The 172,489-nt window shown below is 72.7% G+C and carries 148 protein-coding genes, 4 tRNA genes and 1 pseudogene; 61 read left to right on the forward strand and 92 right to left on the reverse strand.

Features of this window, described 5'->3' with window-relative positions:
• From AC1DT4_RS05395 to AC1DT4_RS05405, 3 genes and pseudogenes are all read right to left on the reverse strand, one after another.
• Positions 1–628: pseudogene (locus AC1DT4_RS05395) on the reverse strand (chromosome partitioning protein); the annotation flags it as partial.
• Positions 629–861: 233 nt separating this feature from the next.
• Positions 862–1,251 (reverse strand): ATP-binding protein, encoded by a 390-nt coding sequence (locus AC1DT4_RS05400; protein ID WP_477088749.1) that lies wholly within the window; start codon positions 1,249–1,251, stop codon positions 862–864.
• Positions 1,252–1,428: 177 nt separating this feature from the next.
• A complete protein-coding gene (locus AC1DT4_RS05405; RefSeq protein ID WP_477088750.1) occupies positions 1,429–1,794 on the reverse strand; it encodes a VOC family protein in 366 nt (121 codons plus the stop codon).
• A 281-nt stretch (positions 1,795–2,075) separates the two neighbouring features.
• Between AC1DT4_RS05405 and AC1DT4_RS05410 the strand changes: the two genes are divergently transcribed.
• The 4 genes from AC1DT4_RS05410 (at position 2,076) to AC1DT4_RS05425 (ending at position 7,847) form a co-directional block, all read left to right on the forward strand.
• Positions 2,076–2,330, forward strand: coding sequence for a hypothetical protein (locus AC1DT4_RS05410; protein ID WP_477088751.1), 255 nt, complete (start codon positions 2,076–2,078; stop codon positions 2,328–2,330).
• Positions 2,327–5,269 (forward strand): helix-turn-helix transcriptional regulator, encoded by a 2,943-nt coding sequence (locus AC1DT4_RS05415; protein WP_477088752.1) that lies wholly within the window; start codon positions 2,327–2,329, stop codon positions 5,267–5,269. Before AC1DT4_RS05410 ends, AC1DT4_RS05415 begins: the two co-directional genes overlap by 4 nt.
• Before the next feature lie 90 nt (positions 5,270–5,359).
• Complete coding sequence (locus AC1DT4_RS05420; RefSeq protein WP_477088753.1) at positions 5,360–6,430, forward strand: DNA polymerase domain-containing protein; 1,071 nt, start codon at positions 5,360–5,362, stop codon at positions 6,428–6,430.
• A complete protein-coding gene (locus AC1DT4_RS05425) occupies positions 6,414–7,847 on the forward strand; it encodes an MFS transporter (protein ID WP_477088754.1) in 1,434 nt (477 codons plus the stop codon). Before AC1DT4_RS05420 ends, AC1DT4_RS05425 begins: the two co-directional genes overlap by 17 nt.
• A gap of 66 nt (positions 7,848–7,913) precedes the next feature.
• On the opposite strand, the gene AC1DT4_RS05430 is transcribed toward AC1DT4_RS05425, so the two are convergent.
• The 3 genes from AC1DT4_RS05430 to AC1DT4_RS05440 all read right to left on the reverse strand — a co-directional run bounded on the left by AC1DT4_RS05430 (position 7,914) and on the right by AC1DT4_RS05440 (position 13,066).
• Positions 7,914–9,095 carry a M15 family metallopeptidase gene (locus tag AC1DT4_RS05430; RefSeq protein ID WP_477088755.1) on the reverse strand — a complete coding sequence of 394 codons (1,182 nt, stop codon included), beginning with the start codon at positions 9,093–9,095 and terminating at the stop codon, positions 7,914–7,916.
• Between the two features lie 279 nt (positions 9,096–9,374).
• The gene (locus AC1DT4_RS05435) at positions 9,375–10,220 is read right to left on the reverse strand and encodes an alpha/beta hydrolase (RefSeq protein ID WP_477088756.1); all 846 of its coding nucleotides are present in this window, start codon (positions 10,218–10,220) and stop codon (positions 9,375–9,377) included.
• 38 nt (positions 10,221–10,258) lie between these two features.
• On the reverse strand, positions 10,259–13,066 hold the full coding sequence (locus AC1DT4_RS05440; protein ID WP_477088757.1) for an ATP-binding protein: 2,808 nt from the start codon (positions 13,064–13,066) through the stop codon (positions 10,259–10,261).
• A gap of 258 nt (positions 13,067–13,324) precedes the next feature.
• Between AC1DT4_RS05440 and AC1DT4_RS05445 the strand changes: the two genes are divergently transcribed.
• The 3 genes from AC1DT4_RS05445 (at position 13,325) to AC1DT4_RS05455 (ending at position 15,855) form a co-directional block, all read left to right on the forward strand.
• On the forward strand, positions 13,325–14,596 hold the full coding sequence (locus tag AC1DT4_RS05445; RefSeq protein ID WP_477088758.1) for a hypothetical protein: 1,272 nt from the start codon (positions 13,325–13,327) through the stop codon (positions 14,594–14,596).
• A gap of 65 nt (positions 14,597–14,661) precedes the next feature.
• Entirely contained in the window at positions 14,662–15,378 is a 717-nt protein-coding gene (locus tag AC1DT4_RS05450; protein ID WP_477088759.1) for a DUF5701 family protein, read from the forward strand.
• A gap of 66 nt (positions 15,379–15,444) precedes the next feature.
• Entirely contained in the window at positions 15,445–15,855 is a 411-nt protein-coding gene (locus AC1DT4_RS05455) for a YdeI/OmpD-associated family protein (protein WP_477088760.1), read from the forward strand.
• Positions 15,856–15,876: 21 nt separating this feature from the next.
• Here AC1DT4_RS05455 and AC1DT4_RS05460 read toward each other — a convergent pair whose 3' ends face one another.
• Positions 15,877–16,161, reverse strand: coding sequence for a hypothetical protein (locus AC1DT4_RS05460; protein WP_477088761.1), 285 nt, complete (start codon positions 16,159–16,161; stop codon positions 15,877–15,879).
• A gap of 205 nt (positions 16,162–16,366) precedes the next feature.
• Between AC1DT4_RS05460 and AC1DT4_RS05465 the strand changes: the two genes are divergently transcribed.
• From AC1DT4_RS05465 to AC1DT4_RS05480, 4 genes are all read left to right on the forward strand, one after another.
• On the forward strand, positions 16,367–17,284 hold the full coding sequence (locus AC1DT4_RS05465; protein WP_477088762.1) for a hypothetical protein: 918 nt from the start codon (positions 16,367–16,369) through the stop codon (positions 17,282–17,284).
• 35 nt (positions 17,285–17,319) lie between these two features.
• Positions 17,320–18,243 (forward strand): hypothetical protein, encoded by a 924-nt coding sequence (locus AC1DT4_RS05470; protein ID WP_477088763.1) that lies wholly within the window; start codon positions 17,320–17,322, stop codon positions 18,241–18,243.
• A gap of 111 nt (positions 18,244–18,354) precedes the next feature.
• Positions 18,355–18,510: a hypothetical protein gene (locus AC1DT4_RS05475; protein WP_477088764.1), complete on the forward strand. Its 156-nt coding sequence runs from the start codon at positions 18,355–18,357 to the stop codon at positions 18,508–18,510.
• Between the two features lie 47 nt (positions 18,511–18,557).
• Entirely contained in the window at positions 18,558–19,136 is a 579-nt protein-coding gene (locus AC1DT4_RS05480; RefSeq protein WP_477088765.1) for a hypothetical protein, read from the forward strand.
• Here the strand turns inward: AC1DT4_RS05480 and AC1DT4_RS05485 are convergent.
• From AC1DT4_RS05485 to AC1DT4_RS05525, 9 genes are all read right to left on the reverse strand, one after another.
• Positions 19,105–19,743, reverse strand: coding sequence for a DUF4203 domain-containing protein (locus tag AC1DT4_RS05485; RefSeq protein WP_477088766.1), 639 nt, complete (start codon positions 19,741–19,743; stop codon positions 19,105–19,107). The genes AC1DT4_RS05480 and AC1DT4_RS05485 overlap by 32 nt on opposite strands.
• 82 nt (positions 19,744–19,825) lie before the next feature.
• Entirely contained in the window at positions 19,826–21,184 is a 1,359-nt protein-coding gene (locus AC1DT4_RS05490; protein WP_477088767.1) for a permease prefix domain 1-containing protein, read from the reverse strand.
• Entirely contained in the window at positions 21,184–21,546 is a 363-nt protein-coding gene (locus AC1DT4_RS05495; protein ID WP_477088768.1) for a PadR family transcriptional regulator, read from the reverse strand. The genes AC1DT4_RS05490 and AC1DT4_RS05495 overlap by 1 nt, the downstream gene beginning before the upstream one ends.
• Positions 21,547–21,672: 126 nt before the next feature.
• Entirely contained in the window at positions 21,673–22,647 is a 975-nt protein-coding gene (locus AC1DT4_RS05500; protein WP_477088769.1) for a glycosyl hydrolase family 32, read from the reverse strand.
• Positions 22,648–22,649: 2 nt separating this feature from the next.
• A complete protein-coding gene (locus AC1DT4_RS05505; RefSeq protein ID WP_477088891.1) occupies positions 22,650–23,441 on the reverse strand; it encodes a carbohydrate ABC transporter permease in 792 nt (263 codons plus the stop codon).
• Between the two features lie 151 nt (positions 23,442–23,592).
• Positions 23,593–24,432 (reverse strand): carbohydrate ABC transporter permease, encoded by an 840-nt coding sequence (locus AC1DT4_RS05510; RefSeq protein WP_477088770.1) that lies wholly within the window; start codon positions 24,430–24,432, stop codon positions 23,593–23,595.
• Positions 24,433–24,644: 212 nt separating this feature from the next.
• Positions 24,645–25,949 carry an extracellular solute-binding protein gene (locus AC1DT4_RS05515; protein ID WP_477088771.1) on the reverse strand — a complete coding sequence of 435 codons (1,305 nt, stop codon included), beginning with the start codon at positions 25,947–25,949 and terminating at the stop codon, positions 24,645–24,647.
• 90 nt (positions 25,950–26,039) lie between these two features.
• Positions 26,040–27,077: a LacI family DNA-binding transcriptional regulator gene (locus AC1DT4_RS05520; RefSeq protein ID WP_477088772.1), complete on the reverse strand. Its 1,038-nt coding sequence runs from the start codon at positions 27,075–27,077 to the stop codon at positions 26,040–26,042.
• 122 nt (positions 27,078–27,199) lie between these two features.
• Positions 27,200–28,087, reverse strand: coding sequence for an alpha/beta fold hydrolase (locus tag AC1DT4_RS05525; RefSeq protein ID WP_477088773.1), 888 nt, complete (start codon positions 28,085–28,087; stop codon positions 27,200–27,202).
• A gap of 65 nt (positions 28,088–28,152) precedes the next feature.
• On the opposite strand from AC1DT4_RS05525, the gene AC1DT4_RS05530 reads away from it, so the two are divergent.
• Positions 28,153–30,120, forward strand: a complete 1,968-nt coding sequence (locus AC1DT4_RS05530) for a potassium transporter Kup (RefSeq protein WP_477088774.1) — start codon at positions 28,153–28,155, stop codon at positions 30,118–30,120.
• 27 nt (positions 30,121–30,147) lie between these two features.
• On the opposite strand, the gene AC1DT4_RS05535 is transcribed toward AC1DT4_RS05530, so the two are convergent.
• Genes AC1DT4_RS05535 through kdpA form a run of 5 tightly spaced genes read right to left on the reverse strand, consistent with a single transcriptional unit; the run spans position 30,148 to position 37,781 of the window.
• A complete protein-coding gene (locus AC1DT4_RS05535) occupies positions 30,148–30,834 on the reverse strand; it encodes a response regulator (protein ID WP_477088775.1) in 687 nt (228 codons plus the stop codon).
• A complete protein-coding gene (locus AC1DT4_RS05540) occupies positions 30,834–33,368 on the reverse strand; it encodes a DUF4118 domain-containing protein (RefSeq protein ID WP_477088776.1) in 2,535 nt (844 codons plus the stop codon). The genes AC1DT4_RS05535 and AC1DT4_RS05540 overlap by 1 nt, the downstream gene beginning before the upstream one ends.
• Positions 33,365–34,009, reverse strand: coding sequence for a potassium-transporting ATPase subunit KdpC (kdpC, locus tag AC1DT4_RS05545; protein WP_477088777.1), 645 nt, complete (start codon positions 34,007–34,009; stop codon positions 33,365–33,367). Before kdpC ends, AC1DT4_RS05540 begins: the two co-directional genes overlap by 4 nt.
• Positions 34,009–36,120 carry a potassium-transporting ATPase subunit KdpB gene (gene kdpB / locus AC1DT4_RS05550; protein WP_477088778.1) on the reverse strand — a complete coding sequence of 704 codons (2,112 nt, stop codon included), beginning with the start codon at positions 36,118–36,120 and terminating at the stop codon, positions 34,009–34,011. Before kdpB ends, kdpC begins: the two co-directional genes overlap by 1 nt.
• Positions 36,117–37,781, reverse strand: a complete 1,665-nt coding sequence (gene kdpA / locus AC1DT4_RS05555; protein WP_477088779.1) for a potassium-transporting ATPase subunit KdpA — start codon at positions 37,779–37,781, stop codon at positions 36,117–36,119. Before kdpA ends, kdpB begins: the two co-directional genes overlap by 4 nt.
• Positions 37,782–38,215: 434 nt before the next feature.
• On the opposite strand from kdpA, the gene AC1DT4_RS05560 reads away from it, so the two are divergent.
• Entirely contained in the window at positions 38,216–39,016 is an 801-nt protein-coding gene (locus AC1DT4_RS05560) for a DUF4118 domain-containing protein (RefSeq protein ID WP_477088780.1), read from the forward strand.
• Positions 39,017–39,268: 252 nt separating this feature from the next.
• Here the strand turns inward: AC1DT4_RS05560 and AC1DT4_RS05565 are convergent.
• The 6 genes from AC1DT4_RS05565 to AC1DT4_RS05590 all read right to left on the reverse strand — a co-directional run bounded on the left by AC1DT4_RS05565 (position 39,269) and on the right by AC1DT4_RS05590 (position 44,576).
• Positions 39,269–39,344, reverse strand: a tRNA-Thr gene (locus AC1DT4_RS05565).
• 97 nt (positions 39,345–39,441) lie between these two features.
• A complete protein-coding gene (locus tag AC1DT4_RS05570) occupies positions 39,442–39,972 on the reverse strand; it encodes a hypothetical protein (RefSeq protein WP_477088781.1) in 531 nt (176 codons plus the stop codon).
• 66 nt (positions 39,973–40,038) lie between these two features.
• On the reverse strand, positions 40,039–41,604 hold the full coding sequence (locus AC1DT4_RS05575) for an alpha/beta hydrolase (RefSeq protein WP_477088782.1): 1,566 nt from the start codon (positions 41,602–41,604) through the stop codon (positions 40,039–40,041).
• Positions 41,605–41,717: 113 nt separating this feature from the next.
• Complete coding sequence (locus AC1DT4_RS05580; protein WP_477088783.1) at positions 41,718–42,857, reverse strand: DNA polymerase III subunit delta'; 1,140 nt, start codon at positions 42,855–42,857, stop codon at positions 41,718–41,720.
• A complete protein-coding gene (gene tmk, locus AC1DT4_RS05585) occupies positions 42,854–43,504 on the reverse strand; it encodes a dTMP kinase (protein WP_477088784.1) in 651 nt (216 codons plus the stop codon). Before tmk ends, AC1DT4_RS05580 begins: the two co-directional genes overlap by 4 nt.
• Before the next feature lie 64 nt (positions 43,505–43,568).
• Complete coding sequence (locus AC1DT4_RS05590) at positions 43,569–44,576, reverse strand: Gfo/Idh/MocA family protein (protein ID WP_477088785.1); 1,008 nt, start codon at positions 44,574–44,576, stop codon at positions 43,569–43,571.
• A gap of 38 nt (positions 44,577–44,614) precedes the next feature.
• Here AC1DT4_RS05590 and AC1DT4_RS05595 point away from each other — a divergent pair, with 38 nt between their 5' ends.
• Positions 44,615–45,073: a hemerythrin domain-containing protein gene (locus tag AC1DT4_RS05595; protein ID WP_477088786.1), complete on the forward strand. Its 459-nt coding sequence runs from the start codon at positions 44,615–44,617 to the stop codon at positions 45,071–45,073.
• Positions 45,074–45,076: 3 nt separating this feature from the next.
• Here AC1DT4_RS05595 and topA read toward each other — a convergent pair whose 3' ends face one another.
• The 9 genes from topA to AC1DT4_RS05640 all read right to left on the reverse strand — a co-directional run bounded on the left by topA (position 45,077) and on the right by AC1DT4_RS05640 (position 58,118).
• Positions 45,077–47,803 carry a type I DNA topoisomerase gene (topA, locus tag AC1DT4_RS05600; protein ID WP_477088787.1) on the reverse strand — a complete coding sequence of 909 codons (2,727 nt, stop codon included), beginning with the start codon at positions 47,801–47,803 and terminating at the stop codon, positions 45,077–45,079.
• 78 nt (positions 47,804–47,881) lie between these two features.
• The gene (locus AC1DT4_RS05605; RefSeq protein WP_477088788.1) at positions 47,882–48,829 is read right to left on the reverse strand and encodes a phosphatase PAP2 family protein; all 948 of its coding nucleotides are present in this window, start codon (positions 48,827–48,829) and stop codon (positions 47,882–47,884) included.
• Between the two features lie 143 nt (positions 48,830–48,972).
• Positions 48,973–49,320 carry a hypothetical protein gene (locus tag AC1DT4_RS05610; RefSeq protein ID WP_477088789.1) on the reverse strand — a complete coding sequence of 116 codons (348 nt, stop codon included), beginning with the start codon at positions 49,318–49,320 and terminating at the stop codon, positions 48,973–48,975.
• Positions 49,321–49,507: 187 nt separating this feature from the next.
• On the reverse strand, positions 49,508–50,608 hold the full coding sequence (locus AC1DT4_RS05615) for an ABC transporter ATP-binding protein (RefSeq protein ID WP_477088790.1): 1,101 nt from the start codon (positions 50,606–50,608) through the stop codon (positions 49,508–49,510).
• On the reverse strand, positions 50,605–51,597 hold the full coding sequence (locus AC1DT4_RS05620) for an ABC transporter permease (protein ID WP_477088791.1): 993 nt from the start codon (positions 51,595–51,597) through the stop codon (positions 50,605–50,607). The genes AC1DT4_RS05615 and AC1DT4_RS05620 overlap by 4 nt, the downstream gene beginning before the upstream one ends.
• Before the next feature lies 1 nt (position 51,598).
• Positions 51,599–52,576, reverse strand: a complete 978-nt coding sequence (locus AC1DT4_RS05625) for an ABC transporter permease (protein WP_477088792.1) — start codon at positions 52,574–52,576, stop codon at positions 51,599–51,601.
• The gene (locus AC1DT4_RS05630) at positions 52,573–53,682 is read right to left on the reverse strand and encodes an ABC transporter ATP-binding protein (RefSeq protein ID WP_477088793.1); all 1,110 of its coding nucleotides are present in this window, start codon (positions 53,680–53,682) and stop codon (positions 52,573–52,575) included. Before AC1DT4_RS05630 ends, AC1DT4_RS05625 begins: the two co-directional genes overlap by 4 nt.
• Positions 53,683–53,776: 94 nt before the next feature.
• Positions 53,777–55,462 (reverse strand): ABC transporter substrate-binding protein, encoded by a 1,686-nt coding sequence (locus AC1DT4_RS05635; protein ID WP_477088794.1) that lies wholly within the window; start codon positions 55,460–55,462, stop codon positions 53,777–53,779.
• Positions 55,463–55,583: 121 nt separating this feature from the next.
• On the reverse strand, positions 55,584–58,118 hold the full coding sequence (locus AC1DT4_RS05640; RefSeq protein WP_477088795.1) for a beta-d-glucosidase: 2,535 nt from the start codon (positions 58,116–58,118) through the stop codon (positions 55,584–55,586).
• A 99-nt stretch (positions 58,119–58,217) separates the two neighbouring features.
• On the opposite strand from AC1DT4_RS05640, the gene AC1DT4_RS05645 reads away from it, so the two are divergent.
• From AC1DT4_RS05645 to AC1DT4_RS05660, 4 genes are all read left to right on the forward strand, one after another.
• On the forward strand, positions 58,218–58,871 hold the full coding sequence (locus tag AC1DT4_RS05645) for a TetR/AcrR family transcriptional regulator (protein ID WP_477088796.1): 654 nt from the start codon (positions 58,218–58,220) through the stop codon (positions 58,869–58,871).
• Between the two features lie 74 nt (positions 58,872–58,945).
• Positions 58,946–59,683, forward strand: a complete 738-nt coding sequence (locus tag AC1DT4_RS05650; RefSeq protein ID WP_477088797.1) for a response regulator transcription factor — start codon at positions 58,946–58,948, stop codon at positions 59,681–59,683.
• Between the two features lie 14 nt (positions 59,684–59,697).
• Entirely contained in the window at positions 59,698–61,257 is a 1,560-nt protein-coding gene (locus tag AC1DT4_RS05655; protein WP_477088798.1) for a sensor histidine kinase, read from the forward strand.
• A 104-nt stretch (positions 61,258–61,361) separates the two neighbouring features.
• The gene (locus AC1DT4_RS05660) at positions 61,362–61,739 is read left to right on the forward strand and encodes a VOC family protein (protein ID WP_477088799.1); all 378 of its coding nucleotides are present in this window, start codon (positions 61,362–61,364) and stop codon (positions 61,737–61,739) included.
• A gap of 81 nt (positions 61,740–61,820) precedes the next feature.
• Here AC1DT4_RS05660 and AC1DT4_RS05665 read toward each other — a convergent pair whose 3' ends face one another.
• The 4 genes from AC1DT4_RS05665 to AC1DT4_RS05680 form a co-directional block, all read right to left on the reverse strand.
• Positions 61,821–62,639, reverse strand: a complete 819-nt coding sequence (locus AC1DT4_RS05665; RefSeq protein ID WP_477088800.1) for a hypothetical protein — start codon at positions 62,637–62,639, stop codon at positions 61,821–61,823.
• 67 nt (positions 62,640–62,706) lie between these two features.
• On the reverse strand, positions 62,707–64,332 hold the full coding sequence (locus tag AC1DT4_RS05670; RefSeq protein ID WP_477088801.1) for an ABC transporter permease: 1,626 nt from the start codon (positions 64,330–64,332) through the stop codon (positions 62,707–62,709).
• Positions 64,329–65,330, reverse strand: a complete 1,002-nt coding sequence (locus AC1DT4_RS05675) for an ABC transporter ATP-binding protein (RefSeq protein ID WP_477088802.1) — start codon at positions 65,328–65,330, stop codon at positions 64,329–64,331. The genes AC1DT4_RS05670 and AC1DT4_RS05675 overlap by 4 nt, the downstream gene beginning before the upstream one ends.
• Positions 65,327–65,977, reverse strand: a complete 651-nt coding sequence (locus AC1DT4_RS05680; RefSeq protein ID WP_477088803.1) for a TetR/AcrR family transcriptional regulator — start codon at positions 65,975–65,977, stop codon at positions 65,327–65,329. Before AC1DT4_RS05680 ends, AC1DT4_RS05675 begins: the two co-directional genes overlap by 4 nt.
• A 188-nt stretch (positions 65,978–66,165) precedes the next feature.
• Between AC1DT4_RS05680 and radA the strand changes: the two genes are divergently transcribed.
• Positions 66,166–67,587 (forward strand): DNA repair protein RadA, encoded by a 1,422-nt coding sequence (gene radA / locus AC1DT4_RS05685; protein ID WP_477088804.1) that lies wholly within the window; start codon positions 66,166–66,168, stop codon positions 67,585–67,587.
• A gap of 413 nt (positions 67,588–68,000) precedes the next feature.
• Positions 68,001–69,062, forward strand: coding sequence for a LacI family DNA-binding transcriptional regulator (locus AC1DT4_RS05690; protein ID WP_477088805.1), 1,062 nt, complete (start codon positions 68,001–68,003; stop codon positions 69,060–69,062).
• Positions 69,063–69,215: 153 nt separating this feature from the next.
• On the opposite strand, the gene AC1DT4_RS05695 is transcribed toward AC1DT4_RS05690, so the two are convergent.
• From AC1DT4_RS05695 to AC1DT4_RS05720, 6 genes are all read right to left on the reverse strand, one after another.
• Positions 69,216–70,217, reverse strand: coding sequence for an N-acetylglucosamine kinase (locus AC1DT4_RS05695; RefSeq protein WP_477088806.1), 1,002 nt, complete (start codon positions 70,215–70,217; stop codon positions 69,216–69,218).
• 43 nt (positions 70,218–70,260) lie between these two features.
• Positions 70,261–71,526, reverse strand: coding sequence for a 6-phospho-beta-glucosidase (locus AC1DT4_RS05700; RefSeq protein ID WP_477088807.1), 1,266 nt, complete (start codon positions 71,524–71,526; stop codon positions 70,261–70,263).
• Entirely contained in the window at positions 71,523–72,353 is an 831-nt protein-coding gene (locus AC1DT4_RS05705) for a carbohydrate ABC transporter permease (protein WP_477088808.1), read from the reverse strand. Before AC1DT4_RS05705 ends, AC1DT4_RS05700 begins: the two co-directional genes overlap by 4 nt.
• Positions 72,350–73,285 (reverse strand): carbohydrate ABC transporter permease, encoded by a 936-nt coding sequence (locus AC1DT4_RS05710; protein WP_477088809.1) that lies wholly within the window; start codon positions 73,283–73,285, stop codon positions 72,350–72,352. Before AC1DT4_RS05710 ends, AC1DT4_RS05705 begins: the two co-directional genes overlap by 4 nt.
• 5 nt (positions 73,286–73,290) lie before the next feature.
• Positions 73,291–74,622, reverse strand: coding sequence for an ABC transporter substrate-binding protein (locus AC1DT4_RS05715; protein ID WP_477088810.1), 1,332 nt, complete (start codon positions 74,620–74,622; stop codon positions 73,291–73,293).
• 66 nt (positions 74,623–74,688) lie between these two features.
• Entirely contained in the window at positions 74,689–75,864 is a 1,176-nt protein-coding gene (locus AC1DT4_RS05720) for an ROK family transcriptional regulator (protein ID WP_477088811.1), read from the reverse strand.
• Positions 75,865–76,044: 180 nt separating this feature from the next.
• Between AC1DT4_RS05720 and disA the strand changes: the two genes are divergently transcribed.
• Positions 76,045–77,163: a DNA integrity scanning diadenylate cyclase DisA gene (gene disA / locus AC1DT4_RS05725; protein ID WP_477088812.1), complete on the forward strand. Its 1,119-nt coding sequence runs from the start codon at positions 76,045–76,047 to the stop codon at positions 77,161–77,163.
• Here the strand turns inward: disA and AC1DT4_RS05730 are convergent.
• Positions 77,160–77,768, reverse strand: a complete 609-nt coding sequence (locus AC1DT4_RS05730) for a hypothetical protein (protein ID WP_477088813.1) — start codon at positions 77,766–77,768, stop codon at positions 77,160–77,162. The two genes, disA and AC1DT4_RS05730, sit on opposite strands and share 4 nt — an antisense overlap.
• 105 nt (positions 77,769–77,873) lie before the next feature.
• Positions 77,874–78,452 carry an N-acetyltransferase family protein gene (locus tag AC1DT4_RS05735; protein ID WP_477088814.1) on the reverse strand — a complete coding sequence of 193 codons (579 nt, stop codon included), beginning with the start codon at positions 78,450–78,452 and terminating at the stop codon, positions 77,874–77,876.
• A 63-nt stretch (positions 78,453–78,515) separates the two neighbouring features.
• Between AC1DT4_RS05735 and AC1DT4_RS05740 the strand changes: the two genes are divergently transcribed.
• Both AC1DT4_RS05740 and AC1DT4_RS05745 read left to right on the forward strand, forming a co-directional pair.
• Entirely contained in the window at positions 78,516–79,418 is a 903-nt protein-coding gene (locus AC1DT4_RS05740; RefSeq protein WP_477088815.1) for an HhH-GPD family protein, read from the forward strand.
• A gap of 50 nt (positions 79,419–79,468) precedes the next feature.
• Positions 79,469–79,999 (forward strand): DivIVA domain-containing protein, encoded by a 531-nt coding sequence (locus AC1DT4_RS05745; RefSeq protein ID WP_477088816.1) that lies wholly within the window; start codon positions 79,469–79,471, stop codon positions 79,997–79,999.
• 4 nt (positions 80,000–80,003) lie between these two features.
• Here the strand turns inward: AC1DT4_RS05745 and AC1DT4_RS05750 are convergent, their stop codons facing one another.
• The 3 genes from AC1DT4_RS05750 to AC1DT4_RS05760 all read right to left on the reverse strand — a co-directional run bounded on the left by AC1DT4_RS05750 (position 80,004) and on the right by AC1DT4_RS05760 (position 82,181).
• A complete protein-coding gene (locus tag AC1DT4_RS05750) occupies positions 80,004–80,567 on the reverse strand; it encodes a GNAT family N-acetyltransferase (protein ID WP_477088817.1) in 564 nt (187 codons plus the stop codon).
• Positions 80,568–80,620: 53 nt separating this feature from the next.
• Positions 80,621–81,124, reverse strand: coding sequence for an amino-acid N-acetyltransferase (locus AC1DT4_RS05755; protein WP_477088818.1), 504 nt, complete (start codon positions 81,122–81,124; stop codon positions 80,621–80,623).
• A gap of 67 nt (positions 81,125–81,191) precedes the next feature.
• Positions 81,192–82,181, reverse strand: coding sequence for a sugar-binding transcriptional regulator (locus AC1DT4_RS05760; RefSeq protein ID WP_477088819.1), 990 nt, complete (start codon positions 82,179–82,181; stop codon positions 81,192–81,194).
• A gap of 157 nt (positions 82,182–82,338) precedes the next feature.
• On the opposite strand from AC1DT4_RS05760, the gene AC1DT4_RS05765 reads away from it, so the two are divergent.
• The 3 genes from AC1DT4_RS05765 to glpK all read left to right on the forward strand — a co-directional run bounded on the left by AC1DT4_RS05765 (position 82,339) and on the right by glpK (position 86,572).
• Positions 82,339–84,147, forward strand: a complete 1,809-nt coding sequence (locus AC1DT4_RS05765) for a glycerol-3-phosphate dehydrogenase/oxidase (protein ID WP_477088820.1) — start codon at positions 82,339–82,341, stop codon at positions 84,145–84,147.
• Positions 84,148–84,221: 74 nt separating this feature from the next.
• Complete coding sequence (locus AC1DT4_RS05770; protein ID WP_477088821.1) at positions 84,222–84,947, forward strand: MIP/aquaporin family protein; 726 nt, start codon at positions 84,222–84,224, stop codon at positions 84,945–84,947.
• 101 nt (positions 84,948–85,048) lie between these two features.
• Positions 85,049–86,572, forward strand: coding sequence for a glycerol kinase GlpK (gene glpK / locus AC1DT4_RS05775; protein ID WP_477088822.1), 1,524 nt, complete (start codon positions 85,049–85,051; stop codon positions 86,570–86,572).
• Positions 86,573–86,626: 54 nt separating this feature from the next.
• Here glpK and AC1DT4_RS05780 read toward each other — a convergent pair whose 3' ends face one another.
• Positions 86,627–88,927: an MMPL family transporter gene (locus tag AC1DT4_RS05780; RefSeq protein WP_477088823.1), complete on the reverse strand. Its 2,301-nt coding sequence runs from the start codon at positions 88,925–88,927 to the stop codon at positions 86,627–86,629.
• A gap of 71 nt (positions 88,928–88,998) precedes the next feature.
• Between AC1DT4_RS05780 and AC1DT4_RS05785 the strand changes: the two genes are divergently transcribed.
• On the forward strand, positions 88,999–89,589 hold the full coding sequence (locus AC1DT4_RS05785; protein ID WP_477088824.1) for a TetR/AcrR family transcriptional regulator: 591 nt from the start codon (positions 88,999–89,001) through the stop codon (positions 89,587–89,589).
• 94 nt (positions 89,590–89,683) lie between these two features.
• On the opposite strand, the gene AC1DT4_RS05790 is transcribed toward AC1DT4_RS05785, so the two are convergent.
• Complete coding sequence (locus AC1DT4_RS05790) at positions 89,684–90,439, reverse strand: SDR family oxidoreductase (RefSeq protein WP_477088825.1); 756 nt, start codon at positions 90,437–90,439, stop codon at positions 89,684–89,686.
• 126 nt (positions 90,440–90,565) lie between these two features.
• Here AC1DT4_RS05790 and AC1DT4_RS05795 point away from each other — a divergent pair, with 126 nt between their 5' ends.
• The 7 genes from AC1DT4_RS05795 to AC1DT4_RS05825 all read left to right on the forward strand — a co-directional run bounded on the left by AC1DT4_RS05795 (position 90,566) and on the right by AC1DT4_RS05825 (position 97,020).
• Positions 90,566–91,357, forward strand: coding sequence for an exodeoxyribonuclease III (locus AC1DT4_RS05795; protein WP_477088826.1), 792 nt, complete (start codon positions 90,566–90,568; stop codon positions 91,355–91,357).
• A 75-nt stretch (positions 91,358–91,432) separates the two neighbouring features.
• The gene (locus AC1DT4_RS05800; protein ID WP_477088827.1) at positions 91,433–92,587 is read left to right on the forward strand and encodes a DUF4190 domain-containing protein; all 1,155 of its coding nucleotides are present in this window, start codon (positions 91,433–91,435) and stop codon (positions 92,585–92,587) included.
• Positions 92,588–92,673: 86 nt separating this feature from the next.
• On the forward strand, positions 92,674–93,255 hold the full coding sequence (locus AC1DT4_RS05805) for a DUF4190 domain-containing protein (RefSeq protein WP_477088828.1): 582 nt from the start codon (positions 92,674–92,676) through the stop codon (positions 93,253–93,255).
• 93 nt (positions 93,256–93,348) lie between these two features.
• Positions 93,349–93,678, forward strand: coding sequence for a DUF4190 domain-containing protein (locus AC1DT4_RS05810; protein WP_477088829.1), 330 nt, complete (start codon positions 93,349–93,351; stop codon positions 93,676–93,678).
• Complete coding sequence (locus AC1DT4_RS05815) at positions 93,675–93,944, forward strand: DUF4190 domain-containing protein (RefSeq protein ID WP_477088830.1); 270 nt, start codon at positions 93,675–93,677, stop codon at positions 93,942–93,944. The genes AC1DT4_RS05810 and AC1DT4_RS05815 overlap by 4 nt, the downstream gene beginning before the upstream one ends.
• Before the next feature lie 120 nt (positions 93,945–94,064).
• Positions 94,065–96,305 (forward strand): aryl-beta-d-glycosidase, encoded by a 2,241-nt coding sequence (locus tag AC1DT4_RS05820; RefSeq protein ID WP_477088831.1) that lies wholly within the window; start codon positions 94,065–94,067, stop codon positions 96,303–96,305.
• A gap of 160 nt (positions 96,306–96,465) precedes the next feature.
• Positions 96,466–97,020 carry a hypothetical protein gene (locus tag AC1DT4_RS05825; protein WP_477088832.1) on the forward strand — a complete coding sequence of 185 codons (555 nt, stop codon included), beginning with the start codon at positions 96,466–96,468 and terminating at the stop codon, positions 97,018–97,020.
• Between the two features lie 3 nt (positions 97,021–97,023).
• Here the strand turns inward: AC1DT4_RS05825 and AC1DT4_RS05830 are convergent, their stop codons facing one another.
• A complete protein-coding gene (locus tag AC1DT4_RS05830; protein ID WP_477088833.1) occupies positions 97,024–97,650 on the reverse strand; it encodes a TetR/AcrR family transcriptional regulator in 627 nt (208 codons plus the stop codon).
• Between the two features lie 147 nt (positions 97,651–97,797).
• Between AC1DT4_RS05830 and AC1DT4_RS05835 the strand changes: the two genes are divergently transcribed.
• The 3 genes from AC1DT4_RS05835 (at position 97,798) to AC1DT4_RS05845 (ending at position 102,369) form a co-directional block, all read left to right on the forward strand.
• A complete protein-coding gene (locus tag AC1DT4_RS05835) occupies positions 97,798–99,102 on the forward strand; it encodes an MFS transporter (RefSeq protein WP_477088834.1) in 1,305 nt (434 codons plus the stop codon).
• 5 nt (positions 99,103–99,107) lie between these two features.
• Entirely contained in the window at positions 99,108–100,862 is a 1,755-nt protein-coding gene (locus tag AC1DT4_RS05840; RefSeq protein ID WP_477088835.1) for a glycoside hydrolase family 3 protein, read from the forward strand.
• 64 nt (positions 100,863–100,926) lie between these two features.
• Positions 100,927–102,369 (forward strand): outer membrane protein assembly factor BamB family protein, encoded by a 1,443-nt coding sequence (locus AC1DT4_RS05845; RefSeq protein ID WP_477088836.1) that lies wholly within the window; start codon positions 100,927–100,929, stop codon positions 102,367–102,369.
• Between the two features lie 6 nt (positions 102,370–102,375).
• On the opposite strand, the gene clpB is transcribed toward AC1DT4_RS05845, so the two are convergent.
• On the reverse strand, positions 102,376–104,970 hold the full coding sequence (gene clpB, locus AC1DT4_RS05850; RefSeq protein ID WP_477088837.1) for an ATP-dependent chaperone ClpB: 2,595 nt from the start codon (positions 104,968–104,970) through the stop codon (positions 102,376–102,378).
• A gap of 124 nt (positions 104,971–105,094) precedes the next feature.
• Between clpB and AC1DT4_RS05855 the strand changes: the two genes are divergently transcribed.
• Positions 105,095–106,039, forward strand: coding sequence for an alpha/beta hydrolase (locus tag AC1DT4_RS05855; protein ID WP_477088838.1), 945 nt, complete (start codon positions 105,095–105,097; stop codon positions 106,037–106,039).
• Positions 106,036–106,908 carry a hypothetical protein gene (locus AC1DT4_RS05860; protein WP_477088839.1) on the forward strand — a complete coding sequence of 291 codons (873 nt, stop codon included), beginning with the start codon at positions 106,036–106,038 and terminating at the stop codon, positions 106,906–106,908. The genes AC1DT4_RS05855 and AC1DT4_RS05860 overlap by 4 nt, the downstream gene beginning before the upstream one ends.
• Before the next feature lie 49 nt (positions 106,909–106,957).
• Here AC1DT4_RS05860 and AC1DT4_RS05865 read toward each other — a convergent pair whose 3' ends face one another.
• The 4 genes from AC1DT4_RS05865 to AC1DT4_RS05880 all read right to left on the reverse strand — a co-directional run bounded on the left by AC1DT4_RS05865 (position 106,958) and on the right by AC1DT4_RS05880 (position 110,821).
• Complete coding sequence (locus AC1DT4_RS05865; protein WP_477088840.1) at positions 106,958–108,091, reverse strand: hypothetical protein; 1,134 nt, start codon at positions 108,089–108,091, stop codon at positions 106,958–106,960.
• 242 nt (positions 108,092–108,333) lie between these two features.
• Positions 108,334–109,626: an ion channel protein gene (locus AC1DT4_RS05870; RefSeq protein ID WP_477088841.1), complete on the reverse strand. Its 1,293-nt coding sequence runs from the start codon at positions 109,624–109,626 to the stop codon at positions 108,334–108,336.
• Complete coding sequence (locus AC1DT4_RS05875; protein WP_477088842.1) at positions 109,623–109,838, reverse strand: hypothetical protein; 216 nt, start codon at positions 109,836–109,838, stop codon at positions 109,623–109,625. Before AC1DT4_RS05875 ends, AC1DT4_RS05870 begins: the two co-directional genes overlap by 4 nt.
• Positions 109,835–110,821 (reverse strand): cation diffusion facilitator family transporter, encoded by a 987-nt coding sequence (locus AC1DT4_RS05880; protein ID WP_477088843.1) that lies wholly within the window; start codon positions 110,819–110,821, stop codon positions 109,835–109,837. Before AC1DT4_RS05880 ends, AC1DT4_RS05875 begins: the two co-directional genes overlap by 4 nt.
• Positions 110,822–110,927: 106 nt before the next feature.
• Here AC1DT4_RS05880 and AC1DT4_RS05885 point away from each other — a divergent pair, with 106 nt between their 5' ends.
• From AC1DT4_RS05885 to AC1DT4_RS05900, 4 genes are all read left to right on the forward strand, one after another.
• A complete protein-coding gene (locus AC1DT4_RS05885) occupies positions 110,928–111,707 on the forward strand; it encodes a VOC family protein (RefSeq protein WP_477088844.1) in 780 nt (259 codons plus the stop codon).
• Between the two features lie 32 nt (positions 111,708–111,739).
• Complete coding sequence (gene trmB, locus AC1DT4_RS05890; protein WP_477088845.1) at positions 111,740–112,564, forward strand: tRNA (guanine(46)-N(7))-methyltransferase TrmB; 825 nt, start codon at positions 111,740–111,742, stop codon at positions 112,562–112,564.
• A gap of 19 nt (positions 112,565–112,583) precedes the next feature.
• Positions 112,584–113,444, forward strand: a complete 861-nt coding sequence (locus AC1DT4_RS05895; RefSeq protein WP_477088846.1) for a LysR family transcriptional regulator substrate-binding protein — start codon at positions 112,584–112,586, stop codon at positions 113,442–113,444.
• 66 nt (positions 113,445–113,510) lie between these two features.
• Positions 113,511–115,046 (forward strand): APC family permease, encoded by a 1,536-nt coding sequence (locus AC1DT4_RS05900; RefSeq protein ID WP_477088847.1) that lies wholly within the window; start codon positions 113,511–113,513, stop codon positions 115,044–115,046.
• On the opposite strand, the gene AC1DT4_RS05905 is transcribed toward AC1DT4_RS05900, so the two are convergent.
• The gene (locus AC1DT4_RS05905; protein WP_477088892.1) at positions 115,047–115,421 is read right to left on the reverse strand and encodes a DUF5997 family protein; all 375 of its coding nucleotides are present in this window, start codon (positions 115,419–115,421) and stop codon (positions 115,047–115,049) included.
• Between the two features lie 133 nt (positions 115,422–115,554).
• A complete protein-coding gene (locus AC1DT4_RS05910; RefSeq protein WP_477088848.1) occupies positions 115,555–118,056 on the reverse strand; it encodes a glycogen/starch/alpha-glucan phosphorylase in 2,502 nt (833 codons plus the stop codon).
• Between the two features lie 137 nt (positions 118,057–118,193).
• Between AC1DT4_RS05910 and AC1DT4_RS05915 the strand changes: the two genes are divergently transcribed.
• Both AC1DT4_RS05915 and AC1DT4_RS05920 read left to right on the forward strand, forming a co-directional pair.
• Positions 118,194–118,586 (forward strand): phage holin family protein, encoded by a 393-nt coding sequence (locus tag AC1DT4_RS05915; RefSeq protein ID WP_477088849.1) that lies wholly within the window; start codon positions 118,194–118,196, stop codon positions 118,584–118,586.
• A gap of 28 nt (positions 118,587–118,614) precedes the next feature.
• Complete coding sequence (locus tag AC1DT4_RS05920; protein ID WP_477088850.1) at positions 118,615–120,066, forward strand: outer membrane protein assembly factor BamB family protein; 1,452 nt, start codon at positions 118,615–118,617, stop codon at positions 120,064–120,066.
• Between the two features lie 3 nt (positions 120,067–120,069).
• On the opposite strand, the gene AC1DT4_RS05925 is transcribed toward AC1DT4_RS05920, so the two are convergent.
• Positions 120,070–120,465 (reverse strand): hypothetical protein, encoded by a 396-nt coding sequence (locus AC1DT4_RS05925; protein WP_477088851.1) that lies wholly within the window; start codon positions 120,463–120,465, stop codon positions 120,070–120,072.
• 329 nt (positions 120,466–120,794) lie between these two features.
• Between AC1DT4_RS05925 and AC1DT4_RS05930 the strand changes: the two genes are divergently transcribed.
• Positions 120,795–121,850, forward strand: coding sequence for a phospholipid scramblase-related protein (locus AC1DT4_RS05930; RefSeq protein ID WP_477088852.1), 1,056 nt, complete (start codon positions 120,795–120,797; stop codon positions 121,848–121,850).
• Between the two features lie 101 nt (positions 121,851–121,951).
• Here AC1DT4_RS05930 and AC1DT4_RS05935 read toward each other — a convergent pair.
• Positions 121,952–122,024: transfer RNA gene (locus tag AC1DT4_RS05935), tRNA-Arg, on the reverse strand.
• Positions 122,025–122,123: 99 nt separating this feature from the next.
• Between AC1DT4_RS05935 and AC1DT4_RS05940 the strand changes: the two genes are divergently transcribed.
• Positions 122,124–123,350 (forward strand): low temperature requirement protein A, encoded by a 1,227-nt coding sequence (locus AC1DT4_RS05940; protein ID WP_477088853.1) that lies wholly within the window; start codon positions 122,124–122,126, stop codon positions 123,348–123,350.
• A gap of 28 nt (positions 123,351–123,378) precedes the next feature.
• Here the strand turns inward: AC1DT4_RS05940 and AC1DT4_RS05945 are convergent.
• From AC1DT4_RS05945 to AC1DT4_RS05965, 5 genes are all read right to left on the reverse strand, one after another.
• Positions 123,379–123,467 (reverse strand) — tRNA-Ser (locus AC1DT4_RS05945).
• An 87-nt stretch (positions 123,468–123,554) separates the two neighbouring features.
• Positions 123,555–124,151 (reverse strand): YdeI/OmpD-associated family protein, encoded by a 597-nt coding sequence (locus AC1DT4_RS05950; protein ID WP_477088854.1) that lies wholly within the window; start codon positions 124,149–124,151, stop codon positions 123,555–123,557.
• A 58-nt stretch (positions 124,152–124,209) separates the two neighbouring features.
• Complete coding sequence (locus AC1DT4_RS05955) at positions 124,210–125,298, reverse strand: hypothetical protein (protein ID WP_477088855.1); 1,089 nt, start codon at positions 125,296–125,298, stop codon at positions 124,210–124,212.
• Positions 125,295–126,773, reverse strand: coding sequence for an RNB domain-containing ribonuclease (locus AC1DT4_RS05960; RefSeq protein ID WP_477088856.1), 1,479 nt, complete (start codon positions 126,771–126,773; stop codon positions 125,295–125,297). Before AC1DT4_RS05960 ends, AC1DT4_RS05955 begins: the two co-directional genes overlap by 4 nt.
• A gap of 62 nt (positions 126,774–126,835) precedes the next feature.
• On the reverse strand, positions 126,836–127,300 hold the full coding sequence (locus AC1DT4_RS05965; RefSeq protein ID WP_477088857.1) for a winged helix-turn-helix transcriptional regulator: 465 nt from the start codon (positions 127,298–127,300) through the stop codon (positions 126,836–126,838).
• Positions 127,301–127,382: 82 nt separating this feature from the next.
• Here AC1DT4_RS05965 and AC1DT4_RS05970 point away from each other — a divergent pair, with 82 nt between their 5' ends.
• Together AC1DT4_RS05970 and AC1DT4_RS05975 are read left to right on the forward strand one after the other, a co-directional pair.
• Positions 127,383–128,567 (forward strand): MFS transporter, encoded by a 1,185-nt coding sequence (locus AC1DT4_RS05970; protein WP_477088858.1) that lies wholly within the window; start codon positions 127,383–127,385, stop codon positions 128,565–128,567.
• 349 nt (positions 128,568–128,916) lie between these two features.
• Positions 128,917–130,359, forward strand: a complete 1,443-nt coding sequence (locus tag AC1DT4_RS05975) for a hypothetical protein (RefSeq protein WP_477088859.1) — start codon at positions 128,917–128,919, stop codon at positions 130,357–130,359.
• Between the two features lie 61 nt (positions 130,360–130,420).
• Here the strand turns inward: AC1DT4_RS05975 and AC1DT4_RS05980 are convergent, their stop codons facing one another.
• The 4 genes from AC1DT4_RS05980 to AC1DT4_RS05995 all read right to left on the reverse strand — a co-directional run bounded on the left by AC1DT4_RS05980 (position 130,421) and on the right by AC1DT4_RS05995 (position 134,818).
• Positions 130,421–132,244, reverse strand: coding sequence for a bifunctional metallophosphatase/5'-nucleotidase (locus AC1DT4_RS05980; RefSeq protein WP_477088860.1), 1,824 nt, complete (start codon positions 132,242–132,244; stop codon positions 130,421–130,423).
• Positions 132,245–132,742: 498 nt separating this feature from the next.
• Positions 132,743–133,744: a J domain-containing protein gene (locus tag AC1DT4_RS05985; protein WP_477088861.1), complete on the reverse strand. Its 1,002-nt coding sequence runs from the start codon at positions 133,742–133,744 to the stop codon at positions 132,743–132,745.
• An 11-nt stretch (positions 133,745–133,755) separates the two neighbouring features.
• On the reverse strand, positions 133,756–134,553 hold the full coding sequence (locus AC1DT4_RS05990) for a hypothetical protein (RefSeq protein ID WP_477088862.1): 798 nt from the start codon (positions 134,551–134,553) through the stop codon (positions 133,756–133,758).
• 170 nt (positions 134,554–134,723) lie between these two features.
• A tRNA-Ser gene (locus tag AC1DT4_RS05995) sits at positions 134,724–134,818 on the reverse strand.
• A 111-nt stretch (positions 134,819–134,929) separates the two neighbouring features.
• On the opposite strand from AC1DT4_RS05995, the gene AC1DT4_RS06000 reads away from it, so the two are divergent.
• A complete protein-coding gene (locus AC1DT4_RS06000) occupies positions 134,930–135,193 on the forward strand; it encodes an HPr family phosphocarrier protein (protein WP_477088863.1) in 264 nt (87 codons plus the stop codon).
• Between the two features lie 16 nt (positions 135,194–135,209).
• On the opposite strand, the gene ptsP is transcribed toward AC1DT4_RS06000, so the two are convergent.
• Together ptsP and AC1DT4_RS06010 are read right to left on the reverse strand one after the other, a co-directional pair.
• Positions 135,210–136,904 (reverse strand): phosphoenolpyruvate--protein phosphotransferase, encoded by a 1,695-nt coding sequence (gene ptsP, locus AC1DT4_RS06005; protein WP_477088864.1) that lies wholly within the window; start codon positions 136,902–136,904, stop codon positions 135,210–135,212.
• Positions 136,901–138,247 (reverse strand): PTS transporter subunit EIIC, encoded by a 1,347-nt coding sequence (locus AC1DT4_RS06010; protein WP_477088865.1) that lies wholly within the window; start codon positions 138,245–138,247, stop codon positions 136,901–136,903. The genes ptsP and AC1DT4_RS06010 overlap by 4 nt, the downstream gene beginning before the upstream one ends.
• Before the next feature lie 169 nt (positions 138,248–138,416).
• Here AC1DT4_RS06010 and AC1DT4_RS06015 point away from each other — a divergent pair, with 169 nt between their 5' ends.
• From AC1DT4_RS06015 to AC1DT4_RS06035, 5 genes are read left to right on the forward strand one after another with little or no spacing between them, the layout of a single operon-like run.
• Positions 138,417–139,256, forward strand: coding sequence for a GntR family transcriptional regulator (locus AC1DT4_RS06015; RefSeq protein ID WP_477088866.1), 840 nt, complete (start codon positions 138,417–138,419; stop codon positions 139,254–139,256).
• Positions 139,253–139,498 (forward strand): PTS sugar transporter subunit IIB, encoded by a 246-nt coding sequence (locus AC1DT4_RS06020; RefSeq protein WP_477088867.1) that lies wholly within the window; start codon positions 139,253–139,255, stop codon positions 139,496–139,498. The genes AC1DT4_RS06015 and AC1DT4_RS06020 overlap by 4 nt, the downstream gene beginning before the upstream one ends.
• Positions 139,499–139,509: 11 nt before the next feature.
• A complete protein-coding gene (locus AC1DT4_RS06025; protein ID WP_477088868.1) occupies positions 139,510–139,740 on the forward strand; it encodes a PTS sugar transporter subunit IIB in 231 nt (76 codons plus the stop codon).
• Positions 139,740–140,201: a PTS sugar transporter subunit IIA gene (locus tag AC1DT4_RS06030; protein ID WP_477088869.1), complete on the forward strand. Its 462-nt coding sequence runs from the start codon at positions 139,740–139,742 to the stop codon at positions 140,199–140,201. The genes AC1DT4_RS06025 and AC1DT4_RS06030 overlap by 1 nt, the downstream gene beginning before the upstream one ends.
• Positions 140,192–140,914, forward strand: a complete 723-nt coding sequence (locus AC1DT4_RS06035; RefSeq protein WP_477088870.1) for a copper homeostasis protein CutC — start codon at positions 140,192–140,194, stop codon at positions 140,912–140,914. The genes AC1DT4_RS06030 and AC1DT4_RS06035 overlap by 10 nt, the downstream gene beginning before the upstream one ends.
• 10 nt (positions 140,915–140,924) lie before the next feature.
• Here AC1DT4_RS06035 and AC1DT4_RS06040 read toward each other — a convergent pair whose 3' ends face one another.
• From AC1DT4_RS06040 to AC1DT4_RS06065, 6 genes are all read right to left on the reverse strand, one after another.
• Positions 140,925–142,418 (reverse strand): DUF2252 domain-containing protein, encoded by a 1,494-nt coding sequence (locus tag AC1DT4_RS06040; RefSeq protein WP_477088871.1) that lies wholly within the window; start codon positions 142,416–142,418, stop codon positions 140,925–140,927.
• Positions 142,419–142,470: 52 nt separating this feature from the next.
• The gene (locus AC1DT4_RS06045; protein ID WP_477088872.1) at positions 142,471–143,064 is read right to left on the reverse strand and encodes a type II toxin-antitoxin system VapC family toxin; all 594 of its coding nucleotides are present in this window, start codon (positions 143,062–143,064) and stop codon (positions 142,471–142,473) included.
• 86 nt (positions 143,065–143,150) lie between these two features.
• Complete coding sequence (locus AC1DT4_RS06050; RefSeq protein ID WP_055916480.1) at positions 143,151–143,762, reverse strand: GTP-binding protein; 612 nt, start codon at positions 143,760–143,762, stop codon at positions 143,151–143,153.
• Positions 143,743–144,120 carry a DUF742 domain-containing protein gene (locus tag AC1DT4_RS06055; protein ID WP_456824043.1) on the reverse strand — a complete coding sequence of 126 codons (378 nt, stop codon included), beginning with the start codon at positions 144,118–144,120 and terminating at the stop codon, positions 143,743–143,745. Before AC1DT4_RS06055 ends, AC1DT4_RS06050 begins: the two co-directional genes overlap by 20 nt.
• Before the next feature lie 22 nt (positions 144,121–144,142).
• Complete coding sequence (locus AC1DT4_RS06060) at positions 144,143–144,592, reverse strand: roadblock/LC7 domain-containing protein (protein ID WP_028051268.1); 450 nt, start codon at positions 144,590–144,592, stop codon at positions 144,143–144,145.
• Positions 144,593–144,677: 85 nt separating this feature from the next.
• Positions 144,678–149,489 (reverse strand): sensor histidine kinase, encoded by a 4,812-nt coding sequence (locus AC1DT4_RS06065; RefSeq protein ID WP_477088873.1) that lies wholly within the window; start codon positions 149,487–149,489, stop codon positions 144,678–144,680.
• Positions 149,490–149,728: 239 nt separating this feature from the next.
• Between AC1DT4_RS06065 and AC1DT4_RS06070 the strand changes: the two genes are divergently transcribed.
• Positions 149,729–150,709, forward strand: coding sequence for an NAD(P)H-quinone oxidoreductase (locus AC1DT4_RS06070; RefSeq protein WP_477088874.1), 981 nt, complete (start codon positions 149,729–149,731; stop codon positions 150,707–150,709).
• A 119-nt stretch (positions 150,710–150,828) separates the two neighbouring features.
• Here AC1DT4_RS06070 and AC1DT4_RS06075 read toward each other — a convergent pair whose 3' ends face one another.
• Positions 150,829–152,058, reverse strand: a complete 1,230-nt coding sequence (locus AC1DT4_RS06075; RefSeq protein WP_477088875.1) for an AGE family epimerase/isomerase — start codon at positions 152,056–152,058, stop codon at positions 150,829–150,831.
• 54 nt (positions 152,059–152,112) lie between these two features.
• On the opposite strand from AC1DT4_RS06075, the gene AC1DT4_RS06080 reads away from it, so the two are divergent.
• The gene (locus AC1DT4_RS06080; RefSeq protein ID WP_477088876.1) at positions 152,113–152,634 is read left to right on the forward strand and encodes a bacterial proteasome activator family protein; all 522 of its coding nucleotides are present in this window, start codon (positions 152,113–152,115) and stop codon (positions 152,632–152,634) included.
• A gap of 3 nt (positions 152,635–152,637) precedes the next feature.
• On the opposite strand, the gene AC1DT4_RS06085 is transcribed toward AC1DT4_RS06080, so the two are convergent.
• The 6 genes from AC1DT4_RS06085 to serS all read right to left on the reverse strand — a co-directional run bounded on the left by AC1DT4_RS06085 (position 152,638) and on the right by serS (position 159,192).
• Positions 152,638–153,507 (reverse strand): EamA family transporter, encoded by an 870-nt coding sequence (locus tag AC1DT4_RS06085; protein ID WP_477088877.1) that lies wholly within the window; start codon positions 153,505–153,507, stop codon positions 152,638–152,640.
• Positions 153,508–153,549: 42 nt separating this feature from the next.
• Positions 153,550–154,488 carry a carbohydrate ABC transporter permease gene (locus AC1DT4_RS06090; protein WP_477088878.1) on the reverse strand — a complete coding sequence of 313 codons (939 nt, stop codon included), beginning with the start codon at positions 154,486–154,488 and terminating at the stop codon, positions 153,550–153,552.
• The gene (locus AC1DT4_RS06095; RefSeq protein ID WP_477088879.1) at positions 154,485–155,462 is read right to left on the reverse strand and encodes a carbohydrate ABC transporter permease; all 978 of its coding nucleotides are present in this window, start codon (positions 155,460–155,462) and stop codon (positions 154,485–154,487) included. The genes AC1DT4_RS06090 and AC1DT4_RS06095 overlap by 4 nt, the downstream gene beginning before the upstream one ends.
• Before the next feature lie 96 nt (positions 155,463–155,558).
• The gene (locus AC1DT4_RS06100; RefSeq protein ID WP_477088880.1) at positions 155,559–156,899 is read right to left on the reverse strand and encodes an ABC transporter substrate-binding protein; all 1,341 of its coding nucleotides are present in this window, start codon (positions 156,897–156,899) and stop codon (positions 155,559–155,561) included.
• Between the two features lie 233 nt (positions 156,900–157,132).
• Positions 157,133–157,930 (reverse strand): HAD family hydrolase, encoded by a 798-nt coding sequence (locus AC1DT4_RS06105; protein ID WP_477088881.1) that lies wholly within the window; start codon positions 157,928–157,930, stop codon positions 157,133–157,135.
• The gene (gene serS / locus AC1DT4_RS06110; RefSeq protein WP_477088882.1) at positions 157,927–159,192 is read right to left on the reverse strand and encodes a serine--tRNA ligase; all 1,266 of its coding nucleotides are present in this window, start codon (positions 159,190–159,192) and stop codon (positions 157,927–157,929) included. Before serS ends, AC1DT4_RS06105 begins: the two co-directional genes overlap by 4 nt.
• A 172-nt stretch (positions 159,193–159,364) precedes the next feature.
• Between serS and AC1DT4_RS06115 the strand changes: the two genes are divergently transcribed.
• Both AC1DT4_RS06115 and AC1DT4_RS06120 read left to right on the forward strand, forming a co-directional pair.
• Positions 159,365–160,537, forward strand: coding sequence for a diacylglycerol/lipid kinase family protein (locus AC1DT4_RS06115; RefSeq protein ID WP_477088883.1), 1,173 nt, complete (start codon positions 159,365–159,367; stop codon positions 160,535–160,537).
• A 119-nt stretch (positions 160,538–160,656) separates the two neighbouring features.
• Positions 160,657–162,522, forward strand: coding sequence for a M48 family metallopeptidase (locus AC1DT4_RS06120; RefSeq protein ID WP_477088884.1), 1,866 nt, complete (start codon positions 160,657–160,659; stop codon positions 162,520–162,522).
• A gap of 2 nt (positions 162,523–162,524) precedes the next feature.
• Here the strand turns inward: AC1DT4_RS06120 and pheA are convergent, their stop codons facing one another.
• Entirely contained in the window at positions 162,525–163,472 is a 948-nt protein-coding gene (pheA, locus tag AC1DT4_RS06125) for a prephenate dehydratase (protein WP_477088885.1), read from the reverse strand.
• A 90-nt stretch (positions 163,473–163,562) separates the two neighbouring features.
• Between pheA and AC1DT4_RS06130 the strand changes: the two genes are divergently transcribed.
• Complete coding sequence (locus AC1DT4_RS06130) at positions 163,563–165,908, forward strand: hypothetical protein (protein ID WP_477088886.1); 2,346 nt, start codon at positions 163,563–163,565, stop codon at positions 165,906–165,908.
• Here the strand turns inward: AC1DT4_RS06130 and AC1DT4_RS06135 are convergent.
• Positions 165,871–166,611: a glycosyltransferase family 2 protein gene (locus AC1DT4_RS06135; protein ID WP_477088893.1), complete on the reverse strand. Its 741-nt coding sequence runs from the start codon at positions 166,609–166,611 to the stop codon at positions 165,871–165,873. The genes AC1DT4_RS06130 and AC1DT4_RS06135 overlap by 38 nt on opposite strands.
• Before the next feature lie 327 nt (positions 166,612–166,938).
• Positions 166,939–167,763 carry a DUF5926 family protein gene (locus AC1DT4_RS06140; protein WP_477088887.1) on the reverse strand — a complete coding sequence of 275 codons (825 nt, stop codon included), beginning with the start codon at positions 167,761–167,763 and terminating at the stop codon, positions 166,939–166,941.
• Positions 167,764–167,958: 195 nt separating this feature from the next.
• On the opposite strand from AC1DT4_RS06140, the gene pgm reads away from it, so the two are divergent.
• Positions 167,959–169,632, forward strand: coding sequence for a phosphoglucomutase (alpha-D-glucose-1,6-bisphosphate-dependent) (pgm, locus tag AC1DT4_RS06145; protein WP_477088888.1), 1,674 nt, complete (start codon positions 167,959–167,961; stop codon positions 169,630–169,632).
• Positions 169,633–169,822: 190 nt separating this feature from the next.
• On the opposite strand, the gene AC1DT4_RS06150 is transcribed toward pgm, so the two are convergent.
• Together AC1DT4_RS06150 and AC1DT4_RS06155 are read right to left on the reverse strand one after the other, a co-directional pair.
• Positions 169,823–171,214, reverse strand: a complete 1,392-nt coding sequence (locus AC1DT4_RS06150; RefSeq protein WP_477088889.1) for a UDP-glucose dehydrogenase family protein — start codon at positions 171,212–171,214, stop codon at positions 169,823–169,825.
• A partial coding sequence (locus AC1DT4_RS06155) for a glycoside hydrolase family 26 protein (RefSeq protein ID WP_477088890.1) occupies positions 171,214–172,489 on the reverse strand: 1,276 nt, incomplete at its 5' end. The genes AC1DT4_RS06150 and AC1DT4_RS06155, both read right to left, overlap by 1 nt.

Genomic DNA, 172,489 nt, shown 5'->3' on the forward strand with positions numbered 1-172,489 from the left:
CTGCCGACGTGGGTGCGGACGTCGGGGCCGCGGGCGCACTGGCGGTCGGCGCCGCAGCGGCGACGGGCCGCCCGGCGGTGGGCGCCGACGAGACCGAGTCTGATCCCCGTCCGGCCGACGAGGATGCCGCGGCGGCCGAGGCCGCAGAACGCGACCCGGAGTCCGAGCCCGGACCGTCACCGCCCTCGTCCTGCTTGTCGGTGGCGTTGCCGGACTCCCGCTCGGCGGCGGCGTCCGCCGGCGCGGCCGCGCTGGTGTCGGGACCACCGAGATCGCTCGGGCCGGCCGCGTCATCGCCGCGGGGTGCGGTCGCCTTGTCTCCGGCGCCGGGCTGGTCGGCCAGGGCGCCGGGCGCCTCGTCCACCAGGCCGTCGGGGTGGATCAGCAGCGACCAGACGCCGTCGGGGTCGCGCACCTGCACGGGCACGGGGCGACCGACGGTGCCCGCCAGCTCGGCGATGCGGGTCGTGATCGCCGCGCCCGCCTCGGCGAGGTTCGCCATGCGCACGCGCTCGATGACGCCGTCGACGGAGATCTCTCCGGTCCCGTCCTCGCGCACCTCCGCGCGGATGTCGGGCAGTCGGGTCGTCGTCGTCGACGCGTTCTGCCCGTCAGTGCCGTCACTCATGGTGTGGTTGCCCCTCGCTCCCGGTCTCCGAACCCGAAACTACGCTGCGCGGGCCCCGCGTGCATGGCCGAACTGCAGGCCAGCGCGCTGAGATGGGCGTATGGCGCTCCCGACCGCGGCCCTGAGCAGGGTCCGACGGACCGGATCGGCGTCCGACGTGACATCGGGCACGGACGGACAACCCGGGCGTGTCGGTCCGACCGCGGGTCCCGCCGACCGGCGACCCACGCGCCTCACTCGTCGGAGAGGACCTCGAACCAGACCGTCTTGCCGTCCGGGTGGGACTGGATCCCCCAGTCCGACGACAGCGCCTCGACGAGGGCGAGCCCGCGCCCGCTCGGCGCCGTGGGCTCGGGGTGACCGACGGTCGGCGTCCCGCCGCCGCTGTCGCGGACGCCGACCCGGACCGTCGCTCCGTCGATCCGGACGTGGATCCGGACCGCACCCGCCTCGGGACCGTGCACGACGGCGTTGGAGACGAGCTCGCCGGTCAGCAGCTCCACGACCTGGTTGGAGGCCCCGCCGACGCCCGCGTCGGCGATGGTGCGCATGACCCAGTGGCGCGCCGCACGGGGTGCCGAGCGCTCGGCTTCGACGACGAGCTCGCCGTCGACGACATGCACGTCACGACGACGCACGCTCGGAGCGCTCCGGAGGTCCCGCACATCACCCACCAGCCCAGAGTGCCCGACCCCGGCCCGTCGTGCCCGTGGGGACCGCGGACGCGTATGGGTGAACGGGGGTCTCGGGCAGCGGCTGGATCAGAAGGCCGAGACGATCCGAGCGGACGAACGGGCAGGTCAGGGGCGGTGGCTCACCAGCCCGACGAGGTTGCCCTCCGAGTCGCGGACGAACGCGTGCCACTCGTCGGTCCCCGCCGGCCCGAGGGTGTCGTCCTCGTGCCGGAAGATGACGTGCGGCTCGGACTCGACGACGACGCCCCGGCCCCGGAGCCGCTCGATCGTCGCGCTCACGTCGTCGACCCGCAGGTAGAGCAGCGCCGACGGCGCACCCCTGTCGAGCAGGAGCCGGACCCCGTCGAGGTCGAAGAAAAGGAGCCCGGGCGGGTCGAACCGCGCCGTGGGAGCCGCACCGAGGAGATCGGCGTAGAACGCGGCCGCGCGGTCGAGGTCCTCCGCGTGCTGAGCGACCTGCACAAGTCCCATGCCGCCATCCTGCACCTCGCACGGTCCGCGGGAGCCGCGCCCGTCCAGTGGATCCGACCCGCGCCGCGAGCGCGTTTCGGCAGGTCGGGCCCGGTTCTGAGGTACCTCAGACGCGATCGACCACGCCTCAGGCGAATCGGACCCCACCTCAGTCGCTCCTCACGCACATCTGCTGCTCGGAACCGGTCACCCGACCGATCCGAGGCCCACCCCCTCACGACGAGAGTCGTCCATGTCAACGAGAGCCGGGCAGATCGTCCGGCGTACATGAGGAGGACACCATGGCTGACTTCTGGGGACCTGCCCTCGACGCCGAGCTCGCCTACCGTCACGAGCGCCTGTTCACCGCGCTCCGCGGAATCCCGGTCGGCGACGAGATCCACGAGGCTCACGCGGTCCAGGAGGACCCCGACAGCCTCACGGCGATCACCCGCCCCGACGGTTCGCTGCGACCCGTGCGTCCCGCGCACCCGCTCGCCAGTGCCGCACGTGGGTGGCTGCTGCGAGGATCTGGGGCATGGCACGTGGCTCGATGAGCACACCCTTCGTCGCCCGCGCGCTGCAGGTCGACCAGCTCACGCTGGCGCTGCAGCGCGCGGGCGTCGGCGAGCCCTCGACCGTCCTGCTCGGGGCGGACGCGGGCGTCGGCAAGACCCGGCTGCTGCGGCACGTCGCGGAGCTGGCCGACGCCGCCGGCGCGACCGTCGTCGTGGCCCACTGCGTCGACCTCGGCGAGATCGGGCTGCCGTACCTGCCGTTCGCGGAGGCCCTCTCCCAGCTGCACGCGCTCGACCCGGAGGCGGTCGACGCCGTCGTCGCCAACCGCCCCACCCTCGCCCGCCTGCTCCCCGGCCCGTCCGGGTCCGGCGCCGCACCCGACGACCAGGCGAACCGCCTCCAGCTGTTCGACGGCCTGGTCGAGGCGTTCGGCGCGGTCGGACGCCCGGGCCACCCGCTCCTGCTCGTCCTGGAGGACCTGCACTGGGCGGACGCCTCCAGCCGCGACGTCCTGCGGTTCCTCGTCTCGCGCCTGCGCGACCAGCACCTGCTCGTCGTCGCCAGCTACCGCACGGACGACCTGCACCGCCGGCATCCCTGGCGGCCGGTGGTCGCCGAGCTGGCCCGCCACCCGCGGGTGGAGCGCCTCGACCTCGCCCCGTTCACCGACGACGAGCTGCGCGAGTTCACCACCGCGCTCAGCGGGTCGCCGCTGACCGAGAGCACCCTGCGCCGGGTCATCGACCGGTCGGAGGGCAACGCGTACTTCGCCGAGGAGCTGCTCGAGGCCGGCGCAGAGGCCGACGAGCTGCCCTGGTCGCTGGCCGACGTCCTGCGCGCCCGGCTCGAGCTGCTCGACCCGACGGTCCAACGGCTCGCCCGCATCGCGTCGGCCGCTGGCCGGCGGGTGTCCGAACCCCTCCTGCGCGCGGCGGTCACGGCCGACGGTGACGCGCAGCTGACCGCGCCGGGGGCGGTCGACGCCGCGCTGCGGGAGGCCGTCGCCCACCACGTGCTGGTCGGCGAGGACGAGCTCATCGCGTTCCGGCACGCCCTGCTGGCCGAGGCCGTGTACACCGACCTGCTGCCCGGCGAGCAGTCCTCGCTGCACCGGGCGTACCTGCGCGTGCTCCGCGACGACCCGTCGCTCGGGCCGTCGTCGCAGCTGGCGTCGCACGCCCTGCGCGCCCCCGACCTGCCGACGGCCCTGCTGGCGTCGCTCGACGCGGCCGAGCAGGCGCGCGAGGTGCTCGCTCCGGCCGAGGAGCTGCGCCACCTGGAGGTCGTGCTCCGCCTGTGGGAGGCCGTGCCCGAGGTGACTGCCGCGCTGGGTCGCGGCGAGCGTCCGGGACAGGACAGGGGTGCCGACGAGGCCGGCAAGGACCACATCGACATCCTGGTCGAGGCGGCGGCCGCGGCGAGCCGCGCGGGGCAGGTGGACCGCGCCGTCCAGCTGGCCCGGTCGGCGGTGGAGGAGACCGCGGGCGACCTGCACCGGCAGGCCACCCTGCGGACGAACCTCGCGCGGTACCTGCTCGGGATCGAGAGCATCCACGACGCCCTCGAGCAGTCGTCGCGCGCGCTGGCGGACCTGCCCGACTCGCCGTCGCCGGCCCGGGCGTGGGCGCTCGCCACGTACGCCCGCAGCGCCCTCAACGCGGACCTCGACGCGGAGGCGGAGGTCGCCGCGACCGAGGCGGTGGAGCTCGCGCGCGCCGTCGATGCGGCCGACGCCGAGTCCGACGCGCTGACCACGCTGGCGGTCCTGGTGGTCGACGACGAGGACCGCGCGGCCGAGCTGCTGCAGACGGCCCTGGCCCGCGCGCGCGAGGCGTGCGACTACGTCACCGAGCTGCGCACCACCTTCAACCTCGCGAGCAACCGGTACTACGCGGGCGACATCGAGGGCGCCACCCAGGTGACGGCCGACGGCGTCGAGCGCGCGCGCTCCCTCGGCATGACCTGGAGCGTCTACGGGGTCGAGCTGCACATGTTCACGCAGCTGATCCGGTACGTCTCCGGCGACCTGACGTCGGCACCCATCGGCGCGGTGCCGGACGAGCTCGCGCACACGCTGCTGGCCGTGAGCCTCTACTCGGCGGTCGCACGCGGGGACGAGGACGCCGCCGAGCGCGGGCACGCCCTCGAGCCCAGCTGGGCCCGCGACGGCCTGATCGCCCTGGTCGCGGGCGGCTGCACGATCGACGCCCACACCTGGCGCGGCGAGCTGGAGGACGCCATCGCGCTGTCGCTCCGGCTGCTCGAGCACCTGTGGCGGGCATGGTCGGACTACTTCCTGGGCGGGATCTGGCTGGTCGCGCTGGCGCTCGGGGCGCTGGCCGACGCGGCCGCGCAGGAACGGCTGCTGGGCAAGGACGTGTCGGAGCGGCTGGCGCTGGGCGACCGGCTGATCGAGCGCGCCGGGACCACGGCGGAGCGCGGGCGACCGCGCGGCGGCCGGCTCGGGCCCGAGGGGCGGGCTTGGCTCGCCCGGGCGCGCGCCGAGCACTCGAGGCTCACTGGGGTCAACGACGTCGACCTGTGGCGGGCGACGGTCACGGAGTTCGACTACGGCTACCGCTACGAGGTCGCGCGCAGCCGGTTCCGGCTGGCCGAGGCCCTGCTGGAGCGCGGGGACCGGGAGGCGGCCCTGCAGGAGGCCGCGATCGCGCTGAGCGAGGCGGACGCCATGGGCGCGGTGCCGCTCGGGACGGCCGTCCGGGGACTCGCGCGGCGCGGGCGGCTGGCGCTGCCCGGCATGCGGGTCGGTGGCGCCGACGTGCTGACCGCGCGCGAGGCCGAGGTCCTCGCGCTCGTCGCGCAGGGCCTCTCCAACCGCCAGATCGGCGAGAAGCTGTTCATCTCCGGCAAGACCGTCTCCGTGCACATCTCGAACCTGCTGGCCAAGCTGGGGGTCTCGGGCCGGGCCGAGGCCGTGTCGGTGGCGCACCAGCGGGGGCTCATCGGTGCCGGCTGACGATCACCGACGGCCGCAGCACCCGCCGCCCGGCCGCGCTCTCCCGCTCCCCATGGGCACCGCCCCTGACCTGCCCGTAGGTTGAGCAGCATGTCTCCGTCGAAGACTCCCGCGGTCGAGCTCGAGGTGCGCGGCCGGACGGTCCGGGTGAGCAGCCCGGACAAGATCTACTTCCCGGAGCGCGGGCTGACCAAGCTCGACGTCGTCCAGTACTTCGTCGCGGTCGGCGACGGGATCCTGGGCGCGCTGCTCGACCGTCCGACCACCCTGGAGCGCTGGCCCAAGGGCGTGTTCGAGGGCGCGAAGCTGGCCACCCGGGCGGACTCGACGGGCGACGCCTTCTATCAGAAGCGAGTCCCGCAGGGCGCGCCCGACTACGTGAAGACCGCCCGCATCACGTTCCCGAGCGGCCGGACCGCCGACGAGGTCGCGCCCAGCGCGCTCGCCGTGGTCGCGTGGGCAGCCAACCTCGGCACGTTGACGTTCCACCCGTGGCCCGTGGTCGGCGACGACGTCGATGCGCCCGACCAGATCCGCATCGACCTGGACCCGCAGCCCGGCACCGACTTCGCCGACGCCGCCCGCGTCGCCCCGCGGGTCCGGGAGCTGCTGGCGGAGCACGGGATGGAGGGCACCCCGAAGACGTCGGGCGGCCGCGGCATCCACGTCTTCGTGCCCATCGAGCCCCGCTGGTCGTTCGTCGACGCCCGCCGCGCGACGATCGCGTTCGGCCGCGAGCTGGAACGGCGGATGCCCGCCGAGGTCACCATGAAGTGGTGGAAGGAGGAGCGCGGCGCCAAGATCTTCGTCGACTACAACCAGATGGCCCGCGACCGCACGATCGCCTCCGCCTACTCGATCCGCTCCAACCCGCGCGCCACGACGTCGGCACCGCTGCGCTGGGAGGAGGTCGGCGACGTGCACCCGAACGACTTCGACGTCACGACGATGCCCGCGCGGTTCGCCGAGGTCGGGGACCTGTTCGCCCCGCTCGTCGCGCGCGCGGCGCCGCGGTACTCGATCGTGTCGCTGCTGGAGCTGGCCGACCGCCAGGAGTCCGACCACGGCGAGGGCGACCTGCCGTATCCCCCGGAGTACCCGAAGATGCCCGGCGAGCCCAAGCGGGTCCAGCCGAGCAAGGACCGTGACCGCCCCCGCTGAGCCGGGGGGCGCCCTGGTCTACTCGTCGGCGCGAGGTCGCTGGGTCCTGTTCGCCACCGTCCTGGGCTCCGCGATCGCGTTCATCGACGCCACGGTCGTGACGATCGCGCTGCCGACGATCGCCGAGGACCTGGGCGCGACGACCGCCGACCTGCAGTGGACCGTCAACGCGTACGCCCTGACGCTCGCGGCGTTCCTGCTGCTCGGCGGCTCGCTCGGCGACCGCTTCGGGCGGCGGAAGGTGTTCCTCGTCGGCGTCGTCTGGTTCGCCGTGGCGTCGCTGCTCTGCGCGGTCGCCCCGACGATCGGCCTGCTCAACGCGGCGCGCGCGCTGCAGGGCGTCGGCGGCGCGCTGCTCACCCCGGGGTCGCTGGCCATCCTCCAGTCGACGTTCCGCGGACCGGACCGCGGGCGGGCGATCGGGGCCTGGTCGGGGCTCGGCGGCATCGCGGGGGCCGTCGCGCCGTTCCTCGGCGGGTGGATCGTCGAGGTCACCACGTGGCGCTGGATCTTCGGCATCAACCTGCCGCTCGCCGCGATCGTGGTCGGCGTGACCATGCGGCACGTGCCGGAGAGCGCCGACGCCAACGCGATGAAGAAGCTCGACATCGCCGGCACGGTCCTCGGCGCGCTCGGCCTGGCGGGCCTGACGTTCGGGTTCACGCGGTGGACCGAGGTGGGCACGCCCGACGCGTTCGTCCTCGGCGCCCTCGCGTTCGGGGTCGTCGCGATGATCGCGTTCGTCGTCGCCGAGTCGCGCGCCGCGGCTCCCCTGCTGCCCCCCGCCCTGTTCCGGTGGCGGCCGTTCGCCGGCACCAACGCGGCGACCCTGCTCATCTACGCCGCGATCTCCGGTCTGTTCTTCTTCCTCGTCGTCACCCTGCAGGTGGTCGCCGGCTACTCGCCGCTGGCCGCCGGCCTGGCTCCGCTGCCCGTCACGGTCCTCATGCTGCTGCTCTCCCCGCGCGCCGGGGCGCTGAGCACGATCGTCGGCCCGAAGCTCCCGATGACCGTCGGCCCGCTGGTCTGCGCGGTCGGCGCCGTCCTGCTGGCGGGCATCGGCGCAGACGCGCCATACCTCACGCACGTGCTGCCGGGCGTCCTGGTGTTCGGCCTGGGGCTCTCGGCGACCGTCGCACCCCTGACGACGACCGCCCTCGCCGCGGCGCCCGACCACCTCGCGGGCGTGGCCAGCGGCGTGAACAACGCCGTGGCGCGCGTCGCCGGCTTGCTGGCCATCGCCGTCCTCCCCCTCGTGGCCGGCGTCGGCTCGTCGCTCACCGACCCCACCACGCTGCAGCCGGCCAACCGCATCGCGATGCTCGCATGCGCCGGGCTGCTGGCCGGCGGCGCCGTCATCTCGCTGCTCACCGTGCCGTCGGACGCCGACGCCGTGCGACCGGTCGGCGTGACCTGACGAGACCGAGGCGCCTCGCACGACCGAGGACCGCGCCGACTCTCGAGGTGACAGATGCGACGCCGGTCAGCCGACGAACTCGAAGTGCCAGTACTCGGGGTTCGAGCCGTTCCGACCCGCCCACGAGGGCGAGACCCACCCGTACGACGGGCCGCGCGTGACCAGCCAGGCGCGTTGCGGGGTGTCCCAGCCGTACTCGCAGGGGAGCTCGGGGACGTCCAGGGCCAGCCCGGTGCCGTGCGTCGACGTGCCGGGCTTGGCGGCGACGGACCCGAGGGCCGCCCGCATGGCCACCTGCGTGTCGTAGTCCCGGTAGGTGAGGTCGAGGTCGAGGTGGTGCCCGAACGCGGCGCGGAAGGCGCCGTCGAGCCGCTCGAGGGCCGCGGCCGCGGCGTTCTTGAGGTAGTACGGCGTCCCGTGCGGGTCGACGTCCCACGAGATCGCCGTGAGGGACTCGGGCGGCAGCTTGCCGTTGGAGCCGTCCCCGCCCACGGTCGCCGGGGACGTGTAGAACGGCGGCCCCGAGTACGTCGTCTCGCACGAGGGGGCCGACGAGCCCGCGGGCGCAGACGTCGTCGGCTTCTTCGTCGACGCAGCCGCCGCGGCCTGCCGCGCCGCCTCGGCCGCAGCCTGCTCCTGCACCCACGCATCGTGCGAGGCGACGACCGCAGCGTCCGCGAGCGCGAGCGAGGCCGCGAGCGCACGGAGGGACACCGCGCTGTGCGCGGTCGACGTACCCACGTCGGCCGGGACCGCGGCCGTGTCGGTCGCGGGATCGGCGGACGCCTCCGCGGTGGACGCAGGGTCGGAGGGCGCACCCGAACCCGTGGGGAGAGCGGACGCGACCGGATCGGGCGTCGGATCGGGCGTCGCACCCGAGCTCGGGGTCGCGGGCGGACCGGCCAACGCCGGGTCGGTCGCCGCCAGCGCCGCGTCCGCGGTCGCCAGCTCGGCCGCGAGCTGCTGGCGGACGGCGTCGTCGGCGACCGCGTCCTGGGTGGCGGCGAGCGTGGCGCGGGCGTGCTCGGCGACAGCGACCAGCTCGCCGCGGGCGTCGGCGCGGACGGCCGCGGCCTGGACGCGGGCGGCGTCGGCGGTCTGCGTGCGGAGTGCCTCGGCGTCCCGCACCTGGGCCTGGTGGGCGTCGACGGCGCGCTCGTCGGCGGCCTGCGCGGCGGCCACGCGGTCGTCGTGCTCGGTCCACGCCCATGCCCCGCCGGCCGCGCCGACCACGAGGACGGCGGTCACGGCGGCGACGATGCTGCGCGAGGGTCGGCGGATGGCGATGCTCCGGGGCGTGCGGCGGGGGTCCGGTCGGATCGCTCGCCAGGGTAGCCGCCAGGCGCGAGATCACCACTGGCGGGCGTCCGGTGCGGGAGCCCGACGCCACGCGGGGAGACGAGCACGACGACGACGTCCGGACCCGGGTGCCGGCAGACGGTCGTGCCCGGCTCGACGTCCCCCGTGCCGAGCACGGCCGGCCCGACCCCCTGCCGACGGGCCGGCCCCCGCAGTGCGGGTCCGGGCTCAGGACACGAAGCGCGTCACGAAGTCGAGCGCGGTCTGCGCGACGTCCTGCCAGCCGTGGTCGATGACGAGCGAGTGCCCGACGCCCTTGATCTCGACGATCTCGGTGACGCCGACGTTACGGCGCTGCCGCTTGTAGGACGCGTTCGCGATGGACCACGGGACGGTGTGGTCGAGCTCGCCCGAGATCACGAGCAGCGGTCCGCGGTCGGGGTTCTTCGACTTGACCTTGGCCTGCGACCACGGGTTGACGTTCGCGCTGGCCGCCTGGAACAGCGGGACCCCCGACCCGGGCACGGCGTAGGTCTCGTACAGCTCCTTGGCCTCGTCCTCGGGCACGGCGTTGGCGAACGCGTAGCGGAACTGCTCGTAGGTGAGCGGCACGGCCCGCTGGTAGTTGGCCGGGTTGCTGAGCACGGGGGCCGACGACTTCAGCGCGGAGATCGGCAGGGGCAGGACGCCCTGGAACGGTGCCGGGTCGATCGCGACGGTCGCGGCGGACAACCCCCGGCCGGCGATGATCTGCGCGAGCAGCCCCCCGAAGGAGTGGCCGATCACGGCCGGCTTGACGGTGAGCTGCTCGATGGCGGCCGCGACGTGGTCGGCGATGTCGTTGATGCCCTTGTGCGCGAGCACCGACGGGTCGGCGTTCGCCTCCGCCACGGTCTCGGGGTCGTCGGGCCAGCCCGGCGCGATCGTCGTGAAGCCCGCCGCCTCGACGAACGTCCGCCAGCGGTCCCAGCTGCCGGGCAGGAGCCAGAGCCCGTGCACGAACACGACCGGCGTGAGCCCCGTCGCGTTCGCCTTCTCGATGTCCGCCAGCTCGAGATCAGTCAGTGTCGTCATGCGCCCACTGTCCGCGCGCGACCTCGGCGAGGCATCCGTCAGGTGACGTAGGGGTCCTCCCGGCCGGCGGACAGCTCGAGACCGCCCACCCGCGCGAGCTCGTGCCGGGACGTGACGCCCAGCTTGGGGAAAAGCCGGTAGAGGTGGGTGCTGACCGTGCGGCTGGACAGGTAGAGCCGGTCGCCGATCTCGCGGTTGGACAGGCCCGCGGCGGCCAGCTGGGCGACCTGCAGCTCCTGCGGGGTCAGGATGTCGAGCGCGTCCGGCACCCGACGACGGACGGTCTCCCCCGACGCCCGCAGCTCCTCGCGCGCGCGGTCGGCCCACGCGACGGCCCCGATGGCGTCGAGCTGCTCGGCTGCGATGCGCAGCCGGCTGCGCGCCTGCACCACCTGGCGCCGGCGCCGAAGCCACGAGCCGTGCGCCAGGAGCAGCCGGGCCTGGTGGAACGGCCACGCGGACAGGTCCTGGGCGAACGCCGCGTCGAACAGCGGCTCGGCGTCGTCGCGGTCGGCGAGCAGGGGCGCCGCGCAGGTGAGGCCGATGCGCAACGCGGGGGAACCGGTCAGGTCCAGGAGCGCGGGCAGGTCCGCGATCAGCCGTGCCGCCTCGGCCCGGCGACCGGCGTGCACGGCGGCCTCCGCGAGGTCGAGCACCTCGAGGGTCCGCACCTGCGGGTGATAGCCGACGTCGGCCGGGTCGTAGATGCGACGCAGGTGGTCGAACGCCTCGCCCGGTCGTCGCGACCCGAGGACCGTCAGCCCGCGGGCCACCTGCGCGAGCGCGAGCATCGTGCTGGCGCCCAGCGGGACCAGCTCGGCCTCGGCGGCGGCGATCGCGAGCATCGCGTCGTTCTCGTGACCCAGCACGCCCTGCGCGGAGGCGCCGGCCAGCTGCGCGACCGCACCCCACCGCGACTGCCCGGTCTCGGTCGCGAGCCGGACCGCGTCGGCCGCGACGCCGGCCGCCCGACGACCACGCCCGGCGTGGACGAGGGCCCACGCGTACCCCGTGAGCAGCTCGGTGAGCAGGCCCAGGCGGCCGCTCGCCCGCACCAGGGGCTCGGCGGCCGCGAACAGCTCGACCGCGCGGTCGTACGCCCCGACGGCCGACGCGACACTGGCGAGCACCGCGACGTCGCGCGGGCCGACGACGGACCCCGGCGCGTACCGGCCGACCGCCGCGAGCACCTCGCGACCGGCCCCGTCCGGGTCGACGTACGCCAGGACGGCCAGCCGGCGCGTGTCGTCGGCGGGCACGTCGAGGCGTCGGACCGCCGCGATCACGCCCTCCCGCACGCCCGCCACGGGCAGCGACCAGTAGGTGCGCAGCGCGACCGACTCGAGCACGTCGAGCGCCTGCTCGTCCTGCCCGGCGGCGCCGAGCCGGTCCGCGAACACGATGAAGGCCGGCAGCCGCTCGCCGCCGCTCCACGCGGCGTGGTGCAGCGACTCCTCGAGCCACGACAGGCGCGCGGCGCTCAGCGGGTCGACGGCATCCCCGGCGGCCTCGTCGAGCTGCCGGGCGATCTCGTCGGGACGCCCCAGCAGGTACGCCGCCTCGGCCGCGTCGAGCCTGCTGTGCGCCCGACGCACCGGGTCCGCCGACAGCCGGGCGGACCGCTCGAACGCGGACAGCGCGACGTCGGCGAAGCCGCGGCGGATCGCCGTCAGGCCCGCCTCGCGGAGCTCGTCGGCCAGGGCGTCGTCGGGGCCCGATGCCGCGGCCGCCCGGTGCCAGAGCGCCCGGCGCGGGTCGGTCGACGCCAGGCTGAGCCCGACCGCGTGGTGGGCGGCGTCGCGGCCCTCGTCGGTGGCCGCCCGCACGACCGCGGCGCGGACCAGCGGGTGACGGAAGTGCACGCGCCGATCCTCGACGTGGACGAGCCCGGCCGTGACCGCGGGGCGCAGGTCGTCGGCGCCCAGGGGCTCCCGTCCTCCGGGTCGCGCATCGAGCAGCCGCGCCGCCTGCACGTGCGCGTGCACGTCGGGCAGGTCGTGCAGCGCCGCGACGAGCAGCAGGTCGCGGGTCCGGGGCGGCAGGTCGTCGAGGCGCCCGGCGAACGCCCGCTCCAGGCGCGCGGTCATCGGCACCGGAGCCAGGTCCGACGCCGCGTGTCCACCGCGTCCCCGCACGCCCACCACGGCGGCGGGGAGCTCGGCGAGGGCGAGCGGGTGCCCGTCGGCGACGTCGAGCACCCGGGCGCGCTCGGTGTCGTCGAGGTCGGCCGCGTGGCGGGCGAGCAGGACCCGGGCCGCGTCGGGCGGCAGGGGTCCGAGGACGAGCTCGGGCACGCCGACGGACGCGGGCAGCCCCGGATGGACCGGCCCACCCGTGCCCTCCGTGATGGCGGCGAGCACCACGACCGACTCGTCGGCGGCCCGCCGCGCCAGCGCGAGCACCACCTCCGCGGACGCCGCGTCCAGCCAGTGCAGGTCGTCGACCAGCAGCACCGTGCCGGTGTCCCCTGCGGTCGAGGTCAGCAAATCCAGCACGGCGAGGACGAGGCGGAACGGGTCGGGCGCGGGCTCGTCGGACGGCCCGAACGCCGCCTCGATCACGTGCCGCGTGGTCGCCGGCAGCGCGCGAGCGTCCGCGAGGACGGGCCGGAGCATGAGGTGCAGCGCCGCGTAGGGCAGCCGCGTCTCGGTGGGGACGCCGCTGCACCCGAGCGTCAGCAGCCCGCGGCGTCCGGCCTCGTGCGCGGCGAGCGCGAGGAGGGCCGACTTCCCGATGCCGGCGGGACCCCGCAGCACCAGGGCGCCGCCCACCACCGGGAGGCCGTCGAGCAGCGCGCCGAGAGTGGCTCTCTCGGCGTCCCTGCCCACCAGGTCGGGATCGCCCACGCGGCGTATTGTCGCCTGCCGATCTGCGGTCCACAAGGACGATGGCGCAGGTCAGCGCGATGAAGAACGTTCTCGACCGCGCGTCGCGGCCGACCCGCCGAGGCGGTGCGACGAGCGACGGCCGACGGCCGCCCAGCGGCGCTGTGTCGCGCGGGCCACGGGAGCGTGTGCCGAGTGGGCTCGAGACGGCGCCCGCCATCCGGTGGAACGTCGCCCCGCGCGCTCAAGGCGACCGCGTCCGGCGTCGATCCCGCCCCCATGAGTGATGTGCGCCCGACGCTGTCCCTTCCCGCGTCCGGCCCTCACGGCACCGTCCCCGGAGTAAGGCCCCTGACACCCGACGAGGTCGGGCACCTCGATCGCGCCCGCGCCCACCTGCGGTCCAGCGGCGCGGACGTCGACGACCCGCGAGCCGTCGGGGTGCTGCTGCACTCCGCGCGCACGAGGTGGGCCGACGGGCCCGCCGCCCCGGTGCCGCAGGCGATGGTCATGGCGCTCGGCGTGGGCGTCGGCGACCTGGTCGTCGCGCGTGTCCCCGGCGCCCGCTGGGCCCTGCGGATCGGCTCGTCGCCGACGCCCGCGGTCGTCTCCGCGTCCGGCGAGGACGCCGCACTGCCGCTGACGGACGTCGCCGCCCGCTGGCAGAACGGCTGCACGCCGGGATGGGTGGCCGAGTACGTCGCCGCGGCGGCGGACCACCTCGCGGCGGGCGCCGTCACCGAGGTGCCGAGCCCGCGCACCCCCGGGCGCGCCCACGAGCTCACGCCCGAGACCGACGGCCCCGACTACCTCCCGGCACCGCCGACAGCCGGCGGTCAGCCGCTCTCGAGCCGGCGCCCGACCCCGCCGCTGTCCGCCCGGCCCGAGTCCGACCAGTCGGTCGCCCTGCGCGCGCTCGCCGAGGCAGCGGGCGCGCCGCGCCCGGCCGACCCGACCGCGGTTCAGCAGCCCGCGGCACCCGCGTCGCTGGCCGGCGAGCCGTACCGCCCGCTCGTCGTCGGCACCGCTCCCCTCGCGGCCCGCCCGGCGGCCGACGCACCCACGCCGCTCCCGGCCGCCCCCGCCGCTCCGGCGGGTCCGCAGCCGGTCCGCACCCCCGCCGACCTGCCCCACCCGCCGTCGCACGCGGCGCAGGACATCGCGCTCGGCGCGCTCGACCAGGCGCTCGAGGCGGCGCTCGGCGGCGCGGGCGCCCTCGCGACGTTCGCTCTCGTCGACGGCGGACCGGCCGGGAGCCACGAGCTGCGGCGGTTCGACGCCGACGCCTCCCCGGACGCGCGCGAGTGGGTGCGCTCCTCGGGAGCCGCCCGCGCGGCGGTGGCCTGGATCGGTCGCCTCCCGGGCGACGCCGCCGACCCGAGCTCCGTCGGCGCTCGCGCCGTGCTCGTCGAGGCGTCGGACGCGGGGGCTCCGAGCCTCGTCGTCGCGCACCGTTTTGCGCCCGCCGTCGCGGAGGGCGAGGGTCGGGCACGGCCCGCGCGCGCCGTCGGCGAGCCGCTCGTGCTCGGCCAGGGCGCCCCGCTGCTCTGAGCAGCACGGGAACGCCGGGCCCGCGGGAGTCGTTGAACAGACCCCGCCGACCCGAGAAGGAGCCCATGGGCGTCCCCGTCATCCCCGTCGACCCGCAGCTGCCCACCGTCACCGCACCGGCGTCCTCCGCCGCGACCGGGTTCGACCCGGCCGCCGACGTCCGCGCGGAGCTCGACCGCCAGATCACCGCGTACGTCGAGCTGGGCCTGCCGGCGCTGCTCGGCGAGGATCCCGCCGCCTTCCGGGACCGCCTCGCACCGCTGGGCGAGGTCGCGCGGACGCCCACCGCACCGGCCGCCGTCGAGGGCGACGGCATCCCCTTCGTGCTCGTGCTGCCCGGCCTGGACCTCAACGACGTGGCCCCGGCGATGCGGCGCGGGAAGCAGCTGGGCGTCAGCGTGATCGACCGCGACGAGGCGCCGACGTACCGACCGATCGACGGCATCGACGTCCCCGCCGAGCCGTACCTGCTGTGGGGCGTCGACACCGGCTCGGAGTTCTGCAACGTACGACCCGAGGACGCGCTGACGACGATCACGGGGCGCGGCCGGACCCCGCTGACCATCGACGAGGGCGTCGCGCTCGTGGTCGTCCGGCCCGACATGCTGCGGCCGAACAAGTGCTTCTCGCTGCTGGCGTCGCGCACCGGGACCAACCAGCGGGTGCCCGCCGTGTGGATCAGCGAACGGCGCGCGAAGCTCGGGTGGTGCTGGGACCGCAACCCGCACACCTGGCTGGGCGCGGCCTCGGCGGCCGCGCGGGTCGCGCGCGCCGATGCGTGACTAGTCTGCGAGCGTGCGTGCCGACGCACACGGTGTCCGAGGAGGGACCATGCGTTTCGCACCACGGTGGAGCTCAGCGGGAAGTCGGCGACCGGGCTGCCCGTCCCGGACGACGTCGTCGCCGCGATGGACCGCGGAGCCCGGTTCCCCGTCGTCGTGACGATCAACGGCTACTCCTACCGCAGCACTGTGACGCCCTACCGGGGAACGACCATGCTCCCGCTGAGCTCGGAGAACAGGGCCGGTGCGGGGGTCCAGGCCGGTGAGGAGATCGACGTCGACATCGAGTTCGACGACGCCCCGCGCACGGTGGAGGTCCCCGGCGACCTCGCCGCGGCTCTCTCGGGACCCGCGCGCGCGGCGTTCGACGCGCTGTCGGTCAGCCGGCGGAAGGCCATCGTCCAGCCGATACAGGACGCGAAGACGCCCGAGACCCGCGAGCGCAGGATCGCGAAGGCGGTGGCCGACCTGGCCTGACCGTGCTGCGACGCACAGCGGTCAGTACTGCGCCCGCACCGGGTACCACCGGGAGCCGAACCGTCGGGTCACGCTCCGCCCGCTGATGTCCGCCAGCTCGTCGAGACGGGCGAGCACGGCCCACCCCACGCGGCGGGCGGTCTGGTCGTCGTCTGCCTGGAACCGCACGGTCACGCGGGCCTCGCCGCGCACGACCGCGACGTCGTGCGCCTCGACGGTGGTCATCGCCTCGGCGGTCGCCACGGCCTCCGGCAGCACGTCGGGCGCGGCGACCCCCGGTCGCAGCAGACCGATCGCGGCGGTCACCCGGTACGACGGCAACGCGCCGGCTCCCCGTCTCGGCTCCCACGATCCATGGCGCCACGCTAGCGGCGCGCCGGGGCCGTCCCGCGCAACGGTGGCCACCGCCCCGCGCGCGCCCTCGCACCCGTTCGGGTGACGGCACGGCGACTGCCCCCGGGGCGGTACCGGGCACCACTACTGTGCAGGCCACGCCACAGGAGGTTCACCGATGCGCCGACGCCTTGTCGCCCTGCTCGCTGCCGCGAGCGTCGGCCTGGGAACCGTCCTCGGGGCGGCACCGGCGTCGGCCGCGCTCTCCCCGGGTCCCTACCAGCCTCCCGAGACCGGGTTCTACTCCGTCCCGTACACGAGCACCCTCTGGTGGGCTCGTCCGTCGGGGGGCGGTGTCGCGCTCAGCGCGGCGACGCTGGAGGAGTGGGCCTCGCAGGGGTACCCCGCGCCGCGACCGGTGCCGTCGCTCTACCAGCGCTACCCCTGGTCGAGCACCATCTACGGCATCCCGCAGATCCCGGGCTGGCGGTTCCCGATGAACCTGACCGCCGTGACCCCGGCGGGCTGGGCGGCTGCGGGGTACCCGCAGCCGACCGTGACCTGGACGGTGGCGGGCACGTTCTACCGCAAGTGGGTGAACTCGCCCGTCATCTCCGCGGTCCTCCCGGCCGCGAACCAGGTGCACGACCTCACGCTCGCGGAGTGGCTCGCGTCCGGCTCGCCGCAGCCGTCGATGGCCGGGCTCGCGCCGGGCACGTCCGTCTACCAGTGGTCGACGTCCCCGGAGATCTTCACGTCGCTCGACGGCGTGGTCGAGAAGCTGACCTACCCGCAGTGGGCGTCCTACGGCTACCCCGGGGCCGTGCACCACTCCGGTGGCTTCTACAAGCTCGCCTGGAACCCGTACATCGCGTACATCGGCAGCGACGGCGAGTACATCCTCACCGCCCAGGACTGGGCCTCCGAGGGGTACCCGACGGCCCAGTCGGCGGCGACCCTCCCTGGGGACTGGTACTGCTACGACACGGCGCTCGACGTCGTCAGCTATGTCGGGCTGACCTTCGACGACGACATGGACCCCGCGCTCGCCGTCCAGCGGCTCGGCGTCCCGCTCGCCCAGATGGAGACCTGCTAGGCAGGCACCGTCAGCCACCCACCGAGAGAACCCTGATGCCCCGACGCCTTCTCGCCCTCGTCACGGCCGCCTTCCTGCTTGTCGGCACCGCGGTCGCCGCATCCCCGGCCTCCGCCGCCTACGTCCCGATCATCGACAACCGTTACCAGGACGCCTTCTACTCGGTCCCGTACGCGCCGACGCTCTACTGGTCGCAACCCCTGCCCGGCGGCGGCTTCCTGCTCGACGTCGCGACCCCGGCCCAGTGGGCGTCCCAGGGCTTCCCGGCGCCGCGGCCCGCGGCCGTGCGCTACGAGAAGGTCCCGTGGTCGTCGACGATCGTCGCGGCGCTGACGATCCAGGGATGGCCCAGCACCTCGGACACGCACCCGCTGACGTACGCCGAGTGGGCGTCGGTCGGGTTCCCGACGCCGAGGGTCACGCTGACGCCCGGAGGCATCTACTACCGCTCGTACAAGAACTCGCCGATCATCAACGCCTTCTACGGAGGCGAGGTCCACGCGTTGACGCCCTCGGAGTGGCAGGCGTCGGGCTACCCGCGCGACTGGCAGGAGAACCTGCTCCCGGGGACCGAGATCATCCAGTGGAGGTCGTCGTTCGAGCTGTTCATGCGGGTCAGCGGCACGACGCACAAGCTGACCCCCGCCGAGTGGGCGTACTACGGGTACCCGGCGCCGACCCCCTGGGAGACCGGCTTCTACAAGCTGACCTGGGACCCGACCATCGCGCGGCTCTCCAACGGCTCCGTGGAGATCCTCACCCCGGCGACCTGGGCACAGCAGGACTACCCGACGCCGCTGGCGCTGCCCGTCCTCCCCGGCGACAACTACTGCTATGACGCGGCCCGCGACGTCGTGCAGTACGACGGTTCCACCTTCGACGGCGAGTTCGCGGGCGCGCTGGCCCCGCAACGCTTCGGGGTCGACCCTGCGTCCATGTGGCCCTGCCTGGCGGGATAGGCGGCCCGGACGGATGATCGACGTCACGCAGCGGGCGCCTCGGCGCAGACGTCCGCCGCCGTCCCGGACTCGAGCAGCACGGGTCCGCGGCGCTATACGACGAGGTGTGCGATGAGCGAGACCGCCCCCGACCAGGACCACGACAACCGGCCGGACGGCACCCCCGGCGGACCCCCCCAGCCGGACGCGCGCCCTGAGGATGTCCCCGTCGCCCCGGACGACCCGAGTGACGACCCCGTCACCGACGGCCCGCTGAACTCCGCCTGACCCCGCCGAACCTTCCGCGCGGTGGGGGCAGCGGGCACGATGCGCGGATGGGGACGACGAGCACGTCGCAGGGTCGCTGGCTGCGCTACGGGGCGCTGGTCGCGTTCGGGATCGGGTTCGGGTACGTCGAGGCGGCGGTGGTCCACTACCTGCGCCTGGCGCTGGGCTCGCAGCTGGTCTACGACGCCCCGGTGCGACGGGTCTACCTCGACCTGGGGGTGATCCGGTTCGTCGACCCGGTGCGAACGATGCTCGTCGACCCGGACCTGGCCCGCGCCGAGACCGCACGGGAAGCCGCGACCCTCCTCATGCTCGCCGCGGTCGCGGTGCTGGCCGGCCGCGGGTTCTGGCACGGCGTGGCCGCGTTCTTCGTCGCGTTCACGGTGTGGGACCTGACCTACTACCTGTTCCTGCGCGTGCTGACCGGGTGGCCGGCGAGCCTCACGGACACCGACGTGTTCTTCCTCATCCCGGTGCCGTGGCTGGGGCCCGTGGCGACGGCTGTGGTCGCCTCGACCGTCGTGCTCGCGATCTCGTCGTGGTGGTACCTGCGACCGGTGGCATGGGCGGACCGGTCCACAGATCGTGCGGTCGTCAGCGGGCCTCGGCGTACCAGGCTTCGTTGATGCTGCGGCGCACCGCGACCCGTTGCCGGGTCTGGGCGATGACCCCGATCAGGGCCAGCACCAGCAGCAGCACGTACCAGACCCAGCTCGCGTCGACCGCGCTGCTGAAGCTGCCCTCCGTGAAGTCGGCGGAGTTCAGGGAGCCCACCAGCAGCATCAGGCCGGCGACGACACTGACGGCACCGGCGAGGGAGCTGACGACGGCGAGCACGATCATCGGCATGTTCCCGACGACCGAGATCAGGCCGAAGATCGCGCCGATCGCCACGCCGACGAGCACCGCGACCCAGTTCCAGTCGATCCCCAGAGCCACGACCAGGCCCGAGCCGATCACGAACCCGAACGCCGCCATGGCGAGGATCACGGCTACCGCGTACGAGAAGTACGCGAGCACCGCGAAGACGAGGGCGAAGACCAGCCCCGAGACCCAGCCGAGCACGGTGCCGAGGAAGCTCTCGTCCGCGAGCTGCGCGAACAGTCCAGCGCCGAAGGCGAAGCCGACGAAGAAGCCCCAGATCGGGAGCACGAGCCGCAGCACGAACTGCCCCGCGAACAGCATGGCGCCACCGGCGACGATCGCGAGGAGGCCCAACAGGATGTCTGCCATGCCCTGAATGTAGGGCTCGCCGCCCCGATCCGGGTCGACGACACGGCTCAGCCGCCTCCGCGAACGTCCTGGGGGCAGCGCGTCACGCGAAGTCGAACAGCGGGGGGAACGCGATCACGATGACCGCGGCCCAGGCGGCGTAGACCGGCAGGTACCTCGTCTGCCAGTGCTCGAGCGCCGAGAACGTGCCCCGACCGCGCAGGAACCGGGCGCTCCGCCACGCCGACACCCCGAGGTGCACGAGCAGCAGCAGGTTGAGACCGAGCGCGGCGATCTTGTTGGGGCTGGTGCCGAACTGCGCGATCCGCGTGAGCATCGCGGTCAGCATCACCGCGTCGACCGCGAGGGCCGCCACCAGCAGGACGAGCTGGAGCCAGTCGGCGAGCGCGGGCGGTGCGAGCGGGTCGCGGGCGGAGATCGAGTAGAGGAGCAGCGCCAGCACGAGCACGAGGATCGCGTCCATCAGGATGAGCAGGTCGCGGTTCACCTCGACGAGGCCGCCGGAGGCGATCAGCGCCACGAGCACGGCCACGAGCATGGCGATGGTGAGCGGCGTGAAGATCCGGGTCAGCACGGGCGCGATGTTCTCGACGACGTCCTGCTTGGCCTCGACGAGCCAGGCAGCGACGACGAGGGCTCCCGGGACGGCGAACGGCATGATCCAGCCCGTGATCACCGGCTCGGGGTCGACGCCCACGAGCTGCAGCACCCCGGCGGTGAGCCCCAGGAGGACCCCGCCACCCAGCGCGAGCAGCGTGAAGTAGATCGCGAGCTCGCCCGTGAACCGCACGAAGTCCATCCGTCGGCCGTCCGAGCGCCAGGACCCCGCGACGTACGCGAGCCCCACCAGCAGCCACAGGACGACGGGCGCGTGGATGATCGCCAGCACCTCGGTCGAGCCCCCGGGCGCGAACGGGTACACGTTGAGCGCGACGGCGAGCACGGCGAACGGCACGGCGATCGCCGCCACGGTCCGCGGGCCGGCCTGGCGCTTCCACGCGAGGTACGCGATGAGGAACGGCGCGACGAGCAGGCCGACGTTGCGGGCGAACGCGCCCTCGTCGTCGAACCAGGCGATCCCGGCACGCACCGCGACGCCCGCACCGACCGCGAGCGCGAGCACGACCGCGAGCTCGCGCCACCGCGGTGCCGGGGCATCGGAGGTGCCGAGGGCGCCGTCGGGGACGAGCGCGAGCTGCTTCCACAGCCGGTCCGAGTGCTCGCGGGCGTACTCGCGGGAGACGGCGTCCAGGTTGCCGAGGCGCTTGATCGCCACGAGGAACGCCTCGTCGTCGTCGAGCCCGGTCGCACGGAGATCGCTCACCTGGCCCCGCAGGTGGTCCTCGAGCTCGTCGACGTCGGCCGACGAGATGACCTGCCGTCGGTGCACGTAGCCGCGCCAGCGGTCGATCTGGGCCTCGAGCTCGTCGTCGTGCGCCATCACGCCCAGCCCTCCACGACGGGGGTGGGTCTCGGTGCCGACTCCCAGACCTGACGGAGCGCATCCGCGACGACGGTCCACTGCGCCCGCCGTTCGGCGAGCGCCGCCCGGCCGGTCGGGGTGATCGCGTAGTGCTTCCGGCGCCGGCCCGCCTCGGACGTGCCCCACGACGACGAGACGTGGCCGAGCCGTTCGAGCCGGTGCAGGAGCGGGTAGAGCATGCCGTCCGTCCACTGCATGCGCCCGCCGGAGAGCTCGCCGACGCGCTTGAGGATCGCGTACCCGTAGAGGTCGCCGTCAGCCAGGATCCCGAGCACGAGCGGTGTCGCCGAGGCGGCGACCAGGTCCTTGTCGATGCGCACGACGTCTCCTCTACCTTGATGTGCTAGGTATCAAACCCTAGCGGCTCTAGGTATGGCGCGAGGCCGGTTCCGCGAACGCCGAAGGCCCAGGACCGGATGATCCTGGGCCTTCGTGCCGAGGCCTCGCTAGACCGCTGACGGCTGGCGAGCCGCCGCGAGCTCGCAGGTGAGAACGTCACCGACCCATGCCACGGGGATCGGGTCGCACAGCCCGCCGACGAAGCGTCCCGACCCGTCCTCGTTGACGAACGCGAGCAGGTTCCACGTGCCCGACCGGTCCTGGACGAGACGACCCGCGTAGAGCGAGCTGTCGGTCAGGCGCGTGGCGCGACGGGTGTCGAACGGACCGGTGAGCTCGTCGACGGGAACGGTCCAGATCCCGCCGCCCGGGTCCGTCACCCGGCGGTCGTCCGCGAGCTCACCATCGAGGCAGCTGAACAGCAGGACGCCCCGTCCGTCGACCTCGACGACCTGGAGCACCTCCAGCTGACCGAACCCGGCCCCGGGCTGGCTCAGCGGTGGGACGACGCGCCAGCTCCGCAGGTCGCTCGACGTGGCGTGCCCGACGACGCCGCGCTGCCGCAGCTCGCCGTGGCGCGCTCGCGCGGTGACGAGCATGTGCCACCCGGCCCCGTTCGGGTCGGGGAACACCCAGGGGTCGCGCCACGTCTCGTTGTCCCACGCCGAGTCGCCGAACAGCTCGTAGTGCGCGCCGTCGGCGACCACCGGTTGCTGCCCAGGTTCGGTCCGCCAGGCCAGCAGGTCGTCCGAGGTGGCGACGCCGATGCGCTGCCTCATGCCCGGCTCGGCTCGGGTGCGCCCTGTGTAGAACATGCGCCACAGTCCGTCGGGACCTTGCAGGACGGAGCCGGTCCAGATGGCGAGGTCGTCGAAGGCGGGGCCGTCGCTCGGGACGATGGCGTCCGCGACCTCGGTCCACGTCCGCAGGTCGGGCGAGACGGCGTGCCCGACGCTGGCCCGTTCGTGCCGGCGGTGCGGGTCGATCAGGGCACGGGAGGCCTTGAGGTAGAAGGCGTGGAACTGGTGGCCGTCGTCGACGAACCATGCGTCCCAGGTCCAGACGTCAGGAAGGAGGAACATACCTAGCCCTTCACACCGCTCGAGGCGATGCTGTTGATGAACGAGCGCTGGAACGCGACGAACAGCGCGAGGACGGGGATGGTGATCATCGACGCGTACGCCATGACCTGCCCCCAGGCGACGTTGAGCTGGAAGAAGTACTGGATACCGACCATGACGGGACGCAGCTCCTCGCTCTGGACGACCATCAGGGGCCACAGGTAGGAGTTCCACGCGGGCAGGAACGTCAGGATGGCGACCGTGGCGATCGCCGGTCCGGACAGCGGCATGACGACGTTGCGGTAGATGCGGAACCAGCCGGCCCCGTCCATGCGGGCGGCCTCGTCCAGCTCGCGCGGGATGCTCGAGAAGTACTGGTAGAAGAGGTAGATCGAGAACGCGTTCGCGATGAACGGGATGATCTGGACCTGGTAGGTGTCGATCCACCCCGTCGTGAACGTGAGGTGGAACCCGTCGAGCTCGAAGGACGGCAGCTTGTTGACCCACCAGACCAGCGGGAGCGCGAGCGTCTCGAACGGGACGATGAGGGTCGCGATGATCGCCGTCAGGACGAGCTGCTGGCCGCGCCACTGCAACCGCGACAGCCCGAAGGCCGCCAGGCTGTTGACGAAGATCCCGAGCGCGACGGTGATCGTGGAGATGCCGATCGAGTTCAGCAGGAAGCGCAGGAACGGCACGCGGGCGAACACCCCGGCGTAGTTGTCGAACGAGATCTCTCCGACCGGTACGAAGGCTCGCCAGTTGGTCAGGTCGTCGAAGATCTGCAGGTCGGGCTTCAAGGACGACACGAACATGAACACCAGCGGCAGGACGAAGATCAGGACGAGGACCACGCGGGCCACCGTGATCAGGACGGATCGCCGACGAGAGACGGCAGCCTTGCTGTTCGTGTCGGGGACCGGCGATGGCTTCACGCCGGTGGGCTGGTCGGTCAGCGTGGCCATGTCAGACCTTCTCCCGGGTCAGGTACCGCTGAATCGCGGCGACTGTGAGAACGAGGATGAAGAAGATGAGCGAGATCGCGGAGGCGTACCCCGTTGCCAGCTGCTCGTAGCCGGTGCGGACCGCCATGAACACGAGGGTCGTGGTCGAGTCGAGCGGCCCGCCCTGGGTCATCACGTTGATCTGGGAGAACAGGCTCAGCGCCGAGATCGTGATGGTGATGAGGATGAACGTCCGGGTCGCCCGCAGGCCGGGCCAGGTGATGTAGCGGAACCGCTGCCAGCCGGAGGCACCGTCGAGATCGCCCGCCTCGTAGAGCTCGGCGGGGATCGTCTGCAGCCCCGACAGCCAGATGATCATGTGGAAGCCGACGGCCTGCCAGATCGACATCACCATGATCGCCGGCAGCGCGGTGGACGGGTTGTTCAGCCAGTCGATCGGCGTGAAGTGCCCCAAGGTCACGCGCATGAGGACCTGGTTGAGCAGGCCGTCGAGCTGGTAGAGGAACTTCCACAGCAGCGAGACGACGACGATCGACGTCACGACCGGGACGAAGTAGATCGTCCGGAAGAAGTTGGTCCCGCGGACCTTCGCGTTGACCAGGACCGCAAGGAGGAGGCCGAAGCCGGCCTGGACCGGCACGACGACGAGCGCGAAGAACAAGGTGTTGCGCAGCGACGCCCAGAACACCGAGTCGGAGAAGAGGTTGACGAAGTTGTCGAAGCCGACGAACTCTGCCGGCCTCGGTGAGATCAGCCGGGCATTGGTGAAGGCCAGGACGAAGGCGAGGATCACCGGGACGAGGAGGAAGAGCACCAGGAGGATCCCGGCCGGCCCGACCATCCACGCAGCGGTCCGGGACTCGTGAGAGCGCGCGGAGGTCGGTCGGCGCTGACCCCCCGCGAAGGGTCGGCCAGTCTTGCGTCGGGCGGTGGCGAGCGCAGCGGGTTCGTTCCCGGGCGCGAGCGGAGTCGTGGAGACCATGACGGCCCTTTCGGGTTGGGTCCGGGCGGCCGGTGACGGGTTCTCCCGCCACCGGCCGCACCGACGCGGCGTCAGAACGCGTAGTCGCCGTTCTGCTTGATGTTGGAGTCGATGTCCTTGACGGCCTTGTCGAGGATCGTCTTGGCGTCACCGCCGGACAGGATGTCCTGGGTCGCCTTCTGGAACACCGAGGAGATGAACGGGTACGCCGGGGTCACCGGACGCACGAGCGCGTAGTCCTTGGCGAAGGTGAGGTAGATCTCGTTCTCGCCGCCGGGCGCGTACGCAGGGACCTGAGCCGCGGCTTCGTCGGTCGCAGGGACCAGGCCGAGCGTCGTCGCGAAGTCGACGAAGTACCTGGTCTGGTGGGCGAACTCCAGGTAGGCCTTGGCCGCGTCGGTGTTGTCGCACTGGCCGGTCATGCCCCACTGCCACGAACCGCCACCGATCTTCGGGCCCGTGCCCAGGTCGGGCGGCGGCATGACCGCGACGTCGTCGCCGAACGCCTTCCGGACCGTGTCGTTCGCCCAGCTCCCCGAGTACAGGATCGCGCTCTTGCCGTTGGCGAAGTCCGCGGTCGCGTCCTCGCCCGACTTCGCCGCCATGTAGCCGTCGCTGACCAGGCCCTGGAACCAGGTCGCCCAGTCGAGCGCCTCCGGTCCGTTGAGCACGCCCTCGGCGCTCTTGTAGTCCTCACGGTCGATCAGGTCCCCGCCGAAGCTCTGCAGGAACGGCGAGTAGCCGTACGGGATCCACTCGCCGCTACCACCGGTGCCGAGGTCGAGGGGGTAGGGCCAGTTGCCGGTCGCCTTGAGCTTGACCAACGCGTCGTCGAACTCCGCCTTGGTCCAGGGCTTGTCGGGCGTGGCCACCCGCACCCCTGCCGCCTCGAGCACGGACGGGCGGGCGAACATCGCGAGCGCGACGTCGTAGAAGCCGTACGAGTACACCTTGTCGCCGATGGTGCCGACCGTCGTGGGCAGCTGCCCGTCCCACGTGCTGTCCGGAAGGTCGAGCGGGGCCAGGTAGCCGGCCCACGCCCAGTTCGGCACGTTGGGCGCGTCGATGTCGACGATGCACGGCAGCTTCTTCGCCGACGCCGCGGCGACGACCGCGTCGTTGTACGAGGCCTGCGGGAAGGACTGCACCTCGACGGAGTACTTGTCCTGGCTGGCGTTGAAGTCCTTGACGATCCGGTCGACCACACCCAGCTCGGCCTCGTTGCCGCCGTTGTGCGTCCACAGCTCGATGGTGCCGCCGCCCGACGACGTCGTCCCGCCTCCGCTCGCGCTCCCGCTCGAGCAGGAGGCCGTCAGCGCCAGGGCGCCGATCGCTAGACTTGCCGCCGAGAGGCGACGAATGGTTCGGTAAGCCACGGTTTTCCTCCGATGTCACTGATGGGTTCTGCAAGGGATCCGGTTCCGCGTGCTCCAACACGCGGGCGGTGGCGGGCGTCGTCCCTTCCGCTACGGCGGAGGGGGCGACGTCACCGATGCGCGATGGATCACCGCGCACCGGAGCTCAGCGGTTCGCGCCGGCACCGTGGTGCCGGCAGGGGCGTCGATCTGGGCGTACAGCTGCTCGACGGCCCAGACGCCCATCTCGTAGTGCGGCAGGGCGACCGTCGTGACGCCCGGGTACAGGCCCGCGGAGATGAGCTCCAGGTCGTCGAACCCGACCACGGACAGGTCTGCCGGGATCGACAGCGCCAGCTCGGCCGCGGCGCGGTAGGCGCCCATGACCATCCGGTCGTTGAAGCAGAAGAGTCCTGTGGGCCGCGCGGCGCTGCGCAGCAGGCGGACGGCGCCTTCGTACCCGCCGTGAGCATCGGCAACGGCGTGCACGACGGTCACGTCGGCGTCCGCCAGACCAGCTTCTGCGCACCGCGCACGGAAGCCCCGCTCGCGACCGTGGCGGGCCGGGATGTCGTCGACGTTGTTGATCATGGCGATCCGACGGTGGCCGGCGGTCAGCAGGACGTCGGCCGCGTCCCATCCCCCGCGCACCTCGTCGGGAACGACCCATGACGTACCCGGCTCGTCCGTGCGAGCGTTGACGACGACGACCGGGGACCCGTGCAAGGCGTCCGGCAGGACGACGACCCGGTGGTACATCGCGGCGTAGAGCATGCCGTCGACCCGCCGGTCCTGCAGCGCCTTGATCGCCTGTCGCTCGACGTCGTCGTGATACTCGGTGGTCGCCACGAGGAGCACGCTCGCCCGGGCCCGCAGGGCATCCTGGGCACCGTGGATCAGGTGGCCGGCAAAAGGTGTCGTCGCGATCTCGTCGGAGATGAAGCCCACGGACTGGGACCGCTGCGTCCTCATCGTCCGGGCAACCGCATCCGCCTCGTACCCCAGATCGGCAGCGACCGCGTGCACACGGTCACGAGTGCTCGGCGCGACCCGAGCGGCGTTGCTCGCGCTGAGCGCGTGGGAGACGGTCGTGATCGACACGCCGGCGGCTGCCGCGACGTCCTTGATGGTTGCCCGGCTCTGAGGCATCGTCGCCCTCCGTTCGCTTCGTCGCGCGTCTGCAAATCGTTTTGCATCCGTGGTGATAGTCGTTCGCTCGCTGAAGGTTGTCAAGTCCCCCGCGTCCGACCGTGATCAGCTTGCAACCCGACCTAGGTGGCGCGTGCCGATCGCGGCGGTGTCCCGATGAAGGCCTCCACGGCCGCCTCGACCTGCGCGCGCACCGGCCCGATCCAGAACAGGTGGCTGGGTGCCTCGAGCTCGACGAGCACGGCGGGTGCGATGGTCTCGGCGAGGTCCTGGGCATGCCGGAAGGCGACCCCGGCGTCGGCCCGGGAGGCGGTGACCAGGGTGGGACAGCGGACCTGGGTCTGAACGAGTCGACGGTAGGCGTTGCGGTCCGCCCGCCCCTGACGCAGGTCGGCGGCGAACCCCGCCCCGGAGGACATGGTCCGGAACAGCTCGCGAGCGCGAGCCCGGTCGTCCGCCGACCACGTGTCCCACCAGTCGTCGATCGGTCTGGTGGAGAGCGTCGCGACCATCCTGCGCAGTCCCGCGTCCGAGCGGACCAGCCCGGCGACCGCCGCCCAGACGAAGCGCTGTGCGCCTTGACCGAACGCGAGCGGCCCGAGCAGCGCCTCCCGCGTCGTGTCCGGGAACGGGTGCGTGGACGGGGCGCAGCTGTGCAGGACCAGCCGCGGCACCAGCTCCGGCAGCGCCACCGCGCACTGGATCGCCTGCATGCCACCGAAGGACACCCCGACCGCTCCCGCTGTCTCGCCGATCCCCAACCGCTCGCAGCAGGCGGCGACGGCCGGCACGAACTCCGCAGCGCTGAGCTGTCCCACGCGGGTGGCGCCGTAGCCGGGGCGGGAGAACGACACGACCCCGTGGCCGCCGGACGTGTACACGCTCGACCCGCAGTCCACAGCCGCTGGGCAGTGCCCACCCGGGAAGAAGAGCACCGGTGGCTTGTCGCCTGCCACGACCATGACTTCGACCGCGCCCAGGGGGGTCCGGACCACGGTGGTCGCGCGCACCTCACGAGCATAGGTGCGCCGCGCGAGGCCCCTGCATCGGTCTCGCACCGTGCCAGGATGCCCCGGTGACGAACAGTCAGGGGCCGAGCGACCCCCAGCGACGCCAGACGGCGCCGGCCGCGAGCCGCCTCGACGTGCACGAGGGACCGCCGGCCAGGCACGGCACCAGGACCGCACTGACGCTCGGTGCCCTGGGGATCGTCTTCGGGGACATCGGGACCAGCCCGCTGTATGCGCTGCAGACGGTCTTCAGCATCAACCACAACGACGTCCTGCCGACCCCTGTCGACGTCTACGGCGTGATCTCGATGGTGTTCTGGTCCATCGCGGTGATCGTGTCGGTGAAGTACGTCGCCCTGGTCATGCGGGCCGACAACGACGGCGAGGGCGGCATCCTCGCGCTGGTCGCGCTGCTGCGCCAGAAGCTCGGGGACCGGCGGCGGCTCGCAGCGGCCACGATGCTGGGCATCTTCGGTGCGGCGCTCTTCTACGGCGACAGCGTGATCACGCCGGCCATCTCGGTGATGTCGTCGATCGAGGGCGTCGTGGTGGCCGACCCGTCCTTCGAGCGGCTCGTGCTGCCGGCCTCGGTGGTGATCCTCACGGTGCTCTTCGTCGTCCAGCGTCGCGGCACCGAGGTGGTCGGGCGGGCGTTCGGACCGGTCATGGCGCTGTGGTTCGGCGTCCTCGCCGTGCTCGGCGTACCGCACATCGCCCAGAATCCGGCGATCCTGCGCGCACTGTCGCCCACCTACGCCCTGGCGTTCGTCGTCGAGCACCCGGTCACGGCGTTCGTCGCCATGGGAGCCGTCGTCCTGACGATCACCGGGGCGGAGGCGCTCTACGCCGACATGGGCCACTTCGGGCGGGCGCCGATCCGGATGGGGTGGTACGCCGTCGTGTTCCCGGCGCTCACGCTGAACTACCTCGGGCAGGGGGCGATGATCCTGGACGACCCCACCACGATCGACAACCCGTTCTTCCACCTGGCACCCACGTGGGCGACGCTTCCGCTGGTGGTGCTGGCCACGCTGGCGACGGTCATCGCGTCGCAGGCCGTCATCTCCGGAGCGTTCTCCGTGTCCCGCCAGGCCGTCCGTCTCGGCCTGTTGCCGAGGCTGTCGGTGCGGCAGACGTCACGCCACGAGGGCGGCCAGATCTACGTGCCGGCGATCAACTGGATCCTGTTCTTCGGGGTGCTCGTGCTCATCGCCGTGTTCCGCAGCTCCAGCCGCCTCGCCACCGCCTACGGCCTGGCCGTCACCGGGACGCTGCTGCTCACCAGCCTGCTGTTCCTCCTGCTCGCCAAGCGAGTGTGGCACTGGGCAATGTGGAAGATCGCCGCGTTCGGCGTCGTCATCCTGGGCCTGGAGGTCGTGTTCTTCGCGGCCAACGTCGCCAAGATCGTCAGCGGCGGCTGGCTCCCGCTGCTCATCGCCGCCGTCGTCGTGACGCTCATGACCACCTGGCGCGCGGGTTCCCAACGGCTCGTCGCCCGGCGCACGCAGCTCGAAGGGCCGCTCGACGACTTCGTCGCGATGATCCAGCACAGCCAGGTCCGCCGCGTGCCCGGACTGGCGGTGTTCCCGCATCCCAACAAGCTGACGACCCCGCTGGCGCTGCGCTCGCACGTCGCCTTCAACCGCGTGCTGCACGAGCACGTTGTCATCGTGCAGATCATCAACGAGAACGTCCCGCACATCCGGCACGTCGACCGCGTCGTCATCGACGACCTCGGCTACGCCGACGACGGCATCGTGCACGTCAGCGTGCACGTCGGGTTCAACGACAGCCAGGACATCCCGCGCGGCCTGGCGCTCGCCATCGGCCAGAGCCCCGAGCTCACGCTGGACGTGGACCAGGCCCACTACTACCTCTCGCTCCTCGCCGTGCACGCCGCCCCGGCCCCCCACCGGAAGAACTGGCGCGAGCGGCTGTTCGTCTGGATGGCCAACAACGCCGCCAGCCGCACCGAGGTCTTCCACCTGCCACCGGACCGGACCGTGATCATGGGCGCCAACGTCGACCTGTAGGTCGTCGACGACCGGCAGCACCGCCCGTCAGGTCTCGAAGAGGTATCCCACGCCGGGCGTGGTGATGATGTGCCGGGGATGCGCCGGGTCGTCCTCGAGCTTTCGCCGGAGCAGCGCGGAGTACACCCGCAGGTAGTGGGTCTCCTCGGAGTACCCCGGTCCCCAGACCTCCTGCAGCAGCTGCACGCGGCCCACGAGTCGCCCGCGGTTGCGGACCAGTACCTCGAGCATCGACCACTCCGTGGGACTCAGCCGGACCTCGGACCCGTCCCGGAGCACGCGCCGGCGAGCGAGGTCCACGGTCAAGGCTCCGGCAGTGACGATCGCGTCATCGTTCTCGGATGGAGCGGACGCCCGTCGGACCGCCGCCCGGAGGCGGGCGAGCAGCTCGTTCATGGCGAACGGCTTGGTCACGTAGTCGTCGGCCCCGGCGTCGAGGGCATCGACCTTGTCCTCCCCGTGCTGGCGAGCCGACAGGACCACGATGGGGACGCGGCTCCAGCCGCGGATCGCCGTGATGACGTCGAGCCCGCTCATGTCCGGCAGCCCGAGGTCGAGGAGCACGACGTCGGGGGCCTGCGCCGCAGCAGCCGCGAGCGCCGATGCTCCGTCGCCGGCGGTCGTGACCTCCCAGCCGGTGGCGCGCAGCGTGATCGACAGCGCGTGCGCCAGGCCGGGTTCGTCGTCGACCACGAGGATCGTGTTGCCGGCCATCAGGCTGCCGTCTCCGCGAGGGGGACGGTGACCAGCATCGTGAGCCCACCGCCGGGGGTGTCCTCGACGCTGAGCCCGGCTCCGACGGCGGTGGCGAGGCCCTCGGCGACCGCCAGCCCCAGACCCAGCCCGTTGCCGGTCGTGTCCCCCAGCCTCTGGAACGCGGCGAACATGTGCTCCTTGACGTCGTCGGGTACACCCGGGCCGTCGTCGACGACCCGCACGACGACGTCGTCGCCGACGACGGCCGACGCCACCACCACGGGGCTGCCGACCTGGGCGTGCCGGACCGCGTTGGATACGAGGTTGGCGACCACGCGCTCGAGGAGGCCGGGGTCGGTGTGCACGAGCGGAAGGTCGTCCGGCACGTCCAGGACCACCGCGCCCGGTGGGTAGCCCTCGATGGCGAAGGGCACGATCTCGTCGAGGCTCGCCGCCCGCATCACGGGTCGGACGCTCCCCGTCTGCAACCGGGAGAGGTCGAGCAGGTTGTCGATGAGCCGCTCGAGCCGCGCGGTGGACTCCTCGAGGGTTCCGACGAGGGCTGCGCGGTCGACGTCGTCGAGGTCGAGATCGGCGGACGTCAGCCCGTCGACCGAGGCTCGGATGGTGGCCAGCGGCGTCCGCAGGTCGTGCGACACCGCGGCCAGCAGCGCGGTGCGCGTGGCGTCGGCCTCGCCGAGCAGGCGCGCCTGTTCCGCCTGCGCCCGCAGCCGCTCCTGCTCGAGCACGATCCCGACCTGAGAGGCGAAGGCCTCGAGAACGCGCCGGTCGCTCGCCGGGAGCACCCGACCCGTCAGGGCGAGCACCCGGTCGTCGTCCACGACGAGGACCACCTGGGCCGCCTCCGGGTCGAGGGCGGGATCGGCGCCGTCCGTCGCCAGGACATCCCAGCCCGTCCCGTTCCTCGAGAGCAGCGAGACCGCCTCGAGCGTGAACGTCTCGCGCAGTCGCGCGACGAGGGCGGCCGCGGTGTCCTCGCCCGAGAGCACCGACCGGGAGATGGTCGCGAGGGCGGACGCCTCGGCCCGGGCGCGGAACGCCTCGGTCGTGCGTCGGGCCGCGAGGTCCACGACGGAGGCCACCCCGGCTGCCACGAGGAGGAACACGCCGAGCGCGAGCGCGTTCTCCGGTTCGGCGATGGTCAGCATCCCGGTGGGCGTGGTGAAGAACCAGTTGAGCAGCAGGAAGCCGACGAGCGCGCTGACGATGGCCGGCCAGAGTCCGCCGACGAGGGCGACCAGGACGGTCAGCGCGAGGAAGAGCATGAGCTCGGTGGGCAGGCTCACGAGCTCGCGCATCGTGCTGAGCAGGACCGTGAGCAGGACCGGGCCGAGCAGGGCCACCACCCAGCCGGCGGCCCGGCGCGGGCCGGACAGCGCGGACCCGCGGCCTGTTCGGCGGCTGCCGGCGCGGGCGCGTTCGTGGGTCACCAGGTGGACGTCGATCATGCCGGCGAGCCGGGCGATCTCGGTGCCGTTGCTCTCGCGGACGGCTTCGCGCCAGCGGCCGCGCCGGGACACTCCGACGACGATCATCGAGGCGTTCACGCCGCGTGCGAAGTCCACGACAGCGCTCGGGACGTCCTCTCCCACGACCGTGTGGAACGTGCCGCCGAGCGACTCGACGAGTCGGCGCTGCTCGGCGATCCGCGCGGGCGGTGCGCTCGGCAGGCCGTCGGTCGCCAGCACGTGCACGGCCAGGAGCTCCGAGCCGGCCGCCCGCTGGGCGATCCGTGCCCCGCGCCGCAGCAGGGTGTCCCCCTCCGGACCCCCGGTGACCGCGACGACCACCCGCTCGCGCGCGGGCCAGGGCGACTCGATCCGGTGCTCGCGCCGGTAGGTGGTCAGCGCGTCGTCGACCCGGTCCGCCAGCCAGAGCAGCGCCAGCTCACGCAGCGCGGTCAGGTTGCCGACCCGGAAGTACTGCGTGAGGGACGCGTCGATCTGCTCCGCGCGGTAGACGTTGCCATGAGCAAGCCGGCGGCGCAGGGCTTCCGGTGAGAGGTCGACCAGCTGGATCTGGTCCGCGTCGCGCACGACGTGGTCCGGCACCGTCTCGCGCTGCTTGACGCCGGTGATCGCCTCGACGTCGTCGTTGAGCGACTCCAGGTGCTGCACGTTCACCGTCGTGACCACGTCGATGCCCGCGTCGAGGACGTCGTGGACGTCCTGCCAGCGCTTCGGGTGGCGGCTGCCCGGCACGTTCGTGTGGGCGAGCTCGTCGATCATCACCACCTGCGGCGCACGGGTCAGGACGGCGTCCACGTCGAGCTCGGTGAACTCGCTGCCCCGGTAGGTCAGCACCCGACGCGGCAGGATCTCCAGGCCGTCGAGCTGCGCCGCGGTGCCCGCTCGACCGTGGTCCTCCACCAGCCCGACGACGACGTCCGTGCCGCGCGCGAGACGGCGATGGGCCTCGTCCAGCATGGCGTAGGTCTTGCCGACGCCCGGCGCCGCGCCGAGGTAGACGGCGAGCCGACCCCGACGTGGGCGTTCGACGCGGGGGCCGCCGCCCTCGTCGGGACGGATCATGCGCCCAGGTCCTCAAGGGCGAGGTTCAGACGCAGGACGTTGACCCGCGGCTCACCGAGGACGCCCAGATCGCGACCGACCGTGGCGTCCTCGACCAGGGCCCGCACCTCGTCCTGCGAGAGTCCGCGTTCCGTCGCGACACGCGCGACCTGCAGCGCCGCGTAGGCCGGGGAGATGTCGGGGTCCAGACCCGAGGCCGAGGCCGTCAGCGCGTCGACGGGCACGTCGGCCGGGTCGACGCCCTCCTGCGCGGCCACCGAGGAGCGCCGCTCCTGCACGGCGGCGAGCAGGTCCTCGTTGAGCGGGCCGAGGTTGGATCCCGCCGAGGCGAGGGTGTCGTACCCGTCGCCGGCGGCCGACGGCCGCGGGTGGAACCACTGCGGCCCGTCGAACCCCTGCCCGATCAGTGCAGATCCCACCGCGTCCGTGGGGTCGGTCACCCGCTCGCCGGACGAGCTGACGAGCGAGCCGTGCGACTGCCACGGGAAGGCGACCTGGGCGACGCCCGTGACGGCGAGGGGATAGGCGAACCCGAGCACCACGGTCAGCACGAGCAGCACCCGAAAGCCGGCCCAGGTCTGCCGGAGGAAGGCGACGGTGTCAGAGCCCGTCGAGTAGTGGGGGCGGGGGGCGGTGGTCATCAGGACATCCCTAGGGCAGTGACGATCAGGTCGATGAGCTTGATGCCGACGAACGGGGCGATGACGCCGCCGACGCCGTACACCAGCAGGTTGCGCCGCAGGAGGGCCGACGCCGACGAGGGCCGGTAGCGGACACCCCGCAGCGCGAGCGGCAGCAGGGCCACGATGATCAGCGCGTTGAAGATCACGGCCGAGAGGATCGCCGTCTCCGGGCTGGTCAGGTGCATGACGTTGAGCACCCCGAGCTGCGGGAACGCCACGACGAACATGGCCGGCAGGATCGCGAAGTACTTGGCCACGTCGTTGGCGACCGAGAACGTGGTCAGGGCCCCGCGCGTGATGAGCAGCTGCTTGCCGATCTCGACGACCTCCAGCAGCTTGGTCGGGTTCGAGTCGAGGTCGACCATGTTGCCGGCCTCCTTCGCCGCGGTCGTGCCGGTGTTCATCGCGACGCCGACGTCCGCCTGCGCGAGCGCGGGGGCGTCGTTCGTGCCGTCGCCGCACATCGCGACCAGCCGCCCGCCCTCCTGCTCGCGCCGGATCAGCGCGAGCTTGTCCTCCGGCGTCGCCTCGGCGAGCACGTCGTCCACACCTGCCTCGAGGCCGATGGCCTTCGCGGTCAGCGCGTTGTCGCCGGTGACCATGACCGTGCGGATTCCCATCGCCCGCAGCGCGTCGAACCGCTCCCGCATGCCCTCCTTGACCACGTCCTTGAGGTGGATCACCCCGAGCACCCGGGCCGGCTGGTCACCCAGCTGCTCTGCGACGACGAGCGGCGTCCCGCCCGATGCCGAGATCGCGTCGACCGTCGCGGCGACGTCGGCGCCTGAGTGCCCGCCCGTCGTGCGCACCCAGTGCGAGACCGCCGCGGCCGCGCCCTTGCGGACGAAGCGCGCGGGGCGATCGGCATGTGCCGGCAGGTCCACCCCACTCATCCGCGTGCGCGCGGCGAACGGCACGAGCTCGGCCCCCACGAGCTCGCCCTCGGGGCGTTCGCGGAGCCCGAACCGCTCCTTGACCAGCACGAGGACCGAGCGGCCCTCCGGTGTCTCGTCGGCCATCGACGACAGCTGCGCGGCATCGGCCAGGTCCTCCGGTGCGACGCCCGGAGCCGGCAGCAGGTCGGCGGCCTGGCGGTTGCCCAGCGTGATGGTGCCGGTCTTGTCCAGCAGCAGCACGTCGACGTCGCCGGCGGCCTCGACCGCGCGGCCGGACATCGCGAGCACGTTGCGCCGGACCAGCCGGTCCATGCCGGCGATGCCGATGGCCGAGAGGAGAGCGCCGATCGTCGTCGGGATCAGGCAGACCAGCAGCGCGACCAGCACGATCAGCTTCTGCTGGGCGCCCGAGTAGACGGCGAAGGGCTGCAGCGTGACGACAGCGAGCAGGAAGATGATGGTCAGCGTGGTGAGCAGGACGTTGAGGGCGACCTCGTTCGGCGTCTTCTGCCGCTCGGAGCCCTCCACCAGCGCGATCATCCGGTCGACGAACGTGTGGCCCGCCGGCGCGGTGATGCGCACGACGATCCGGTCCGACAGGACGACCGTGCCACCGGTGACGGCCGAGCGGTCACCGCCCGACTCGCGGATGACCGGCGCGGACTCGCCCGTGATCGCGGACTCGTCGACGCTCGCCACCCCCTCGATCACGTCGCCGTCACCGGGGATGGTCTCCCCGGCCACGACCACGACCACGTCGCCGACCGTGAGCGTCGACGACGCGACCTGCGTCGTGGACAGGTCCGCGACGTCGTGCGCACCGACCACCTTGCGGGCGGTCGTCTCGCGCTGGGTCGCGCGCAGGCTGGCCGCCTGCGCCTTGCCGCGCCCCTCGGCCACCGACTCGGCCAGGGTGGCGAAGACCACGGTCAGCCACAGCCAGACGGCGATCGACCAGGCGAACACGCTCGGCTCGATCGCGGCCAGCACGGTGGTGAACGCCGCGCCGACCTCGACCACGAACATCACCGGCGAGTCCCAGAGCCGGCGCGGATCGAGGCCACGCAAGGCACCGGGCACCGCGGAAAGGAGCTGCCGCGGTGACAGCGTGGACGGTGCCGCGTCGACCGTGTGGGGCTTGACCGGGGGCGTTTCGAGAAGGGTGGTGCTCATGACAGGGACTCCACGACGGGACCGAGAGACAGGACGGGGACGAACGTGAGGCCGACCACGACGAGCGTCACCGTGACCAGGAGGCCGACGAACAGCGGGGTGTGCGTCGGTAGCGTGCCCGCGCCTTCGGGGACCTTGCGCTGGCTGGCGAACCGGCCGGCCATGGCGAGGACGAGCGCGATCGGCACGAACCGGCCGACCAGCATCGCCAGGCCCAGCAGCGTGTTGTAGAACGTCGTGTTGACCGTCAGGCCCGCGAAGGCGGAACCGTTGTTGTTCCCGGCGGACGCGAAGGCGTAGACGATCTCGGACAGTCCGTGCGGGCCACCTTGAAGCTGACCGGCGAGACCGGGCGGTGTCGAGATAGCGACCGCGGAACCGATCAGCACGACCGCCGGCATCGTCAGGATGTAGAGCGCGACGAGCGTGATCTCCTGCCGACCGATCTTCTTGCCGAGGTACTCGGGTGTCCGCCCGACCATGAGGCCGGCGAGGAACACCGCGACGATGATCAGCACGACCATCCCGTACAGGCCACTGCCGACTCCGCCTGGCGACACCTCACCGAGAAGCATGTTGAGGAGCGCGACGCCACCACCCTGCGCGGTCAGGGAGTCGTGCGTCGAGTTGACGGCGCCGGTCGACGTCATGGTCGTCGACGCCGCGAAGAGCGCCGACGCGGCCTCGCCGAACCGGACCTCCTTGCCCTCCATCGCGCCACCGGCGGCCGCCGGGACCAGGCCTTGCCCGGCCATCTCGGCCCAGGTCAGGAACCCGACCGCGGCGATCCACAGGGTCGACATCGCCGCGAGGATCGCCCAGCCCTGCCGGCGGTCCCCGACCAGGCGCCCGAACGTCCGGGGCAGGCTGAACGGGATGAGCAGCAGCAGCACGACCTCGAGCGCGTTGGTCCACGGCGCCGGGTTCTCGTACGGGTGCGCCGAGTTCGCGTTGAAGAACCCGCCGCCGTTGGTGCCCAGCTCCTTGATGGCCTCCTGCGAGGCGACCGGCCCGCCGAGCACCGACTGGGTCCCGCCCGCCAGCGTCGTGATCTCCGTGTGTGCGTTCAGGTTCTGGATCACCCCGGCCGCGACCAGCGCCAGCGCCGCGACGAACGCGAGCGGCAGAAGCACGCGAACGGTCACGCGCACCAGGTCGGCCCAGAAGTTGCCCACCCGGCCATCGGTCCCGGACCGCGCGAACCCGCGGGCCAGCGCCGCGACGACAGCCACCCCGACGGCGGCGGACAGGAAGTTCTGCACCGCCAGGCCCGCCATCTGGTAGAGGTGACCCGCGGCCGCCTCACCGGAGTACCACTGCCAGTTGGTGTTCGTGACGAACGAGACCGCCGTGTTCCAGGCCCCGGCCGGATCGAGAGCCGACATGCCGATGTCGAGCGGCAGCTTGTCCTGCAGCCGACCGAGACCGAACAGCACGAGCACGGACGCCAGCGAGAACCCGAGCAGCGAGAGCAGGTAGGTGCTCCAGCGCTGCTCGGCGTCGGGGTCGACGCGCATGAGCCGGTACCCCGCGCGCTCGACCGCGAGGTGCTTCGGCGAGGTGAGGGTCCGGAAGATGTAGTCACCCAGAGGCCTGTGCGCCGCGGCGAGAACGACCACCACGATGCCGATCTGCCCGATCGCGATCCACGTCGCGCTCATCGGACCTTGTCCGAACGGAGCAGCTGGACCACGAGGTAGACGAGCAGTGCGCCGGCGATCACGAGGCCGGCGATGTCGAGCCCGCTCATGAGCGGTCTGCCCGGCGGGCGAGGAGCGCGACGGCGGCGAAGAACACCACGGTCAGCGCGAGGAAGGCCACATCGGCCATGGGTCTCACAGCACCTTCAACGACGGACGGGGGCCGCTCAACGGGGCCAGCCCGGCGGTCCACACCAGGACCGCAACCGCAGGTCTACGCCTCCGAGAACGCTCCGAAGGCGGTCTTGACGGAACCTTGACGGCCGCCAGCGGTGTCTTAGCGCAACGTTGTCGCCGCGCATCGCGAGACCGACTCCATACTCGAAAGGACAGCCGCAACCGGGCCCCGGTCGACCGACAGGAGACCGTTCGCGGCACGCACGAGAGCAGGAGCCATGGTGGACAGCCCGTCGTTCGTCCGGCCCAACCGACAGGTCGTGCTGGCCTGGGCGGTCCTCGCGCCGCTGATCGCCGCAGCCCTCTTGCAGGCGCTCGGAGACCGGGTGACGACCACCACGGCAGCGTTGATCCTGGTGCTCCTGGTCGTCGCCTCGGCGGCCTCAGGTCTTCGGTCCGCAGGCATCGTGGCCGCGTTGTCGGCCGGCGCCTGGTTCGACTTCTTCCTCACCGAACCGCACGGGAGCTTCAAGGTCGCGAACAGCGACGACATCCAGGCGACGGTGCTGCTGCTGCTCGTCGGCGTGGCCGTGAGCGAGATCGCGCTGTGGGGCCGCCGTCAGGAGGCGAAGGCGAGTCGCCGTGCGGGCTACCTGGACGGCGTCTTCGGGACCGCGGACATCGTCGCCCAGACCGGTGCCTCGCCCGACGCCCTGATCGAGCGCGTCCGCCACCAGATCGTGTCGATCCTCGACATCGACTCCTGCCGCTTCGAGCCGCTCGGGGCGGAGATCCGCTCGGCGACGCGACTGAACCACGACGGCTCCGTCACGCGACGCGGCGCCGAGGTCGATGTCGACCGTCACGGCCTACCGACCGACGACCTGATCGTGCTCGACGTCAGTCAGGGCAGCGCACTGCAGGGCCGGTTCTCTCTGGCCGCGTCGACCCGCGTCGTCCGACCGACCGTTGAGCAGCGTCGGGTGGTCGTGCTCCTCGCCGACCAGGTCGCCTCTGCGCTGAGTGCCCGGGCCTCTTCCGGCGGCGCGGGTGCCGAGCGATCCGCCTCGCCATCCTGAGGCGTGAGCGGGCGACGAAGACTCGACGGTCCGGCGCGTCAACAACGGGATCTCGGACAGGGAGGATCGATCCCCCTCGGTGCGCTTGCGCAGGACAGGGAGCTACGCCGCTCCTGGCGCGACGTCAACGAACCCGCCGGGGCCTGATCGTGGCTCCCTCTCGGCCCAATCGTGCGTCACAGCGGTCGCTGCGCGCACCTCCACGACGAAGGCCCCGGACCAGCGTTTCCGCTGGTCACAGGGCCTTCGTGGTGGAGCCGCCTAAGAGAATCGAACTCTTGACCTTCTCATTACGAGTGAGACGCTCTGCCGACTGAGCTAAGGCGGCGTCGTCGGGATCCGTGGACCCCGGCGAGCCCGCTCACTGTACCCGGAGGAACCCCGGCGCTCCAAAGCGGGAGCGCAGGGGTCCGGAGGGTCGTTCGTCACGACTCCAGCGGGCGGACCGGGCGGCCGGGAGCGCACGCGATCGCCGCCGCCGTGAGCGCGACCGCGTCCTCGGCCAGAGCCGCCTGCCAGGTCGGCAGACGGTCGACCGCCCACGCGCGCCAGGCCGCTCCCCCGTACGCGCCGGCCAGCCCGCCGACTGCCCCGACCAGCGCGGGGACGAACGGGCGCGCGTGGTCGCGGGCGGCAAGCATGGTGGCGCCGATCGCCCCCGACGCCGCGCGCGTGGGGCCGCCGCCGTGCTCGAGCCGGCTCGGTGCGGTGGGCAGCTTGTCGCCGATGAGCTCGCCGACGACCGCCACCGCGGCGCCGGCCCGGACCGCCGGGCGGCGCCCGCTCGTGATGGTCGGTGCGCCAGGCCCGAGCGAGGCGCGCGCACCGGCCGCCCAGCCGAGGAGCAGCGACCGCAGCAGCAGCCCGGTGCTCGGGCGCCGTCGCGCCGGGCGACCGCCGGAGCTCAGGGCCGGCGCGGTCGAGGGGACGCGGAGGGCGCGCGCGTGGAGTGCCATGCAGCCACCGTCACCCGCCGACGTGCCCCCGGCAACCGGGCGCGGGTCAGACGATCGCCGCCTACGTCAGCAGCGCGTGCCCTCCGCGGGGACGGTCCCGGAGAGCAGGTAGGCGTCGACCGCGTTCGCGATGCAGTCGTTGGACGAGCCGTAGGCCGTGTGCCCCTCGCCCTCGTAGGTGAGGAGCACGCCGGACGACAGCAGGTCGGCCAGCTGCTCGGCCCACGTGTAGGGCGTCGCCGGGTCGTTCGTCGTGCCGATGACGACGATGGGCGCCGCGCCCTCGGCGGCGTAAGAGTCCAGGCCGCCGACCTCCGGCACCGGCCACTTCGCGCACAGCGTCCCGCCGAAGCCGAAGAAGAACCCGACGGTCGGGGCGGCCGCCTCGATCTGGGCGGCCTCGGCGCGCATGGTGTCGAAGTCGGCGGAGTCGCGGGTGTCGACGCAGTTGATCGCGTCGAACGCCACCACGGAGTTGGTCGAGTACGTGCCGTCCTCGGCGCGGTCGGAGTACTGGTCCGCCAGCGCCAGCAGCGTCGCCCCGCTGTTCTGCTTCAGCGCCTCGGTCAGCCCCTGCGTGAGGTACGGCCAGTAGGACTTCGAGTACAGCGGGAGCGCGATGCCGTAGAAAGCGAGCGAGCTGGTCAGCTTCCGGTCGGTGCCGGTGGGCAGCGGGTTCTCCTTCGCGCGGTCGAGCAGGGCGCGCACCTGGCTCAGCCCGTCGTCGACGGACCCGGTCAGCGGGCAGCGGGAGCCCGCCTGGCAGTCGGCGATGTAGGCGCGCAGGGCGTTCTCGAAGCCGACCGCCTGGCCCTCGGACGCCTCGGCGGACGTCAGCGTGGGCGGCAGGGCACCGTCGAGGACGAGCCGGCCGACCTTGTCCGGGAAGAGGGCGGCGTACGTGGCGCCCAGCTCGGTGCCGTACGAGAAGCCGAGGTACGCGAGCTTGTCGTCGCCGAGTGCGGAGCGGATCACATCGAGGTCGCGTGCCGCGCTGACGGTGTCCACGTGCCCGAGGGCGGCGCCGGTGTTCGCCAGGCAGGCCGCGCCCAGCTCGCCGTAGGTGTCGATGACCGCCTGGATCCCGGCGTCGGTGGAGTAGTCGGGATCGGTCGCGATGATCGTGTCCAGCGTCGGCCCGTCGACGCACTGCACGGGGTTGGAGCGCTGCACGCCGCGCGGGTCGAAGGACACCAGGTCGTACTGCCGCTGCACGTCCTCGCTGACCATGCTCTTCGCCTGGCCGAGGAAGTCGACGCCGGACGCACCCGGGCCGCCCGGGTTGAGCAGCAGCGACCCGAGCGGTTCGCCGCCGGTGGCCCTGCTGCGGGCGAGGGCGATGCCGATCGACGCACCAGCGGGATCGGCGTAGTCCAGCGGGACCTGGGCTGTCGCGCACTCCCCCTGCTCGCACGTGGTCCACTCGAGCTGCTGCCCGTAGAACCGCCCCAGGTCGTCGCCGGCCTCGGCGGTCGGCGAGGCCGACGTCGCCCCTGGCGTCGGGCCGGCGGCCTGGTTCTTGGGCGCGGCGCAGCCGGCGAGCAGGACGACGGCGACGACGAGGGTGGCGACGAGGCCGTGCCGTCGGCGCACGACGCCCGCGGGCGCGGCGGGGCGGTCGGAGAGCGGCATGCGCACACGGTAGCCGTCGATCCTGGGCCGTCGGCCCGCGTTCCCCCCGAGCCACACACCCGTCACCCGATCTGCACACGAGAGCCGCCGTCAGCGGGCGCGGCGGCTCGTGCTCACCCCTGCGGGCGCAGCGCCACCGCCATCGCTTCCACGGCCAGCAGCGGCGCGACGTTGCCCGCCAGCCGCGTGCGGGCCTGGCCGATCGCGTCCATCCGGCGCAGCGTCTGCTCCGCCGTGCTCGCCCCGGCGAGGGCACGGACCGACTCGTCGTGCTCGACGTTCACCAGCTCGACGCCGGCGTCCAGCTGCACCACCAGGACGTCGCGGTAGAGCGAGAGCAGGTCGACCATCGCACGGTCGAGGACGTCGCGCTGCGAGCGCGTGGCCCGTCGCTTCTGGTCCTCCTCGAGCTGCCGGACCTGGGTGCGCAGGGTCGGCGGCAGGGTCGCGGCGCCCTCGGCTCCCATGGAGCGGAGCAGCTCGGCGCGCTCGTCGGCGTCGCGCTGCTCGGTGGCCGCCTTGGCGTCCGCCTGCGCGGTCTCGACCAGCTCGCCGGCGGCCAGCACGGCGTCGCCCACCCCGCGGATCTTCCCCGCGATGCCCAGCACGGCCTTGCGCCGAGCCCGCGCCTCCGGGTCCCGGGCGAGCCGGCGGGCGATGCCCACGTGGCTCTGCGCGGCGCGGGCGGCGATGGCCGCGACCGCGGGGTCGATGCCGTCGCGGGACACCAGCAGGGCCGCGACGGCGTCGACCGGAGGCACGCGCAGCGCGACCGAGCGGGCACGCGACCGGATGGTGACCAGCACGTCCTGCGGGCTGGGCGCGCAGAGCACCCAGACCGTGCGGCCGGCGGGCTCCTCGATCGCCTTGAGCAGGGAGTTGCCGCTGGTGTCGTTCAGCCGGTCGGCGTCCTCGATGATGATGACGCGGTGGCGGCCCTGCGCCGGGGAGCGCTGCGCCAGCTCGACCAGCGGGCGCGCGGTCTCGGCACGGATGAAGACGCCCTCGGTCGCGACCACCGTGACGTCGGGGTGCAGGCCGCGCAGGGTGGTGGTGCAGTCGTGGCAGACGCCGCACCCCCCGGTCGCGCACTGCAGCGCGGCCGCGAACGCCCGGGCCGCGTTGGACCGGCCCGACCCCGGCGGGCCGGTGAGCAGCCAGGCGTGGGTCATCGCCGCGGGGTCCTCGACCGCGTGGCGCAGGACCTCGACCGCGGGCTCCTGCCCGACCACGTCGTCCCAGACGCTCGTCACGGCGCGACCCCGAGGATCGTCGCGACGCGCGCGCGGATCGATCGGCCGAGCTGGTCGACGGGCTCCGTCGCGTCCAGCACGAGCCACCGCCCGGGCTCCGCCGCAGCCCGCCCGAGGAAGGCGTCCCGGGTCCGCCGGTGGAACTCGTCTCCGGCGCGCTCGAGCCGGTCCGGGTCCCCGGTCAGCCGGGCCTTGCCTTCGACCGGGTCCAGGTCGAGCAGCACGGTGAGCGCGGGGAGCAGGCCGTCGACGGCCCACAGGGAGAGGCGCTCGACCTCGTCGGCCCCCAGGTCCCGACCGCTGCCCTGGTACGCGACGGAGGAGTCGAGGTAGCGGTCGGTGACCACGACCGCGCCGCGCGCGAGCGCCGGGCGCACCAGCGACGCGACGTGGTGGGCACGATCGGTGGCGTAGAGCAGCGCCTCGGTGCGGGCGTCGACGTGGTCGCCGTGCAGCACGGCGTCCCGCAGCAGCAGGCCCAGCTCGGTGCCGCCGGGCTCGCGGGTCAGCACGACCTCGCGCCCCAGGCTGGTCAACCAGTCGCCGAGCAGCCGGGCCTGGGTGGACTTGCCCGCGCCGTCGCCGCCCTCGAACGAGACGAAGAGGCCCGGCGGGACGAGGGTGCCGGGGGCGTCGGGCGAGGTCACGTGCGCCAGGGTAGCCGCCGCCGCGGACACGTCGGGCGCGCCGTGCACGGCGTCGCCGCCCGGCTCACTCGCCGGGGTAGCTGACCCCGATGAGCGAGCGGATGGTGTCCATGGTCCGCAGCACCTCGAGCGTGTTGTCCCACGTCATCCGCGGGCTCTCCGTGGCGCCCAGCGCGACCTGGCGGGCGACCTCCGCCGCCTCGTACTGCAGGCCCTTCGTGCCCGGCTGGTCGAACTCCCAGACGCGGCCGTCGAGGCGCTGCACGCGGAACGACGTCGGCGCGTAGAAGCTGCCCCGCACCACGATGTTGCCCTCGGTGCCCGAGATCATCGCCATGGTCGGCGTCTTGGCCCACATCGTCGTCGACAGGGTCGCCTGGGCGCGCTCGCCGTAGGACAGGACGATCGAGATCTGGCCGTCGACGCCGGTCGAGGTCAGCTGCCCGACCGCCTGAACCGCGTCCGGCACCCCCAGGAAGTCGTGCGCGAACGAGACCGGGTACACCCCGAGGTCGAGCAGCGCCCCGCCGGCGAGCGCGGGGTCGAACAGCCGGCTCTTCGGGTCGAAGGTGAACGCCTGGCCGTGGTCGGCGGACAGGTTGATGATCTCGCCGATCTCCCCGGCGTCGATCACCTGGTGCAGCGCGTAGACGTGCGGCAGGAACCGCGTCCACATCGCCTCCATGACGAACACGCCGGCCTCGCGCGCGGCGGCGAACACCGCCTCGGCCTCGCCGGTGTTCCGCGTGAAGGCCTTCTCGACGAGCACGTGCTTGCCGGCACGGATGGCCAGCAGGGCGTGCTCCTTGTGCTCGGAGTGCGGCGTCGCCACGTAGACCGCGTCGACCTGCGGGTCCTCGACCAGCTCGCGGTAGCCCACGTGCGTGGTCGGGATGTGGTGCGCGGTGGCGAACTTCTGGGCGCGGTCCCGGTTGCGCGAGCCGACCGCCACCAGCTGCGCGCGGGTGTGCGCGTTGACGGCCGCCGCGAAGGTCGCGGCGATGTTGCCGGCGCCGAGGATGCCCCAGCGGATCGGCGGTGCGGTGCGGGGGTCCTGAGCGCGGTCTGCCATGGGCGACAACCTAGCGCGGTGTGCGGCACAGTTGCCGGGTGCCGTCCGCTCCTGACCGCCTGACCGCGTGGGGCCAGCAGCTGGTCGAGGTGCACGACCATCTGCGCGACGAGCTCGACCGGCTCCTCGACGGCCTCGACGGGAGCAGCACGCTCACCCCCGACCTGCGCGCGCACTGCGCCGCGTTCTGCAGCGCGGTCGGCCGCCACCACACCGGCGAGGACCGGACGGCGTTCCCCGCCCTGGCGGCGCAGCATCCCGAGCTCCGTGACACCCTCGACGGGCTCGCGCGCGACCACGTGGCGGTCGCCGGGATCCTGCAGCGGATCGAGGAGGTGCTGCGGACGGCCGGCGACGACCCGGCGGCGGCGCGCGGCGAGGTCGACGGGCTCGCCGCCATCTTGGAGTCGCACTTCCGCTGGGAGGAGCGGGCGATCGTCGGCGCGCTCGACCGCCTCCAGGACCCCACGCTGACGCGGGAGGACCTGTTCGGCTGAGGCCTACTTCTTCGCGGCCGCCTTGGTCTTGGCCGCCGGACGGCGCGGCGGTGCCTTCTTCTTCGCCGGTGCCGACGCGCGCTTCTCCGCCAGCAGCTCGACGGCCTGCTCGCGCGTGATCGACTCAGGAGTGAGGTCGCGCGGCAGGGTCCGGTTGGTGACGCCATCGGTGACGTAGGCGCCGAAGCGGCCCTCCTTGACGGTGATCGGCTTCTCGGAGGTCGGGTCGTCGCCCAGCTCCCGCAGCGGCGGCGCGGACGTGGCGCCGCGGCCGCGCTTGGGCTGCGCGTAGATGGCCAGGGCCTCGTCGAGCGTCGTCGTGAAGAGCGCCTCCTCGGACGCGAGCGTCCGCGAGTCGGTCCCCTTCTTCAGGTACGGGCCGTAGCGGCCGTTCTGCGCGGTGATCTCGGTGCCGGTCTCGGGGTCGACGCCCACCACGCGCGGCAGCGACAGGAGCATCAGCGCGTCGTCGAGCGTCACCGACTGCAGCGACATCGACTTGAACAGGGACGCCGTCCGCGGCTTCGGGACAGCGGCGAGGGCGCGCTTCTGGGCGGCGGCCGACAGCGAGGTGTCGATCTCGGGATCGGGCAGGATCTCGGTGACGTACGGGCCGTAGCGGCCGTTGCGCGCGACGATCGGCGTCCCGGCGACCGGGTCGGTGCCCAGCACCTGGTCGCCCTCGGGCTGTGTCTCGAGCAGCTCGCGGGCCTTCGCCACGGTCAGCTCGTCGGGCGCCAGCTCCTCGGGGACCGACGCCCGCCGGGGGTTGCCGTCCTCGCCCGGCTCCGCGAGGGAGTCCTCGAGGTACGGCCCGTACCGGCCGACGCGCAGGACGATGCCCTCGCCGATCGGGATCGAGTTGACCTCGCGCGCGTCGATGTCGCCCAGGTTCGCGACGAGGTCGCGCAGACCCTCGCCCTCCTCGTTGCCGGACCCGTCGCCGAAGTAGAACCGGGTCAGCCACGCCACCCGGTCCTTGTCGCCGGCGGCGATGGCGTCGAGGTCCTCCTCCATCTCGGCCGTGAAGTCGTAGTCGACCAGCCAGTCGAAGTTCTCCTCGAGCAGCCGCGTCACGGCGAACGCGAGCCACGACGGCACGAGCGCCTGCCCGCGGCCGGTGACGTAGCCCCGGTCCTGGATGACCGAGATGGTCGCGGCGTACGTCGACGGGCGGCCGATGCCGCGCTCCTCGAGCGCCTTGACCAGCGAGGCCTCGGTGAAGCGCGGCGGCGGCGAGGTCCGGTGGCCGTCGGCGGTCAGGTCGGACGCGGACACGTCGTCGCCCTCGGCCATCCTGGGCAGCCGGGCGTCGTCCTTCTCGGCCGCCGGGGCCTCGTCGGCGTCCTCGGAGTACCGCGAGACGTCGCGACCCTCCTCGTACGCGGCCAGGAAGCCGCGGAACGTGATGACCGTGCCCGACGCCGAGAACAGGACGTCGGTGCCGTCGGCAGCGGTCGCACCGAGGCGGACCGAGGCCGTCTGGCCGCGGGCGTCGGCCATCTGCGACGCGACCGTCCGCTTCCAGATCAGCTCGTACAGCCGGAACTGGTCGCCGGACAGCTCGCGCGCCACCTGGGCCGGGGTGCGGAAGTGGTCGCCGGCGGGCCGGATGGCCTCGTGGGCCTCCTGCGCGCCCTTGGCCTTGCTCGTGTAGACGCGCGGCGCGTCCGGGATGTACTCGGCGCCGTACAGCTCCGACGCCTGCCGCCGCGCGGCGTCGATCGCCTGCGAGCTCAGCGACGAGGAGTCCGTACGCATGTAGGTGATGTAGCCGTTCTCGTACAGCCCCTGCGCCGTGCGCATGGTCTGTCGCGACGCCATCCGCAGCTTGCGGGACGCCTCCTGCTGGAGCGTCGACGTGGTGAACGGCGCGGCCGGGCGGCGCGTGTACGGCTTGGTCTCGAGCGAGGCGACGGAGAAGTCGGCGTCGGCCAGGCCGGCCACCAGGGAGGTCGCGCGGGCCTCGTCGAGGTGGGCGACGTCGGCGGCCCGCAGCTGCCCGGTGTCGAGGAAGTCGCGGCCGCTGGCCACGCGCTGCCCGTCGACGGACGTCAGGCGCGCGCTGAACGACGGCTCGGACGTGTCGGCCACGGCGAACGTGCCGGTGACGTCCCAGTAGTCGGCGGCCACGAATGCCATCCGCTCGCGCTCGCGCTCGACCACCAGCCGCGTGGCCACGGACTGCACGCGGCCCGCGGACAGGCCCTGGCGGACCTTGCGCCACAGCACCGGGCTGACCTCGTAGCCGTACAGCCGGTCGAGGATGCGCCGGGTCTCCTGGGCGTCGACCAGGCGGTCGTCGAGCTCGCGGGTGTTGGCCAGTGCGCGCTGGATGGCCTCGGGCGTGATCTCGTGGAAGACCATCCGCTTGACCGGGACCTTGGGCTTGAGCTCCTGCAGCAGGTGCCAGGCAATGGCCTCGCCCTCGCGGTCCTCATCGGTGGCCAGGAAGAGCTCGTCCGACTCCTTGAGGAGCTTCTTGAGCTCGCTGACCTTCTTCTTCTTGTCCGCGTCGACCACGTAGTACGGGGCGAACCCGTTGTCGACGTCGACCGCGAACTTGCCGAACGGGCCCTTCTTCATGTCCGCCGGGAGCTCCGAGGGCTGGGGCAGGTCGCGGATGTGCCCGACGCTCGCCTCGACGTCGTACCCCTCGCCGAGGTACCCGGCGATCGTGCGCGCCTTGGCGGGCGACTCCACGATCACGAGCTTGCGCCCTGCAGACATCGGTCAGGCCCTTCTCAGACTTCGACGGGTCGGACGACCCGCTTCCACGTGCACCGCTGGGGACTCTACGGCGTCCCGTCAACCCCGAGGCAATCGGGATGCCGCGGCCTGCCGCAGCACCAGCATGACCGCGAACGCCACGCACGACGCCATCAAGGCGCCCGCGGCACCACCCAGATAGGCGGTCACCTGCTCCGCGCGGGCCTCGAGATCGGCCCGGTTCTGCCAGGTGTGCGACAGCGCGACGAACGCCGACGCACCGCCTGCGGCGCCGACGACAAGCAGCCCGGCGACCACCGCGCGCATGGTCGCGGGCGTCGGCGGCGGGTCACCCGCGACCCGCAGCGCGCCGGTGGCGGTCGACTGCCGGGCGGGCGTCACCGCGACCAGCGCGCACGCGATCGCGGTCCACGCCAGGACGACCAGCACGCCGGCGACCACGTCGGACGGCCGGTGCCACTGCCCGATGAGCGTCGAGACGCCGGTCGCCGTGGTGTAGCCCGCACCGAGCACCGCGGCCCAGGGCCGCACCCGCGGCGGGACGACGAGGAGCAGCGCCACCGACACCGACGCGGCGGCGGTGGTGTGGCCGCTGGGCAGGGTGTTGCCGTACGACGCCTCGACCCCGAGCTCCGGCCGGTAGAACACGACGTTCTTGAGCACCCGCGTGGTGAGGTTGGCGCCGATCATCAGGACCGCCACCTGCACGGCCAGGGACCACCGTCGGCGGAGAGCGGCGATGAGCATGGCCGCGACGAGCACGACGGCGATGAACCCGACCGAGACGACGTCGAGCACGCGCTCGGCCACCCGCCACAGCTGCGTCTGCCCGTAGGCCGCGCCCTGCAGCGCCGCGTTCTCCACCTCCTGGCCGCCGAGGGTGTCGACGAAGACCCGCCACAGCACGTACACGCCGACGAACGAGACCACCGCGACGAGCAGCGACACCGCGACCACGCCCGCGCGCCGGTCCCGGGTCGCCGGGGCCGGCCGCACGGGTGCGGGGATGACGGGGGTGTCGCTCACCGGACCACGGTAGGTCACCGCGGCCGGCGAACCGGACGCCGTTCCACCCCCTCGTCGGGTGTCTCCGGACCGCGCACACCATCCCCACGACGTCTGCAGATCCGGTCGTCCGGCCGCTCGATCGTGCGGACGTCGTGGTGGTGTCAGGGTTCGGGCGCCGGCTGCTCCGGCCCGACGACCACCGCGTGCCGGCAGCCGCCGAGCCGCGCCCGCACGTCCGCGTCCGCGTTGATGCACAGCAGGCACCCGCCCCGGCGCTCGAGCTCCCAGCCGGCCTCGTCGATGGCGTCGGCCGCCCGCCCGCTGCGCAGGCTCACCGCCGCGAGGTCGAGCACCACGAGCGACGCCGATGCCGACAGCGCGCCCAGCAGCGCGCGGAGATGGCCGACGTCGGCGCGCCCGAACGACCCCGCGGGCCGCACGTTGGCGGTCAGCCAGGCGGGCTCCGGTCCGGCGGTCCCGATGGGTCCTGCTGCGGTCACCGTGCTCATGGCGGGCCTCCCGGCTCTGTCGGTCACGTGGTGCTCCACGTGCTCGACCTCCACTCCACCCACGCCCGCTGTGGACTGCCTGGACGTGACCGTCTCTTTACCTGTGGTTCGCAGGGGGCACGGCCGAAGGACCGCCCCGCCCCCGGGTAGCAGCCCTGTGGAGAGGGACCCGGGGGCAGGGCGGGGATCAGCGGACCGACAGCTCCACGGGCACGGGCGCCGGCTGGAACCCGGCGGCCGCGACCGCCGCGGGGTCGTGCCGGAGGCACGCGACCGACCGGCGCGGGTCGTCGCCCTCGACCAGGGGCGCGACGAGCTCCGGGGTGATCGACGCGCAGGCGTCGAACACGTGCGCGCACCGGTCGCGGTACGGGCAGCCGCTCGGCAGGTTCGACATGTCCGGCGGCGAGCCCGGGATGCCCGTGAGCTCGCGCCGCGGCCCGCGCAGGGGCGGGAACGAGTGCAGGAGCGCGTCGGAGTACGGGTGCCGCGGACGGCGGTACATGTCCTGCGCCGAGGCGTCCTCGACGATCTCGCCGGCGTACATGATCGCGATGCGGTCGGCGATCTCGATGAGCAGCGAGACGTCGTGCGTGATGAAGATGACGGAGAACCCGAGCCGGTCGCGCAGCTCCGCGATCTGCTCGACGATCTGCCGCTGCATCACCACGTCCAGGGCCGTCGTGGGCTCGTCCATGATCAGGACCTGCGGGTCCAGCGCCAGGGCCATCGCGATCATCACGCGCTGCCGCATGCCGCCCGACAGCTGGTGGGGGTAGTCCCGCAGCCGGTCCGCCGAGATCCCGACGAGCTCGAGCATGCCGGCGGCCCGCTCGAGGGCCTCCTTCTTGCTCACGCCGGGGATGTGCGCGGAGATGGCGTCGGCGATCTGGCGCCCGATCCGGTAGACCGGGTTGAGCGAGTTCATCGCGCCCTGGAACACGATGGCCAGGTCCTGCCAGCGCGTGGCCCGCAGCTCCTGGTCGTTGAGCGTGAGGATGTCGGTGGACTGCCCGGACCGGTCGGTGAAGATGACCTCGCCGCCGGTGATGAGGCCAGGGGGCGGCAGCAGCCGGGTGGCCGCGTAGGCGAGCGTCGACTTCCCGCAGCCCGACTCGCCCGCGAGGCCGAGCACCTCGCCGCGGTTGAGGGTCAGCGAGACCTGGCGCAGCACGTGCGTGGGGTCCTCGTCGTACCCGTAGTCGACCGAGAGGTTCTTGATCTCGAGCACGGGATCGGTGGCGGCGGCGTTCGCCCGGAACGCGCGCTGGGCGGTCACGGAAGTCATGCGCGGTCCTCCTTGGCCTCGTAGACCACCGGCGTGAAGCCGATGCGCGGGCGGATCTTGCGCTGGCGCATCGAGCGGGCGTTGAGCCCGACGCTGCGCAGGCGCGGGTTGACGAACTCGTCGATACCGAAGTTGATGAGCGTGAGCGCCATGCCGAGCAGGGCGATGAGCAGCCCGGCGGGCACGAACCACCACCACGCGCCGCGCTGCAGGGCGAGCTGGGCCTGGGCCCAGTACAGGACCGTGCCCCAGTTCCACTCGTTGGTCGGCGTGATGCCGACGAACGACAGCGTGATCTGCGAGAGGACGGCGAACCCGACGGTGCCGACGAAGCCCGCGGCGATGATCGCCGTGAGGTTGGGCAGGATCTCCGCGGTGATGATGCGCCACGTGCTCTCGCCGTTGGCGCGCGCGGCCTCGACGAAGTCCCGTTTCCGGAGCGAGAGCGTCTGCGCCCGCAGCACGCGCGCACCCCACGCCCAGCCGGTCGCCGCGATGACGAGCGCCACGGTCAGCCCGCCGGCCGACGGGAGCTGCCCCGCGATGATGATGATGAGCGGCAGCTGCGGGATCACCAGGAACACGTTGGACAGCGCGGACAGGGACTCGTCGCCGAGGCCACCGATGTAGCCCGCGGTCACGCCGACCAGCACGCCGATCACCGTCGCGACCGTGCCGGCCACGAACCCGACCACCAGCACGCTGCGGGTGCCCAGGATCAGCTGGCTCATGATGTCCTGCCCCTGGTGCGTGGTGCCCATGAGGTGCTCCCACGACGGCGGCTGCAGGATCGCCTTGCTGCGCGCGTTCGGGTCGTACGGCGCGATCCACGGCCCGATGATGCCGATCAGGAAGAAGAACCCCAGGATCCCGAGGCCCGTGAGGGCCTTGGTGTTCCGCATGAACAGGAACCGACGCTTGCCCTTGCGGGGCGGGGTCGCCTCCGGGGAGACCTCGAGGTCCTCGAGGAACGCGGCTTCGACGGTCATGTCAGCCCTCCTGACGCGTACGGGGGTCGAGCACGCCGTAGGCGAAGTCGGCCAGGATGTTGGCGAGCAGCACCGCGAAGGTGATCACCAGGAAGCAGCCCTGCATGAGGGGGTAGTCCTTCGCGTTGACCGCGCTGAACAGGTAGTAGCCGATGCCCTGGTACGAGAAGACGATCTCCATGACCAGGGTGCCGCCGACGATGAACCCGAGCGACAGGGCGAAGCTGGACACCTGCGGCAGGATCGCGTTCCGAGCGGCGTAGCCCATCCGCACGGTCCGCTCCTTGAGGCCCTTGGCCTGCGCCACCGTCACGTAGTCCTCCGAGGACACGGTGACCATCATGTTGCGCATGCCGAGCATCCAGCCGGCGATCGACGACACGACGATCGTCATGGCCGGCAGGAACCCGTAGTAGATGACAGACCCGATGAACTCCCACGAGAGGTTGGGCACCATGCTGCGGTCGTAGCTGCCGCTCGCCGGGAACCAGCCGAGCGTCACCGAGAACAGCGAGATGGCGATCAGGGCCAGCCAGAAGTACGGCACCGCCGAGAAGAACGTCGACAGCGGCAGCAGCCCGTCCATCCAGGTGCCGCGGCGCCAGCCGATGCCGGTACCCACCAGCGTGCCGATGGTGAAGCTGATGATCGTCGCGACGCCGACCAGCCCGATGGTCCACGGCAGCGCCTGCTTGATCACGTCGATCACCGGCGCCATGTACGTGAACGAGATGCCGAGGTTGCCGTGCAGCAGCAGCCGCCAGTACTCGACGTACTGGTCCCAGAGCGACATGTTCTTGTCCAGCCCGAACAGCGTGCGCAGCGCCTCGGCCGCGTCGGGGCTGATCCGGCCCTGGTTCTTGGCGATCAGGGCGCTCACCGGGTCGCCCGGCATGATCCGCGGGATGAAGAAGTTGATGGTGATCGCCGCCCAGGCGGTGATCAGGTAGAACACGATGCGTCGCGCGAAGAACCTCATCGCCCGTCCTCCTTCACTGCCTCGACGGCGGCGATGAGCGCCGCGTCGACCGGGGGGCGCTCGCCGTACGCGTCGAGCACCGAGCCCAGCAGCGGGCGGTCCTCGCGGTCGGCGTAGCCCCAGCAGGCGGCCTCGCGGCCCTCGCCGACGGTCATGAGCGGCGGCACCTCGGTGCGGCAGACGTCGTTGGCGAACGGACAGCGCGGGTTGAACCGGCACCCGGCCGGCGGGGCGACGAGGCTCGGGGCCTCGCCGCGGGCGCCGCGGGCGCGGGCCTCGAGGTCGTCCGGGTCCGGGGCGGAGCGGACGAGCAGCTGCGTGTACGGGTGCTTCGGGTCCTGCGTGACCGACTCGGAGTCGCCCTTCTCGACCACCCGGCCGGCGTACATGACCATCGTCGTGTCCGCGAAGTACCGGGCGGACGCGATGTCGTGCGTGATGTAGAGGATCGCCAGCTGCAGCCGGTCGCGCAGGTCGCGCAGCAGGTTGAGGATGCCGAGCCGGATCGAGACGTCGAGCATCGAGATCGGCTCGTCGGCGAGCAGCACCTCGGGGTCGGCGGCGAGCGCGCGGGCGATGGCGACGCGCTGGCGCTGGCCGCCGGACAGCTCGTGCGGGAACTTGTCGATGTACCGGACGGCCGGGCGCAGCTGGACACGGTCCAGCAGTTCCTCCAGCGCGGCCTCGAGCTCGACGCCGCGCAGACGACCGCGGTGGATCTTCAGGCTGCGGGTGAGCGTGTACCGGACCGTGTGCACGGGGTTCAGCGACCCGAACGGGTCCTGGAAGATCATCTGGACCTTGCGCACGTACTCGCCGAACGCCCGCCGGTTCTTCGCGGTGGCGTCCTGGCCGTGCAGCAGGATCTGGCCGCCCGTGACGGGCATCAGCTGCGCGAGCAGCCGCGCGATCGTGGACTTGCCGGAGCCCGACTCCCCCACCAGCGCGACCACGCGGCCGCGGTACAGCGAGAGGTCGACGTCGTCGACGGCGTGCACCACCTTGTGGGAGCGGAAGCCGCGGACGGGGAAGTGCTTGCGCAGGTCGATGGCCTGCAGGACGGGGGCGTCCTCGCCGTCGGGCGGCACTGCCTGGGGGGAGGTCATCGGATCACCTTGGTCGGGAGTGTGCGGGCCGGGCACGAGGTGCGGCGGGCGAGTGGGTCTCGCCCGCCGCGACCTCGCGTCATCTCATCTCAGCTCAGTTGGACGGCTTGAGCTTCGACAGGATCAGTGCGGCCTGCGGACCCGTCGGCTGCGGGTTCGCGTACGGGTCCTCATCGGTCGGGAAGCCCGTGTAGTTGACCGTCGAGTACTGCGCGACGGCCGGGCGCGACCAGATGACCAGGCCCGGGACGTCCTCGACGAAGTGCTTCTGGACGACGTCCAGGGCAGCGGCGCGGTCGGTGTCCGAGGTGCCGGCCTTGTAGTCGGACAGCGCCTGGGTGACCTCGTCGTTCTGGTAGCGACCGAAGTTCCAGGTCGCCGACTCACCGAGCGGCACGTAGGACGCGCCGTCCATGATGTTGGAGTACATGTTCCAGGGCGTCGAGCCACCGTCGGTCCAGTGCAGCGAGGCCTGGAAGTTGCCGAAGGGGATGATGTCGTTGAACCACGTGTCCTGCACGACGCCCTCGACGGTCGCCTCGGCACCCAGCTTCTTCGCGCCCTCGCCGATGATCCCGAGCGCGTCGAGGTAGTCGGTCCAGCCGGTCGGGTTCTGGAGCTTGAAGGTGACCTTCTCGCCGCTCGGGTCGATGAGCGCGCCCGAGCCGTCCCAGGTGTAGCCGGCGTCCGTGAGGATGTCCTTGGCACCGTCGACGTCGACCGTGAGCTCGTCGTCGGCGTACGCGTCCGAGATGTACGCGTCGCCGGAGGGCTGCGGCAGGCCGGTCACGCTCTTGATCTGCGGCCACACGCCGTAGCCGGCGGTCGCCGAGATGTCCGCGCGGTCCACGACCATGTTCAGCGCCTTGCGGAACGCCACGTCGTTGAACGGCTTCGTCTCGTTGTTCAGGTAGAGCACGTCGACGCCGAAGCCGCCGCCCGCCACCTGGTGGAAGTGGTCGGGGTCCTTGGCGATGAACGTGTTCTCGAAGTCCGGGATGAACGTCCAGCCCCACTGCGCCTCACCGGTGGTGAGGGCCGTGGTCAGGCCCGCGTTGTCGTTGAACGTGTCGTACCGGAGCGTGCCGACGAGCGGCTTGGTGCCCCAGTAGTCGGTGTTCGGCTCGAGCGTCACCGACTGCGGCGTGAACGACTTGAGCTTGAACGGGCCCGTGCCGACCATGTCGTCGTCGGTCCACTTGACCGGGTCCTGGCCCTCCCAGAGGTGCTTCGGGACGATCAGGAGCTTGTACAGCTTGGCCTGGTTGACGTACTGGCCGGTGGTGAAGTTCACCGTGACCTTGTTGCCGTCGACCGAGATGTCGCCGTACTGGTCGGGGAAGTCGGTGTTCAGCTCCTTGTTGTCCTTGCGGAGCTGGATCGAGTACGCGATGTCGTCGGCGGTGAAGTCCGTGCCGTCCGACCACTTCACGCCGTCGCGAGCGGTGATGACAGCCTGTGTCGAGTCGGCGTTCCACTCGACGGACTCGGCGAGCCACGGCGTCGGGGGGTCCGTCGGCTTGAGCTCGTTGACCTGCATGAGCGACTCGTAGACCGCGAACGCGTACCCGAGCGAGAGCGACGCGGAGCCGTTCGCGAGCGGGTTCTGGTTGGGCTGCTGCGGGCCGTTCGGCATGCCGATCGTCAGGATCTTGTCCGAGGCGCCACCGGTACCGCCGGACGAGTCGTCGCTGCCGCCCCCGCTGCCGGAGCAGGCGGTGGCGAGCAACGCGAGGGTGGCTGCCGTAGCGACCACCGTCGAGAGCTTGCGGATTCTCACGAGTGCCTCCTTGCACTGATGTCGGAACTGCTGGTCGTTCACTACTGGCCCGGCCCGACGGGACTGCGGATCTCGTCGGACCGGAGCTGCGGTGCCTGGTCGGGCTGCAGGTGCTGCGTGACTACGCCGGCGTGGACCTGGGGAGATCCACGTCGACCGTGAGGCGCAGGTCGACCGAGGACCGGCCTACGCGGATCGGGTAGGTACCGGCCGGGGTCACCCAGCCGGGCTGTGCCGAGTCCCAGGTCCGGAACGCTCGCGCGTCGACCCGCACCTGGACGTTCGCGTGCGCGCCGGCGGCGGCGTGCACGACGGCGAACCCGCCGAGCCAGCGGACCGGGCGTTCGCCCTCACCGCCGGGCTCGACGTACACCTGGACCACCTCGCGCCCGTCGCGGGCGCCGGTGTTGTGGACGGTGACGTCCAGGACGACGGACCCGTCGGGCTCGGCTGTGTCCGGCGCGAGAACGCGCACGGCCTCGTACTCCCACGTGGTCCAGCCCAGGCCGTGCCCGAACGGGGCGGCGGGGGTGCGGCCGAGCCTGAGCCACGACCGGTACCCGACGTGGATGCCCTCGTGGTAGTCGACGACCCCGCCGACGGGGATCGCGTCGGGCACCGGCACGTCGGACTCGTGTGCCGGGAGCGTCCAGGGCAGCCGGCCGGTCGGCTCGGTCACGCCGGTGAGCACGTCCCCGAGCGCCTCGGGCCACTCCTGGCCGCCGAGCCACGCCCACACCACGCACGGCACCTCGTCGAGCCACGGCAGCAGCACCGGGGCGCCCGCGTTGACGACGACGATCGTGCGGGGGTTCGCGGCGAGCGCGGCCTTGACCAGCTGGTCCTGCGTGCCGGGCAGCGCGAGGCTGGTCCGGTCGTAGCCCTCGGACTCGATCTCCTCGTTGGTGCCGACGACCACGACGGCGAGGTCGGCCGCGGCGGCCGCCTCGACGGCGACCGCGAGCAGCTCGTCCGGCGACGTGCCGGGGATGCGGTGCACCAGCTCGGCGCGGGCGAAGCTGGGGTAGCCGACCGGGTGGACGGCCTGCACGACCGCGTCGATCTCGACCGTCGTCGGCTCCGTCACGTCGATGACCAGCGTGGCGGGGGCCGGCTGGTTCACGCTCGAGTCGAGGATGACCTCGGCGCCGACCACGTGCTCGCTCGTCGAGAGCAGCTGCCCGCCGACCGTGATGGCGTGCTTGCCCACCGTCCCGACGCCGACCTCGTGCCGGCCGGGCTCGTCGAGCCGGACGGTCGTGCGGATGCGCAGCGCGGCGGCCGGACCGGGGACCTCGCGGAGCCAGCCGTTCCACGCCGTGACGTCCGCGCCGGCCAGCACCGCACCGTCGGCGTCGAGCAGCTCGCCGAGCGCCCCGACGTGCCCCTCGGGCGTCGTGCAGCGGCCGGCCAGGTCGAGCGAGGGCGGCAGGAGGCGGGAGACGGCGCCCGGGTGGACGTCGACCTCGACCTCGCCGAACGCCTCACGCAGCGCGGCCTCCGGGGTCGACGTGTGGTCCGGACGGACGTACGCGGAGCCGCCACCCTGCACGAACGGGTGAACGGCGTTGGGCCCGAGCAGGGCGATCCGGGTGACGTCGTCGGGTGAGACGGGCAGCGCGTGCTCGTCGTCGCGCAGCACGACCATGGACCGCGAGACCAGCTCGCGCAGGACGGCGCGCGCGTCGACGTCGGCCACCTGGTCGCGGCTCGCACCCGACGCCGGCACTCCCTCGAGGGCTCCGACGCGCTGGGCCAGCCGGAGCAGGCGGAGCACCTTCGCGTCGAGCAGCGACTCGCTGACGTCGCCCGCGCGGACGGCGTCGAGCAGGCCGTCGCCCCACGGGCCGTCGGGCCCGGGCATCTGCAGGTCGAGGCCGCCCTCGGCGGCGCCGACCACGGACTTGGTGGCCACCCAGTCGCTCATCACGACGCCGTCGAAGCCCCACTCGTCCTTGAGCACCCCGGTCAGCAGCGGGCGGTGCTCGGCGGCCGTGGCGGCCGTGGTGCCGTCGTCGATCCCGGAGTACGCGCTCATGACCGACCACGCCTGGGCGTCGTGCACGAGCTGCTCGAACGGGGCGAGGTAGACCTCGCGGAGCGTCTTCTCGTCGACGCGCGCCAGGTAGCTGGTCCGCTGCGTCTCGGAGTCGTTGGCGACGAAGTGCTTGACGCACATGCCCACGCCGCGGTCCTGCGCCGAGCGCACGACGTGCACGGCGATCGCGCCGGTGAGCACCGGGTCCTCGGAGTAGCACTCGAAGTGCCGGCCGCCGACGGGCGTGCGCTGCAGGTTCACCTGCGGGGCGAGCACGACGTCGACGCCGTGGCGGCGGGCCTCGGCGGCGAACACGCGGCCCAGCTCGTCGGCCAGGTCGACGTCCCACGTCGCGGCGAGCGCGCTCGGGGCGGGGAAGGAGGCCGAGGTCTCGTCGGCAGCCTCGGAGACACCGCGCACGCCGGCAGGCCCGTCGGAGACGTGCATCGCCCGCAGGCCGATGTGCGGGATCGCGGTGGTGGACCAGAGGCCGGCGCCGACGACGAGGCCAACCTTCTCCTCCACGGAGAGGGCAGCCAACAGGGCAGCGAGCCGGCTCTCGTTGTCGTGCTTGGGCCGTTCAGCCGTGGGCGGCTGGGTGGCCGTGTCGAGTGACACAGCGCGTGCTCCGATCCGACGTCGTTGTCTTCTGCCGAGAATGAAAGCACAACTTACTGACCTGTCAGTAAGTGCGATGATCACAGTATGGTTTCAGTCATGGACGACGCCGTTCCCCCCGCCGTGGTGCCGCAACGCCGCGCGCGGCAGCCCCGCCAGGCCACCGCCGAGCGCCGGGCGGAGATCCTGCGGGCTGCCGCCAACACCTTCGGGTCCAAGGGGTACAAGAACGGCTCGCTCACCGAGGTGGCCGAGCAGGTGGGCATCACGCACGCCGGCGTCCTGCACCACTTCGGCTCCAAGGAGCAGCTGCTGGTCGAGGTGCTGGAGTTCCGCGACAAGGAGGACGTCCGCGACCTCGAGGGCCAGCACATCCCCAACGGCATGGAGCTGTTCCGCCACCTGATACGCACCGCGCGGATGAACGTCGACCGGCCCGGCATCGTCCAGGGCTACTCGGTGCTCACAGGCGAGTCCGTCACCGAGAACCACCCTGCCCGCGGCTGGGTCACCGACCGGTTCACCATCCTGCGCGGCGAGATCCAGGCCGCGATCCTCGAGGTGGGCGGTGGGAGCGTGCCCGAGGACGTCGCCGCGTGCGCCGCGAGCTCGATCATCGGGGTCATGGACGGCCTGCAGGTGCAGTGGCTCCTCGACGACCGCGTCGACCTGCCGGCCGCGACCCAGTTCGCCATCGAGGCGATCCTCACGGCCGCGCTCCTGGGCGCTCAGCGCCCGCACCCGCTCGACTGACCGACCGAGGAACCCTCAGGCTTTTCACAGGTTCGGTCCAGGCTGACGTCAGGTAGCGGTTCGAACCTGGGCACATGACGACGACCGCCCTCCGCCGACCGGACGCCCTGACCCGTGCCGACGGCTCCCCCGTCCGCGCGCTCGTGGTCGACGACGAGCCCACCCTGGCCGAGCTGCTCTCGACCGCCCTGCGCTACGAGGGCTGGCAGGTCGACCACGCGCTGAGCGGCCACGCCGCGGTCCGCGCCGCCAAGGCGCTGGACCCCGACGTCATCGTGCTCGACGTGATGCTGCCCGACCTGTCGGGCATCGACGTGCTCCGCCGCGTGCGCGCCACGCACCCGAACGTCCCCGTCCTGTTCCTCACCGCCAAGGACGCGGTCGAGGACCGGATCGCCGGCCTCACCGCCGGTGGCGACGACTACGTGACCAAGCCGTTCAGCCTCGAGGAGGTCGTGGCCCGGCTGCGCGCCCTGCTGCGCCGCACCGGCGCCGTGTCGTCCCGCGAGGAGGCCGTGCTCGTCGTCGGCGACCTGCGCATGGACGAGGACAGCCACGAGGTGTCGCGCAACGGCGACGACATCCGCCTGACCGCGACCGAGTTCGAGCTGCTCCGCTACTTCATGCGCAACCCCAAGCGCGTGCTGTCCAAGGCCCAGATCCTCGACCGCGTCTGGCAGTACGACTTCGGCGGCCAGGCCAACATCGTCGAGCTCTACGTCTCCTACCTGCGGCGCAAGATCGACAAGGGCCGCACGCCGATGCTGCACACCCTGCGCGGGGTCGGCTACGTGCTGAAGCCGTCCGTCTGAGGTTGGCAATCTCCATGGGCACGCGTCCGCGGTGGACGTTGCGCCGACGCCTCGTCGTGGTCGTCGTCGCGCTCGTCGCCGTGGTCGCGGCGGCCATGGGCACCATCTCGACGCTCGCGCTGCGCGGCTCCCTGGTCACCCAGCTTGACGAGAAGCTGAACGGCGCGCACGAGCGGGCGGTCTCGGCGCCCCGCCTGGAGGCGGCACCTGACGGTGGGATCCTGCGGACGTTCCCGGGCGGCGGCGTCGGCCGGGACTTCTCCGGCAACGCCGGGCCCGGCCAGGCGGACGGCACGGTCAACGTGCTGCTCCCCCAGGGCACGCACCCGGCAGACCTGACTCTGCAGGAGGCGAACTACATCGCCGCGGACGGCACCCTCACCGCGCTCGACGAGCAGCAGGTCGACGAGATGCTCTCGGTGCCGACCGACGGCGACCCGCACGACGTCAGCCTTCCCGGCCTCGGCGCGTACCGGGCCGTTGCGAGCGTCACGCCGGACGGCACCACCGCGGTCACCGCGCTGCCGTCCGCGGCCGTGACCAGCACGGTCACCACGTTCGTCGTGGTCGAGATCGTCGTCGCTGCGCTCGCCCTCCTCGCCGCCGCGGCCGTCGGGGTCGTCCTCGTGCGCCGCGAGCTGCGCCCGCTCGACCGCGTGGTCGCCACCGCGAACCGGGTGGCCACGCTGCCCCTGGACCGCGGCGAGGTCGTCCTCGCCGACCGCGTGCCCGCGCAGGACACGGACCCCGCGACCGAGGTGGGCCAGGTGGGTGCCGCGCTCAACCAGCTGCTCGGGCACGTGGAGCAGGCGCTCGCCTCCCGGCAGGAGTCCGAGTCGCAGGTGCGCCAGTTCGTCGCCGACGCCAGCCACGAGCTGCGCACCCCGCTGGCCTCGATCCGCGGGTACGCCGAGCTGGTGCGCCGGTCCCCCGAGGAGATGCCCGTCGGCGCCCTGCAGGCGATGTCCCGCGTCGAGTCCGAGTCGCTGCGCATGACCGCCCTCCTCGAGGACATGCTGCTGCTGGCGCGGCTCGACGCCGGCCGGCCGCTGGCGTCGGAACCCGTCGACCTCACCGTGCTGGCCATCGACGCCGTCACCGACGCCCACGCCGCCGGCCCGGACCACGACTGGCGGCTGGACCTGCCCGACCCGGACGACGACGACCTCCTGCTCGTGGTCGGCGACGACCACCGGCTGCGCCAGGTGCTGGCCAACCTGCTCTCGAACGCCCGCCTGCACACGCCCGCCGGCACCGCCGTGACCGTCCGCGTCCGCCGGGCGGCCACCTCGGTCGTCGTGGAGGTCGCCGACGACGGCCCCGGCATCCCGCCCGCGCTGCGCGAGAGCCTGTTCCAGCGGTTCACCCGCGGCGACGCGTCGCGCAACAGCGCCACCGGCTCCACGGGCCTCGGCCTCGCGATCGTCGACGCGGTCGTGACCGCCCACGGGGGAACCATCACGGTCGGCGGCGCCACCGGCCCGGGCACGGGCACCACGTTCACGGTCACCCTCCCGGCCGCCACGACCCCGGTGCCGACCCTCACACCCCCGCGCACCCCGGCCCGCCTCTGAACAGGGCGGGCCCGACGTCCGATCCTGCGGACGTTCCGGTGGCTGGCACGGGTCTCGCGGGGGAACCTGGAGCGACTGCCGACGAATCTCACCGAGGAGTGTTCATGGCCGACCTCAGCAAGGCGTTCAGCGGGTTCTCCACCGACGACATCCCGGCCGCCAAGGCGTTCTACGGCGACCTGCTGGGCCTCGAGGTCACCGAGGAGAACGGGATGCTCTTCCTGCACTTCGACGGGCACGAGGTGCTGGTCTACCCGAAGGGCCCCGCCCACTCGCCCGCCACCTACACGGTGCTCAACTTCCCGGTCGAGGACGTGCCGGGCACCGTCGCGGAGCTGCGGCAGCGCGGCGTGCAGTTCGAGAAGTACGAGGGCACTCCCGGCGAGACCGACGACGACTTCGTGTTCCGCAAGGGCGGCCCGCTGATCGCGTGGTTCACGGACCCCGCCGGCAACGTGCTGTCGATCATCGCCGCGAGCTGAGCTCCGGGCTCGCCGGCCCGACCAGGCCATGAGTGACGTCCCGCCGGGCGAGGGCGACACTCATGTCCCGATAGCGCTCGGCTACAGCGGGAACGCGTTGTAGAAGTCGACGACGTCCGCGACCGGCACCGTGGCCTGGAAGACCGTGGTCCCGTTGGTCCACACCGCGATGCCGGTGCCGTCGCCGGCGTTGGCGATCGAGTAGGTTCCCGCGACCGCACCGGCGGCCGTGACGTCGCCACTCTGCGGCAGGGCAGGGCCGTCGGGCGCGGCCGAGGCCGACGGCGCAGGCGGGAACGCCGCGACGAGCGTCGCCGCGAACGCGGCCGCCTCCTCGGGCGTCTCCCACTGGCCCGACCGGACGGTGACGGTGCCGCTGCCGCCGTCGGTGTAGGTCTCGGTGTACGCCTCGATGGCACCCGCCGCCTGCCACTCGGCGTCGGGGGCCGACGTGGCGAGCGCGTACTGCAGGACCGTCGCCGGCAGCGCCGTCGCGAAGGCCGTGGTCGCCGGCCGGGCGACGGGATCGACCGTGGGCGTCGGGGACGGCAGAAGAACCGTCGACGCGGCCGCGGGTGGCGGGGTGTCCGTGGACTCGCCGTTCGAGTTGACGACGATGGCGACGATGATCGCGGCGGCGACCAGCACGATCACCCCGATGATCGCGGGGATCAGCCAGCGGGGACGGCTCGACGTCGGGGCCGGTGCGGGCTCCTGGTCGAGCGTCGTGGCGGCTCGGGCCTCGGGCGTGACGGCCCCGAACACCGGTGCGGCCGGCGAGGGCGGCGTGGCCGGTCCGGGCGGCGGCGTCGTCGGACGCTGCGCCTGCCAGTTCGAGATCGGCGGCGGCGTCGGCGGACCGCTGGGCCGCTCGGGGCCGGGACGGCCGGTGTCGCTCATCGGGGCTCCCCCTTGCATCGCGTCGCCCGAACCCTCGTCGGACGCCCCGCAGCCTACCGACGCAAACTCATCCCACGACGTCACGTCGCCGGAACGCCGCGAGCCCGATGCCGATCAGTCCGACCGCGACGACGGTGAGGATGAGCACGGGCGGCCAGTCCATCGCCTCGGCCGGCAGCTGCGGCGTGTACGTGAACGGCGACAGCACGTCGGAGCCGTCCGGCAGGAGCGGCCCGAAGAGTCCGACGACGCCCACGTAGGTGACGTACGCCCACACCAGCCCGAACGCCCGCGGCGCGACGGCCATGACGACGACCGCGACGCCCAGCATGATCCCGACCGCGGGCAGCGTCACCGCCGCGGCGCCGATCAGGCGGCCGACGTACGAGCCCTCCCCCAGGGACACCGCCGCCATCGCACCCATGAGCAGGCCCGTGACCAGCATCATCACGACCGCTGCCACCCCCGCGACCCCCACCTGCGAGCCGAGCCAGCGGACGCGGGAGACGGGCCCGGCCAGCACGATCCCGCCGCGGGTGGCCACCTCCTCGGACCGGGCCGCCGCCAGAGCGGTGGCGGCGTAGGCGCCCGCCATGACCGCGAGGAACACCGTGTAGAGCGCGAACGCCGACGCCGCGGCGCCGTTGGGGCCGGTCGGGAAGATCTGCGCCAGCTGCGGCTCGTCGGCGATGAAGTCCACGAGCTCGCCGGCCAGGAGCCCGATGAACGCGCCCATGACGACGATGCCGATGCCCCAGGACAGGATCGACCCGGACTGCCGGCGCAGCGTCAGCGCGACCATCCCCGTGAGGCGTGCCGACGCCCGCGGACGGCCGAGCCGCTCCGCCAGGAGGCCCGTGCCCAGGTCGCGCCGGCCGACTAGCCAGAACGCGACGACCACGAGCACGACGGCCACGACGACGCCGATGGCGAGCGGCCAGAACCGCTCGTCGACGTACGCGCGCGTCGCCTGCGCCCAGCCGAACGGCGACAGCCAGGTGAGCACGCTCGTGCTCTGCGGCCCGCGGACGTCGCCGACCGCGCGCAGCAGGAACGCCACGCCGAGCACCGCCATGCCGAGGGACGTGGCCGCGCGGGCGTGCGCGGTGAGCTGCGAGGCGACCGCGGAGACTCCGGCGAAGACGAGCCCGACCATGACGATGCCGCCGGTGAGCGCGAGCGAGCCGACCGGGTCGAGGTCCGTCGTCAGCAGCGCCAGGAACGTGAGGCCGCCGACGGCCAGGGTCGCGACGACCGCCGCGACGATCCCGGCGACCACCGGCGCGTCGCGACCGACCGGGCCGGACCGGACCAGCTCGAGCCGCCCGTCCTCCTCCTCGGCGCGCAGGTGCCGGGTGACGGTGAGCAGCGCCATGATCGCGACCGGGATCATGATCCAGAGGCCCAGCTCGTTGGCCGTCATGGCGCCGACCGTGTAGTTGTCGAGCCCGTACCCGGGGCCGGCCAGGGCGGTCGCGGCCGGCGACGAGATGAGCTGTGCCCGGCCCGCCAGCGCCTCCGGCGTCGAGTAGACCTGCGACAGGGAGCTCACCGACACCTGCGTCAGCCCCGCCACGGCGACGGCCCAGATCAGGGTGCGCCAGCGGTCGAGCCGGAGGGCGACGCGAACCAGGTGTCGCGTGCCCGCCAGCTCGGACGAGCTCTCCGGGCGCCGTTCCGCGACCACGGTCATCGCGACGCCTCCGGCATGCTCGCACCCGCAGCGTCTCCGACACTCGCACCTGCAGCGTCTCCGACACTCGCACCTGCAGCGTCTCCGACGCCCAGCGTGGCCAGCTCGTCGCTGTACTCGCGCAGGAACAGATCCTCCAAGGTCGGCGGGTGCGCCGTGAGCGACTGCACCCCGAACGTCGTCAGGCGCGCGAGCACGTCGTTGAGCGACGCGGTGTCGACGTCGACCGTCAGGTGCCCGTCGGCCCGCTCCACGTGCTGCACGGAGTCGACCGCCGTGAGGACGCGCTCCGCCGCGTCGGTGTCGCGGAGCCCGACCGTCACGGTCGTGCGCGTGAGGCTGCGCAGCTCGTCCAGCGACCCGCTCTGCACCGCGCGGCCCTGCCGGATGATCGTGACGCGCCGGCAGAGGGCCTCGACCTCGGCGAGGATGTGGCTGGACAGCAGCACGGTCCGCCCGTCCGCCGCCGCCTCGTGCACCACCTGCTGGAACACGGCCTCCATGAGGGGGTCCAGGCCGCTGGTCGGCTCGTCCATGAGCAGCAGCTCGACGTCCGCCGCCAGGGCCGCGACGAGTGCGACCTTCTGCCGGTTGCCCTTCGAGTACGCACGGCCCTTGATCCGCGGGTCCAGCTCGAACCGCTCGATCAGGGCGTCGCGACGCTTCGGGTCCAGGCCGCCGCGCAGCCGCCCGAGCACGTCGATCGACTCGCCGCCCGACAGGTTGGGCCACAGGTTGACCTCGCCGGGCACGTACGCGAGCCGGCGGTGCAGCGCGACGGCGTCGTGCCACGGGTCGCCGCCCAGCAGCCGGACCTCGCCCGAGTCGGCCCGCAGGAGCCCCAGCAGCACGCGGATGGTGGTCGACTTGCCCGCCCCGTTGGGCCCGAGGAAGCCGTGCACCTCCCCGGTCCGGACGGTGAGGTCGAAGCCGTCGAGCGCGCGCTTGGCGCCGAACGACTTCACGAGCCCGCTGACGGCGATGGCATTGTCGGTCATGACTTCCCGTCCTTGTCTCGGTACTGCAGGTAGGCGTCCAGATAGGCGCTGTCGGTGAACAGTCCGTGCGTGTAGAGCTCCAGGCCCGCGAGCATCGTGCGGGTGGTGAGCTGGTCGATGGCCTGGGCGGGGTCGTCGGTGGGTGCGACCCCGCGGCCGGCGGCGGCGTCGAGCTGTGCCATGACGATGAGGCCGACCTGGGCGGCGACGACCTGCCGCGCGCGCCCGGCGGGGTCTGCCGACGGCCGGATGGTGCCGGCCCCCTCGCCCGCCTCCAGGTAGGCCGCGGCGTCGTCCATGAGCCCGTCGACGAAGTGCGCCGCGAGCGCCCCGCCGTCCATGAGGCTGCGGACGATGTACGCGAAGAGCGGCGCGTACTCCTGCACCCGGGCGAGCATCCCGATCGTCTCGGCGGGCGACTTCTCCGCGATCGCCGACGACTTCTCCGCGCGGATCACGGCCAGCACGTGCTGGTCGCACTCCTCGCGCAGCGCGTCCTTGGAGCCGAAGTGGTGGATGACGAGGCCCGCGCTGACTCCCGCGTCCTCGGCGATGGTGCGGACCGAGGCCCGGAACCCGTCGCGGCCGAAGCGTGCGACGGCGGCGTCCCTGATGCGGGCGCGGGCGGTGAGGTCGTCTGAACGCACGTTCACTACACTAAACACGTGTTCAGTGGCGCGCAAGACCGAGCAGTCTCGCGGCGGGACCTCCCGATCCGGCGCGTGCCGACGATGGTCGCCTGCGGCGCTCGAGCCGCGTCTCCGAGCGACCTGTCTGCGACCGCGCGCGGCGCGGCCGGCCGGCCGTGTCGGACCCTGCGGTTAGCGTGCGGCGCGTGACCTCGACCTCCGCCAAGCGCCCCGACCGCAGCGCCCGCCCCGCGTTCCGCTGCACCGAGTGCGGCTGGACCGCGAGCAAGTGGGTGGGTCGCTGCGGCGAGTGCCAGGCCTGGGGGTCGGTCGTGGAGGACACCGGTCCCGGCGGCGGCGCCCCGCGCACGGTCGCCACCTCCCCCACGCGCTCACCCGCCCAGCCGATCGACCAGATCGACGTCGAGACGGCGCGGTCGCGGCCCACGGGGGTCGACGAGCTCGACCGGGTCCTCGGCGGCGGCCTCGTGCCGGGCGCCGTGGTGCTGCTGGCGGGAGAGCCCGGCGTCGGCAAGTCGACCCTGCTTCTCGACGTGGCGGCACGGGCCGCGCGCACGGGCCGCACGGTTCTCTACGTGACGGGCGAGGAGTCGGCGGCGCAGGTGCGCCTGCGGGCCGGCCGGATCCACGCGCTCGACCCCCAGCTGCTGCTCACGGCGGAGACCGACCTGGGCACGGTCCTCGGGCACATCGAGCTCGTCGGGCCGGACCTGCTCGTCCTCGACTCGATCCAGACCATCGCGTCCGCGCAGGTCGAGGGCACGGCCGGCGGGGTGTCGCAGGTGCGCGAGGTGGCCACGGCGGTGATCCAGGCGGCCAAGGCCCGGGACATGCCGGTGGTCCTCATCGGCCACGTGACCAAGGACGGCTCGGTCGCGGGGCCGCGCACGCTCGAGCACCTCGTGGACGTCGTCTGCCAGTTCGAGGGCGAGCGGCACTCGCGCCTGCGCATGCTCCGCGCGACCAAGAACCGCTACGGCCCGACCGACGAGGTCGGCTGCTTCGACCTGTCGGAGTCCGGGATCGTCGGGCTGCCGGACCCGAGCGGCCTGTTCGTCTCGCAGGCGCTGCACGCCGTGCCGGGCACCTGCCTCACGGTCACCCTCGAGGGCCGCCGGCCGCTGGTGACCGAGGTGCAGTCGCTCGTCGCGCCCAGCGCGGTCCCCAACCCGCGCCGGACCACCAGCGGGGTCGACAGCAGCCGCCTCGCGATGGTGCTCGCGGTCCTCCAACGACGCCTCGGCGCGCGGCTCGCGGACCAGGACGTGTACGTCTCGACCATCGGCGGTGCGCGCGTCGCCGAGCCGGGCGCCGACCTGGCGCTCGCCCTGGCCGCGCTGAGCTCGCGCGAGAACATCCCGCTCCCGCGCGGCCTGGTCGCCATCGGGGAGATCGGGCTGGCCGGCGAGATCCGGACCGTGTCCGGCGTCGGACGGCGCCTGGCCGAGGCGGCGCGGCTCGGGTTCACGCGCGCGATCGTCCCCGCCGGCGCCCTGGACGGCGCCACACCCCCGGCCGGGCTGACCGTGCTGATGGCCGCCGACCTCATCGAGGCCGTGACCGCCGCCGGCCTGGTCCCGGACTCCGCACCCGCCGGACGGCGCTGAGTCGTCCCTCGTCGCTCGTCCGGAAAGAATTGCTCGATCATTCGTCTTGACCGGTATAGAGATCGGGGTTACTTTATCGGTATAGAGAACGACGACCCGACAGGAGAAGCCCTGATGTCGATGGACAGCTCGCAACTTGGACTGCTGCTCGGTGTGAGCGTCGCGCAGCACGAAGCCGACAGCGCACGTCCGTGGGCGCCCGAGGCGCCGGAGCCCGAGAGGCACCGCCGGGCACCCCGGACCCGTGCACCGCGCACCCGCCGCACCCTGGCGGACGCCCTGCACCACCTCGCCGACGCGGTCGCACCCGCCTGCCCACCCGAGGCGGGTCACCCGGCCCGATGACGGTCTCGCCTCCGGGACCGGTCCCGGCGACCTACCCTGTCCCGCATGGAGCGGAACAGGGTGGCGTCGTGTCGCGGGTGACGCTGCAGACGATCGCCGACCGCGTCGGGGTCAGCCGGATGACGGTCTCGAACGCGTTCTCCCGCCCGGACCAGCTCTCGGCGGACATGCGACGCACGATCCTCGCGGCCGCGGCGGACCTAGGCTACGTGGGGCCCGACCCCTCGGCGCGCGCGCTGGCCCGCGGCACCACGGGCGCCGTCGGCGTCCTGCTCACGGAGTCCGTCGGGGCGGCGTTCCGGGACCCGATCGCCGCCGCGTTCTTCGGGGCGGTCGCCGAGGAGCTCGCCCCCACCGGGCTGGCCGTCGTCCTGCTCCCGTCGACGGGTTCCGAGGGCACCATCCCGGCGCGCGACATCCCCATGGACGGCGCCCTGGTCTACGGGTGCGCCGCCGACTACCCCGCGGTCGACTGGCTGGTGAAGCGCAAGCTCCCGCTGGTGTTCGTCGACGGCGAGCCCACGGCCGGGGCCGCGAGCGTGCTGCTGGACGAGCAGCACGGCGCACACCTGGGCGCCCAGCACCTGCTCGACCTCGGGCACCGCCGGATCGGCATCCTCACCATGAACGTCGAGGTCCCGCCCGGCTTCGCGCCGGACCCGTCCGCCGCGGGCTCGGGGTTCGTGGCTCGTGAGCGGCAGATCGGCTGGATGGAGCCGCTCGACGCCGCGGGGGTCACGCCCGTCGTCATGGAGGTCCACGACAACGCGGAGCCGTACGTCTCCGAGGGGGCTCGCGCGCTGCTGAGCGCGCCCGACCGCCCGACCGCGGTCCTGTGCTTCTCCGACCTCATGGCGGCCGCGGTGGTGCACGCCGCCGAGGAGCTCGGGCTCCGGGTCCCGCAGGACGTCTCCGTGGTCGGGTTCGACGACTCGCCGCTGGCACGCCGGCTGCGACCCGCCCTCACGACGATCCACCAGGACTTCGCCGCCAAGGGCAAGGCCGCCGCCGAGGCGCTGACCTCGTCGATCGCCCGGTTCCGCGCCGGCGACGCCCCGGAGCCGGAGCAGCACCGCATCCTGGTCGACCTGGTCGTCCGCGACAGCACGGCTCCGCCCGCCCACGCCTGATCCGACCCCGGGCGGGCGCGGCGTGGCCGGGCACTCGCGTGAAGACTTCGTCTCGCCATACGCGACAAAGTCTTCACGCACACGCGGCCAGGTCCGTGGTCTCCGACGTCCGGAACGCACTCGTCGACGGGTAGCCCGGCCTCAGCGGTGCGGTCAGCTGGCGACCGCCTCGCTCACCGCCCTGCTGGACAGCGACGCGCGGGCCCGGTCGAGGGTCGCCGTCGAGGCACCGTGCGCCTCGAGCACCAGGAACGCGGCGCCCAGCACCGGACGATCCGCGACGAACACCAGGTGTGCGCCGGGCGCCCCGGCAGCGATCCGCGCCCGGATGCCCTCGGTCAGGCCCGGGTCACGTGCGGCGAGCACTCCCCCGCCGAGGACGACCGGCACGGCCGCGCCCGTGAGGTCGAGCCGGCGCAGGGCCGCGAGCGCGAGCGCGGCGATCTCGTCCGCCTGCCGTTCGACCACGCCGACCGCCACGGCGTCCCCGCGTGCGGCGGCCTCGAGCAGGACCGGGGAGAGGAGCGTGACGTCGTTGTGGTCCAGGTGCCCGAAGTGCAGGTCCTCGATCACCGCGGCCATGGTCGGGCGCCCGAGGGCGGAGGGCACCAGCTGGGCGAGGATCGTCGGGTCCCCGCGGCCGTCGAGCGCCCGCGCGGCGTGCCAGATCGCCTGCTCGCCCAGCTCGAAGCCGCCGCCCCAGTCGCCGGAGATCCGGCCGAGGGCCGGGAAGCGGGCGGTCGCGCCGTCGGCCCGGCGGCCGACGCAGTTGATGCCGGTGCCGCACACGACGGCGACGGCCTGGTGCTCGGGCGTCCCCGCCCGGAGGAGCGCGAAGGTGTCGTTCTCGACCACCACGCCGGCCGCCTGCACGAACCACGGCAGCGCGTGCAGCGCGGCGCTGAACGTCTCGATCTCGACCGGCAGGTCCAGCCCGGACAGGTAGACGCCCACCCGCAGCACACGCGGCCGGGACACCTGCGCCAGCGCAGCCCGGACCAGGTCGTCGATGACGGCGAGCGCGGGCGGGACGCCGATCACCTGCGGGCACGAGCCGCCGCCGCGGGTGTGTGCCAGCACCGTGCCGTCGACGGCGAGCACGACGACGTCGGTCTTGCTGCCGCCCCCGTCGATCGCGAGGAGGACGCCGGTCATCTCGTCCTCGCGACGACGGTGCGCAGCGTCGGCCCGTCGGCCCTCATCGAGCCCACGCGAGGTGGTCGCGGTTGGCGGCGAGCAGGGCGTCGGACAACGCCTCGGCCTTGTCGTACTGACCCACCAGCGGGTGCGCGAGGAGGGCACGCACCACCCGGTCGCGGCCGCCGTGCACGGCCGCGTCGAGGGCGAGCCGCTCGTAGCCGGCGACGTGCCCGACCAGCCCGGCGAGGTCGTCGGCCAGCGGCGCGACCGGCAGCGGCGTGATGCCGGCCGCGCCGATGGTGGCGGGCACCTCGATGACGTGGTCGTCGGGCAGGAACGGCAGCGTCCCGTCGTTGCGGACGTTGACCACCTGCACGTCGCCGCGGTCGGCGGTGAGGGAGGCGAGCAGGTCGACGGCCGCCTCGGAGTAGAAGGCGCCGCCGCGGCGGGTGAGGGCCTCGGGCTTGGTGTTGATCGACGGGTCGGCGTAGAGCGCCAGCAGCTCGTTCTCCACGTCGGTCACCGCCTGCGCCCGCGACACGGCGCCGGGCGCGACCTGCTCAGCCAGGACCTCGTCGTGCGCGTAGTAGTAGCGCAGGTAGTACGACGGCACGCAGCCGAGCAGCGACAGCGCCGACGCCGGGAGCTCGACCTCGTCGGCAAGCTCCGCCAACCGGGAGGCCAGCAGGCCGGGCAGCCGGTCGGCGCCGTCCACGGAGACCCCCCGCACCCAGGTCAGGTGGTTGAGCCCGACGTGGTCGAGCGCGACGGCGGACGGCTCGACATCGAGCATCGTTGCGAACCGGCGCTGGAACCCGATGGCCACGTTGCACAGCCCGACGGCCCGGTGACCCTCCTGCAGGAGGGCGCGCGTGACGATGCCGACGGGGTTGGTGAAGTCGACGATCCACGCGTCGGGCCGGGCGTGCTGCCGGACCAGCGACGCGAGCGAGAGCACGACCGGCACCGTCCGGAGCGCCTTCGCGAGCCCGCCGGGCCCGGTCGTCTCCTGCCCGAGGCAGCCGCACACGTGCGGGAACGTCTCGTCGGTGTGCCGGGCCGCCTGCCCGCCGACGCGCAGCTGGAAGAGCACGACGGAGGCGTCGGACACCCCCGCGACGACGTCGGACGTGGCGGTGACGCGCACGTCGTACCCGTACCGCGCGAACATCCGCCGCGAGACGCCGGCGACGAGCTCGCGGCGCGTGTCGGAGGGGTCCACCAGGCACAGCTCGGTGAGCGGCAGCAGCGAGCGCAGCCGGGCGAACCCGTCGACGAGCTCGGGTGTGTACGTCGACCCGCCGCCGATGACGGTGAGCTTCATCCCTTGACCCCTGTCAGTGTCACGCCGCGCACGAAGGTCCGTTGCGCGAGGAAGAAGATGAGGACGACGGGGACCATCGCGATCAGGGTCGCGGCCATCGTCAGGTTCCAGTCCACGGCGCGGGTGCCGCGGAACTGCGCGAGCGCGTAGGAGACGGGCCAGGCCGACTCGTTCTCCGACGTGTAGAGCAGCGGGCCGTAGTAGTCGTTCCACGACGTGAAGAACAGGAAGATCGCCGTCGCCGCGATGCCCGGCTTGGCCATCGGCACGATGACCCGCAGCAGCGTCCGCAGCTCGCCGCAGCCGTCCAGGCGGGCGGCCTCGGTGTACTCCTTGGGGATCGTCAGGAAGAACTGGCGCAGCAGGAAGATCGAGAACGCGTCGCCCAGCAGGTTGGGCAGGATCAGCGGCCACAGCGACCCGGTGAGGCCGAGCTTCGACCACATCACGTACAGCGGCACGCTGGTGACCTGCGGCGGGAGCAGCATCATCGCGATGATGAGCACCAGGTAGACGTTCGAGCCGCGGAACTGGATCCGGGCCAGGGCGTACCCGGCGGGCACGGACGAGACGAGCATGAACGCCGTCGCCAGCCCCGCGTACAGGAACGAGTTCCCGGTGTACTTGAGCATCGGCAGCTTCTCGAACACGAGCGCGAAGTTGTCCCAGTGCCACGACGTCGGCCACCCGAACGCCGTCCCGGCCTGCTCCGGCGACATCACCGACGTGAGCAGGATGAACACGAACGGCGCCAGGAACAGCACGCAGAGCATGAGGAAGATCGCGTGGTCCGCCACCCAGACCAGCGGCGAGCGGTGGCGGATCAACTGGCCACCTCCGGGGTGAACGCCTTGAAGCGGCGCAGCAGGAACGCCATCACGATGGCGGCGACGACGAACAGGACGACGGCCATCGCGGAGGCGTACCCCAGCAGGTTGGCGCCGAAGGCCTTGGAGTACAGGAGCTGGCCGTAGGTGAGCGTCGACTGGTCGGGCCAGCCGAGCGCGCCGGCGGCACCCTCGCCCACGGAGGCCTTGCCCTGCGCGGTGGTCGCCGCGACGGCGGGCTCGGTGAAGTACTGGAGCGCCGCGATGATGCCGGTGATCAGGGCGAACAGCAGCACGGGCGTCATGTTGGGCACGGTGACGTACCAGAACTGCTGCCAGCCGTTGGCGCCGTCGAGCTCCGCCGCCTCGTACTGCTCGGCCGGGACGTCGAGCAGGCTGGCCAGGAAGATCACCATGATGTCGCCCAGCACCCAGAGCCCGAGCAGGACGAGGGAGGGCTTGGCCCAGGCCGGGTCGGTGAACCAGCCCGGACCGTCGATGCCGACCTTGCCGAGCAGCTCGTTGACCGGGCCGGTGGCGGGGTTGAACACGAACACGAACGCGATCGTGGCCGCCACCGGCGGGATCAGGGCCGGCAGGTAGTAGAGGGTGCGCAGCACGCCGGAGCTGCGCCGCGCCCGGGTGAGCACCCAGGCGACGACCATGGCCCCGACGATCCGGACCGGCACGAGGATCGCGACGAACCACAGCGTGTTGAGCACTGCGGTGCCGATCAGGGGGTCGCTCGTGAACAGGAACTTCCAGTTCGCGAAGTCGTTCCAGCGCGGCGGGTTCGACAGGTCGAACGCCGTGAAGGAGTAGAAGACCGTCATGACCAGCGGGAACACGAAGAAGATCAGCATGCCGAGCAGCGACGGGGACAGGAAGGCGAGCGCCGCCCTGTTCCGTCGGCGTTGGATCGTCGAGGCCACGGGCGTCAGCCCGCCTGAAGCTTGACGGCGGCGTCGATCTCGTCGTCGACCTGTGTGAACATGCCCGGCAGGTCCGTGACGTCACCCTGCTGCCACTTGGCCGTGTGGGTGCCGAAGATCGTCTGGTACTCCGCACCGATCGCGCTGGGCGGGGTCGTCGAGGACGCGGGGTTCTCGAAGATGTCGAGGAACGTCTTGAACTGCGGCGTGACCTCGAGGTCGGGCGACGCGATGGCGTCGCTCGTCGTCGGCGCGTTCTTCAGGCCGTTGGAGAGCTTGACCTGCGCGCCGGTGTCGGTCGTCAGGTACTTGATGAACGCCCAGGCCGCCTCGGGGTTCTTCGAGCCCTTGCCGATGCCGACGATGTTGCCGGTGATGTAGCCGGCGCCGTAGCTGTCCTCGTAGCCCTCGGCCGACGGGATCGGAGCAGTGCCGTACGTCAGGTCGGGCGCCTGGTCGTCGATGAACGCCGTCCGGTACTCGCCGTCGATGTTCATGGCGACGCGGCCGGTCTGGAAGTCGTTCTCGGCCGAGAACTCCTGGCCCAGCGCGGCCTGGAAGTCGGCCAGCTTCTGGTAGCCGCCGAGCCTCTCGATGAGGTCCTTCTGCCACTCGAGGATCGCGGTCCAGCCCGGCGACGAGCCGATCGCGGACGTGCCGTCCTCGTGGAGCCACTCGGCGTCGGCGGCCGGGCCCCAGTGCGACTCGGCGTTCTCGTAGTAGCCGAGCAGCGGCATGAAGCCGAGCTGCTTGATCGAGCCGTCGTCGTTGAACGTGGTGAGCTTGACGGCCATGTCGGACAGCTCGGCCAACGTCTTGGGCGGCTCGGTGTAGCCGGCCGCGGCCAGCAGGTCGGTGTTGTAGTACAGGCCGTACACGTCGGCGAGGGCGGGCATCGTGCAGCGCTTGCCCTCGAACGACGTGTAGCCCAGCACCGTGTCGGGGATCTGCGTCAGGTCGACGCCGTCCCGCTCGATGAAGCTGGTCAGGTCGGCGAAGTCGCCCGACGAGCACAGCGGGCCGACCTGGTCGGTCGAGTAGGACAGGCCGACGTCGATGGGCTGCCCGGCGGAGATCGCCTTGCGCATCTTCTCGTCGTCCTGGCCGGACTTGACCGTCACCGTGACGCCGGGGTTGGCCTTCTCGAAGTCGTCGACCACGGACTGGATGACGTCGGCCTCGCGGTCGGTGAAGAAGTGCCAGAACTGGATGTCGCCGGTCACCTCGGACGGCGCGCTGGCCTCGGCGGTGGGGCCGCCGGACGATCCGCCGCTGCAGGCGGCCAGGCCGAGGACCGCGGCGATCGCGGGGACGACCAAGAAGGTGCGTGTTCTCACCGTGTGCTCCTGTTCGTGGGCGCGACGAAGCACCCGGTCGGCCGGGGTCGCCGTGCGTCGATGTGGTTAGGGGACGAGGTCGAGCAGCCGAGAGCGCAGGTCGGCGCCGACGACGGATCGCGCACCGCGCAGCACCGGGTGATCAGCCACGGTGCTCACGGAGATGTGCGGGGACCACCGGGTGGTCCTGCGGATGTGCCCTCGCACGTACTCGGCGAGGGTTCGACCGCCGGCGACGCCGGTCGGTCCACCGAGCACGACCACGGGCGGGTCGAGCACGGCGAGCACGGGGACGACGCCGACCGCGACGCGGGTCGCGAGCTCGCTCAGCACCGCCGGCCGCGCGGGGTGCGTGGCGAGGTCGGTGAGCACGGCGTCGAAGGAGCGGCCGCGGACGCCGTGCGCCCGGGCCAGGTTCTTGATGGCGATGCCGCCGATGAGGTCCTGCAGGTCCTTGGCCGACGGGACCAGCTCGGCGGCCGCGCGCGGGACCGGCAGGTAGCCGATCTCGCCGGCCCCGCCCGACGCCCCGCGGTGCAGGCTGCCGCCGAGGTCGACCGCGACGCCCAGCCCGTCGCCCATCCACAGCAGGGCGAACCCGTCGACGTCCCGGCCGGCGCCCTCGACGCGCTCGGCGACGGCCGCGAGGTTCACGTCGTTGTCGATGCGGACGCTGACGCCCAGGCCGTCCTCGAGCTGCGCCCGCACCGCCTTGCGCGGCCAGCCCGGGATCAGGCCGACGAAGGCGAGGTCGTCGGTGCGCGGGTCCACGGCGCCCTGCAGGCCGACGATGACGGTGACGACGGTGTCGGGCGTCGTGCCCGCCGACTCGCACGCGGCCTGGATCGCGGCGCTGATGTCGCCGACCGCCGAGCGCTCGGCGGCGGTGCGCGCCAGCGGCACCTCGGCGATCGGGTACTCCGTGCCCGCGGCGTCCACCAGCGTGGAGAGCACCCGGTGCGGCCGGACGTCCACGGCGACCGCGTGGGCCCGGTCGGTGCGGACCGCGTACGTGACGGCGCTCGGCCCCCGGGCGGCGGCGACGGAGCCGACGACGTCGATGAGGTCGAGCTGCTCGAGGCGCGTGACCACCTGGCTCGCGGTGGGCTTGGACAGGCCCGTGAGCTCGCCGATCTGCGCCCGGGTGAGCGGACCGTGCTCGAGCAGGAGGGCGAGCGCGGCCTTGTCGTTCATGGCGCGCAGCAGCCCGGGAGTACCCGGCTGGCTGGGCGTGCCGCTCATGTCCACTCGTCCGATCGTCGTTGATCGAGGCCGCGCTGTGCGACCTCGTCAAACTAACAGGCAACTTTCCTAATAGACAACAGTCTGTCGGCGTCGGCCACGTCTCGGTCTCGTAACGGCCGGGTTACTTCTCGCGGGCGTCGGCGATCGGGCGAACCCGTGCGGGCGAACGGGTCCGCCATGCGGGTCGCAAGAGCCGTCGTCGGCCGGCGTCGTTACCATGCAACCGTGCCGCACGCTCCCGACGACCTCCTGAGGTCGACCCTCGCTGCCGTCGCCCCGGGCGGCGAGCTCCGCGACGGGCTCGAGCGCATCCTGCGCGGCCGCACGGGTGCGCTGATCGTCCTCGGGTTCGACAAGACGGTCGAGAGCATCTGCTCGGGCGGCTTCGTGCTCGACGTCGAGTTCTCCGCGACCCGCCTGCGCGAGCTGGCCAAGATGGACGGCGCCGTCGTCGTCGACGCGGGCATCTCCCGCATCGTGCGCGCGGCCGTCCAGCTGCTCCCGGACGTGACGATCGAGACGTCGGAGTCGGGCACCCGGCACCGCACCGCCGAGCGCGTGGCCAAGCAGACCGGCCTGCCGGTGGTCTCGGTCTCCGCCTCGATGCGGATCATCGCCCTGTACGTGGGCGGCCAGCGGCACGTCATCGAGGACTCGACCACGATCCTGTCGCGCGCCAACCAGGCCCTGGCCACGCTCGAGCGGTACAAGTCGCGTCTCGACGAGGTCAGCGGCACCCTGTCCGCCCTCGAGATCGAGGACCTGGTGACCGTCCGCGACGTGTCCGCCGTGGTCCAGCGCCTCGAGATGGTCCGCCGCATCTCCGAGGAGATCGAGGGCTACGTCGTCGAGCTCGGCACCGACGGCCGGCTGCTCACGCTGCAGCTGGACGAGCTGGTCGGAGGCATCGGCTCCGACCGCGCGCTCATCATCCGCGACTATGTCGACACCAGCCGGCGCGACGTCGACTCCGTGCTCGACGCGCTGGCCGAGCTCGACTCGACCGAGCTGCTGGACAACGCCCGCATCGCCAGCGTGCTCGGCCTGCCCGGCGGCGGCGACGCCCTCGACGCGGCGGTCGGTCCGCGCGGCTACCGCCTGCTCTCCAAGGTCCCCCGCCTGCCCGGCGCGATCGTCGACCGGCTCGTCGCGCACTTCGGCGGTCTGCAGAAGCTGCTCGCCGCGGGCATCGAGGACCTCATGGCCGTCGACGGCGTCGGCGAGCAGCGCGCCCGCGCCGTCCGCGAGGGGCTCTCCCGCCTGGCGGAGTCGAGCATCCTCGAGCGGTACGTCTAGCCCAGCCCGAACACGGCCGGCGGCGCGCTCGCGCCCGCGAGGTTGAGCTGCGCCGAGTAGGTTCCCGCGCCCGGTGTCGGCAGCCCGGCCGGACACCCCTCCGCCGACCGGACCTGGTTCCACGCGAACGGCGTCGCGTCGACGCCGCCGCCGGGGAGCAGCAGCGTGCGCGACTCGGTGCCCGCGACGATGCAGTCGCGGTTCGACCACACGCGGTCGGCGCCCGACGTGATGACGATCTCGCGCTGCGCCTCCCCCGCGTCGACCAGGCAGGGCTCGGTGCCGGTGTTGGTGATCGAGACGGTGAACGTGGCCGGCACCCCGGGGGCGTACGACGTGGCGTCCGGGGTCATCGCGAGGACGAGCCCGGCCGGCGCGCAGTCGGCGACCCCGCCGTGGTCCGTCGTCGGCGTCGTGCTCGGCGCTGCGTCCGTCTCGGCGGCGGGCGTGGACGACGTCGTCTGCGCGGCGGGCGTCGGGTCGTCGCCGGACCCGCGGCCGAACAGCAGCCAGAGGACCAGCAGGAGCAGGAGCAGCGGGATGCCGAGGACGACGAACCGGCGCACCCAGTAGACCCGGGCGGGTAGGGGTCGCGACTCGCTCATGCGTCCTCCGGCCCGTCTCGTCCGCTCCACAGCACCGCGCGATCCCGCGGCGCGACCACCGTAGAGGCAGGTCCGCGCACCCGCGCGGCCGACGCGCGGTGCGGCTCAGAGAGCGAGACGGACGATGGCCCGGTCGTCCTTGGGGCGGGCGACCACGTCGAAGTCGGCGGCGAGGAACAGGCCGACGGTGCCGCGGTACAGGTCCGCCGACGACCGCCGTCGGGTGCCGGTCTCCAGCGGATAGGCCTCGAGCGTGTGGGCGCCGGACGCCCGCGCGTGCTCGATGGCGGCCCGCAGCAGGGCGGTGGCGACGCCGCGCCGACGGAAGCCCGTGCGGACGACGAAGCAGGTCACCGCCCAGATCCCGGGGTCGTCGAGGTCGGCGCGGAGCTCTGGCGTGGTCATCGACGGGCTCGTGCGCACCCGCGGGAACTCGGTCCGCGAGGCGACCGACGCCCAGCCGACGGGCTCGCTGTCCACGGTCGCGATCACTCCCGGGCTGGCACCGGGCGCCGCGATCCGGGTGGCCAGCCGGTCCTGGAGGTCCTCGGTCGACATCGTGCGGAACTGCGAGTTCGGGAACCGGTCGAACTGGCAGAAGCAGCTGCCCGGGTCGCCCCGGCCCGCCAGGACCGCGACCGCCTCGTCGACCCCCGCGCACGGCGCGGCCGCCAGCTCCGTCATGCCGCCACCGTAGCCAGCCCCTCCGACAGCCGCCGCGCGCCCGACGTGAGGCAGGATGCTGCGGTGCCGCCGACCCCCGCCCAGCTGCGCGAGCCGGTGCTCGCGTGGTTCGCCGTGCACGCCCGCGACCTGCCGTGGCGGGCGGCCGACCGGACGCCGTGGGGCGTCCTGGTCAGCGAGGTCATGCTGCAGCAGACGCCGGTGGTCCGGGTCGAGCCGGCGTGGCGGTCGTGGATGGCCCGCTGGCCGACGCCGGCCGACCTGGCGGCGGCCTCGACGGCTGACGTGCTCCGCGCGTGGGACCGGCTGGGCTACCCCCGGCGCGCGCTGCGCCTGCAGGAGTGCGCGCGGGCTGTCGTCGAGCGGCACGGCGGCGAGGTGCCGGCCGACGAGGCGTCGCTGCTTGCCCTGCCGGGCATCGGCTCCTACACGGCCGCCGCCGTGCTGGCCTTCGCCTACGGTCGCCGGTCGGTCGTGCTCGACACCAACGTGCGGCGCGTGCTCGCCCGGACGGTCGACGGCGTCGCGCTGCCCGCGCCGAGCCAGACCGTCGACGAGGTCCGGCGCGCGGCCGGCTACGTGCCTGACGACGACGCGCGCGCGGCGCGCTGGGCCGCGGCGTCGATGGAGCTCGGCGCACTCGTCTGCACCGCCCGCTCGCCCCGGTGCGACGCCTGCCCGGTGCGCGACGTGTGCGCCTGGTACGGGAAAGGCCGACCCGCCGACGAGCACGCCGGCCGGCGTCGGACCCAGTCCTTCGAGGGCACGGACCGGCAGGTGCGCGGCCGCGTGATGGCCCTGCTGCGCGACGCCCTCGGTCCCGTGCCGGCCGCCGCGGTCGACGCGGTCTGGCCGGACGCCCGGCAGCTGGCCCGGTGCGTCGACGGCCTGGTCGCCGACGGCCTGGTCACCCGCGACCCGGCCGCGAGCGACGACGACCCCCCGACCTACCGGCTCCCGGCCTGACGGACGTCGACCTGCGCGGCGCCGGAGGCCGTTCGTGGGAGCATGCCGCCATGCTGAGCGCCCTCGACGTCCTCAACCAGAAGTTCGCGGCCACCAAGTTCCGCGAGGGCTACGACCAGGACGAGGTCGACGACTTCCTGGACCGGGTGGCCGAGACGCTCAAGGAGCGCGAGGGTGTCGGCCGCGCCGCGAAGCCGGTGACCGTCGCCGACCTGGAGGCGGTCCGGTTCCAGGCCACGAAGTGGCGCGAGGGCTACGACCAGCAGGAGGTCGACGACTTCCTCGACCGGGTTCGCCTGGCGCTGCAGGACCCCGCTCCCGTGGCGGAGGTCGCCCCGACCTGGAACCCGGTGCCGGCCGGCGTCCGAGCCGACGGGCCGCTGTTCCCGCCCAGCTCGATCGGCGCCCCGCACAGCGCCTCGGTCTCCGGGTCCGCCCTGGTGATGCGCCTGCAGACGATGCGCGCCACCCGGCCGATGGGCGCACCTGACGCGGTCGCGGTCCGCCTCCCCGACGGCACCCTGCGCCCGGTCACCGACCTGCGGAACACCGTCGACGGCATCGAGCTCGTCCTCGGCTGACGGGCTAGAGCCGGTCCCACTGCTCCTTGGTGATCTCGTACCGCAGGCCGCCGAGCTCGGAGCCCTCGACCGCGAGCATGTCCTCGGGCGTGTCGAGGGTCTCGGTGACCGTCATGTCGAGCTTCTCCATCACGTTCTGCGAGGGGAGGTTCACGGACATCGTCTCCCCCCAGACCACGCGCACGTCGAGCTCCGAGAACGCCTTGCGCAGCAACGCCCGCGAGCACTCGGTGGCGTATCCCTTGCCCCACGCGTCGCGGCGCAGCCGGTACCCGAGCTCGACCTGGTCCAGCGGACCACCGCGCTCGGGGCGCAGGCAGAACCAGCCGATGAAGTCGCCGCTCTCCTTCTCGTACGCCGCGAACAGCCCGAAGTCGCCGTCCCACCTCTCGTAGGCCGCGAGGAGGCTCGGCAGGATCTGCTCGCGCACGATCTCCGACGGCGTCGCCTCGCCCCCGGACAGGTAGCGCATGACCTCCGGGTCGCTGTCCAGCTCGATCAGCAGGTCGGCGTCGTCGGCGGTGAACGGGCGCAGCGTGAGGCGGTCGGTCGCCAGGTAGGTGGTCACGCGCTCAGCGTGCCCGAACGAGCGTCGGGGCCCCAGGGCTTTTCCCCGACGGCTCAGTCCAGCTCGACCAGCATCCGCGTGTTGCCCAGGGTGTTCGGCTTGACGCGCGCGAGGTCGAGGAACTCGGCGACGCCGTCGTCGTGCGAGCGCAGCAGCTCGAGGTAGACGTCCGGCGTGACGGGCGTGCCCTCGATGACGTGGAACCCGTGGGACTCGAAGAACGCCACCTCGAACGTCAGGCAGAAGACCCGGCGCAGACCCATCTGCCGGGCCCGCTCCAGCAGGGCGTCGAGAAGCGCGTGCCCCACGCCGGTCCCCCGCCGGGAGCGGTCGGCGGCGAGCGTGCGGATCTCCGCGAGGTCCTGCCACATGACGTGCAGGGCGCCGCAGCCGATGAGCGTCCCGTCCTCCGCCTCGACGACGAGGAACTCCTGCACGGCCTCGTAGTACCCGACCCACTCCTTGGCCAGCAGGATGCGCTCGGCGGCGTAGGGCTCGACGAGGGCGCGAATGGCCCGGACGTCGGCCGGCAGGGCGGGGCGGACGCGGAAGGACATCCGGCCAAGGTACTGGCGTGCCCGGCCGGGACCCGGGAGCCGCCCGGCTCCCGAGACGCGTCGGCGGTCAGACCCGCGCGCGCACCCGCCGCGGGTGGGGCGGCTCGGCCGCGTCGAGCAGCCCGGTGGCCGTGATCTCGTCGACCACCAGGTCCGTCACCACCCCGGCGCGAAGCGCGGCGAGCAGCGGCGCCACCTTGTTGTCGCCGGCCACGACGCAGACGCGGCGCGGGACGCGCTGGAGCTCGACGGGCGTCGGACCGGTGGCGCGCTCGTTGAGGTGCACGTCCTGCCACGAGCCGTCGGCCCGCAGGAAGACGGTGCAGACGTCGCCCACGACGCCCTCGTCGTGCAGGTTCTTCACGTCGGCGTCGTCGAGGTAGCCCGCCGAGTACACGTGCGACGGCACGGCGCCGGCCACCGCACCGACCGAGAACACCGCGATGTCCGCGCGGCGCTGCATGTCGAGCACGCGCCGGACGGACCGCTCGCGCCACATGGCGGCCTTCGTGTCGGGGTAGTCGAAGAACGCGGGCACCGAGAAGTGGTGCACGGCGGCGGCGAACGCGGTGCCGAACGTCGAGATCAGGTCGCTGGCGTACTCGATCCCGCTGGTGCGCATGTTCGCGGCGCCGTTCAGCTGGACCACCGCGGAGCCGCGCGTCGGCTTGGGGGCGAGGTACCGCGAGACGGACGCGAGCGTGGTGCCCCAGGCCACGCCGAGGACCATGTCGGAGTCGAACCACGAGGACAGCAGGCGTGCCGCCGTGATGGACACCTGGTCCAGCCGCTCGATGTGGCTGGCGGAGTCCGGGACGGGGACGACGTAGGTGTCGATGCCGAACGCCGCGGCGATCGTGCGGCCCAGACCCGGTGCACGCGTGCTCGCCGGCCGGAGCGTGATCTCGACCAGACCGGACTGCCGCGCCCGCTTGATCAGTCGCGAGACGGTCGACCGGGAGGTGCCGAGATGGCGGGCGATGACCTCCATCTTGATGTCCTGGAGGTAGTACATGGACGCCGCCCGCAGGACGTCCTGCTCCCGCTCGATGTACACGATGACCCCCCTCCGGCCCGCGACCCATGTTGCACGTATGTGCACCGCAGTTGCGCGTTCGTTCGCCTCATGACGACGATAGCGAGCAAGCCCGTACCGGGCGAGTGGGACGACGCTGGACAACTGCGACACAACAGAACCACCGGGGGTACCACGGATGAGGACGGCGCCGCTGACGGCCCAGGCACGACAGGACGCACTCGACGCCATGCGCGGGAGTGCCGAACGCGGGAACGAGCTCGACGTCCTGGTGATCGGCGGCGGGGTCACCGGCGCGGGGATCGCGCTCGACGCCGTGTCGAGAGGGCTCTCGACCGCGATCGTGGAGGCCCAGGACTGGGCGAGCGGCACCTCGAGCCGGTCCAGCAAGCTGGTGCACGGCGGCCTGCGCTACCTGCAGATGCTCGACTTCCACCTGGTGCGCGAGGCGCTCACCGAGCGTGACCTGCTGATCAACCGCCTCGCGCCGCACCTGGTCAAGCCCGTCAGCTTCCTCTACCCGCTGGAGAACCGGGTGTGGGAGCGGGCCTACGTCGGCGCCGGCGTCGCGCTGTACGACACGCTCGCCTCGGTCACCGGCTCGAAGCGCGCCCTCCCGATCCACCGCCACCTGACCCGCAAGGGCATGGAGCGCCTCTTCCCCGACCTGCGGCACGACGCCGCGATCGGCGCGGTCCGGTACTGGGACGCGAGCGTCGACGACGCCCGGCTCGTCGAGACCCTGGTCCGCACCGCCGTGAGCTACGGCGCGCACGCCGCGTCGCGCACACAGGTGCTCGACCTGCAGACGACGACCGGCGGCGCGGTGACCGGCGCCGAGGTGGTCGACCTGGAGACCGGCGAGCGGATCGACGTCCGTGCCCGGGCGGTCATCAACGCCACCGGTGTGTGGACGGAGCAGACGGAGTCGCTCGCGGGGGCCGAGGGCGGGCTGCGCGTGCTCGCCAGCAAGGGCATCCACATCGTCGTCCCGCGCAGCCGGATCGCCGGGGACGTGGGGCTGATCCTGCAGACCGAGAAGTCGGTGCTGTTCATCATCCCGTGGTCGCGCTACTGGGTGATCGGCACGACGGACACGCCGTGGGAGCAGGAGCTCGTCCACCCCGTCGCGACGAGCGCGGACATCGACTACGTGATCGAGCACGCCAACGCCGTGCTGTCCCGGCCGATCACGCGCGAGGACATCATCGGCACCTGGGCCGGCCTGCGACCGCTGCTCCAGCCGCAGGTGAAGGCGGGCACCAGCAGCGCGAAGGTGTCGCGCGAGCACACGGTCGCCGCACCCGCCCCGGGGTTCACCGTCATCGCGGGCGGCAAGCTGACCACCTACCGCGTGATGGCCAAGGACGCGGTCGACTTCGCCATCGGCAGCCGCGCGACGAGCCTGCCGTCCATCACGCACGACCTCCCGCTGGTCGGCGCGGAGGGCCTGCAGGTGTTCCAGCGGCAGGCCCGCGCGATCGGCCAGAAGTACGGCTGGACCCGGCCGCGCATGGACCACCTGCTGCACCGGTACGGCTCGCTGCTCGGCGAGCTCATCGACCTGGTCGACGCCGACCCGTCCCTGGCGGAGCCGCTGGCGAACGCCGACGCGTACATCGGCGCCGAGATCGTCTACGCGGCCAGCCACGAGGGCGCGCTGCACCTCGACGACGTCCTCATGCACCGCACCCGGCTCAACTACGAGCAGGCGGACAAGGGTGTGGGAGCCCTCGAGGAGATCGCGGACCTCGTCGCCCCCGTCCTGGGCTGGGACGCGCACAAGCGCAGCCAGGAGATCGAGGCGTACCGCGCCCGCGCCGAGGCCGAGGACGCGGCGGCGCGAGAGACCGACGACGCCGAGGCCGTGAAGGTCCGGCTGCGCGCGGCCGACGTGCCGCCGATGCTCTCCGACGGGCCGGTCGCCGCGGGCACCAAGCCCGGTTCGCCGCGCGGGAAGGGCTCCTCCGGACCCGCCGGAACCTGAAGACTCCCCGCGGTCCTCCGCGGGGCGCACGTGACAACGACGTCCGTCAGAAAGGGTCGACAGTGGACTACACAATGGGAGAGGTCTTCCTCTCCGAGGTTCTCGGTACCGGGATGCTCGTGCTGCTCGGTACCGGTGTCGTCGCGAACGTCATCCTGCCGAGGAACAAGGGGTTCGACGGCGGCTGGCTGCTCATCAACTTCGGATGGGGCCTCGCGGTCTTCGCAGGTGTCTACACCGCCTTCAAGTCCGGGGCACACCTCAACCCAGCAGTGACGATCGGGATCTGGGCGAGCGGCGCAGCTGACTTCGCGCCGGGCGTCCCGGTCACCGCAGCCAACGGCTTCCTGTACGTCACCGCACAGATGGCGGGTGCCGCCCTCGGCGCACTCTTCTGCTACCTCGCCTACAAGAAGCACTTCGACGAGGACGCCGACGGCGCCACCAAGCTCGCCGTCTTCTCGACCGGCCCGGCTATCCGTTCGTACGCGTGGAACTTCATCACGGAGGTCATCGGCACGTTCGTGCTGGTCTTCGTCATCCTGGCGTTCGGCAAGACCCCCTCGGGTCTCGGCCCGCTCGCCGTCGCCCTGCTCGTGGTCGGCATCGGTGCCAGCCTCGGTGGGCCCACGGGCTACGCCATCAACCCTGCGCGTGACCTCGGTCCCCGCATCGCGCACGCCCTTCTCCCCATCAGGGGCAAGGGCCCGAGCGACTGGGCGTACTCCTGGGTGCCGGTCTTCGGCCCCCTGGTCGGTGGCGTCATCGGCGGTCTCGTGGCGCACGCCTACGTCGGCTGACACCGACCACCCGCATCACCGTCGTCCCTGTCCGGACGGCGCCGCCAACCCCCCGGTAGGCGCCGTCCGGATCCCCAGAACCACCCGGAGGAATCTTCACCATGCCCGACACCAAGTACGTCCTTGCCATCGACCAGGGCACCACGAGCTCCCGCGCGATCATCTTCGACCACTCCGGCCAGATCGTCGAGACGGGCCAGATCGAGCACGAGCAGATCTTTCCGCGCGCCGGCTGGGTCGAGCACGACGCGGAGGAGATCTGGAAGAACGTCCGTGAGGTGGTCGGTCTCGCACTGACCCGCGCCAACCTCACGTACAAGGACCTCGCCGCGGTCGGCATCACCAACCAGCGCGAGACGGCGGTCGTCTGGGACCGGACCACCGGCAAGCCGGTCTACAACGCGATCGTCTGGCAGGACACGCGCACGCAGAAGATCGCCGAGGAGCTGGGGGCGCTCGGCGGCGGCGCGGAGCGGTACAAGGCGAAGGTCGGCCTGCCGCTGGCCACCTACTTCTCCGGGCCGAAGGTCAAATGGATCCTCGACAACGTCGAGGGTGCGCGGGCCAAGGCGGACGCCGGTGACCTGGCGTTCGGCAACACCGACTCGTGGGTCCTCTGGAACATGACCGGCGGGGTCGACGGCGGCGTGCACGTCACCGACCCGACCAACGCCTCGCGCACCATGCTGATGGACCTCGAGACGCTGTCGTGGGACGCGGACATCGCCGCGGACATGGGCATCCCGCTGTCGATGCTGCCCGAGATCAAGTCCTCGTCCGAGGTGTACGGGACGGGACGCGAGGGCGGCATGGTCCCGGGCGTGCCGATCGCCGGCATCCTCGGCGACCAGCAGGCGGCCACCTTCGGGCAGGCGTGCTTCGAGGTCGGCATGGCCAAGAACACCTACGGCACCGGCAACTTCATGCTCATCAACACGGGCACGTCGCCGGTCCCGTCGAAGAACGGCCTGCTGACCACGGTCTGCTACAAGATCGGCGACCAGCCGACCGTGTACGCGCTCGAGGGCTCGATCGCCGTGAGCGGCTCGCTCGTCCAGTGGCTGCGCGACAACCTCGGCATCATCTCGTCGGCCCCCGAGATCGAGGAGCTGGCCAAGACGGTCGAGGACAACGGCGGCGCGTACTTCGTGCCGGCGTTCTCGGGCCTGTTCGCGCCGTACTGGCGGTCCGACGCCCGCGGCGCGCTCGTCGGCCTCACGCGGTACGTCAACAAGGGGCACATCGCCCGGGCCGCGCTCGAGGCGACGGCGTTCCAGACCCGCGAGGTGCTGGACGCCATGAACGCCGACTCGGGCGTCGACCTGACGGAGCTGAAGGTGGACGGCGGCATGGTCCAGGACGAGCTGCTCATGCAGTTCCAGGCGGACATCCTGGGCGTCCCCGTGGTCAGGCCGAAGGTCGCGGAGACCACCGCCCTGGGCGCGGCCTACGCGGCCGGCATCGCCGTCGGGTTCTGGAGCGGCGAGCAGGACGTCATCGACAACTGGGCCGAGGACAAGCGCTGGGAGCCGGCGATGGCCGACGACGAGCGCGACCGGCAGTACCGGCTCTGGAAGAAGGCCGTCACCAAGACCTTCGACTGGGTGGACGACGACGTGAGCTGATCCTCACGACGGGCGAGGGCCGGGGAGCGACGGAGCTCCCCGGCCCTCGTCGCGTCACTCCTCGTGCGAGGCGGCGTGCACACCGTGGGCGGCGTGGGCGCCGGTGTGCGTGCCCTCGGGCACCACGTCGACCGGGGCGGCGGCGGTGTGGGCGCCGGCCTTGTCGAGCGCCGCGCCCTCGATGTCGACGTTCGGGATGATCTTGTCGAGCCAGCGGGGAAGCCACCACGCCGACTTCCCCAGCAGGGTCATCGCGGCCGGGATCATGGTCATGCGGACCACGAGGGCGTCGAAGAGGATCCCGATGGCGAGCGCGAACGCGATGGGGCCGATCTGCGCCGAGCCGCTGAACACGAAGCTCGAGAACACCGAGATCATGATCAGCGCCGCGGCCAGCACGACGCGCGCGCCGTGGGCGAACCCGAGGCGGACCGACGTCGTCGGGTCGGCGCCGTGCACGTGCTCCTCCCGCATCCGGGAGACCAGGAAGACCTGGTAGTCCATGGCCAGGCCGAACAGCACTCCCACCAGCAGGATCGGCAGGAAGCTGAGCAGCGGGCCGGTGGAGTCGACGTTGAACACCCCCGACAGCCAGCCCCACTGGAACACCGCGGTCGTCGCGCCGAACGCGGCGGCGATGGTCAGCAGGAAGCCCAGCACGGCGGTGACCGGGACCAGCAACGACCGGAACGCGACGAGCAGCAGGACGATCGCGAGCCCGACCACGATGAGCAGGAACAGGGGGAACGCGTCGGCCAGCTTCTCCGTGATGTCGATGTTCGCCGCTGCGGCACCTGTGACCCACAGCTGCGTGCCGGTGGCGGCCTCGAGGTCCGGGCGGGCGTCGCGGATGGCGTGCACCAGGTCCGCGGTCACCTCCGAGTCCGGTGCGCCCGTGGGGATGACGACGACGAGCGCGGCCTCGGCACCCTCGGTGGCTCCGGGCGCCGCGATGGGCGCCGCGTAGGCGACGTCGGGGAGGGCCGCCACCGTCGTGGTCACCTCGACGACCGCGCTGGACAGCGTGGAGGGGTCGTCCTTGGCGTCGACGAGGATCACGAGCGGGCCGTTGAAGCCGGGGCCGAAGCCGTCCGCCAGCATCTCGTACGCCACGCGGTCGCCGGAGCCCTCGGGCTCGCGTCCCGCGTTGGGCAGCCCGAGCCGCATGCTCAGGGCCGGGATCGCGATGACCAGCAGCACGATCGCGCCCGCGAGGAGCGTGAGGACGGGGTGCGTCGTGATGAACCGGCCCCAGCGGTTCTTCGCCTCGCGCGAGTGCTCGGCCTGCCGCAGCGCGCGGCCGCGCGGCCGCAGGCGCTCGCCGGCGAAGCCCATGAGCGCGGGCAGCAACGTGACGGCGACGAGCACCGCGACGACGACCGTCGCGGCGGCGGCGAGGCCCATCGCGGCGAGGAACGGGATGCCGGTGACCGTCAGGGCCGCGAGCGCGATGACGACGGTCGTGCCGGCGAAGACGACCGCGCTGCCGGCGGTGCCCGCGGCGTGCCCGGCCGACGCCTGCGGGTCCATCCCGTCGGCGAGCTGCTGGCGGTGCCGCGAGAGCAGGAAGAGGGCGTAGTCGATGCCGACCGCGAGCCCGAGCATCAGTGCCAGGGTCAGCGTCGAGGAAGAGATGTCCGCGACGGCCGAGAGTGAGAGCACGCCCGCGACGCCGATGCCGACGCCCAGGAGCGCGGTGAGGATCGGCATGCCTGCCGCGAGCAGCGACCCGAAGGTCACGACGAGCACGACCAGCGCGACGACCAGACCGATCGCCTCGGTGGGACCGGCCAGCTCGAGCGGTGCGGTGAACGGCCCACCCGCCAGGGCCACCTGGTACCCGTCGGCCTCGAGGCTCGTCGCGGCGTCCTCGAGCGCGGCGGTCGTCGCGTCGGGGACGTCGTCCACGCCGACGCCGAACGCCACGTCGACGTACAGGACGCTGCCGTCGGGGGCGACGGCCTGGGCGGCCACCGGGTCGGAGAGACCGACGACGTCCTCCGCCTCGGCGACGGGCGCCAGCGCGGTGAGGACGTCCTGGATGCCGGTACCGGTCAGGAACGACTCGCCCTCGGGTGCCTGCACGACCACCCGGGCGCTGGACGTGTCGCCCCCCACCTGCGCCGACATGCTGCTGTCGGAGCCCACGTCGGCCGCCTGGTCGCCGAGGCGCTCGGCGACCAGCTCCTGCGCCCGCTGCGACTCGGTGCCCGGGATCGAGAACGAGTCCGCGACGTTGAGCCCGGAGGCCACCGCCCCGAACCCGGCGGCGCCGAGCACCAGCAGCCACGAGACGAGCACGATCCAGCGGTGGCGGAAGCTTCCCCGGCCCAGACGGTCCAGCACGCGTGCCATGTTCACTCCTTGGTCGACGGTGCAGGATACCCGACAGGTGTCGGTTAAAGGACAGTGGCATGATATGACGCGTGACGATCCAGGACGACGGCGCCCGGGTGGACCCACGCGTGCTGCGCACGCGACGGCTGCTCCAGGATGCCCTGCTCTCGCTCGCGCGGGAACGGAACCTCGACGAGATCTCCGTCGCAGACGTCGCCGACCGCGCCACCGTCAACCGCAGCACCTTCTACCAGCACTACCCCGACACCGACACGCTGCTGGCCGACGCCCTCGACGCCCAGGCCGCCCTCGTCGGCGCCGACCTCACGCAGATCCGGCCGGGTGCCGCCGACGACGGGCCGCCCGAGGTGCTCGTCCGGTACGCCACCCACGTCGCCGAGAACGTCGGGCTGTACCGCAGCGCGCTGGGCGAGCACGGCTCCCCCGTCGCCGTGACCCGGCTGCGGCGACGCGTCGCGGCGCTGGCCCTCGAGGGTCTCGAGCTGCACGGCGCACCCCCCGCGCTCTCCGCCCTGCCCCGACCGATCGCCGCCGCCGCGCTGGCCGGCTCCGTCATCGGCGTGCTCGTCGCCTGGCTCGAGCGTGAGCCGCTCCCCCCGCCGGTGGACGCGGCGTCGTGGGCCTGGTCAGCCGTGAGCGGCTGGCCCGCAGAGGGCTGAGGTTCCCCTCGGCGCGACGCTGCCGGCCATCGATCCGCTGCGTCCGCACTGCGGCGGGTCCTGGGCCACCGGAATGCGGACGTTGCGGCGGCGGTCAGCTGAAGTACGCGCCGCCGTTGACGTCGAGGACGGTGCCGGTGACGAAGGCGGCGCCGTCCGAGGCGAGGTACAGGACGGCCTCCGCGACGTCGTCGGCGGCGCCGGCCCGGTTCAGGGCTGACGCGGCCACCGCAGCCCGTTGCGCGGGTTCGGGGGTGTGCGCCGCGTGCAACGGGGTGCCGGCGACGAAGCCGGGGGCGACCACGTTCACGGTGATCCGCCGCGGCCCGAGCTCGCGGGCGAGGGCCCGGCTGAAGCCCTCGAGCGCTGCCTTGGCGGTCGAGTAGGCGACCATCCCGGTGCCGCCGCCGCTGCGGGCCGCCTGGGCGCCGATCGTGATGATCCGCCCGCCGTCGGGCATGACCGCGAGCGCGGCCCGGCTGGCGTAGAACGCCGACGAGAGGTTGAGGTCGAGGACGCCGTGCCAGTGGGCGTCGTCCATCGCCGGCACGGGGCGCCGCTCGACGGGTCCGCCCACGTTGTTCACCAGGATGTCGATGCCGCCGCCGAGCATGGAGGCCGCGTCGCTGATCGCCTTGTCGACGTCCCAGCTGCGCCGCGCGTCCACCTGGAACGACGCGGCGGTGCGGCCCTCGTCCTTGATCTCGGCGACGACGGCGCTGCCGTCGTGCGAGAGGTGCGTGATCGCGACGTCGGCCCCCGCCCGGGCCAGCGCGAGCGCGACGGCGCGCCCGATCCCCGAGGCGCCGCCCGTGACCAGCGCGCGACGGCCCGTGAGCGCGTCCTCCACGTGTTCGACCTCCTGTGTGCGACTTGTGAGCGCACCGTACGGGAGCGGTTCGTCCTGCTCAACACCCATGTGTCCCCATCATCCGGATGCGCTGGCTGTCAGCGACGCCCGGTAGCGTCCTGCCCCATGCGTCTGGCCACCTGGAACATCAACTCGATCCGCGCACGCACCGATCGCGCCGTCGCCTTCCTGGAGCGCACGGGCGTCGACGTCCTCGCGCTGCAGGAGACCAAGGTCAAGGACGACCAGTTCCCGCGCGAGGCGTTCGAGGCGCTCGGCTACGAGGTGGCGACCAGCGGCTTCTCCCAGTGGAACGGCGTCGCCATCGTGAGCAAGGTCGGCATCGAGGACGTCGAGGTCGGGTTTCCCGGCATGCCGACGTGGGGTGACCCGGCGGCCGCGGAGGCGCGCGCGCTGGGTGCGACCTGCGGCGGCGTGCGGGTGTGGAGTCTGTACGTGCCGAACGGCCGCGAGGTCGAGGACCCGCACTACGCCTACAAGCTCGACTGGCTCGGCCGGCTGCGGGACGCGGCGGCGGGCTGGCTGGCCGCCGACGCCGAGGCGCAGGTCGCCCTCGTCGGGGACTGGAACATCGCGCCCCTGGACACCGACGTCTGGGACATCGGCTGGTTCGCCGGCCGCACCCACGTCACGCCGGCGGAACGGGACGCGTTCACCGCCATCGCGGGAGCGGGCTACACCGAGGTCTCCCGGGTCCATCTCCCGGCCGAGCACACCTACACGTACTGGGACTACCAGCAGCTCCGGTTCCCCCGGAACGAGGGCATGCGCATCGACCTCACCTACGCGACGCCGGCGCTCGCGGCACGCGTGACCGGGGTGAGCATCGAGCGGAACGAGCGCAAGGGCAAGGCGCCGTCCGACCACGTGCCCGTGATCCTCGAGATCGCCGACTGACGGGCGGGGGGACGCCCGGGTGATGTCGGTGGAAAGACGGATCGGCGCAGGCGTGCGGTGGGCTAGGTTGCGCGCATGAGCAACGAGCCTGGGGGGCCGGCTCCGGTTCCCGACCCCTTCGCCGTCCCGGACCCGGCGCCGGCCCCGCCCGTGCCGCCGAGCGGCTACGAGGCCGTCCCGCCGACCCCGTACGGCACGCCCGCTCCCGCCGCTCAGGCCGGTCCGTACGGCGCACCCGGTCCGTCCGCGCAGCCGGGTCCCGACGGCGCACCGGTCCCGTCGGCGCAGACCGGTCCGTACGGAGCCACGGCACCGTACGGCCAGCCCGCCACCGCCCCCTACGGCCAGCAGCCGACCGCCCCGACCTACGGGGCGCCGCAGTACGGCGACCAGCAGTACGGCGCGCCCCAGTACGGAGCCCCGCCGTACGGGACGGCCGGCTACGAGCAGCCGTCGCCGTACGGCGCCCAGCCCTACGGCTACGGCCAGCCGTACGTCGCGCCGCCCACCGAGGGCATGGCGATCGCCTCGTTCGTGACGAGCCTGGCCGGGCTGCTGTTCTTCGGCGGGGTCCCCGGCGCGGTCGGCCTCGGGCTCGGCATCGCGGCACTCCGGCGCATCGGGGTGTCCGGCAAGGCGGGCCGCGGGTTCGCCATCGCGGGCATCGTCATCGGCGCGGTCGGGATCCTGTGGATGCTCGCCGTCATCGCGTACTTCGTGATCGTCTTCACGGTCATCGGCGCCACGGGTGGCTTCTCCCAGGCCATCGACGACTTCGAGCAGGGCACCGACCAGGAGTCGCAGGGTTCCACCGGGACCGACGAGACCCTCCCGGACTTCGCGCTGCGCACTGACCTGACCACGGGGACGTGCCTGACGTCGTACGCGGCCACGTACGACATGAGCGACACCGAGCCGGTCGACTGCGCGGTGCCGCACGAGGCCGAGGTCGTCGGGCTGATCCCGATGTCCGGCCCCGTGAGCCTGGACGCCGACGACGAGTTCGACACGGCGTACAACGACGCCTGGGACGACTGCGACGTGCTCACCGAGGGGCTGCTGCCGGACTACTTCTCCGACGGCGACATCTCGCTGTACTTCCCGCACCCGGACGACTACGCCGCCGGCACCACCTCGGCGTACTGCGTCTACTACGGCGACGAGCCCGGCATGACCGGCTCGGCGACCGCCGGGACGCTGCAGCTCGCGGGCACCGGGACGCAGTCCTGACCGGTCTCGACAGCCCGTACTCGTACCCCGAGGCGCACTACGCGCCGGGGTGGACCGAGCCGCGCCCGGCGCTCGAGCCGACCGCCGTGTGGTCGCTGGTGACCGGGCTGCTCGGCCTCGGTCCCGTCGCCCTGGTCCTGGCGGCGGTGGCTCTGCGGCGCATCGCGGCCCGGCGCACACGCGGCAGGGGCCTGGCGATCGCCGGCGGGGTGCTCGGCGTGCTCGGCACGGTCGCGCTGGCCGTCGTCGGCACGCTCCTGGTGCTCACCTCCCTGGCCACCCGACCGCTGCCCGCCGACGTGCCGGCGGCGCGCACCGCGCACGCCCAGCAGCTGGTCACCGGCAACTGCCTGGCCGAGATCCCCGACAACGGGGCGGTCGACTCCGTCCGCGTGGTGCCCTGCGCCGACCCGCACGAGGCGCAGGTGGTGACCGAGTACGCGTTCGCGGAGAATGCCGTCTGGCCGGGACAGCAGGCCGCCGACGCCCGGGTCGCGCGCGCGTGCGTGCTGGACGACAGCGAGATCACCGCCGGGGTGCGGACCGTCACCTGGTCGCCGACCGAGCGCTCGTGGGGCCGCGGCGACCGCATCGGGCTGTGCCTCGCGGTCGTCGACGGCGGCGGCGTCCAGGGCTCGTTCCTCGACGGGACCGCCCGCGTCCCCTGACCGTGGCGGTGCTCGCTGCGCCGCGCGTGTGAACCCGACCCCGCGCGGAGCGACCGGGCCGTCGAGGGGCACCTGCACGACTAGGTTGCGCGCATGACGGTCGACGCCGCGCCGCCCTGGCTCCTGCCCTCGACGCGCGAGGTCGACGACGCCGAGACGTGGGGCCGCGTCGCCCTGCTCACGGCCGTGTTCTCGATCCTGTCGTTGGGGGTGCTCGGGCCGCTGGCGCTCACGTTCGGCCTGGTCGCCCGGCGGGCGATGAGGCGCGCGGGGGTCACGCGCCAGGGACAGGCGACCGCCGCGATCGTCATCGGCGGCGTCGCCCTGGGCACGGCGGTCGTGGCGGTCGCGCTCGCCGTCGCGCTCGGGCTGCTCTCCCTTGCGGTCCTCGTCGTCGGGTTCGCGAACGCGCTCTACCGATGAGCGCGATGCGGCCGTACGACTTCGGACCCGGTCCGGTGCTCCGGCTCGCCCCGTGGGCGTTCGCGGTCGGGATCGCCGGCGTCGTCCTGGGCGCCCCTGCTCCGGTCGCGCTCGCTCTCGGCCTCCTCGCGCTGCACCGGTTACGGGGCTCGAACGCGAGCGGACGACCCTGGGCAGTCGCGGCCGTCGTGCTCGGAGCCGTGGGGATCATCGAGCTCGTCGTCGTCGTGGAGCTGGTCATCTCCTGGATGTCGGCGACCGGCTGAGTGTCGTTCTGCGTACGCCTCGCGCGTCATCCGGACATCCGCGCCACCCGGACACTTACCACCCGGTAGGAATTGGGCTAGGGTGGCGTGCACCGAACCCCAACGAGGAGGTACCCCGCGATGACGCAGGTCTTCGACGTCGAACGCGTCCTGGCTCAGCTGACCCTGGAGGAGAAGGCGTCCCTGACGTCCGGCTCCGACTTCTGGCACACCCAGGGCGTCGAGCGTGCCGGGGTGCCGGCGGTCATGGTGACCGACGGCCCGCACGGTCTGCGCAAGCAGGCGGAGGACGCGGACCACCTGGGGCTCGGCAACTCGGTCCCCGCCACGTGCTTCCCGACCGCCGCCGCGCTCGGCTCGTCGTGGGACGTCGAGCTGGTCACGCGCGTGGGCGAGGCGCTGGGCCGCGAGACGCGCGCCAACGACGTCGCCGTGCTGCTGGGCCCCGGCGTCAACATCAAGCGGACCCCGTTGTGCGGCCGGAACTTCGAGTACGTCTCCGAGGACCCGGTGGTCGCCGGCGAGCTGGGCACCGCGATCGTGCGGGGCATCCAGAGCCAGGGCGTCGGCACCTCCCTCAAGCACTTCGCGGCGAACAACCAGGAGTCCGACCGCATGCGCGTGTCGGCCGAGGTCGACGAGCGGACGCTGCGGGAGATCTACCTGCCGGCGTTCGAGCGCGTGGTGACCAAGGCGCAGCCGTGGACGGTGATGTGCGCGTACAACAAGGTCAACGGCACGTACGCGTCCGAGAACCACTGGCTGCTCACCGAGATCCTGCGCGACGAGTGGGCGTTCGAGGGGCTCGTCGTCTCCGACTGGGGCGCCGTGCACGACCGGGTGCCGGCGCTCGCCGCGGGGCTCGACCTGCAGATGCCCGCCGCGGGTCCGCGTCCCGACGAGGAGATCGTGGCGGCCGTCCGCGACGGCTCGCTCGACGAGGCCGTGCTGGACGTCGCCGCCCGCCGGGTGCTCGACCTGATAGCGAAGTCGCTCCCCGGGATCGAGACGGACGACTCCTTCGACGTCGACGCCCACCACGAGCTCGCCCGCGAGGCCGCCGCCGCCGGGTCGGTGCTGCTGAAGAACGACGGCGGCCTGCTGCCCCTGACCTCCACCGACGGCGTCGCGGTGATCGGCGAGTTCGCGCGCACCCCGCGCTACCAGGGCGCCGGCTCGTCGCAGGTCAACCCGACGCGGCTCGACGCTCCGCTCGACGCGCTGCGGGCGGCCGGCGGCGAGTACCCGTTCGCGGCCGGCTTCACCATCGCGGGCGGACCGTCCGGTGACGACGAGGTGCTCCTGACCGAGGCCGTGTCGATCGCGCGCGACGCCCAGACCGTCGTCGTGTTCCTCGGCCTGCCCGGCCCGGACGAGTCCGAGGGGTACGACCGCCCCCGCCTCGGCCTGCCGGACAACCAGGTGGCGGCGCTGCGCGCCGTTGCCGAGGTGAACCCCCGGGTGGTCGTGGTGCTCGCCAACGGCTCGGCGGTGAGCGTGACCGACTGGCGCGACCTCGCCCCGGCGATCCTCGAGACGTGGCTCGGTGGCCAGGCGGGTGGCTCCGCCGTCGCCGACCTGCTGCTCGGCGTCCGCAGCCCGTCCGGCAAGCTGACCGAGACCATCCCCCACCGCATCGAGGACACCCCGGCGTTCGGCAACTTCCCCGGCGAGGCGGGCGTGGTCCGCTACGGCGAGGGCGTGCTCGTGGGCTACCGCTGGTACGACACCCGCGCCATGGACGTCGCCTACCCGTTCGGGCACGGGCTGTCGTACACGACGTTCGGCTACTCCTCGGTGACCGCCGAGGTCGACGGCACCGACGTCACCGTGAGCGCGACGATCACCAACACCGGCTCGGTCGCCGGCGCCGAGGTGGTGCAGGTCTACGTCCGCGACCCGCAGGCCGCCGTCCTGCGCCCGACGCGCGAGCTCAAGGCGTTCGCCAAGGTGGCGCTCGAGCCGGGTGAGTCCCGCGAGGTGTCGTTCGCCCTGAACGCGCGGGACCTGTCGTACTGGCACCCCGGTCTGCGCCGCTGGGTGGTCGAGGGCGGCGAGTTCGTCATCGAGGTCGGGGCGTCGTCCCGCGACCTGCGCGGGTCGGCGTCGGTCGAGGTCGAGGGCGAGCCGCTGTGGGGCGAGCTCACGCCGATGTCGACGATCGAGGAGTGGTTCGCGCACCCCGTCGGCGGCCCGCTCCTGCAGGCCGCCCTGGTGCCGCCGGCCGACATGGGACCGCTCGACGAGACCATGCAGGCGATGATCATGCAGATGCCGGCCAAGGTGATCGCCGACTTCGGCATGGCCGGCTTCGACCGCGAGGCGCTGGACACGCTGGTGGCCAAGGTCGCCGCCGGCTGACCTGCAGCTACTGGGAGCGGCCACGAGTTCGCGAGGTCGTGAGTTCGCGACGAGGTCGTGAGTTGCCACGCACGACCTCGTCCGGAACTCACGACCTCGCGGCTTCCCGGACGGTCACGGCGGTGCCGGCGTCGGCGGCGGCGCCTGGGAGGATCGGCCGATGGACCTCGACCCGGTGCTGGCCGCCCTCGACTCCGCCGGCGTGTGGCTCGACCCCGGGCTGACCGCCGACGAGATCGCCGACGTCGAGCGGCGGTTCGGGTTCTCGTTCTGCGCCGACCACCGGGCGATGCTGACCCTCGCGGTCCCGGTGGGCGACCGTTGGCCGGACTGGCTCGACGACGACGAGGAGCCCGTGCGCCAGCAGCTCGCGTGGCCCGTCGACGGGGTCGTCCACGACGTGCTGCACGACCACTTCTGGCCGGCGTCGTGGGGTCCGCGGCCGACCGATGACCTGGAGGCGGAAGCTCGTCGGCACCTCGAGGCCGCGCCGACGATGGTCCCGGTGTACGCCCACCGCTACCTGCCGCGCGGCCCGGCGCCCGCCGGCACTCCGGTCTTCTCGATCTACCGGACGGACGTCATCCACTACGGAGCGGACCTGGCCGACTACCTCGCCCGCGAGTTCTCGCTCCCGTTCCCGCCCACCCCGATGCCGGACGCGCCGGCACGGACCCCGTTCTGGTCGGACCTGGTGGACCCTGCTCAGACGTGAGCGCTAGTCCGTCAGCAGGCCGCGGAAGTGGGCACGGAGGGCCGCCGCCATGTCGGGGCGGGCGTCCGGGGTGTCCGCGGCGAGGAGCCACTGGATCTGCATGCCGTCCATGACCGCGACGGTGAGCCGGGAGGCGGTGAGCGGGTCGACGCCCGGCCGGAGGCGGCCCTGGTCGCGCCAGCGCTCGAACTCGGTGGTCGACAGCGCGACGACCGCGCGGTAGCGCTCCTGGAAGTAGGCGTGCGCCGGGTGGTCGGGGGACGTCGCTTCGGCGGAGAGCGTCGCGAACAGCTCGACGATGCCCGGGCGGGCGGCGTTGCGCTCGATGAGCATCGAGAGGGCCTCGAAGTAGTCGTGCCCCGCGGCGAGGTCCGCCTCGAAGGCCACCCCGTCGATCTTGTCGCGACGCTCGAGGACCGCAGCGAGCAGCACGGCCTTGCTGGAGAAGTGGTGCAGCAGGCCGGGGTGGGAGATGCCCACGCGGGAGGCCACCTCGCGCAGGGAGGCCGTGTGGTACCCGACCTCGCCGAACAGCTGCATGGCCGCGTCGAGGATCTCCTCGCGCGTCGCCCGGCCCTTCGCGTACCCGCCCGCGCGGGGGCTCGATGCGGTCGTGACCTCTGTCGTCATGGCGACAGGATCGCACGCGAGGGCCAATCCCGACCAGATGGTAACTACGGTCTTCCACGAATCCCGACCGGGTGGTAACTTCCTCGCTTACCAGGTGGTCGGGATTCAATGATGGTCCGACCCGCCGTCCGACACAGGAGTCGACGCATGGCCCTCTCGCAGCCCACGGCGCCGCTGACCGGCGCAGCCCAGGCGGTCCCCACCGCGACGACGCCGCCGCCCGTCGGCCGCGAACCCCGCACCTATCTGCCGTTCCTCAGCGTGGCCAACCTCGGCGTCTACATGGCGCTGCTGACGCCGGTGATGGTGTCGATGGCGTTCAAGATCGACCACCTGGTCGGCGCAGCGGCCGCACCGGCCCAGCTCGGGATGGTCATGGGGGTCGGCGCCCTGTTCGCCCTCGTCTGCAACCCGTTGGCCGGCCGCCTGTCCGACCGGACGACCAGCCGGCTCGGCATGCGCCGCCCGTGGATCGTCGGCGGCGCGATCGTCGGCGCCGCGGCCCTCGCCGTCGTCGGCACCGCGCAGTCCGTCGCCCTGGTGCTGGTCGGGTGGTGCATCGCGCAGGCCGCGTTCAACGCCGTCCTGGCTGCCGCGAACGCGACGATCCCGGACCAGGTGCCGGTCGAGCGCCGCGGCAAGGTCTCCGGCCTGGTCGGCATGGCGACGCCGCTGGCGATCCTGCTCGGCAGCGTCATCGTCAACCGGATCTCCGCCGACGCCGCGCGGTTCATCGTCCCGGCCGCCCTCGGCCTGGTCTTCTCGCTGCTGTTCGCCGCCGTGCTGCACGACCGCACGCTCGACCAGGCGCCCGCGCAGAGGTTCACCGTCGGGCAGTTCTTCGGCTCGTTCGTCTTTAACCCGCGCAAGCACCCGGACTTCGGCTGGACCTGGCTGACCAAGTTCATGGTGATGTTCGGCTACGCGGGCATCGCGACGTTCCTGCCGTACTACCTCGTCGGCAAGTTCGACCTGTCCGAGCAGGAAGCGACGGGCGTCATCCTCACCGCGACGTTCGCGTCCGTCGTCGCCATGGTGATCTCCAGCCCGGTCGGCGGCATCCTGTCCGACCGGTTCGGCAAGCGCCGCCCCTTCGTCGCCGCCGCCGGCGCGATCATGGCCGTCGGACTCGTCGTCCTCGCGTTCGCCCCGACCATCCCGCTCGTGGTGCTCGGCCAGGCGATCATCGGCCTGGGCGCCGGCGCGTTCTTCTCGGTCGACATCGCGCTGGCCACGCAGGTGCTGCCCAACAAGGACGACACCGCCAAGGACCTCGGCGTCCTCAACATCGCCAACGCCCTGCCGCAGTCGCTCGCCCCCGCGATGGCGCCTGCCATCCTGGCCGTCGGCGCGAGCCTGCCCATGGGTGAGTACCCCACCTGGTACCTGTTCGGCGCGGTCGTCGCGCTGGCCGGTGCCGTGCTCGTCTACCGGATCAAGGGCGTTCGCTGATGACCATGACCGACGAGACGTACGTCTACCAGGACGCGTCGAGGACCGTCGACGAGCGCGTCGAGGACCTGCTCGCGCGGATGACGCTCGAGGAGAAGGCCGGCCAGCTGTTCCAGCACATGATCACGGCCGGGCCCCTGACCGAGAGCGACCCGGTGTTCGGTCTGCCGTCGGCCGAGGAGTACGTCCACGGCAAGCACATGACCCACTGGAACCTGCTCGGCGTGCCGGGCAGCGCGCGCGAGCTCGCCGACTGGCACAACCGCCTTCAGGCCCTCTGCCAGCAGACGCGCCTCGGCATCCCGGCCACGATCGCGACCGACCCCCGGCACGCGTTCACGGACAACCCCGGCACCGCGCTGCTGTCCGGTCCGTTCTCGCAGTGGCCCGAGACCCTCGGGCTCGCGGCCACGCGCGACGAGGCTCTCATGGAGCAGCACGCGGACGTCGCGCGGCAGGAGTACCTGGCCGTAGGGCTGCGCACTGCGCTGCACCCGCAGGTCGACCTGGCCACGGAGCCTCGCTGGGCCCGCGCCAACGGGACGTTCGGCGAGGACGCGGCGTTGACGGGCCGGATGGGCGCCGCGTACGTGCGTGGGTTCCAGGGTCCTGACTTCGGCACGGACAGCGTCTCGACGATGACCAAGCACTTCCCCGGCGGCGGCCCGCAGAAGGACGGCGAGGACCCGCACTTCGCCTACGGCCGCGAGCAGGTCTACCCGGGCGGCCGGTTCGCCGAGCACCTCGAGCCGTTCAAGGCCCTGCTGGCGGCCGGGACGCGGCAGATGATGCCGTACTACGGCATGCCGGTCGGCCTGGAGGGCGTGCCGGAGGTCGGCTTCGGCTTCAACAAGCCGATCCTGGACCTGCTTCGCGACGAGCTGGGCTTCGACGGGATCATCTGCACCGACTGGGGCCTGGTGTCCGACGCCGAGGTGTTCGGTCAGCCGTTCCCGGCCCGCGCGTGGGGCGTCGAGCACCTGTCGGGCGAGGACCGAGTGGCACTGATCCTCGAGGCCGGCGCCGACCAGCTGGGCGGGGAGGCCTGCCCGGAGGTCGTCGTCGCGCTCGTGGAGAGCGGCCGGATCGAGGAGGCTCGGATCGACGCCTCGGTCCGCCGGCTCCTGCGCGAGAAGTTCCTGCTCGGGCTCTTCGACGAGCGCCGGTACGTGGACGTCGACGCCGCGGAGCAGATCGTCGGGTCCGCACCGTTCCGTGCCCAGGGGCTCGCCGCCCAGTCCGCCGCGGTGACCGTCCTGACCAACGACGGGATCCTGCCGCTGGCCCCCGGCCTGCGGATCTACGCCGAGGGGTTCGAGGGCACGGTCGACGACCCCGCGGACGCCGACGTCGCGATCCTGCGGCTCAAGGCGCCGTTCGAGCAGCGAGGGCCCGGGTTCGAGGCGTTCTTCCACGCGGGGTCGTTGGACTTCCCGGCCGAGGAGATCGCCCGCGTCAAGGCGATCAGCGCGCAGGTGCCGACGATCCTCGACGTCTACCTCGACCGGCCCGCGATCCTCACGCCGCTCGTGGAGGGGGCCGCCGCGGTCGTCGTGAACTTCGGCGCCGGGGAGGGTCCGCTGCTGGACGCGCTGCGCGGCGCGGCGCGGGGGCGGCTGCCGTTCGACCTGCCCCGCTCGATGGCGGCGGTCGAGGCGTCCCGCGAGGACGTCCCGTTCGACACGGCGGACCCGCTCTTCCGGTTCGGGCACGGCCTGACGGTCGAGGAACGCCGGCCCACAGGTCCGTCGCGCCATTGACGCCGGACCCTGCCACCGTGCGGCCCTGTGTGCCGCACGGTGGCAGCGGTATTAAGGTCCGCACATGCAGCGCCGCGCCGACCTGGCCCCGGTCGAGCTCCTCGAGGACGACGAGCTCGAACCGCAGGACGTCGCCGCGCCCGCCCGGACGACGCGCCGGTGGTGGCTGCTGGCGGTCCCGGTCGTCGCCGTCGGCCTGGTGCTCGGCACGCAGCAGCTGATCGACGCGCGCGAACGTGCCGCCGACGCGCGGATCGCGGCGCTGCCCGGCGCGATCGCGAGGGTCGGCTCCAGCCTCGACGTCGTCTGGCAGACGGACGACGCCGTGGGCGGTATGGCATGGAACCCGGTGTCGCTCGGCGCGCTGCACGGCGTCGTCGTCGGCGCCGACGGCTCGCTCGCCTACCAGGCGCTGGACACGACGACCGGGACGACGACGTGGTCGACGCCGCTGCAAGGCCCCGACCCGGCCCTCGCCGACCCGCTGAACACGACGACCACCCACTGCGAGCCGTCGGGGCACGACCGCGCGGTGTGCTTCGTCGCGGACGGGTACCACCGCTCGTCGGACACCGGCGACGACGAGGGCCTGGCGGCCACGGCGGCGCGCGTCGTCGTCGTGGACCTGACCGACGGCAGCGTGCTGGCCGACCGCCCGGTGCCCCCCACGAGCTCGGTGGCCGTGCTGCCGGACCTGCTGGCGACGGCCGTGGTGGACGACCGGCGGCACCTCGTCGTCGTCGCGACGGACCCGGTGACGGGCGACGAGCTCTGGCGGTTCCGCGACGTCGACCCGGTCCGGGGGCGCGTCGACGACCAGACCGCGACGATCACGTCGGCCGGTGACCTGATCGTGCTGTTCAACCGGCCCAGCGGGCCGCTGGTGCTCACGGCCGACGGCACGATCCTCGAGCCGGCCGAGAGCACCGACTCGTGGGGGACCACCCGCGAGGGATGGCTCACGTGGTCGCGCCGCAACCCCGACGGCCCCGACCCGCTGACGCACGTGCTGCGCCCGGGCCAGAGCGCGATCGACGTCACGGGTGACCTGCTGAACCGGACGGTCGACGACGGCAGCGTCCCCGGGCTGGAGCTGTCGACGGGCGGCAAGACCTACGCCTGGGACGCGGCGACCGGCGCACGGCGCTGGACCGCCGACGTCATCGCCGAGCGGAACTGGGGCGACCAGGTGCTCGTCCTCGAGGGGCGGGTCTACCTGCCGACGGCCGACGGCGTGGTCGCGCTGGACGGCGAGGACGGGTCGATCCTGTGGACCACCCCGCACTCGCCGGCGACCATGCCCGGCGAGCTGCTCACCGACGGCCCGCACCTGCTGCTCGTCCAGTCGCCGGTCGATCCCGGCGGCACCGGCGACGTGCTGGTGCTCGACCGCCGCGACGGCACCGCCCTGCGCCGCGCCCCGCTGCCCGCGGGGACCTGGTACGCGTTCGAGGCGGGCGGGCGGTTGATCAGCGACGACGGCGACGGGATCGTCGGCCTCGGCTGACGGGCGTCACCGGCGGCTGCTGACCACCAGACCGTCCGCGGAACGGTCGACCACGACGGTGTCCCCGTCGCGGATCTCCCCCGCGAGGAGCTGCCGCGCCAGGCGGTCGCCGATCTCGCGCTGCACGAGTCGCCGCAGCGGCCGGGCACCGTAGGCCGGGTCGTATCCCTCGAGGGCCAGCCACTCGCGGGCGGCGGGCGAGACGTCGAGAGTCAGCCGGCGGTCCGTGAGGCGGCGGGCCAGCAGCGCGACCTGCAGCTCCACGATGTGCCCGATCTCATCGAGCGAGAGCGGGTCGAAGAGCACCACGTCGTCGAGCCGGTTGAGGAACTCGGGCTTGAACGACGCGCGCACCGCGGACATGACCGCCTCGCGCTTCTCGTCGTCGGACAGCATCGGGTCCACCAGGAACTGCGAGCCGAGGTTCGACGTGAGCACGAGGATCACGTTGCGGAAGTCGACCGTCCGCCCCTGACCGTCGGTCAGGCGACCGTCGTCGAGCACCTGCAGCAGCACGTCGAACACCTCGGGGTGCGCCTTCTCGACCTCGTCGAGCAGCACCACGGAGTAGGGCCGACGACGGACGGCCTCGGTCAGCTGCCCGCCCTCCTCGTAGCCGACGTACCCGGGAGGGGCGCCGACGAGCCGCGCCACGGAGTGCTTCTCCGCGTACTCGGACATGTCGATCCGCACCATCGCGCGCTCGTCGTCGAACAGGAAGTCCGCGAGCGCCTTGGCCAGCTCGGTCTTGCCGACGCCGGTGGGCCCGAGGAACAGGAAGCTGCCCGTCGGGCGGTCCGGGTCGGAGATGCCCGCGCGGGCGCGCCGGACGGCGTCGGACACCGCGGTGACGGCTGGGCGCTGGCCGATCAGCCGCTCGCCCAGCACGTCCTCCATGCGCAGCAGCTTCGCGGTCTCGCCCTCGAGCAGGCGGCCGGCGGGGATGCCGGTCCACTGCGCGACCACCTCGGCGACCTCGTCGGGACCCACCTTGTCCGCGATCATCGGCGGCCCGTCGGGGGCCGTGTCGACCGCCTCCTCGTCGGCCTCCGCGGCCGAGATCTGCTCCTGCAGCGTGGGGATCTCGCCGTACAGGATGCGCGCGGCCTTCTCGAGGTCACCCTCGCGCTGCAGCCGCTCGGCGTCGCTGCGCAGCGCGTCGAGCCGGGCCTTGAGGTCGCCGACGAGGTTGTGCCCGGCCTTCTCCTTCTCCCACCGCGCGGTGAGCGACGCGAGGTCCTCGCGCCGGTCGGCCAGGTCCTTGCGCAGGCGCTCCAGGCGGTCCTTCGACGCGGGGTCGTCGGACTCGGAGAGCACGACCTCCTCCATCTCGAGGCGCGTGACGGCACGCTGCAGCTCGTCGATCTCGACGGGCGACGAGTCGAGCTCCATGCGCAGCCGGGACGCGGCCTCGTCGACCAGGTCGATGGCCTTGTCGGGCAGCTGACGGCCCGTGATGTAGCGGTCGGACAGGGTCGCCGCGGCGACGAGCGCGGAGTCGGCGATGGTCACCTTGTGGTGCGCCTCGTACCGCTCCTTGAGCCCGCGCAGGATGGCGACGGTGTCCTCCACGGACGGCTCGCCGACGAACACCTGCTGGAACCGGCGCTCGAGCGCAGGGTCCTTCTCGATGCGCTCGCGGTACTCGTCGAGCGTGGTCGCACCGACGAGTCGCAGCTCGCCGCGGGCCAGCATGGGCTTGAGCATGTTGCCCGCGTCCATGGCGCCCTCGCCGCCGGCGCCCGCGCCGACGACCGTGTGCAGCTCGTCGATGAAGGTCACGACCTCGCCGTTCGAGCCGGTGATCTCGGCCAGCACGGCCTTCAGGCGCTCCTCGAACTCGCCGCGGTACTTGGCTCCGGCCACCATCGCGGCCAGGTCGAGCGCGACCAGCTTCTTGCCGCGGAGCGACTCGGGCACGTCGCCGGCGACGATGCGCTGCGCCAGGCCCTCCACGACAGCCGTCTTGCCGACGCCGGGCTCGCCGATGAGCACGGGGTTGTTCTTGGTGCGCCGCGACAGGACCTGCACCACGCGGCGGATCTCGGCGTCGCGACCGATGACGGGGTCGAGCTTGCCCTCGCGCGCCCGCTGCGTCAGGTCGAGGCCGTACTGCTCGAGCGCCTTGTACGTGCCCTCGGGGTTGGGCGTCGTGACGCGCGCGGAGCCCCGCACCGTCGGCAGGGCGGCCGCGAGCGCCTCGCGGGACGCACCCTGGGCGCGCAGTGCGTCGGCCACGCCGGACTGTCCAGTGGCCAGGCCGAGCAGCAGGTGCTCGGTGGAGATGTAGTCGTCGCCGAGGGAGCGCGCCTCGGAGGAGGCGGCCTCGAGCGCGGTCGACGTCGCCCGCGACGCCGACGGCTGGGCGACGGTGGAGCCGCTGCTGGCGGGCAGGTTGACGAGCATGCCGCGGACGGCGCGGCCGAGCGCGGTGCGGTCGGTGCCGACGGCGTCGAGCAGCCCGTTGGCCACGCCGCCCTCCTGCTGGAGCAGGGCGTTCAGCAGGTGCGCGGGCTCGAGCTGCGGGTTGCCGGCGGCCGATGCCTGCTGGATGGCGTCGCCCAGGGCCTCCTGGGAGCGGGTGGTGAACTTGGCGTCCACAAGACCTCCTGTGTGGTGTCGTGTCTGCTCATCGCAACGACCGTCAGAGTTGAGTCTATTCCGCTCAACTCTGTTCGGCTCGGTTCACCGCACCGGGGCGCCGCGCCCGTGGCACGATCACGCCATGAGCGACGACGTCCCGGACGTGCTGGGCCCCGGCTGGACCTCCCGGACCCTGCCGCTGCGGCCGGACGGCGGCACCCCGGACCCGGTCGCCACCCTGGTCCACCGCGTCGGCTCCCCCAGCCGGCGGGCCCTGCTGTACGTGCACGGGTTCGTCGACTACTTCTTCCACACCGCCTTCGGCGACGCCCTCGCGGCACACGGCTACGACGTCTACGCCCTCGACCTGCGCGACTTCGGCCGGTCCATCCGCGAGGGCCGCCCGGCCAACCACGTCACGGACCTGGGCGCGTTCGCCGAGGAGATCGACGCTGCGATCCGCGTGATCAGGCAGGACCACGACGAGATCGTCCTGCTCGGCCACTCGATGGGCGGGCTGGTGACGTCGCTCTGGGCCGACTCCCGCCGCGGCGAGGGGCTCATCGACGCGCTCGTGCTGAACAGCCCGTGGCTGGACCTGAACGGTTCCTGGTTCGAGCGCACGGTCTTCACGGCCGTGCTGGACGGCGTGGGCAAGGTCGCCCCGAACCTCGTGGTCGGCAAGATCGCGCCGTTCTACGGGCGCGCGCTGCACGAGGACACCGGCGGCGAGTGGTCGTACGACCTCGCGTGGAAGCCGGTCGACGGCTTCCCGGCCCGGGCCAGCTTCGCGCGGACGATTCGTCGTGGGCACGCTCGGGTGGCCGCGGGACTCGCCATCGACGTCCCGGTCCTGCTGCTGGCGTCCGACGCCTCGGGCTCCGACGACGCCTGGCACGACGCCCTCCTGACGACCGACTCGGTGCTCGACGTGGCGGACATGAAGCGCCTGGCGCCGAAGCTGGGACCGGACGTGACCTTCGTCGAGGTTCCGGGCGGCGCCCACGACCTCGCCCTGTCGCCGCTGCCCGCCCGCGACACGTACGTCGCCGAGGTGCTGAGGTTCCTCGACGCCCGGCTGCCGTGACGGGCAGGGTCGCGCGCTGGCGCCTGCGCGGGCTCCGGATCGCGGCCCGGCTCCGGCTCACCCCGCTCGGCGGCCTCGTCGAGCGTGGCTACACGGGCTTCGTCGCGATCGAGCCGTTCGACCGCGCCATGACGCTCGCCGCCCAGGCGTTCGTGTCCATCGTGCCCATGATGATCGTGATGGCGGCCCTCCGCCCCAACCAGGACGGGTTCGGCTCGTTCATGGCGGACACCCTCGGCCTCACCGAGGAGACACGCGAGGCCCTTGCCGGCAGCGTGAGCACCAGCGCGACCCTGGGGGGCACCGTCGGGATCCTCGGCCTCCTGGTCGCCCTGATCGGCGCGACCTCCTACTCCCGAGCCCTCGAGCGCATGTACGCCAAGATCTGGCAGGTCAGGCGGCCCGGGCTGCGGTCGGCATGGCGCTGGCTGACCACCGTGCTGGCCGTGGTCCTGGCCATCGGCCTGATCGAGGTCACACGCGAGGCCACCGAGGGGGTCCCCCTACCCGCTCTCTGGGACTTCATCGTCCGGGTCGTCGTGTGGGCGGTCGTCTGGACCTACATCCCCTGGGCGCTGCTGCACGCCCAGATCCCGGTCCGCGTCCTCGCGTTCACCGGTGGCGTGTCCGCGCTCCTGCTCGGCCTGCTCAGCCTGGCGGGCCAGGTCTACCTGCCCATCGTGCTGCTCTCGGGGACCCGCCAGTTCGGCGTGCTGGGCCTCGTGTTCGCCTACATCGGGTGGCTGTTCGCGCTGAGCTTCGCCCTGGGGCTCGCGTGCGTGATCGGCCGGGCGTGCGCGCAGGACGAGGGCGCTCTGGGCCGGCTGGTGCGCGGGCGCGACGACTCGACCGCCTGGCACCCGGTCTGACGCACGGACGCCGGCGTGGCCGAGGCCCCGCCGGCGTCCGTCACAACGGTCAGGCCCGCGCCGACGCCGTCCGACGACGCGCGAGCACGAGCAGGCCCGAGCCCGCGAGCAGTGCCACCGAGCCGCCGAGCGCGAGCGCCGTGGCGTTGACACCGGTCGCGGCCAGCTGGGCGCCGACCGTGATCGTGGCCCAGCCGATGACGGTGCCGTTCGCGGCGTAGAGCGCGACCCGGTGCTGCCCGGTGGGCAGGTCGGCCGGGAGGACGAAGGTCGCGGTCGCCTGCGCCGAGAGCGCCGTGGTGCCGAGCAGGCGCGGGGCGGAGTAGACGGCCCCGTCGACGGTCTCACCGGCGTGGCCAGGGGCCGTCACCGTGATCGTGCCGCCGGGAACCAGGTTGCCGGACACCGTGATCTTGCCCTCGAGCGGCGCGGTCAGGTCGTCGGACGACTTCGGCGGAACCGTGGCCGCGACCGACGGCGTCACCGTGGGCGTCGGGGTGGCCGCGACGGGTGCCAGGTCGAACGTGAAGGTGGTGCAGCCGGCGGTGATCGAGTGGATGACCTCGTCGCCCACCGCGCCGGAGCCCAGCGAGTAGCCGACGGCCCGGACGTTGAGGTCCGTGCCGGCGGTGCCGTAGGCCGCGATGATCTCGTCGAGCGTGCCGTACGCCTTCTGGTAGCCCGGGTTCGGGCCCGCGGGCAGGCCGGCGATCGGCTTGCTGATCCACCACTTGTCGAAGAGCGGCTCGAAGACGAGGTTGCCCTTCCAGGTCGTGCCCTCGAAGAGCGTGAGGTTGATGCCGGCGGCGGCGACGGTGTCGTCGTCGACCTTGGAGAAGTCCATGCTCACGGCGCCCGCGGCGGACAGCGGGAAGTTCGTCCCCACGTAGCCCGCCGACTTCGCGAGGCTCAGGTCCCCAGCGTCGGTCCAGACGTGCAGCCCGCCGTCGACGTACTCGTGGTGACCGCCGGACTTCGACTCCGCGAACGACCAGCCGGCCGCGTCCACGCCGGTCGAGGCGGCCGTGGCGGTGGTCGCGCAGGCGGCGGTGCCCGGGGCGTCCAGCGTCGAGCGGACCGGGGTCGCGTCGGCGGCCCAGGCCGGCGCGGCGGCCAGGACGGCGCCGGCCGTCAGGAAGCCCGCCAGGGCGATGCCGGCGGTACGGGGGAAGCGCAGTGCCACGTCAGTACTCCTCGCTCTGCGGAGGCGTGCGCCGCCGCGTCGTCCCGGGGCGCCGATCGCGCCGGCCCGGGGGGATCTGGCGTCGGCCGTGCAGTGCGCACGCGAGCGAGTCCGGGCACGGAGGTTATCGGTTGCCTAGGGCGAAAGTTGAACGACCGTCCAGCACGCAGAACCCCGCGAAGCCGGGCGCTCCCGGGCAGACCGGCTGGGTGAAGTTCCGCGTCCGGCGGCGTGGCGCCGTGTCAGGCGGGCGGCGTCACCGGCTTCGGTTCCGCCGGCGCCAGCAGCGGGGGCCGGTTGGTGACCAGCAGCCACGCGGCGAGCGTCGCGAGCAGGAGGCCGATCAGCAGCGACACCTGGGGCACCACGGCGATCGCCATGAAGAGGCTGAGCCACCCGTTGCGGGTGGCCGCGACGATGATCCCGACGACGGCCGCCCCGATCGCGAGTGCCAGCGGGACGGTGTCCCACACGGTGTGGACCGCGAACCCGAGGGCCACGCCCACGAACAGGGTGGGGAAGATGCGCCCGCCGCGGAACCCCGACGTCGCGGCGACCAGCATGGCGAGCAGCTTGATTCCGGCGAGGGCGAGGAACCCCGCGCCGGTGGTCGTCGCGGTCAGCCCGGGCAGCTCCTGCATCTGCGTGAGGCCCTTGAACAGCGTCACCTCGCCGCCGAGGGCGCCCAGCAGGCCGAGCACCAGACCGCCGGCCGTGAGCATGAGCACCGGGTGCCCGATCCGCTGGAACGCCCGGTGCAGCGGCACGAACAGGTACACGCCGACCAGTCCGACGGCCGCGGCCCCGAGGGCGATGGCGACCGAGAGGCCGAGGTCCTCGAGCCCGCCGTACGTGTAGACCGGCGCGGCGACGGCCAGGTCCAGGGACTCCAGCTGGAGCATCGTGAGCGTTCCCGCCGTCGCCGCCACCAGCGGAGCGAAGAGCCGGTCCCACAGCGGGATCCGTCGGTCGCCGGCATCGAGCTCGGAGAACAGGAGCGCCGCCGCCACGGGCGTGCCGAACATCGCGCCGATGGTGCCCGCGACGGCCATCGCGAGCCAGATCGGTGCGTTGACCTTCGGCAGGAACCGCATGCCCAGCGCGACCGCGAGCCCGACGTTGATGCCGATGATCGGGTTCTCCGGACCGAGGCTGACGCCGCCGGCGAGCATGAGCACCAGCGCGAGCGCGAGCCCGGGCAGCACCCGCAGGGGCAGCGGCTCGGCCACGAGCTCGAGCGTCGCGGGGTCCGGGCCGGCGTGCCCGGGGACGTACCGGACGACGAGCCCGATCGCCAGGCCCGTCGCGGTGAGCACGCCGATGATCCACACCGCGGAGTCCGAGCCGACCCCGACGGCCGCGCTGAGGTCGTCCCACAGCCAGTCCTCGAGCAGCTTGGCCAGCTCGCTCAGCGCGTAGAGCGTGAGGGCGGAACCGATGCCGACGACGACGGCCGGCACGGCGAGCTTGAGCAGGTTGCCGACCGGGACGCGGAACGGCTCCTCGGCGACGAGCGGGGCGGGCTCCTGGGTCACGTCGGTGCTCCTTCGTCGGCGGTCGGGACGGCATGCAGATGAGCGTCCACCCGGGCCTGGCCGCGCGCCACGGCCTCCCTGGTGGCCGCGAAGACCGACCCGAGGACCAGCTGGGTCAGCGTGGCGATCGCGCCCGGGTCGTGCGGGTCCGGCCCGGCGGCGACCAGGACGCTGGCGGGCGAGAGCGCGACGGTCGGCCTGCCCCAGGTCACAGGCTTGGGTCCTCGGGCTCGGACAGGGAGAGCATGGCCCCCACCACCGCGGGCGTCTTCGCGATCCGGCGCTCGAGCGAGGCGAGCACGTGCGAGGCGTCGTTCTCGGCCAGGTTGCCCGTGAGGTCGACCGCACCCGTCAGGTAGACCTGCCGGGCGCCCACGTACTCGAGCCGCAGCTCCGTGACGCGCTCGACCTCGGGAAGTGCGAGCAGCGCCTGCACGGCCGCGCTCTGCAGCTGCTGGTCGACCACCTGGCCCACCAGGAACCTGCGGTTGCGGTCGATGAGCACGATCGCCACGACCCCCAGCAGGACGCCGACCAGGATCGAGCCGATCGCGTCGGGGACCGGTGAGCCCGTCGCCTGGTGCAGCCCGATGCCGACGAACGCGATGACGATGCCGACGAGGGCCGCGGCATCCTCGAAGAACACCGCGCGCACCGTCGGGTCGGACGTCTGGAGGATGTGGGCGAGCACGTCCTTGTCCTGCCGGGCGGCCCCGCGCTTGGCCTGCCGGGTCGCCTGGAAGAACGAGATCCCCTCGAGCACGAACGAGACGGCGAGGACGACGTAGGCGACGCCGAAGTCGCTGGCCGGCTCCGGGTGCGCCAGCTCCTGGATCCCGTGCGTGATGGAGACGCCCGCGCCTACGGCGAACAGGCCGATCGCGGCGAACAGCGACCAGACGTAGACCTCGCGGCCGTGCCCGAGCGGGTGCGTCGGATCGGCCGGCTTGGCCGCGCGGCGCTGCGCGATGAGCAGGAACACCTCGTTGCCGGTGTCCGCCCACGAGTGCGCCGCCTCGGCGAGCATCGACGCCGAGGCCGTGATCACCGCAGCCGCGGTTTTCGCGACCGCGATGAGCAGGTTGGCGCCGAACGCGACGATCACGGTCAGCGCGCTCTCGCCGCCCTCCGGCGGAGCCGACCCGCGCGCGACGTCGACGGCCGGCTCGGTCTCGTCGGGAGGTGCGTCGGCCATGAGACGTGAGTAGCACACGGGCTGCCCGATGTCTCCCGTTCCGTGGCATCTGCGCTGGTCGGGCAGGTGGTGGCGCCCGAGCGGGCCCGGGTGTTGGCTGGGCACCATGACCACCCATCGCGACGCCTGGCCCACCGGCACCCCGGCCTGGGCGGACATCACGGTCCCCGACCTGGCGGCCGCCCGCGCGTTCTACGGCCCACTGTTCGGGTGGGAGTTCGAGGTGGGCGGACCCGAGCTCGGGTACTACACGCAGGCGTTCGTGGACGGGAGGCGGGTGGTCGGGCTCGGCGAGCCGATGGGCGACGAGCCCGCCCCTCCCCCCGCCTGGTGCGTGTACCTCGCCGCCGACGACCTCGCCGCGACCGCGGCCGCCATCGCGGACGCCGGTGGCCAGGAGATCGTCCCGGCCATGCCGATCATGGACTTCGGCACCATGGCGATCTTCGTCGACGCCGCCGGTGCCGTCTTCGGCGTCTGGCAGCCCGGCTCGCACACCGGCTGGGACGTCGTCGAGGAGCCCGGCTCGGTGGTGTGGTCGGAGGTGATGGTGCACGACCAGCCCGGCGCGCTCGCCTTCTACCGGCGGGTGTTCGGGTATTCCGTCGAGGACCTCAGCGCGCCCGGCTTCGAGTACGCGTCGATCTCGCTGGGCGGCGCGCCCGTCGCGGGGGTCGGCGGGTACGGCGCGCAGGCGGGCGACGCCCCTGCCGCGTGGACCCTCTACTTCGCCGTCACCGACACCGACGCGTCGGCGGCGCGTGTCACCGAGCTGGGCGGAACCGTCGTCAGCCCGCCCACCGACACCCCCTTCGGTCGCATGGCGATCGCGTCCGGGCCGTTCGGCGAGGTGTTCGCGCTCATGGGACCGGTCCTCGGCAGCTGACCCACCGGCGTCGGCACCTAGGCTGGTGGATCGTGAGCCCCCCGTCCGACGCGTTCCGGCACGTGGCGTCGCGACCCCACGAGCCGCTGCGCACGTTCCATCCGCGGCGCGCCCCTCTCGGCCGCGAGCGCGAGGAGGCGCTGCGCGACCTCTGGCCGCGGTTCGGGTTCTCGGTGCACGACGCCGGCTCCCCGATGCCGCGGACCGCGGACGGCCTGCTGGACGCCGTGCGGCTGTTCGGCCGGTCCGCGCCGCTGGTGCTGGAGATCGGGTCGGGCATGGGCGAGACCACCGTCGCCATGGCCGCCGCCGACGCTTCGCGGGACTACCTCGCGGTCGAGGCGCACCTGCCCGGCGTCGCCAACCTGCTGGGCCTGGTCGACCGCGCCGGCCTGACGAACGTCCGCGTCGCGCACGGCGACGCCCTCGACCTGGTCCGCACCGCGCTGCCGGTCGCGCCCGGCGACCCCGCGCCATCGGCCGGTTCTCCTCATCGTGACGACCTCGTCCCGCCCGGCGCGACGAACTCGTCACGATCCTCGACGCTCGACGCCGTGCACGTGTTCTTCCCCGACCCGTGGCCCAAGGCCCGCCACCACAAGCGCCGCCTGGTGCAGCCGTCGCACGTGGCGCTGCTGCGCTCGCGGCTGCGGCTCGGCGGCACCCTGCACTGCGCGACGGACTGGGTCGACTACGCCGACGCCATGCTCGAGGTGCTCACGGCCGACCCCGGGTTGGAGAACACGGCGGACGGGTTCGCCGCGCGGCCGGCGGACCGCCCGGTGACCAAGTTCGAGCAGCGCGGCCTCGACCTCGGCCACGAGGTGCGCGACCTCGTCTTCCGGAGGGTCCGATGAGCACAACCCGGAGGGCCCGATGAGCACAGCCGATCCGACGAGCGCGGACGATCCGACCAGCGACGTGCTTCCGACGGGTGCCGCACCCCGGCGCACCGGACCCCGGGTGTTCCGCGTGGCGCTCGTCCCGGGGGTCAACCCCGACCGGTGGCTGCGGGTCTGGGCGGAGCGGCTCCGCACGGTCCCGGTCGAGCTGGTGCACACCGAGCCGGCCGACGCGCCCGGACTCCTGCGGTCCGGCGAGGCGGACGTCGCCCTGCTGCGGCTCCCGGCCGCCGGCGACGACCTGTCGGTCCTCACGCTCTACACGGAGGCGACGGTGGTCGTCGTCCCGAAGGACCACGTGGTCACCGTCGTCGACGAGATCGAGGCGGCCGACCTGGAGGACGAGACCCTCGTCGTCCCCCTCGACGACACGCTGCGCTGGACGGACCCGCCCGGCACCCCGTTCGCCGGCGGCGACGTCCTGACCACCCCCGACGCCGTCGACCTCGTAGCGGCCGGCGTCGGCGTGCTCGTCCTGCCGCAGTCGCTGGGCCGGCTGCACCAGCGCCGCGGGCTGACCGCGCGGACCGTCCGCGACGCCCCGGGCTCGGCCGTGGGCCTCGCGTGGCTGACCGACCGCTACGACGACTTCACCGAGGAGTTCATCGGCATCGTCCGCGGCCGCACGGCGACGTCGAGCCGCGGGATCGGGGCACCCGCGACGGAGCCGGCGCCGACGAGGACCCGCTCGGCCGGCGCGAGCTCGTCGGCGCGGGGATCGTCAGCGAAGGGTTCGTCCGGCCGCTCCGCGTCGGGGAAGACCTCGTCCGGACGGGCGTCGTCCGGCAAGGGCAAGCCGAAGCCGAACCCGCGCAAGCCTCGCTCGGGCCGCTGACCCCCGGGAGTACTGTCCGTCTCGGGGGCACCACCGCGACGACGACGACGCGCCCGGGAGGATCCGATGAGCAGCGCTCTGACCGAGGGGTCCCGGCCACCGGGCGACACCAAGGGGCTGAGCTCCGGGAGCCTGGGCCTCTGGGGCAACACCGTCATCGGACTCGCGTCGACCGCGCCGGCCTACTCGCTGGCCGCGACGCTCGGGTACGTGGTGCTGGCCGTCGGCGACAAGTCTCCCGCGATGTTCCTCATCGCGTTCGTGCCCATGCTGCTCACGGCCATCGCGTACCGGGAGCTCAACTCGGTCATGCCGGACTGCGGGACCACGTTCACGTGGGGCGCCAAGGCCCTCGGGCCGTGGGTCGGCTGGCTGGGCGGCTGGGGGGTGGCCGTCTCGGGGATCATCGTGCTGGCCAACGTCGCCGAGGTGGCTGCCGTCTACTTCCTGCGCGCCTTCGGTCTGGACGGCGTCGCCGAGAGCCGGATCGCGGTGCTGCTGCTCGGCGTCGGCTTCATCGCCGCGATGACGTGGGTGAGCTACCGCGGCATCGTCGTCAGCGAGCGCCTGCAGAACGTGCTCGTCATCTTCCAGTTCATCGTGCTCGGCGGGCTGAGCATCCTCGCGTTGTGGAAGGTGTACGCCGGCACCGCCGGGCCGCAGGCGGTCCTGCCGCAGTGGGACTGGTTCAACCCCGCCGGCCTCTCGTCGTCGGCCATCGCCGCAGCCGTCATCCTCTGCCTGTTCATCTACTGGGGCTGGGACGCGTGCCTCGCCGTGAACGAGGAGACCAAGGACCTCGCGCGCACCCCCGGGCGGGCCGCGGTCCTGGCCACGGTCATCCTGCTGGTCACGTACTGCCTGGTCGCGGTGGCCGTGCAGGCGTACGCCGGGTTCGGCACCACGGGCATCGGGCTGAACAACGAGGCCAACATCGACGACGTGGTCACCGTGCTGGGCGGCCCGATGCTCGGTCCCGTGATGGCGTTCGTCCTGTTGCTGGTCATCGCCGTGTCCGCGACCGCCTCGACGCAGACGACGATCCTGCCGACGGCCCGCGGCACGCTCGCGATGGCCGTGTACAAGGCGGTGCCCGGGCAGTTCGCGCGCGTGCACCCCGTGTTCAAGACACCCTCGTTCTCGACGCTCGTCATGGGCATCACCGCGGGCGTCTTCTACATCGTGCTCAAGCTGCTCAGCGAGGACGCCCTGTTCGACTCGATCGCCTCGCTGGGCCTCGCCGTCGCGTTCTACTACGCCGTCACCGCGATCGCGTGCATCGCCTACTTCTGGCGGTCGATCTTCCGCAGCGCCCGCAACTTCTTCCTGCGCGGCCTGTTCCCGCTGCTCGGCGCCGCCGGCATGGTGTGGGCCTTCGCCATCTCGGCACGCGACATGCTCGACCCCGACTACGGGTACACCAGCTTCGGCGGCGTCGGCGGCGTGTTCGTCATCGGCGTCGGCATGCTCGCGCTCGGGGTGCCGCTGATGGTCGCGTGCGCCGCGAAGCTCTCGCTCCGGCCGTACTTCCGCGGCGAGTCGCTCAACCGCGACACCCCGGTGCTGGTGCCCGACTTCGAGCCGCCGCGGGGCGGTCTCTGATCAGCTCTCGCGGGCGGCCACGGCCTTGCGGTCGGCCTCGCGCGACTCCTGCAGGCGCTCCTCCAGCCGGACCTGCGCGGCGATCTCCCGCTCGCGCACCAGCCAGCCGGGCGGGTCCGCCTGCAGCGACTCGATCTCGGCGGTGGTCAGCGGGTCCGTGATGCCGCCGCGGGCCAGCCCGCTGATCGAGATGCGCAGCCGGCCGGCGATGACGCTGCGCGGGTGCGGCCCGTCGCGGCGCAGGTCGACCAGCCACTGCGGCGGCGTGCGCTGCAGCTCGGTCAGCTCGTCGCGCGTGATCATCCGGTTCTGGAAGTCCTCCGGCGTCGCCGGCAGGTACACGTCGAGCTTGGCGGCGGCGGTCGACGCCTTCATCTCCTGGGACTTCTTCTTCGCGGGTGTCACGCGCCCAGCGTAGGCCCGACGCCCACCACTCCCCACACCGTCAGGTGGGGTTCAGCGCTCGTTCCCTTGGTCGCATTGCCCTTGCGTTCCGCTGCACTCCAGGTCAGCGCTCGGGAGGCACCGGGTGCGTGTGCCAGATGCGGTCGATGTAGTCGCGCATGCTGCGGTCGGAGGAGAAGAACCCGGACCGCGCGACGTTGAGCACCGCCGACCGGGTCCACGCCTCGGTGTCGGCGTACGCCTCGTCCACGCGGGCCTGAGCGTCGATGTACGCCTGGTAGTCGGCGAGCACCAGGAACCGGTCCTCCGACAACAGGTTCGACACGATGGGCTCGAACGTCGTGCGGTCCCCGTCGGAGAAGGCGCCCGACGCGATGAGGTCGAGGGCGTGCCGCAGCGAGCGGTTCTGCTCGTAGTACGAGGTCGGGTGGTAGCCGCGGTCGACGATCTCCGCGACCTCCGGCTCGAGCAGCCCGAACAGGAAGAAGTTGTCGTCGCCCACGAGCTCGCGGATCTCGACGTTCGCGCCATCGTCGGTGCCGATGGTCAGGGCCCCGTTGAGCGCGAACTTCATGTTCCCGGTGCCCGAGGCCTCCTTGCCGGCCAGCGAGATCTGCTCCGACAGGTCGGCCGCGGGGATGAGCTTCTCCGCGAGCGTGACGTTGTAGTTGGCGGGGAACGCCACGGTGAGCCGGCCCTTCAGGGCGGGGTCCGAGTTGATGGTCCGGCCGACGGCGTTGATCAGGCCGATCGTCTGCTTGGCCATCTTGTAGCCGGGAGCCGCCTTGGCGCCGAAGGCGAAGGTGCGCGGCGTGACGTCCTCGATCTGCACGGCGCCCGAGGTCACCTGGTCGTACAGCGTGACCACGTGCAGGAGCTTGAGCGTCTGCCGCTTGTACTCGTGCAGCCGCTTGACCATGACGTCGAGCATGGTGTCGGGGTCGATCGTGATGCCGTCGCGCTGGGCCAGCACGTCGACCAGCCGCAGCTTGTTGGCCCGCTTGACCTCGCGGAACGCCCGCCGGAACTCGGCGTCCTCGGCCAGCGGCTCGAGCTCCTTGAGCCGGTCGAGGTCGGTGACCCAGCCGTCGCCGATGGCCGCAGTCACCAGCTCGGACAGACCCGGGTTGGCCAGCCGCACGAACCGGCGCGGCGTCACGCCGTTGGTGACGTTGGTGAACTTCTCCGGGAAGTAGTCGGAGAAGTCGTGCAGCACCTTGTCCTTGAGCAGCTGCGAGTGCAGGGCGGCCACCCCGTTGACCTTCGAGCCGGCGACCGTCGCCAGGTAGGCCATGCGCACGGCCCGCTCCGGGTACTCCGCGATGATCGACATCCGGCGCACGCGCAGCTCGTCGTCCGGGTAGGTCTCCCGGAGCTCCGCCATGAAGACCTCGTTGATCTTGTAGATGATCTCGAGGTGGCGCGGCAGCAGCTTGCCCAGCAGGTCCACCGACCAGACCTCGAGGGCCTCGGGCAGCAGGGTGTGGCACGTGTAGGCGAAGCACTTCTGGGTGACCGCCCAGGCGTCGTCCCACTCCCACTTGCGCTCGTCGACCAGGATCCGCATGAGCTCCGGGATCGCGATGACCGGGTGGGTGTCGTTGAGCTGGAAGATGATGCGGTCGGGCAGGTTGTGCAGGTCGAAGTCGGGCGGCAGCACCTGGTCGATGAAGTCGCGGATCGAGCACGCCACGAAGAAGTACTGCTGCTGCAGGCGCAGCTCCTTGCCCTGCGGCGTCGAGTCCTCCGGGTAGAGCACCTTGGAGATGTTCTCCGCGAACGTCTGCGCCCGGACCGCCTGCGCGTAGTCGCCGGCGTTGAAGATCTCGAGGTCGAACGCGCGGGTCGCGCGGGCGCTCCACAGCCGCAGCGTGTTCACGCGGCCGTTCTCGTAGCCCGGGACCATGTAGTTGTAGGGCACCCCGAGGACGCTCCAGCCCGGCACCCACCGGGACCGCTGCACGCCCTCGTCGTCGTAGTGCTCGGTGTGGCCGCCGAAGTCCACGGTCACGGCCGACTCGGGGTGCGGGAACTCCCACGGCGAGCCCAGGGCCAGCCAGTTGTCGGGCTTCTCCACCTGCCAGCCGTCGACGAAGGTCTGGCGGAAGATCCCGTACTCGTAGCGGATGCCGTAGCCGATGCACGGCACGTTCATCGTCGCCAGCGAGTCGATGAAGCACGCCGCCAGCCGCCCGAGGCCGCCGTTGCCCAGACCCGGCTCGACCTCTGCCTCCCGCAGCTCCGCCAGGTCGATGCCCAGCGACGCGAGCCCGTCCTCGACGACGCCCTCGAGGTCCGACGCCAGCAGCGCGTTGTCCAGCTGCCGGCCGAGCAGGAACTCCGCCGACAGGTACGCGACCGACTTCGCCTGGATCTCGAACTGCCGCCGCAGGGTCGCGATCCACCGCACCATCAGGTAGTGCCGCACCGTGCGCGCCATCGCGAGGTACTTGTCGTTCACGGACGCCTTGGTGAGGTCGGTCCCCTGACCGAAGTTGAGCTCCCGGAGGAACTCCCGGACGAATCCCTCCACGGTGTGCTCGGGGGTGGCGATGGGTGTCGTGTTTGCCGTCACCCGTGCCACGGTAGCGGGCGTCCCGGGCATGTTCGACGCCGTGCGACCACTCGTAACAAACGGACTGGTCACAGCGGTCGCGGGGATTCCGCTCGCGGTCGCCGATCCCTAAGGTGGGGCTCGGGAGGAACCTCCCACCTCACGCCGACGAAGGAGCGCGTGCGCCCATGGTCGTCTTCCTCATCCGGGCGCTGATCTTCCTCGGATCGGCTGCCCTCGGTCTGTGGGTCGCCTCGCTGATCGTCGACGGCTTCACCGTCACGGCCACCGGCTTCCTCGTCGCGGTCGTGGTGTTCGCCGTGCTGCAGAGCATCCTCACCCCGTGGTTCCTCGTGATGTCCCGCAAGTACGCGAACGCGCTCACCGGTGGTGTCGGGCTCATCACGACGGTCGTGGCGCTCTGGGTCGCAACCCTGGTCGGCGACGGCCTGACGATCAGCGGGACGTCCGCCTGGATCTTCGGCTCGCTCACCGTCTGGCTCGTCACCATGCTCGCCACCCTGGTGCTCCCGCTGATCTTCCTGCGCAACCGCCTGGAGAAGAAGAACGCCACCGCGTGACCCCGGCCCGCCCGTGATCGGGGGCGGCATGCGGGAGGTCGAGCTCCTCGACCCCGACGCCGCCGCGCCCGCGGGCCCCGGCACGGTCGGGCTGCCGCGACGTCAGCGGCGCCGGATCGTCGTGGGGGCCTCCGTGGTGGCCGTCGCGCTCGCCGCGACCCAGTGGGTCACGGCCGCGCAGGAACGCGCTGCGCTCGCGCGCCTCTCCCAGGTGCCCGGCGTGCTCGGGCCCGTCGACGCCACGCTCACGGTGGCGCGCCGGGTCCCGGCCGACGATGCCGCGCAGCTGTTCGGGAACGCCGGTGGCCTGCGCGTCGACGACGACGGCGCGCAGACCTACACGTGGGTCGGCGAGGCCGCCGACGGCCCCGCCTGGACGGTCGAGCTGCTCGGCGCGAACCCCTCCCTCGCCGACTCCGCCGGCCACGTGATCGCGAGCACCGCGTGCCGGCCCGACGACGAGCCCGGCGAGCAGCCGGGACCCGGCACCCGCATCGTGTGCCTGGTGACGGACGGCGGCCTGATCATCGACGACGGCGGCGGGATCGCCCGGGTGCCGTCGACCCTGCGCCGGGTCGTCGTGCTGTCCGCCGCGGACGGCTCCGTCGTCGCGCAGTGGCCCGTGGACCGCGGCGACAGCATGGCGCTCCTGCCGGGCGTCGTCGTGCTCGGCTCGGGCTCGGCCCACGACAGCACCGTCACCGCACACAGCCTGCTCACCGGCGAGGAGCGGTGGACGCGCGTCGACCGGACGACCGAGGGGCTCGGCTACTCCGACGGCGACCTCGTGAACGTCAGCGTCTTCCGCACCGGCGACCTCGTCGCCTATTCACCGCCCTCCCGGTCCCTGCTGCTCCTGTCCGCGGACGGCACCGTCGTCCGCAGCCTCGCCGACGAGTCCCGCGGCGACGGCTGGGGGTGGTCGACCGACCCCCGGCGCGGGACCCTCGTCCTGCACAATCAGGACGACACCGGCACGCGGTCGACGTTCCTCGCGCCCGACGGCGACCCGGCGGCGGACGTGACCGTCGACGGGCAGCCCGTCGAGCTCTCCGTCGACGACGGCAGCGTGCCCGGCCTGCTCCTCACCGCCGACGACGAGGTCCACGCCTGGGACGCGGGCACGGGAACGCCGCGCTGGTCGCACGAGGCGTCGGCGGTGACGGGCGCGCTCGTCGTGCGGGGTCGCGTCTATGTCGCGAGCAGCCTCGGCGTCGTCGCCCTCGACGGCCGCACGGGCCGCACCCTGTGGGCGACGGCGGCGGAGGACGGTCCCGTCGTCGGGCCGCCCCTCACCGACGGCCGCCACGTCATCGTCCCCGTCGCGAATGCCGAGCCGGTCCTCGTCGCGTACGACCCGGTGAGCGGCCGCGAGGAGTTCCGCGCCGGCTACCCCGCGGGCGTCGGCGAGGTCGGGGCGGCGGGCCGCCGGCTCGTCGGGCACGACGCGACGACCGGGGACTTCGTGGTGCTCGACTGACCGTCAGCGGTCGTCCCGCTCGACCCAGGACGTCTCCGCGTCCGAGATCGAGTCGACGACGGACCGGGGCGGCGGGGTGTGCCGCTCCTGACCGCACCGCCGGCATCGCCACGTGGCGTACTCCCGGGTCGAGTCGGCGGCCAGCACGAACGCGTGGTCGACCGGCAGCTCGCACACCCACCAGGCGCGCCCGGGCGGGTGATCGGGTGCGGCCCGGTCCCGCACGGCGCCGACGAGGCTGAGCGACTCGGCGAGGGCCAGGATCGCGAAGGCGATCGCCAGCAGCGCGGGACCGATCCCGAAGCCCCCGCCGCTCGTCGCGTAGACGGCGTACCCGACCGCCCCGCCCAGCGCGAGCACCACGACCGTCGCCCGGAAAACCAGCCGTCGTCGTCTCACGGAGCGCCTCCACCCCTCGCCTCCGACTGTCCTCCTCGCCGGTCACGGTGGGAAGGTCGTCGGAAGGACAGAAGCACGTGCGCCCGAAGGGACCAGGGCCAGAATCACAACATTCGGAGTCGTCGTTCTCGTCCTGCAGTGGCCGTGTGGGCTCGGCACTGGACTGGCACTCGTCATCCATTCTTTTCGACTCCCCTGGCCAGATCAATGGCGATTCGAGCTCTTTCGTCGGGACTGCGTGGATGAACGCGAGGCTCGTGGTGATCGGCATATTCCACCTGCTCCCCTTTTCGAGGCGCTTCCCCAACCGACGCTGTTAGCCTCACCTCGTGCCAGAGCCGTCCCGCGCCGATTGGTATCCCGATCCGTACGGTCGCCACGAACGCCGCTTTTGGGATGGTGGCAGATGGACTCAGCATGTCGAGTCACGGGGGCATCAGGAGATCGATCCAGCCGTCGACCCGCCGCCAGCTCCGATGACCATCCCCCCGCAGATCCCCGCCGCTTGGTTTCCCGATCCGTACGGCCGCCACCAGCACCGCTATTGGGACGGCAGTCGATGGACTGAGGTCGTCGCCTCACAAGGACGTCAGCAGGTCGATCCACCTGTGGCCGAGACACCCGTTGCGAGGGGTCGCGACCTGACCGGCTTTCCCGCCCGCGGTCAGGTCAGCGAGGCGGCAATATTCACCGAGCCGGTTCTCGTCATCAGCCAAAAGGCGAAGATCAAAGGTTCCAACCTCACCTACGCCATTCGCGACCAGCAGGGCCGGCAGATCGGCGCGGTCCAGGAGGTCGGCCGAGGAATCGTCAAGAAGACGATGGACAAGCGAACCACCGTGACTAGGGCGTATCGGCTGCAGGTCGTGGACATGAGTGGCCGGGTCCTCATAGTCATGATCCGACCCGCGTTGTGGATCAAGTCCAAGATGATCGTCGAGGGGCCTAACGGCAACCGCATCGGTCAGATTGCGCAGGACCGTTTCGGGCTGGGCGGCGGTTTCGCCACAGTCGCGCACGCGGGACTCAGCGGCTGGACCTCTCGGCTGACCACGGCGGTGGACGGACTCGACAAGATCGGCCACGCCCGATTCCGCCTGGAGTCAGGTGATGAACGGGTCGGCTCGATCCACGCCGAGAACCTCGAGGCATGGGATTTCCACATTCAGGACGCCACCGGAGGCGAGATCGCCCGGATCACCAAGACGTGGGCAGGGTGGGCCAAGGAGAGGTTCACGAAGGCCGACCACTACGTCGTCGAGATTCATCGGCCGCTGGAGGAGCCCCTGCGTTCCCTGTCGATCGCGGCCGCGCTTGCCGTCGACATCGCTCTCAAGCAGGGCGACCCCACCAGCGGCTCGCGGAGAAACCGTAGGTACCAGTAGCTGGCCGGTGCGTTTCCGCTGTGCGGCAAAGGCGGCATGAATCGCCAGAAACAAGCGGGACCCCGACCTGCACCACTGCAGGTCGGGGTCCCGCTTCACTGTGCGCCCGAAGGGACTCGAACCCCCAACCTTCTGATCCGTAGTCAGATGCTCTATCCATTGAGCTACGGGCGCATGGCCCCGCAGGGCCGCAGACGACGATACAGGCCAGGGGCCCGGACGCCCAAACCGGAAAGCCGTGACCCGAGACACGGTCGTGGCAGGATCGCGCGCATGGCGACGACCGAGCGGCTGGGCACCGGCGGCGGCACCTGGGGCATGCGCGCCGACGTCCTGCGGCATGGCGACGGGCACGACGGCAGCCGCGTCGGGTACGTCGAGCTGTTCTTCGACCTGGTGTTCGTCTTCGCGGTGACGCAGCTGTCCCACAGCCTCATCGCGCACCCGGACCTCACCACCCTCCTGCACACGCTCGTGCTGGGCTGGGCGGTCTGGTGGCTGTGGATCGACACCACGTGGGTGACCAACTGGCTGGACCCCGACAAGGTGCCGGTCCGCACGATGCTGCTGGTCCTCATGCTCCTGGGCCTGCTCATGTCGAGCGCGATCCCCGAGGCGTTCGAGTCGAAGGCGCTGCTGTTCGCGGTCCCGTTCGTGACGATCCAGCTGGGCCGCACGCTCTTCACGGTGTGGGCGATGGGCCGGCACTGGCCGGAGAACGCCGTCAACTTCGAGCGGATCACCGTCTGGCTCGCGGTCTCGGGGGCGTTCTGGATCGCGGGCGCCCTGGCCGAGGAGAACACCCGCATCGTGCTCTGGGTGGTCGCCGCGCTCATCGACGTCGCCGGCCCGCGGGCCCTGTTCTGGGTGCCGTTCATGGGGCCGACGGATCCGACGACCTGGGCCGTGCGCGGCTCTCACATGGCCGAGCGGGTGTCGCTGTTCCTCATCATCAGCCTGGGCGAGTCGATCATCGTCACCGGCAGCGCGTTCGCCGAGCTGGAGCTGACGGCGACGACGCTGCTGGCGTTCCTCGCGGCCTTCGTCAGCACCGTGCTGATGTGGCTGCTGTTCTTCGACCGGTCGGAGCAGTCGGCCACCGCCTACTTCTCCCGGCAGGCGGAGCCCGGGATGGTCGCGCAGACCGCGTACACGTACGTCCCGTTCCTGCTCATCGTCGGCATCGTGCTCACCGCGGTGGCCGACGAGCTCGTCCTGCAGCACCCCACCGGGCACACCGGCACCTGGACCGCGGGGCTGATCTGCGGGGCGGCCGCCGTCTACCTGCTGGGGAACGCGTTCTTCCGACGGGCGACCGGTGGCCGGTGGTCGGCGCCGCACCTGGTCGGGGTCGTCGTGGTGCTCGGGGCGTTCGCGCTGCGGGACGCGCTCTCGCCGCTGGCGATGAACTGGTTGTCGAACGGGGTGCTGCTCGCCGTGATCATCGGCGACGTGGTGCTCGGGCGCCGGGGCCGGACACAGCAACAGCCCGAACCCTGAGGGGTTCGAGCTGTTCTGACAACGAGAGCGGAGACGGTGGGATTTGAACCCACGGAAGGCTTACGCCTTCACGACCTTAGCAGGGTCGCGCACTAGACCGGGCTATGCGACGTCTCCAGGACCAGCACAGGGTACCCGTGCCGGTGGCCGACCTCCAAAGCGGCCCCTGACCTGCAGCAGCGCGCCGTCGCGAGCCGGTGACGACTAGGTCTTGGGAACCCACTGGTTCGCCCGCTTCCCCTCGGACGCGAGCCGCGCCGACTCCTCGAGCCGCGCGGCCCGGGTCGGCTCGCGCTTGGCCTGCACGATCCACTCGAGGATCGCGCGGCGAGCCGAGGGCGGGAACGCGTCGAACTGCGCACGCGACCCGGGGTAGCGCTCGAAGGCCGCCGCCAGGTCGTCGGGGACGATGAGGTTCTCGACGTCGTCCAGCAGGGTCCACGAGCCGTCGGCCTTGGCGGCGTCGATGAGCGCACGGCCGGCGTCGGTCATCCGGCCATCGGCCTCGAGCCGGAGGATCCGCTCCTTGTTGGTCCGCGCCCAGCCGCTGCCGGACTTCCGCCGGGTGAACCAGAGCATCGAGCGCTCGTCGTCGAGCGTGCGGCCGGACGAGTCGATCCACCCGACGCAGAGCGCCTCCTCGACCGCCAGCTCGTACCTCACGCTCGGCCTCCCGGTGGCCGACCTCCACGACACCAACCAGGCGCCGGCCGTCCTCGCGTGGTGGGCCAGGAGCCAGTCGCGCCACTCCTCGACCGTCTCCGCGTGCACCCGCGGGGCGTCGTCCCTGCTGCCGGCCATCCGTTCCTCCCTCGACCCGATCGCGCCATCCTGGCGCCCGTGGCGGACAGGTCCTGACCTAGTCGCCCTTCCCGACGACGGCGTCACGGGCGGCCGCCGCCGCGTCGCGCGCGCGCTCGGCACGGGTCAGCTCGCGCTCGGTCGTCGAGACCTCGCGGTCGTCGTGCCGGAGGTTCTGCTGGGCGAGCCCGACCTCGCGGTCCGCGGCCGTGGCGGCCTTGCCGGCGGCGGCGAGCCGGCGACGCGCCTCGGCCAGCTCGCGGACCAGGTCGTCCTCCTCCTCGTGCGCCCGGGTGGCCGCCTCCTCGGTACGCGCGACCTGCGCGGCGCTGTCGTCGCGGGCGGCGACGGCGGCGTCGTGCCTCTCCCGCGCCTCCCGCGCCGCCCGGTCGGCCTTCTCCCACACGGCCCGGGCCTCGTCCCGGGCGCGCTGCTCGCGCTCCTCGCGGCGCTGGCGTCGCTCGCGCTCGGCGCGCGACTCACCCGTCTCCTCCGGCTCGACCGCCTCGTCGTCCCCGGCCGCACGCGTGGCCCGGGACGCGCCGGAGCCGCCGACGACGGTCAGGCGTGGCGGCGCCTTCGGAGCCGCCGCTCGCGACGGCGAGCCCGCCGCCGACGTCGAGCTCGACGACGGTGACCTCGACGCGCCCGTCGTCACCGACCCGCCGCCCGCCGTACCGAACCCCGAGTACTCGCGGGCGGCCGTGAGCCGGCCCGACACCACCTCGTGCGCGACCTCCGGGTCGGCCAGCGCGGCGGTCAGCGTGGCGTCGAGCTCCTGCGTGACGGCGTCGCCGATCTTCTGGCCGGTCGGCTGGGCCAGGCGCCGGGCCCGCGCCACGAGCGAGCGGACCAGCTGGCGGCGCTGCGTCGAGAGCTCGCGCAGGGCCGGGCCGTCGAGCGACTTCTCGGCCTCCCGCAGGCCCTCGCCCAGCGCGACGATCTGGTCCGCCAGTGCAGGGTCGTCCCGGACCAGCAGGTTGACCAGCCAGGCGGAGACCGTGGGCTTGCGCAGCTCGCCGATGGCGGCGGCGAGCTCCTTGTCGCCATCGGCCTTGGCCGCCTTCACGGCAGCCGTGCGCCGCGGGATGAACTCCGCCGGAGCGCCCGCGTAGAGGTCGTCGACCACGTCGTCGAGGTCGCTCATGGTCCGACGCGCGGGGTCTCGAGCTCGAAGCGGACCTTGCGCTGCGGCACCGAGGCCTCGACCAGCCGGACGCGGACGTCCTCGCCGAGCGGGAGCCCCGCGCCGTCGATGCGGCCGCGCACCGCCGGGTCGCGCAGCTGCACCACACCGGCGTCGCGGTCCGCCCGGACGTCGACGATCGCGCCCTCGAACACCTCGCCCTCGCGGCCCGTCAGCAGCGCCGCCTCGACCAGGTCGAGGCAGCCGCGCTCGAACTCCGCGGCGCGCTTGTCCCCCGACGCCATCAGCCCGGGCAGCTCGGGCAGCGCGTCGCGCACCCAGGCGGGGACCGGCGTCCCCGCGCTCAGCGCCAGGCAGGTCTCGCCGACGAACCGGTCGACCAGCCGGCGCAGGGGCGCGGTCGTGTGCGCGTAGGGAGCGGCGATCGCCGCGTGCATGGTGAACGGGGGCAGCTCGCCGTCGAAGGCGACGTAGGCCGCGCCGCGCAGTAGCGAGGTCGCGTCGGTGAGCAGCGCCGCGTGCGCCGGGTTGGCCGCGTCCAGGTCACGGATGACGTCTCCTGGCGTGGCCCCGTCCGGCCAGGCCACGCCCAGCGCGTGGGCGGACAGGCGCAGGCGCTCGACGTCCCTCGGGTCGGCGTCGGGCAGCGTGCGCAGGATGCCGACCCGGCCGTCCATCATCAGCTGCGCGGCGCACATGCCGGTGAGCAGGGAGATCTGCGCGTTCCACTCCTCCACGGGAAGGGTCGCGCGGCTGCCCAGCGTCCAGACGCCGTCGGGACCCTGCTCGACCACCTGCTCCGGGGTGGGCAGCGTGATCCCGCCTCGCGCGCGCTCGGCCGCCTCCCGGAGAGTCCCCACCTCGCGCAGCAGCAGGAGGGTCTCGTCGGCCGAACCGTCGTCGAGAGCCGCCTGCGCGCCGACGTACGTCAGCTGGGCCCGGCTCCGTACGGAGGCGCGGACGACGGTCGTGGCACCGGGCCGCCCCTGCGCGTCGAGGTCGATCGTCCACAGCAGGGCCGGCGTGACCTGGTCGGGCAGCAGGCTCGCCGCACCCTCGGACAGGGTCGGCGGGTGCAGCGGCGTGCGGCCGTCCGGGGCGTACAGCGTCTCGACGCGCTCGCGGGCCTCGTCGTCGATCGCCCCGCCCGGGCGCACCCAGGCGGCGACGTCGGCGATCGCGTACTGCACGCGGAAGCCGTCGGCTCGGCGCGCGATGTGGACGGCCTGGTCCAGGTCCTTCGAGCCCTCGGGGTCGATGGTGACGAACGGGACGTCGGTGGCGTCGACCCGGTCCTGCGTCGGCCCCCGACGTACTACCTCCGCCGCCTCCGCGAGCACGCGCTGCGGGAAGTCGGCGGGCACGTCGAGCTCGTGCCGCAGGTCGTCGAGACCCCGCCGCACGAGGACGTCGACAGCCTCCCCCTGCGCCTCCTGCGGCGGGCGGGCGTGCAGCTGGACGTGGCGTCGGGGCACGTCGCGAGCCTAGGCGGGCGGCGGGGCCGACGCCCGTCATATGGCGGGGGCCGTGCGGGCTCCTAGAAGGTGCGGGCGCCGGGGCCGCGCGTGAGGGCGACGTCCCGCGGCGCGACCTCGCGCCCGTCGCCGGTCACGAAGGCCATCCGCACCGGCTCGCCCGTGGCCGCCTCCACGTGCAGGGCGGCGGGGCCGAAGCCGGTCGGCCGGTGCTCGTCGCCCCAGTCGAGCATGGCGACGAGAACGGGCGTCAGGTCTCGACCGGCGTCCGTCAGGACGTACTCGTCGCGCTCGCGCTCCCCGGCCTCGCGGTAGGCGCGGCGCTCGAGGATGCCGTGCTCGACAAGGGTGCTCAGGCGGTCGGACAGCACGTCGGGCGCGATGCCCAGGCGCGCGCGGAACTCGGCGTAGCGGGTGCGGCCGGCCAGCGCCTCGCGCACGATCAGCAGGCTCCACTTCTGGCCCAGCACCTCGAGGCTGCGGGCGATCGAGCAGCGGGTGTCGACGGCGGTGAGGGAGCGGGTCACGACGACAGGGTAGCGCTGCTGTATTGGTAAAACCTAGTCAGGATGCTAAGTTGGCGAAACCTACTCAGGAATCGAGACCCTCGTGCCCCAGCTCAGCCGACGCGCAGGCTTCTGGACCGCCGCGCTCGTCGCCGGACTCGCCCTCTGGGCCAGCGGCGCGCCGACGGTCGTCTATCCGCTCTACGCCCGCGAGTGGGGCCTCGAGCCGACGACGACGACGCTGATCTTCGCGGTCTACCCGCTCGTCCTCGTGCCCACCCTCGTCCTGTTCGGCAACCTCTCCGACGTCATCGGCCGCCGGGCGACGATGCTGGCCGGCCTCGCTGCCCTGGGCCTCGGCGCGCTGGCGTTCGGGCTCGCGCCGGACCTTGCGTGGGTGCTGGTGGGCCGCGCGCTGATGGGCGTCGGCGTCGGCCTCTCCCTGAGCCCCGCGACTGCGGCGATGATCGAGTTCAGCAGCCCCGGCCGCGAGTCGCGCGCCAGCTCGACGACGACCGCGGCGACCGCGACGGGCCTCGCGCTGGCCACCCTCGTCGGCGGCGCGCTCGTCCAGTACGGCCCGTGGCCCACCCACCTCGCGTTCTGGGTGCTCGTCGTGGCGACGGCCGCGAGCGCGGCCCTGGTGTGGTGGCTGCCCCGGCACACGCGCGACGAGACCGCCGGCCCCTGGCGCCCCCGCCGGCCCCACGTGCCCCGCGACGCCCGCGGCCCGTTCGTCGCCGGGACGCTCGCGGTCAGCGGCGCCTACGCGATGGGAGCGATCTTCCTGGCCCTGGGCGCCCAGATCGCCCGCGACCTGGTGCACTCGGAGAACGCCTTCGTCGGCGGCGCGATCATCTCGGTCTCCGCCGTCGTCATCGGGGTCGTCGCCGTGCTCGCCCGCCGCCTGACCCCGCGCACCGCCGTCACCCTCGGACCGCCGGCCGCCATCCTCGGCCTCGGCCTGCTGGTCGGCGCCGGCCTCGCGCACTCGCTGCCGCTCTTCCTCGCGTCGTCCGTCGTCGCCGGCGCGGGGTACAGCCTCCTGTTCTCGGGCGGGCTCGGCCTGGTGACGGCCAGCGCACCCGTGCACCACCGCGCCGCCGTGCTGTCGGCCTCCTACGTCGTCGCCTACGTGCTGCAGGCCGCCGCCGCCCTCGGCATCGGCGTGCTGGCGACCACCTCCGGCCTCCTGCTCGCGCTCGAGGTGGGGTCCCCCGTCGTGCTGGCCCTCGGGGTGGCAGCTCTGGTGGTGGTCCGCGCCGGACGGGTCGCGCCCGCCGCCTGATGCGCGGTATGGGAGCGCTGTCACGCTCTGCGACGAATGTCGGGTTCTCACCCGCGTCCGACGGCGTGTGACGTGCGCCACATTTAGGAATTTCCTGTGTGACTTGAGTAACAGGCGCATTGTGGGCAAATCCGACGAACATTTTGTCAAACCTCCTGGTCACGCGACCAGGAGGCCTTTCACATGGAACTCACAGCGTCCTCACAGCCACCAGATCCCCATGATCACGCCCCTCAAGCCGGAGTCGGAACGTCCGATAGAGCCCCTAATACTTGCTGTTCGCCCGGATGCCCTGAAGCGCCTAGTCGGAGCATTTGCGTGTTCTTTGACCCGATCTCTGGAGCCAAACATGTTCTCTGTCCCCCGACCCCTCGCGGTCCTCTCTGCGCTCGCCGTCGGCATCGTCGCCACGGTCGCCGCACCCTCGATCGCCTCGGCCGCCACCACGACGGCCACCACCACCTGCGCGGCCGCGAAGGCCAACCAGCTCGTCGAGGGCGGCTCGCTCACGGCGGGCAAGAGCCTCTCGTCGGCCAACGGCACGTTCAAGCTCACGCTCGCGACCGACGGCTCGCTCACGCTGGCCAACGCCACCACCGGCGGTCGCAAGTGGGTCCAGCAGGGTGGTGCAGGCGCGCACCTCGACCTGCGGACCGGCGGCAAGCTCGTGCTGGTCGCCAAGGACGGCACGACCAAGTGGTCGAACTCCGTCGCCGCCACGTGCCCGGCCGTCTGGGTGCACGACTCCGGCTACGTCGTCTCGAGCCACGGCACGGTCGTCGACTGGAACGCGCCGTCGAGCACGACCGCGCTGACGGTCCCCGCCGGCATGGTCACGACGCCGATCGTGACGCCCACGCCCACGCCCACCCCGACGCCGACTCCCACCCCGACGCCGACCCCCACGCCCACCCCGACGCCGACGCGCGACGTGTCGCAGCTGCCGTTCTCGTCGGACGCGCCGTGGAACACGTCGATCGGCTCGGGCGCCAAGTTCGAGGCCGCCACCGGCCCGATGACGAGCAAGCTCGCGCTCACCACGCCGACGCTGAACTCGGCCCGCTGGTCGATCGCCGTCTTCTACGCCACGACGAGCGACCCGGTGGCCACCGTCACCAACCCGAACACGGGCCAGGTCGTCTCGGTGCGCGTCCCGCGCAACACGGCTCCGACCTACGGCACGGACAAGCACGTCGGCGTCATCCAGCCTGACGGCGTGACCGGCTACGAGTTCTACAAGATGACGAACGTCGGCACCGACAAGTGGACGTCGACCCGCATCGTGAAGACGGACCTGCGCACCAACGGCCTGACCGACGGCGCCCGCGCCTCGGGCGTCTCGTTCTACGCCGGCCTGATCCGCACGCAGGAGCTCAAGAAGCTCTCGATCAAGCACACGCTCGCGCTCGGCATCTCCGACGCCCAGCTCAAGTCCGGCGCCGTCTGGCCCGCCCGCACCCAGGACGCCAACGGCACCACGGCGTACTCGGGCACCATCCCCATGGGCCAGCTGTTCTCGATCCCGAGCTCGGTCAACATCGACGCGATGAACCTGACCCCGGAGGGCAAGGCCCTCGGCCACGCGCTCCAGAACTACGGCGCGCACGTCCTCGTCCGCTCCAGCACCCAGTCGCTGTTCTGCGAGCACACCTGCGACGCCACGCAGGCCGCGAACGCGAACAAGGACTGGAAGGCGCTCTCGCCGCTGCTGCGGGCCGTCACCAACAACACCGCGACCAACGTCGCCGGTGGTGGCACCCGCCTCGTGGCCTCGCTGCCCAGCGCGGGCTGACCTCCCGCACGCACGCCGGACAGGCCCGCTCCCCTCGGGGGGCGGGCCTGTTCGTGCGTGGTCAGCCGAGCGTGATCCGGCCGCCCACCGGGACCGGGTACGGCGACGCCTGGCTGCTGTGCGCACCCAGGTACGCGATCAGCACGTCGAGGTCGCTCTGGCCGACGAAGACCTTGGTGCCGTTGCGGATGGCGGTGAAGTTGTCGCCGCCCCCACCGAGGAACTCGTTCATGGCGACTCGGTAGGTCGCGGCGGGGTCGACGGGAACTCCGTCGATCGCGACCGAGACCAGCCGGTTCTCGTTGACGGCGCCCGTCGGACGGATGACCTCGCTGACGTTGGCCGAGACCTGCAAGATCTTGTTCGCGCCGTTCTGCGTGGTCCACTGCTGGCCGAACATCGTGATCACGTCCGCGCCCGACATAACGACCACGTTCATGATGTTGGTGAACGGCTGCACGGTGAACGCCTGGCCGTAGTTCTGGGCGCAGGGTGCGTCGGCGGGTACGCAGACGAAGTCACCGCGGATGCCTCCGGGGTTCATGATCGCGAAGTCGGCGCCGTCCGGGCTGAGCGGGTCGGCGTTCATGCCCTCGAGCTGCGCGTCGGCGATGAGGTCGCCGGCCGGGGTCTCGCCGGACGCCGCGCAGATCGTCGGGGTGCAGCCGCGGCCGAGGATCGACCCGCCGATGTAGCCGACCACCTGGCTGGCGATGGGCCCGAGGTACGTGGTGTACCGGCTGATGATCTCGGTCTCCGCCGGCGCCGCGGGGACGTCGCGCGTGACCGGCATGTTCGTCGCGACGACCGACGGCCGGACGATGTCCTTGGTCCGCGGGTCGTACTTCAGCTCGATGTCCGTGTACAGCCGGCCGAACGACGAGCCGCTGGTCACCATCCGCGGCTGCCCGTTCGGGTCGGGGATGTTGCACGTGTACGCGGTGTGCGTGTGGCCCGTGACGATGAGGTCGACGGCGGGGCTGATCTGCTGGGCGATCGGCACGATGGCCCCGCTCAGCCCGAGGACGCCGCCGGCGTTGCAGTCGTAGTTGTAGGCGCTGCTCGCCGGCGTCCCGCCCTGGTGCAGCAGGACGACGATGGACTGCACGCCCTCGCGCTGGAGCTGCTGGGCGTACTTGTTGGCGGTGGTCACCTCGTCGAGGAACGAGAGACCCTGCACGCCTGCCGCGGTGACGATGTCCGGGGTGCCCTTGAGCGTCATCCCGATGAAGCCGATCTTCACGCCGTCGACCTTCTTCACGACGTACGGCTTGAACAGGGTCTTGCCGGTCGAGGTGACGACGACGTTCGCGGACAGGAACGGGAAGTCGGCGCCGGTGAACGTCCCCGGACCGCCGGGGCAGCTGTCGGCGGCGGGCGTGCCGTCGGCGTTGGTGCGGCAGCCGCCGTTCTGCATCCGCTTCAGCTCGGTCGAGCCCTCGTCGAACTCGTGGTTGCCCACGCTGGTGACGTCGAGCTCGAGCGCGTTCATGGCCTCGATGGTCGGCTCGTCGTGGAAGGCGCCCGAGAGCAGCGGGCTGGCCCCGATCAGGTCCCCCGCGGCGATCGTCAGCGAGCGGTCGTGGCCCGCACGGGCCTGGGCGAGGTGCGTCGCGAGGTAGCCGACCCCGCCGACCGTCTGGGCCAGCGTCGTCCCGTCCGGCTGCAGGCGGGTCACCGTGCCCGACGAGCCGGCCGGCGGCTCCAGGTTGCCGTGGAAGTCGTTGATGGCCAGCAGCTGGATGTCCTTGTACCGGTTGCTGTTGCCGCCGCCGTGGTCACCGTGGCGGTCGCCGGCGACCCCCGGCACCGCCAGCATCCCCGACGCGGCGATCAGCCCCGCCGCCGCGATCGTCGTTCCGAGCCGCACGTGCCACCGAGACATGAGTCCTCCATCGACGTCGTTGTCGTTGTCGTTGAACCTGCCGCGCGCGTGTGAGCGCGTTCGATGCTCTCACCGACGAGGTCGCGTGGCCATGGGCGATTCGTCGGGTGCTCCTCGGGGCGGAGGGCGTGGGATTCGAACCCGCGAGAAACGGGGTCGTCCTGCTCCAACGGTTCTCAAGACCGCTGGTGCCCACTCGATGACCTGCGTCAATGCGGTGTGACTTTGCCTGAGGACCGCCGCGTGAGTCCGCTGTAAGTCGAGTCTGGGCCTAGCCGGCCGACTGGCGGTCGTCAATCTCTCAGTTCGCCGCACGCCCTGGCGAGGTACTCCACGAGCTGGTCGGCTCCCGGCGCGGCGCTGCGAGACCCTCACGGACCAGGACGTCGACTTCGGGGGCGTCCGGGACCTCGCGCGAGGCGAGTGCGGGACCGCCCGCGGCTGGACATGGCGTAGGGACACATCGCGAGCCCAGGTTCCCTGTCCTTGACACGAGGGCTAAGCGCTCGCGGGTTGCCCCGAAGCGGAGTCGGCGTCCACACCGGTCAGCCGTAGCGTGGCCGCCCACGCCTCAGGCGCCTTGATGGGCGCGCTAGCCAGCAGCTCGCCGCCAGTGACCGGGACCAGAGCCCAGATCGGGCGCCGCATCGGCCCGAGGACTCCTGGCTCGACGCGGGCGACGTCCTGGTAGAGCTCCTGTGCTGCGAGAAAGGCGTCCCAGGCCTCCGCGAGTGCGCGCCGCTCGTGCATCGCAGCCACCGCGGGGTACCAACGCCGGGCTCGGCGAGTCTGGCGCTCCGTGCGCAGGCCAACGACGAGGCAGCCAGCCATGCCCAGTGCGGTGGCAAAGAGGGGCGCGGGCGCACGCTCTCCGGTGAGCGCGCTCGTCATCAAGAACACGACGAGCAGGGGAAATGCCCCGACGAGCGACCACAGGATGACCGCGGCCTCCTTCCGGGACTCCCTCGGGGCCATCGCGGCGTCCCGGCGACGCAGAGCGGCGACGGCAAGCAGGAACGCGTACACCACGGTGAACACGAAGGGGGCCCTGTCGTCCTTCTGAGCCTGGGCGAACGACATGGCGACGACGATCGCGACCGACACGTACACGAGGACAAAGGCCACCCGCACCACGAGGGAGGGCGCCTCGACCGGGGGCGGCAACCACCCGAGCTCCTCGGTCATCGGCGGCAGCGCTCGCCGACCCGACGTCCACTCGTCCACCCGCTCGCGCGACGGCCGCGCTGGCTCCGTCGGCGGCGGCGAGGGCTTGCGGGGTGCGCCGGTAGTGAGGCCGACGTCCTCGCCCCAGCCGTCGGCGTCGCCCAGGCCGCCGTCGTATCGGGCCCGCGCGTCCGGGTCGGACAGCACTGCCCACGCGGCGGCGACAGCGACAAAGTCGTCGTTGTTGCCGCCGACGTCCGGATGGGTCTCGCGCGCCAGCTTCCGGTACGCGGCGCGGATCGTCTCGCCGTCAGCGTCCGGAGCGACCCCGAGCACCTCGTAGTGCGTCAGGTCCATGACATCCTCGCAACGGGACCCACCGGATCCAGGAGCTTCTGCGGCTGCAGCTCGAACGTCAGCTGCTCGACCAGCCAGTCCGCCCCTGCCAGGGCAGCCTCCTCGTCCGCGGGCCTCAGGCCCGGCGTCAGCTGGCGCTCGCGCGTGGCGACGACCACGACGGCGCGCGTCTCGTCGCGACGGATCATGGTGATCGAATGGCTCAGGACGGAGCCGCCTCGGCGCTGGACCAGCTCGCCCAGCCAGTCGTCGGGCACCGGTACGGCGCGGCCCAGTCCCTGCCGGACCTGCGCCGGCAGGTGCGGCCACGTGTGGGCGGCCGCCGCCTGCCGCGCGGTGTGGTGCGGCGCGATCACCGGGTCGCGCGCGCCTACCGCCGCGACCTGGCCGGGAACGACGCCCGCGGGCACCCACCCCAGGCGCCGCTTGGGCTCGCCGACCACATCGAACCTGCGGACCGAGATGTGCCGCCAGGGCCCGACCGGCACCGCGTCGCCTTGCCTCGGGTGAACGGGGCGAGTGGCGACGACGACGAACAGGGCGTCGCGGTGGGCCCGCCAGCCGCGCATCACCTGGACGATCTCGTCGCCCCCGTGCTCGTAGCCCGCGTCCGTTCCCACCTGCTCGGCGAGCACGGGACGCTTGTGCTTGGCGGCCTGGCGCGAGTCCGCAGGCAACGACGCCCACGAGAACACCTCACCACCGAAGCCGATCGTCGCCGTGCTCCGGGCATCATCGGCGAGCGTGGCCAGGTCGCCGTTCGGACGCCTGATGAGATCGCGGCCCATGTCACCCCCATTGACCGTCGCACGCTAAGGGGCGCGAGGTGCCCGGGTCCAGGGAGTTCGGCTCGGTCCGCCCGTCCGGTCTACCCATCTCCGGGAGAACCCGGTCACGTCGCACCCCAGGCGTTCCTCAGGCTCCGCGGTAGCCAGGCGTTCGGGCTTCTCAGGGGCTTTGGCGGAGGGCGTGGGATTCGAACCCACGAGAACGGGGTTGTCCCGCTCCAACGGTTTTCAAGACCGTCTCTTTCGGCCGCTCAGACAGCCCTCCCGCACGGGCCGGGGCCCGCCGCGGCACGAGTCTCCCACAAGCACTCGCGCGAACATGGTCTAGACCAGTAGAGTCGTCAGGGTCATCGTCGACCCGTCCTGGAGGCAGGCCATGCAGCGTTCCGTCGTCGTCGCTCTTCCCGAGGGGCTGCACGCCCGCCCCGCCGCCCAGTTCGTCGCCGCGGCCGGCAGGCTCCCCGCGAAGGTGACCATCGCGAAGACTGGCGGCACGCCCGTGGCCACCGCGTCGATCCTCGCGATCATGACTCTGGGCGTGGGCGCCGGCGACGAGGTCGTCCTCGCCACGGCCGACGACGACGCCGACGCGGCCGCCTCGATCGACGCGCTGGAGGAGTTCCTGCGCCAGACCGCCTGACCGACGCCGCCGGGCCTCAGAGCCCGAGCTCCTCCAGCGCCGGCAGCGCCGCCCGCACCTCGGTCCGCGCCTCCGCGGCAGTGCGCTGCGCGAGGGCGAGCGCGGCGAGCGCGCGGCACTCCTCCAGCGTCACCGACGCGAGCACGGCGCCGACGTCCGCGAGCGCCCGCGCCGTCATCGACAGCGACGTGACCCCCAGGCCCACGAGCACCGGCGCGAGCACGGGGTCCGCCGCCGCCTCGCCGCAGACCCCGACGGGCCGCTCCCGCGACGCGCCCCCGGCGCACGCCAGCTGCACCAGCGTCAGCACGGCGGGCTGCCACGCCGTCGACAGGCGCGCGAGCCCGGCGAGCTCGCGGTCCGCCGCCATCGCGTACTGCGTCAGGTCGTTGGTGCCCAGGCTCGCGAAGCGGGCCCGGTCCAGCAGGTCGCCGGCCCGCAGCGCGGCGGCGGGCACCTCGATCATGACTCCCGCCTGCGCCAGGCCGTGCGCGGCGCAGAGGCCGACGAAGGCGTCCGCCTCGTCGGCCGTCGCGACCATCGGCGCCATGACCCAGACGACCGCCGACGACGACGCCGCGGCCCGCGCGATCGCCTCGAGCTGGTCGTCGAGGACGTCCGGGTGCGACCACGACGTGCGCAGCCCCCGGACGCCCAGGGCCGGGTTGGGCTCGCCGTCGGCCGTGACGAACGGCAGCGGCTTGTCGGCGCCCGCGTCGAGCGTGCGGATCACGACGCGTCGCCCCGGGAACGCGTCGAACACCTGCGCGTAGGCCGCCTCCTGCTCCGGGATGCCGGGCGGGGTGGTCCGGCCGAGGAAACCGAACTCGGTGCGGAACAGCCCGACGCCCTCCGCGCCCGCGGCCGCCGCGGCGACGGCTCCGGCGGGGTCGCCGACGTTGGCCAGCAAGGCGACGTGGTGACCGTCGGCCGTGCGGCCCGGGTGCTCCAGGCGCGCCGACCGCGGCTTGACGTGGGCGGCGCGCTCGACGGCGTCGGCCGACGGGTGGCGCACGACGTCGCCCGTGGAGCCGTCGACCAGGACGGTCTCGCCGTCGGCGATGTCGAGCGCGCCGGCCACCGCGACCACGCAGGGGATGCCGAGCGCGCGCGCGAGGATCGCCGTGTGCGCCGTCGGCCCACCGCCGGCGGTGACGATCGCGAGCACCCGAGCGGGGTCGAGGCGGGCGGTGTCGGCGGGGGCGAGGTCGCGCGCGACCAGCACGAACGGCTCGCCGGGGTCGGGGACGCCCGGGGGACGCAGGCCCAGCAGCTCGGCGATGATCCGGTCGCGCACGTCCTGCACGTCGCGCGCGCGGTCGGCGAACATGCCGCCCAGCGCGCGCAGCTGCTCCGCGACCAGCTCGGCCGCGTCCCACACGGCGCGAACGGGCGTCGCGCGCGTCTCGACCACCCGTCGGCGGGCCTCGTCGGCCAGCGACGCGTCCGCGGCCATCGCCGCGGTCACCGCGAGGATCTCCGCGGCCTCGCCGGTCGCCGCGTCGGCGGCGCGGGCCAGGGCGTCCCTGACCTGCGCCGCCGCGGCGTCCACCGCGGTCGCCGCCGCCCCCAGGTTCGTGCCCGGAGCCGACGGCTCGGGGGACGGCGCCGGCGGGGCGTCGGGCATGCGCGCCACGACACCCACCCGGCGGCCCGGGCTGACCCCGAACCCCCTCAGGGTCAGCGCGACTGCGGCGACCGCGGTGGTCATCGTGCAGCGGCCGGCTCGTCGACCTTCTCGGCCGCCGGCTCCGGTCGGTCGGTGGAGCCGGGCGACGCGGCGCCCTCGACCGTCGTCGTGCCCGGCGTGGCCGCGGTGTCCTCGTCGTCGTCCTCACGGCCCGGCGTCCGCAGGTTCCAGCGCGTGATGACGAACCGGAACAGGAAGTAGTACACGACCGCGTAGCCGAGGCCGATGAGGATGAGCAGCAGCGGCATCGTCGCGATGCGGTAGTTGAGCACGTAGTCGATGGCGCCCGCGGAGAACCCGAACCCGTCCTTGATGCCCAGCGCGTTGACCAGCGCCAGCGACGTGCCGGTGAGGATCGCGTGGATGACGTACAGCGGGTAGGCCACGTAGACGAACGCGAACTCGAGCGGCTCGGTGACGCCCGTGACGAACGAGACCAGCGCGGCGGAGCCCATGATGCCCGCGATCACCTTGCGGTTCTTCGCCTTGGACGTGTGCACGATCGCGAGCGCGGCGGCGGGGAGCGCGAACATCATGATCGGGAAGAAGCCGGTCATGAACGTGCCCGCGGTGGGGTCGCCGATGAGGAACCGGTTGATGTCTCCGTGCGCCACCACGCCGTCCGCGTTGGTGTACGTGCCGAACTGGAACCACGGCAGCGAGTTGAGGATGTGGTGCAGCCCGAGCGGGACGAGCAGCCGGTTGAGCGTGCCGTAGACGAACGCGCCGACGATGGTCGAGCCCGTGACCCAGTCGCCGACCGCCGTGAATCCGGAGTTGAACGCGGGGTAGATGAGCGCGCCGGCGACGGCGACGAGCACCGAGACCCCGGCGGTCACGATCGGCACGAACCGGCGGCCGCCGAAGAACGCCAGGTAGGGGGGCAGCTTGATCCGGTAGTACCTCTGGAAGAGCAGCGCCGTGACCAGGCCGATCACGATGCCGCCGAGCACGCCGTAGTTGATGAGCTCCTGCGTCTCGCCCTCCCCCGCCTTCTCCAGGGTGTACGGCGAGAGGGCGTCGCTCACGCCCTTGAAGACGAGGTAGCCGATGACCGCCGCGAGGCCCGTCGACCCGTCGGACTTGCGGGCGAACCCGACCGCGACCCCGACCGCGAAGAGCAGGGGCAGGTTGGCGAACAGCGCGTTGCCGGCCGCAGCCAGGACGGCCGCCACCGGGATCATCCACGGCAGGTGGGCGCCGAGGCCGTCGGCGCCCAGCATGTCGGGCTGGCCGAGCCGCAGCAGCAGCGCCGCGGCGGGCAGGGAGGCGATGGGAAGCATGAGCGAGCGGCCGATGCGCTGCAGCTGCGCGAGGCCGGGGATGCCTCGCTTCTCGGCGGTGTCCGCGGTGACGGTGGTCATGGAGCACTCCTCGTTGGGTGGTCCGGAAAGTTCTGGGGGGGGTGTCTGGTCTGGACCAGTTGCGAGCAGACTGGTCTAGACCTCATGATGTGTCAAGGGTCACGTCGCGAGGCAGCCCCGCGGGTCCTGGCTGCCGCCGGTCCGCGCCGCACGAGGGAGTGGGCCGCACGTGGACGAGTCGGAGCAGGGCGCCGCGCACAAGTACCTGACGGTGCGCGACCACCTGGCCACCCTTGTCGCGCAGGAGCTCCGGGTGGGCGACGCCATCCCGTCGGAGCGCCACCTGAGCCAGCAGTTCGGGCTGTCGCGGATGACCGTGCGGCAGGCCGTCGACACCCTCGTCACCGACGGCGTCCTCGTCCGCGAGCAGGGGCGCGGCACGTTCGTCGCACCCCAGCGCATCGACTTCGAGATGCGGCTGACCACGTTCGGCGAGGAGATGCGCCGCCGGGGCATGGAGCCGGCGACGACGGTGCTCACCGCGCAGGTGGTCGCCGCGACGCCGGACGTCGCGACCGCGCTCGAGATCGAGCCGCGCCAGAAGGTGCACTTCCTCTACCGCGTCCGCAGCGCCGACGGCACACCCATCTGCATCGAGCAGGTCTGGGTCCCCGTCGCGCTGGCGCCCACGCTCTTCGACGCCGGCCCGCCCCCCAGCATGTACGAGGCGCTGCGCGACCTCGGCCTGGCACCCGAGTGGGGCGAGGACACGCTGTCCGCCGACGAGGCCACCGACACCGAGGCGTCGCTGCTCGGGCTCGGCGACGCCCGCGCGGTGCTGCGCGCCGAGCGGCGGACGTACTCCGTCGACTCGGCGATCATGTTCTCCCGCGCCTGCTACCGCGCGGACCGCTACAGCGTGTGGGTCCCGCTGCGCGCCCCGCGCCCCGCGATCGTCCCCCGCGGGCGCGGCGCCACCACAGTCCCCGGACCGGCCCCCGCCGGCTCCGACACCACCAGCACCGTCGACGCGACCGCGTCCGCGGCAGCATCCGGAGGTGGGCGATGAAGCCCCAGAGCAAGGACCAGGCCGCGGCGATCCTCGCCGCGCTCGGCGGCGTGGACAACATCGACGAGATCGAGCCGTGCACCACGAGACTGAGATCCCTCGTCCGCGACGCGGGACGGGTCGACGCGGCCGGGTTGCGGGCCGCCGGCGCGTTCGGGGTGATGATCTCCGGGCGCGTGGTGCAGGTGGTCGTCGGCCCGCACGTCGACCTCATCGCGACCGACCTCGACGAGCTGATGTGAGGAGTACGGACATGACCAAGGCGGAGCAGATCCTCGCGGCGCTCGGCGGGGACGCCAACGTCCTCGATCTCGAGCCCTGCATCACGCGGCTGCGGGTAGAGGTGGAGAACCCGTCGCTCGTCGACGAGCACGGGCTCAAGGCCGCCGGCGCCATCGCCGTGGTGCGCTCGGGCGTCGCCGTGCAGGTGATCGTCGGGCCCGAGGCGGACACCCTCGCGTCCGACATCGAGGACCTGCGCTGATGGGCGCGCTGACCGTCCTCGCGCCCGTCGCCGGCCAGGTGCTCGGGCTCTCCGAGGTGGCCGACCCGGTCTTCTCCGCCGAGCTGGTCGGGCCCGGCCTCGCCCTCGACCCGGTGCAGTCCTCCGCGTCCGAGGTGATCGCCCCGATCGCCGGGACGATCCTCAAGCTGCACCCGCACGCGTTCGTCGTCCAGCACGACGACGGCCGCGCCGTCCTGGTGCACCTCGGGATCGATACGGTCGAGCTGGGCGGGTCGGGCTTCACGCTGCACACGTCCGAGGGGGCGGTGGTGAGCGCCGGTCAGGTCGTCGTGACGTGGGACCCCGGCGTCGTCGCCGCCGGCGGCCGCTCGCCGGTGTGCCCCGTCGTCGGCCTCGAGGCTCCGTCGGACGCCGTGACCCGCCTGGCCCGCCCCGGCGACACCGTCGCCGCCGGCGAGCCGCTGCTGTCGTGGGCGTGACCCTCCTCGAGATCGCCGTCCAGGACGTCTCCGGCGCGACGGTCTCGGCCGCGCTGGGGGCCGACCGGCTCGAGCTCTGCGCCGCGCTCGCCGCGACCGGGGGCATCACGCCGTCGGTCGGGCTGCTCGACGCCGTCCTCGCTGCCGTCCCGTCGGCGGTCGGCGTGCACGTCCTCGTCCGGCCGCGCGCGGGGTCGTTCGTCTACACCGACGACGAGATCGACGTGCAGGTCAGGGACGTGCAGGTCGCTGTCCGCGCGGGTGCGGCCGGCGTGGTCATCGGTGCCCTGACCCCGGCCGGTGCCGTCGACGACGCGGCGCTGCGGCGGCTGGTCGACGCAGCGGACGGGCGCGAGGTCACGTTCCACCGGGCGCTCGACACGGTGCCGGCGCTGGGGCCGGCCGTCGAGGCGCTCGCGTCGCTCGGCATCGTCCGCGTCCTGACGTCCGGGGGTGCGGCCCGCAGCATCGACGGGGTCGAGCGGCTCGCGTCGACCGTCGCCCTGGCCGCCGGTCGCCTGCAGGTGATGGCCGGGGGCGGGGTGCGCCCCGCGGACATCCCGGCCCTCGTCGCCGCCGGGGTCGACGCCGTGCACCTGTCCGCCAGCCGGCACGTCGACGAGTCGGGTGGTCCCGGCGGCGGCTCGTCCGGGTACACCACGACGGACCCCGCGCTCGTGGCGGAGGCAGTGACGGCGCTCGGGCGGGGCTGACGACCCGGGTTCAGACGCCCTGGACCGCCTCGAGGCGTCCCGAGGCGATGGCGTCGGCCAGCGCCGCGTGGTCCTTCTCGGTGCGGTCGGCGTAGCCGTCGGCGAAGTCGGCGAAGGCCTCGTCCGACGCCTTGGAGCCGCCGAGGTACGCGGCGATGGCGACGCGGTCCCCCGACCGTGCATGGGCACGGGCCAGGGTCCACGCGCACAGCGCGCCATAGTCGCGCATGCCGGTCGGCGCCATGGTCTCGACCACGGCCGAGCCCTTCCAGTCGCGCAGCTGGCGGACGTAGAAGTCCCGGGTGACGCCGTCGAGCCCCTCGTTGCGCTGCCAGCCGAGCATGATGTCGCTGGCCGCCTGCATGAGCCGCTGGCCCTCGACCACGCGCTGCCCCGACTGCGTGTACTCGCTGGCCCCGAGGAACTGCTCGAGCACGGAGGCCTGCGCCTCCTTGGCCTGCAGGACGAGGTAGTCGTCCACGTCGACGCCCTCCAGCAGGAGGATCCACGCGCGGGTGCCCACGCTGCCGACGCCCACGACCTTCCGCGCCATGTCGACGATGCGGTACTGCCCCACCAGGTGCCGGCGGTCCGGCTGCAGGCTCGCCTGGTAGGCCCGCACCAGGTCCTGCATCCCGGCCGCGAAGCGGGCGGCACCCTCCTCGCCGAGCAGGTCGGTCATCGACGTGACCAGGGGCGGGTCCGAGCGGAAGCGGCGGTGCCCGTCGACCAGCTCCGTCAGCTTCGTCACCGACTGCAGGTGGTCGCGCGAGCGCGCCTTCTTCACGGTCGACTGGGCACCCTTGGTCTCCGCCTTGCGGAACCCGCCGCCGTTCTTCGACAGGAAGTCGTCGACGTCGAGCCGGGCGTACCAGACCTCGAGGTTCGGCTTCGCCGCGAACTCCCGGATGGTCGTCCGGTACATCTTGGCCACGCTCAGCAGGATGTCGCGGCGCTCCTTGCGGCCGAAGCCGTTGCCGCGCGCGGCGATCTCGACGCTGGCCAGCAGCCGCTTGACGTCCCACTCGAACGGGCCCGGCAAGGTCTCGTCGAAGTCGTTGAGGTCGAACAGGAGCCGGCGTTCCGGCGTCCCGTACAGCCCGAAGTTCGACAGGTGCGCGTCACCGCACAGCTGCACGTCGAGGCCGGAGTCCGGGGTCGCCGCCAGGTCCGACGCCTGGATCAGCGCGGCCCCGCGGTAGAACGTGAACGGCGTGGCCACCATCCGGCCGTAGCGGAGCGGCACCAGCTCGGGCAGCCGCGAGTGGCCCTGGGACACCAGCAGCTCGATGGGGTCGGGCCGCGAGAACCCCGACCCCACGTCGGCGAGCGCCTCGCGCGGCAGCAGCACCCGGGCAGCCGCGCCGCGGGCGGCTCGCTCGTCGCGAGTCAGGTGCGTGACCGGGTCGGCGGCCCGCCGGCGGTGCGGCCGCAGCGGCGGGACGGGGCGCGGAGACCCCGGGGTCAGGACTGCATCGGACCGCGCACCAGCCGTCTCCGTCATTTTCTGAAACTAGGCCGGACCGAGGCTGCGCGGAAGGGTCTGAGCAGCGGGTTCACCCGGCCCGTTCCCACCACCCCGTCGGCCAGCCCGGCGAGACGACCTCGAGCCCGTGCAGCGCCGACACCTGCGCCAGCTGCACGTCGTACGTCGCGACGCTCGCCACGTCCGGGTGGGCGAGCGCGGCCCCGATGTGCAGTGCGATGAACGGCGGGAGCACGCCGGAGATCTTCGTGGCCGCACGCAGCGTCTGGTCCGAGAACCGGATCACCTCCACCCGCGCCTCGACGTCGTGCGCCACGCCGCTCGCCTCGACGCCCCGCGGGCGCGCCACGCGGCGCAGCTCCGTCAGGCCGAGGGGCGTCGTGATCAGCTGCGCCTCGTGGTCGGCGGCCCACGCGAGCCACTGCGTGCGGCACGGCGCGCCGTCGAGGTACCGGGAGAGGGCCGAGCCGTCGGCGTAGACGCGCGTCGTGCGCACCTCGGTCCCGGCGACCGCGTCGTCCGGCACGGTGGCGGCCGGCGTCGGCACGTCGGCGGCGACTTCCGTGCGCGGCTCGTCGTCGCGGGCCGCGCGGGGCTGTGGCAGCTCCGGGGTCCCGTCGTCGCCGGCCGGACGTGGCGACGGGACGGAGGACGAGGCGGTCACGCCCCCATGATCCCCCACCTCGTCGACCAACGACGGCGGCCGGCCCCCCTGCAGGGGCCGGCCGCGGTCGGGTGGGACCTCGAGGGTCACCGGCTGCGCAGACGCTCCATCGCGAGCTGCACGAGCGAGATGAGCGCCTGCTTCGTGGCCGCGCGCGACCGGGCGTCGGTGTAGAGGACCGGCACGTGCGCCGGGATGGCGAGAGCCTCACGGACGTCGTCCAGCTGGTGCTTGGCGACGCCGTCGAAGCAGTTGACACCCACGACGAACGGGATGCCACGGCTCTCGAAGTAGTCGACGGCCGGGAAGCACTGGTCGAGCCGGTCGGTGTCGACCAGGACGACGGCGCCGATGGCGCCGCGGACCAGGTCGTCCCACATGAACAGGAACCGGTCCTGCCCAGGGGTGCCGAACAGGTAGAGCCAGAGCGACCCCGGCAGGGCGATGCGACCGAAGTCCATCGCCACCGTCGTGGTGGTCTTGCGGTCGGACACGCCACCGGCGTCATCGACGCCGACGGAGTGCTCGGTCATCGCGGCCTCGGTGTTGAGGGGCTCGATGTCCGAGATGGAGCCGATGAAGGTCGTCTTGCCGACGGCGAACCCGCCGGCGACGACGATCTTGACGACCGTGGGTGCGACGCTTCCTGCCGTGCCCGCCGGAGCGGCCACAGCGGCGTCAGAGGGCGGAAATGCCATTGAGAACACTCTCCAGCACGCTGAGGGACAGGGCAGGGGACTCACCGGTGTTGACCTCGACCGGCTGTGAGGTGTGCACGCGCACGTACTGCTGGTCAGACAGATCGGATACGAGGATCCGGATCACTCCGAGCGGCAGGTGGAGCAGAGCGGAGAGCTCTGCCACCGAGATGTAGTTGGACGCTGCATGCTGCAGGATCGCCCGCTTCTCGGGCGGCAGACCCTGGCTCGCGACGGCGCCGGGCATCACCTCGACCAGTGCCTCGAGAGGCAGGTCGGAGCGCGCCGAGCGCACGCGGCCACCGGTCACGGCATAGGGCCGGACCGTTCTGGCCTCGTACTCGATGTGCTCGCTCATGAGTCAGTCTCTCTCCGTGGCCTCAGGCCACCGGCGCGCGCGTGGCGCCGTCGACAGGGAGCTGACCACGCATCTCGGAGATGAGCTGCGGCGTGAGGGTCGCCTCGGTACGAGAGACGAGCATCGCCATCTCGTAGCCGATGAGGCCCACGTCGCAGCTGGACTCCGCGACCACGGCGAGGACGGAGCCGTTCGAGACGCTCATGAGGAAGAGGAACAAGTTGTCCATCTCGATGATCGCCTGACGCACCTCCCCCGCACGAAGCTGGCGCGCGGCGCCACGGGTCAGGCTCGACATCCCGGAGACGATGGCCGCGAGCTGGTCGCCGCTGGTGCGGTCGAGCTGCTCGGACATCGCCATGAGAAGACCGTCCGCAGACACCACGAGTGTGTGGCGGGTGCCGGGCACGGTCCGGACGAAGTTGTCCAGGAGCCAGCCGAAGTTGGCTGCCTCGGTGCTGAGCGCGGTCACACTTCCTCCTTGCTGGTGCAGTCGATGACTGCGGGGTCAGACGCCACCATGGCGGTGACGACGGTTGTGGGGTCGGGGGCAGTCATCAGCTCACGCCGTTCTGGCCGGACGGGTCCTCCGTGGCACGACGGCCGCGGGAGGTCCCGGACTGGAAGCTCGACAGACGCGACCGGAGCTGGTCCGCGTCACGCTGCACGGGCTTCCCTTCGTCCTCGGTGACGGTCGTCGCCGGGACAGCTGTGGGGACTCGCTTGGTCAGGCGCTCCGCGTTGCCACCCGTCGCCGCCGGCCGGTAGGCCGAGAGCTGGGAGAGCTCGGAGAGTGCCTGCTCCTGGATGTCCGAACGGAGGGCGAGCATCGCCGCCACCTCGTCGTCGAGCGTGCCGACCCGGGGTGCGACCGACGGCGGCAGCGCGGGCTGCGGGACCGTCGACAGCGGTGCCGGGTTGCCACCGGGGCGGGCGGCCCACTCCGGCGGCTGCCACGAACCGGACGGCGCGGGCTCCAGGGGAGCCGGAGCTGCCGGCAGCGGGGCGACGGAGGCGGGAGCGGGAGCGACCGGGGCCTGGGCCGTGGGAGCGGGCCACGCGGTGGACGCCATCCACGACTGCGAGGAGTCCGCACCGGCGGGTGCCGGCGCAGCGGCTGCCTCCGACGTCCAGGCCGAGGTCCGCACGGGGGCGACCTGGCTGACGGGCTCCGGGGCGGCGGCGAGCGGCGCGGGGGCGACCGGGGCCGCAGCCTGGGGCGCGACCTCGTCGGCCTTCTTCTTGCCGAACAGGCCCCACCGACGACGGCCCTTGGCGTCGTCCGACGGCGTCTGCACGAGCTCGGAGAACGGGGCCTCGGGCGCCGCGGGGGCGACCGGGGCCGCCGCCGTCGGTGCCCACGCCGGGGCGGCGACGGGCTCAGGGGCCGAGAACGAGACCGGGGCCTCGTAGACGGGTGCCTGCTGCGGGTACGCGACCGGCTCCGGCGTGACGGCGGCTGCCGCCTCGACGGGGGTGAACAGCTGCGTCGGCGACTCGACCTCGGCGGGCGCGGCCTGGAACGTCGGCCACGCCGGCGCCTCCTGGACGGGCGCGGCCCAGACCGGGGCCTCCTGCTGCGCGACCGGAGCTGCCCAGGCGGGCACCTCCTCCTGCGCGACAGGCTGCGGCTCGGGAGCGACCTCGGCCTCGTACTGCGGGGCGTCGTCGAGCTCGGGCTCGGGCTCGGGGTCGGGCTCGAGGTAGACGCGGCGGAACGCGACACCGTCGATGACGGCGAGCTCGGGCTCGGGCTCCGGCTCGGGCTCCGGCGCCACCTCGGCGACGGGCTCGGGCTCCGGCGCGACCTCGGCGACGGGCTCGGGCTCCGGGGAGACCTCGGCCACGGGCTCGGCGGCGGCCTGGGCGGCCTGCTCCTCCCACTGCGGCGCCTGCCACGTCGGCGGCTCCCACGCGGGTGCCGGCCAGGCGGCGTCGTCGGCGGCGGGCTCGGCCGGGAGCTGCTCCTGCACGGGGGCGGCCTCGACGGCCTCCTCGACGGGGGCAGCGACCTCGGCGACGGGCGCGGGCACGATCGGCATCGCGCCGGTGTGCCAGGCGCGGGCCTCGTCAAGCGTGCGCTCGAAGGGCACGTACGGCGCCGGGGCGTCGGACGCCGGTGCGCCCCACCCCGAGTAGCCGCTGTAGGACGTGAAGCTCTGGACGGGCGCGACGGACGCGGCCGGGGCCTCGACCTCGGCGACAGGCTCGTCGAGCTCCTCGACGACCGGCTCGGGTGCCGGCGTGGCCACCCGTGCGGTCAGCGCGGCCGGCGCCTGCTCGGCGACGACAGGGGCTTCCCAGGCGGGCTCGTCGTCGACGATCGCGTGGTCCCAGGCCTGCGAGTCGGACGCCACGGGCGCCTCCCACACGGGGGCCTCGTCGGCGACCGGCGCGTCCCAGGCAAGGGCCTCGGCGGCGGGAGCCTCCCACGCGGGGGTCTCCTCCACGACGGAGGTCTCCTCGGCGACGGTCTCCTCGGCAACGGGCGCCTCGGCGACGGCCTCCTCGGCGACGGGCGCCTCCCAGACGGGGGCCTCCCACGTGGCGGTCTCCTCGGCAGCGGGGGCCTCCCACGCCGGGGTCTCCTCGGCGACGGGCGCGTCCCAGCCCTGGAGCTCGGCAGCGGGGGCCTCCCACGCCGGGGTCTCCTCGGCGACGGGCGCCTCCCAGGCCGGAGCCTCGGCGGCAGCGGTCTCGGCGACGTCCCAGGCGGGAGTCGGCTCCCACACGGGCGCCTCCTCCTCGGGAGCGGCCTCGACCTGTGCGGCGACGGCGGCAGCGGCCGCGGCGCTCTGCGCCTCGCGGTGCTCGGCCTCCTGCGCCTCCCAGGTGTCCTCGTCGTCCACGAGCTGGGGGACGATGATGGGCTCGGCGGGGGCCGCGTGCGCACCGCTCGACATCCAGGGCGCGCGGACGGCGTTGGACTGGGCGGGCGGCAGCGAGCGCTCGTCGTCGTCGGACGACAGCGCCGGCACGACGAGGTTCTCGTCGGTGTCGCTGGTCGCGGCGGGCGTCTCCGTGCGGCCACGGAAGCCGGAGAAGAGCCCGGCACGGGCGGCGGGGGCCGGAGCGGCGGCGGACGCGGTGGGCGCGTCCTGCTCCGGCTTGGCCCACGCGGACGTGGAGGCGCGGCTGCGGCTCGGCAGACCACCCTTCTCGGGCGCGAGCGTCGCGGGCCTCCAGTCGGAGCCGGCGGCCTGGATCTCGGGCGCGATGTGGCCGTCGGGGGCCTCGGGCAGGACGAGGTTGTCCTCGTCGAACGTCTTCTTCGACCGCGACGGCAGGCCGGTCGACTGCGCCATCTCCGTGACCGGGATGGGGCCGACAGCCTCGTCCGAGCCGTCCTCACGACGACGACGGTGCGGCAGGCCGAGGGACGTCTGACCGTCCGTCAGGGCGGCGAGGTCGACCTCGTCGACGACGGGCGCCTCGATCTGGGGCAGGCCCGGGTCGTTGCGCGGCGCCGCGAGGGCAGCCGGCGCGCCGGAACCGTACAGGGCCGTCTCGGTCGCGACGAACAGCGTGGCCGGGAACTTGACGATCGTCTCGGTGCCCGTGCCGTGCGCCGCCTTGAGCAGCTTGACCTCGGCACCGAGGCGCTGCGCGATGCGGCCGACGACGAAGAGGCCGAGGCGCTGGTTGCCCAGGGAGTCGCTGGCGGACGTCGAGTAGATCTTGGCGTTCGCCGCCTCGAGCTCCTGGTCGCTCATGCCGAGGCCCTGGTCGAGGACGCGGACGACGACGAACTGGCCCGAGACACCGGTGGTGACCGTGACGGGCGTCTCCGGCTCGGAGAAGATCGTCGCGTTCTCGAGGAGCTCGGCGAGCAGGTGGGCGGCGCCGAGGGCGTTGAAGCCGTGCATGTGCGGGTCGACCTGCAGGTCGAGCTCGACGCGGTCGTACTGCTCGATCTCCGAGGAGGCCGTGCGGACCACGTCGGACAGCGGCATCGCGTCGCGGAGGCGTCGGCCGGAGTCGATGCCGGCGAGGACGAGGAGGGACTCCGCGTTACGACGCATGCGGGTGGCGAGGTGGTCGAGGCGGAAGAGGTTCGCCAGGGTGCTCGGGTCTTCCTCGGCACGCTCCAGGGAGTCGATGAACGACAGCTGGCGGTTGAGGAGCACCTGGTCGCGGCGGGCGACGTTGACGAACATCTCGGCGATGGACCCACGCAGGGCTGCCTGCTCCTGGGCGACCGCGACCGTGGTCTGGTTCACCGAGTTGAACGCGGCGGCCAGCTGGCCGACCTCGTCGCGGGACGTCACCGGGATGGGCGCGAGCGTGATCTCCGGGCCCTCACCGGGGACGGCCACCTGCTCGACCAGTCGCGGCAGCTGCTCGCGGACGTCGGCGGCGGCCTTCGTCAGGCGACGCAGCGGGACGATGATCGAGCGGGAGACGACGAGGGCGAGGAGGAGCGACAGGCCGGCCGCGAGGACGGCCGCGCCGATGGTGATCACGGCGCGGGTCTGGGCGTCGGTCACGGCCTGCTTCGCGACCTCGTCGGCGGCGGCGAGGATCTTGTCGTTGACCTCGGAGAGCGACGCCAGCTGCGCCTGGATCTCGCCGGCGAAGACCGTGGGGTCGACGGCGGCGAAGCCCTGGGCGTTGCCCTGCGACAGCAGCGACCGGATCTGCGTGAACTTCGAGGTCGGGTCCTTCTGGGGCAGCGCGAGGTCGGTGACACCGAGGCCGGAGACCGCGCTGCGGGCACGTCCGCGGGAGAGCTCGGTGGCGGCGGAGCTGTTGGTGAAGGTGCGCAGCAGGGCCGGGGACTCGGCGCGGGCGCTCCACAGGGCGACACCGTTGATGAGCTCGGCGACCAGGTTGTCGGCGGTCTGGCTGGTCTCCTTGTAGCCCGTCACGTACGCGGAGAGCTCGCGGTTCCTGAGGCTGTTGGAGACCTGCTCGACCAGGCTGATCTGGCTGGTGATGAGGTCGCCGTAGTTGCGCTGGATGAGCGCGCGCTGGGCCTTGGTGTCCACGCGGGTACGCAGCGAGGGGAGCATCGTGTTGTACGACGACTGCACCGCGAGGAACTGGTTGATCACCGACTGCGGGAACTGGGAGAGATCGAGCTTCGCGGTCGAGGGCCGGACGGACGCGAGCGCCACGTCGGTCGCCTCACGCGCGGCGGCGATCTGCTCGGGCGTACCACCGTTGAGCGAGAGGACGCGCTCCGTCTGCACCGCGCTGGCCAGCGGGCCGTAGGCCTCGAGGGTGCTGATGACGCCCTCCGCCGCCTTGGCGTAGCGGAGGTCCTGCAGCGCTCCGAAGGAGATGTAGGCACCGGCGCCGAAGATGACGAGGATGGGGACGGCGAGGACAGCCATCACTTTGGCGCGGATGCCGAGCCGTCGCAGCATGTCGATCCCTTCCGTCTTCCGGCAACAGGTGTTGCCGCCAAGTCGTACCGGTTGTGCCCTCTGGTCAGTCGACCCGCGAGGTGTCCCGTTGCCCTTCATCGGCTGCTGGACGCCGGACCATTAGCCCGCGGCAGAGTTTGCCATGGACCTCACCCACTGGGATACGGCGACATGACGCCTCATTCGGGTGTCGTGTGCTAGCAGCGGAACGGGGCTCGTTGCGGGGTTACTGTGCGGACGTGCGTGCCGTGGTGATCACGAAGCCGGGCGATCCGGACGTCCTCGCAGTCGACGAGGTGGCCGAACCCGCCCCCGGACCGCTGGACCTGATCGTCGAGGTCGCGGCGGCCGGAGTCAACAGGGCGGACCTGCTCCAGCGCGCCGGCCACTATCCCGCGCCGCCTGGCGCACCCGCCTGGCCGGGCCTCGAGGTGTCGGGCACGGTCGTGGCGCGGGGCGACGGGCTGGGTCCAGACGACCTCCAGGTGGGCGACCGTGTCGCCGCGCTGCTCGCCGGCGGCGGCTACGCCGAGCGGGTGGCCGTGCCGGCGGCGCTCGCGCTGCGCATCCCCGACGGTGTGTCGACGGTCGACGCCGCGGCCCTGCCCGAGGCCCTCGCGACGGTCTGGTCCAACCTCCGAGCGGCGCGCCTCTCCCCCGGCGAGACGCTGCTCGTGCGGGGCGGCTCGGGCGGCGTCGGCTCCGCGGCGGTCCAGCTCGGCCGCGCCCTCGGCACGCGCGTGATCGCGACGGCGGGCGGCCCGCAGCGCACGGCGCGCGTCCGCGGGCTCGGCGCCGACGAGGCGTTCGACCACCGGGAGCCCGACCTCGTCGGCCGGGTCCTGGCGGTGACGGACGGACACGGCGTCGACGTCGTGCTCGACGTGCTGGGCGCCGGAGGGCTGGCGGACAACCTCGCGATGCTCGCCGACGACGGCCGCCTCGTGATCATCGGGATGCAGCAGGGCCGGCGCGGCGAGCTCGACCTGTCCGCGCTGCTGTCGAAGCGGGCCAGCATCCTGGGCACGATGCTGCGCTCGCGCCCGCACGACCAGAAGGTCGCGATCATGGACGGGGTCCGCCGGCACGTCTGGCCCCTCGTGGCCGACGGCTCCGTGCGGCCCGTGGTGCACGCGCGCCTGCCGTTCGAGCAGGCCGCCGACGCCCACCGCCTGCTCGAGACCGGCGAAGCCTTCGGCAAGGTCCTCCTGCTCCCCTGAGCACACCCCGCTGAACGCGACGTCCGAGCACCTGGTCGCCAGGGCAGCCCATTCCTCGGACGTCCGCACTCGTGTGGGTCAGAGGCCCACCTGGTGCGGACGTCTGCGGTGGACCGTGGTCAGTCCAGGAGGCCGGCGGCGAGGGCCGGGGCGATGACCGGGGTCAGGGGCAGGCGCGGGATCAGGGTCGCCTGGACGGCGTGGTAGAGGTCGGCCTTGCCGGCCCAGACGGTGCGGGACACCTGGTTGTCGGTCCCGAGCTCGTGCCACCACGACCCCCCGACGCGGTCGAGGACGTGCGCACCGATGTACTCCCACCACTGCGTGTAGGCGTCGTCGAACCGCTCCTCCCCTGTCGCGGCGTGCAGGGCGGCGGCGGCGGCGACGGCCTCGGCGGCCACCCAGTGCATGCGCTCGCGCACCACCGGCACACCGGCCCAGTCGACCGTGTACACGAAGCCCGGGGCACCGTCGACGTCCCACCCCTCGCGGACGGCGGCGTCGAAGAGCGCGACCGCGTCCTCGAGCATCCAGACGGGGGCGACGTCGCCGCGGGCCGTGATGGCGGCGCGCGCGTGCAGGGTCAGGCGGGCCCACTCGAGCCAGTGGCCGATGGTCGCGCCGTAGGGCCGGAACGGGTGCGCCGGGGTGTCCGCGTTGTACTCGAGGTCCGGGACCCACGCCGAGTCGAAGTGCTCGGGGATGCGCCAGGCGTTGCCGGCGGCCCAGCCGTGCACGACGCGCTCGACGATCCGCAGCGCGCGGTCCAGCCAGACGCGCTGCCCGGTGACGTCGGCCGCCGCGAGGTACGCCTCGACCGTGTGCATGTTGGCGTTGACCCCGCGGTAGGGGTCGAGCGTGGTGAAGGCCCGGTCCCACTGCTCGACCACCATGCCCGCCTCGTCGTCCCAGAACCACCGCTCCGAGACGTCCAGCGCCCGGTCCAGCAGCTCGCGCGCGCCCGGCCGGCCGGCGGCGGCCGCGCTCGAGGCCGCGAGGATGACGAAGGCGTGCGGGTAGGCCGCCTTGTCGGTGTCCCGCGGGGTGCCGTCGGGCTCGACCTCGGCGAACCACCCGCCGTGCTCGTCGTCGTGGAACGCGCCGCTCAGCGCGGCCAGACCGTGGTCGACCAGGGCGGCCGAGCCGGGGCGACCCAGCAGGTGCCCGAGTGCGTACACGTGCGTCATGCGGCACGCGATCCACAGCTCGAGCGGGCCGTCGACGGCGGCGCCGGCCTCGTCCTGCCGGGCGAACCCACCGGGGACCACCGAGGCCCGTCCGAACTCCAGGAGCCGGTCCGTCTCGTCCTCGAGCCAGCGGGCATGGGCGGGTGTGGTGAGCCAGGCCATGTCGTCCACCCTAGCGACGCTGCGGACCGGCCCGGCGTCCGTCAGAATGCCGGGGTGACCGACAACGCCGAGCAGGACGCCCCGACCTCCGACGAGCCGCGCGTGGTGGTGATCGACGCCGGCACCGAGGAGGACCGGCCCGAGGACATCACCGCGCTGGTCGGCCAGCCCGCCAAGGTCATGCGCATCGGCACCATGATCAAGCAGCTTCTCGACGAGGTGCGCAGCGCTCCGCTCGACGACGCCGCCCGCGCCCGCCTGGCGGAGATCCACGAGCGGTCCCTGCACGAGCTGGAGGAGGGCCTGTCCCCCGAGCTCGTCGCGGAGCTGCACCGGATCACGCTGCCGTTCGTCGAGGACCAGGCGCCGTCCGACGCCGAGCTCCGGATCGCTCAGGCGCAGCTGGTCGGGTGGCTCGAGGGGCTGTTCCACGGCATCCAGACCGCACTCGTCGCGCAGCAGATGGCCGCGCAGTCCCAGCTCACCGGGATGCGTCGCCAGCTGCCGTCCGGCCCGGCGCAGGGCTTGCCGGCCGATCCCAACAACCCGAACCCGTCCACGGGCCAGTACCTGTAGCTGCTACGCAGGCGGCGGCGCCTCGTCGGTCACCGGCTCCTCGCGGTCCAGGCCCGTGAGCACGATCGCGCCGGACACGAGCAGCAGGCCGACCACCTCGAGCCCGTGCGGCACCTGGCCGAGCACGACCGCCCCGACGACGGCGGCCGTCGCGGGAAGCATCGCCAGGAGCACGGCGAAGGTCGCCGCCCGCACGCGCCGCAGCACCACCTGCTCGAGGGCATAGGGGATCACGGACGAGCACACCGCGATCGCGACGACGAGCGCCGCGAGCCGGGCGTCGTGCAGCACCGGCCCGGCGCCGCCGGCCAGGAAGGGGGCGAGCAGCACGGCGCCCGCGGCCATCGCGACCGAGAGGCCGGTGATCCCGCCCGACGCGGCGCGGGCGACCCGGCGGCCCAGCAGGATGTACGCCGCCCAGCACGCTGCCGCGACGAGGATCGCCACCAGCCCGATCACGGCGCCCGGTCCCGCGTCCAGGCTCACCCCGGCCAGGAGCACGACGCCCACGGCCGCGATCGCGATGCCCACGCGGTCGCGCCAGCCACGCCCGGTCACGGCCGCGACGGCCACGGGTCCCAGGAACTCGATCGACACCGCGGTGCCCAGCGGCAGGTGGTCGATCGCGATGTAGAACGCCACGTTCATCACGGCCAGCACGAGGCCGAACACGACGGCGGTGCGCAGCTCGGGCCACGTCCACACGCCCCGGGAGCGCCACGGGCGTCGCCAGACCAGCAGGACGAGCGCCGCGACCGTGATGCGCAGCCAGGCCACCGAGCCGGCGGCGATCGTGCCGAAGATGCCGACCGCGAGCGCCGCCCCGACGTACTGCGTCAGCCCCGAGAGGACGAACAGCAGGGGTGCGGGCACGGCCTCAGGCTAGGGCAGCCGTGAGGCCGTGCCGGCGACCGCCTATCCCTTGACCGACCCGGCGAGCAGGCCGCGGACGAAGTAGCGCTGCAGGCTGAGGAACACGATCACCGGCACGATGATCGAGACGAACGCCCCGGCCGTGAGCAGGTACCACTGCGAACCGCGCTGCCCTGTGAGGTTGTAGAGCGCGACCGTCATCGGCGCGACCGCCTGGGACGAACCCGCGAACGTCAGCGCGACGAGCAGGTCGTTCCACACCCACAGGAACTGGAAGATCCCGAAGGCCGCGAGCGCGGGCTTGAGGATCGGCAGCATCAGCCGGAAGAAGATCGTGACGTGCCCGGCACCGTCGACGCGGGCGGCCTCGATCAGCTCGGCGGGGATCTCCTTCATGAAGTTGTGCAGCAGGAACACCGCGAGCGGCAGGGCGAACATCGTGTGCGACAGCCAGATCGCCCAGAACGTGCCGGCGATGTTGATGTCCGCGTAGATGGTCAGCAGCGGGATGAGCGTGACCTGGATGGGCACGATCTGCAGCGCGAAGACCGCCACGAACAGCGCGTTCTTGCCCCAGAAGTTCATCCACGCGAACCCGTACGCCGCGAGCGACGCGATGAGCAACGGGATGAGCACCGCCGGGATGGTGATCACGATCGAGTTGATGATGTACGGCGCGAGCGACGACGAGCTGTCGGACGCGAGCACCGTCTGGTAGTTCTCGAGCGTGAAGCTCGGGTTGGTGAAGACGGTCCACCAGCCGGACTTGTTGATGTCCTCGGCGGGCCGGAACGAGCTGATGAACAGGCCGAGGGTCGGCACCGTCCACACGACCGCGAGCACGACCGCGGCGAGCGACGCCCACGGGGACGTCAGGCGCTTCTTCGTCGCCTCCGCGACACCCCGGACGTCGCCGACCTGGTCGTCGACGCCGCCCTTGGGCAGCCCGGAAAGGTCCAGCTGGGGTCCGACGGTGCTCATCGTGCCTCCGATCGCCGGATCTGCCGGATGTTGTAGACGATGATCGGGATGACCAGGATGAACAGGAGGACCGCGAGCGCTGCACCGAGCCCTTGGTTCCCTGCGCTGAAGCTCTGCGTGAAGAACTCGTTGGCCACGACGCTGGTGCCGAACTGGCCGCCGGTCATGGTGCGGACGATGTCGAACACCTTGAGGCTGCCGATGGCGATCGTGGTGAGGACCACGACGAGCGTCGGCCGGATGGTCGGGATCGTGATGAACCGGAACATCCCCCAGGAGGAGACGCCGTCGAGCCGCGCCGCCTCGACCATGTCCGCGGGGATCGCCTTGATCGCCGCGGAGAGGATGGTCATGGCGAACCCGGCCTGGATCCAGATCATCACGGCGATGAGGAACAGGTTGTTCCAGGGCTCGTTGATGAGGAACTGCTGGGGTGTCCCGCCGAGCCAGACGATGATCTGGTTGAGGAGGCCGATCTGCTGCGGGTTGACCGCGAGCGTCGGGTCGTAGAACCGGTACTCGTAGACGAACTTCCAGATGATCGACGCGCCGACGAACGAGACCGCGATCGGCAGGAAGATCAGCGACTTCGCGACCGCCTCGCCCTTGGCGCCGTCGACGATGATGGCGTAGATGAGGCCCACGATCGTCGCGACCACCGGTGCGACGAGCACCCAGAGCACGGTGTTGCGCAAGACGATCAGCTGGTCGCTGGACGTGAAGATCGCGGTGTAGTTGTCGATCCCGATGAACGACTTGCCTGCGGCGTCGAAGAACGAGCGGATGACGGTGCGCACGGCCGGGTAGACCAGGCCGAGCAGGAGGAGCAGGAACGTCGGCCCGACGAAGAACCAGGCGACCCGCTTGGCCCCCCGCTTCTCCAGGAGCGCGACGACGAACAGGATCAGACCGATCACGACGGTGAACGCGACCAGCGCGACCACCATCGCCACGAGCTTTTCGGCGAGCTGCATCGGACCTCCCGACAGGGACGAGGGTGGACGACGGGACTGACGGCATGCAGGCCGGTCCCCGGGAGCCGCGGACGACTCCCGGGGACCGGCCTCACGTCAGGACGTCGGCCAGGCGGCCTCGATCTTGTCGAGGGTGTCCTTGGTGGACTGTCCCGTGATCCAGTTCGTCGCTTCCTTCCAGAACACGGAGTTCGCGGCGGCCGGCATGCGGTCCGAGCCGTCGAAGCGGAACACCGAGTTCGGGTCCTGCAGGATCTTGGCGGAGAGCAGGTCGATGGGGTTCACCAGGTTCGCGGTGTCGAGCCCCTTGTTGGCGGTGATCCAGCCACCACCGGTGTCGTCCGAGCTGGCCTTCGCCTTGATGTTGGCCCAGGTGTCGGTGGACCAGAACTCCTGGAGCGCCTGCACCTCGGGACGGTCGCTGAACGCGGTGACGAACTCGCCGGCACCGAGGACCGGGTGGTCGTCGGCGTTCACGCCCGGCAGGTAGAACGCGAAGACGTCGCCGTCCTCGGCCACCTTGGTGCCCTCCGGCCAGTTGGCCGCGTAGAACGACGCCTGGCGGTGCAGCGCGCACTGGCCGTCGAGGATCGGCAGGCCGCCGTCCTGGAACGCCGTGCTCGCGATCGACGTGACGTCGCCGAAGCCGCCGTTCACGTACTTGGTGTTCTTCAGGTAGTCGCCCACGGCGTCCAGCGCCTTGGTCGGGTCCTCCGAGTTGAACGCGATGGAGTGGTCGACCCACTGGTCGAAGGCCTCCGGGCTGGCGACCCGGAGCATCATGTCCTCCATCCAGTCCGTGATCGGCCAGCCGGTCGCGTCACCGGACGCGATGCCGGCGCACCAGGGCTTGATCCCCGTGGCCGCGATGTCGTCGGAGAGCGACTGGAGCTCGTCGAGCGTCGTCGGGACCTCCCAGCCGTTGTCCTTGAACTGGGACGGCGAGTACCAGACCAGCGACTTGACGCTGGCGCCCGACGGGGCGGCGTAGAAGGTGCCGTCGACCGAGCCGTAGTCCTTCCAGGACGGGTCCCAGAACTTGTCGACGTTGTCCGCGACCGCCTGCGGCGCGGCGACGACGGTCCCCGTGGCCACCAGCTGGGCCAGCAGGCCGGGCTGGGGGACGATCGCGATGTCCGGCGTGTTCTTCGCCTGCGCCTGGACCAGGATCTGCTGCTCGAAGCTCTTGTCGGCCTGGTAGTCGACCTTGACGCCCGTGCAGTCCTCGAACGCCTTGAACGAGTCCGTGTACGGCTTGTCCTCCGGGGCGACGATCCCCGCGTAGATCGAGACCGTCTTGCCGCTCAGGTCCCCGTACGAGTCATAGATCGAGCAGTCCGCCGACGGGTTGTCGGTGCTGTCGCCGTCCCCGCCACCGCCGCTCGAACACCCCGTCAGCGCGAGCGCGAGGCCCGCGCTCGCTGCTGCCACTGCCACATAGCCACGACGCTTTCGCGTGCCGTTCATGAGACCTCCACGTCGTCATGTCCCGGTCGAGCGCAGGCGGATTCCCCCGCGCCCTTGCAAGCGATGCAAGCCGTTACGCAAGACGGGCGCAACCGGTAAGACCGGGCAATCCGGTCACGATTGAGTCACGGGAGGGCGTCGGGGGCCTGGAAGTACGAAAACCGCCCGGAATCGTTGTCGAAACGGACGAGATCGACGGCAGGTCAGACGAGCAGACTCCGCAGGATGGCGAGGGCGCCGTCGTCCTCGATACCGCCCGTGACCTCGTCGGCCGCTGCCCGGACGGTGGCGGGCGCGTGCCCCATCGCGACGCCGCGGGCCGCCCAGCGGAGCATCTGCACGTCGTTGCCTCCGTCCCCGATCGCCACGGTGGCGTGCGGCTGCACCCCGAGGTGCTGCCTGACCTCCTCGAGCGCGCTGGCCTTGGAGACGCCCCCGGGCGTCAGGTCCAGCCACGCGGACCAGCCGACGGCGTACTCGACCTCGTGCAGGCCCACGCGCTCCACCAGCTCGTGGAACTGCTCGGGCGTGCTCTGCGGGCTGCGGATGACCACGCGGGTGGCGGGCGTCGAGGTCAGCTCGTCCCACGACACCACCTCGAGGTCGCCCGAGAGCTCGCCGTCGGGGAAGTCCGCGGAGACGCGGAAGCCCAGGCCGAGGTCCTCGACGGCGTAGAGCGCGTCGGGGAGCTCCATCGCGATGGCCCGCAGCGCCGGCCCGGGGTCGAAGGTGACCACCCGGACGATCTCGTAGCCGAGCTCGACGGAGGGGTCGAGCCGGGCCGTGACCGCACCGTTGGAGCAGACGACCCACCCCTCGGTCAGCCCGAGCTCCTTGGCCACCGGCGCGGCCGAGTGCACGCCTCGACCGGTGGCCAGCACCACGTGGAGGCCGGCGTCGCGGACGTCGCGGACCGCCTGGCGCACCTCGTCGGAGATCACGCCGTCGTAGGACATGAGCGTCCCGTCGACGTCGAGGGCGACGAGGCGGCAGCGGGTCATCGCACCGGCTCCAGCACCTCGAGGCCCCCCAGGTACGGACGGAGCCCCTCGGGGACGCGCACCGAGCCGTCGGCCTGCTGGTGGTTCTCCAGGATCGCGACGATCCAGCGCGTGGTGGCCAGCGTGCCGTTGAGTGTCGCCACCGGGCGCATCGAGCCGTCGGCTGTGCGCTCGCGGACGCCCAGGCGGCGGGCCTGGAACGTCGTGCAGTTCGACGTCGACGTGAGCTCGAGGTACCGCTCCTGGCTGGGCAGCCACGCCTCGCAGTCGAACTTGCGCGCGGCGCTCGAGCCCAGGTCGCCCGCGGCCGTGTCGATCACGCGGTACGGGAGCTCGGCGAGGGCCAGCATCTCCTCCTCCCACGCGAGGATGCGGCGGTGCTCGTCGTAGGCGTCCTCGATCGTCGTGTAGCTGAAGGCCTCGACCTTGTGGAACTGGTGCACGCGGATGATCCCGCGGGTGTCCTTGCCGTAGGAGCCGGCCTCGCGCCGGTAGCAGGCCGACCAGCCGGCGTACCGCTTGGGGCCCTTCGACAGGTCGAGGATCTCGCCCGAGTGGTAGCCGGCGAGCGCGACCTCGCTGGTGCCGACGAGGTACAGGTCGTCGGCGGGCAGGTGGTACACCTCGTCCGCGTGGGCCCCGAGGAAGCCGGTGCCCGCCATGATCTCGGGCTTGACCAGCGTCGGCGTGATGACGGGCGTGAAGCCGGCCGCCAGGGCCTTGTCGACCGCCGCGTTGAGCAGCGCGAGCTCGAGGCGCGCGCCGATGCCGGTGAGGTAGTAGAACCGGGCGCCGGACACCTTGGCGCCGCGCTCGGTGTCGATCGCGGCCAGCCCCTCGCCCAGCTCGAGGTGGTCCTTCACCGGGAAGTCGAACGACCGCGCCTCGCCCACGTGCTTGAGCACGACGTAGTCGTCCTCGCCGCCCGCGGGCACCCCGTCCTCGACGACGTTGGAGATCCGGCGGCTCAGCTCGGTGGCCACGGCCTCGGCGGAGTCCGCGTCGGTCTGCAGCGCCTTGACCTGCTCGGCCAGGTGCTTGGCGCGCGTCAGCAGCGCGTGCTTCTCGTCGCCCTGCGCCTGCGCGACCAGCTTGCCCAGGGACTTCTGCTCGGCCCGCAGCGTCTCGAACTCGGTCAGAGCCGAGCGTCGGCGGGCGTCGGCGTCGAGCACCTGGTCCACGAGGTGGGGGTCGTCCCCCCGCGCCGCCTGGCTCGCCCGGACGAGGTCGGGGTCCTCCCGCAGGAGCCGCAGATCGATCACCCAAGAACCCTACAGACCCGCGCCGGACGCCCGGCACGCCCGTCCACCAGCCCCCGAGGTCGTGCGTTCGGGACGACGTCGTGCGGTGCAGCTGACGACGTCGTCCGAGACTCACGACCTCGTGCGGCGAGAGAGCCGGAGCCCCGGAGCGTGAGGGCCGTAGATTCTCCGCATGACGTGGGAGGCGTGGGTCGCCGTGTTCGCGGGCATCGCCGCGCTCTCCGCGCTCCTTCTCGTCCTGCTCCTGTGGGTGCGGCAGCGCGAGCTGCGGCGGCGGATCGAGTCGCCGGCCGCGGGGACGAGCGCCCGGGCCCTGCGGCTGTCGCGGGACGTGCAGGAGGCCGGCCAGGTCGTCGCGTTCGTCGCCAACCCGTCGAAGTCGGACGTGCCCGCGCTCAAGGCGGCGATCCTGCGGGCGCGGGAGGCGCAGGGGTACCCCGAGCCGCTCTGGTACGAGACGACGATCGCGGACCCCGGCGTCGGGCAGACGCGCAAGGCGGTCGCGGACGGCGCGGACGTGGTCGTGGCGATCGGCGGCGACGGCACCGTCCGGGCGGTGGCGGAGGGCCTCGTCGGCACCGGCGTGCCCATGGGACTGATGCCGCTGGGCACGGGCAACCTCCTGGCTCGCAACCTGGACCTCCCGCTGAGCGACCCGCTGGCCGCGATGCGGATCGCGCTCGAGGGCCGGGACCGGACCATCGACGTCGGCTGGCTGCGGGTGCTGCGCTGGGAGTCCGACATCGACGACGCCGTGACCGAGGCCGTGGAGAACGTGCCGGACGACCTCGTCGACGACACCGACCTGCCGCGCGACCACATCTTCCTGGTCATCGCCGGGCTGGGCTTCGACGCCGCGATGGTGGCGGACACCGACGAGCAGCTCAAGCGCCGCGTCGGCTGGATCGCCTACTTCGTGTCGGGCATGCGGCACCTGCACGGCCGCCGGACGCGCATGCACGTGCGGCTCGACGACCAGCCGATGACCACGACGCGGCTGCGGAGCCTGCTCATCGGCAACTGCGGCAAGCTGCCGGGCGGGATCACGCTGCTCCCGGACGCGGTCCTCGACGACGGCTGGCTGGACGTCGCGGCGATCGACACGCGCGGCGGGATCGCGGGCTGGGCCCAGCTCTTCGGCGAGGTGGTGCTCCAGGGTGCCGGGATGCGCAACGACCTGCCGGCGAAGATCGGTCGCATCGACCACACCCGCGCGCAGGAGGTCCGCGTGGTGGTGCAGGGCGGCGAGCACGTGCAGGTGGACGGCGACATCGTCGGCCGGGTCACCGAGCTGTCGGCGCGCGTGGACCACGCGGCGCTCGTCGTCCGGGTAGCCACGACCTGATCGCCCTGTACGGCCGTTCGGGGGGACCTCGGGCAGCGCGTCGTCGCCCTCGCCACCGAGCCGTTACGCTCCCCGCCGGACGAGGCCGGTGAGCGGCCGGCCGCACCGGAAGGACCCCCGTGACCACCACCCTGCGCGCCGCGCTCTCCGTGCTCCTGCTGGCCGGCTTCTACGTCGTCGCGCTGGCGATCGTCGCCGGCATGGGGGCGCTGGCCTGGTGGGCCTTCCAGTCCGACGCCGAGGCGGCGGCCGCCAAGCTCGGGTTCTTCGCCGCCGCCGTCGCCGTCGCGATCGTCGTCGCCCTGTGGAAGGTGGCCCGCGCGCGTCCCGCGGCCGACGAGGGACCGACCCTGACCCCCGCGGACGCGCCGGCGCTGTGGGCGACGGTCACCGAGCTCGCGGCGGCGGCCGGCACGCGCGTGCCCGACGACATCCGGCTCATCCCGGACGTCAACGCGGCCGTCTCGGAGGACACCCGGCTGCTGGGGCTCGTCGGCGGCACCCGGCACCTGTACCTCGGCGTCCCGCTCCTGCAGACGCTCGACGTGGGCCAGCTGCGGTCGGTGCTGGCGCACGAGCTGGGCCACTACTCGAGCAGCCACACGCGGCTCGCGCCGATCACCTACCGGGGCAAGCAGGCCATCGGCGCGACGCTCGACCAGCTGTCCGGCAACGTCGTCGGCTGGTTCCTCGGGCTGTACGCCCGGCTCTACGTGGTGGTCGCCGCCGCGGTGAACCGCCGCCAGGAGCTGGAGGCCGACCAGCTGTCGGTGCGGATCGCGGGCCGGGCGACCGCCCAGAGCGCCCTGCGCGAGCTGCCCGTGGCCGACGCGGCCTGGTCGTTCTACCTCAGCCAGTACCTCGACGACGCCTGGGAGTCGGGCTACGCGCCGACCGCGCAGGGGTTCTTCGGCGGGTTCGGGAACCTGGTGGCAGCCCGCTCGACCGAGCTGGCCGAGATGCGCGCCGACGCCCCGCCCGCGGAGAAGTCACGCTGGGACTCGCACCCGTCGATCGCCGTGCGCGTGGCCGCGATGGACCGCATGAGCGACCCCGCGCCGGCCCGCGACACCCGTCCGGCGACCGTGCTGGTCCCCGGTTTCGAGGCCGCCGCCGCCGAGCTCGCGGCGCGCGTCGTCAACGTCGAGGGCCGCACCCAGCTGGCGTGGGAGGAGCTCACCGCGACGTCCCTCGTCGTGACCCGGCAGCGGACCGTCGACATCTTCTACCGCGCCGCCGCGCGCGTGGCCGGGCAGCCGCGGGCGAACCTCGGCACGGTGCTGGACCTGGTTGCCTCCGGTCGCCGCGGCGCCTGGGAGAAGGACCTGGGTGTCGTCGCCGAAAAGGGCCAGGAGGGCGACCCGCTGGCCGTGGTCATGGAGATGCTCGTCGGGCAGGCGGCCGTGCAGGCGGGTGTGGCCCGCTGGCAGCACTCGTGGAGCGGCCCCGCGCGGCTGGTCGGCCGGGACGGCACCGAGCTCGACGTCACCCCGCTGGCCGCGCTGGCGCTCAGCCCCGAATCGGTGGTCGCGGCGCGCGCCCGGCTGGGCGAGCTGGGGGTCGACGTCGAATCCACCGGCCAGGTCAACGAGGCGGCGTCCGCGCACGGCGGCGAGGTCGTCGGCGGCCTGGCCAGCGTGAAGGTGGACGGGAAGAAGCACGACGTGCTGGTCCTCGACGTCGGCATGATCCTCGTGCCGACGCCCAAGAAGGACGAGTACGGCAAGCAGCGGCTGATCGCGCTCCTGCAGTCCGGCTCGGTCGTGCAGCTCGCGTCCTATCACCGCTACCTCGCGTTCGAGGAGATCGCGGTCGCCCGCATCAGCAAGCAGGTCCCCGTGCGCGCCGAGCTCACGCTGCACGACGGGCGGACCGTGTCGATCAGCGAGACGTGGAGCGGCGAGCGGCTGGCGAAGGACAGCAGCGAGGTCCTCGTCTCCCATCTGCTCGCGTACGCGCCGGACGAGGCCGCCGCGGACGCCTGACCTCAGGTCGCGGTGCCGCCGCGGACGGACTGCAGCCAGGCGCGCGCGCCCACGAAGTCACCGTCCGCGGTCCCCACGTGCACGGTCGGCTCGACGGCGTCGGCCCGCGGGTAGGAGCCGAGGAACCGGACGTACGGGCAGCGGCGGTGCAGGCCCATGACGGCCTCTCCGACGCGCTCGTCGGTGATGTGCCCCTCGGCGTCGATGGAGAACGAGTACCGGCCCAGGGAGTCGCCGATGGGCCGCGACTCGATCCGGGACAGGTTCACGCCGCGGACCGCGAACTGCTCGAGCATGGCGAGCAGCGCGCCGGCCTCGTTGTCGGGCAGGTGCACCACGAGGGTCGTCTTGTCCGCGCCGGTGGGCGGCGGGACGTCCCCGGGATGGCCGACGACGACGAACCGGGTCAGCGCCGACACGTTGTCCGCCACGTCCTGCGCGATCGGGACCAGTCCGTAGGTCTCGACGGCGGCGGGCGGCACCAGCGCGGCGTCGAAACCCAGCTCGCCTCCCCCTGCCGCGATGAGCGCGGCGGGCGCGGTGTTGGACGTGGCCGGCACGTGCACGACGTCCGGCAGGTGGTGCGCGAGCCAGCGCCGGCACTGCACCCAGGCGTGCGGGTGCGCGGAGATCCGCCGGACGTCCGACAGCCGGACCCCGGGGGCCGCGGCGAGCGTGAACTGCACCGGCACGAGCATCTCGCGCAGGATGACGAGCGGGTCGCCCCCGGCCAGGCTGTCGAGGGTCGCGGTGACGCCGCCCTCGACCGTGCTCTCGATGGCGACCACGGCGAAGTCGGCGTCGCCGGCGCGGACGGCCTCGATGGCCGACCCCACGTCCGAGACGGGCAGGTCGACGCAGTCGTCGGCCGCGACCACCTGGCGCAGCGCGGCCTCGGTGAACGTGCCGGCCGGGCCCAGATAGGCGTACCGCGGTAGCCCAATCGACATGGCGTTCCTCCCGTGCAGATCATGTGCACGCTGCACGGATACCCCACAGCGCCGCCGGGGTCGAGGGTAGTGCGCCCGTAGGCTGGAACGGTGCTGACCCCTGCCCGCCCGCGCGCGTCCCGGATCCGTGGCGTGGTGCTGGTCCTCCTGCTGAGCGTGGCGGGCATGCTCCTGGCAACCCCGGCGCAGGCGGCCGACGACCCGCCCGTCCTCCTGGTCGGCGTCACGGGCGTCCGCTGGGACGACGTCACCACGCTGACGACGCCGGCGCTCTGGAGCCTGTCCCGGGAGGGCTCGATCGGCCTGGTCGCCGCGCGCAGCGTCGCGTCCCGGTCCTGCCCCGCCGACGGCTGGCTGGCGGTCTCGACAGGCACGCGCTCGGCGGACGTGCGCAGCGACGACGGCACCTGCCGCACGCTGCGCGACCCCGGCGAGAACGGCGAGGTGCCGGGCTGGGACGACTACGTCGCGGCGGCGGACGCCGAGTCGTACGGCGCGACCCCCGGGCTGCTGGGGAGCATGCTCGCCTCGGCCGGCTCCGCGACGACCGGCATCGGCCCGGGCGCCGCGATCGCGCTGGCCGACCAGCAGGGCGTCCCCGTGGGCACGTACGAGAACCTGCCGACGAGCAGCACCGGCATCACGCGCGCCGTGCGCGACGCCCTCGCCGCCTCCCAGCTGGTGGTCATCGACGCCGGCTCCCTGCGCGACCCCGGCTACGCAACCGTCGCCCGGCCGAGCACGCCCCAGCCCACCGAGACCGCGCCGGGCGACGACGCCGACGAGCCGACCACGCCGGAGGTGTCGACCCCGGACGCGATCGTCGAGCCGTCGCGCGCCCTGCAGGCCCAGGCGATCGACGACCGGATCGGGGCGGCGATCGCCGGTGCGCGGAGCTCGGGCGCGACGGTCCTGGTGATCTCCCTCGCCGACTCCGGCCGCACCGCGCTGCAGCTGGGCGCGGCGACCGGGCTGGCGCCGAACGGCGAGCAGTACGCCGACAGCCTGCTGACCTCGGGCTCGACGCGGCAGGCCGGCCTGATCCAGACGGTCGACGTGACGCCGACCCTGCTCGACGGCATCGGCCTCGACGAGAGCGCCGCCGCGTTCAGCGGGTCCGAGATCCTGCCCGGCCCGTCGACGGCCGCCGCGACGGCCCGCGTCGACCGGCTGCTCGACATCCAGCGGCACGCCACGATGGTCACCCGGGTCAGCGGCGCCTACTCGACCCGGCTGGTGCTCGTCCAGGCGCTCCTCTTCATCGCCGCGGCGATCATCCTCACCCGCACGGGTCGGTCCGACCAGGCCCCGCTGCGCCCCGCCCTGCGCGTCCTGCGCGTCGCCGCCCTGGCCCTCGCCGCCGCGCCCGTCGCGTCCTTCCTCACCAACACCATCCCCTGGTGGCGCTCGGACATGCCGGTCACCACGTTCTGGTGGGTGCTGCTCGGCTGGATCGCGCTCATCACCGTCGTGTCCCTGGTCGGGCCGTGGCGGCGCAACCTGCTCGGGCCGGCCGGGGTGGTCGCCGGCGTCACCGTCGCCGTGCTGGTGATCGACGCCTGCACGGGCTCGACCCTCGTCATCGACTCCCCGATGGGCGCCCACCGGGTGCTCGCCGCGCGCTTCTACGGGATGAGCAACCAGGCGTTCGCGCTGCTCACGGCCGCGGGGCTGCTGCTCGCGGTAGCCATCGCGGACCCGCTCCTGCGGCGAGGTCGACGGGGGCTCGCCACGGCCGCGGTCGCGGGCCTCGGGCTGCTCCTCGTGGTGGTCGACGGCACGCCCGGGCTGGGCAGCGACTTCGGCGGCCCGCCCGCGCTGATCCTCGCGTTCGCGATGCTCACCATCGTGGTCAGCGGGCGCAAGGTGAACTGGAAGTGGATCGCCCTGATCGGGCTGGTCGGCGTCGTGGTCGTCGGTGGGTTCGCGGTCCTCGACTGGATGCGCCCGCCCGACGACCGCACCCACCTCGGCCGGTTCTTCGCCACGGTCCTCGACGGCGGGCTGTGGGACGTCGTCAGCCGGAAGATCGCCGTGAACCTGCGCGTGCTGACGTCGTGGCGCTACCTCGTGCTCGCCATCGGCGGCGTGCTGCTGACCTGGCTCGTGATCGCGGGTGGCCGCCCCCGCCGCGGCGCGCTCATGGGCACGGGCAGCTCGATGGCGGGCCTGCAGCGCGCGGTCCCGCTCCTGCGGCCGGCGGTCGCGGCCATCGGCGCGGCGCTGACCGTCGGGTTCCTCATGAACGACTCGGGCATCGTCGTCCCGGCCACCGGGATCGCGGTCGCTGTGCCGTGCCTCGTCGCCGCGGCGGCGCAGTGGCGGCTCGGGGCGCCGGACGGGGAGCTGGACGAACCCTCGACCGAGCCGGCCCAGGAGGCGGGCGGGACGCCGACCGTCAGCGGTGCGTCTGCGGGGGCTTCTCCGCCGGCGTGACCGTCCGCTTCACGGCCCCCGCCGCGCGGCGGACCCGGCGGGCGTTCACGGCGAGCTGCACGTCGCGGTACTGGGCCGCGCGGTGCATCTGACCCTTGAGGTCCGAGCCGGACGGCCGGTGCTTGAGGTCGCACGGCACCTCGACGACGCGGAAGCCGCGGCGCAGGAGGTCGATCGTCATGCCGGTCTCGACGCCCCAGCCGTGCGCCAGCGGGGTCGCCGCCTCGAAGGCCGCGCGGGTCAGGCAGCGCATGCCGGACAGCGGCTGCGTCGGCGTCCAGCCGGTCATCGACGCGATCGCCCGTCGGGCGGCACCGACGACGATGCCGCGGCCGCCCGCCCCGGGCTGCGGCGGGATCAGGGCGATCGCGAGGTCGGCGTGGCCCTCGAACACCGGCGGTACGAGCGGCGCGGTGTTGACCGCGGTCTCGCCCAGGTCGCCGTCGATGAAGAGCAGGATGCGGGGCTGCCGGTCGGGGGCGTCGCGCATGGCGACCACGGCGGCGCCGGTCTCCATCGCGGCCGCCTTGCCGCGGTTGTGCGAGTGCCGCACGACGACGGCGCCGGCCTCGCGGGCGACGTGCTGGGTGTTGTCCTCGGAGCCGTCGTCCACCACCAGCACCAGGTCCACGTGCGGGATGGCGCGGGCCGAGCGGACCGTCGCGGCGATGCGCCGGGACTCGTCCTTGGCCGGGATGATCACCGCGACGCGCTGGCGGGCCTTGTGGGCGGCCGCCTTCTTCTCGTCGACCGCAGCCTTGCGGACCTCGGCCGCGGTGGGGGGCGCGTCGGCCGTCGCCGGCAGCCCGTCGACCGCCGCCGCGAGGACGTCGCCGGACGGTGCCGCGGTGTCGTCCGCCGTCGGCCGGGCGTCGTCCAGGGCCTCGGTCCCGGCGGTGCCGTCCGGGGTCGGCGTGGCGGTCCCCGCCTGGTCCTCGACGGCCTGTCGGCCCTTGCGCGTCACGTCCGCCACCCTATCCATCGCCGCGGGCACCGCCCGCGGGTTCACCCGTCTGTGGACACCCGGGCGTCAGCGCAGCGTGACCTGGCGCGCGACCAGCCCGGCGCGCGCGCGGCGCTCGTTCGCGTCGAGCGGCGCGGTGTCCGCGAGCGCGGCCTCGAACCCGGCCCGGAAGTCGGCCAGGGGCTTCTCGATGTCGTCGGCCTCCGAGCCCTTGGCCAGCTCCCACACGGGGACGACGAGGCCCGCGGAGCGGAAGTAGCCGACGAACTTCGCGCCCTCGAAGCCGGACGCGCGCTTGGCGTGCAGGCGGGCCAGCCCGTCGAGGACGACCTGCTCCTCGTGCGGCTGCGCCCAGCGCAGGAACTCGCGTGCGCCCATGCGGCACCAGTACGCGGCCTCCGCGGACTCGAGCTTGACCGTGTCGATGATGCCGGCGTCGGCCTCCTCGATCGCGGCCTGCAGGTCGGGCGTGCGCTCCGTGTCCGGGGCGAGCCAGTACGCGAACGAGTCCTGCACCGTCACGTCGAACGGCACGGACAGGTCGAGGACGTCCTGGAGGCGCGGGCCCGGCTCCGGGAGCCCGATGGTCTCGACGGCGGTGCCGGCCTCGACCTCGAGCGCCTCGAGCAGCGCGTGCGCGAGGTCGCGGCTCACGTCGTTGGAGCTGCTGGTGGTCTGCAGGGCCAGGAGGATCACGCCGTCGGCGCGGTGCAGGGCCGGCCAGCTGGTCGGCAGCACGGTGGTCACCAGCACCTCGCGCGCGCCGTGCTCCTTGGTCGTCCGCGCCGTCGCGGTCGCCGCCGGGACGAGCTCCTTGAGAGCCACCCAGTCGGGCTCACCGGGGAGCCCCTCGAACGGGCGCAGCACGAAGTCGGACGAGTTCTTGGCCATGCGGCAAAGGCTACCGGTCCGGCCGGGGCCGACCAGCCGGGGTCGCAGAGCGCGGGCAGCGCCGCAGACAGTGGGCGCGCCGATGGGTGCAGGATCGGCGCCGGTCCGCACCACCGGTCCTGCACCCATCGCTGCATCCACATCGCCGCTGGTCCGGGGGGTGCGCCGGCACCGGGCGTGAGGGAGGATCGCGACATGGACCCGCGCGCCGGAACACCTGCCCAGCCGTCCGACCTCGTCGATCTCGACGCCCTGACCGGCGCGTACTACGACCGCGAACCCGACCTCGACGATCCCGCGCAGCGCGTGGTGTTCGGCACCAGCGGCCACCGCGGGTCCGCCCTGGACACCGCGTTCAACGAGGCGCACATCGTCGCCATCACCGCCGCGATCGTGGAGTACCGGCGCTCGCAGGGCACCGACGGCCCCCTGTTCATCGGCCGCGACACGCACGCGCTCTCCGACCCCGCCTGGCGCTCGGCCCTCGAGGTCCTGGCCGCCGCCGGCGTCGAGGTGCACGTCGACGCGCGCGACTCGTGGACCCCGACCCCGGGCGTCTCGCACGCGATCCTGCGGCACAACGGCGCGGGCACGTCCGAGGGCGTCCGCACGGTCGGGCCCGGGCTCGCCGACGGCATCGTCGTGACCCCGTCCCACAACCCGCCCCGCGACGGCGGCTTCAAGTACAACCCGCCGCACGGCGGCCCGGCGGGGTCCGACGCCACCGGCTGGATCGCCGACCGTGCTAACGAGATCCTCGCCAGCGGCTGGAGGGCCGTCCCGCGGGTGAGCGCCGAGGCGGCGCTGGCGGCCGACACCACCCTCAAGCACGACTACCTGTCCTCGTACGTCGCGGACCTGGCCAACGTCATCGACGTCGAGGCCATCCGCGCGGCGGGCGTCCGGATCGGCGCGGACCCGCTGGGCGGCGCGTCGGTCGAGTACTGGGGCGCCATCGGCGAGCACTACGGCCTCGACCTCACCGTGGTGAACCCGACGGTCGACCCCCAGTGGGCGTTCATGACGCTCGACTGGGACGGCAAGATCCGGATGGACTGCTCGTCGCCGTACGCGATGGCGTCGCTGGTGGCCCGCATGGCCGGCGACCCGGCACCGTTCGACATCGCGACCGGCAACGACGCCGACTCCGACCGGCACGGCATCGTCACGTCCGACGGGCTGATGAACCCGAACCACTACCTCGCGGTCGCCATCTCCTACCTCTACGGCGGCGCGCGCGAGGGCTGGCCCGCCGGGACGGCCATCGGCAAGACGCTCGTCTCGTCCAGCCTCATCGACCGCGTGGCCGGCAAGCTGGGCCGCCGCCTGCTCGAGGTGCCCGTCGGGTTCAAGTGGTTCGTCCCCGGGCTGGTGGACGGGTCGGTCGGGTTCGGGGGCGAGGAGTCCGCGGGGGCGTCGTTCCTGCGCACGGACGGCACCGTGTGGACCACCGACAAGGACGGCATGCTGCCCGCGCTGCTGGCCTCGGAGATCCTGGCGACCACGGGCAAGTCACCGTCGGTCCACCACCGGGAGCTCGTCGCCGAGTTCGGGGAGTCCTGGTACGCCCGCGTCGACGCCCCGGCGTCCCGCGAGGAGCGGGCGACCCTGTCGAAGCTGACGCCGGAGCAGGTGACGGCGACGACGCTGGGCGGCGAGGCGATCACGGGCAAGCTGACCAACGCCCCCGGCAACGACGCCCCGATCGGCGGCCTCAAGGTCACCACCGAGAACGCGTGGTTCGCCGCCCGCCCGTCCGGCACCGAGGACGTCTACAAGATCTACGCCGAGTCGTTCGTGTCCGCCGAGCACCTCGCGCAGGTGCAGGCGGAGGCGAAGGACGTGGTCGCGGCGGCCCTGGGCGGCTAGCCCACAAAAAGCAGGAGGCCCCGGGGTGACCACTCCCCTGGGGCCTTCTTCGTGTGCGCTGCGGGAGCACGGCGTCCGCAGGCTTCCGTGGCGCGCCGGCTGTGAGTGCAGGGCGACCACCACGACTCGCGGGCAGGCCGACGGCCCCGGGGATGCTGATCGAACCCGGGGCCGTCGGTGTCCTGCGGACCTACGCGGCGACCGCCGCCCTGCCCAGCCCCGTGAACGTCCAGCCCGCCGACCTCCACCGCGCGGCGTCGAGCTTGCCGCGGGCGTCGATGACGGCGGGCTGGTGCGCGAGCGTCGCCAGGTGGGCCGGGTCGGCCTTGAGGAACTCGTCCCACTCGGTGAGCACCAGGATCACGTCGGTGCCCTCGACGGCCTCGTCCACGCTCGTCGCGTAGCCGAGGGTCGGGAACATCGAGCGGGCGGTGTCGCCGGCCTGCGGGTCGTAGACCGTGACCTGCGCGCCGCGCAGGTGCAGGGCCGCCGCCACGTTGAGCGCCGGGGAGTCCCGGACGTCGTCGGTGTGCGGCTTGAACGCGGCGCCGAGCACCCCGATCCGCCGGTTGAGCACCGAGCCGCCGCAGGCCTGCACGGCGAGGTCGATGACGCGCTCGCGCTGGCCCATGTTGATCTCGTCGACCTGCTGGAGCAGCGCCGCCGCCCGGCCCGCCCCGAGCTCGTTGGCCCGGTACATCAGGGCGCGGATGTCCTTGGGCAGGCACCCGCCGCCGAACCCGAGGCCGGCGTCGAGGAACTGCCGCCCGATGCGGACGTCGTGCCCGAGGGCGTCGGCCAGCACCGTGACGTCCGCCCCCGCCGCCTCACAGACTCCGGAGATCGCGTTGATGAACGAGATCTTCGTCGCCAGGAACGCGTTGGCGCTGACCTTGACCAGCTCGGCGGTCGGCAGGTCGCAGACGACGACGGGCGACCCCTCGGCGATCGGGCCGGCGTAGACCCTTCGCAGGAGGAACTCGGCGTCGGGCGAGGTGCCGCCCAGCACGATCCGGTCGGGGTGCAGGGTGTCGGCCACGGCCTTGCCCTCGCGCAGGAACTCCGGGTTCCACACCAGCTCGGCCCGCACCCCTGAGGGTGCCTCGCGGGCCACCAGCGCCCGGAGCCGGGCACCGGTGCCGACGGGCACGGTCGACTTGCCGACGATGAGCCCGTCGTGGGTCAGGTGCCGCGCGATCGCGGTCGTCGCCGCCTCCACGTACCGGAGGTCGGCGGCGTGGCTCGTCTTGGACTGCGGGGTGCCGACGCAGACGAAGTGCACGTCCGCCCAGCCCACCGCCTCGGCCACGTCCGTGGTGAAGCGGAGGCGGCCGGTGGCCATCTGCTCGGCGAGCAGCTCGGGCAGCCCGGGCTCGTAGAACGGGACCTTGCCGGCCGCGAGCATCTCGACCTTGTGCGGGTCGGTGTCCACGCCCACCACCTCCATGCCCAGCTGGGCCATGGCGACGGCGTGGGTGGCGCCGAGGTAGCCGGTGCCGAGGACGGCGATGCGCGGCGGGGGGCCGGCGGGGTCGAACGGGCGACGGACGTCTGCGTCGAGGTCGACACGGGGTGTCTTCATCACGGCTCCTGGGTGGTCGTCGGGGTGGGTTCGGGTGTGGGCTCGGGTGTCGGCGTGGGTGTCGGCGTGGGGGTGGGGGTGGGGGTGGGCGTGGGCGTCGGTTCCGGGGTCGGTGCGGGTTCCGCTGCCGGGATGGGTTCGGGCGTCGGCGTCACGACCTCGGGTGCGGGCGCCGCGAGGGTCGCCGCCACCGGTCCGTCGACGAAGCCCGCCGCCGGGTTGGTGATCCCGTCGATGAACGCCTGCTGCGAGTCACGCCGCGAGGTGATGCGCCAGTCGTTGGTGACGCGTTGCCCGCCGGAGATCGTCGTGACCGTGTGGTTGAACCAGGCGAACCCGATGACGTCGGCGTTCTCCGGCTTGGCCAGCGACGCGAAGAGGTCCGCGACCCACGCCGGCTTCTGCCCGCCCACCTCCGTGGCCCCGATCTCCGCGAGCAGGATCGGTTTCCTGGTGATCGACCGCAGCTGGTCGAGCGACTTGTCGTAGGTGTAGGAGAACGTCGGCGTCTGGTCCGACTTGAACGGCGGCCGGTAGTAGCCGGACAGCCCGACCCAGTCGACGTAGTCGTCGCCGGGGTAGAGGCTGCGCATGTACCAGGACGAGTTCTTGGCCCAGTCCGGCAGCGCGTTGACGATGTTCGGAGCCCAGACCCAGATCACGTACTGGTTGGCGCCCTCGGCCTCGAAGATGTCGTGCACGTGGCGCCACATCTTCACGAAGTCGCCCTTGCCGTTGCCGTTCAGCGAGTTGCCGCCCCACTGCCGCTCGCCCCACGGGTACCAGCTGCCGTTCATCTCGTGGTCGAGGCGGATGGCCATGGGCAGCCCCAGGCTGACGACGTCCTTCGCGTACTGGTGCAGGTAGTCGTCGTACTGCCCGCCGATGATCTTGGGCAGCGAGTAGTTCGGGTCGACGGCCTGGTCGTTCGCCGCCTTGAGCGGACGGGACTCCCACGTCAGCAGCGGGAGCATGCCCTTCTGCCAGGCCCGCGTGACGGCGTCGGGCCGGAACGGGCCGTCCCAGCCCTGGAAATAGCCGGAGATCGTGGGCGCGACGCCGACGGTCGCGCTGACGTTGTCGAACTCCGCCCAGTTGAACGGCGACTGCGGGGTGTAGAGGCCGAACTGGCGCTTGGTGGGCGCCAGCAGCGTCGACAGCGCGGGCGCGGTGGGCTTGGCGACGACGGCGGGAGCTGCTGCGGCTCTGGCCCGGGCCGCGGCTGCCTCGGCGGCGGCCGCGCGGGCGTTCGCCGCCTCGGCCTGACCCTTGGCC

It is taken from the genome of Cellulomonas sp. P4_D11, from assembly GCF_056401915.1.

What these genes read in the sequence shown, in the direction of transcription:
- AC1DT4_RS05405 (WP_477088750.1), bottom strand. Translation starts at nt 1,794, where the DNA reads ATGGGACTTGTGCAGGTCGCTCAGCACGCGGAGGACCTCGACCGCGCG.
- AC1DT4_RS05410 (WP_477088751.1), top strand. Translation starts at nt 2,076, where the DNA reads ATGGCTGACTTCTGGGGACCTGCCCTCGACGCCGAGCTCGCCTACCGT.
- AC1DT4_RS05415 (WP_477088752.1), top strand. Translation starts at nt 2,327, where the DNA reads ATGAGCACACCCTTCGTCGCCCGCGCGCTGCAGGTCGACCAGCTCACG.
- AC1DT4_RS05420 (WP_477088753.1), top strand. Translation starts at nt 5,360, where the DNA reads ATGTCTCCGTCGAAGACTCCCGCGGTCGAGCTCGAGGTGCGCGGCCGG.
- AC1DT4_RS05435 (WP_477088756.1), bottom strand. Translation starts at nt 10,220, where the DNA reads ATGACGACACTGACTGATCTCGAGCTGGCGGACATCGAGAAGGCGAAC.
- AC1DT4_RS05445 (WP_477088758.1), top strand. Translation starts at nt 13,325, where the DNA reads ATGAGTGATGTGCGCCCGACGCTGTCCCTTCCCGCGTCCGGCCCTCAC.
- AC1DT4_RS05450 (WP_477088759.1), top strand. Translation starts at nt 14,662, where the DNA reads ATGGGCGTCCCCGTCATCCCCGTCGACCCGCAGCTGCCCACCGTCACC.
- AC1DT4_RS05465 (WP_477088762.1), top strand. Translation starts at nt 16,367, where the DNA reads ATGCGCCGACGCCTTGTCGCCCTGCTCGCTGCCGCGAGCGTCGGCCTG.
- AC1DT4_RS05470 (WP_477088763.1), top strand. Translation starts at nt 17,320, where the DNA reads ATGCCCCGACGCCTTCTCGCCCTCGTCACGGCCGCCTTCCTGCTTGTC.
- AC1DT4_RS05475 (WP_477088764.1), top strand. Translation starts at nt 18,355, where the DNA reads ATGAGCGAGACCGCCCCCGACCAGGACCACGACAACCGGCCGGACGGC.
- AC1DT4_RS05480 (WP_477088765.1), top strand. Translation starts at nt 18,558, where the DNA reads ATGGGGACGACGAGCACGTCGCAGGGTCGCTGGCTGCGCTACGGGGCG.
- AC1DT4_RS05485 (WP_477088766.1), bottom strand. Translation starts at nt 19,743, where the DNA reads ATGGCAGACATCCTGTTGGGCCTCCTCGCGATCGTCGCCGGTGGCGCC.
- AC1DT4_RS05490 (WP_477088767.1), bottom strand. Translation starts at nt 21,184, where the DNA reads ATGGCGCACGACGACGAGCTCGAGGCCCAGATCGACCGCTGGCGCGGC.
- AC1DT4_RS05500 (WP_477088769.1), bottom strand. Translation starts at nt 22,647, where the DNA reads ATGTTCCTCCTTCCTGACGTCTGGACCTGGGACGCATGGTTCGTCGAC.
- AC1DT4_RS05505 (WP_477088891.1), bottom strand. Translation starts at nt 23,441, where the DNA reads ATGTTCGTGTCGTCCTTGAAGCCCGACCTGCAGATCTTCGACGACCTG.
- AC1DT4_RS05510 (WP_477088770.1), bottom strand. Translation starts at nt 24,432, where the DNA reads ATGGTCGGGCCGGCCGGGATCCTCCTGGTGCTCTTCCTCCTCGTCCCG.
- AC1DT4_RS05520 (WP_477088772.1), bottom strand. Translation starts at nt 27,077, where the DNA reads ATGCCTCAGAGCCGGGCAACCATCAAGGACGTCGCGGCAGCCGCCGGC.
- AC1DT4_RS05535 (WP_477088775.1), bottom strand. Translation starts at nt 30,834, where the DNA reads ATGGCCGGCAACACGATCCTCGTGGTCGACGACGAACCCGGCCTGGCG.
- AC1DT4_RS05540 (WP_477088776.1), bottom strand. Translation starts at nt 33,368, where the DNA reads ATGATCCGTCCCGACGAGGGCGGCGGCCCCCGCGTCGAACGCCCACGT.
- kdpC (WP_477088777.1), bottom strand. Translation starts at nt 34,009, where the DNA reads ATGACCACCGCCCCCCGCCCCCACTACTCGACGGGCTCTGACACCGTC.
- kdpB (WP_477088778.1), bottom strand. Translation starts at nt 36,120, where the DNA reads ATGAGCACCACCCTTCTCGAAACGCCCCCGGTCAAGCCCCACACGGTC.
- kdpA (WP_477088779.1), bottom strand. Translation starts at nt 37,781, where the DNA reads ATGAGCGCGACGTGGATCGCGATCGGGCAGATCGGCATCGTGGTGGTC.
- AC1DT4_RS05560 (WP_477088780.1), top strand. Translation starts at nt 38,216, where the DNA reads ATGGTGGACAGCCCGTCGTTCGTCCGGCCCAACCGACAGGTCGTGCTG.
- AC1DT4_RS05570 (WP_477088781.1), bottom strand. Translation starts at nt 39,972, where the DNA reads ATGGCACTCCACGCGCGCGCCCTCCGCGTCCCCTCGACCGCGCCGGCC.
- AC1DT4_RS05575 (WP_477088782.1), bottom strand. Translation starts at nt 41,604, where the DNA reads ATGCCGCTCTCCGACCGCCCCGCCGCGCCCGCGGGCGTCGTGCGCCGA.
- AC1DT4_RS05590 (WP_477088785.1), bottom strand. Translation starts at nt 44,576, where the DNA reads ATGGCAGACCGCGCTCAGGACCCCCGCACCGCACCGCCGATCCGCTGG.
- topA (WP_477088787.1), bottom strand. Translation starts at nt 47,803, where the DNA reads ATGTCTGCAGGGCGCAAGCTCGTGATCGTGGAGTCGCCCGCCAAGGCG.
- AC1DT4_RS05610 (WP_477088789.1), bottom strand. Translation starts at nt 49,320, where the DNA reads ATGAGCACGGTGACCGCAGCAGGACCCATCGGGACCGCCGGACCGGAG.
- AC1DT4_RS05615 (WP_477088790.1), bottom strand. Translation starts at nt 50,608, where the DNA reads ATGACTTCCGTGACCGCCCAGCGCGCGTTCCGGGCGAACGCCGCCGCC.
- AC1DT4_RS05620 (WP_477088791.1), bottom strand. Translation starts at nt 51,597, where the DNA reads ATGACCGTCGAAGCCGCGTTCCTCGAGGACCTCGAGGTCTCCCCGGAG.
- AC1DT4_RS05625 (WP_477088792.1), bottom strand. Translation starts at nt 52,576, where the DNA reads ATGAGGTTCTTCGCGCGACGCATCGTGTTCTACCTGATCACCGCCTGG.
- AC1DT4_RS05630 (WP_477088793.1), bottom strand. Translation starts at nt 53,682, where the DNA reads ATGACCTCCCCCCAGGCAGTGCCGCCCGACGGCGAGGACGCCCCCGTC.
- AC1DT4_RS05645 (WP_477088796.1), top strand. Translation starts at nt 58,218, where the DNA reads ATGGACGACGCCGTTCCCCCCGCCGTGGTGCCGCAACGCCGCGCGCGG.
- AC1DT4_RS05650 (WP_477088797.1), top strand. Translation starts at nt 58,946, where the DNA reads ATGACGACGACCGCCCTCCGCCGACCGGACGCCCTGACCCGTGCCGAC.
- AC1DT4_RS05655 (WP_477088798.1), top strand. Translation starts at nt 59,698, where the DNA reads ATGGGCACGCGTCCGCGGTGGACGTTGCGCCGACGCCTCGTCGTGGTC.
- AC1DT4_RS05660 (WP_477088799.1), top strand. Translation starts at nt 61,362, where the DNA reads ATGGCCGACCTCAGCAAGGCGTTCAGCGGGTTCTCCACCGACGACATC.
- AC1DT4_RS05665 (WP_477088800.1), bottom strand. Translation starts at nt 62,639, where the DNA reads ATGAGCGACACCGGCCGTCCCGGCCCCGAGCGGCCCAGCGGTCCGCCG.
- AC1DT4_RS05670 (WP_477088801.1), bottom strand. Translation starts at nt 64,332, where the DNA reads ATGACCGTGGTCGCGGAACGGCGCCCGGAGAGCTCGTCCGAGCTGGCG.
- AC1DT4_RS05675 (WP_477088802.1), bottom strand. Translation starts at nt 65,330, where the DNA reads ATGACCGACAATGCCATCGCCGTCAGCGGGCTCGTGAAGTCGTTCGGC.
- AC1DT4_RS05695 (WP_477088806.1), bottom strand. Translation starts at nt 70,217, where the DNA reads ATGACCGGCGTCCTCCTCGCGATCGACGGGGGCGGCAGCAAGACCGAC.
- AC1DT4_RS05700 (WP_477088807.1), bottom strand. Translation starts at nt 71,526, where the DNA reads ATGAAGCTCACCGTCATCGGCGGCGGGTCGACGTACACACCCGAGCTC.
- AC1DT4_RS05720 (WP_477088811.1), bottom strand. Translation starts at nt 75,864, where the DNA reads ATGAGCGGCACGCCCAGCCAGCCGGGTACTCCCGGGCTGCTGCGCGCC.
- disA (WP_477088812.1), top strand. Translation starts at nt 76,045, where the DNA reads ATGCGGGTCGCAAGAGCCGTCGTCGGCCGGCGTCGTTACCATGCAACC.
- AC1DT4_RS05730 (WP_477088813.1), bottom strand. Translation starts at nt 77,768, where the DNA reads ATGAGCGAGTCGCGACCCCTACCCGCCCGGGTCTACTGGGTGCGCCGG.
- AC1DT4_RS05735 (WP_477088814.1), bottom strand. Translation starts at nt 78,452, where the DNA reads ATGACGGAGCTGGCGGCCGCGCCGTGCGCGGGGGTCGACGAGGCGGTC.
- AC1DT4_RS05745 (WP_477088816.1), top strand. Translation starts at nt 79,469, where the DNA reads ATGCTGAGCGCCCTCGACGTCCTCAACCAGAAGTTCGCGGCCACCAAG.
- AC1DT4_RS05755 (WP_477088818.1), bottom strand. Translation starts at nt 81,124, where the DNA reads ATGTCCTTCCGCGTCCGCCCCGCCCTGCCGGCCGACGTCCGGGCCATT.
- AC1DT4_RS05765 (WP_477088820.1), top strand. Translation starts at nt 82,339, where the DNA reads ATGAGGACGGCGCCGCTGACGGCCCAGGCACGACAGGACGCACTCGAC.
- AC1DT4_RS05770 (WP_477088821.1), top strand. Translation starts at nt 84,222, where the DNA reads ATGGGAGAGGTCTTCCTCTCCGAGGTTCTCGGTACCGGGATGCTCGTG.
- glpK (WP_477088822.1), top strand. Translation starts at nt 85,049, where the DNA reads ATGCCCGACACCAAGTACGTCCTTGCCATCGACCAGGGCACCACGAGC.
- AC1DT4_RS05780 (WP_477088823.1), bottom strand. Translation starts at nt 88,927, where the DNA reads ATGGCACGCGTGCTGGACCGTCTGGGCCGGGGAAGCTTCCGCCACCGC.
- AC1DT4_RS05795 (WP_477088826.1), top strand. Translation starts at nt 90,566, where the DNA reads ATGCGTCTGGCCACCTGGAACATCAACTCGATCCGCGCACGCACCGAT.
- AC1DT4_RS05800 (WP_477088827.1), top strand. Translation starts at nt 91,433, where the DNA reads ATGAGCAACGAGCCTGGGGGGCCGGCTCCGGTTCCCGACCCCTTCGCC.
- AC1DT4_RS05810 (WP_477088829.1), top strand. Translation starts at nt 93,349, where the DNA reads ATGACGGTCGACGCCGCGCCGCCCTGGCTCCTGCCCTCGACGCGCGAG.
- AC1DT4_RS05815 (WP_477088830.1), top strand. Translation starts at nt 93,675, where the DNA reads ATGAGCGCGATGCGGCCGTACGACTTCGGACCCGGTCCGGTGCTCCGG.
- AC1DT4_RS05820 (WP_477088831.1), top strand. Translation starts at nt 94,065, where the DNA reads ATGACGCAGGTCTTCGACGTCGAACGCGTCCTGGCTCAGCTGACCCTG.
- AC1DT4_RS05825 (WP_477088832.1), top strand. Translation starts at nt 96,466, where the DNA reads ATGGACCTCGACCCGGTGCTGGCCGCCCTCGACTCCGCCGGCGTGTGG.
- AC1DT4_RS05830 (WP_477088833.1), bottom strand. Translation starts at nt 97,650, where the DNA reads ATGACGACAGAGGTCACGACCGCATCGAGCCCCCGCGCGGGCGGGTAC.
- AC1DT4_RS05835 (WP_477088834.1), top strand. Translation starts at nt 97,798, where the DNA reads ATGGCCCTCTCGCAGCCCACGGCGCCGCTGACCGGCGCAGCCCAGGCG.
- AC1DT4_RS05840 (WP_477088835.1), top strand. Translation starts at nt 99,108, where the DNA reads ATGACCGACGAGACGTACGTCTACCAGGACGCGTCGAGGACCGTCGAC.
- AC1DT4_RS05845 (WP_477088836.1), top strand. Translation starts at nt 100,927, where the DNA reads ATGCAGCGCCGCGCCGACCTGGCCCCGGTCGAGCTCCTCGAGGACGAC.
- AC1DT4_RS05855 (WP_477088838.1), top strand. Translation starts at nt 105,095, where the DNA reads ATGAGCGACGACGTCCCGGACGTGCTGGGCCCCGGCTGGACCTCCCGG.
- AC1DT4_RS05880 (WP_477088843.1), bottom strand. Translation starts at nt 110,821, where the DNA reads ATGGCCGACGCACCTCCCGACGAGACCGAGCCGGCCGTCGACGTCGCG.
- AC1DT4_RS05885 (WP_477088844.1), top strand. Translation starts at nt 110,928, where the DNA reads ATGACCACCCATCGCGACGCCTGGCCCACCGGCACCCCGGCCTGGGCG.
- AC1DT4_RS05895 (WP_477088846.1), top strand. Translation starts at nt 112,584, where the DNA reads ATGAGCACAGCCGATCCGACGAGCGCGGACGATCCGACCAGCGACGTG.
- AC1DT4_RS05900 (WP_477088847.1), top strand. Translation starts at nt 113,511, where the DNA reads ATGAGCAGCGCTCTGACCGAGGGGTCCCGGCCACCGGGCGACACCAAG.
- AC1DT4_RS05905 (WP_477088892.1), bottom strand. Translation starts at nt 115,421, where the DNA reads ATGAAGGCGTCGACCGCCGCCGCCAAGCTCGACGTGTACCTGCCGGCG.
- AC1DT4_RS05910 (WP_477088848.1), bottom strand. Translation starts at nt 118,056, where the DNA reads ATGCCCGGGACGCCCGCTACCGTGGCACGGGTGACGGCAAACACGACA.
- AC1DT4_RS05915 (WP_477088849.1), top strand. Translation starts at nt 118,194, where the DNA reads ATGGTCGTCTTCCTCATCCGGGCGCTGATCTTCCTCGGATCGGCTGCC.
- AC1DT4_RS05920 (WP_477088850.1), top strand. Translation starts at nt 118,615, where the DNA reads ATGCGGGAGGTCGAGCTCCTCGACCCCGACGCCGCCGCGCCCGCGGGC.
- AC1DT4_RS05940 (WP_477088853.1), top strand. Translation starts at nt 122,124, where the DNA reads ATGGCGACGACCGAGCGGCTGGGCACCGGCGGCGGCACCTGGGGCATG.
- AC1DT4_RS05950 (WP_477088854.1), bottom strand. Translation starts at nt 124,151, where the DNA reads ATGGCCGGCAGCAGGGACGACGCCCCGCGGGTGCACGCGGAGACGGTC.
- AC1DT4_RS05955 (WP_477088855.1), bottom strand. Translation starts at nt 125,298, where the DNA reads ATGAGCGACCTCGACGACGTGGTCGACGACCTCTACGCGGGCGCTCCG.
- AC1DT4_RS05975 (WP_477088859.1), top strand. Translation starts at nt 128,917, where the DNA reads ATGTTCTCTGTCCCCCGACCCCTCGCGGTCCTCTCTGCGCTCGCCGTC.
- AC1DT4_RS05980 (WP_477088860.1), bottom strand. Translation starts at nt 132,244, where the DNA reads ATGTCTCGGTGGCACGTGCGGCTCGGAACGACGATCGCGGCGGCGGGG.
- AC1DT4_RS05990 (WP_477088862.1), bottom strand. Translation starts at nt 134,553, where the DNA reads ATGGGCCGCGATCTCATCAGGCGTCCGAACGGCGACCTGGCCACGCTC.
- AC1DT4_RS06000 (WP_477088863.1), top strand. Translation starts at nt 134,930, where the DNA reads ATGCAGCGTTCCGTCGTCGTCGCTCTTCCCGAGGGGCTGCACGCCCGC.
- ptsP (WP_477088864.1), bottom strand. Translation starts at nt 136,904, where the DNA reads ATGACCACCGCGGTCGCCGCAGTCGCGCTGACCCTGAGGGGGTTCGGG.
- AC1DT4_RS06010 (WP_477088865.1), bottom strand. Translation starts at nt 138,247, where the DNA reads ATGACCACCGTCACCGCGGACACCGCCGAGAAGCGAGGCATCCCCGGC.
- AC1DT4_RS06020 (WP_477088867.1), top strand. Translation starts at nt 139,253, where the DNA reads ATGAAGCCCCAGAGCAAGGACCAGGCCGCGGCGATCCTCGCCGCGCTC.
- AC1DT4_RS06025 (WP_477088868.1), top strand. Translation starts at nt 139,510, where the DNA reads ATGACCAAGGCGGAGCAGATCCTCGCGGCGCTCGGCGGGGACGCCAAC.
- AC1DT4_RS06030 (WP_477088869.1), top strand. Translation starts at nt 139,740, where the DNA reads ATGGGCGCGCTGACCGTCCTCGCGCCCGTCGCCGGCCAGGTGCTCGGG.
- AC1DT4_RS06040 (WP_477088871.1), bottom strand. Translation starts at nt 142,418, where the DNA reads ATGACGGAGACGGCTGGTGCGCGGTCCGATGCAGTCCTGACCCCGGGG.
- AC1DT4_RS06050 (WP_055916480.1), bottom strand. Translation starts at nt 143,762, where the DNA reads ATGGCATTTCCGCCCTCTGACGCCGCTGTGGCCGCTCCGGCGGGCACG.
- AC1DT4_RS06055 (WP_456824043.1), bottom strand. Translation starts at nt 144,120, where the DNA reads ATGAGCGAGCACATCGAGTACGAGGCCAGAACGGTCCGGCCCTATGCC.
- AC1DT4_RS06065 (WP_477088873.1), bottom strand. Translation starts at nt 149,489, where the DNA reads ATGCTGCGACGGCTCGGCATCCGCGCCAAAGTGATGGCTGTCCTCGCC.
- AC1DT4_RS06075 (WP_477088875.1), bottom strand. Translation starts at nt 152,058, where the DNA reads ATGGCCTGGCTCACCACACCCGCCCATGCCCGCTGGCTCGAGGACGAG.
- AC1DT4_RS06090 (WP_477088878.1), bottom strand. Translation starts at nt 154,488, where the DNA reads ATGAGCACCGTCGGACCCCAGCTGGACCTTTCCGGGCTGCCCAAGGGC.
- AC1DT4_RS06095 (WP_477088879.1), bottom strand. Translation starts at nt 155,462, where the DNA reads ATGCAGCTCGCCGAAAAGCTCGTGGCGATGGTGGTCGCGCTGGTCGCG.
- AC1DT4_RS06105 (WP_477088881.1), bottom strand. Translation starts at nt 157,930, where the DNA reads ATGACCCGCTGCCGCCTCGTCGCCCTCGACGTCGACGGGACGCTCATG.
- AC1DT4_RS06115 (WP_477088883.1), top strand. Translation starts at nt 159,365, where the DNA reads ATGACGTGGGAGGCGTGGGTCGCCGTGTTCGCGGGCATCGCCGCGCTC.
- pheA (WP_477088885.1), bottom strand. Translation starts at nt 163,472, where the DNA reads ATGTCGATTGGGCTACCGCGGTACGCCTATCTGGGCCCGGCCGGCACG.
- AC1DT4_RS06140 (WP_477088887.1), bottom strand. Translation starts at nt 167,763, where the DNA reads ATGGCCAAGAACTCGTCCGACTTCGTGCTGCGCCCGTTCGAGGGGCTC.
- pgm (WP_477088888.1), top strand. Translation starts at nt 167,959, where the DNA reads ATGGACCCGCGCGCCGGAACACCTGCCCAGCCGTCCGACCTCGTCGAT.
- AC1DT4_RS06150 (WP_477088889.1), bottom strand. Translation starts at nt 171,214, where the DNA reads ATGAAGACACCCCGTGTCGACCTCGACGCAGACGTCCGTCGCCCGTTC.